The 230686-nt window shown below is 62.9% G+C and carries 198 protein-coding genes and 3 pseudogenes (1 of these 201 cut by a window edge); 91 read left to right on the top strand and 110 right to left on the bottom strand.

Going from position 1 to position 230686, the window contains the following annotated elements:
* Positions 1-33 precede the first annotated feature (33 nt).
* From ACWHXP_RS22555 to ACWHXP_RS22545, 3 genes are all read left to right on the top strand, one after another.
* Positions 34-1110, top strand: coding sequence for a putative urea ABC transporter substrate-binding protein (locus tag ACWHXP_RS22555; protein ID WP_034333841.1), 1077 nt, complete (start codon positions 34-36; stop codon positions 1108-1110).
* Positions 1111-1260: 150 nt separating this feature from the next.
* A complete protein-coding gene (locus tag ACWHXP_RS22550) occupies positions 1261-2193 on the top strand; it encodes a TorF family putative porin (protein ID WP_489635002.1) in 933 nt (310 codons plus the stop codon).
* 141 nt (positions 2194-2334) lie between these two features.
* Entirely contained in the window at positions 2335-2952 is a 618-nt protein-coding gene (locus tag ACWHXP_RS22545; RefSeq protein ID WP_489635003.1) for a flavin reductase family protein, read from the top strand.
* Between the two features lie 15 nt (positions 2953-2967).
* Here ACWHXP_RS22545 and ACWHXP_RS22540 read toward each other — a convergent pair whose 3' ends face one another.
* The 9 genes from ACWHXP_RS22540 to ACWHXP_RS22500 all read right to left on the bottom strand — a co-directional run bounded on the left by ACWHXP_RS22540 (position 2968) and on the right by ACWHXP_RS22500 (position 14082).
* On the bottom strand, positions 2968-3411 hold the full coding sequence (locus ACWHXP_RS22540) for a MarR family winged helix-turn-helix transcriptional regulator (RefSeq protein WP_034333847.1): 444 nt from the start codon (positions 3409-3411) through the stop codon (positions 2968-2970).
* Positions 3412-3512: 101 nt separating this feature from the next.
* Complete coding sequence (locus ACWHXP_RS22535; protein ID WP_051156182.1) at positions 3513-4295, bottom strand: maleate cis-trans isomerase family protein; 783 nt, start codon at positions 4293-4295, stop codon at positions 3513-3515.
* Positions 4292-5317, bottom strand: coding sequence for a carbon-nitrogen hydrolase family protein (locus ACWHXP_RS22530; protein ID WP_489635004.1), 1026 nt, complete (start codon positions 5315-5317; stop codon positions 4292-4294). Before ACWHXP_RS22530 ends, ACWHXP_RS22535 begins: the two co-directional genes overlap by 4 nt.
* Before the next feature lie 60 nt (positions 5318-5377).
* Complete coding sequence (locus tag ACWHXP_RS22525) at positions 5378-6313, bottom strand: fumarylacetoacetate hydrolase family protein (protein WP_489635005.1); 936 nt, start codon at positions 6311-6313, stop codon at positions 5378-5380.
* Between the two features lie 53 nt (positions 6314-6366).
* Positions 6367-7506 (bottom strand): cupin domain-containing protein, encoded by a 1140-nt coding sequence (locus tag ACWHXP_RS22520; RefSeq protein ID WP_204726887.1) that lies wholly within the window; start codon positions 7504-7506, stop codon positions 6367-6369.
* Between the two features lie 31 nt (positions 7507-7537).
* Entirely contained in the window at positions 7538-9859 is a 2322-nt protein-coding gene (locus ACWHXP_RS22515; protein ID WP_489635006.1) for a bifunctional salicylyl-CoA 5-hydroxylase/oxidoreductase, read from the bottom strand.
* Positions 9856-10299: an acyl-CoA thioesterase gene (locus ACWHXP_RS22510; RefSeq protein WP_039783218.1), complete on the bottom strand. Its 444-nt coding sequence runs from the start codon at positions 10297-10299 to the stop codon at positions 9856-9858. The genes ACWHXP_RS22515 and ACWHXP_RS22510 overlap by 4 nt, the downstream gene beginning before the upstream one ends.
* A gap of 10 nt (positions 10300-10309) precedes the next feature.
* Positions 10310-11818, bottom strand: coding sequence for an indolepyruvate oxidoreductase subunit beta family protein (locus ACWHXP_RS22505; RefSeq protein ID WP_288069044.1), 1509 nt, complete (start codon positions 11816-11818; stop codon positions 10310-10312).
* Between the two features lie 59 nt (positions 11819-11877).
* Positions 11878-14082, bottom strand: a complete 2205-nt coding sequence (locus ACWHXP_RS22500) for a thiamine pyrophosphate-dependent enzyme (protein WP_489635007.1) — start codon at positions 14080-14082, stop codon at positions 11878-11880.
* Between the two features lie 483 nt (positions 14083-14565).
* Here ACWHXP_RS22500 and ACWHXP_RS22495 point away from each other — a divergent pair, with 483 nt between their 5' ends.
* The gene (locus tag ACWHXP_RS22495) at positions 14566-15591 is read left to right on the top strand and encodes an AraC family transcriptional regulator (protein WP_489635008.1); all 1026 of its coding nucleotides are present in this window, start codon (positions 14566-14568) and stop codon (positions 15589-15591) included.
* An 82-nt stretch (positions 15592-15673) separates the two neighbouring features.
* Here ACWHXP_RS22495 and ACWHXP_RS22490 read toward each other — a convergent pair whose 3' ends face one another.
* The 5 genes from ACWHXP_RS22490 to ACWHXP_RS22470 all read right to left on the bottom strand — a co-directional run bounded on the left by ACWHXP_RS22490 (position 15674) and on the right by ACWHXP_RS22470 (position 20860).
* Positions 15674-17299 carry a phytoene desaturase family protein gene (locus tag ACWHXP_RS22490; RefSeq protein WP_489635009.1) on the bottom strand — a complete coding sequence of 542 codons (1626 nt, stop codon included), beginning with the start codon at positions 17297-17299 and terminating at the stop codon, positions 15674-15676.
* Between the two features lie 4 nt (positions 17300-17303).
* Positions 17304-18101, bottom strand: coding sequence for a cyclase family protein (locus ACWHXP_RS22485; protein ID WP_489635010.1), 798 nt, complete (start codon positions 18099-18101; stop codon positions 17304-17306).
* Between the two features lie 45 nt (positions 18102-18146).
* Complete coding sequence (locus tag ACWHXP_RS22480) at positions 18147-18599, bottom strand: flavin reductase family protein (RefSeq protein WP_489635831.1); 453 nt, start codon at positions 18597-18599, stop codon at positions 18147-18149.
* Between the two features lie 117 nt (positions 18600-18716).
* The gene (locus tag ACWHXP_RS22475; RefSeq protein ID WP_489624057.1) at positions 18717-19967 is read right to left on the bottom strand and encodes a styrene monooxygenase/indole monooxygenase family protein; all 1251 of its coding nucleotides are present in this window, start codon (positions 19965-19967) and stop codon (positions 18717-18719) included.
* A gap of 104 nt (positions 19968-20071) precedes the next feature.
* A complete protein-coding gene (locus tag ACWHXP_RS22470) occupies positions 20072-20860 on the bottom strand; it encodes an SDR family oxidoreductase (RefSeq protein ID WP_039783210.1) in 789 nt (262 codons plus the stop codon).
* Positions 20861-21287: 427 nt separating this feature from the next.
* Between ACWHXP_RS22470 and ACWHXP_RS22465 the strand changes: the two genes are divergently transcribed.
* The 5 genes from ACWHXP_RS22465 to ACWHXP_RS22445 all read left to right on the top strand — a co-directional run bounded on the left by ACWHXP_RS22465 (position 21288) and on the right by ACWHXP_RS22445 (position 28023).
* The gene (locus ACWHXP_RS22465) at positions 21288-22199 is read left to right on the top strand and encodes a SphA family protein (RefSeq protein ID WP_209533924.1); all 912 of its coding nucleotides are present in this window, start codon (positions 21288-21290) and stop codon (positions 22197-22199) included.
* A 103-nt stretch (positions 22200-22302) separates the two neighbouring features.
* Positions 22303-23883 (top strand): methyl-accepting chemotaxis protein, encoded by a 1581-nt coding sequence (locus ACWHXP_RS22460; protein WP_489635011.1) that lies wholly within the window; start codon positions 22303-22305, stop codon positions 23881-23883.
* A 142-nt stretch (positions 23884-24025) separates the two neighbouring features.
* Complete coding sequence (locus ACWHXP_RS22455) at positions 24026-24733, top strand: gluconate 2-dehydrogenase subunit 3 family protein (RefSeq protein WP_489635012.1); 708 nt, start codon at positions 24026-24028, stop codon at positions 24731-24733.
* Between the two features lie 45 nt (positions 24734-24778).
* Positions 24779-26560 carry a GMC family oxidoreductase gene (locus ACWHXP_RS22450; protein WP_039783206.1) on the top strand — a complete coding sequence of 594 codons (1782 nt, stop codon included), beginning with the start codon at positions 24779-24781 and terminating at the stop codon, positions 26558-26560.
* Between the two features lie 11 nt (positions 26561-26571).
* Positions 26572-28023 (top strand): cytochrome c, encoded by a 1452-nt coding sequence (locus ACWHXP_RS22445; RefSeq protein WP_489635013.1) that lies wholly within the window; start codon positions 26572-26574, stop codon positions 28021-28023.
* A 21-nt stretch (positions 28024-28044) separates the two neighbouring features.
* Here ACWHXP_RS22445 and ACWHXP_RS22440 read toward each other — a convergent pair whose 3' ends face one another.
* From ACWHXP_RS22440 to ACWHXP_RS22430, 3 genes are read right to left on the bottom strand one after another with little or no spacing between them, the layout of a single operon-like run.
* Positions 28045-28845, bottom strand: coding sequence for an alpha/beta fold hydrolase (locus ACWHXP_RS22440; protein ID WP_489624060.1), 801 nt, complete (start codon positions 28843-28845; stop codon positions 28045-28047).
* A gap of 14 nt (positions 28846-28859) precedes the next feature.
* Positions 28860-29171, bottom strand: a complete 312-nt coding sequence (locus ACWHXP_RS22435) for a YciI family protein (RefSeq protein ID WP_329801262.1) — start codon at positions 29169-29171, stop codon at positions 28860-28862.
* 13 nt (positions 29172-29184) lie between these two features.
* Positions 29185-29811, bottom strand: coding sequence for an FMN-dependent NADH-azoreductase (locus ACWHXP_RS22430; protein WP_310836850.1), 627 nt, complete (start codon positions 29809-29811; stop codon positions 29185-29187).
* 155 nt (positions 29812-29966) lie between these two features.
* Between ACWHXP_RS22430 and ACWHXP_RS22425 the strand changes: the two genes are divergently transcribed.
* Positions 29967-30953, top strand: coding sequence for a LysR family transcriptional regulator (locus ACWHXP_RS22425; RefSeq protein ID WP_489635014.1), 987 nt, complete (start codon positions 29967-29969; stop codon positions 30951-30953).
* Here the strand turns inward: ACWHXP_RS22425 and ACWHXP_RS22420 are convergent.
* Positions 30931-31824, bottom strand: a complete 894-nt coding sequence (locus ACWHXP_RS22420) for a LysR family transcriptional regulator (RefSeq protein ID WP_034334773.1) — start codon at positions 31822-31824, stop codon at positions 30931-30933. The genes ACWHXP_RS22425 and ACWHXP_RS22420 overlap by 23 nt on opposite strands.
* Before the next feature lie 240 nt (positions 31825-32064).
* Between ACWHXP_RS22420 and ACWHXP_RS22415 the strand changes: the two genes are divergently transcribed.
* The 8 genes from ACWHXP_RS22415 to ACWHXP_RS22380 are packed head-to-tail and all read left to right on the top strand — an operon-like array spanning position 32065 to position 39070.
* Positions 32065-33096, top strand: a complete 1032-nt coding sequence (locus ACWHXP_RS22415) for an ABC transporter substrate-binding protein (protein ID WP_243443064.1) — start codon at positions 32065-32067, stop codon at positions 33094-33096.
* A 39-nt stretch (positions 33097-33135) separates the two neighbouring features.
* Complete coding sequence (locus ACWHXP_RS22410; protein ID WP_209533932.1) at positions 33136-34188, top strand: ABC transporter ATP-binding protein; 1053 nt, start codon at positions 33136-33138, stop codon at positions 34186-34188.
* Positions 34185-35045 carry an ABC transporter permease gene (locus ACWHXP_RS22405; protein ID WP_220407226.1) on the top strand — a complete coding sequence of 287 codons (861 nt, stop codon included), beginning with the start codon at positions 34185-34187 and terminating at the stop codon, positions 35043-35045. Before ACWHXP_RS22410 ends, ACWHXP_RS22405 begins: the two co-directional genes overlap by 4 nt.
* Complete coding sequence (locus ACWHXP_RS22400) at positions 35042-35842, top strand: ABC transporter permease (protein ID WP_034334763.1); 801 nt, start codon at positions 35042-35044, stop codon at positions 35840-35842. The genes ACWHXP_RS22405 and ACWHXP_RS22400 overlap by 4 nt, the downstream gene beginning before the upstream one ends.
* On the top strand, positions 35839-36963 hold the full coding sequence (locus ACWHXP_RS22395) for an NAD(P)/FAD-dependent oxidoreductase (RefSeq protein WP_121040959.1): 1125 nt from the start codon (positions 35839-35841) through the stop codon (positions 36961-36963). The genes ACWHXP_RS22400 and ACWHXP_RS22395 overlap by 4 nt, the downstream gene beginning before the upstream one ends.
* Positions 36935-37246 carry a (2Fe-2S)-binding protein gene (locus tag ACWHXP_RS22390; RefSeq protein WP_121041360.1) on the top strand — a complete coding sequence of 104 codons (312 nt, stop codon included), beginning with the start codon at positions 36935-36937 and terminating at the stop codon, positions 37244-37246. The genes ACWHXP_RS22395 and ACWHXP_RS22390 overlap by 29 nt, the downstream gene beginning before the upstream one ends.
* Positions 37243-38646 (top strand): FAD-dependent oxidoreductase, encoded by a 1404-nt coding sequence (locus ACWHXP_RS22385; protein ID WP_489635015.1) that lies wholly within the window; start codon positions 37243-37245, stop codon positions 38644-38646. Before ACWHXP_RS22390 ends, ACWHXP_RS22385 begins: the two co-directional genes overlap by 4 nt.
* A gap of 52 nt (positions 38647-38698) precedes the next feature.
* Positions 38699-39070: a RidA family protein gene (locus ACWHXP_RS22380; protein WP_083859679.1), complete on the top strand. Its 372-nt coding sequence runs from the start codon at positions 38699-38701 to the stop codon at positions 39068-39070.
* A 59-nt stretch (positions 39071-39129) separates the two neighbouring features.
* On the opposite strand, the gene ACWHXP_RS22375 is transcribed toward ACWHXP_RS22380, so the two are convergent.
* Positions 39130-41205 (bottom strand): TonB-dependent receptor, encoded by a 2076-nt coding sequence (locus tag ACWHXP_RS22375; RefSeq protein WP_489637751.1) that lies wholly within the window; start codon positions 41203-41205, stop codon positions 39130-39132.
* Positions 41206-41393: 188 nt separating this feature from the next.
* Between ACWHXP_RS22375 and ACWHXP_RS22370 the strand changes: the two genes are divergently transcribed.
* Positions 41394-42311, top strand: coding sequence for a LysR substrate-binding domain-containing protein (locus ACWHXP_RS22370; protein ID WP_121040963.1), 918 nt, complete (start codon positions 41394-41396; stop codon positions 42309-42311).
* Positions 42312-42314: 3 nt separating this feature from the next.
* Here ACWHXP_RS22370 and ACWHXP_RS22365 read toward each other — a convergent pair whose 3' ends face one another.
* Together ACWHXP_RS22365 and ACWHXP_RS22360 are read right to left on the bottom strand one after the other, a co-directional pair.
* Positions 42315-42851, bottom strand: a complete 537-nt coding sequence (locus ACWHXP_RS22365) for an SRPBCC domain-containing protein (RefSeq protein ID WP_489624067.1) — start codon at positions 42849-42851, stop codon at positions 42315-42317.
* Between the two features lie 126 nt (positions 42852-42977).
* A complete protein-coding gene (locus ACWHXP_RS22360; protein ID WP_489624068.1) occupies positions 42978-43535 on the bottom strand; it encodes a flavodoxin family protein in 558 nt (185 codons plus the stop codon).
* 151 nt (positions 43536-43686) lie between these two features.
* Here ACWHXP_RS22360 and ACWHXP_RS22355 point away from each other — a divergent pair, with 151 nt between their 5' ends.
* Complete coding sequence (locus ACWHXP_RS22355) at positions 43687-44640, top strand: LysR family transcriptional regulator (RefSeq protein ID WP_489624069.1); 954 nt, start codon at positions 43687-43689, stop codon at positions 44638-44640.
* A gap of 13 nt (positions 44641-44653) precedes the next feature.
* On the opposite strand, the gene ACWHXP_RS22350 is transcribed toward ACWHXP_RS22355, so the two are convergent.
* A complete protein-coding gene (locus ACWHXP_RS22350; protein WP_489624070.1) occupies positions 44654-45118 on the bottom strand; it encodes a cyclophilin-like fold protein in 465 nt (154 codons plus the stop codon).
* Between the two features lie 115 nt (positions 45119-45233).
* The gene (locus ACWHXP_RS22345; protein ID WP_489635016.1) at positions 45234-46145 is read right to left on the bottom strand and encodes a LysR family transcriptional regulator; all 912 of its coding nucleotides are present in this window, start codon (positions 46143-46145) and stop codon (positions 45234-45236) included.
* A gap of 256 nt (positions 46146-46401) precedes the next feature.
* On the opposite strand from ACWHXP_RS22345, the gene ACWHXP_RS22340 reads away from it, so the two are divergent.
* Together ACWHXP_RS22340 and ACWHXP_RS22335 are read left to right on the top strand one after the other, a co-directional pair.
* Positions 46402-47631: an MFS transporter gene (locus ACWHXP_RS22340; protein ID WP_489624072.1), complete on the top strand. Its 1230-nt coding sequence runs from the start codon at positions 46402-46404 to the stop codon at positions 47629-47631.
* A complete protein-coding gene (locus tag ACWHXP_RS22335) occupies positions 47628-48041 on the top strand; it encodes a (R)-mandelonitrile lyase (RefSeq protein WP_489635017.1) in 414 nt (137 codons plus the stop codon). Before ACWHXP_RS22340 ends, ACWHXP_RS22335 begins: the two co-directional genes overlap by 4 nt.
* Before the next feature lie 100 nt (positions 48042-48141).
* On the opposite strand, the gene ACWHXP_RS22330 is transcribed toward ACWHXP_RS22335, so the two are convergent.
* Positions 48142-49191 carry an NAD(P)-dependent alcohol dehydrogenase gene (locus tag ACWHXP_RS22330; protein WP_489635018.1) on the bottom strand — a complete coding sequence of 350 codons (1050 nt, stop codon included), beginning with the start codon at positions 49189-49191 and terminating at the stop codon, positions 48142-48144.
* A 371-nt stretch (positions 49192-49562) separates the two neighbouring features.
* Here ACWHXP_RS22330 and ACWHXP_RS22325 point away from each other — a divergent pair, with 371 nt between their 5' ends.
* Positions 49563-50576 carry an XdhC family protein gene (locus tag ACWHXP_RS22325; protein WP_489635019.1) on the top strand — a complete coding sequence of 338 codons (1014 nt, stop codon included), beginning with the start codon at positions 49563-49565 and terminating at the stop codon, positions 50574-50576.
* Between the two features lie 104 nt (positions 50577-50680).
* On the opposite strand, the gene ACWHXP_RS22320 is transcribed toward ACWHXP_RS22325, so the two are convergent.
* The 5 genes from ACWHXP_RS22320 to ACWHXP_RS22300 all read right to left on the bottom strand — a co-directional run bounded on the left by ACWHXP_RS22320 (position 50681) and on the right by ACWHXP_RS22300 (position 57512).
* Positions 50681-52039, bottom strand: coding sequence for a c-type cytochrome (locus ACWHXP_RS22320; protein ID WP_489635020.1), 1359 nt, complete (start codon positions 52037-52039; stop codon positions 50681-50683).
* A gap of 18 nt (positions 52040-52057) precedes the next feature.
* The gene (locus tag ACWHXP_RS22315; RefSeq protein WP_489635021.1) at positions 52058-54310 is read right to left on the bottom strand and encodes a xanthine dehydrogenase family protein molybdopterin-binding subunit; all 2253 of its coding nucleotides are present in this window, start codon (positions 54308-54310) and stop codon (positions 52058-52060) included.
* Positions 54307-54921, bottom strand: a complete 615-nt coding sequence (locus ACWHXP_RS22310) for a (2Fe-2S)-binding protein (protein WP_134223783.1) — start codon at positions 54919-54921, stop codon at positions 54307-54309. The genes ACWHXP_RS22315 and ACWHXP_RS22310 overlap by 4 nt, the downstream gene beginning before the upstream one ends.
* A gap of 264 nt (positions 54922-55185) precedes the next feature.
* The gene (locus ACWHXP_RS22305) at positions 55186-56250 is read right to left on the bottom strand and encodes an aldose epimerase family protein (protein ID WP_329801249.1); all 1065 of its coding nucleotides are present in this window, start codon (positions 56248-56250) and stop codon (positions 55186-55188) included.
* The gene (locus ACWHXP_RS22300; protein ID WP_489635022.1) at positions 56247-57512 is read right to left on the bottom strand and encodes a XylR family transcriptional regulator; all 1266 of its coding nucleotides are present in this window, start codon (positions 57510-57512) and stop codon (positions 56247-56249) included. The genes ACWHXP_RS22305 and ACWHXP_RS22300 overlap by 4 nt, the downstream gene beginning before the upstream one ends.
* A 324-nt stretch (positions 57513-57836) precedes the next feature.
* Between ACWHXP_RS22300 and xylF the strand changes: the two genes are divergently transcribed.
* The 7 genes and pseudogenes from xylF to ACWHXP_RS22265 all read left to right on the top strand — a co-directional run bounded on the left by xylF (position 57837) and on the right by ACWHXP_RS22265 (position 67111).
* The gene (gene xylF, locus ACWHXP_RS22295; RefSeq protein WP_034330283.1) at positions 57837-58853 is read left to right on the top strand and encodes a D-xylose ABC transporter substrate-binding protein; all 1017 of its coding nucleotides are present in this window, start codon (positions 57837-57839) and stop codon (positions 58851-58853) included.
* A gap of 108 nt (positions 58854-58961) precedes the next feature.
* Positions 58962-60518, top strand: a complete 1557-nt coding sequence (xylG, locus tag ACWHXP_RS22290; protein WP_489635023.1) for a D-xylose ABC transporter ATP-binding protein — start codon at positions 58962-58964, stop codon at positions 60516-60518.
* Between the two features lie 25 nt (positions 60519-60543).
* Positions 60544-61734 carry a sugar ABC transporter permease gene (locus tag ACWHXP_RS22285; protein WP_489624079.1) on the top strand — a complete coding sequence of 397 codons (1191 nt, stop codon included), beginning with the start codon at positions 60544-60546 and terminating at the stop codon, positions 61732-61734.
* A gap of 213 nt (positions 61735-61947) precedes the next feature.
* Positions 61948-62739, top strand: a complete 792-nt coding sequence (gene xylB / locus ACWHXP_RS22280; RefSeq protein WP_034330287.1) for a D-xylose 1-dehydrogenase — start codon at positions 61948-61950, stop codon at positions 62737-62739.
* Between the two features lie 33 nt (positions 62740-62772).
* Positions 62773-64559, top strand: a pseudogene (locus ACWHXP_RS22275) (IlvD/Edd family dehydratase).
* A gap of 1 nt (position 64560) precedes the next feature.
* On the top strand, positions 64561-65487 hold the full coding sequence (locus ACWHXP_RS22270) for an L-fucono-1,5-lactonase (RefSeq protein WP_039783169.1): 927 nt from the start codon (positions 64561-64563) through the stop codon (positions 65485-65487).
* A 118-nt stretch (positions 65488-65605) separates the two neighbouring features.
* Complete coding sequence (locus tag ACWHXP_RS22265) at positions 65606-67111, top strand: sensor domain-containing diguanylate cyclase (RefSeq protein ID WP_134223791.1); 1506 nt, start codon at positions 65606-65608, stop codon at positions 67109-67111.
* Here the strand turns inward: ACWHXP_RS22265 and ACWHXP_RS22260 are convergent.
* On the bottom strand, positions 67092-68186 hold the full coding sequence (locus ACWHXP_RS22260; RefSeq protein WP_489635024.1) for a serine hydrolase: 1095 nt from the start codon (positions 68184-68186) through the stop codon (positions 67092-67094). The two genes, ACWHXP_RS22265 and ACWHXP_RS22260, sit on opposite strands and share 20 nt — an antisense overlap.
* Positions 68187-68519: 333 nt before the next feature.
* Between ACWHXP_RS22260 and ACWHXP_RS22255 the strand changes: the two genes are divergently transcribed.
* Entirely contained in the window at positions 68520-69821 is a 1302-nt protein-coding gene (locus tag ACWHXP_RS22255; RefSeq protein WP_489635025.1) for a UDP-N-acetylglucosamine 1-carboxyvinyltransferase, read from the top strand.
* A 604-nt stretch (positions 69822-70425) separates the two neighbouring features.
* Positions 70426-71970, top strand: coding sequence for a hypothetical protein (locus ACWHXP_RS22250; RefSeq protein ID WP_489635026.1), 1545 nt, complete (start codon positions 70426-70428; stop codon positions 71968-71970).
* Between the two features lie 224 nt (positions 71971-72194).
* On the opposite strand, the gene ACWHXP_RS22245 is transcribed toward ACWHXP_RS22250, so the two are convergent.
* Positions 72195-73292, bottom strand: a complete 1098-nt coding sequence (locus ACWHXP_RS22245; RefSeq protein WP_489624084.1) for a hypothetical protein — start codon at positions 73290-73292, stop codon at positions 72195-72197.
* A 371-nt stretch (positions 73293-73663) separates the two neighbouring features.
* On the opposite strand from ACWHXP_RS22245, the gene ACWHXP_RS22240 reads away from it, so the two are divergent.
* Complete coding sequence (locus tag ACWHXP_RS22240; protein WP_134224220.1) at positions 73664-74335, top strand: HAD family hydrolase; 672 nt, start codon at positions 73664-73666, stop codon at positions 74333-74335.
* Between the two features lie 10 nt (positions 74336-74345).
* Here ACWHXP_RS22240 and ACWHXP_RS22235 read toward each other — a convergent pair whose 3' ends face one another.
* Together ACWHXP_RS22235 and ACWHXP_RS22230 are read right to left on the bottom strand one after the other, a co-directional pair.
* Complete coding sequence (locus ACWHXP_RS22235; protein ID WP_489635027.1) at positions 74346-74921, bottom strand: TMEM175 family protein; 576 nt, start codon at positions 74919-74921, stop codon at positions 74346-74348.
* Positions 74918-75619 (bottom strand): YoaK family protein, encoded by a 702-nt coding sequence (locus ACWHXP_RS22230; protein ID WP_252696648.1) that lies wholly within the window; start codon positions 75617-75619, stop codon positions 74918-74920. Before ACWHXP_RS22230 ends, ACWHXP_RS22235 begins: the two co-directional genes overlap by 4 nt.
* Positions 75620-75933: 314 nt before the next feature.
* Here ACWHXP_RS22230 and ACWHXP_RS22225 point away from each other — a divergent pair, with 314 nt between their 5' ends.
* From ACWHXP_RS22225 to ACWHXP_RS22215, 3 genes are all read left to right on the top strand, one after another.
* On the top strand, positions 75934-76554 hold the full coding sequence (locus tag ACWHXP_RS22225) for a response regulator transcription factor (RefSeq protein ID WP_489635832.1): 621 nt from the start codon (positions 75934-75936) through the stop codon (positions 76552-76554).
* A 289-nt stretch (positions 76555-76843) separates the two neighbouring features.
* Positions 76844-77059 (top strand): hypothetical protein, encoded by a 216-nt coding sequence (locus tag ACWHXP_RS22220; protein ID WP_252696649.1) that lies wholly within the window; start codon positions 76844-76846, stop codon positions 77057-77059.
* 10 nt (positions 77060-77069) lie between these two features.
* Positions 77070-77498 (top strand): hypothetical protein, encoded by a 429-nt coding sequence (locus ACWHXP_RS22215; RefSeq protein WP_489635028.1) that lies wholly within the window; start codon positions 77070-77072, stop codon positions 77496-77498.
* 12 nt (positions 77499-77510) lie between these two features.
* Here the strand turns inward: ACWHXP_RS22215 and ACWHXP_RS22210 are convergent, their stop codons facing one another.
* The 5 genes from ACWHXP_RS22210 to ACWHXP_RS22190 form a co-directional block, all read right to left on the bottom strand.
* Positions 77511-78380, bottom strand: coding sequence for a helix-turn-helix domain-containing protein (locus ACWHXP_RS22210; protein ID WP_489635029.1), 870 nt, complete (start codon positions 78378-78380; stop codon positions 77511-77513).
* A 429-nt stretch (positions 78381-78809) separates the two neighbouring features.
* Entirely contained in the window at positions 78810-79331 is a 522-nt protein-coding gene (locus ACWHXP_RS22205) for a Dps family protein (RefSeq protein ID WP_489635031.1), read from the bottom strand.
* A 5-nt stretch (positions 79332-79336) separates the two neighbouring features.
* Entirely contained in the window at positions 79337-80164 is an 828-nt protein-coding gene (locus tag ACWHXP_RS22200; protein ID WP_489635032.1) for an alpha/beta fold hydrolase, read from the bottom strand.
* Between the two features lie 135 nt (positions 80165-80299).
* Positions 80300-80722 carry a DoxX family protein gene (locus ACWHXP_RS22195; RefSeq protein ID WP_489635033.1) on the bottom strand — a complete coding sequence of 141 codons (423 nt, stop codon included), beginning with the start codon at positions 80720-80722 and terminating at the stop codon, positions 80300-80302.
* 12 nt (positions 80723-80734) lie between these two features.
* Positions 80735-82618, bottom strand: coding sequence for an amidohydrolase (locus ACWHXP_RS22190; protein ID WP_489635034.1), 1884 nt, complete (start codon positions 82616-82618; stop codon positions 80735-80737).
* 294 nt (positions 82619-82912) lie between these two features.
* Here ACWHXP_RS22190 and ACWHXP_RS22185 point away from each other — a divergent pair, with 294 nt between their 5' ends.
* From ACWHXP_RS22185 to ACWHXP_RS22165, 5 genes are all read left to right on the top strand, one after another.
* Positions 82913-83602 (top strand): hydrolase, encoded by a 690-nt coding sequence (locus tag ACWHXP_RS22185; protein WP_489624092.1) that lies wholly within the window; start codon positions 82913-82915, stop codon positions 83600-83602.
* Between the two features lie 84 nt (positions 83603-83686).
* Positions 83687-83854: a DUF1427 family protein gene (locus ACWHXP_RS22180; RefSeq protein ID WP_083859654.1), complete on the top strand. Its 168-nt coding sequence runs from the start codon at positions 83687-83689 to the stop codon at positions 83852-83854.
* A 13-nt stretch (positions 83855-83867) separates the two neighbouring features.
* Positions 83868-84110 carry a DUF1427 family protein gene (locus ACWHXP_RS22175; protein ID WP_034334045.1) on the top strand — a complete coding sequence of 81 codons (243 nt, stop codon included), beginning with the start codon at positions 83868-83870 and terminating at the stop codon, positions 84108-84110.
* Positions 84111-84125: 15 nt separating this feature from the next.
* Positions 84126-84524 carry a response regulator transcription factor gene (locus tag ACWHXP_RS22170; protein ID WP_039783145.1) on the top strand — a complete coding sequence of 133 codons (399 nt, stop codon included), beginning with the start codon at positions 84126-84128 and terminating at the stop codon, positions 84522-84524.
* 65 nt (positions 84525-84589) lie between these two features.
* Positions 84590-86146 carry a sensor histidine kinase gene (locus ACWHXP_RS22165; protein WP_489635035.1) on the top strand — a complete coding sequence of 519 codons (1557 nt, stop codon included), beginning with the start codon at positions 84590-84592 and terminating at the stop codon, positions 86144-86146.
* Positions 86147-86158: 12 nt separating this feature from the next.
* On the opposite strand, the gene ACWHXP_RS22160 is transcribed toward ACWHXP_RS22165, so the two are convergent.
* The 3 genes from ACWHXP_RS22160 to ACWHXP_RS22150 all read right to left on the bottom strand — a co-directional run bounded on the left by ACWHXP_RS22160 (position 86159) and on the right by ACWHXP_RS22150 (position 88375).
* A complete protein-coding gene (locus tag ACWHXP_RS22160; protein WP_489635036.1) occupies positions 86159-87061 on the bottom strand; it encodes a helix-turn-helix domain-containing protein in 903 nt (300 codons plus the stop codon).
* A 111-nt stretch (positions 87062-87172) separates the two neighbouring features.
* The gene (locus ACWHXP_RS22155; protein ID WP_489635037.1) at positions 87173-87811 is read right to left on the bottom strand and encodes an FMN-binding negative transcriptional regulator; all 639 of its coding nucleotides are present in this window, start codon (positions 87809-87811) and stop codon (positions 87173-87175) included.
* A gap of 114 nt (positions 87812-87925) precedes the next feature.
* The gene (locus ACWHXP_RS22150) at positions 87926-88375 is read right to left on the bottom strand and encodes a PACE efflux transporter (protein WP_034331311.1); all 450 of its coding nucleotides are present in this window, start codon (positions 88373-88375) and stop codon (positions 87926-87928) included.
* A 142-nt stretch (positions 88376-88517) separates the two neighbouring features.
* Here ACWHXP_RS22150 and ACWHXP_RS22145 point away from each other — a divergent pair, with 142 nt between their 5' ends.
* Positions 88518-89429, top strand: coding sequence for a LysR family transcriptional regulator (locus ACWHXP_RS22145; RefSeq protein ID WP_489635038.1), 912 nt, complete (start codon positions 88518-88520; stop codon positions 89427-89429).
* A 273-nt stretch (positions 89430-89702) separates the two neighbouring features.
* Here the strand turns inward: ACWHXP_RS22145 and ACWHXP_RS22140 are convergent, their stop codons facing one another.
* Positions 89703-90674, bottom strand: coding sequence for a 3-hydroxyacyl-CoA dehydrogenase NAD-binding domain-containing protein (locus ACWHXP_RS22140; RefSeq protein ID WP_489635039.1), 972 nt, complete (start codon positions 90672-90674; stop codon positions 89703-89705).
* Between the two features lie 178 nt (positions 90675-90852).
* On the opposite strand from ACWHXP_RS22140, the gene ACWHXP_RS22135 reads away from it, so the two are divergent.
* A complete protein-coding gene (locus tag ACWHXP_RS22135; RefSeq protein ID WP_204726849.1) occupies positions 90853-91011 on the top strand; it encodes a hypothetical protein in 159 nt (52 codons plus the stop codon).
* Positions 91012-91023: 12 nt separating this feature from the next.
* On the top strand, positions 91024-91653 hold the full coding sequence (locus tag ACWHXP_RS22130) for a hypothetical protein (protein ID WP_209569475.1): 630 nt from the start codon (positions 91024-91026) through the stop codon (positions 91651-91653).
* A gap of 113 nt (positions 91654-91766) precedes the next feature.
* On the opposite strand, the gene ACWHXP_RS22125 is transcribed toward ACWHXP_RS22130, so the two are convergent.
* The 5 genes from ACWHXP_RS22125 to ACWHXP_RS22105 all read right to left on the bottom strand — a co-directional run bounded on the left by ACWHXP_RS22125 (position 91767) and on the right by ACWHXP_RS22105 (position 98390).
* Positions 91767-92837 carry a porin gene (locus tag ACWHXP_RS22125; RefSeq protein WP_489635040.1) on the bottom strand — a complete coding sequence of 357 codons (1071 nt, stop codon included), beginning with the start codon at positions 92835-92837 and terminating at the stop codon, positions 91767-91769.
* 219 nt (positions 92838-93056) lie between these two features.
* Positions 93057-94145 (bottom strand): ABC transporter ATP-binding protein, encoded by a 1089-nt coding sequence (locus tag ACWHXP_RS22120; protein WP_039783129.1) that lies wholly within the window; start codon positions 94143-94145, stop codon positions 93057-93059.
* 73 nt (positions 94146-94218) lie between these two features.
* Entirely contained in the window at positions 94219-96030 is a 1812-nt protein-coding gene (locus ACWHXP_RS22115; RefSeq protein ID WP_121041041.1) for an ABC transporter permease, read from the bottom strand.
* Between the two features lie 193 nt (positions 96031-96223).
* Positions 96224-97330 (bottom strand): ABC transporter substrate-binding protein, encoded by a 1107-nt coding sequence (locus ACWHXP_RS22110; RefSeq protein ID WP_489624099.1) that lies wholly within the window; start codon positions 97328-97330, stop codon positions 96224-96226.
* A 79-nt stretch (positions 97331-97409) separates the two neighbouring features.
* A complete protein-coding gene (locus ACWHXP_RS22105; RefSeq protein WP_489635041.1) occupies positions 97410-98390 on the bottom strand; it encodes a Bug family tripartite tricarboxylate transporter substrate binding protein in 981 nt (326 codons plus the stop codon).
* 282 nt (positions 98391-98672) lie between these two features.
* Between ACWHXP_RS22105 and ACWHXP_RS22100 the strand changes: the two genes are divergently transcribed.
* The gene (locus tag ACWHXP_RS22100; RefSeq protein ID WP_034331694.1) at positions 98673-99347 is read left to right on the top strand and encodes a response regulator; all 675 of its coding nucleotides are present in this window, start codon (positions 98673-98675) and stop codon (positions 99345-99347) included.
* A complete protein-coding gene (locus ACWHXP_RS22095) occupies positions 99347-100804 on the top strand; it encodes a sensor histidine kinase (protein WP_489635042.1) in 1458 nt (485 codons plus the stop codon). Before ACWHXP_RS22100 ends, ACWHXP_RS22095 begins: the two co-directional genes overlap by 1 nt.
* 14 nt (positions 100805-100818) lie before the next feature.
* On the opposite strand, the gene ACWHXP_RS22090 is transcribed toward ACWHXP_RS22095, so the two are convergent.
* The 4 genes from ACWHXP_RS22090 to ACWHXP_RS22075 all read right to left on the bottom strand — a co-directional run bounded on the left by ACWHXP_RS22090 (position 100819) and on the right by ACWHXP_RS22075 (position 107701).
* Complete coding sequence (locus tag ACWHXP_RS22090) at positions 100819-102579, bottom strand: methyl-accepting chemotaxis protein (RefSeq protein ID WP_489635043.1); 1761 nt, start codon at positions 102577-102579, stop codon at positions 100819-100821.
* A gap of 200 nt (positions 102580-102779) precedes the next feature.
* The gene (locus ACWHXP_RS22085; RefSeq protein WP_489635044.1) at positions 102780-104540 is read right to left on the bottom strand and encodes a methyl-accepting chemotaxis protein; all 1761 of its coding nucleotides are present in this window, start codon (positions 104538-104540) and stop codon (positions 102780-102782) included.
* Positions 104541-104779: 239 nt separating this feature from the next.
* Positions 104780-106408: an HAL/PAL/TAL family ammonia-lyase gene (locus ACWHXP_RS22080; RefSeq protein WP_489635045.1), complete on the bottom strand. Its 1629-nt coding sequence runs from the start codon at positions 106406-106408 to the stop codon at positions 104780-104782.
* Between the two features lie 39 nt (positions 106409-106447).
* A complete protein-coding gene (locus ACWHXP_RS22075; protein WP_402705505.1) occupies positions 106448-107701 on the bottom strand; it encodes an allantoate amidohydrolase in 1254 nt (417 codons plus the stop codon).
* Positions 107702-107867: 166 nt separating this feature from the next.
* On the opposite strand from ACWHXP_RS22075, the gene ACWHXP_RS22070 reads away from it, so the two are divergent.
* The 5 genes from ACWHXP_RS22070 (at position 107868) to ACWHXP_RS22050 (ending at position 113378) form a co-directional block, all read left to right on the top strand.
* Positions 107868-109199 carry a C4-dicarboxylate transporter DctA gene (locus ACWHXP_RS22070; protein ID WP_134223814.1) on the top strand — a complete coding sequence of 444 codons (1332 nt, stop codon included), beginning with the start codon at positions 107868-107870 and terminating at the stop codon, positions 109197-109199.
* Between the two features lie 107 nt (positions 109200-109306).
* Positions 109307-109999: a GntR family transcriptional regulator gene (locus tag ACWHXP_RS22065; RefSeq protein WP_121041059.1), complete on the top strand. Its 693-nt coding sequence runs from the start codon at positions 109307-109309 to the stop codon at positions 109997-109999.
* Between the two features lie 297 nt (positions 110000-110296).
* Positions 110297-112093 carry a methyl-accepting chemotaxis protein gene (locus tag ACWHXP_RS22060; protein WP_489635046.1) on the top strand — a complete coding sequence of 599 codons (1797 nt, stop codon included), beginning with the start codon at positions 110297-110299 and terminating at the stop codon, positions 112091-112093.
* A 240-nt stretch (positions 112094-112333) separates the two neighbouring features.
* Positions 112334-112927: a biliverdin-producing heme oxygenase gene (locus ACWHXP_RS22055; RefSeq protein ID WP_375163931.1), complete on the top strand. Its 594-nt coding sequence runs from the start codon at positions 112334-112336 to the stop codon at positions 112925-112927.
* Between the two features lie 4 nt (positions 112928-112931).
* Entirely contained in the window at positions 112932-113378 is a 447-nt protein-coding gene (locus ACWHXP_RS22050) for a YbaN family protein (RefSeq protein WP_134223816.1), read from the top strand.
* 59 nt (positions 113379-113437) lie between these two features.
* On the opposite strand, the gene mgrA is transcribed toward ACWHXP_RS22050, so the two are convergent.
* The 4 genes from mgrA to ACWHXP_RS22030 all read right to left on the bottom strand — a co-directional run bounded on the left by mgrA (position 113438) and on the right by ACWHXP_RS22030 (position 118256).
* The gene (mgrA, locus tag ACWHXP_RS22045; RefSeq protein ID WP_489635047.1) at positions 113438-114472 is read right to left on the bottom strand and encodes an L-glyceraldehyde 3-phosphate reductase; all 1035 of its coding nucleotides are present in this window, start codon (positions 114470-114472) and stop codon (positions 113438-113440) included.
* Between the two features lie 174 nt (positions 114473-114646).
* Complete coding sequence (locus ACWHXP_RS22040; protein ID WP_489635833.1) at positions 114647-116197, bottom strand: ATP-binding protein; 1551 nt, start codon at positions 116195-116197, stop codon at positions 114647-114649.
* On the bottom strand, positions 116181-116894 hold the full coding sequence (locus ACWHXP_RS22035) for a response regulator (protein WP_034331706.1): 714 nt from the start codon (positions 116892-116894) through the stop codon (positions 116181-116183). Before ACWHXP_RS22035 ends, ACWHXP_RS22040 begins: the two co-directional genes overlap by 17 nt.
* Before the next feature lie 24 nt (positions 116895-116918).
* Complete coding sequence (locus tag ACWHXP_RS22030; RefSeq protein ID WP_209583415.1) at positions 116919-118256, bottom strand: ABC transporter substrate-binding protein; 1338 nt, start codon at positions 118254-118256, stop codon at positions 116919-116921.
* Between the two features lie 414 nt (positions 118257-118670).
* Between ACWHXP_RS22030 and ACWHXP_RS22025 the strand changes: the two genes are divergently transcribed.
* The 7 genes from ACWHXP_RS22025 (at position 118671) to ACWHXP_RS21995 (ending at position 126105) form a co-directional block, all read left to right on the top strand.
* Positions 118671-119978 carry an ABC transporter substrate-binding protein gene (locus tag ACWHXP_RS22025; RefSeq protein ID WP_489635048.1) on the top strand — a complete coding sequence of 436 codons (1308 nt, stop codon included), beginning with the start codon at positions 118671-118673 and terminating at the stop codon, positions 119976-119978.
* A gap of 87 nt (positions 119979-120065) precedes the next feature.
* Complete coding sequence (locus ACWHXP_RS22020; protein ID WP_134134117.1) at positions 120066-120980, top strand: carbohydrate ABC transporter permease; 915 nt, start codon at positions 120066-120068, stop codon at positions 120978-120980.
* A 73-nt stretch (positions 120981-121053) separates the two neighbouring features.
* Positions 121054-121908, top strand: coding sequence for a carbohydrate ABC transporter permease (locus ACWHXP_RS22015; protein WP_489635834.1), 855 nt, complete (start codon positions 121054-121056; stop codon positions 121906-121908).
* Positions 121909-121923: 15 nt separating this feature from the next.
* Positions 121924-123057 (top strand): ABC transporter ATP-binding protein, encoded by a 1134-nt coding sequence (locus tag ACWHXP_RS22010; RefSeq protein WP_134134118.1) that lies wholly within the window; start codon positions 121924-121926, stop codon positions 123055-123057.
* Positions 123058-123060: 3 nt separating this feature from the next.
* Entirely contained in the window at positions 123061-123978 is a 918-nt protein-coding gene (locus ACWHXP_RS22005; RefSeq protein WP_489635049.1) for a glucosamine kinase nucleotide-binding domain-containing protein, read from the top strand.
* Positions 123975-125102: an N-acetylglucosamine-6-phosphate deacetylase gene (gene nagA / locus ACWHXP_RS22000; protein WP_489635050.1), complete on the top strand. Its 1128-nt coding sequence runs from the start codon at positions 123975-123977 to the stop codon at positions 125100-125102. Before ACWHXP_RS22005 ends, nagA begins: the two co-directional genes overlap by 4 nt.
* A complete protein-coding gene (locus ACWHXP_RS21995; protein WP_489635835.1) occupies positions 125095-126105 on the top strand; it encodes an SIS domain-containing protein in 1011 nt (336 codons plus the stop codon). Before nagA ends, ACWHXP_RS21995 begins: the two co-directional genes overlap by 8 nt.
* Before the next feature lie 186 nt (positions 126106-126291).
* Here the strand turns inward: ACWHXP_RS21995 and ACWHXP_RS21990 are convergent, their stop codons facing one another.
* Positions 126292-127179 (bottom strand): LysR family transcriptional regulator, encoded by an 888-nt coding sequence (locus ACWHXP_RS21990; protein ID WP_121041079.1) that lies wholly within the window; start codon positions 127177-127179, stop codon positions 126292-126294.
* 188 nt (positions 127180-127367) lie between these two features.
* On the opposite strand from ACWHXP_RS21990, the gene ACWHXP_RS21985 reads away from it, so the two are divergent.
* Both ACWHXP_RS21985 and ACWHXP_RS21980 read left to right on the top strand, forming a co-directional pair.
* The gene (locus tag ACWHXP_RS21985) at positions 127368-127778 is read left to right on the top strand and encodes a hypothetical protein (protein ID WP_489635051.1); all 411 of its coding nucleotides are present in this window, start codon (positions 127368-127370) and stop codon (positions 127776-127778) included.
* 357 nt (positions 127779-128135) lie between these two features.
* On the top strand, positions 128136-129848 hold the full coding sequence (locus ACWHXP_RS21980) for a DUF3300 domain-containing protein (RefSeq protein ID WP_489635052.1): 1713 nt from the start codon (positions 128136-128138) through the stop codon (positions 129846-129848).
* An 84-nt stretch (positions 129849-129932) separates the two neighbouring features.
* Here the strand turns inward: ACWHXP_RS21980 and ACWHXP_RS21975 are convergent, their stop codons facing one another.
* Complete coding sequence (locus ACWHXP_RS21975) at positions 129933-130454, bottom strand: GNAT family N-acetyltransferase (RefSeq protein WP_402705524.1); 522 nt, start codon at positions 130452-130454, stop codon at positions 129933-129935.
* A gap of 438 nt (positions 130455-130892) precedes the next feature.
* Between ACWHXP_RS21975 and ACWHXP_RS21970 the strand changes: the two genes are divergently transcribed.
* The 4 genes from ACWHXP_RS21970 (at position 130893) to ACWHXP_RS21955 (ending at position 135309) form a co-directional block, all read left to right on the top strand.
* Positions 130893-131606, top strand: a complete 714-nt coding sequence (locus ACWHXP_RS21970; RefSeq protein ID WP_489635053.1) for a gluconate 2-dehydrogenase subunit 3 family protein — start codon at positions 130893-130895, stop codon at positions 131604-131606.
* Positions 131607-131659: 53 nt separating this feature from the next.
* On the top strand, positions 131660-133432 hold the full coding sequence (locus tag ACWHXP_RS21965) for a GMC family oxidoreductase (RefSeq protein ID WP_088755552.1): 1773 nt from the start codon (positions 131660-131662) through the stop codon (positions 133430-133432).
* A gap of 14 nt (positions 133433-133446) precedes the next feature.
* Positions 133447-134721: a c-type cytochrome gene (locus ACWHXP_RS21960; RefSeq protein WP_489635054.1), complete on the top strand. Its 1275-nt coding sequence runs from the start codon at positions 133447-133449 to the stop codon at positions 134719-134721.
* 156 nt (positions 134722-134877) lie between these two features.
* Positions 134878-135309, top strand: coding sequence for a hypothetical protein (locus tag ACWHXP_RS21955; RefSeq protein WP_039784766.1), 432 nt, complete (start codon positions 134878-134880; stop codon positions 135307-135309).
* 15 nt (positions 135310-135324) lie between these two features.
* Here the strand turns inward: ACWHXP_RS21955 and ACWHXP_RS21950 are convergent, their stop codons facing one another.
* The gene (locus tag ACWHXP_RS21950; protein ID WP_034331719.1) at positions 135325-135657 is read right to left on the bottom strand and encodes an ArsR/SmtB family transcription factor; all 333 of its coding nucleotides are present in this window, start codon (positions 135655-135657) and stop codon (positions 135325-135327) included.
* Between the two features lie 125 nt (positions 135658-135782).
* On the opposite strand from ACWHXP_RS21950, the gene ACWHXP_RS21945 reads away from it, so the two are divergent.
* Together ACWHXP_RS21945 and ACWHXP_RS21940 are read left to right on the top strand one after the other, a co-directional pair.
* A complete protein-coding gene (locus ACWHXP_RS21945; RefSeq protein WP_489635055.1) occupies positions 135783-136871 on the top strand; it encodes an NADH:flavin oxidoreductase/NADH oxidase in 1089 nt (362 codons plus the stop codon).
* 180 nt (positions 136872-137051) lie between these two features.
* A complete protein-coding gene (locus ACWHXP_RS21940) occupies positions 137052-137204 on the top strand; it encodes a hypothetical protein (RefSeq protein WP_166675108.1) in 153 nt (50 codons plus the stop codon).
* Between the two features lie 113 nt (positions 137205-137317).
* On the opposite strand, the gene ACWHXP_RS21935 is transcribed toward ACWHXP_RS21940, so the two are convergent.
* From ACWHXP_RS21935 to ACWHXP_RS21910, 6 genes are all read right to left on the bottom strand, one after another.
* The gene (locus ACWHXP_RS21935) at positions 137318-138046 is read right to left on the bottom strand and encodes a hypothetical protein (protein ID WP_489635056.1); all 729 of its coding nucleotides are present in this window, start codon (positions 138044-138046) and stop codon (positions 137318-137320) included.
* Between the two features lie 2 nt (positions 138047-138048).
* Positions 138049-138633: a restriction endonuclease fold toxin 5 domain-containing protein gene (locus ACWHXP_RS21930; RefSeq protein WP_134134129.1), complete on the bottom strand. Its 585-nt coding sequence runs from the start codon at positions 138631-138633 to the stop codon at positions 138049-138051.
* Positions 138630-138992, bottom strand: coding sequence for a hypothetical protein (locus ACWHXP_RS21925; protein ID WP_034331721.1), 363 nt, complete (start codon positions 138990-138992; stop codon positions 138630-138632). The genes ACWHXP_RS21930 and ACWHXP_RS21925 overlap by 4 nt, the downstream gene beginning before the upstream one ends.
* Entirely contained in the window at positions 138989-139483 is a 495-nt protein-coding gene (locus ACWHXP_RS21920) for a DUF4123 domain-containing protein (RefSeq protein ID WP_489635057.1), read from the bottom strand. Before ACWHXP_RS21920 ends, ACWHXP_RS21925 begins: the two co-directional genes overlap by 4 nt.
* The gene (locus ACWHXP_RS21915; RefSeq protein ID WP_489624116.1) at positions 139483-139896 is read right to left on the bottom strand and encodes a PAAR domain-containing protein; all 414 of its coding nucleotides are present in this window, start codon (positions 139894-139896) and stop codon (positions 139483-139485) included. The genes ACWHXP_RS21920 and ACWHXP_RS21915 overlap by 1 nt, the downstream gene beginning before the upstream one ends.
* 367 nt (positions 139897-140263) lie before the next feature.
* On the bottom strand, positions 140264-140887 hold the full coding sequence (locus ACWHXP_RS21910) for a glutathione S-transferase family protein (RefSeq protein WP_489635058.1): 624 nt from the start codon (positions 140885-140887) through the stop codon (positions 140264-140266).
* A 204-nt stretch (positions 140888-141091) separates the two neighbouring features.
* Between ACWHXP_RS21910 and ACWHXP_RS21905 the strand changes: the two genes are divergently transcribed.
* A complete protein-coding gene (locus ACWHXP_RS21905) occupies positions 141092-141991 on the top strand; it encodes a DMT family transporter (RefSeq protein ID WP_489624118.1) in 900 nt (299 codons plus the stop codon).
* A gap of 73 nt (positions 141992-142064) precedes the next feature.
* Here ACWHXP_RS21905 and ACWHXP_RS21900 read toward each other — a convergent pair whose 3' ends face one another.
* From ACWHXP_RS21900 to ACWHXP_RS21865, 8 genes are all read right to left on the bottom strand, one after another.
* Positions 142065-142985 (bottom strand): ornithine cyclodeaminase family protein, encoded by a 921-nt coding sequence (locus ACWHXP_RS21900; protein ID WP_489624119.1) that lies wholly within the window; start codon positions 142983-142985, stop codon positions 142065-142067.
* 33 nt (positions 142986-143018) lie between these two features.
* A complete protein-coding gene (locus ACWHXP_RS21895) occupies positions 143019-143957 on the bottom strand; it encodes a LysR family transcriptional regulator (protein WP_039784761.1) in 939 nt (312 codons plus the stop codon).
* Positions 143958-144162: 205 nt separating this feature from the next.
* A complete protein-coding gene (locus ACWHXP_RS21890) occupies positions 144163-145317 on the bottom strand; it encodes a TRM11 family SAM-dependent methyltransferase (protein ID WP_489635059.1) in 1155 nt (384 codons plus the stop codon).
* A complete protein-coding gene (locus ACWHXP_RS21885; protein WP_489635060.1) occupies positions 145317-146489 on the bottom strand; it encodes a hypothetical protein in 1173 nt (390 codons plus the stop codon). The genes ACWHXP_RS21890 and ACWHXP_RS21885 overlap by 1 nt, the downstream gene beginning before the upstream one ends.
* A gap of 4 nt (positions 146490-146493) precedes the next feature.
* Entirely contained in the window at positions 146494-147543 is a 1050-nt protein-coding gene (locus tag ACWHXP_RS21880; protein WP_310836733.1) for a bifunctional nicotinamide-nucleotide adenylyltransferase/Nudix hydroxylase, read from the bottom strand.
* Positions 147544-147620: 77 nt separating this feature from the next.
* A complete protein-coding gene (locus tag ACWHXP_RS21875; protein WP_489635061.1) occupies positions 147621-149318 on the bottom strand; it encodes an NAD+ synthase in 1698 nt (565 codons plus the stop codon).
* 28 nt (positions 149319-149346) lie between these two features.
* Positions 149347-150549, bottom strand: coding sequence for a nicotinate phosphoribosyltransferase (pncB, locus tag ACWHXP_RS21870; RefSeq protein ID WP_310840058.1), 1203 nt, complete (start codon positions 150547-150549; stop codon positions 149347-149349).
* A gap of 28 nt (positions 150550-150577) precedes the next feature.
* Positions 150578-151441, bottom strand: a complete 864-nt coding sequence (locus tag ACWHXP_RS21865; RefSeq protein ID WP_489635062.1) for a cysteine hydrolase family protein — start codon at positions 151439-151441, stop codon at positions 150578-150580.
* 211 nt (positions 151442-151652) lie between these two features.
* Here ACWHXP_RS21865 and ACWHXP_RS21860 point away from each other — a divergent pair, with 211 nt between their 5' ends.
* The gene (locus ACWHXP_RS21860; protein WP_034333177.1) at positions 151653-152315 is read left to right on the top strand and encodes an NUDIX hydrolase; all 663 of its coding nucleotides are present in this window, start codon (positions 151653-151655) and stop codon (positions 152313-152315) included.
* Between the two features lie 96 nt (positions 152316-152411).
* Here ACWHXP_RS21860 and ACWHXP_RS21855 read toward each other — a convergent pair whose 3' ends face one another.
* The 6 genes from ACWHXP_RS21855 to ACWHXP_RS21830 all read right to left on the bottom strand — a co-directional run bounded on the left by ACWHXP_RS21855 (position 152412) and on the right by ACWHXP_RS21830 (position 157044).
* Positions 152412-152636 (bottom strand): hypothetical protein, encoded by a 225-nt coding sequence (locus ACWHXP_RS21855; protein WP_121041128.1) that lies wholly within the window; start codon positions 152634-152636, stop codon positions 152412-152414.
* Between the two features lie 115 nt (positions 152637-152751).
* A complete protein-coding gene (locus tag ACWHXP_RS21850) occupies positions 152752-153012 on the bottom strand; it encodes a DUF4148 domain-containing protein (protein WP_209583474.1) in 261 nt (86 codons plus the stop codon).
* 275 nt (positions 153013-153287) lie between these two features.
* Positions 153288-153572 carry a hypothetical protein gene (locus ACWHXP_RS21845; protein WP_489635063.1) on the bottom strand — a complete coding sequence of 95 codons (285 nt, stop codon included), beginning with the start codon at positions 153570-153572 and terminating at the stop codon, positions 153288-153290.
* Between the two features lie 158 nt (positions 153573-153730).
* Positions 153731-154699 carry a SphA family protein gene (locus ACWHXP_RS21840; protein WP_121041131.1) on the bottom strand — a complete coding sequence of 323 codons (969 nt, stop codon included), beginning with the start codon at positions 154697-154699 and terminating at the stop codon, positions 153731-153733.
* A 49-nt stretch (positions 154700-154748) separates the two neighbouring features.
* The gene (locus tag ACWHXP_RS21835) at positions 154749-155516 is read right to left on the bottom strand and encodes a coniferyl-alcohol dehydrogenase (RefSeq protein WP_121041133.1); all 768 of its coding nucleotides are present in this window, start codon (positions 155514-155516) and stop codon (positions 154749-154751) included.
* Positions 155517-155574: 58 nt separating this feature from the next.
* Entirely contained in the window at positions 155575-157044 is a 1470-nt protein-coding gene (locus tag ACWHXP_RS21830) for a benzaldehyde dehydrogenase (RefSeq protein WP_489635064.1), read from the bottom strand.
* Between the two features lie 293 nt (positions 157045-157337).
* Here ACWHXP_RS21830 and ACWHXP_RS21825 point away from each other — a divergent pair, with 293 nt between their 5' ends.
* On the top strand, positions 157338-159200 hold the full coding sequence (locus ACWHXP_RS21825) for a sigma 54-interacting transcriptional regulator (protein WP_489635065.1): 1863 nt from the start codon (positions 157338-157340) through the stop codon (positions 159198-159200).
* Positions 159201-159247: 47 nt separating this feature from the next.
* On the opposite strand, the gene ACWHXP_RS21820 is transcribed toward ACWHXP_RS21825, so the two are convergent.
* Positions 159248-159529 carry a hypothetical protein gene (locus ACWHXP_RS21820; protein WP_121041139.1) on the bottom strand — a complete coding sequence of 94 codons (282 nt, stop codon included), beginning with the start codon at positions 159527-159529 and terminating at the stop codon, positions 159248-159250.
* A 197-nt stretch (positions 159530-159726) separates the two neighbouring features.
* Here ACWHXP_RS21820 and ACWHXP_RS21815 point away from each other — a divergent pair, with 197 nt between their 5' ends.
* Entirely contained in the window at positions 159727-161160 is a 1434-nt protein-coding gene (locus tag ACWHXP_RS21815; RefSeq protein ID WP_489635066.1) for an MFS transporter, read from the top strand.
* 42 nt (positions 161161-161202) lie between these two features.
* Here ACWHXP_RS21815 and ACWHXP_RS21810 read toward each other — a convergent pair whose 3' ends face one another.
* Positions 161203-163692: a DEAD/DEAH box helicase gene (locus ACWHXP_RS21810; protein ID WP_489635067.1), complete on the bottom strand. Its 2490-nt coding sequence runs from the start codon at positions 163690-163692 to the stop codon at positions 161203-161205.
* 77 nt (positions 163693-163769) lie between these two features.
* Positions 163770-163949, bottom strand: a complete 180-nt coding sequence (locus ACWHXP_RS21805; protein ID WP_034331740.1) for a hypothetical protein — start codon at positions 163947-163949, stop codon at positions 163770-163772.
* A gap of 167 nt (positions 163950-164116) precedes the next feature.
* Here ACWHXP_RS21805 and ACWHXP_RS21800 point away from each other — a divergent pair, with 167 nt between their 5' ends.
* Entirely contained in the window at positions 164117-164647 is a 531-nt protein-coding gene (locus ACWHXP_RS21800) for a cysteine hydrolase family protein (RefSeq protein WP_209569502.1), read from the top strand.
* Positions 164648-164656: 9 nt separating this feature from the next.
* Here the strand turns inward: ACWHXP_RS21800 and ACWHXP_RS21795 are convergent, their stop codons facing one another.
* Both ACWHXP_RS21795 and ACWHXP_RS21790 read right to left on the bottom strand, forming a co-directional pair.
* Entirely contained in the window at positions 164657-165943 is a 1287-nt protein-coding gene (locus ACWHXP_RS21795) for an NAD(P)/FAD-dependent oxidoreductase (RefSeq protein ID WP_489624137.1), read from the bottom strand.
* A gap of 119 nt (positions 165944-166062) precedes the next feature.
* Entirely contained in the window at positions 166063-167733 is a 1671-nt protein-coding gene (locus ACWHXP_RS21790; protein WP_489624138.1) for a phosphoethanolamine transferase, read from the bottom strand.
* 229 nt (positions 167734-167962) lie between these two features.
* Here ACWHXP_RS21790 and ACWHXP_RS21785 point away from each other — a divergent pair, with 229 nt between their 5' ends.
* Positions 167963-168601, top strand: a complete 639-nt coding sequence (locus tag ACWHXP_RS21785; protein WP_034331743.1) for a cysteine hydrolase family protein — start codon at positions 167963-167965, stop codon at positions 168599-168601.
* Between the two features lie 122 nt (positions 168602-168723).
* On the opposite strand, the gene ACWHXP_RS21780 is transcribed toward ACWHXP_RS21785, so the two are convergent.
* From ACWHXP_RS21780 to ACWHXP_RS21755, 6 genes and pseudogenes are all read right to left on the bottom strand, one after another.
* Positions 168724-169560 carry an amidohydrolase family protein gene (locus tag ACWHXP_RS21780; protein ID WP_199725051.1) on the bottom strand — a complete coding sequence of 279 codons (837 nt, stop codon included), beginning with the start codon at positions 169558-169560 and terminating at the stop codon, positions 168724-168726.
* A complete protein-coding gene (locus ACWHXP_RS21775) occupies positions 169557-170798 on the bottom strand; it encodes an MFS transporter (protein ID WP_034331744.1) in 1242 nt (413 codons plus the stop codon). Before ACWHXP_RS21775 ends, ACWHXP_RS21780 begins: the two co-directional genes overlap by 4 nt.
* Positions 170799-171108: 310 nt before the next feature.
* Positions 171109-171336 (bottom strand): annotated as a pseudogene (locus ACWHXP_RS21770) (IS21 family transposase); the annotation flags it as partial.
* Positions 171337-171929: 593 nt separating this feature from the next.
* Positions 171930-177815, bottom strand: coding sequence for a DEAD/DEAH box helicase (locus ACWHXP_RS21765; RefSeq protein WP_489635068.1), 5886 nt, complete (start codon positions 177813-177815; stop codon positions 171930-171932).
* 13 nt (positions 177816-177828) lie between these two features.
* On the bottom strand, positions 177829-179910 hold the full coding sequence (locus ACWHXP_RS21760) for a hypothetical protein (protein ID WP_489635069.1): 2082 nt from the start codon (positions 179908-179910) through the stop codon (positions 177829-177831).
* A gap of 63 nt (positions 179911-179973) precedes the next feature.
* Positions 179974-182553: a hypothetical protein gene (locus ACWHXP_RS21755; RefSeq protein ID WP_489635070.1), complete on the bottom strand. Its 2580-nt coding sequence runs from the start codon at positions 182551-182553 to the stop codon at positions 179974-179976.
* 309 nt (positions 182554-182862) lie between these two features.
* Here ACWHXP_RS21755 and ACWHXP_RS21750 point away from each other — a divergent pair, with 309 nt between their 5' ends.
* Positions 182863-183996, top strand: a complete 1134-nt coding sequence (locus ACWHXP_RS21750) for a DNA cytosine methyltransferase (protein ID WP_489635071.1) — start codon at positions 182863-182865, stop codon at positions 183994-183996.
* A 752-nt stretch (positions 183997-184748) separates the two neighbouring features.
* Entirely contained in the window at positions 184749-185468 is a 720-nt protein-coding gene (locus ACWHXP_RS21745) for a hypothetical protein (protein WP_489637750.1), read from the top strand.
* Positions 185469-185641: 173 nt separating this feature from the next.
* Here ACWHXP_RS21745 and ACWHXP_RS21740 read toward each other — a convergent pair.
* Positions 185642-186741: pseudogene (locus ACWHXP_RS21740) on the bottom strand (IS3 family transposase).
* Positions 186742-186967: 226 nt separating this feature from the next.
* Here ACWHXP_RS21740 and ACWHXP_RS21735 point away from each other — a divergent pair.
* The 11 genes from ACWHXP_RS21735 to ACWHXP_RS21685 all read left to right on the top strand — a co-directional run bounded on the left by ACWHXP_RS21735 (position 186968) and on the right by ACWHXP_RS21685 (position 199739).
* Positions 186968-187339, top strand: a complete 372-nt coding sequence (locus ACWHXP_RS21735) for a helix-turn-helix domain-containing protein (RefSeq protein WP_489635073.1) — start codon at positions 186968-186970, stop codon at positions 187337-187339.
* Positions 187340-187512: 173 nt separating this feature from the next.
* A complete protein-coding gene (locus ACWHXP_RS21730; protein ID WP_489635074.1) occupies positions 187513-188256 on the top strand; it encodes a hypothetical protein in 744 nt (247 codons plus the stop codon).
* Positions 188253-190277: a Mu transposase C-terminal domain-containing protein gene (locus tag ACWHXP_RS21725; RefSeq protein WP_489635075.1), complete on the top strand. Its 2025-nt coding sequence runs from the start codon at positions 188253-188255 to the stop codon at positions 190275-190277. Before ACWHXP_RS21730 ends, ACWHXP_RS21725 begins: the two co-directional genes overlap by 4 nt.
* Positions 190274-191254 carry an ATP-binding protein gene (locus tag ACWHXP_RS21720; RefSeq protein WP_489635076.1) on the top strand — a complete coding sequence of 327 codons (981 nt, stop codon included), beginning with the start codon at positions 190274-190276 and terminating at the stop codon, positions 191252-191254. Before ACWHXP_RS21725 ends, ACWHXP_RS21720 begins: the two co-directional genes overlap by 4 nt.
* Positions 191255-192098: 844 nt before the next feature.
* On the top strand, positions 192099-193040 hold the full coding sequence (locus ACWHXP_RS21715) for a TniQ family protein (RefSeq protein WP_489635077.1): 942 nt from the start codon (positions 192099-192101) through the stop codon (positions 193038-193040).
* Positions 193041-193246: 206 nt separating this feature from the next.
* Entirely contained in the window at positions 193247-194464 is a 1218-nt protein-coding gene (locus tag ACWHXP_RS21710; protein WP_489635078.1) for a dsDNA nuclease domain-containing protein, read from the top strand.
* Complete coding sequence (locus ACWHXP_RS21705) at positions 194461-194940, top strand: hypothetical protein (protein WP_489635079.1); 480 nt, start codon at positions 194461-194463, stop codon at positions 194938-194940. Before ACWHXP_RS21710 ends, ACWHXP_RS21705 begins: the two co-directional genes overlap by 4 nt.
* Positions 194937-196727: a hypothetical protein gene (locus ACWHXP_RS21700; RefSeq protein WP_489635080.1), complete on the top strand. Its 1791-nt coding sequence runs from the start codon at positions 194937-194939 to the stop codon at positions 196725-196727. The genes ACWHXP_RS21705 and ACWHXP_RS21700 overlap by 4 nt, the downstream gene beginning before the upstream one ends.
* A gap of 105 nt (positions 196728-196832) precedes the next feature.
* Entirely contained in the window at positions 196833-197897 is a 1065-nt protein-coding gene (locus ACWHXP_RS21695) for a hypothetical protein (RefSeq protein ID WP_489635081.1), read from the top strand.
* Between the two features lie 198 nt (positions 197898-198095).
* Positions 198096-198650, top strand: a complete 555-nt coding sequence (locus tag ACWHXP_RS21690) for a 3'-5' exonuclease (RefSeq protein WP_489635082.1) — start codon at positions 198096-198098, stop codon at positions 198648-198650.
* Positions 198651-199004: 354 nt separating this feature from the next.
* Positions 199005-199739, top strand: a complete 735-nt coding sequence (locus ACWHXP_RS21685; protein ID WP_034331745.1) for a GntR family transcriptional regulator — start codon at positions 199005-199007, stop codon at positions 199737-199739.
* Positions 199740-199767: 28 nt separating this feature from the next.
* On the opposite strand, the gene ACWHXP_RS21680 is transcribed toward ACWHXP_RS21685, so the two are convergent.
* Both ACWHXP_RS21680 and ACWHXP_RS21675 read right to left on the bottom strand, forming a co-directional pair.
* On the bottom strand, positions 199768-200283 hold the full coding sequence (locus ACWHXP_RS21680) for an RES family NAD+ phosphorylase (RefSeq protein ID WP_259433654.1): 516 nt from the start codon (positions 200281-200283) through the stop codon (positions 199768-199770).
* On the bottom strand, positions 200280-200759 hold the full coding sequence (locus ACWHXP_RS21675) for a DUF2384 domain-containing protein (protein WP_489635083.1): 480 nt from the start codon (positions 200757-200759) through the stop codon (positions 200280-200282). The genes ACWHXP_RS21680 and ACWHXP_RS21675 overlap by 4 nt, the downstream gene beginning before the upstream one ends.
* Positions 200760-201116: 357 nt before the next feature.
* On the opposite strand from ACWHXP_RS21675, the gene dapA reads away from it, so the two are divergent.
* Both dapA and yfcF read left to right on the top strand, forming a co-directional pair.
* Positions 201117-202004, top strand: a complete 888-nt coding sequence (gene dapA / locus ACWHXP_RS21670) for a 4-hydroxy-tetrahydrodipicolinate synthase (RefSeq protein ID WP_489624141.1) — start codon at positions 201117-201119, stop codon at positions 202002-202004.
* 24 nt (positions 202005-202028) lie between these two features.
* Complete coding sequence (yfcF, locus tag ACWHXP_RS21665) at positions 202029-202670, top strand: glutathione transferase (RefSeq protein WP_489635084.1); 642 nt, start codon at positions 202029-202031, stop codon at positions 202668-202670.
* Between the two features lie 94 nt (positions 202671-202764).
* Here the strand turns inward: yfcF and ACWHXP_RS21660 are convergent, their stop codons facing one another.
* Positions 202765-204021, bottom strand: coding sequence for an MFS transporter (locus tag ACWHXP_RS21660; protein WP_034331750.1), 1257 nt, complete (start codon positions 204019-204021; stop codon positions 202765-202767).
* Between the two features lie 448 nt (positions 204022-204469).
* Between ACWHXP_RS21660 and ACWHXP_RS21655 the strand changes: the two genes are divergently transcribed.
* Positions 204470-205192, top strand: coding sequence for a FadR/GntR family transcriptional regulator (locus tag ACWHXP_RS21655; protein ID WP_121041155.1), 723 nt, complete (start codon positions 204470-204472; stop codon positions 205190-205192).
* A 64-nt stretch (positions 205193-205256) separates the two neighbouring features.
* Here the strand turns inward: ACWHXP_RS21655 and ACWHXP_RS21650 are convergent, their stop codons facing one another.
* From ACWHXP_RS21650 to ACWHXP_RS21615, 8 genes are all read right to left on the bottom strand, one after another.
* Positions 205257-206060 carry a transporter substrate-binding domain-containing protein gene (locus ACWHXP_RS21650; RefSeq protein ID WP_489624143.1) on the bottom strand — a complete coding sequence of 268 codons (804 nt, stop codon included), beginning with the start codon at positions 206058-206060 and terminating at the stop codon, positions 205257-205259.
* Between the two features lie 51 nt (positions 206061-206111).
* Positions 206112-206906 (bottom strand): amino acid ABC transporter ATP-binding protein, encoded by a 795-nt coding sequence (locus tag ACWHXP_RS21645; RefSeq protein ID WP_489624144.1) that lies wholly within the window; start codon positions 206904-206906, stop codon positions 206112-206114.
* Positions 206890-207543 (bottom strand): amino acid ABC transporter permease, encoded by a 654-nt coding sequence (locus ACWHXP_RS21640; protein WP_121041161.1) that lies wholly within the window; start codon positions 207541-207543, stop codon positions 206890-206892. The genes ACWHXP_RS21645 and ACWHXP_RS21640 overlap by 17 nt, the downstream gene beginning before the upstream one ends.
* Positions 207540-208373 (bottom strand): amino acid ABC transporter permease, encoded by an 834-nt coding sequence (locus tag ACWHXP_RS21635; RefSeq protein WP_489624145.1) that lies wholly within the window; start codon positions 208371-208373, stop codon positions 207540-207542. The genes ACWHXP_RS21640 and ACWHXP_RS21635 overlap by 4 nt, the downstream gene beginning before the upstream one ends.
* A 247-nt stretch (positions 208374-208620) precedes the next feature.
* Positions 208621-209475, bottom strand: coding sequence for an NAD-dependent epimerase/dehydratase family protein (locus ACWHXP_RS21630; RefSeq protein WP_121041165.1), 855 nt, complete (start codon positions 209473-209475; stop codon positions 208621-208623).
* Between the two features lie 412 nt (positions 209476-209887).
* Positions 209888-211390, bottom strand: a complete 1503-nt coding sequence (locus ACWHXP_RS21625) for an efflux transporter outer membrane subunit (RefSeq protein WP_489624146.1) — start codon at positions 211388-211390, stop codon at positions 209888-209890.
* The gene (locus tag ACWHXP_RS21620; protein WP_489624147.1) at positions 211390-214545 is read right to left on the bottom strand and encodes an efflux RND transporter permease subunit; all 3156 of its coding nucleotides are present in this window, start codon (positions 214543-214545) and stop codon (positions 211390-211392) included. The genes ACWHXP_RS21625 and ACWHXP_RS21620 overlap by 1 nt, the downstream gene beginning before the upstream one ends.
* Before the next feature lie 11 nt (positions 214546-214556).
* Positions 214557-215846 carry an efflux RND transporter periplasmic adaptor subunit gene (locus tag ACWHXP_RS21615; protein WP_489635085.1) on the bottom strand — a complete coding sequence of 430 codons (1290 nt, stop codon included), beginning with the start codon at positions 215844-215846 and terminating at the stop codon, positions 214557-214559.
* Positions 215847-216072: 226 nt separating this feature from the next.
* On the opposite strand from ACWHXP_RS21615, the gene ACWHXP_RS21610 reads away from it, so the two are divergent.
* A complete protein-coding gene (locus tag ACWHXP_RS21610; protein WP_489624149.1) occupies positions 216073-217527 on the top strand; it encodes an ATP-binding protein in 1455 nt (484 codons plus the stop codon).
* Entirely contained in the window at positions 217524-218267 is a 744-nt protein-coding gene (locus ACWHXP_RS21605; protein ID WP_489635086.1) for a response regulator, read from the top strand. The genes ACWHXP_RS21610 and ACWHXP_RS21605 overlap by 4 nt, the downstream gene beginning before the upstream one ends.
* Before the next feature lie 127 nt (positions 218268-218394).
* On the opposite strand, the gene ACWHXP_RS21600 is transcribed toward ACWHXP_RS21605, so the two are convergent.
* From ACWHXP_RS21600 to ACWHXP_RS21585, 4 genes are all read right to left on the bottom strand, one after another.
* The gene (locus ACWHXP_RS21600; RefSeq protein WP_489624151.1) at positions 218395-219945 is read right to left on the bottom strand and encodes a methyl-accepting chemotaxis protein; all 1551 of its coding nucleotides are present in this window, start codon (positions 219943-219945) and stop codon (positions 218395-218397) included.
* Between the two features lie 179 nt (positions 219946-220124).
* On the bottom strand, positions 220125-221603 hold the full coding sequence (locus tag ACWHXP_RS21595; protein ID WP_121041177.1) for an efflux transporter outer membrane subunit: 1479 nt from the start codon (positions 221601-221603) through the stop codon (positions 220125-220127).
* The gene (locus ACWHXP_RS21590) at positions 221600-222823 is read right to left on the bottom strand and encodes an efflux RND transporter periplasmic adaptor subunit (protein WP_489635087.1); all 1224 of its coding nucleotides are present in this window, start codon (positions 222821-222823) and stop codon (positions 221600-221602) included. Before ACWHXP_RS21590 ends, ACWHXP_RS21595 begins: the two co-directional genes overlap by 4 nt.
* A 3-nt stretch (positions 222824-222826) precedes the next feature.
* On the bottom strand, positions 222827-226015 hold the full coding sequence (locus tag ACWHXP_RS21585) for an efflux RND transporter permease subunit (protein WP_489635836.1): 3189 nt from the start codon (positions 226013-226015) through the stop codon (positions 222827-222829).
* Between the two features lie 410 nt (positions 226016-226425).
* On the opposite strand from ACWHXP_RS21585, the gene ACWHXP_RS21580 reads away from it, so the two are divergent.
* On the top strand, positions 226426-227304 hold the full coding sequence (locus tag ACWHXP_RS21580) for an oxygenase MpaB family protein (protein WP_489635837.1): 879 nt from the start codon (positions 226426-226428) through the stop codon (positions 227302-227304).
* A 7-nt stretch (positions 227305-227311) separates the two neighbouring features.
* On the opposite strand, the gene ACWHXP_RS21575 is transcribed toward ACWHXP_RS21580, so the two are convergent.
* The 5 genes from ACWHXP_RS21575 to ACWHXP_RS21555 all read right to left on the bottom strand — a co-directional run.
* Entirely contained in the window at positions 227312-228214 is a 903-nt protein-coding gene (locus ACWHXP_RS21575) for a hypothetical protein (RefSeq protein ID WP_489635088.1), read from the bottom strand.
* Positions 228211-229140, bottom strand: a complete 930-nt coding sequence (locus ACWHXP_RS21570) for a hypothetical protein (RefSeq protein ID WP_489635089.1) — start codon at positions 229138-229140, stop codon at positions 228211-228213. Before ACWHXP_RS21570 ends, ACWHXP_RS21575 begins: the two co-directional genes overlap by 4 nt.
* Before the next feature lie 64 nt (positions 229141-229204).
* Positions 229205-229582: a c-type cytochrome gene (locus ACWHXP_RS21565; RefSeq protein ID WP_205703729.1), complete on the bottom strand. Its 378-nt coding sequence runs from the start codon at positions 229580-229582 to the stop codon at positions 229205-229207.
* 32 nt (positions 229583-229614) lie between these two features.
* Positions 229615-230406: a DUF2145 domain-containing protein gene (locus ACWHXP_RS21560; RefSeq protein ID WP_489624156.1), complete on the bottom strand. Its 792-nt coding sequence runs from the start codon at positions 230404-230406 to the stop codon at positions 229615-229617.
* Between the two features lie 21 nt (positions 230407-230427).
* Positions 230428-230686, bottom strand: partial view of a hypothetical protein gene (locus ACWHXP_RS21555; protein WP_134134172.1) — the 3' portion only. Its footprint extends 152 nt past the window's final position; 259 of the gene's 411 nt are visible here — the last part of the coding sequence; its start codon lies beyond the right edge, outside the window; it ends in the stop codon at positions 230428-230430.

Here is a 230686-nt window from a genome sequence, read left to right as displayed (position 1 = left end):
TTTTTCCAATAAACCCTTCGAGGACCCTACGCCGTGTACAACATTTCCCGAATCCTTGGTGGCGCTGCCATCGCCCTGGCCGCCTTCACGGGCGCGCTCTCATCGGCCCACGCCGCCCCCCGCACCGACTTCAAGGTCTGTACTTCCATCTATGCCGGCTGGATGCCCTGGGGCGAAGCCCAGGCACAAGGCATCCTGGCCAAGTGGGGCAAGAAGTACGGCATCACCATCAGCGCCGTGCAGTTGAACGACTACGTGGAGTCGATCAACCAGTACACCGCCGGCAAGTTCGACGGCTGCACCATGACCAACATGGATGCGCTCACCATTCCCGCCGCCGGTGGCGTGGACTCCACTGCCCTGATCGTGGGCGACTATTCCAACGGCAACGATGGCATCGTGCTCAAGGGGAAGAACAAGAAGCTGGCCGACATCAAGGGCCAGTCGGTGCAGCTGGTGGAATTCTCGGTCTCGCACTACCTGCTGGCGCGCGCGCTGGAAACGGCCGGCCTGCGCGAGCGTGACGTCAAGGTGGTCAACACCAGCGATGCCGACATCACTGCCGCCTTCGCCACCCCGGCCGTCACCAGCACGGTGACCTGGAACCCGATGCTGTCCTCGATTGCGGCCTCGCCCGATGTGTCGCTGGTCTACACCTCCAAGCAGCTGCCTGGCGAGATCATGGACCTGATGGTGGTCAACACAAAAACCCTGCAGGAGAACCCCGCCTTCGGCAAGGCCCTCACCGGAGCCTGGTACGAGATGATGGCCATCATGACCGCCAAGGATGAACGCGCCACCCGCGCGCTGACCGCCATGGGCAAGGCTTCCGGCACCGACCTGGCGGGCTTCCAGTCGCAGCTGGCGGCCACCGCCATGTTCTACCAGCCCAAGGCAGCGCTGGAATTCGCCACCAAGAAGGAGCTGCCGGCCATCATGGGCCGCATCGCCAAGTTCAGCTTTGACCACGGCATCCTCGGTCCCAACGTCAAGAGCGCCGATGGCATCGGCGTCGCCTTCGACGGCAACGTGGTGATCGGCGACAAGAAGAACGTCAAGCTGCGCTTCGATCCGGCCTACATGAAGATGGCGGCCGACGGAAAACTTTAAGTTTTTCGCGCACACGCGCGCACAACGTCACCACCACAACAGCATTACCCACTGTCTTGCGCGGGTCCGGCAACGGACCCGCCGGGGCCTGCTCGTCCCTTGCTTTCACACTGATCCACGCTGCTTCCAGACCAAACCACGGAGAGAACCTTGACTACCTACGCCACTTCCCTGTCGCGCCTTTGCGGCCTCGGCACCTGCGCCGCTGCCCTCACCACCCTGCTGGCCTGCGCTCCGGCGCTGGCCGATGATGCCGCGCCGGCTGCGGCCCCGGCCGGTCCGTGGACCATCACCAAACACATCGACCTGGCCTCGCGCTATGTACTGCGCGGCGTCACCACCACCTACGGCAACGGCCAGCCACTGGGCAATCCAGGAGCCGACGCACCCGAATCGGACCAGGCCGCGCTGCAATGGGGCATCGACTTCGTCCACAGCAGTGGCTGGAGCTTCGGCTACTGGGCCTCGACCATCAATTATTCGTACAAGCAGCTGGGCAATTCCTACGGTGATCGCAGCATCACCGAATTCCAGAAGCCGCGTTCAGTGGAAAACGATCTCTACTTCGCCTACGCCGGCAACATCAGCGGCGACCTCGGCTATACCCTGGGCATGACCGGCTACTACTACGCCAATGGCAGCCATGCCAATGCGCTGGAAACCAAGGCCGGCCTGACCTGGGGCGCGCTGTCCTTCAATGCGCAGACGCTGCTCAACGACGTGGTCTGGGGCAACAAGGGCGATACCTACTGGACCCTGGTCTACACCAAGCCGCTGCCCTACGACATCACCTTCACCGGCACGCTGGGCGCCTACACTTACAGCCGCGAAGGCAAGTATCTCGGCACCCGCGACACCGCCACCGGTGCCTCCTGCGGGGCGGGCCAGGCCTTCGTGGTCAATGGCTGCTTCGCCGGCAACGGACCCAGCAGCGGCGGCCTGCGCCACCTGACGCTAGGACTGTCGGCGCCCTTCCCCGACTCTTCCATCACCTGGTCGCTGCAGGCCATCCTTGGCGGCTACAACCGCTTTGACGTCAAGCAGGGCAACCAGCTGGTGGGCATGCTGAGCTGGGGCTTCTGAACCGGGTAGCAATCACAGTCCAGGCAGCGCGGTGACCGTCCGTATCTGGCAGCTTTGATGCGGCGGTCCCCCTGCCTGGACGGCAGGGGCGACATAATACGGTTTCCATCCGTATCCGGCAGCGCTTGCCCGCCTATTGCAATGAGCCCACTCTTTCACCGCTATGAACCGCGCCATGGCCACGGCCTGGCGCACGATCCCATCCCGTCCATCCTGGGTCCGCGCCCGATCGGCTGGATCTCCACCCGCAATGCCAAGGGCCGTCCCAACCTGGCGCCCTACAGCTTCTTCAACATCTTCAACTACCGGCCACCCATCGTCGCCTTCGCCAGCGTCGGCAAGAAGGACAGCGTGCGCAATGCCGAGGCCACCGGCGAATTCGTCTACAACCTGGCCACGCGGGCGCTGGCCGAGCAGGTCAACCAGAGCAGCCTGGAACAAAGCGAGGTCAATGAATTCGAGCTGGCCGGACTGACGCCGGTAGCGGGGTTGGTGGTGGCCGCACCGCGCGTGGGCGAAAGCCCGGTGGCGATGGAATGCAAGGTGACGCAGATCCAGCCGCTGACCACGCTGGAGGGCCGCACGCTGGACACCTGGATGGTCTACGGAGAAGTGGTGGCGGTGCACATCGACCAGTCGCTGCTGGTCGAGGGCGTCTACGATACGGCAGCGGCGCAGCACATCCTGCGCGGCGGCGGACCGGCGGATTACTTCGAGGTGCTGCCGCAGGGCCGGTTCCAGATGCGGCGGCCCAAGTAAGCGCTGCGCGCCGGGTCAGCGCTGCGGACGATAGCGCGTGATGATTTCCTGCAGGAGTTCCTTGAGCATCTCCACCTTCTGCGGATTCATCGAGGCCAGTACCTCGCGCTCGTGCTGCTCGGCCAGTTCGATCAGGCCCGAGACCAGCCGGCGGCCATTGCGCGTGACCCGTACCAGCGTGAAGCGACGATCATCCTGGCTGGTGGTGCGCTCGACATGGCCCTGCGCTTCCAGCCGCAACAGCAGCCGCGTGACCGTGGGCTGCTTGCTTACCGCCGCATCGGCCAGGGCCGAGATGCTCATGCCGCCGTTGCTTGCCAGAATCGACAGCACGCGCCATTCCAGCACCGACAGGCCGTGTGCTTCCACCACCGCATGAAACTGGGTCGACAACAGCTGCCAGGCTTGCCCCAGCAGAGCCGGCAGGTAGTTGTCGACGAATGCCTTTGACTTTGCCATTCCCCTCGCTGCCTCTTCTTCTGAAAGCAGCAAGGATACCCCGTCCCCGGTCGCAATGGGGAGACCCATGGCCTCCGCGGACGGGGCTTTCTTGACCCCGCTCAATAGCGCCCCGACAGCAGCGCGCCAAAACCCGGCACGGCGGTACTCAACTCCAGCCTCTTGAGCATCATGTAAGTGGTGGCCACCGAGGAAGACAGCACCGGCAGGCCGACGCGATCCTCAATGGCCTGCACCGAGGCCAGCGAAGGCATCTGCACGCAGGCCGAGGCCACCACGGCATCCACGCCCCGGGTGTCGAGACGCTTGGTGATCTCGATGGGTGCACGCGGATCCTGGCGGCCGACTTCCAGATTGTCCGGAATTTCCAGCGAGATGCTGTCGACCACTTCGATGCCTTCGTTCTCGATGTAATCGATCACCAGTTGCGTGAGCGGCTTCATGTAGGGCGTGAGGATGGACACCTTCTTGGCCCCGATGGCATGCAGGCCGTCGACCAGCGCGCCGGCACTGGTCACCACGGGAGCCGGGCCGCCATTGTCCACGGTGCGCTGGTGCAGGCGCTGCTCGGAGACACGGTGATAGCCGCGCCCCATGCTCATGATGGCCACCAGGCAGGCATAGCCGAGCACATCCACCCGCGCATCCGACAATTCCAGCGCGCAGCGGTCGCTGTCGCCATCCATGGCGGCCAGCTCTTCCTTGGTGACGTGCTTCATGCGCATGCGGCTGGAGTGGAAAGTGAAACGCTCCGGCAGAATCAGTTCACGCGCACGCAGGATGGCCGGGATCTCGGTCTCCATGGTGGTATTGGACGAGGGCACGATCTGCCCGATGCGATAGCTGCGGGCACTGTCGGCGGCTTGGCTGACTTTCGTGGTCATGGGCGATCCTTTTGAATTTCCGCCACAGCCTCGACCGGCACTTCATCCATGACAGCGTCGCCATCGGAGAAATGCGCAGCCTGCAAGGGCTGGCGATTGACGTTGAGATTGAAGACATCGAAGCGGTTGTAGTGGCCGGTGATGTCATGCATCTGGCGCGGCTGGATGCAGCGCGACAGATCGATGTCGGCATAGACGATGCCTTCCTCATCGATCAGCGGGCTGCCGATCACCCGCCCATCCGGACCCAGCACGCCGGAGAAGGCGCTGTTGCGGCGTGACAGCAGCGCGCGGGCCTGCGGATGGCTGGCTTCCATGGCCTGGATGATCTCTTCCGAGACGGTCGAGCAGGACACGATAGTGAACACCTTGGCCTCGAAACAGTGGGCCGCTGCACGCACCTTGATGGCCTCGGCCATGTCGTAGTCGGCCGGGGCGACCGGCAGCGCAATGTAGCTGGCCACGTGCACCAGCTCGCCCTGCGCCAGCAGCGAGAAGCGCGCCAGCGTATTGGTGTTTTCCCCACAGGCCAGCGCACCGAGCGGACCGATGCTGGTCTGGTGCACGCGCAGGCCCGACGCATCGCCCGGGGCCCAGGTCAGCTTCTCGGCCCAGGTTGGGACCAGCTTGCGATGGCGGCCGATGATGCGGCCATCATCGGCGATGGTGACCACGGTGTTGTAGATGGTGCCGATGCCGTGGCGGTTGCGTTCGTTCACGCCCACCACCACGTTGATCTGGTGGCGCGCGGCCGCCTGCGCGATCTTGCTGATCTCGGGACCGGGGATCTCGATGGCCGAACGCACCAGGCGTTCGAACCAGCTGCTGCCCTCGATCGGGTTCATGATCCAGCTCCAGTAGGGATAGCCGGCCACGAACACTTCCGGGAAAGCCACCAGCTTTGCACCATGGCCGGCGGCTTCGGCGATCAGCGCCACCACCTTGTCCACCGTGGCATCGGTATCGAGGAAGACCGGGGCCGCCTGGACCGCTGCGGCCTTGAAACGTTGAAGTTCGAGCATGTCAGTTCCTTGGTGAGAGAACGGCGGCCCGCACGGCAGACCGCACTTGAATCAAGAGGCTCAGGCCTTGCCCGGCGGCAGCTCGCCCACGGCGACGATGGGGTTGCGCAGGCTGCCGATCTTCTCGACGGTGGCCACCACCACGTCACCCGGCCACATCCATTCCTGCGGCGAACGGCCGGCACCGACACCGGCGGGGGTGCCGGTGGCGATGATGTCGCCTGGTTCCAGGGTGATGCCGGCGCTGATGTCGGCGATCAGGGTATCGACCTTGAAGAGCATGTGGCGGGTGTTGGAGCTTTGTTTGGTCACGCCGTTGACGGTCAGGCTCAGGTCCAGGTTGTGCGGGTCGGGAATCTCGTCGGCGGTGACGATCATGGGGCCGAAGGGTGCGTAGGTGTCCTGGCCCTTGGAATAGATCCACTGGCCTGCGCGGCGGTTGTCGCGGGCGCTGATGTCGTTCATGACGCTGTAGCCGAACACGTAGTCCAGCGCATCGTTCTTGCTCACGCCCTTGGCCTGCTTGCCGATGATGACGGCCAGTTCCACTTCCCAGTCCATCTGGCGGGTGATGGCATGGTTGTGCTCGATGGCGTCACCCTGGCCGATCACGGTGGTGGGCGGCTTGGAGAAGATCACCGGCTGCTTGGGCAGCTCCTTGGAGGTATCCAGGGTACGGCTGGATTCTTCCACGTGCTCCACGTAGTTCAGGCCGATGCCGAAGATGTTCTTGCGCGGACGCGGAATCGGTGCCAGCAGCCGGACATTGACCAGCGGACGGGCCACGCCCACCGGCCACTGGCCGCGATGGCGCTCCAGCAGCGCGGTGGTGCTGGTGATGGCACACGGGCCGAGGTCGATGAAGTCCAGCATGTTGTCGGGCAGTGCCTCGCCGGCGTACAGGCCCAGCTGTTGCAGGTCGACGACCAGGTCATCGACGATGGCGCCCAGGCGGGCGGCGGCGCTCACATTGGCGCGGTAGGTAACCAGTTTCATGGCATCTCACTCCTGTTGGATGTTGGTAGGGCGTTCAGAAAATCCCTGCAGCCTCACGCGGCTGCGGGGGTAATGACGGGTTGATGGCCGTGGTGCTCGGCATAGGCTTCTTCGCGATACAGGCCCAGCTTCTCCATGACCGGCAAATCGCTGAAGCAGAACAGGCAGGCATCCTCGCTGGCGCTGCCATTGACGTGCTCATGCCAGGCCCAGGACGGAACGCAGAAGATGTCGCGCTCCTTCCAGTCGAAGCGCTGGCCATCGATGATGGAATGGCCATGGCCCTTGGCCACCTGGTAGATGAAGCTGCCGGTATGGCGATGCGCGCGGCCCGCGAAACCCGGACGCAGCAACTGCATGCTGGCACCGATGGTGGCCATCACGTGGCCGCCGCTGACCGGGTTGGTGTAATGCATCAGCAGGCCATCAAAGGGGCTGCCCTCGGTGGCGCGGGCATAGCGTTGCAGGGCTTCATAGGTCGGTCCCCACTGGTACTTGAAGAGCGGCGAGTAGGGCCTGTTCCAGCCCACATCCTGCGGACGCAGGCCCGGTGCGCCCCACAGCGCCACCGCATCGTCAACCGGATGGGCCACGGCCTGGTGCAGGTCGGGATGGACGGCGTAGAAGCCGGCCTCCAGCGCATTGACCAGCGGAATGTCCAGGCCGTCCTGCCAGATGCAGGGCAGGCCATCGGCTTCCACGCCGTGCTCGTGCCAGGTGCCATTGGGGGTGAGCACGAAGTCATTGGCTTCCAGCGTCATCTTGTGGCCGTCGACGATGGTGTAGGCACCGCGTCCTTCCATGATGAAGCGCAGGGCCGAGGAGGAATGCGCGTGCGCACTGGCGACCTCGCCAGGATGCATCACCTGCAGGCCGGAATAGAGCCAGCCGACGGCCGCCGAGACCTCGCGGCGGCCCGGATTGTCGAGATAGATCACGCGCCGGCCCGCCTTCTCCGGCGAGACCAGCGCCACCGAACGCAGCACGTGTTCGCGCAACTCGGCATAGCGCCACAGCACCGGCACCGATTGCGATTTCGGCTGCCAGGGCTCGATCTTGTTGGCCACCGTCCAGAGTGCGCCGGTCTTCAACTGTTCCAGCTGGCGGTAGTAGGCCAGCAGTTCCGGCGTGTCCGAGACATCGGCACGGCCGGCCACGCTTTCGCGGTACTGATCGTAGGTGTCATTGCTCACGATGCTTCCCTTTCATTGACGGATGGACGGCTCAACGGCGGGTGCCGGACAGGCTGCGTTCCAGCTGGTCGCGGCCCCACTGGTAGGCGGGCGGCCAGCTCACCTCGCGCCAGCCCTGGCGGGCGCTCTCGTGCAGCAGCCAGGCCGGGTCGGCCAGCAGCGGCCGCGACAGCGCGCACAGGTCGGCGCGGCCGGAGGCGATGATGCCGTTGACCTGGTCGGCCTCGGTAATGGCCCCCACGGCGATGGTCGGCACCCCGGCCTCATTGCGGATGCGGTCGGCAAACGGTGCCTGGAACATGCGGCCATATACCGGCTTCTGCGCCGGCGTCACTTCGCCGGAAGAGACGTCGATCACGTCGGCCCCGTGCGCATGCAGCTGGCGGGCAATTTCCACCGCCTCATCCACGGTCGTGCCGCCCTCGGCCCAGTCGGTGGCCGAGATGCGGACCGACAGCGGCAGGTGCGCGGGCCAGGCGGCACGCACCGCCTTGACCACCTCCAGCACGTAGCGCAGGCGGTTTTCCAGCGTGCCGCCATACTGATCCTGGCGCTGGTTGGTCAGTGGCGAGAGGAAGCTGGAGAGCAGGCAGCCATGCCCGGCCTGCAATTCCAGCCAGTCGAAACCGGCCTCGACGGCACGTCGCGTGGCGGCCACGAAGTCCTCGCGGATGCGCGCCAGTTCCTCGTGGCTGGCCTCGGCCGGGACCTGCGAAACACCTTCCAGATAGGGCAGCGCACTGGCCGAAACCAGCGGCCAGTTAACCGCCGCCAGCGGACGATCCGGCTGCTCCCAGCCGAGCTGGGTGGAGCCACGCCGGCCCGCGTGATTGAGTTGCAGGCCGATGCGTGCCTGGCTGTTGGCGTGGACCATGTTGACCACGCGCTTCCAGCCCTGCTTCTGTTCCTCGTTCCACAGGCCGGGGCAGCCCGGCGTGATGCGGCCTTCGGGACTGACGGCGGTGGCCTCGGTGAGCAGCAGGCCGATGCCGCCCAGCGCACGCGCACCCAGATGCACCAGATGGAAGTCGCCCGCTACGCCCTCGCGTGCCGCATACAGCAAGGTCGGCGAGGCGACCACGCGATTGTTCAGCGTCAGCTCGCGCACCTTGAAGGGCGTCAGCAGCGGCGGCGTGGGGCGCGCGCCATCGGCGGGCAGCCCGGCCCGCTTGGCCAGCCAGCGTTCGTAGCCTTCCAGCCATTGCGGATCACGCAGGCGCAGGTTCTCGTGCGAGATGCGCTGCGAGCGGGTCAGCAGGGAATAGGCAAACTGTTCCGGTTCCAGGTCTTCATAGCGGGCGATGTTCTCAAACCATTCGGTGGAGTTGCGCGCCGCATTCTGGATCTTCAGGACTTCCACCCCGCGTACCGCTTCATATCGCTGCAAACCGGCGCGCAGACTGCCTTCCTGTTTGAGCATGCGCGACAGTTCGATGGCGTCCTCCAGCGCCAGCTTGGTGCCGGAGCCGATGGAGAAGTGCGCCGTGTGGGCCGCATCGCCCATGAGCACCACCGGCACCTCGGCACCGGCCTCGCCATGCGGACGGGTCCACTGCACCCACTTGTCGCAGATCACGCGCGGGAAGCGGATCCAGATGGCCGAGCCGCGCAGGTGGGTGGCATTGGAGATGAGCTTCTCGCCATCGAGCCACGGGGCGAACAGTTTTTCGCAGAAGGCCACACCGTCTTCCTGCGACATCTTGTCGATGCCGGCCGCCTGCCAGGCGGCATCGGTGGTCTCGACGATGAAGGTGGACAGGCCATTCTCGAAACGATAGGCATGCGCCTGGAACCAGCCGTATTCGGTCGGCACGAAGATGAAGGTGAAGGCATCGAAGACTTTGCGCGTGCCCAGCCAGACGAAGCGGCAATTGCGCTGGTCGATGTCGGGCCGGAAGGTATCGGCATAGCGGGTGCGCACGGCGCTGTTGATGCCGTCGCTGGCGATGAGCAGGTCGGCCTGGTACTGGCGCGCGATCTCCTGGTCATCCTGCACCTGGGTTTCAAAGACCAGTTCCACACCGAGTTCTTCGCAGCGCGCCTGCAGGATGTTGAGCAGGCGCTTGCGGCCGATGCCGATGAAACCGTGGCCGCCGCTGCTGATGACGCTGCCCTTGAAATGCACGTCGATGTCATCCCAGCGGCTGAACTCGCCGGTGATGGTGGCGGCCGATACCGGATCGGCCTCGCGCAGGTTGTCCAGCGTGGCATCCGAGAACACCACGCCCCAGCCGAAGGTGTCATAGGGACGATTGCGCTCGACCACCACTACACGATGAGACGGGTCCTGCAGTTTCATCAGCAGACCGAAATACAAGCCGGCGGGACCGCCGCCGATACAGACGATGTTCATGTCGCACTCCTTTGTTGTTGGTGAGCCCCCGTCTCCAGGGCGTTGCGCAGCAGGGCGGGCACATCGATGGAGCGATGCGTCTCCAGCGAGGTACACACCAGCACCTGCCGCACCTTCATGCGCAGCTCTCCGCCTGCAGCGATGCAGGACAGATTGAGCGTGAGCGACTTGCCGCCCAGGCGCTCCACCTCCAGCACCAGCGTGACCTCATCGCCCATGCGCGAGACCGCCTCGAACTGCGCATGCAGTTCCACCGTCGGCAGGCCGTAGCGCAACTGGCCGATGTAGCCGGCAAAGCCGACCCCGGGCAGCAGGTGGTCGATCCAGGCTTCGAGCAGATCGTTGAACAGCACGAAGTACTGCGGATAGAAGACGATGCCGGCCGGATCACATTCGGAAAAGCGGATGCGGTGGGCACGTTCGAATCGCGGAAATGTCATGCCGTCCTCCTCATTGCAGTGCGTGCTGTTGCAGACTGGCACGCAGCTTGTGGCCGTGCTCGTCGGCCAGCGCCGCATCGCGCAGTTCACGCAGGACGGCGGGGGCCAATGCACGGGCATGGCGGTCCACCACCTGCATCAGGGTCTCGTAGTTGCGCAGGCCGCGCACATGGGTATCGCTGTAGCCCTTGACCAGCCGCTGGCATTGCGCCACCTCCAAGGCCAGCGCCGGATTGACCGCCGCCAGTGCGGTCACGCGCTGCCACCAGCGTTCGATGCGCTCGGTCTCCTGGGCATAACGCAAGGTGACGCGGCGGAAACGACGCCAGCGCGACAGCCCGTACAGCAGCAGGAAGCCGGGCAGCGAACTGGTCTTGATGACGCGGCCTTCCTGCGTATAGCGGCGTACCAGGCGATGCGCCCAGTGCGGTCGCGCCAGCCAGCGGCCCAGGCCGGCCGGCAGGGTTTCGCAGATTTCTTCCAGGCGCGGGTGCATGAATTCGTTGATATCGACCAGCTGTTCCTCCTTGGCGCGCACGTCGCTGCGCACCCGGTTGAAGCGGCTGCTGCGGGTCTTGATATCGGCCACGCGGATGGTGTCTTCATACGACATCCACAGAGCCAGGTAGCGCGCCGATTCGGCCAGCAGTTCCGTGTCCTGGCCGCCGGGGGCCGTGGCCAGGGCAGCGAGCCGCTGCAGGTAGAGCGCGGCGTAGTCGGGGTCCTGATAGTCGATCAGGCGACGCACGCCCTCCACCGCGATGGCGGCCACCGGATCGGGATAGGCCTGGGCCTGCTGCACCAGGCGCACGACCTGCTGGTCGGCGATAGCGGCCAGTTGCACCGGCTTGAACTGCGCTGCCTCGGCCGTTGCGCCAGGTGCAGCCGCCTCGGCCTGCCGCGCCTGGTCGTGGCCGACGGCGAAGGCTTTCAGGCTGGGCTTGACGCCGACCCCGCCACGCTCGATGGTGGCTTCGAACTGGGCCCGGCTGAACGGCAGTACACCGGTGCCGCACAGGCTGCCGAAGAGCACGGCGCTGATGACGCTGCCCACCCGCTCGGCGGACTCGGCCATGTCGAAGCTGACGAAACGCTTGGCAGCCTTGCGGGCATGTTCGATCAACGCGTCGCTGTCGACCCGGCCATCGCCCATGGCGGTGCGTTCACCGATGGAATACACGCGATGGGTGGAACTGAGCAAGGTAGTACGGTCCGGCGTGACCAGGCCGCGTTGCACGGCGCGGCCCGCTTCCATCAGCTCGGAGGCGAGCACCACGTCCACGTCGCCCGGCATGGGCATCAATGCCAGCACCGGCGTGCGTGCGCCAGGCTGGCCGGCGCCGGGGAACAGTTCCACGTAGTAGATGGTGGCACCGGTGCGCTGGGCCACGCCGGGCACGGAGGTGGTCTGGGCAAAATAGCCGTTGGATTCGCCCAGGTCGACGATCCAGTCGGCCAGCACGCCACCGCCCTCGCCGCCCATGGCGAGGATGGCGATCTTGATCGGTTTAGGGGACATGGTGCAGCTCCATCTTCAAGGTCAGGTTCTTGTTCATTGCAGTCATGGCGCGTCCCGGCTCAGAAGGCGTAACGCGCACGGCGCCTGGCGTCGCGTGCCTGCAGCCAGCCGATCACCACGGTGCGCACGCGCTGGCGCAGCTTGTCCATGCGGCTGGGGTTGGTGATGATCTCGGCGCGGAAGAACGAGGGGCACAGCACCGCCGCATGCGAGACCTCGCCGCACAGGCCGCAACCCACGCAGCTGTCCACTACGGTGGCGACCGGATCACGCCGCAGCGGATCGGGGTTGCTCTTGATGGAGAGCGACGGGCAGCCCGACAGGCGGATGCAGGAGTGGTCCCCGGTGCAGGTCTCGGGATCGACGCCGAAGCGCTCGCGCACCACGCGCTGGCCGGCAGCGACGGCCTTGCGCACCTTGGGTTTTTCGCGGCGCTGCAGGTTGAGCATGCATTCGCTCTGCGCCACCAGGACCTTGGGGCCTTTCTCGGTGGTGGTCAGGGCTTCGCGCAGGGTGCTGGTCATGCGCTTCAGGTCATAGGTGCGCTTGATCGTGCGCACCCATTTCACACCCACGCCCTTGACCGCCGTCTCGATCTCATGACCGGTGCTACGGGTGGCGTTGACGGCGCGCGAGGACGGGATGTCCTGGCCGCCGGTGGCCGAGGTGTAGTTGTTGTCGATGATGATGGTGAGGTTGTCGCTCTGGTTGAAGACCGCATTGGCCACGCCGCTGGTCAAACCGTTGTGCCAGAAGCCGCCATCGCCCATCACCGAGATGGCGCGCTTGCCGGCCGGCGCATTGAGCGCCGCCGCCCCGGCCCCGCCCAGGCCATAGCCCATGGTGGTGTTGCCCAGGTTGAAGGGCGGCAGGATGGAAAACAGGTGGCAGCCGATGTCGGCGCTGATGTGGTGCTCGCCCAGCTCACGTTCCACCAGCTTCATGGCGGTGAAGATGGGCCGCTCCGGACAGCCGGTGCAGAAGCCCGGCGGACGTGCATGCACCGACTGGTCCAGCGTGGGCAGTTTCGCTTCCTTGATGGTGACCTCGGCGCTCCTGGCCGGGGCATTGCCGTTGGCGATGGGGATCACACGCGGCGTGCTGGCTACCGGTGCGGGAGCGGGTTGCGCCTCGATGATCTGGTAGCGCTCCAGGAATTTGCGCACCCCGGCCAGTACGGTGGCGGTGTTGTATTCACCGGCCATCGGCAACAGGTCCTTGCCATGCAGCTGCGTGGGCAGGCCGAGCTGGCGCAGGATGTTGGCCACGTTCTGCTCGACGAAGTTGGGCTGGCCTTCTTCCAGCACCAGGATGGCGCGCTTGCCCTGGCAGAAGCGCTCAAACTCGGCATCCACCAGCGGATAAGCGACGTTCATCACGTACAGAGGAATCTTCGACTCGCCGAATACATCGGACAGGCCCAGTTGTTCCAGCGCACGGATCAATGTGTTGTAGGTACCGCCCTGCAGGGCGATGCCGACATCGGCTGCGTCTTCGGCAAAGAACTCATTGAGCTGGCGGGCGCGGATGAATTCGATGGCGGCGGGCCAGCGCTGCTCGACCTTTTCCTTTTCATGCAGGAAGCTGGCGGGCGGCAGCACGATGCGGCTGAGGTCGCGCGCCGGATTTTCCAGCGCATCCTTGACGGTGAAAGACGGACGGCGATTGGCCGAACTGACGAACTGCCCGTGCACGTGGCAGGAGCGGATGCGCATCTGCAACATCACCGGCGTGCTGCTGGCTTCGGACAGGTCGAAGCCATCCTTGACCGCCTGCACGATGCAGGGCAGGTTGGGACGCGGATCGAGCAGCCACATCTGCGACTTCATGGCGAAGGCATGGCTGCGTTCCTGCATGATGGAGGAGCCCTCGCCATAGTCTTCGCCGACGATGATGAGCGCACCGCCCAGCACCCCGCCCGAGGCCAGGTTGGCCAGCGCGTCGGAAGCGACGTTGGTGCCGACGGTGGCCTTGAAGGTCACCGCGCCGCGCAGCGGATAGTTCACCGAGGCTGCCAGGGTGGCGGCAGCGGTCGCTTCGCTGGCGCTGTTCTCGAAGCGGATGCCGTGTTCCGACAGGATGTCCTGGGCATCGGCCAGCACGTCCATCAGGTGCGAGATCGGTGCGCCCTGGTAACCGGCCACATAGGCCACGCCCGACTCCAGCAAGGCCTTGGTGACGGCCAGGATGCCCTCGCCGCTGAATACTTCCCCTGCGCCCAGGCGCAGTTTCTTGACTTCTTCTACGAATGATCGCTCGGCCATCGTGGTCCCCGTGTGCAATGAATTTCCTTGTGTTGCACTTTCGTTCCCGGGGAGGCTGGCGTCAATACATGATTAATCATGCATTAGGACTTTTGGCAGAGGCTGGATAAGGCGCGCATTCCGGGGATAGAAACAGGATTGGACCAAGGATGGAAACGGGCGGCAAGACAACTTTTCCGCCGATGGCCGGGGGCGCCAGAAAGCCTTAAACCGTGGGGAAAAATCACCAATAATAATGATTTACGGATTTTCCGTTACTCGCCGACAACATCCGCTGCACGCCATCGATGACGCCATGTTGCAGCGCATATTGCCACCACGGGCCCGGCAATGAGATAAAGACATCACAAGAACTAAAACATGATTTTTCATACATCTTGGCACGAAACTTGTTAGGCAAAGGAAGTCATTTCCGCCCTCTTGTTTCCGCCCTGATGATGACAAGAGACACCACCGCCGGACTAGCCTGCAGAGGTAGCAGCCATGATGAACGTACTCAACTCCGATCCCTCCACCGGGCGCATGCCCATGCCGGCGTCGGTCGAACGCCTGCTCAATGGTTCCAACAAGCTCCTGTTCGCCTCGTCCGACCTGGACGAAGTGCGCTCCATGGTCGGCCGCGTGATGAAACCGCACCGGCTGGACCTCACCGGCCAGGGCGAGCGCCTGGATGCGCGCATGCATTACACCTCGCTGGGCGACCTGTCGGTGAGCCGCCTGCGCTATGGCTCGGCGGTACAGATCGAGCCGGGCTCGCTGGACAGCTTCTTTCTGGTGCAGATGCCTCTTTATGGGATGGCGCGTATCGAAAGCGGTGCACAGCACATCGATTCCTCGGCCGAGCTGGCCTCGGTGCTGAGCCCGCAGGAAGCCACCCGCATGACCTGGATGGCCGGTACCGATCAGCTGATGCTGCGCCTGTCGCGCTCGCTGGTGGAACGCACCCTGGTCGGTTATCTCGGCCATCCGCTCAACGAGCCGCTGCGTTTCGAGCTGGGCTTTCGCTGGCGCGAGTGTGCGCCGTGGCAATGCATGCTGTCCTACCTGATCGACTGCACCCTGCAGCATCCCGACCTGGCCATGCACAAGATCGTGGTGTCGCAGATCGAACAGCTGGCGGCCTCCATCCTGGTCACTTCGCATCGTCACAACCATTGCGAGGACGCCCCGGCACGCCGCAGTACCATCCTGCCGCGCCATGTGCGGCGCGCCCAGGATTTCCTGGAAGCCCATGCACACGAGCCGGTCACGGCCGAGCAACTGGCCCAGGCCGCCGGCGTGAGCGTGCGCAGCCTCTATGCGGGCTTCAAGGATTTCCTCGGCGTGAGCCCGATGCAATACCTGCGCGACCTGCGCATGGAACGCGCCCGCGCCGAACTCATGAGCGGCGACAGCAACCACGTGGCCGGCGTGGCGCTGCGCTGGGGCTTCGCCCACATGGGCCGCTTCAGCAACGAATACAAGCAACGCTACGGCGAATCGCCCAGCAAGACCTTGCGCGCGCGCTGACCCCTGACGATTGACGAAAAAAATGCGCCGGAGTCATCCGGCGCACAAAACCCTCCAGACCAGAGAGTAGAGAAAGAGCGCGTCAGCGCGGCGCCAGCCGCTGCGCCACCATGTAGCCGGAACCCGCGCCCAGTCCCGGTCCGGGATGGGTGCTGGCACCGATGTGGAAAACATTGGCGACGCTCGTCTGTTGTCCGCGCGCCCCGTGGCTGCCGGCAAACGGACGCAGCCAGAAGAACTGGTCGGGCGAACATACGCCCGAATACGGATCGCCGCCCACCAGATTGCAGTTCAACGCCTCCAGATCGGCCGGCGAATAAGCGCGGCGGCCCACGACCCGTTGGCCCAACCCCGGCATGACCTGCTCCAGCTGCGCCTGCACCCGGTCTGCGAAGGCCTCGCGCACCTCGGCGGTCCAGCGGCCATCTGCCGCAACGGCGATCTCGCCGGCGCTGTCGCCCTTGAGGCGGGACGGCAATTCCTGCATCTGTATCCACAGGATCCAGCCCCCCGCCGGTGCGCGCGAGGGATCGACGGCCACCGGCTGGCCGATGGCCAAGGTAGGACGCGCCGGCAGCCAGCCATTGTTGGCCCAGGTCACGTTGGCGCACACCTGCTCCATGCTCTCCGTGAGGTGCACCAGCGGCACCTGCAACAGCTCCGGGGTAGTCCAGGCCGGTGGGGCATTCAGGGCGAAGTGGATCTGCATGCCGCCACGGCCGAACTGGTAGCTCCCGGCCCGCTCCCGCACCGCCTGCGGTGCCTGCGCCAGCAGACGGCCATAAAGCTGCGGCGGCGTGACGTTGCAGACCACCGCCTGTCCAGCCTGCAACTGCGTACCGTCGCCCAGCTCGACGCCGGTGGCGCGCTGCTTGCGGCCTTCGCCGCGCGTCATGATGCGGGCCACGTCCGCGTGCGTGCGCACCTCGCCGCCGTGCCGCATGATCAGATGCGACAGGGCCGCCACCAGTTGCCCGCCCCCGCCCTTGACCACCGGCATGCCACCGCTGACCACTGCAGCGAAGGTCAGCTTGCCGATCAGGGCCGAGGTGGCATCGTCCGGACCGAGACCGGAATGCAGCACCCAGGGAGCGATCAGAGCGCGCGCCAGATCCGACTTGAGCGTGCGCTGCGCCCAGCGGCGGAAGCTTTCCATGGCATCCGCGCCAAACCCGAGCAGGCCATCCAGTCCGCGTGCGCGCCATTCGGAAAACAGCAACCGCATCAGCTTCCAGCCATACGGATCGCTGCCCAGCAGCCCGAAGGTCAATGCGGCATCCGGTCCGAACAGGCGCTGCGCCATGGCGAGCAAGGCCGCGCCATCGCCCGGTACCAGCGCGTCGATGCGGGCAGCGGCATCGGCCAGGTCCTGACGCAGGGCCAGGCCGCGGCCATCGGGCGTGACCAGTCCGGTGGTGTAGGCCGGCTGCAGGAATTCCAGTCCGGCCGCCTTGAGGTCGTCGGCCAGTTCGGCATAGGCGGGGCTGCCCATGAAGAGCGGATACCAGGACGACAATACCTCATGGGTATAACCCGGAAACAGCGTCTCGGTGCGGATGCAGCCACCGGCGCGGTCATTGCGTTCCAGCACCAGCACGCGCTTGCCGCGCCGCGCCAGCAGCGCGGCGCCGACCAGTGAATTGATGCCGCTGCCGACGAAGATGACATCGGCCGCATCCGGCCCGGTAAAGGAATGTGCGCTGGCCATGTGCTTACTCCACCAGTGCCAGCACGCGCAGCGGACTGCCGGAACCGCCCTCGATCTTGAGCGGTGCCGAGAAGAGCATCGCGCCCTGCGGCGGCAACTGATCCAGATTGCGCAGGCATTGCAGGCCGTAGCGATTGGCACCGTGCATGAGCGTGTGGCAAGGATAGGGAACCGGCCACGCATAGGACTGGCCGGCATCGGTGTTGATGGTTTCCACGCCGAAGCCGTGTACCTTGCGCTGGTGGATCAGCCATTCGACAGCGGCCTGCGTGGGACCGGGCGTATGCGCACCGTCCTCGCGCAGATTGAGGAAGGCGGCCGCATCATCGACCCGCAGCGACCAGTCGGTACGCAGCAGGACCCAGGCACCGGCCGGGATGGCACCATGCTGCGCTTCCCATTGTTCGAGGAAAGGCACGTCGAGCAGCCAGTCTTCATTGGCGGCCACTTCGGCGCTGGCATCGATCACCACGGCCGGCGCAATGAAATTGCCGGGCGCGATGGTATCGACGCTGTTGCCGGGATGGTCGCGTCCGCTGATCCAGTGCACCGGTGCATCGAAGTGGGTGCCGGTGTGCTCGCCACAGGAGAAGTTGTTCCAGTACCAGGCCGGACCGGATTCATCGTAGTGCGAGATGCGCTCGATCTTGAAGCCCTGCACCTGGCCGAACTGCGGCGGCAGTTGCAGCGCGGGGAAGGACGGGGACAGCGTTTGCGTGAGGTCGACCACGCGCAGCCGGCCATCGGCCAGACCGGCGGCCAGGGCGGGCAGCAGCGCAGTGGAGGTGTAGGGGGATGCCATGGAGGGCTCCTTCAGTGATGCGAACAGGATGAAATCAGGAGGCCATCAGGCCGCCGCCTGCAGGGCGGTGAAGCGCCCGGCATGGAACACCAGCGGTGCGGCGGGCTGGTGGCCGGTGCGCACGATGCGCCCGACCATCAGCAGGTGATCGCCCACGGTACGGCAATGGTCGTTCTCGCACACCAGCACGGTGAGCGCACCGGCGATCACCGGCAGGTCTTCCGGTGCCTGGGCCACGGCCACGCCGTCGAACTTGTCGGCGATGGCCGGGGTGGCGAAACGCCGCGCCAGCTCTTCCTGTCCGTCAGCCAGCACGTTGATGGCGAAGTGCGCACAGTCGCGGAAGGCCTCCAGGTTGGGCGAGTGGTTCACCAGGCTCCACAGCACCAGCGGCGGATCCAGCGACAGCGAGGCAAAGGAATTGATGGTCAGCCCGACGTCGCGTCCGTCGCGGGTGCGCATGGTGACGATGGCCACGCCGGTCGGATAGGCCCCCATCAGGTTGCGCAGGGTGCGCGGTGCCAGGTCGGTCTGGCCCCACGGGGCCGGTTGCGCCTGCAGATCAGGCGTGGCTTCGGCCAAGGCCAGGGTTGCAATGGACGACATGATGGCTCCTTATGCAGCGACGGCAACGGCCTTGGCCTGATGGCCGGCCACCAGTTCCTCGCAGGCCTGGGCATCGGCCCACCAGGGGAAATAGCGCGGCGGGTGGTTGAAGCCTTCGGCGATTTCCTTGGCCAGCGAGGGCATCTGTCCGGCTGCACCCAGCAGGCCGAGGATGTGCGGCGGCGGCGGGGTCAGCAGGGAGTTGGTCCACTGCACCACCCACTTGGCGTAATCCCAGAACTGTTCAAAGGTCTGCTCCATCCAGTCACGGGTGTAGGGCTGGTCGCCATGGGCCAGGATGGCATCGAGATAGACCTTGGCGGCCTTGGTGGCATTGTTGGCCCCTTGCCCGGTGATCGGGTCATTGGTGGCCACGGCGTCACCCAGGCCAAAGACCAGGCGGCCGGACGGCAGCGTCAGTACCGGCTTGCGCACGGTCGGCGCGAACGAACCGGCAAGGATGCCCTTGTCATCGGTCAGTTCGGCGTGCTCGGCGCGCTCGGCCTCCCAAGGCAGGAACTTGCGCAGGAAGTCCTTGGAGGTGGCCAGATGCTCCTGCGCAGTCCGCACCTCGCGCCAGCAATCCAGCGGACCGCCGGGAATGCCTTCGAAGACCATGATGTCGCACGGGCCGGACAGGGTCAGGGCCGGGAAGACGAAGTACTCGCCCACGCCGGGAATCAGGTTGAAGGCCACGCTGGAATAGTCCGGCTGGCGCTTGAGGCCATGCACATAGGTCAGGGCCAGGGCACGCTGCGGCTTGTCGAAGGGAGACCGGGCGGCATCGCGCTCGAAGAGCTTGACCACTTCACCCTTGCCAGCGGCCAGGATCACCAGGTCATGCTGCTCGGAGAGCACCTCCAGTTCGGCCACGCCGGCGTCCTGGATCAGGACCTTGCCGCCGCGCGACTCCACCTGTTCCAGCCAGGACGACATCTTCAGACGCTGGTCCACCGCCTGTGCCGGACGGTCCAGGCGGGCGCTCCAGTCGATGGCCTTGGCTCCGGCCACTTCCGGATGCGGTACGGCAAAGCTGATGCCCTCCACCGGCGGGCATTGCTTTTCCCAGTCATTGATGCCGAGATCGCGTTCGATCTGCAGCGACGGATCGAACATGCACTGGCTGGACATGACCTTGCCGTTGCGCAGGTCATCGGGTGTGCGATTGGTCACCACGGTGACCTGATAACCCTGCTCCAGCAAACCGAATGCCAGCGGAAGACCGGCCTGACCACCACCTACGATCGCGATGCTACGCATGATGTTTCTCCTCTCGTTGTCAATCGATCCGGATCAGCTGAATGATGCGAACCGATCGTTGAAAATCGTTTAAATGTTATAAATCGTATAAATCATTGATGGCTTCACTGCGCCAGGCGCGGAATGGCCGGCACGGCCTGCTCCGGCCCCATGGCGGAATAGCCGCCATCGACGGCGTAATCGGCCCCGGTGACAAAGGAAGCGTGGCCGGACAGCAGGAAGGCCACCACATCAGCCACTTCTTCCGGGTTGCCCACGCGCTTCAACAGATGGAAATCGGCCGCCACGCGGTCGGTCTTGGCGCGGTCGCCGCCGGTCAGTTCATCCATCACGCGCGACCAGGTCCAGCCGGGCGAGACCGAGTTCACGCGGATGGCGTCACCCGCAAAATCCATGGCCATGTTGCGCGTGACCTGCACCAGCGCTGCCTTGGAGACCGGATAGAGCCAGCGCCCGGTCTGCGCCACCTTGGACGAGATGCTGGTGAAGTTGACGATGGCACCGCCGCCCGCCTTGACCAGATAAGGCCGCACCGCATGGGCGGCCATGACGGCGCTGACCAGATTCACATCCAGGGTCTTGAGCCAGTCCTGGCGTGAGGAAGCGGCACCGTCATCGAGATAGGAGGCGGCCAGGTTGACCAGGAAATCGAGCCGGCCGAAGTGCGCCGCCACTTCTTCCACGGCCTTGGCCACTTGCGCGTCATCGGTGATGTCCACGCGCCAGAAGCGACAGGCGCTGCGGTCTTCACCGGCCACGCGCTGGCCGCCGTCGGCGTCGATGTCGAACAGCGCCACCTTGACGCCATAGCTGCGCAGGCGGCGAACCACGCCTGCACCGATCAGGGTGGCACCGCCGGTGACGACCGCCACTTTGCCTTCGAGATCTTTCATTGCGCTAACCCTCTGTTGTCGGTTGTGGTGATGCAGGGAGAAGAGCATCGCTTGCTCGCTGCGCCTGCAATGCATGATGGATGCAGCAGGCCGCAAAGCCCTATCCGCAGCGCGCACGGGCTATCCATCGTTTGCGGCAATTTGAAAAGCCGGGTCCGGCAGAGGGCCCACGTTGCCGGCCGGCATGGCCGGGTTCGCCGATCGCGCAAGTTCCTGCACTCAGGGGATAGCGATGACCGAATCTGGATCATCGGTTTGCGAGCACTGCCGCGATCATTGATCCGCCTCAATTCATCTACACGCCAGGCCACTCCGCCACCCGCGCCGGTGTTTCACACCGCAGCACGCTGGAGCCGCGGCAAGTGCTGAAGCGAGCGCGTCGTCTGCACCTGACCTGCCACCACCATTTCACACACAGAGGGAAACCATGAAGAACGCACCACGCACACTGCTGGCACGCGCCCTGGGACTGGGCTGCAGCCTGGGCCTGGCCCTGGCCTGTCTGCCGGCCCATGCCATCGACGGCAGCGGCCTGCCGTCCTATCCGGACGGGCTGGAAAACTTCGGTTCGGGCGCACTGCCGCCACCGGGGGTCTACGGCATGGTCTATACCGGCTTTGCACAATACGACCATATCCGCGGCAACAACGGCCAGGACATCGGCCCGCCGGACTTCCGCGTGCAGGTCGGCGTGCTGGCACCGCGCGTGGTGTGGGTCACGCAACAGAGCATCCTCGGCGGCCAGTTGGCCTTCCACGCACTGGCACCGCTGCTGGATGTGGATGTGCGTGCAGGCGGCCGCAATTTCCACAGCCGCGGCCTGGGTGACATCACCGTCGGCCCGGCCCTGGCGTATCACGCCTCGCCGGCCCTGCATTACGCCGTCGGCTTCGACATCACCATGCCCAGCGGCCAGTACAGTGCCGACAATCCCTCCAGCCTGGGCAAGAACATCTGGGTCTACCAGCCGCTGGTGGCCCTGAGCTACATCCAGCGCGAAGGCGTCAATGCCGACGTCAAGCTGATGTATGACTTCAACGGCCGCAACGGTGCCACGCAAACCCGCTCGGGCCAGGCCATCCACGCCGACTATGCGCTGGGCTGGGGCTTCGGCAACGGCCTGGTGGCCGGGGTGGGTGGCTATGCCTACCAGCAGGTGACCAATGACAGCGGCCCCAATGCCGCAGCCGGCAAGTCGCAGGCACTGGCCATCGGCCCCAACCTCAAATACGACAACGGCAAAGGCCTGGTGGTCACTGCCAAGTTCCAGCAGGAATATGACGTCCGCAATCGCCCCGAGGGCAAGCAGTTCTACGTGAAGGCCATCCTGCCGTTCTGACGCGGCTCACGGACTGGCTCTCCCGCCATCGGCCAGGACGGCCGGTGGCGGGCCTCTTCCCTGCCGGCCATCGCCGGCGACCTCATTTGCAGGAGTTCCGCTCATGGACACCCAGCCTGGCACCACGCGTCCTCTGCCCCTGGCATTGCGCATCGGCCTCACCTTCGGCACGCTGGTACTGCTGTGCATCCTGTCCGGCGTGATCGGGCTATGGCAGTTGCAGCTCGTCACCGACAAGCTCGATGCCGTGGTCAACGACGGCAATCTCAAGCTGGCGCTGGCACAGGACCTGTCGCGGCAGGTCCATATCGGAGTGGAATCCTTCCAGAGCGTCATCATCATCAGCGACAAGGCGGCGGCCGAGGCGGCCATGCAGCGCGGGGGCGCGGCGCATGAGCGTTTCATCAAGCAGCGCAAGGCACTGCTGGCACTGGTGTCCGATGAGCAGATGCGGCAACTGACGCAAAGCGTCTTCACCGTGAACGACCAGAAGGCCGAACCAGCCTTTGGATACTTCGTGCAACTAAGTATGGCCGGCCAGCGCGAGGAAGCCGGCCGCTGGCTGGCCACGCAACTCAATCCGGCGCTGGCGCAATTGCAGGCGGCGATCCAGGCGCTCATCGATGTCCAGACCGAACGCAATCATCAGCTGCAACTGCAGAGCCAGCGGGACAGCCAGCGCGCCCGCTGGCTGATGGGGGCGTGCTTCGTGGCTTGCCTGGTCTTTGCAGGCGGGGCGGGTTACGCGCTCATTGCCGGCATGCGCAAGAGCCTGGGCGGCGAACCGCATGACGCGCTGCATGTTGCGCACGAGATCGCCGGCGGCAACCTGGTGGTGACGGTACCGGTGGCCGGACGCGACCAGGCCAGCATGATGGCGGCCATGCGCGAGATGCGCGACAAGCTCATCGCCGTGGTCGGCCTGGTCAATCACAATGCGCAGGCGGTGGCCTCGGCCAGCCAGCAGATCGCGCAGGGACATCATGATCTCTCCGAGCGCACCGAAATCCAGGCCAGCTCCTTGCAGCAGACCACGGCCTCGATGGGTGAACTGAGCAGCAAGGTGCGCTATACCGCCGACCAGTCGGCACTGGCCTGTCGCCTGTCCGATGAAGCAACGACAGCGACCCGCAGCGGGCGCGAAGTGGTGGAGCGCGTCATCGCGCAGATGCAGGAAATCGATACCAGCTCGGGCCGGATTGTGGACATCATTTCGGTCACCGAGGGCCTGGCCTTCCAGACCAACATCCTCGCCCTGAATGCGGCGGTGGAAGCGGCGCGTGCGGGAGAACAGGGACGCGGCTTCGCAGTGGTGGCGACCGAGGTGCGCACGCTGGCCCAGCGTTCGGCAGCGGCCTCGCGCGAGATCAAGCAACTGATCCTGGCGTCGGTGGACAGCAGCGCCGCGGCCAGCAAACTGTCGCGCGAGGCCGGGGCGGCCATGCAGCAGGTGGTGGAGAGCATTGCACGCGTCAACAGCGTGATGCGCGATATCTCTTCGGCCAACCAGGAACAGAGCACCGGCATCGGCGAAGTGAACCAGGCGCTGATCCAGCTCGACGACCTCACGCAAAAGAACGCGGCACTGGTGGAAGAAGCGACGGCGGCCTCGATTTTCCTCAATGACAAGGCGGGGGAACTGGCGCGTTCGGTGAGTACTTTCCAGTTGCCCGTGATTGCCTGATGACAAGAGCGCGTCAGACTTTTCCCACATCAAAAGCACAGGATGACTGATCCCCCTGCGGCTTCATCCGGCGCATCATGGCTCAGCTGTGGGCAAGGCGAGGCCTTGCTCACGCTCCGGATTTCCCTCAAGGAAACGCGCCATGAAAAAAATAAGCATCTCCGCCAATCGCCGCCGTTTCCTGCGCGGCGCGCTGACCGCCGCGCCCGCTGCCGCGCTGGCCGTCACCACCGGCAGCCTCTCCGCCAGTGCCCAGGAACAAGTCGGCAACGTCCCCTACAAACCCGTCTTCTTCAACCAGGATGAATTCGCGCTCCTTAGCGCCCTGGCCGATACCCTCATCCCCGCCGACGAGACCGGGCCCGGTGCGCTCGAAGCGGGCGTACCCGCCTTCATCGATGCGCAGATGAATACCCCCTACGGGCAGGGCCAGCTGTGGTACATGCAAGGCCCCTTCACCCCGGACGCTCCGCCCGAATTCGGCTACCAGCTGCCCTATCCGCCACGCGAACTGTACAAGAAGGGACTGGCCGAATTCGACGCGGCCATCCGCCAGCAGTACGGCCACGGCTATGTGGAACTGAACACCCAGCAACGCGAAAAGATGATGGGCGAGTTCGAGAAGGGCGACCAGGGCAGCCTCAAGATGGCCACCATCCCGCCTGCGGCGCTGTTCAACCTGTTGCTGCAGAACGTGCACGAAGGCTATTTCTGCGACCCCACCGATGGCGGCAACAAGGGCATGGGTTCGTGGAAGATGATCGGCTTCCCCGGTGCCCGCGCCGACTATTACGACTGGGTTGACCAGTACGGCCGCACCTATCCCCTGCCTCCGATCTCGCGCGGCTGATCGCTGCTTCCTCCTCGCATCGTTTGACCCCGAAAGCCCAAGCATATGGCCAACAAGAACATGAAAGCAGTCGACGTCGTCATCGTCGGCTTCGGCTGGACCGGTGCCATCATGGCCAAGGAAATGACCGAGGCCGGACAAAGCGTGGTGGCGCTGGAACGCGGCGTCTATCGCGATACCTATCCGGATGGCGCCTATCCCAAGACCATCAATGAGCTGGAATACCAGCAGCGCTTCAAGTTATTCCAGAATCTGAACAAATCCTCGTTCACCTTCCGCCGCAAGACCGGCGACAGCGCCATCCCCTATCGCCAGATCGCCATGTTCAAGCCGGGCGAAGGCGTGGGCGGTGCCGGCCTGCACTGGTCGGGCTGCCACTGGCGCATCCTGCCGGAAGAGTTGCGCATGCGCAGCCATTACGAGGAACGCTACGGCAAGGGCTTCATTCCCAAGGATATGACCTTGCAGGACTGGGGAGTGACCTACGAGGAACTGGAGCCGTATTTCGATTTCGCCGAAAAGATGATGGGCACCTCCGGCACCGCCTACCGCGTCGGCGGCAAGGTGGTCGACGACAGCGGCAATCCCTTCGAAGCCAACCGCTCGGACAACTTCCCGCTGCCCGCACAGAAGGAGCAATACCAGGCCGCGCTGTTCCGCAAGGCCGCGCAGCAGGCGGGCTTCCATCCCTTCACCCTGCCCTCGGCCAATGCCTCGGCGCCCTACGTGAACCAGTACGGCTGCCAGATGGGGCCCTGCACCTTCTGCGGCTACTGCTCCGGCTATGCCTGCTACAACTATTCCAAGGCCTCGCCCAACGTCAACATCATGCCGGCCCTGCGCAAGAGTGCGCTGTTCGAATTGCGCAGCAGCTGCAACGTGCTGCGCATCGAACTCGACAGCACCCGCAAGAAGGCCACCGGCGTGACCTACGTGGATGCCAATGGCGATACCGTGTTCCAGCCGGCCAACATCGTCATCGCCAGTACCTTCGCGTACAACAATGCGCGGCTGTTCCTGCTCTCGGGCATCGGCAAACCCTATGACCCGGTGAGCAACACCGGTGCGGTCGGCCGCAACATCGCCTTCCAGATGATGTCGACCATCAATGCCTTCTTCGATCCGGGCAAGAACATCAACGGCTTCATCGGTGCCGGTGGCAATGGCGTGGCGGTGGATGATTTCAATGGCGACCACATGGACCACGGCCCGCTGGGCTTCGTCGGTGGCTCGCCGATCTGGTGCAACCCGGCCGGGGCCAAGCCGATCTCGGGCATCGCCGTGCCCAGCGGTACGCCCAAGTGGGGCCGCGACTGGAAGCGTGCGGTCAAGGCCAGCTATCTGAACACCATGTCCTTCGACGTGCATGGCGCCAACATGGTCTATCGCGACGTGTATGTGGATCTCGATCCCAACTACAAGGATGCCTTCGGCCAGCCGCTGCTGCGCTTCACCTTCGACTGGAAGGACAACGACATCCGCATGAGCCGCTACGTCACCGACCAGGCCGTCAAGATCGCGCACGAACTGAAGGCGCGCGAGATCAAGGTCACGGTCAAGGACTTCGGTGCCGCGCCCGACCTGCGCAGCTACCAGACCACGCACTGGGCCGGTGGCGTGGCCATGGGCACGGATCCGTCCACCAGCGTGGTGAACCGCTACCTGCAGAGCTGGGATGTGCACAACGTCTTTGCGGTGGGCTCGGGCGTGTTTGCCCAGGGCATCGGCTACAACCCGACCGGGGCGGCGGTGGCGCTGACCTACTGGTCGGCGCGCGCCATCCGTGAGCAATACCTGAAGGACCCGCGACCGCTGGTCAGCGCGTGAAGACGGGAGCGATGATGAAACGACTGATCCTGATCTCCGCCCTGGCGCTCGGTACCGCTGCGCTGGCCGCCAGCGCCGCCTACAACCTGGCGCATGCCGATGCATCGCTGAGCGTTCCTGCCCCACCCAAGCCGCCCGTGGGCGCGCGCCTGCTCAACCGGGAAACGGCCCCCCTGCGTCCGCTGGCCACGCCGCCGGCCGATGCGGCACTGGCCGAGCGCGTCGCCAAAAAAGACAGCCCCAGTGCCGATGACCAGCTACTCTTGCGCGGTGCTTATCTTGCACGCGCCGGGGATTGCGTGGCCTGCCACACCAGCAAGGGAGGTGCGCCCTTCGCAGGCGGACTGGCGCTGGCCTCGCCAATCGGTGCGATCTACTCCACCAACATCACGCCGGACAAGGAACACGGCATCGGCGACTGGAGCTACGAAGATTTCGCGCGCCTGATGCGCACCGGCGTGACCAAGGCGGGTTATACGGTCTATCCGGCCATGCCCTATCCCTCGTATTCGCGCCTGACCGATGAGGACATGCAGGCGCTGTACGCGTATTTCACCAAGGCCGTGCCGCCCTCGGCGCAGGCCAATCGTGCCAATGACATCCCCTGGCCCTTGTCGATGCGCTGGCCGCTGGCGATCTGGCGCAAGTTGTTCGCGCCGACACCAGCGCCCTATGCGGCACCCGCCGGGACTGACGCACAACTGGCGCGGGGGGCCTATCTGGTGGAAGGACTGGGCCATTGCGGCAGCTGCCACACGCCGCGCTCGACCACGATGCAGGAGAAATCGCTGCGGGATGACAGCAGCCGCCTGTATCTCTCCGGCGGGCAGGTGGTCGATGGCTGGAGCGTACCGTCGCTGCGCAACGAGCATGGCGGTGGTATCGCGGGCTGGAGCCAGGCCGACCTAGTGGAATTCCTGCGTACCGGCCGCAACCAGTACACCGCTTCCTTCGGTGCCATGAATGACGTGATCGAGCATTCCATGCAATACATGACCGAGGCCGATCTCAATGCGATGTCGCGTTACCTGTTGAGCCTGGCACCACGCAACGGAGCCGAGCCCTATCGCTATGACGAGGCCGCGGCCACGGCGGCTTACGAAGGACGTCCGCAGACGCCGGGCGCAGCGCTCTATCTGGATCGCTGCGCGGCCTGCCATCGCAGCAACGGCACCGGCTATGGCAAGGCCTTCCCGGCGCTGGCCGGCAATCCGGTGCTGCAAACCGGGGATGCCACCTCGGCCATCCGCATCATCCTGCAAGGAGGACGCCAGCCCTCCACCGATTCCGCCACGGCGGGGCTGGTGATGGCACCCTATGCGCAACTGCTCAACGATCAGCAGGTAGCGGAAGTCACCTCCTACATCCAGACCGCCTGGGGCAATCGCGGCGCGACCGTGAGTGCGGCCGATGTGGCCAAGATCCGCAAGACGGCCAAGCCCGTAGAAGACCGGGCACCCTGAGCGCAACGCCGCTGCACCCCTTCAATGCAGGCTACGGGCGGCACGATCAATCAGGTCGGCCACCTGTCGCGGATGCGAGACCAGCGACAGGTGGCTGGAAACAATGGTCTCGGTCTGCGCCTTCATGGCAGCGGCAAACTGCTGCTGCACGGCGGTCGACAAGGCGTGATCTCCCTGCGTGACCAGATACCAGCCGGGCTTGTCGTGCCAGGCCGCGTGCATGACCGCTTCCGCGAAGGCGCTGGCGGCAATGGGTTGCTGCACGGCCGCCAGCGCACGTACCTGATCGACCGCCACGTCGTGCGCCATCACCTGCGCAAATACCTTGGGGTCATCCAGCCAGATGAGTCCGTCGTGGTCCGGCTGCAGGCCCTGCATGGGTGCCTGCAGTCGCTGCAAGGCCTGCGCCACGCTCTCGCCGGAATCCGGTGCCAGCGCTGACAGATAGACCAGTCCCTTCACCTTCTCCTGATTCCCGGCCTCCGAAATCACCGCCCCGCCCCACGAATGCCCGACCAGCAGCACCGGATGCGGCTGGCGCGCAATGACGCGGGAAGTGGCCGCCACATCGGCCGCCAGGCTGCTGAGCGGATTCTGTACCGCCGTCACGTGATAACCCTTGCGTTGCAGGAGCGCGATCACTTTGCTCCAGCTGGAGCCATCGGCGAACGCGCCGTGGACCAGGACGATATCGATCAAGGGGGCGGGCTCGGTACGCATGGTCTGGGCCGGTGAGAGAAACGGGATCAGAAAAAGCCAGGCCATCAGGCCGGCCAGCATCCAACGCCTGCGCAGGCGATGGCGGTCCAGGTTGTGCTTCATCGCTCTTGCGCTCCTCATCCGATGAAGGTGGCCTGTGGCACCCAGTGCGCCGGGAAGCCAGCGGCAGCCAGGGCGGGTGTGCAGCCATGGGCCTGGTAACTGGCCACGCCCTGGCTGATGAAGGCATCCAGCGCCATCATCGCGTGCAGTTCCGCTTCATCGGCGCAGGAAGCCAGGATGAGTCCGCCGCCGCCCGCCGCCAGCGGGCCCGCGCAGATCACGCGGCCCTGCTTGAGCTGCGCGGCAAGCCAGGCCTTGTGCGGGTCGAGGTGCCGCTGCACTTCCTCGATGGGTCGGGTATAGGTGAGGACGATGGCAAAGATCATGATGCGCTCCCGATCAGTTGGCCAGCAGGTCGGCCACGACGGACGGGATCTCGTCCAGCGCCACGCGCATGGACTGGCTGCGCAGCTCGGCCCCCTTGGTCAGCCGTTCGGCACGTACGAAGCGCACGCGCTGGATGCCGAGGAAACTGAAGAAGGCCTTCAGGTACGACTCCTGATGGTCCATCACCGCCGCCGGTCCGCTGGAATACATGCCGCCGCGCGTGGAAGCCACGATCACCGCCTTGTCACCGGACAAACCCAGCGGCCCCTGCTCGGTATAGCGGAAGGTGCGTCCCGGCTGGGCCACACGGTCCAGCCAGGCCTTGAGCTGGCTGGGCACCGAAAAGTTGTACATCGGTACGCCCAGGACGATGACGTCACTGTCGAGGAATTCGCTGACCAGCGTCTCTGAAAGCGCGTGCTCGGCCAGTACGCCCGCATCCGTGACGCTGCCACCGGGCTGGCGGAAGCCGGCGGCAATGGCACCGTCCAGGTGGGCGATGGGCGCACTCACCAGATCGCGTGCGCTGACCCGGGCTTGCGGATGCCGGGCCTGCAGATGATCGACGATGGCCGCGCTCAGGACACGTGAGGCGGAGGCATCGGCCAGGATGCTGGTATCGAGGTGGAGAATCTTCATGGCGAGGTCCTTTCAGTCATCAATGAGGAAGAGCACGGGACTGACGATACCGACGCAAAGGCCGCGCCACTAGCCATCATCGGCGCACCAGATTGTTCCATGCATGGAACAATGCCGATCTTATAATCAGGCTTTCCCTCATCGTCGGAGCGCGCATGGAAGACCTCAACGATCTCGCCTTGTTTGCGTCTGTCGTGGTGCACGGCAGCTTCTCGGCAGCCGCCCGTGCGCTCGACATTCCCAAATCACGCATCAGCCGCCGGGTGGCCGAGCTCGAACAGCGACTGGGCGTGCGGCTGCTGCAACGTTCGACACGGGTGGTGCGTGTCACCGATGTGGGTGCGGCTTTCTTTACCCACTGCGAAGCCATGACGCAGGCGGCGCGGGCGGCGGTGGAAGTGAGCGAACAGGCGGGGGCCAAACCTGCGGGCCGGCTAAGGGTGAGGTCGCCCATGGGAGTGGCGCACATCTTCCTGGCGCCGCTGCTGGCGCGCTTCCTGTGCGCCCATCCTGACGTGCGGCTGGAGCTGGAATTGAGCAATCGCCGGGTCGATGTCATCGGCGAGGGTTTCGATGTGGCCATGCGGGTCAGGAGTACGCTGGAAGATTCCAACCTGGTGGTGCGTACCTTCGGCACCAGCCAGCAGGTACTGGCTGCCAGCCCTGCGTACATTCGGCGACATGGTCCCTTCGACAGCGTGGAGGCTCTGCAAGGACAACGCGGCCTGGGTCCCGGCGGCATGCCGGGCCAGGCCCAGCGCTGGCGACTGCACGGTCCGCAGGGAGAAGTCGCCGAGATCGACTACGTCGCAGCCATGGTGACGGACGACATGCATCTGGCGATGCAGGCTGCCATCGGCGGTGCCGGCGTGGCACTGCTGCCCTTCAACGTCTGCCACGCTGCCATCGAAGGCGGTCAATTGAGGGTGCTGCTCCCTCAGCATCGTGGCACGCCGCATCAGCTGCATGCGGTGTTTCCGTCGCGGCGCGGACTGGTGCCGGCCGTACGCGCCTTCATTGAATTCATGGCGGTTGAGCTGTCGCAGACCATGCAGCAGGAAAACCAGGCCTTGTTGGCGCTGCTGGCGCACAAGCCAGCGCGGACCGGTAAGCCCCGGATCAGGCGGACTGGCAGCGCCTGAGCTCGTCCCGCAGGTCGGCTGCGAATGTCTCCGCCAGTGCCAGCCGCTTGCCGGGATAAGGGAAGATGATGGCGCAACGCGTATCGAGCTCTTCCACCACCGGCCGGATCACGACGCCCGCGCTGACGAACGGTTCCGCCGTGATGCGCGATACCAGCGTGATCCCGGCCCCTTCCGCCACCAGCGCACAGGCCACCAGCGAATTGGGCGTCTCCATGGCCACCTGCACCGATACCCGCAGTTTGGACAGCGCATCATCGATCTGGTAGCGCATGTAGCTGTGCTGCGACAGCAGGATCATCCGCTCTCCATCCAGCTCCTTGAGCGAGATCCGCTTGCGGCGCGCCAGCCGGTGCCCGACCGGCAGCACCAGTGCGCGCTCCAGCGGTTCCAGCGGTTCGATCGAAATCGAAGGCTGTGATAGCGGCAACTCGACAATTCCTATATCGAATTGCTTCGTCGCAACCATCTCGGCAATCTGGCGTGACGGCAAGGTCTGCACGAAGACCGACACCTGCGGACGGGCCGCCGCGAAGCGTGCCACCGTACGCGGCACCAGGCTCTGCGAGAGCGCCGGCAATGTCGCAATGCGCAATGCACCGGCCCGCTGGTGCCCGATATCGTGCGCCACCTGGGCAATGCGGTCGAGGTTGCCATAGATCGGTTCGAGCTCTGCATAAAGGGCCTGGGCCTCGGGTGTGGCGACCAGTTTGCGGCCGCGCCGCTCGAACAGGTCGTAGCCGATCCTGATCTCCAGATGCGCGATGGCCCGGCTCACCGCCGGCTGGGTCACGCTCATCATCTGGGCGGCACCCACTACGGTGCCGGTGCGCATGACCGAATAGAAGGCTTCGATCTGGCGCAAATTCACGCTGTTTCTCATATAACCAACTCGCTGTAATGGTTCGGCAAATATGCCTCAAGGAGGTGCAGTATCGCATCTTTGCAGTGCCTTTTCCCTCGTAAATTCGCTGATTTGCACCGCAACAAGACACATAACAAACAGGCATAAGCAACCCTCGAAATTTTAATATTTGAGGCGCGGAGGACTGCCTACACTAGGGGCTCCTGCTGTCCATTCAACTGCAGTCCCTACCCGGAGGAATACCTGATGCGAAGCGTTCTTGGCGTAACGATGGCGGCCGCCTTGCTGGCCACGGCAACTTCCCATGCGGCGGAAACGGTCTATGTCGGCGGCTACGGCGGTTCGACCGAACAGGCCTTCAAGGAAAAGATCATTCCGCCGTTCGAAGCGAAGACCGGCAGCAAGGTGGTCTACGTATCCGGCAACTCCACCGACCTGCTGGCCAAGCTGCAAGCGCAGAAGGGCCGCCAGGAAATGTCGCTGGCCATGATCGACGATGGTCCGATGTACCAGGCCGTCGGCCAGGGCCTGTGCGCCAAGATCGAAGAAGGCAGCGGCTCGCGCGAGGCCTATCCCAACGCCCGCATGATCGGGGACAAGTCGATCGGTATCGGCTTCATCGCCACCGGCCTGGCTTACAACAAGGAAGTCTTTGCCAGGAACGGCTGGAAGGCCCCCGACTCCTGGCAGGACCTGACCAATCCCAAGTACAAGCAGAAGGTGGTGATTCCGCCCATCACCAACGGCTATGGCCTGCTGACGCTGGTCATGATGGCGCGCCTCAACGGCGGCAGCGAAGAAAAGATCGCACCGGGTTTCGACGCCATGATCAAGAAGGTGGCGCCCAATGTGCTGGCCTGGGAGCCCTCTCCGGGCAAGATGGCCGAGATGCTGCAGACCGGTGAGGCGGCCCTTGCCGTCTGGGGCAATGGCCGCGTGCAGGCGGTCATCGACCAGGGCGCACCGGTGGAATTCGTCTATCCCAAGGAAGGGGCGGTGGCACTGATGTCGGCCGCCTGTGTCGTCGAAGGTGCACCGCAGCCCAAGCTGGCGCAGCAGTTCCTGCAGTACGTGCTGTCGGCCGAGGTGCAGGCCATCCTCGCCACGGCCCAGGGCTGGGGACCGGTCAACAAGAACACCAGGCTCGCACCGGAGGTCATGAAGCGCGTGGTCTACGGACCCGAGAAGGTGGGCCAGATGATCGCTCCCAACTACGGCGTGATCAATGCCCAGCGCGCCGAGTGGACCAATCGCTGGAACCGCGCCGTCGAGCGCTGAGCGCTCCTCCTTGCCAGATCAGACCAGGGGATTTCCTCCATGAGCTTTCTTCAATTGAATGGCCTGTCCAAGCACTACGGCGATGTAGTGGCCGTGGGACAGTGCGAGCTGTCGGTGGCCAAGGGCGAATTCATCAGCCTGCTGGGGCCCTCGGGCTGCGGCAAGACCACCACGCTGCAGATGATCGCCGGCTTCGTGCAGCCCAGCAGCGGACGCATCCTGCTCGATGGCCGCGACATCACCGACATCAAGCCAAGCCGGCGCGGCCTCGGCATCGTCTTCCAGAACTACGCCTTGTTCCCGCACATGACGGTGGCGCAAAACGTCTCCTTCGGCATGGAGATGCAGGGCCTGGCCAGCGGCGAGCGCAACCGGCGGGTGGCGGAAACGCTGGAGCTGGTGCACCTGGCTGCGCTGGCGCAACGCTATCCCAAAGAGCTCTCCGGTGGCCAGCGCCAACGGGTTGCGCTGGCACGCGCCCTGGCCATCCAGCCACCGGTACTGCTGCTGGATGAACCGATGGGTGCGCTCGATGCCAAGCTGCGCGAAGAAATGCAGATCGAACTGCGCGCCCTGCAGCACCGTGTGGGTGTGACCACCATCATGGTCACGCATGACCAGGCCGAGGCCATGACCCTGTCCGATCGCGTGGTGCTGATGAACAAGGGCTGCATCGAACAGATCGGCCGTCCCTACGACATGTACGAACAACCCAACGGACGGTTTTCCTCGACCTTCCTGGGCAAGGCCAACGTGTTTGCCGGCACCCGCATGCAGGGCCGCGACTGCGTCGAACTCCAGGGTTATCGCCTGCCTGCCTCCGATCTGGCCACCCACGGCGAGGTCGAATACATCGTGCGTCCCGAGAAGCTGGAATTCACCACGCCGGAAACAGCCATGCTGGCCGGGCGCGTGGAGGCACGCGTATTCCTCGGCAATCACTGGCTCTATCAGGTGCAGACCCCGCTGGGCCTGGTGCAGATCAGCCAGTCCAACAGGGGTGCCCCCAGCTCGGCCGAAGGCGATACGGTCAGCCTGCGCTGGGCAGCGGAACATGCGCACGTGGTCCCCCGTGCGGGAGCCGCGCAATGACCGCCCGCAGCAGTGCCCTGCCCTACTGGATGGGCACACCGGCCGCCCTGCTCACGCTGGCCTTCGTGGTGCTGCCGCTGGTGGTGACCTTGTCGCTGAGCTTCTTTCCGTTCGTGGCTGGTGGCGGCACGGGCGATCAGCTCACGCTGACCCACTATCTCGACATCGCCACCGATGACTACTTCCAGAGCATCTTCCTGCGCACCTTCGGGCTGGCGCTGGTGGTCACCCTGATCTGCATTGCCATCGGCGTACCGGAAGCCTATGTGCTGTCGCGCCTGTCGGAAAGATGGCGGGCGGTGTCCATCGTGATCGTACTGGGGCCGCTGCTGATCTCGGTGGTGGTCCGTACCCTGGGCTGGGCCATCCTGCTGGGCAACGAAGGCGTGATCAACAAGGCACTGATGGCGATGGGTCTCATCGAAACGCCGGTCAAGATGCTGTTCACCTTTACCGGCGTGGTGATCGCCCTGGTGCATGTGCTGGTACCGATGATGGTACTGGCCGTCTGGGCCTCGCTGCAGAAGCTCGATCCGGCCACCGAACAGGCTGCCGAATCGCTGGGCGCGGGACTGGGAACCATCATGCTGCGCATCGTCTTCCCGCAGGTGATCCCGGGCGTGCTTTCGGGCGGACTGATCGTGTTTTCGCTGGCGGCCAGCGCCTTCGCCACGCCGGCCATCATCGGCGGACGACGACTGAAAGTGGTACCGACCACCATCTATGACGAATTCCTCGGCAATCTGAACTGGCCACTGGGGGCGGCGCTGTCGGTGGTGCTGCTGGTGATCGTGCTGGCTGTCTCGCTGGGCGTGAACCGCCTGGTGGAGCGCCGCTACAGGCAGGTGTTCCAATGAAGACGCGCGCTCCGCTTCCGCTGTTGCTGTTCCACTTCGCCTTTGCGGCCTTCATGCTGGCTCCGCTGGTGATGGTGGTCTGCGTTTCCTTCACCGACAAGGGCTATATTTCGCTGCCCTTCGATGGCGCCTCGCTGCGCTGGTACGGTGCCATCCTGCGCGAAGACAGTTTCATGACGGCCTTCTATCGCAGCCTGTCGCTGGGCGTCACGGCAGCCACGCTGGCCACCTTGCTGGCGGTGCCGGCCGGCATGGCCATCGCCTGGTATCGCTTCCCCGGACGCGATGCCTTGCTGGGGCTGCTGCTGTCGCCGCTGATGGTGCCCAACATCGTGCTGGGCATCGCACTGCTGCGTTTGCTGACCTTGCTGGGCTCGCCCGGTACCGCTTGGGGCCTCACGGTGGCACACACGGTCATCGTGCTGCCCTACGTACTGCGCCTGGTGGTAGCCGCAGCCACCGGCTTCGACCGCACCATCGCGCAGGCCGCGCAATCGCTGGGTGCATCGGCCTGGACGGTGTTCCGCCGGGTCGAGCTGCCACTCATCATCCCGGGCGTGGCGGGGGGCTGGATCATTGCCTTCATCAACAGTTTCGACGAACTGACCATGTCCATCTTCGTCGCTTCCGCCGGTACCGAGACTTTGCCGGTGAAGATGTACAACCACATCGCCAACACCATCGATCCGCTGCTGGCCTCGGTCTCCACGGTACTCATCGTGCTGACCCTGGTGCTGATGGCGCTGCTGGAACGCTTCTACGGGCTGGACCGGATTCTCTCTGGAAAGACATCATGATTTCAACGGATATCGATACGCTGGTCATCGGCGGCGGCGTGGTGGGCATGTCCATCGCCTACGGCCTCTCCAAAGCCGGCGAACGAGTGCTGGTGCTGGACGAGGGCGACGATGCCTTTCGTGCCGCACGCGGCAATTTCGGCCTGGTCTGGGTGCAGGGCAAGGGCGAAGAACGGCCCGACTATGCGCGCTGGAGCATGGCCTCGGTGCTGCGCTGGTCCTCCTTTGCGCAGGAGCTGACGGCGGCCAACGGCATCGACCTGGAGCTGCAGCAGATCGGCGGCCTGCAATTCTTCCTGGACGAGGACGAACTGCGGGCCTACGTACGGAAGCTGGAAAACCTGCGCGCCGCCGTCGGTGACTACCCCTTCGAGGTCCTCGATCCGGTCGCGCTGAAACAGCTCTCGCCGCACATCGGCCCGGAAGTGGTCGGTGCGGTCTACGGTCCGCGTGACGGCCACGTCAGTCCGCTGCGCCTGTTGCGCTCGCTGGTACAGCGCTTTCACACGCTGGGCGGCATCCTGCGCAATGGCGTGCGCTGCGAGCAGATCGTCCATCGTGCCGACCGCTTCCACGTGCAGGCGGGCGGCAAGGAATACGTCGCCGGCAAGCTGGTGCTGGCGGCCGGGCTGGGCAACCGCACGCTGGGCCCGATGGTCGGCTTGCATGCCCCGGTCGCGCCCAATCGCGGACAGGTGCTGGTGACCGAACGCATGCAGCCCTTCCTGCGCCATCCGTCGGGGCACGTGCGGCAGACCGGCGAGGGCGTGGTGCAGATCGGCGATTCAAAGGAGGACGTCGGATTTGATGACCGCACCTCGATCGATCAGCTGGCCCACATCGCCCATCGCGCGCGCAAATATTTTCCTCTGCTCGACGGGGCCAACGTGGTCCGTACCTGGGGAGCGCTGCGGGTGATGACGCCGGACGGCTTCCCGATCTACGAAGAATCACGTCAATGCCCGGGCGCCTTCCTTGTGACCTGCCACAGCGGCATCACGCTGGCCGCCATGCACGCCGGTCCCCTGGCGGACTGGATCCGGGGTGCGGCCGAGCCAGCCGCCATTTCCACCTTCAAAGCGGAGCGATTCCATGTTCAAGTCCATGCTGACGGCCAGTGAAGACCAGCGCGCCGACATTGCCATCCTGGTCGATGGCAAGACCATCCGGGCACGCGCAGGTGAAAGCCTCGCCACTGCCCTGCTCAATGCGGGCGTCGTCCCCTTGCGGCATACGCCGGTCTCGGGCAGTCCGCGCGCCCCCTTTTGCCTGATGGGGGTGTGCTTCGATTGCCTGGTCGAGGTCGATGGCCGCCAGAACGTGCAATCCTGCATGGTGCAGGTGCATGCAGGGATGCAGGTCCGCCTGCCCGACGGCGCGCGTCACGTGGGAGACCCGGCATGATGGCCCCCACTCACGATCTGATCATCATCGGTGCCGGACCGGCCGGCATGTCCGCCGCGCTGCATGCGGCCGCGCTCGGTCTGAAGACGCTGCTGCTGGATGAGCAGAGCCACCCGGGCGGCCAGATCTATCGCAATGTCACGCAAGTGCCGCCCAAGGTGGCTGCGGTACTGGGCCCGGACTATCGTCATGGACGCAGCCTGGCCGAGCGCCTGCAGCAATGCGGCGTGGACTATCGTCGCGGTGCCCTGGTCTGGGAGATCACCGAGGATCTGGTGGTCACGTTCCAGCAGGATGAGCGTTCCTCACGCGTGCGGGCGCGCCAGATCATTGCCGCTACCGGCGCCATGGAACGGCCTTCGCCGGTGCCGGGCTGGACCTTGCCGGGCGTGCTCAACGCCGGTGCCGCGCAGATCGCGATGAAGACCTCGGCCTCTGTGCCGCAGGGGCCGGTGGTACTGGCCGGTGCGGGCCCGCTGCTGTTGCTGGTGGCTTGCCAGTTGTTGGAGGCGGGGGCCGAAGTCGCGGCCGTGGTGCAGACAGCGCCCCGCGAAAACCTGCGCCGCGCCCTGCGTCATCTGCCCGCAGCGCTGGGCGCGCCGCACTATCTGATCAAGGGTCTGAAGATGCTGTGGCGTTTGCGCCGGGCTGGCGTACCGCTTTATCAAGGTGCCAGCGAGCTGCGCATCGAGGGCGAGCATCAGGTACAGCAGGTGCAGTTCAATATCGGACCACAGCGCCACACGCTGGCGGCCAAGGTCGTTCTGCTGCATCACGGGGTGGTACCCAATACGCAGCTCAGCCGCCAGCTGCGCCTCGATCACCAGTGGGATGCCATCAATCTCTGCTGGACGCCGGTAGTGGACGCAGGCGGCCAGACCTCCCTGCCCGGATTGCGCATTGCCGGCGACGGTGCCGCTATTGCGGGCGCCCGTGCGGCAGAACCGGCGGGCGTCATTGCGGCCGCCCATGCCGCACTGGCCGTGGGCAAAATCGATGCGCCCACGTGCGCCGCCAGCGTGCGGGAAGCACAGGCGGAACGAGACCGGCATCTGCGGATCCGTCCCTTCCTGGACGCCCTCTATCGTCCGCCGCAATGGCTCGCGCAGCCGCCGGACGAGGCCATCGTATGCCGCTGCGAAGAGGTCACGGCCGGACAGATCCGCGAGATGGCACGCCTGGGATGCCAGGGGCCGAACCAGACCAAGTTCTTCAGCCGCTGCGGCATGGGTCCTTGCCAGGGACGCATGTGCGGCCTGACCGTCACGCAGATGCTGGCGCAGGCGTTGCACAAGTCGCCCGAGGAAGTCGGCGCCTATCACATCCGCACGCCGCTCAAACCCATTGCGCTGGCTTCGCTGGCGGCACTGGCCGATACCGAACCGCTGGCCCCGGAATGATCCGGGGCAGCCCCATGGCAGTGACATGATCCATCGTTGACAGGAGAATCGCTTGAGCACCACCGACCACAGCATCGAGAGAAAACACACCAATGCGCGCATGAGCAAGATCGTCCAATATGGCGGCCTGGTCTACCTGTGCGGCCAGACCGCCAATGGCGGACCGCATGCCGAGGCCGACATCGCGACCCAGACCGGCGAAGTCCTGGCCCGGATCGATGCCCTGCTCCAGGAAGCCGGCACCGGCCGGGAGCGCATCCTCTCGACCACCATCTACCTGCGCGACATCGCCGACTTTGCGGCCATGAATGCGGTGTGGGATGCCTGGGTGCCTGCCGGAACCGCGCCGGCCCGTACTACGCTCGAAGCCAGACTGGGCGCATCCAATCTGCTGGTCGAGATGACCGTGATCGCTGCCCGATAAGCAGAAAAAAAAGAAGGGCAGGCAGCCATTGCGGCTGCCTGCCCTTCCGTATTTTTTGCTCAATACTTCACATTGGCAGAGAGGTAGACCGCCCGCCCATCCCCCGGTGCATGCCGGGTCTGGTCGTTGATCCAGACATATTCATAGTAGCGATTGGCCAGGTTCTTGAGCTGCAGTTCCAGGCTCAGCTTGTCGTTGACCTGATAGGTCGCGCTGGCATTGAAGAGCGTATAGCCACCGTACTTGCCGCCGGTATTGGCCGTGGTCAGGTAGTAGCTGCCCTGGCCGTTGACCGAGGCCGACAGCTTCAGGTCCGCCGTGGCCTGGTAATCGATGCCACCGGAATACACCTGGCGCGGCACGTGGTCGATTTCCTTGCCGAGGGTGTTGGGTGCGGTCGGGTCCGGCGTGATGATTTCCGAACGCTGGCGCGAATACGCCAGCCACAGCGTGGTGCGCTTGCCGGCGCGCAGATTGATTTGCAGGTCGACACCCTTGCGCTGCGTGCGTCCCACGTTTTCCGAATCGCCCGTGGGATCGTTCAGGCGTCGCTTGACTTCATCCGAGGCTCGCTGCTCCCACACCGCCACGCGACCATCGAGCCAGTCCACCGGCGTGAACTTGACGCCGGTTTCCCAGCCGTCATTGATGGAAGGACGCAGGTCATTGTTGTTGGACTTGTAGGCCGCCGCGCCCGCGCCGACCTGGAAGGTGCGGCCCCAGTTGGCATACAGGCTGGCCTCGCGGATCGGTGCATAGACCACGCTCAGCTTGGGCTGGCGGATGTAGCCGTAATCCTGGATGCCATAGCTCACCCCGCGCGAGGGATCGTTGAAACGTCCTCCCACATGGTCGACCCGGTAGCCGGGGATGATGCGCAGCGACTCCACCGGCTTGATCACGGCCTGTACATAGGCACCCACCGTATCGAAGACGAAATGATGGTCGCGTGTCTGCGATACGCGTACCTGGTTGACCGTGTTGTAGCGCGGGCTCTGGTCTTCCTGGCGCTCCATGCTGAAGCCGCCTTCCAGTGCCAGGTCGCTCATGCCTTCGAGCGCCTTCCAGCGCGGGCGATAGGTGGCATTGGTCAACAGCCCGTAGTGGGTCTCGTCGATGACGCGCTCCTGCTGCGAGGTCGTGGAGGAATAGCGCAGCCAGCGCTGGTCACGCACACGATTGAGATAGAGCTTGGCACCGACCGAGAGCTGGTCATCGATGTCGCCATCGAAGTGCAGGCTGACCTGGTCCATCTGGCGGTTGCCGCCATCGGACTGGGCATAGGCATAGGACGAAGTCGGGTTGCTGCGCGCATCCTGGGCCGTCAGGTAGCCCGGTTCCTGGGCATAGGCATTGGCATGACGGATGCTCAGGCCGGTGCGATAGCGGCCATCATCGCTGGTGTAGAACCACTTGCCGGAGAAGGCGATGTTCTCGGCCTGCGCATGGTCGCGATAGCCATCCGATTTTTCGTAGCCGACGAAATAATTCTGGGACCAGTTGCCGTTTTCCACGCCCTTGACCACCTGCACCTGGCGCGTGTTGAAGCTGCCGTAGGTCAGGCGCGCCTCGTCGTAGTTGCCGCCCTGGCGGGTGACGATGTTGACGTTGCCGGCGATGTTGTGCAGGCCGTAGCGCGCATCGTTGGTGCCGCGTACAACCTCAATGCGGGCGATATCGAGCGGGAACAGCGTGCCCAGGAAGGGCATGCCGCCCGCATTGTCATTGCTGGGGATGCCGTCGATGAGCAGCTTGACCGCATTGACCTCGCCCTCGCCATTGAAGCCACGGAAGGACAGCTTGCCCGATTCATTGCCCTGGCGGAACTGGGTCAGCATCACGCCGGGCGACTGCGCGAACAGCTCCCAGTTGTATTGCACCTGCTGTTGCTGGATGCGGTCGGCCCCGATCAGGTCCACCGAGGTCAGCACGTTGTTGAGTTGCAGCGGACCACTGCGGCGTGCGCTCACTTCCACGGTACCGAGCGTCAGTGAAGAATCCTCAGCGGCGCTGGCCGATTGCGCCAGCGCCCAAGGTGCGGCCCCCAGGGCCAGCAGGCCGGACAGGGCGGTGAGTTTGAACACGGGTCGTGCGCGATGCTGCGGCCCGGGCCGGCGGGCGGAGTGAGTCGTCATTGGTCTTGTATTGGTATTGGTATAGGCAGAGCATGCGGCCTCCCCCGGCAGCTGCGCTGCCGTCCCCTGGATGCCGCATGGAAAATCAGGAGCGGCAAGCATAATCTGGTATGACCACTTGTTGAATGTGGCAATTTGTCGCAGGGGCTTGCTACCATGCGAGATCTCTTCCTGCTGATCCTGCGCGCATGAAAAAACCGGACCTCCGTACCCTCGACCTGAACCTGCTCAAGGCACTGGCCGCCCTGCTCGATGAACGCAACGTCACGCGTGCCGCAGCGCGGCTGGGCGTGAGCCAGCCGGCCATGAGCGGCATCCTCACGCGGCTGCGCGAGAATTTCGATGACCCCCTGTTTGCCCGCAGCCAGCGCGGCATCGTGCCCACGCCACGGGCGCTGGAACTGGCGCAACCGGTGCAACGCGTACTGCGCGACATCGATGGCCTGCTGCATCCGCCGGTGTTCGACCCGGCCACGGCCCATCTGGATTTCACCATCGCCGCCACCGACTATGCCTTGCGCGCGGTCGCCCTGCCCTTCCTGACGGCGCTCAAGCAGCATGCCCCGTTCATCCGCGTGGCACTGGCGTCGATGGAAGATGCACCGCTGCAGGAGCGGCTGGAGCGCGGCGAGATCGACCTGGCACTGACCACGCCGCAGGATACGCCGCCGGGCCTGCATGCGCGGCGGCTGTTCGACGAGCATTACGTCTGCGCGATGCGTGAGGATCATCCGGTGGTGCGGGGACAGCGGCTCTCGCTCAAGCAGTTCTGCGCGCTGGATCATGCGCTGGTGTCGTATGCGGGCGATCCCTTCCATGGCGTCACCGATGAAGCATTGGCACAGCGCGGCCTGCAGCGGCGCGTGAGCCTGTCAGTGAAGCGCTTCCTGGTGTTGCCGGAAATCTTGCGCAGCACCGACCTGGTGGCCGTGGTGCCGTCCCGGCTGGTGGCCGGGGTGGAGGGCCTGAAGCTGTTGCCGCCGCCGCTGGAGATCACCGGCTTCACCAAGACAGCGGCGTGGCACGAGCGCACGCATCGCGATCCAGCGCAGCGCTGGCTGCGGCAACTGCTGTTTGCCACGGCCGGGCTGGTGCCTCTGCGCTGATCCTTAGCGCAGCGCAACGGCCTCAGCCGCTGCCCGCGCCAGGCCGGTGATCCATTCCTGATGGGCATTGAGCATGGGATTGGGCAAGGTGGCTGCCAGCTCGCGCGCGGGCTGGCCGTTCTGGGTCTCCTGTGTGAGGATGCGCACGCGGCCGCCCTCCAGGTCTTCGAACAGCCAGGCGTGGTGGACATCCAGACGCTGCGCGGCATCGCCTTCGACCCAGCCGTGCCAGGCGATGCGAGCGGCCTGGCCAGGCTGGGGCGGCAGGTATTCGGTCACTTCCGCTTCGACCGCAAAGCCGAAGGTGGTAAAGCGGAAGCGTGCACCCGCCGACAGCAGCGGACCGCTGCCATCATGGAAGCGGATCTCGCTGGCATTGCCGTAATAGCCGGCCCAGGCGCGCGTGTCGTTGAGCAGCGGCCACACCTGGGGCGCCGAGAGACCGGCGATGATCACTTCATTGGAAACGTAGTTGTCGGTGGTGCCGGGCAGATAGCCGGCCGGCCAGATGATGGCGGCTTGAGTGGTGATGGCAGACATGATTTTCCTTGGCGGATTGTTGGACAGGTCTGCATGATGCGGACCGTCCAGTTATTACGCCAATCCTGAAAAACGATGATGGATATCGGGAAAACTGATATCTGGATCAGGGCACGGGCCTGAGGTTCAGGCGCGGCCGCGTGCGAATTGCGCCGCCACCTCGGCCACGCGCTTGCCCAGATAGGCAGCCGTGGCCAGGTCACTGGCACCGGGCGTGACCTCGGCGGGGGCATCGTCCGATTGCGCCATCGCTCCCAGCCAGCCACCGATGCGATTGAGTTCATCACCGCTCTTGCCGGGGAAGAGATCGACACCGGTCCAGAGCATGCCGTGCTGGGCGGCGAACAGCGCCAGGGTCACCAGGGAATTGAGCTTGTCGCCGTGCAGCGCGCCGGAATTGGTGAAACCGGCCGCGACCTTGTTGCGCCAGGTCTGCGGGATCCACGCCTGGCGGGTCGAGTCTTCCATGAACTGCTTGAAGCGCGCCGAGATGGTGCCGTTATAGGTCGGCGAGCCGAAGATGATGGCGTCGCTGGCGGCAATGGCAGCCCAGTCCACGCTGCCGGCGGCGAGCGGCACCAGGGTGGCGTGAGCCCCTGCGACTTCCTCCACGCCGCGCGCCACGGACTGGGCGAGTTTTTCGGTATGGCCGTAGCCGCTGTCAGAGACGATGCTGATGTTCATGTTTTCTCCTGTGGATAAATCAAACTGTTCGGGACCGGGGAATGACGTAACAGGCTCATTCTGCGCAAATGGATTACATGACGGCAGCAGTGCAATCCTTTAGGATTTATCAAGATGAACTTATCAATCCATTTTTCGGAGAGCAACGGCCATGGATACGTCGCAACGGGTACGCGCCATCATTTCCTTCGTGCAGGCCGCCGATAGCGGCAGCTTCGCCGGTGCCGGGCGGACACTGGGCATCTCCTCAGCTGCGGTGAGCCAGAATGTGGCCGGGCTGGAGACTGCGCTGGGCGTGCGTCTGATGAACCGCACGACGCGCAGCCTGAACCTGACCGAGGAAGGCAGTGCCTTCCTGCGTCAGGCACGCATTGCGCTCGATGCACTGGAACAGGCAACCGATGACGTGGTGGCGGCACGCGCGACACCGACCGGACGCGTGCGCATCTCCACCAGTGCGGCCTTCGGCCGCGAACAATTGCTGCCGCTGCTGCCCGGCCTGAGCCAGCGCTATCCGGCCTTGTCGGTGGAAGTGGATTTCGATGACCGCCTCAGCGAGCTGGTGCAGGACGGCTATGACCTGGCGATCCGGGGCGGACGTATCGCCGATTCGTCGCTGGTCTCGCGCAGCATCTGCAAACTGAACCTGGCGCTGGTCGCCAGTCCCGCCTATCTGGAGGCCCGCGGCACACCGCGCCGCCCGCAGGATCTGCACAAGCACAGCCTGATCACGCGCAAGTTTCTGGGCGGCAAGGTGTCACCCTGGAATTTCCAGGGCAGCGACGGCAGCATCATGACCTGGAATACCGAACACGCACTGCTGACCTTGTCCTCGCCCGAAGCGCTGGTCCAGGCGGCCCTGGCCGGCATGGGTATCGCCGAAGTCGGGGTGCATCACGCGTGGCACTATCTGCAACGCGGGCGATTGAAGGTGCTGCTCTTGCGCAGCCATCATCCGGGCAACTACGAGATGTGCCTGCAATACCCGCACCGGGCGCTGATCGCGCCGCGCGTGCGGGTGGCGGTGGATTACCTGCTGGAAGGCTTCGCCGCCAGCGAGGAACTGCACGTGCCGCTGGCCGCCTTGCGCAAGTACGCGGCCTGATTGCGGCAGCGATTCATTCCTGCTCGATCAGGGCCATATACGGTCCTGGCTGGCGCAGGACCGCGATGTCTCCGGTGATGTGGCCCAGCTTGACCAATCCCTTCGAGTAAGCGAAGTCCTTGTAGAACAGGGCGATATTGCCCCAGGGCGAATAGAAGGCGATGTCCCCGCTGCGCGGGGTATAGCCCTCAGGCTCGCCGCGCGTGGCCAGCTTGCGCGACAGCTGGGCGATCTTCTCGGTCTGGTTGTAGTCGGACAGCTCCAGCGTCAGCGGCAACAGGGCGGCGAAGTCGCGGGCGGCCGGGCCGGGTTCGAGACGCGCGGTCAGGACTGTGTCGGCGATGGTGATGCGCAGGGTCATGGGCAGGCTCTTGGCAGGGGGAAGGGTCTGCGCCGCTGCCGTCATCGGGCAGAGGCTCATCGCGCCGGCCATCAGCACGGCAACTACGGTCAGGCGCGGCAGGAAAGAGAAAGACATGGGCAATCCGGAGGCAATCGATCTGGCCTGATTGTCGCTGCATCATCGGTTCGTGATTAGTCCCGCCGGCCTGAATGCGGTCATCAGTCCAGCTTATGAATCAGGCGCCCTGTCATCACCCCGGCTGACGTGGCCGGTTTTCGTAGCGCAGGGCATTGACCACCAGCGAGAACGCGGGCGAAGGCTGGCGGCGGCTGGGATAGTAGAGGTGATAGCCCTCGAAGACCGGACACCAGTCCTCCAGCACCCGCACCAGCTGGCCGCTCTCCAGATAGGATTGAAGGTCGTCTTCGGGCAGCAGGACCACGCCCAGCCCGGCCAAGGCCGCATCGATCTGCGGCGGCACGGTGTTGAAGATGAGCGAACCGTCGACACGCACGTTGATCTTTTCGCCGTCCTTTTCAAAGTCCCATACGTAAAGCCCGCCCGAGGACGGCATGCGCTGGTTGATGCAATCCTGGGCCATCAGGTCGTTCGGTTGCAGCGGCACCGGATAGCGTGTGAAGTACTCGGGCGAGGCCGCCACCACCATGCGCAGCGGCGGGCCGATGGGCACCGCGATCATGTCGCGGTCGATGGTCTTGCCCCAGCGCACGCCGGCATCGAAGCGGTCGGCCACGATGTCGCGCAGGGCGTAGCTCATGTCGAATTCCAGCTTGATGTCGGGATATTGCTGCAACAGCGGGGCCAGCTTGGGCAGCAGCACGCGCTGGATCATGCCGTCGCCGCAGGTGATGCGCACGGTGCCACCAGGTTTTTCGCGCAGTGCAGTGAGGGCATCGAGCTCGGCCTCGATCTCGTCGAAGCGGTTGCCGATGGACTGGATCAGGCGCTCGCCAGCGGGCGTGAGCGAGATGCTGCGCGTGGTGCGGGTCAGCAGGCGGATCTGCAGGCGCTCTTCGAGGCCGCGGATGGCTTGCGACAGCGCCGATTGCGTCACGCCAAGCGTGGCGGCGGCACGCGTGAAACTGCCCTCGCGCGCCACGGTCACGAAACCCAGCAAGTCATTGAGATTGCGTTTGATCATGCAGCCACCCTTCCTGTGGTGAGCAATAAAGCCGGATCAGCCGGAGGCCGCGCCTGTGAAACTCGGGGTCGGTACCGAAGGGGGACGGGATTCATTGATTAGTTTTTCTAATAGGGTAATTAAGGATTGATTACCTAGTCAATACGGCGCACGCGCGCGACACTGATTGCCTTCACATTCTCCACGGCAAGCGCTGCGACCCGTGCATGCTGGTTTTCGGCGTGCTGCGGCGGGCACAGTCTTGCCCGACATCATCATGAGCAGTTCCTCTTGCACCACCTCTTCACTGCAGGCCACCGACACCCCGGTACAGGCGCACTGGGGCGGCGTCTTCGCGATGACGCTCACGGCCTTTGCCCTGGTCGCTTCCGAATTCATGCCGGTAAGCCTGTTGACGCCCATCGCACAGGATCTGGGCGTGAGCGAAGGCCTGGCCGGGCAAGCGATCTCGGTCTCTGGCGCCTTCGCCGTGCTCACCAGCCTGAGCATTGCGCGCCTGGTCGGGCAGCTGCCACGCAAGACGCTGCTGTTGTGGCTGACGGCGCTGATGCTGATCTCCGGCCCGGTCATTGCGCTGGCCCCCAACTATCCGGTCTACATGGCCGGGCGCGTACTGATCGGCATCGCCATCGGCGGCTTCTGGTCGATGTCGGCCGCCGCCGCCATCCGCCTGGTGCCGCCGCAGGACGTGGCGCGTGCACTGGCCGTCTTCAATGGCGGCAATGCCCTGGCTACCGTCGTGGCCGCCCCGCTGGGCAGTTACCTGGGCGCACTCATCGGCTGGCGTGGCGCCTTCCTGTGCCTGGCACCGGTGGCCTTGCTGGCGCTGCTGTGGCAGGCGCTCAGCCTGCCGGCCATGCGTCCGGCCGCGCGCCACACCGCGCCCACGCATCCGCTGGCCCTGCTCGCCACGCCGCTGGTGGCACTGGGCATGGCGGGCGTGAGCCTGCTCTTCATGGGGCAGTTCACGCTCTTCACCTATCTGCGCCCCTTCCTCGAAAGCGAAACGCGGGTGCAGGTGCAAACCCTGTCGCTGATCCTGCTGGCCATCGGCGTGGCCGGATTCATCGGTACTACGCTCATCGGACGGCTGCTGCGCCGTTCGTTCTACGGCACGCTGGTCTTCATCCCGCTGCTGATGGCCGTCATCGCCCTGGCGCTGGTGGCCTGCGGCCATCACGTGCTGCCGGTCAGCTTGCTGCTGGCGCTGTGGGGTCTGGTCGCCACGGCCGCACCGGTGGGCTGGTGGTCGTGGGTGGCGCGCACCCTGCCGCACGATGCCGAAGCCGGCGGCGGGCTGATGGTGGCGCTGGTGCAATTGGCCATCGGCCTGGGGTCCACCCTGGGCGGACTGCTGTTTGACCACGGCGGCCATCACATCACTTTCTTTGCCAGCGCAGGCGTGCTGCTGGCCGCAGCCTTGCTGGCAGCGCTCACGGCCCGCCAGGATCGCCGGCCTTCTTCCAACGAAAGGACATCTCCATGAAGATCATTCGCAACGGCAGCACCCCATCGGCCAAGGGACCGGCCTCCTTCTTCACCGGCCATGTGCGCATCGACAGTTTCTTCCAGGGTGAAGAACCGGCGCGCGCGGGCGGTGCCATCGTCACCTTCGAACCCGGTGCGCGCACGGTGTGGCACACCCATCCGCTGGGCCAGACCCTGATCGTGACGCAAGGCGTCGGCTGGACCCAATGCGAAGGCGGCCCGCGCACCGAGATCCGCGCCGGCGACGTCGTCTGGTGTCCGTGCCAGCGCCGTCACTGGCACGGTGCCACCGACACCACCGCCATGACGCACGTGGCCATCACCGAACTGCTTGATGGCAAGAACGTGGAGTGGATGGAGCCGGTCACCGATGCGCAGTATCTCGATGGTGAAGTCGTCAGGGACTGAGGCTTCCCCCCACTTCGCTCAGTAATCAAAAAATCGGGCGGACACCTTGTGGGTGCCCGCCCGATTTCGTTCACTACGATGTCAGGTCAGCCGTTGGCCCTCAGGCCGCCATGCTGGCGTTGTCGATCACGAAGCGATACTTGATGTCGCCCTTGAGCATACGCTCATAGGCGGTGTTGATTTCTTCGGCGCGGATCAGCTCGATATCGGCCACGATGTTGTGCTTGGCGCAGAAGTCCAGCATCTCCTGGGTTTCGGGGATGCCGCCGATCAACGAACCCGCCAGCGAACGGCGCTTCATGATGAGGCTGAAGACATTCGGCGACGGATGCGGCATGGCTGGTGCGCCGACCAGGGTCATGGTGCCTTCACGCTTCAGCAGCGAGAGGAAGGCATCGAGGTCGTGCGGTGCCGCCACGGTGTTGAGGATGAAGTCGAAGCTCTTGGCATGCGCGGCCATCTCTTCGGCATTGCGCGAGACCACCACTTCATCGGCACCCAGGGCCTTGGCATCGGCACGCTTGGAATCCGAGGTGGTGAAGGCCACCACGTGCGCACCCATGGCGTGCGCAATCTTGATGCCCATGTGGCCGAGGCCGCCGATGCCGACCACACCGACCTTCTTGCCGGGACCGGCACCCCAGTGGCGCAGCGGCGAATAGGTGGTGATGCCGGCGCACAGCAGCGGGGCCACGGCGGCCAGGTCGGCTTCCGGATGGCGGACCGTCAGCACGTAGCGCTCGTGCACCACGATCTGCTGCGAGTAGCCACCCATGGTCCAGCCGGGCGCGTCATCGGTCTTGCCGTTGTAGGTGCCGACCATGTTGTCGCAATAGTTTTCCAGGCCTTCTTCGCAATCAGGGCAAGTCTGGCAGCTGTCGACGATACAGCCCACGCCGACCAGGTCACCGACCTTGAATTTGCTGACGTGGTTGCCGACGGCGGCGACACGGCCCACGATCTCGTGACCGGGGACACAGGGGTATTGGGTGCCGGCCCATTCGGAACGGACCTGGTGCAGGTCGGAGTGGCAGATGCCGCAATAGGCGATGTCGATCTGCACATCGTGCGGTCCGGTGGCGCGGCGGGTGATTTCCAGATGTTCGAGTGGCTTGTCGGCGGCGTGTGCGCCATAAGCGTGGACTGGCATGGGGATCTCCTCAGTAAACGAGCCAATAAGCTGGCGTTGAGAAAGAACAGGTCAGGGGTGGGCAACCTGTCTTGAAAATGGATGATTGTGGCGTCCGACAATGCGCGAAGACAGACCTATTTCGCGATGATTCTTGCCTAAAATTCCGAGACCATCGCGAAGACAAGCGCGTCATTCCCGCGACATCCGCTTCCGTGTGCCCCGGCAACACGGCGCTCGCACACACTGCGTGCGAGCTTGCAGATTCTGCCTCATCATTGGTACCGGGATTAGCCGGACCGGGCTTAATTGGTCTATAAGCCCGGCTAATTAGTTCCTGTGCCGATGTCATGGCAGACTGGACCTCCGATCGAACGTAAACTGATGCCGCAATGAACGATACTTCCGACCTCAAGGTCTTGCGCGCCCTGCGCGAATGGCGGCGCAATGGGCGCAGCGCGCTGCTGGCCACCGTGGTCTCGACCTGGGGCTCATCGCCGCGTCCGGTCGGCTCGCAACTGGCCATCCGCGACGATGGCCGGCTCATCGGTTCTGTCTCCGGCGGCTGCATCGAGGACGACCTGCTGTTCCAGTACCTGCGCCAGCGCCCCGCCACATGGGGCCAGGCAGGATCACCGCAACAGGTGCGCTACGGCATCGATGCCGATGAAGCGCATCGCTTCGGCCTGCCCTGCGGCGGTACGCTGGCGCTGCTGCTCGAATTCGATCCCCCGGCGGGCATGCTGGACGAACTGGTGAGTACGCTGGAACGTGGCCAGCTGGTCTGTCGCCGCATCGATTGCCACGATGGCAGCAGCCGCATCGAGGTCAGCGAGTCACCGGCCGAACTGCTGTTCGATGGCAATACGCTGCGCCATACCATGGGGCCGGATTACCGGATGCTGTTGATCGGTGCCGGCATGCTGGCCGAATACCTGGCGACGATGGCGCTCTTCAACGGCTTTGCGGTGACCATCTGCGATCCGCGTTCGGAATACCTGGGCAGCTGGTCGGTGGAGGGCGTGCGCATCGTCACCGACATGCCCGATGATGCGGTGCTGGATTTCCGTCCCGATCAGCGCAGCTGCGTCATCGCCCTCACCCACGATCCCAAGCTGGATGACCTGGCACTGCTGGAAGCGGTGGCCAGTCCCGCCTTCTATGTCGGTGCCATCGGTTCGCGCCGCAATAGTGCCGCGCGCAAGGACCGCTTGATCACCCACTTCGAGCAGACCGAAGAAAGCCTGGCGCGCCTGCGCGGGCCGATCGGGCTCTATATCGGCAGCAAGACGCCTTCCGAGATCGCGGTGAGCGTGATGGCCGAGGTGCTGGCCGTCAAGAATGGCGTGGCCTTGACGCCGGTGCATTCGGTGGCGGCGATGAAGACGGCCGGTACTGCGTTCTAAGTTTTCATCCTCCGCGCCAGCTTTTCCTCTTTCCTCCCGTCATGAAAAAAGGACCGCTGCCTGCAAAGGTCAGCGGTCCGAACGGGACTTCATGAAAAAACGATTCAGCGCATCTGCAAGACGATGGGATTGCTGCTGGCCGGATCGGTGCGCTCACGTAGAGTCTTGACGTCGTCCACCTTGACCGCACCGCCATGATCGCCCCAACTGCTGCGAATGAAGCTGAGCACGTCGGCAATCTCGGCATCGCTCAACTGGCTGCGGAAGGGCGGCATGCGATACGAATCCGGTACGCCATCAGCCACCACGCGCACCGAGCCATTCAAGGTCACGTTGATGGCCGAGGCATCCTCCTTGGCCAGCGAAGAGACGGCACCGGCCAGCGGTGGAATCCACGGCGCACGCCCGCGTCCATCGACCGCATGGCAGGCCGCGCACTTGGCCATGTAGGTGCGTGCAGCGGGGCTGTCCAGGCGTTGTGCGGCCAGGGCGGTGGTGGTGCCGTTATCGTATTTCCACGGTTCCCCATCGCGCTTGGGATCGCCCGGCAGCGACTTCAGGTAACGGGCGATGGCCTGCAGGTCCTGGTCGCTCAGGAATTGCGTTGAGTTGTTGAAGGCATCGGCCATGGAACCGAACACCACCGCGTGCTGGTTGCGGCCGGTCTTGAGGAATTGCACGACCTCGGCTTCACTCCAGCGTCCGATGCCGGTGTTGACGTCGCCACGCAGGCTGGGGGCATACCAGCCATCGAGCAGCGCGCCGGACAGGTACAGCGGATGGCCGCCGTCGAGACCCTTCTCGTTCATCGCCACGCCGCGTGGCGTGTGGCAGCTGCCGCAGTGGCCCGCGCCCTGCACCAGGTAGGCACCGCGATTCCAGAGGGCATCCTGTTTCGGATCGGGCTGGTAGGGATGCGGGCTGGTGAAGGCCAGATTCCAGAACGCCAGCGGCCAGCGCATGTTGAGCGGCCACGGGATGTCGCTCTCCTGGTTGGCCTGCACCACCGGTTTCACGCCATGCATGAAGTAGGCATAGAGCGCGCTCACATCCTCATCCGACATCTTGGCGTAGGACGGATAGGGCATGGCCGGATAGAGCCGGTGCCCATCGCGTGCCACACCGTGACGCAGGGCGCGGTCGAATTCGGCCAGGCTGTAGTCACCGATGCCGCTGCCGCGGTCGGGCGTGATGTTGGTGGCGTAGATGGCACCGAGCGGAGTGGCCATCTCCAGGCCACCGGCGAAGGGCTTGCTCTTGGGGGTGCTGTGGCAGGCCACGCAATCGGCCTGGCGCGCTACATACTCGCCGCGCTGGATCAGCGCGGCGGAGGGAGGCGGCGGCGCAGCTGCGCTGTCGAAGGGCGAGGCCGGAGTGCGCAGGGCGACCCAGGCTGCGGCGATCAGCAGCGCGGCGAGGATCAGCAGGAAGACGCGCAGCTTGCCGTTTTTATGATCAGTCATGGATGCGTCAGTCTGCCATCAGGCCTTGAAGGTGTAATGCGACAGCGGCATGCTGCGAATGCGCTGGCCGGTCAGGTGCGAGACCGCATTGGCCACCGCCGGCGGCACGGCCGGCAGGGGCGGTTCGCCGATGCCGCCCATCTTGGCACCGCTCTCGATGATCTTGACGTGCACGCGCGCCATGCGCTGCGGCGGCAGGATGGGATAGAGATCGTAATTGCGGGCCACCCGTGCGCCTTCCTTGTAGACCACTTCCTCCAGCAGCACCTGCGACAAACCCAGCGTCACGGCTCCGTTGACCTGGGCCTCGACAATGGCCGGGTTGACGATGCGGCCCGGATCGATGGCTTCCCAGATGTCATGCACGCGCACCTGGCCGTTCTCGATGGAGACTTCGGCAATGGCTGCGGTCTCGGTACCGAAGGCTTTGGCCATGGCCACACCGCGCGCACGGCGCGTGCCGTCGGGGGCGGTGAAAGGACCGCGCTTCCATCCACCGGAGAGATCCACGGCCGCCTTGAGCAGCGTGGTCAGGCGATCATTTCCCTGCAGCAGGCGCAGGCGCACATCGAGCGGATCCTGGCCGCCCTTGTCGGCGATCTCATCCAGGAAGGCTTCGTAGAAAAAGTCATTCATCGAATTGCCGACCGAGCGCCAGTAGCCGACGATGGGCGGATTCTTCACGAAACGCTGGCCGATGCGCTTGTGGGCAAACTGATAGGACTTGCCGGCCAGCCCTTCCAGCGCAGTGGGGTCGATCTTGTTGCGCTTGTTGGCAATCGATTCGGTCGGCCCTTCGGTGGCGCTGATGGCTTCGATGGCGATGGGGAAACCCTTGTCATCAAGGCCGGCACGGAATTGCACCACCGCCATCGGACGCATGGTATCGCGGGCGAATTCTTCCTCGCGGCTCCAGATCACCTTGACCGGGCGGCCCACGGCCTTGGCCAGCTGGATCGCCTGCGGGAAGGGCATGGCCGTCTCGTACAGGAAGTGCCGGCCGAAGAAGCCGCCCAGCAAGGGCGAATGGATGGTGATCTTTTCCGGGGGCAATCCGGTCTGCTTGGCGATGGCGGCCTGGAACATTTCCGGTGCCTGGTTGGGGAGCCACATCTCCAGCGTGCCATCGGCGTTGAAGCGGGCCGTGGCCGAAGGCGGTTCCAGCTGGGCATGATTGAGATACTGGCTGCGGTAGCTGGCTTGCACCACGGTCTTGGCACCGGCCAGGGCCTTGGTCACATCGCCTTCGGTCTCGGCTTCATCGACGGCCGCTGTGGACTTGGCCAACTGCTCGGCAAACCCTTCGGTGGAAAAGTCGGCCGGCACATAGCGGCGATCCGGTGCCGGGCCGGGATCGCTCCAGTCCACCTGCAGCGCTTCCACCGCACGCTTGGCATTCCACCAGCGCTCGGCCACCACGGCGACAGCGCCCGGCAGGCGATGCACCGAATGCACGCCGGTCATCTTGCGTACCTCGGCTTCATTGCGGATGCTGCCGACGTCCAGGCCCAGGCGCGGTGCGTGTTGCACGGCGGCCTGCAGCATGTTCTCGACTTGCGTGTCGATACCGTATTGCGCGCGGCCCGTGGACTTGTCCAGCACGTCCAGCCGCGCCAGCGGCTTGCCGATCCAGCGGAATTGTTTGTCGTCCTTGAGCTTGATGGTCTCCAGCGGCGGATTGGGCAGGTCCAGCGCCTTGGGTGCGAGTTCGCCATAACTGATCGACCGGCCACTGGCCGCATGCATGACACGGCCGGGCTCGGTGGTGAGGCTTTCCAGCGGCACCTGCCATTGATTGGCGGCCGCCTGCAGCAGCAGGTGGCGCGCCAGTGCGCCCACACGCCGCATGGTCGGATAGCTGGTACGCACCGACATGCTGCCGCCGGTGATGCGGATGCCGATGTCCATCACCTTGTACTGGTCATTGGCGGGCGCGTTGTGGACCACGAAACGTGCGGGGTCGGCATCGAGTTCTTCGCCGACGATCTGCGCCATGGCCGTGAAGATGCCCTGCCCGCCTTCGACGAAGGGACTTTGCAGGTGGATGCTGTTGTCGGGACGGATTTCCAGGAAGGCCGGCACGCGCGTGCCCGGTGCTGCCGGCGCAGCATTGGCCTGGGCGCGGGCATTGCCGGCCGGCAAGGTGAAGCCGACCACCAGCGAACCGGCGGCGGTGCCGGCCGAGGCCAGCAGGAAGCGGCGGCGCGAGACGTTGACCGGCGCACCATCCGGCAGCAATTCGTTCAGGGGAAGATCATGCGGCTGGTTCATGCTTGCTCCTTGCCGGCCTTGGCCTTCTGGGTCTTGCTCCACTGGATGGCGGCGACGGCCCCCACGCCGACCACGGCGGCAGCGGCCACAGCGGCCTTGTTGACGCCATCGGCGCCGGCCGGTGCAGCGGGCGTGGTGGCCGCAGCAGCGGCGGCAGGTGCGCCCGTGCCGCCGGAGAGCTCATGCATGGCGGCCTTGATGGCGTTGTAGGTGCCGCAACGGCAGAGGTTGACCATGGCGCCGACGATCTGTTCGTCGCTGGGCTGGGCCACCTGTTTCAGCAAGGCGGTCGCAGCCATCACCTGGCCGGACTGGCAATAGCCGCATTGCGGTACCTGGTGCCGGACCCAGGCATCGACCACTTTCTGGCCGACCGGATCGGCGGTGACCGCCTCGATGGTGGTGACCTTGCGTCCGGCCATGGCGCCGACGGGCATGACGCAGGAGCGCAGCACCTCGCCATCGACCATCACGGAACAGGCCCCGCACTGGGCCAGGCCGCAGCCGTATTTGGTGCCGGTCATGCCGAGTTCATCTCGGATCACCCACAGCAGGGGGGTCTCGGCATCGGAGGTGATCTGGTAAGTCTTGTCGTTGATCTGGAGTTCCATGGTTCCTGCCATCGGGGTTGAGAACGCAAGCCAGCGCGGACGGGCGCTCTGGAGGGGAAGTGAAGGACGCAGCAAGGCGACACTAAACAGGATCCCCGCATGATGGCGCATCATGCGGGGACTGATTAGCTGAGCCGGGCTTAATGGGGATATTAGACGAGCTAATGAATTCTCGTCTGGAGATGAAGGAATTTACCTTAGGGAGGGGAGCAAGTCAGAGGAAGGGCGGCGAAATTTCCGGGGGTATTCACGCCTCCCTCCTGGTCAGTCCCGCACCCCCAGGCGATACACCGTGGTCTGCCGATACACCTGCCCCGGCCGCAGGATCACCGCTTCGCGCAGCGGCGTGTTGACCTGGTCCGGATAGGACTGCGCCTCCAGGCAGAAGCCATCATGGATGGCATACGGCTGCTCGCCCCGACCCTGTACGCCGGAGAGGAAATTGCCGCTGTAGAACTGCAGCCCGGTCTCTGTGGTGGAGACGCGCAATTCACGCCCCGACCCCGGCTCGTAGACGCTGGCCACTTCGCGCAGGGTCTGCGCCACGCGGCTCTGGCCCGGCTGCGGTTCGTGTTCGCTGCGCAGGCAATAGCAATGGTCGAAGCCACCGGCCAGCTTCAGTTGCGGATCCGGCCAGTCCAGGCGCGGACCGATGGGGGCCGGCTGGCGGAAATCAAACGCACTGCCGGCCACATCGGCGCGGCCCTCAGGAATCAGCTTGGCATCGACCTGCAGGTAGCCATCGGCCTCGATGGCGATGATGTGGTCGCGGATGTCGGAGGTGCCGCCATTGAGGTTGAAATACGCATGCGAGGTCAGGTTGATGGGCGTGGCCGCATCGCTGGTGGCGGTGTAATCGATACGCAACTGGCCCTCGTCATCCAGGCGGTACAGCACCGACGCCATCACCGTGCCCGGAAAACCCGCCTGCCCGGCCGGCGAGACCAGCATCAGGCGCAGGCCTTCCGGATCGGGCTGCACCTGCCAGCGCTGCGCATGGAAACCTTCGCGGCCGCCGTGCAGGTGGTTCTGGCCTTCATTGCAATCGACCTGGTGCGCCACGCCGTCGAGTTCGAAACGGCCGCCCGCGATGCGGTTGCCCCAGCGCCCGACGATGGCGCCGAAATACGCCGGGTTGTTCGTATATTGCTCGACCCGCTCAAAGCCCAGCAGGACATCGGCCTCGCGGCCATAGCGATCAGGTGCCCACCAGTTGACCATGGTGGCCCCCAGGTCGCTGATGGTCACGCGCATGCCGGTGTGGTTGCGCAAGGTGTAGAGACGGATGCCGTCCGCAGAAGTGGTGTGGGAGAGGGTGAAGTGCGTCATTTTGTGGTGGTAAGAAGGGAGGGCCCCGTGGTTTTCTTCTTGGTCCGGACGGCAGGGGCGGACGGTGCAGCCGAGCGCTCCAGTCCGGCGGCGAATTGTTCCTGGTACTCCCTGGGCGTGCAGCCCAGTTCGCGTTTGAAGACGGCGTGCAGGTATTGCACGGTGGTGAAGCCGCAGCTGACGGCGATCTCGGCCGCATGGCTGCCGGCCTGCTCCAGCATGCGCTTGGCGGCTTCCAGCTTGAAGCGCAGGATTTCGTCATGGACGCTGCGGCCGAGCTCGCGGCGGAAATACCATTCCAGCGACGAGCGTGAAATGCCCACGTAATCGGCCACCTGGTCAGTCTTGATGCCCTGGCAGGCGTACTGGCGGATGAAGTGCAGCGCCTGCATCACATGCGGATGATTGCGCACCTCGTGGCGGCTGGAGGCCAGCACGTTGATGCCCACCGGCGGCACCATGATGCGCGTGTCCGGAAAGCGCGCCCCGTGCAGCATCTGGTGCAGCAGGTGCGCAGCGGTGCGGCCCATCTCCACGCTGCCCTGGATCACCGAACTCAAGGGGATGCGCGTCAACACGCGGGCCAGCGGATCATTGTCGATGCCGATCAGCGCCACCTGCTCCGGCACCGCGATGCCGGCGAACAGGCAGGCCTGCAGCAACTGCCGCGCCCGCGCGTCGGTGACGGCGATGATGCCCACCGGCTTGGGCAGGCTGCGCACCCAGGCGATCTGCTGCTCCACGGCGGCGTCCCAGGATTGCGCACTGGTGCCCACGCCGCGATAGATGTGGCCGGTGATGCCATCAGCACCGGTGAGGTCGGTGAAGATGCGCTCGCGCTCCTGCGCCCAGCGGTTGCAGGGCGACTCGGGCAGGCTGAACAGGGCGAAATGCTGCAGGCCGGCTTCGATCAGGTGGTCGTAGGCCAGCTTGACCATCTTGTAGTTGTCGGTGGCCACATAGGGCCGGTTGGCCGGATATTGCGAGGGGTCGGCATAGGAGCCGCCGATGGCCACCACCGGCAGCTGCACGCCTTCCAGCGCGGCGGTCGTCACCGGATCGTCGAAGTCGGCAATGATGCCATGCCCGGCCCAGCGCTCGATACCCTGCGGGCGGCAGCGGAAATCCTCCTCCAGGTACAAGTCCCAGGAGGCACGGGTGCTGCTGATGTATTCGCCGATGCCGGAAATGATTTCCCGATCGAAGATCTTGTTGCCATTGAAGAGCAACGCAATCCGGTGCACCGTGGGGGTTTTTGCCACGCTGTGTCTCCTGGTTGCCGGCGTCGTCAGGCGCGCCGTTCTTTTATTCGTCGAATTGTAGCGAGCCATCGTCGAAATGACGGATATGTGCTCCTGCAACAAAAAGAATCACTAAGCCGTTTGGTGAATTTCGTAATTGTAGAGGGGATTGGCCCGGGGCTAGTATCCCCCTCGCACCATCATGCGGCGTAGACCATTCCTGACAAGCTCGGCCCCACGCGCCATTGGAAGCGATTGCCCCAAAACGGGCCACCGGTTCCACCCGGTCACGCCGCTTCAAAAATCATAATCAATTCAAATTCAATTCAAATCGGAGACTGGACTATGAAGGCAATGCTGAAGAAGACCGTATTGGCGCTGATGACCGTGACCACCCTGTCCATGGTGGCCGGCAGCGCCATGGCCGACGCCAAGAATCCCAAGATCGGTTTTTCCATCGATGACCTGCGTGTGGAGCGCTGGGCGCGCGACCGCGACTTCTTCACCGCCGCCGCTGAAAAACTGGGCGCCAAGGTCTATGTGCAATCGGCCGATGCCAGCGAGCAACGCCAGATCTCCCAGATCGAGAACCTGATCTCGCGCGGCGTGGACGTGATCGTGATCGTCCCCTTCAACGCCACGGTCCTGACCAACACCATCAAGGAAGCCAAGAAGGCCGGCATCAAGGTTCTGTCCTATGACCGCCTGATCCTGAATGCCGACGTCGATGCCTACATCTCCTTCGACAACGAGAAGGTCGGTGAAATGCAGGCCGAGGGCATCCTGAAGGTCAAGAACAAGGGCAACTTCTTCCTGCTGGGCGGCTCGCCCACCGACAACAACGCCAAGATGTTCCGCGAAGGCCAGATGAAGGCCCTGAAGCCCTACATCGACAAGGGCGACATCAAGATCGTCGGCCAGCAATGGGTCAAGGAATGGAACCCGACCGAAGCCCTGTCCATCGTCGAGAATGCGCTGACGGCCAACAACAACAAGATCGATGCCATCGTGGCCTCCAACGACGGCACCGCCGGTGGCGCGATCCAGGCCCTGGCAGCGCAGAAGCTGGCCGGCAAGGTGCCGGTCTCGGGCCAGGATGCCGACCTGGCCGCCGTCAAGCGCGTGGTAGCCGGTACCCAGACCATGACCGTCTACAAGCCCTTGAAGCAGATCGCCACCGAAGCGGCCAACCTGTCCGTGCAACTGGCCCGCAACGAGAAGCCGACCTACAACGCCCAGTATGACAACGGCTTCAAGAAGGTCGACAGCCTGCTGCTGAAGCCCATCCTGCTGACCAAGGAAAACGTCAAGGTCCTGGTCGATGACGGCTTCTACACCCAGGCCCAGATCGACGGCCGTTGATTCCTGAGTGACGAACGCCGGCTGCCGCAACGGTAGCCGGCGTCGCTCTCTGCGCCCCCGGCAAGACCGCCGGGCGCAGGCTCCAGAGGCTTCTTGGAAAGAACAGGCATGTCCGAGTATCTGTTAGAAATGAAAGGCATCGTCAAGAGCTTTGGCGGTGTGCGTGCCCTGGACGGCATCGACATCAAGATCCGCCCCGGCGAATGCGTGGGCCTGTGCGGTGAAAACGGCGCGGGCAAATCGACGCTGATGAAGATTCTCTCCGGCGTCTATCCCCATGGCACCTGGGATGGCGAAATCCTGTGGGACGGCAAGCCGCTGCAGGCCCATTCGGTGCGCGACACCGAAGCCGCCGGCATCGTCATCATCCACCAGGAACTGATGCTGGTGCCCGAGCTGTCAGTGGCCGAGAACATCTTCATGGGCCACGAGATCACCCTGCCCGGTGGCCGCATGAACTACCCCGCCATGTATCGCCGCGCCGAAGAACTGATGCGCGAGCTGAACATGCCCGACATCAACGTGGCCCTGCCGGTCTCGCAATATGGCGGCGGCCACCAGCAGCTGGTGGAAATCGCCAAGGCGCTCAACAAGGATGCCCGCCTCTTGATCCTGGACGAACCCTCGTCGTCGCTGACCGCCTCGGAAATCGCGGTGCTGCTGAAGATCATCAAGGACTTGAAAGCGCGCGGCGTGGCCTGCGTCTACATCTCGCACAAGCTCGACGAAGTGGCCGAGATCTGCGACACCATCTCGGTGATCCGCGATGGCAAGCACATCGCCACCACGCCCATGCAGGACATGGATGTGGACAAGATCATCACCCAGATGGTCGGCCGCGAAATCACCGCCATGTACCCGGAGCGCAACCACGCCATCGGCGAAGTGGTGCTCGAAGCCCGCCACATCACCTGCTACGACATCGACAATCCGCGCCGCAAGCGCGTCGATGACGTCTCCTTTTCGGTGCGCCGGGGCGAGATCCTGGGCATTGCCGGACTGGTAGGTGCAGGACGCACCGAACTGGTCTCGGCCATCTTCGGCGCCTATCGCGGACGTTACGAGGGGCAGGTGCTGCTCGAAGGCAAGCTGGCCGATACCGGCTCGCCCCTGAAGTCCATCCGCCAGGGCCTGTGCATGGTGCCGGAAGACCGCAAGCACCATGGCATCGTGCCCGATCTCGACGTCGGCCAGAACATCACGCTGACCGTGCTCAACCGCTTCTCGCGCGGCACCCGCATCGACAGCAGCGCCGAACTGAAGACCATCCAGGGCGAGATCAGCCGCCTGCGCGTCAAGACCGCCTCGCCCTTCCTGCCCATCACCGGACTCTCGGGTGGCAACCAGCAGAAGGCGGTGCTCTCCAAGATGCTGCTGGCCCAGCCCAAAGTATTAATTTTGGACGAACCCACGCGCGGCGTGGACGTGGGCGCCAAGGCCGAGATCTACCGGCTCATTTCGGAGCTGGCCAAGCTGGGCCTGGCCATCATCATGGTCTCCTCGGAGCTGGCCGAAGTGCTGGGCGTGTCGGATCGCGTGCTGGTCATCGGCGAAGGCAAACTGCGCGGCGACTTCGTCAACGACAACCTGAGCCAGGAAACCGTGCTGGCCGCAGCCATCAACCAGTCCGTCCCGCAAGCGTCCCCACGCGCGGTGGCGGTCTGACAAAACATCACAAGGTGAATTCGGTATGACTACAAGCAATCTGGGCAGCGCCACCGGCGGTGCGGTCGGTGGAGCGGGCGGCATGGCCAACCTGAAGCTGGTGTTTCGCCGCTACAAGATCATTGCGCTCTTGATCGCCATCGCCATCATCTGGGGCTTCTTCAGCTTCATGACCGATGGCGGCTTCCTCACGCCCCGCAACCTGTCGAACCTGCTGCGCCAGATGTCGGTGACCGGCATCCTCGCCTGCGGCATGGTGCTGGTCATCATCGCCGGCGAAATCGATCTCTCGGTGGGGTCGCTGCTGGGCCTGCTGGGCGGCATCGCCGCGCTGCTGGACGTGAGCCATCACCTGCCGCTGGCACTGAACCTGGTCCTGGCGCTGGGCTTCGGCCTGGGGCTGGGCCTCTTGAACGGCTACCTCACCGCCTACCTGGGCATTCCCTCCTTCATCGTCGGCCTGGGCGGCATGCTGGCCTTCCGCGGCATCCTGCTGGGCATTACCGGCGGCCTCACCATTGCGCCGGTGTCGGACAACATGGTCTATCTCGGCCAGGGCTACCTGCCGCCGCAGATCGGCGTGGCGCTGGGCATCGCCTTGTTCGTGCTGGCGGTGGCGCTCACGTGGATGAGCCGTGTCAACCGCAGCCGTCACGGCCTGCCGCTGGCGGCCCTCTGGCGCGATGGCTTGAAGGTGCTGGTGATCGGTGCGGTACTGCTGGCCTTCGTGCGCACGCTCAACAGCTATGACGGCATCCCCGTGCCGGTGCTGCTGTTGCTGGGGCTGCTGGGCCTGTTCAGCTACGTGAGCACGCAGACCGTGTTCGGCCGCCGCATCTATTCGGTGGGCAGCAACATGGAAGCCACCCGCCTGTCGGGCGTGAACGTGCAGGCCGTCAAGCTGTGGGTGTTCGGCATCATGGGCCTGATGTGCGCACTGGCCGGTCTGGTCAACACCGCCCGCCTGGCTGCAGGCTCGCCGTCGGCGGGCAACATGGGCGAACTCGATGCGATCGCGGCCTGCTTCATCGGCGGCACTTCCATGCGCGGCGGCTCGGGCACCATCTATGGCGCGCTCATCGGTGCACTGGTGATGGCCAGCCTCGACAACGGCATGTCCATGCTGGATGTGGGCACCTACTGGCAGATGATCGTCAAGGGCAGCATCCTGGTGCTGGCGGTGTGGGTCGATGTGAGTACCCGTTCGGGTCGCTGATCAAAATGACGCGATGAACTGAGACCGTTCGGACTGAGTAGCGGCATAGCCGCGTATCGAAGGCGCACCAGCAGTAGCGCCTTCGATACGGCCCAAGGGCCTACTCAGTCCGAACGGAATGAGATGAGGAAGCAATTCTTTTTCATCTCTGAATGAACTGATCAATTTTCCGGGTCGCATCTGCAGCCCATCCTATCCTCTGGAGCATCAAGCATGACCGCAGCTACCCCCACCGTCTTCGAACACGCCCTCTATCGCAGCCTCGCCGGCAAGCGGGTCGTCATCACCGGCGGCGGCAGCGGCATCGGTGCGGCGCTGGTGGAAGCCTTCGTCGGGCAAGGGGCGCAGGTGTGCTTCCTCGATATCGCCACCGAACCGTCGGAGGCACTGGTGGCCTCGCTCAAGGATGCCGCCGTGGCACCGCGCTTCTTCCCCTGCAACCTGATGAACCTGGAAGCCCTGCGCGCCACCTTCACCGAGATCGAGACCGTCATGGGCGGCGTCGACATCCTCATCAACAACGCCGCCAATGATGACCGCCACAAGAGCGAAGACGTCACCCCAGCCTACTGGGATGAACGCCTGGCCGTGAACCTGCGCCACCAGTTCTTCTGCGCCCAGGCGGTGCTGCCGGGCATGCGGGAACGCAAGGGCGGGGTGATCCTCAATTTCGGTTCCATCTCCTGGCACCTGGGCCTGCCCGATCTGACGCTGTACATGACCGCCAAGGCCGGCATCGAAGGCATGACCCACGGCATGGCGCGCGACTTCGGCCGCGATGGCGTGCGCGTCAATGCCATCATCCCGGGGGCCATCCGCACCCCGCGCCAGACGCTGCTCTGGCACACCCCTGAAGAAGAGGCGAAAATCCTGGCTGCGCAATGCCTGCCGGTCCGTGTCGATCCGCATGATGTCGCGGCGCTCGCGCTGTTCCTGTCCTCCGACAGCGGTGCCAAGTGCACCGGCCGCGAGTACTACGTCGATGCCGGCTGGCTGGGCGCGTAACTTATCCACACGCCTTTCGGCCCAGAGGAATCCATGAACAAGCCACACGCCACACACCGTCGCTTCCGCTCCCAGGATTGGTTCGACAATCCCGATCACATCGACATGACTGCGCTCTACCTGGAGCGCTTCATGAACTACGGCATCACCGCCGAAGAATTGCGCTCGGGCCGTCCCATCATCGGCATCGCCCAGAGCGGCAGCGACATCAGCCCCTGCAACCGCATCCACCTGGAGTTGGCCAAGCGGGTGCGCGATGGCATCCGCGATGCGAGCGGCATTCCCATGGAATTCCCGCTGCATCCGATCTTCGAGAACTGCCGCCGTCCGACCGCCGCCATCGACCGCAACCTGGCCTACCTGGGCCTGGTGGAAATCCTGCATGGCTACCCCATCGATGCCGTGGTGCTCACCACCGGCTGCGACAAGACCACGCCCTCGCAGATCATGGCGGCGGCCACCGTCGATATCCCGGCCATCGTGCTTTCCGGCGGCCCCATGCTGGACGGCTGGATGGATGGTGAACTGGTGGGCTCCGGATCGGCCATCTGGAAGGGCCGCAAGCTGCTCTCGGCAGGTGCCATCGACAACGAGAAATTCCTGGAGATCGCCGCCGCATCGGCCCCCTCCTCCGGCCACTGCAACACCATGGGCACCGCCTCCACCATGAACGCCATGGCCGAGGCGCTGGGCATGTCGCTCACCGGCTGCTCGGCCATCCCCGCCCCCTATCGCGAACGCGGCCAGATGGCCTATGAAACCGGCCGCCGCATCGTCGGCATGGCCTATGAAGATCTGCGTCCCTCAGCGATCCTGACGCGCGAGGCCTTCCTCGATGCCATCGTGGTCAATGCCGCCATCGGCGGCTCCACCAATGCCCAGCCGCACATCATGGCCATGGCGCGCCATGCGGGCGTGGAGCTGCATTCGGAAGACTGGATGAAGTATGGTTACGACGTGCCGCTGCTGCTGAACATGCAGCCCGCCGGCAAGTACCTGGGTGAACGATTCCACCGCGCCGGCGGCGTGCCGGCCATCATGTGGGAACTGCAGCAGGCCGGCAAGCTGCGCGCCGAGCGCATCACCGCCACCGGCAAGACCATGGCCGAGAATCTGCAGGGCCGGGCATCGAACGACCGGGAAATGATTTACGCATTTTCCGCCCCGCTGCGCGAACGCGCCGGTTTCCTGGTATTGAAGGGCAACCTGTTCGACTTCGCCATCATGAAGACCAGCGTCATTTCGGAGACCTTCCGCGAGCGTTATCTGAGCACGCCCGGCCAGGAAAACATCTTCGAATGCCGCGCCGTGGTCTTCGACGGCTCGGACGACTACCACGCCCGCATCAACGACCCCGCACTGCAGATCGACGAAAACACCCTGCTGGCCATTCGCGGCGCCGGTCCGGTCGGCTGGCCCGGTTCGGCCGAGGTGGTCAACATGCAGCCGCCCGATGCGCTCATCAAGCGCGGCATCTCGACCCTGCCCACGCTGGGCGATGGCCGCCAGTCCGGCACTTCCGACAGTCCCTCCATTCTCAACGCCTCGCCCGAGAGCGCGGTTGGTGGCGGCCTGGCCTATCTGCGCGATGGCGACCGTGTGCGCATCGATCTCAACACCGGCGAGTGCAACATATGCTCATCAGCGAGGAAGAGCTGGCGCGCCGCAAGAGCGAAGGCATTCCGCCGGTGCCGCCCAGCCAGACACCCTGGCAGGAAATCTATCGCAGCACGGTCGGCCAACTGGAGACCGGTGCCTGCATGGAGCTGGCCCTGAAGTATCAGGGCGTGGCGCAGACCCTGCCACGGCACAATCACTGACATGCTGACCCTGCATCGTGAATTGCGCATGCCACCGGCCCCGGTGAGAAGGATCAAGGGGCCGATGCGCATCGACGCGCACCAGCACTTCTGGCGCTACCGTTCCGAGGATTATCCGTGGATCGGTACCGGCATGGACCTGCTGGCGCAAGACCGCCTGCCCTATCAGTTCCAGCCCCTGCTGGACGCCCAGGGCCTGCATGCGTCGATCACGGTGCAAGCCCGTCCGGGCCACGAGGAGACCGGTTTCCTGCTGGAGATGGCGCGGCGCGATGCGCGCATCGCCGGCGTGATCGCCTGGGATGACATCGCCTCGCCGCAACTGGCCGAACGCATGGAGCAATGGGGCCGCCCCAAGATGCTGGGGCTGCGCCATCCGATGCAGGACGAGGATGATGCCGCGCAAGCGCTGGTACAACCGCAGTTCAATCACGGCGTGCGCTGGCTGCAGGAGCGCGACTACGTGCTGGAAGTGCTCACCCATGAACGCCACCTGCCGCAGCTGCGCCAGCTCTGCGCCTTGCATGACCAGCACTGGGTGGTCCTGAATCACCTTGGCAAGCCGGCCCTGAAGGAATTCCGCAAGGGCCGCGCCGCCTATGAGCGCTGGCGCCAGCAGTTGCGCGAACTGGCCGCCATGCCGCACGTGGCCTGCAAGATCTCGGGCCTCTTGACCGAAGCCGACTGGCTGCGCGGACTCTGCACGCGCGACTTCGATCACATCGTGCAGTGTCTCGATACGGCGCTGGAACTGTTCGGTCCGCAGCGCCTCATGTTCGGCTCCGACTGGCCCGTCTGCCTGCTGGCCGCCTCCTATGCAAGGGTGGTGGCGGTGGTGCGGGAATGGGCCGCGCGCCGTCTTTCTCCAGCGGACCAGGACGCCCTGTGGGGCGAATCCTCGGCCCGGATTTATGGCCTGATGCCATAAGGTTTTCCCCGGCTGCCTTTTCATTGCCAAGCGGTTTTCACGGTGCGATATTGCGCCAGGGAACGCTTTGTCATGACAAGGTACGGGGAGACAAAAAATCAAACGCCTCAAACGCAACATGACCCTGCTGGTCGGCTCGCTGACACTGATGGCAGGGGTCATCACCAGTGTGGTGCTCTACCAGAGCTACAAGCAGGTAGAACACATTTCGGTCAATCACACCCTCAACGTGGCGCGTATCGCACAGCGTTCGATCTCGCGCAACATGGAGCTGCTTTCGCTGGCACTGGACAGCCTGGCGTGGCGCTATCGCCATACGCAACTGCATCGCATGCCGGCCCAGCAACAACTGGAATTTCTGCTGGGCGAAAAGATCGAGGCCGGCTACATCGCGGCCCAGGGCATCATCGACGCCGATGGTGAACGCGTGGTCGGATCACCCGTGCTGGACGAGATCATGCCGGGCAATTTTGCCGGCCGCGATTTCTTCGACGGGCCACGACGGGACGCGCGCGCCACCCTCTTCATTTCGTCCCCGCAAGCGGTACGGCTGGAACGGCGCGCCCAGGTGATCGTGCTGTCCAAGCGGCTGGTCCATGTCGACGGCAGTTTTGGCGGGGTGGTCTTCATGGTGCTCTACCTGGATTATTTCCGGCAGCTGTTCGAGGCCATGTCATTGGAAAAGAATGCGGTCATGTCGCTCTACTCGGTGGAGGGCGTGGCCTACATGCGCCTGCCTTATGACGAGGCCTTCATCGGCTCCCGGGTGGAAAATGCCCCGCAGCTGCAAAAGCTGCTGGCGTCCAGCGCCCCCGCTGAAGGCAGCTATTTCACGCGCTCGCAGCAGGATGGGGTGCAGCGCCTCTACACCTACGTGCGCGTGCCACAGACGCGCTGGGTGGTCTTCATCGGCCACACCAAGGCGGCGCTGTTCCGTGAATGGATGCGCATGTTCTATGCCGTGGTCTTCCTGATGGCGCTCTTCAGCACGGCGGCCTTCTACCTCATCAGCCGCGTGCGCGAGGAATTGTTCCGCCGCAGCAAGCTGGACCAGCAACTGGAGGAGCAGGCCCGCACCGACAAGCTGACCACGCTGCTGAACCGCCGCGCCCTGGACGAAGTCCTGCAGGAGGCCTGGCACAAATGCCAGCGCAATGACTCGGCACGCTTTGCGGTGCTGTTTGCGGATGTGGATTTTTTCAAGCTCTACAACGATACCTACGGCCACAAGGCGGGCGACTATGCCCTGGTGGCCGTGGCCCGTTGCATCAAGGGCGCGGTTTCCCGCCATTGCGACCGTGCCGGTCGCTACGGGGGTGAAGAATTCGTGGTGCTGCTCGATGAGGCCGATGCCGAGGGCGCCATGCACGTGGGCAAGCTGATATTGGCAGCGCTGCAGGCCCAGAAGATCCCGCATGAACGCAGCCCGTTCGGCCGCCTCACCATCAGCATCGGCGTGGCCTGCCTGGAGCGCGGCGTGCATCGCAGTGTCGACGAAATCATCAAGGCCGCCGATGAGGCGCTCTATCAGGCCAAGCGCGAAGGCCGCAACCGGGTGCGGCTGTACCAGGCCACCGCCAAGGTGGTCCCGGCTGAATGGCAGCTCAGTTCAGCGAACAGTTGAGCCACTTGGCGATGCGCACCCCATCCAGCCGCGAGCCATCGGCAGTGCCGCTGCCCAGCATGGTGACGATCACCGGCCGGCGGTCATGCACCAGCAGGCGCAGCACCATGTTGTGGCCGGACTCGTTGATGAAGCCGGTCTTCTGCACGGTGGCATTGACCTGGCCGTAGCGGATCAGGCGATTGGAATTGATGTACTGCAGCTGGCCACGGCCGATGTTGATGATCTTCTGCTTGTCCAGCGAATCATTGCGGATGAGCTGGTAGCGGTTGGCCGCCTTGACCAGTTCGGCCAGCTCGCGCGGGGTCGAAACATTCTCGGGCGACAGGCCGGTACCGTTCTCGAAATGGGTATGCGGCATGCCCAGTGCCTGGGCGCGTGCATTCATGGCGGCGATGAAGGCCGGACGGCCGCCCGGATAGTCGCGGCTCATGGCGGCGGCAGCGCGGTTCTCGGAAGACATCAGGGCGATGTGCAGCATGTCGGCACGCGACAGGCTGGCCCCGATGTTCAGCCGCGAATGCGTAAATTTGAGGTTGTCCAGGTCATCCTCGGTCACTTCCAGGCGATTGGTCATGGGCAGCGACTTCTGGTCCAGCCAGACGATGGCCGTCATCAGCTTGGTCACCGAGGCGATGGGGGCGACCGTATCGGCGTTGCGCTCGAAGAGCGGCGTATTGGTCTCTTCATCGAGCACGTACACTCCGCGCGAGAAGATGTGGCGGCGCGAGGCTTCGGTGAAACCGCAGCGCGGCAGCAGCTCGGGCTTGGTGTTGGTGGTGATGGCGGGTGTCGGGCTTGCCGGACTCGCCACGGCGGCAGCGGTGGCCGCGGTCACTCCGGCCGCAGCAGCGGCCGCAGCCGCACGGCCACGACGGCGGCCACGCGCCGGGGTGCGCGCCTTGGCAGGCAGGGCGGCCTTCTTGCGTACGCTGCGATTGCGGCCCTTGGCACCGCTGCTGGCGGCCCGGTGCTTGCCGGCCGTGGAACCGGCGGCCTGGGCCTCGCTGAGCTTGCCCGAGAGCGCCGTCAGCGCCAGCAGCAAGACGCTGCACATCAGGAGACGGACCACCATGCCGGCCCGGCGCAGGCCAGGCAGGATCAGCAGGGAAAAGCGTAAATCATTACCGGAACGGGACTGCTGCGTGCGAAACATCGTCAAAAACCTTGTCGGTGCGATCATCCAAGACCGGCCATGATACGGAAACTTGGCTTTCAATGCAGCAACCTTCACTGCCGTACAGCCGCAAGTGAATAAGATGACAAGGCGACAAGTCCCGGGGAGGCCGCCGCCGCGCGACATAATTTGCTTCCCTGGCTGCAACCGGGCGGCGCATAATCTGTCCATTCCCGGCCGGGGCAGGCTGCTTCCGGCGCACTCCGTCTGACTGAATCAACGATTTTCTTCATGTCCAATCTCATCGTACACGGTGGCCGCCCGCTGCGCGGCGACATCACCCCCTCCGCCAACAAGAATGCCGTCCTCCCCATCCTCTGCGCCACCCTGCTGACCGACCAGCCTCTGCGGCTGATCGGCATCCCCGAGATCACCGATGTCAAGAAGATCCTGGAGATCTTCCGCGTGCTGGGCAGCGAGGTGAAGGTGGACTATGCCAGCGGCGTGCTGGAACTGCATCACCGCGATACGCACTTCGATCCCAAAGTGCACCACCTGCCGGAGGAGATGCGTTCCTCCATCATGCTGGTACCGCCACTGCTGGCGCGCTTCGGCGTGGCGCGGCTGGAGAACGACGTCAAGGGCTGCACGCTCGGCGTGCGCGAGATCGATCCGCACGTCGAAGTCTTCCAGCGCTTCGGAGCGCGGGTGGAGAGCAGCCCGGATTCGCTGATCATCCGCACCGGCGGCTGCATGCAGGCCAATCATCACTGGCTGGACTATGCCTCGGTCACCACGACCGAAAACTTCGTGCTGTGCGCCGCTGCCGCCGAGGGCGAATCGGTACTCACCAATGCCGCCTCGGAACCGCACGTGCAGGAATTCTGCCGCTTCATGGTGATGATGGGCGTGCAGATCGACGGCCTCGGCACCTCGCGCGTGACGGTGCGCGGCGGCCAGCAGATGGGCGGAGGTGAATTCCGCTTCGACGAGGATTTCCACGAGATCGCCACCTTCCTCGCCATGGGCGCCATCACCGGTGGCCAGGTGCGCGTGCGCAACAGCGCACCGGAACAGTTCCCGCTGATCGACCGCACCTTCGCCAAATTCGGCGTCGAAGTGGTGCATGAAAACGGCTGGTCGCACACGCGCCAGAACGGGCCGCTGAAGGTGGTCAAACCCTTCACCAGCAACATCCTCACCAAGGTGGAAGCCGCCCCCTGGCCCTATCTGCCGGTGGACCTGCTGCCCATCTTCATCGCCCTGGGTGTCAAGGCCGAGGGCAACACCATGTTCTGGAACAAGATCTACGACGGTGCCATGGGCTGGAGCAGCGAATTGTCCAAGTTCGGTGCCCACGTGTTCCTGGGCGATCCGCATCGCCTGATCACCTTCGGCGGCCTGCCGCTGTCGCCGGCCTCGGTGGAAAGCCCCTACATCATCCGCGTGGCCATCGCGCTGTTCATGGTCGCCGCCAGCATCGAGGGCCGCTCCGAGATCCGCAATGCGCTGCCGATCCGGCGCGCCCATCCCAAATTCGTGGAGAACCTGCGTTCGCTGGGAGCAGTCGTCGATTGGGTCGAGGAAGACTGATCTCCACGGTTCGACCTTGCAGGGGAAGCGCCCGGCGCAAGCTTCCCCTGCCACCCTCCGATTTCCATTCCGCGATGTGCCCTTCGCACCCGCCGCTTCCTCCCTCCTTTCCCCTGCGATTGCGGCTGTCCTCCCGGGCGCTGTGCTTGTCCTCAGGGCCAGTTTTCTTCTTCCTTTCACAGTTCGTGTTGGCTGCCGCCAGTCCTGCGCCGGCACACTTTTGAAATTGCCCAAAACACCTGCTTGTTGATCAAATAAATCGAATTATTTCGACAGCCCTGCGCCGACCCGGCACGGATAATTTCCGGCGTTAATCTACGCCGTGGCGGAAGTACTGGTCATGCATGGCGGATGCGGTCGAGCCACCCGAACACAAGACAAGGCCGACCGGCCCCGGCAGGAATCGCTTCAGCTCCCTCCACCGAGACAGGCTTCGCCCCACTGATCCGAACGCAGACGCTTGCGCCGGCTAGTCCTGTCTCCTCCGCAATGATCGCCATGCCTGCCGGGTCGGCAGTGCCGTGGCCTCTGTCGTCCTGCGGCTGGCGTAGTCGTGATCAACATGCATGCCGGATGACGCGATCGGGTACCGGGCAGCCTGGCCGTGAGCGTGGTGGAAGGAGAGTTCGGCTACGGGCTCATCAAGATGTCCAACGTCTTCGGCTCCTCCACGGCCCCGCTCACCTTCCCGGCCGTGCTGACCAGGAGCGAGGAGGCCATCCCGACGCTGCCTGCCGGTTTCACTGCAGCCAGCCTGCTCCAGGCGATTCGCGGCATTTCCGCCGAATGGGGCGGCAAGGGCGTCACCGGCGACGGCAACACCAGCATCGGCAGCCTCAAGAGCTACCAGATGTTCGACAAGCTGGGGACCGGCACCACCTCCTTCAGCCTGCTGCAGCAGGGCAGCAGCCTCGATACGCTGGGGGCGTGGCTGAGCCTGGGCCTGAAGCCTGCCGCCACGGCCGGGCTCAACAACGTGGCGCTGGAGATGCTGGGCGGCTTCAAGCGCAACGGCGTAGACCAGTACAAGGTCAGCCCCGATCTGGAAACCGGCCTCAGTGATGTCGGCCTGGCCAACATCGGCTTGCTGTACCAGTTGAGTGTGGCCAATACCAGCAGCCGGCCGGTGATCCGCGTCAAGTACGACGGTGCCTACTCCATCGTGGGCAACGTGATCGAGCTGTATGAAGGCGACCGGCTGGTGGGCCGCAAGGTGCTGGGAGTCAACGATCTCGGCGCAGGACCGAAGGAAGTGGACGTCGCCGTCTTCCAGAGCCTGTCGGCCGGCAAGCATGATCTGGAGGTCCGCTATACCGATACAGGCGGCAACTCCGTCAGCAGCAACCTGAGCGTGAACGTGGCAGCCGGTGGCGCACCGGTGACCTTGTCGGACCTGGGCGTGCGCGGCAACAAGCAGTCTGCCTCTGAAGCACAGTCGCTGGGCCAGTCCGGCGCCTCCTATGCCGTCATCAGCGATGCGGACACCAGCTTTGCCTCCGGGCATGGCAACCAGGGCCCGGTGTTCGTCGGCACGGTCGGCGGCGGCAGCGCATCGGACCGCTATCTGGTCACCATCCAGATGGGCGGCAAGGTCGTGGCCTTCGAGGATGTGGGTGCAGGCAGCTTCGCCATCGGCATCCCGGCCGGCGTGCTGCCACCGGGCTACTACCAGGACCTGAGCATCAGCGCCACCGTGCTCACTCCCGGCGCGCGCCTGGGCCAGACCACCAGCATGCAGGGCCTCAAGCTGGGCTGGTACTGGGCCGCGCAGGCGGGCACCTCGATCGTCGGCGGCAATGGCAATGACGAGCTGGTCTTGGGTGCTGCTGCCGATCCCGAGATCGTCGGGGGCATCCGTGTGCAAACCGGTGCAGGTGACGACAGGATCACCGTGGGCAGCTTCGGCAAGACGAGTGCCCTGAAGGCTACCGTTACCGACTTCACGGTCGGTATGGACCGGGTGAAGGTCTCTGGCCAGATCGTGAACCCGGACTTCGTGAAGAACTACGTCACGGCCTCTGATCTCAACGGCAGCACACAGTTGCAGATCGACCTGGACGGCGCGGGCGCGGGCAAGCTGTATTACCACCTGACCCTGCAGGGAGTGCAGTACAACCCGTCCACCATCGGTAGCATCTTCGGCGTGTAAACGGCAGGTCTCACCAGCCAATGCACAAGGGCGGCCAATTGGCCGCCCTTGTGCGTTACTGCGTTTGCCTTTGCTGCATTGATGGCTGCGTTCAGAACAGCAGGATCAGCAGCAGGATGATGGGAATCGGAATCCCCAAGAGCCAGAGCAGAATGGCACCCATGTCAGTCTCCTATGAAGGTTGGTGTTCAGGTTCGGCGAAACGTGGCGCGGGAGGGCGCTGTTCAACGCAACTCGGGTTCGCCGACGCGATGGTCATGAAGTTCATGACGCAACACCGGTTCGCCGTAGAGTTCGTTGCGGTCACGCAGGCGGCCGCCGTAAGTGGCCAGCAGGCTGGCGACGAAGGCACCGCACAGCAGGGCCAGGAACATCCACAGCGAGGCATAGGCAGCAGCCTTGCGGGCGGCATCAGCGGCTTCCTTGGCCTTGGTGGCAGCCTGGTCCAGATTGCGCTGGTAAGCGGCAAAGGTATCGGCCACGCGCTTCTCGGCATCGGCTTGCGACAGGCCGGTATGGCGTGCCACCAGTTGGCCCAGGTAGCGCTTGTCGTTGTCGGCCAGTTGCTGGTTGGCCAGCGAATAACCGAAGACGCGGACCACTTCCATGCGCTGGGCCGAGGTCAGTTCACGGCCATCGGCGGGAGTCGGTGCAGCCAGCGGAGCGGCGGGAGCAGCGTTGGCGGCATCGCTGCCGGCGGCCGGAGTCACCGGTGCGGCAGGGGCTGCGCTGGTGTTGGCGGTGCCATTGGCGGTGCCGCTACGGAACATGGAATCGATGAAATAACCCGAGGCACGGTCAGCCAGATTGCCCGCCTGTTGCGCACCGTCCGGGCCCATGGCCGCCGCGGTCGCGGCAGCGCCGGTACCGAGTACGCCACCGGCGGCACCCAGGGTCTTGGCCCCGCCCGAGATCACGCTGCCCACGGCCGAGCCCAGCAGGGCGGCGGTGGCCAGCGAAGCCACGGCCCAGGCCAGCAGGCCATGTGCGGTATCGCGGAAATAGACTTCACGGGTATGCAGGCCAGCCCACTTCACGCGCAGGCGGCCGGCCAGGAAGCCACCGATGGCCGAGGCCGCGATCTGGGTGAACAGCAGCCAACCGGCTGTGGAATAGCCGATGGCCTTGGCCGAGACGCCCTCGCCGGACCACGGCGAGATCGACGAGAAGCCGAGCCCGAAGCCCAGCATCACCAGGATGAAGGACAAGGCCGCCGCCGCAAAAGCGCCCGCCAGGATGGCACCCCACGAGACGCCGGAGCCGTTGTTGTTGACGGCCTCGACGCTGGCCGGTGGAAGGGGATGGATGGTTGAGGTGGTCATGAGTCTCCTCGCGATTCTTGATGGGTTGATCTGTGCGACTGGCGCAGGGCTGGGGGGCATTGCCACGGAGAGACTGTAGGCGCGCGCTGGCGCGCGCGCCATCGGCGGAGTTCGGCAGGTGGCGTAGGAGAGCAGGGAAGCGGGGAGTCGGCGTACAGGAAAACGTGCAGAATTCCGTACAAAATTCCGTGCCGAATTCACTCCAGGAATCAGTACGGAAAAACGCACGGAAAAACGTACAGAAAGAGCGGCAGAACAATGCTCAGTACGCTGTACAGAAAACTGCACAGCAGCGCTGCACCGAGTCTTATAGAATGAGCGCCTCACACACCGGCATCCTGCCCTGCCGCCCCAACCTGCTACGGATTCCCATGGCCAACACGCACAGCACTCCGATCACGCATTTCCTGTTCGACCTCGACGGTACTCTTATGGACAGCGACGCCCTGCACCACGCTGCCTTCAACACCATCCTGTCGCGCTGGGGCCGCTCGGTGGATGTGGACTACTACAAGACCCACATCATGGGGGCGTCCAACGCCATGATCTTCGATCACCTGTTTCCCGGCATGCCGGCCTCGGAATACCAGCCGCTGGCCGAAGAGAAGGAACAGCTGTTCCGCTCGCAGCTGGACCAGCAGGTGGCGCCCACGCCCGGCATCGAACGCCTGCTCGACCATATCGCCCGCATCGGCGGACGCACGGCAGTGGTGACCAATGCACCGCGCGCCAATGCCGAGCTGATGTTGAAGGCCACCGGCCTGGCCGGCCGCTTCGATACGCTGGTGATTGGCGATGAGCTGGAACGCGCCAAACCCGATCCCCTGCCCTACCTGACCGCCCTGCAACTGCTGGGCGGCACACCGGACCAGGCGGTAGCCTTCGAGGATTCGAGTTCGGGCGTGAAAGCCGCCAGCAGCGCCCAGGTCTGGACCTTCGGCATGCTGGGTGGACTGGATGAAGCGCGCCTGCGGGCTGCCGGTGCCCACGCCGTGATCCGCGATTTCAACGGTCAGGCGCTGTGGGACAAGATCGGCGGATAAGTCCGCGCCTTCATTGCGAACCGGCCGCCTCGAAGTGATGGTCCGGCAGGAACCACAGCAGGGCCAGCAGCACGTAGATGGCAGTCGCGCCCACCGGGGTGGCCAGTGACAGCGGAATGGCCACCGCATAGAGCAGGATGGAGAGCGCATTCTTGCGCCCGTGTCCCAGCATGGCCGCCAGCGAAGGATGCGCCGCTTCACTGTGGCGCAGCGCGCGTTTCAACAGCAGGAAAGAGACCGAACACATCAGCAGCACCACGCCATAGCAGGCCACGGGTGCGCTTTGCCGATGATGGTTGGCCACCCACGAGGTGACGAAGGGCAGCAGCGACAGCCAGAACAGCAGGTGCAGGTTGGCCCACAGCACGCGCCGGTCGACCTGCGTGGCCAGCTGCAGTAGGTGATGATGGTTGACCCAGTAGATGCCGATGTAGACGAAGCTCAGCACATAGCTCAGCAGCGGCGGCATGAGAGGTGCGAGGTCGGCCAGACCGGCGCCCTGCGGTGTCTGCAAGCCCAGCACCATGATGGTGATGGCAATGGCGATGACGCCATCGCTGAAGGCTTCCAGCCGCGACTTGTTCACGACGTGGCCGCCTTGGCCGGCAGCGGCTGGCGAAATTCCCACACCACCATCGCCACCAGGATCAGCACCGGCACGATCAGCCCGGCAAAGCCGATGGCGTGATAGGCGAAGGCGGCGGCGATGGCACCCGCGCCGAACGACAGCACCGGCCACACGAACTTGATGCAGCGCTCGGTGGTACCGGCATCGGCCGCGCCGCGCAGCATGTCCACCACGTCGATCACCACTTGCGTGACGTTGCCCGTCATCAGCGAGGTCGGTGCCAGATGCGCCAGCAGCAGGCGGCTGATGGCGCTATGCACGCCCATCGATGCCGTGCCCAGCAGCCCGGACGCCATCACCCAGCCCGCCGTGGGCGACTGCACCGGAGCGGCGGCGATGCCGCAGAGCATGAATCCGGTCAGCAACAGCAACTGCAGCAGCAGTGACCAGCCCAGGGCGCGGCCATCGCGGCGCTGGATGGCGGCGATGAACAGGCGTGCCACGGCCACGCCGAGGATGAAGGCCGGGAAGGCCAGGAATTTCAGCAGGATGGACATCTGCGAGGTATCCGCCAGGGCCGCGCCGATGAGGATGAAGTTGCCCGTCACGTGCGCCGTGAACAGGCCGAACAGCGCGATGAAGCCCAGCGTATCGACATAGGCGGCGAGGAAGGCCAGTCCCGAGGACTGGAGGCGGTTGCGTTGTGCGGCATTCATGAGGTCTCTCGCTTCCGGAGGGCGGGGGGCAGGCCGCACACCTTAGCACCGCTGCTGCCGTCCGCCCATTATCCCTGTGGATAAGACAAGTCCGGCGAAGCCGCGCCAAACCCTTGCCGATCCGGCAACGATATGCCCTTGATGGATGCAACAAAGGCATTTTCTACAAAAAACAGCACATTTGTACAATCCAAGCCGGGCCTGAATGCTGATGATGCGAAGGACTGCACGGCAAGGCCTGCGACGCCCGAAGAGGGGCGTTGCGAAGGCGTGCCGGTGCAAGGATTTTCGCAACCCGGCAAGACGGATTCATTATAGAAAGTACCGTATACGTCGTCGATGACGATGGCATGGTCAGGACCGCCCTGTTGAGACTGCTGGCCTCGGCCGGCCTGAAGGCGCGCGGCTTTGCCTCAGCCGACGAGTTTCTGCGCGAGTCGCTGCCGGGCACGCCGTGCTGCCTGCTGCTGGACATGAAGATGCCCGGCTCGGATGGCTTCGAGGTGGTACGGCAGCTGGAACAGCGCGGCGATGCCATTCCGGTGATCTTCATTTCCGGCTACGGCACCATTCCCGTGACGGTGCAGGCGATGAAGGCGGGTGCCCATGAATTCCTTACCAAGCCGATCGAAGACGAGCGCCTGCTGGGCGCGGTGCAGGAGGCACTGGCCATTGCCGGGCGTGATCTGCATCTGCGTGTGGAGCAGGCCGCCAGCACTTCGCGGCTGGAAAAGCTGACCCCGCGTGAGCGGGAAGTGCTGGAACTGGCCATCGGCGGATTGCTCAACAAGCAGATCGCCACCGAGCTGGGCATCAGCGAAATCACCGTCAAGGTCCACAAGCGCCGCGTGATGGACAAGATGCAGACCAAGACCCTGGCCGATCTGGTGCGGGCGGCGGAGCGATTGCAGATTCATTCTGCGCGGCAGCGGTGAGGCTGCCGGCCAGCTGACGGTATCCGCACGAGACGGACCATCAATGACCACCGCAAGAGCGCCCATCGTCGTCGAAGGCCTTCGAAACTGATCCGCTTTTGCGGTATTCCTGAACACATCCCTTCTTCCCATCAGTAAGCTGTGCGGCTCTGACAGCAGCCCGGGCGGCTTCCATCGCTACCCGCACAACCACGATGGGCAATCTCAAGAACATCATTGGCACCGGCGGTGAATACCTGTGCGGTATTGAACTCATGCGTCCGGTCATTCCATCAAGCGTGAGCGCGCCATGAAGACCCCTTTCTTCGTGGGCATCGTCGATCGCAGCACCGCACGCCGGGAGCGGATCTATGTAAAGGGGATAGATGCACGCCAGTCGAAAGGGATCGCACGTCTTGCGCCACACCATGACCTTGCCGAAGACGCCGTCAAGATTGCCATCTACAACGAAGTTTGCCGCGTCTGGTCGCTGCGCAACAATCCGCCACTGACACAGCTCATCTGAGGAGCCGCCCATGCCACGTTCCCGTCGTCAAGAAATCGCACACCAATTTGCCGAGGGCCTGGTTGCGCAAATGTTGCAGCGATCCGGTAGTGAATTCTTTCACGTGACGCCTTCCCGCCCGGGCGAACACATCGGCCTTCTGGTGAGCCAGGGTGACGGCCTGTGCGGCATCGAAGTGCGGTATGCAGAGCGCAGCGAGGGTGTCGAGCAACTCTGGAACGAATGGAAAGACGCCGTTCGCGCATCCGGCAGGAAACGCCGCTCTGCGCTGGCAAGAACGATGAAGGCGATACGACGGGGGACAACGGCAAATCAAGTGGATCCTGATCTCCATCTGGTCGTGGTCACCGGCACGGGAGACAAAATATATACGGACCAGAGCATTGCGCCCTTGTTGACGCCGGATGACCGCACCCATATTTCCGTGCTGAGCGAGTAGGCCTGGCATGGCCTATCCCTGTCCCCTCACCCACCCCATCGGCCCCACCCCCATCACCTGCTTGAACACCCGGCTGAAGTGACTCTGGTCCGAGAACCCGCACTCCAGCGCAATGACCGACATGCTCTTGCCGTCCTCGCGCAGCAGCTGGCAGGCCAGCGCAATGCGCTGGCGCTGCAGCCAGGCGTGCGGCGGCAGGCCAAAGCTGAGCTTGAAGGCGCGCGAGAAATGCGCGCGCGACAAGCCGCACTGGGCCGCCAGCTCGGCCAGCGTGAGGCGCTGTCCCAAATTCGCCAGCATGTAGTCGCGCACCCGCACCTGCTGCCATCCGGCCAGGCGGCCGCTGTTGCGCGCCAGCGGCTGGCCGCCATAGTGCCGGGCCAGATGCGTGTGCAGGGCCAGCGTCACGCTGTCCATGAACACCGTATCGCCATCATTGGCCGCCTCGCCCAGCATCGGCAACATCGCCTGCACCAGGTGCCAGATCACCGGGTCGCGCACCGCCTGGCGCTGCTGCAGCCCGCTGATGCGGCGTCCGCCCTCCTCGCTCCATTGCTCGATGGTGGCGCGCGGCAACTGCAGGCGTACGTTGTCGTAGTCCGACAGGTGCTGGCAGCGCCACTGCTCGCGCAGGTCGGTGATGGCCATTTCGCCGCTGCGGTGGCCGCCCGCATGCACCAGCTGCCGGCCGCGCCACAGCTTGTGATGGCGAAAATCCTGCAATTGCACGATCACCGAAAAGGCATCCTCGCCCGGGATGTCGATCACCGGCACCGCCCCGGACGAGACGCCCGTGACCTGCGACTGCGCGGCGCGCGTCAGGCCCAGGCCGTCCTGCAGGCGGAGACGCTTGATGAAACGCCAGGGCAAGGGCTGGATCACGTGGAAAATCGATAAAAGTGAAAGAAAGAAAAACCACCCGCTCCAGTGGCGGCCAACAAGCCGACGCATCCGAAGCTGAGTGAAGGAAAACGCAAAAAAGGCAGAGCCGTCAAGCTCTGCCTTCCGCACCCTGCATCAGGAGGGAGCGCTCACATCGAGGTCCGCCCCGATTCAAACAGGAACCAGGCCCGCTGCTCGGCCTCGTCGATCCAGTTCTTTAGGGCCTGTTCACCTTCAATCTGTGAGATGCGTTGCCCCCAGAAGGCGGGCTGGCAAGGCGCGCGTCAGGGCTGGTGGTGGTGCCACCAGCCCTGACGTGCAACGCGGCCAGCGCGCCTTCTGGGGGCAACCCTCCGGGAGAGGCCGCCAAGCGTCGCCTGCCGTTGTTGCAGCTCATTGCCGTGGCACCACCACGGCGCGTCGCCGCGCCTAGGCAGTCAACGCTTGGCGACCTCTCGCACTCACAGATTGAAGGTGAACAGGCCCTAGCAGGCTGGCGGTAGCCACGTCACCGTGCTCATCGCACAGCTCGTGGGTTGCCATCATGAAACCGACCAGGCGCAGGTTGTCCTCGCGCAGTTCGGCCAGCATGTCGGAGGGTGTGACGAAGTCGGCATCGTTGTCGGCCAGCCGCTGCAGCTTGCCGACCTGCCCGGTGGACCGCAGTGTGGTCGCGCCGATCTTGCGCACCCGCTCGGCCACCGCATCGGTGATGGCAAGGATCTGCTGGGACTGGTCGTCCAGCAGCAGGTGATAGTCGCGGAAATGCGGCCCCGACATGTGCCAGTGGAAATTCTTGGTCTTCAGGTACAGCGCGAAGATGTCCGCCAGCAACATGGTCAAGGCCCCGCCGATCTCCTGGCTGGCCTGCGCGGACAGCACGCCAGGCGTAGCCAGCGGTGCCAGGCGACGCTGTTCAAGCTGCTGGCGTTGGTTTGCGTCCAGGCTCATGGTACTTACCCCTTCAGGAAGGCCAGCAGGTCTTCGTTGATCTGGTCCTTGTGGGTCGCGCACAGGGCGTGCGGTGCGCCGCCATAGATCTTCAGCTGCGCACCCGGCACCATCTCGGCCACCAGCTTGCCGGTGGTCTGGAAGGGGACGACCTGGTCGTCATCACCGTGGATCACCAGGGTCGGGAAGTTGAATTTCTTGATGTCTTCACGGAAGTCGGTGCCGGAGAAGGCGCTCACGCAATCCAGCGTTCCCTTCAGCGAGGCCAGCATGGCGATGTTGAAGGTCTGCGAGAGTACGCCGGTGCTGACCGCATCGGCCTTGCCCGGGCGGTTGGTGCCGAAGAAGACGGCGGCGAAGTCGCTGATGAATTGCGCGCGATCCTTGAGCAGACCTTCCTTGATGCCGGCAAAGACCTCGGCCGGCACGCCCTGCGGGAAGTCCGGCGCCTGGCCGAAGATCGGTGTCACCGCGCCCAGCAGCGCCGCCTTGGCCACGCGCTTGCTGCCGTGGCGGCCGATGTAGCGGGCCACGTCGCCGCCGCCCATGGAGAAGCCGACCAGGGTTGCGCCCTGCAGGTCCAGCTTGTTCATCAGCTCGGCCAGGTCATCGGCGAAGGTGTCGTAGTCGTAACCGCTCCAGGGCTGGCTGGAACGGCCGAAGCCACGGCGGTCATAGGCGATGACGCGATAGCCGCGCTCGGCCAGGAAGTTCATCTGGTATTCCCACATGTCGCCGTCCAGTGGCCAGCCGTGACCGAAGACGACCGGTTGGCCGCTGCCCCAGTCCTTGTAATAGATTTCAGTGCCGTCGCGGGTAGTGATGGTGCTCATGGTGTGACTCCTTGTGAGATGGTGTGGAGAGGCCGTGCAGGGGACAGCAACCGCCCTGCGCATGGCAGAGCGGCCTGGCAACGTTGAATCTGCCAATGAAGCTGGAAGAGAGACCGCCGTGAATCGACTTGATTCCTACGGCTGAGCTGCGGCCTGGCCCAGCCGCCACTGGCCCGGACCGCACAGCGCGATGGCCGTGAAGATCACCAGCAGCAGCCAGCCGAACTGCCCTTCCGCGATGCTCCAGCCGGGATGCACCGCCAGCATGGCCACCAGCAGCACGCCGATGATGGGCAGGCAGGCCAGGCGGGTGAACAGGCCCAGCGCGATCAACACCGGACATAGCGCTTCAGCCAGGATGGCGGACCAGAGCGATACCGTCGGGCCGAGGCCGAAGGGATCCTCGATGACGGTCAGCTCATGCGCGTAATGCATGAGCTTGGGCAAGCCGTGCACGTAGAACAGCATGAAGCTGCCGGCCACGCGCAGGAACAGCAAACCCGGATCCAGGGGCGGGACCGGCCAACCGGTCCGGCGAGCGGAATGATGCGCTTGCATGATCGGCCCCGCTCAGAACGCGAAGCAGCTGCAACCCAACGCGCCCCAGAAACCGGCGAAGTGGGAAACCGGAACGCTGGACTTGCGCGCCACGTCATGGGAGTGACCATGCACGCCGCACGAACCCGCGCAGGCATGCGGCAGCGCGGTCTTCTTCTGGCGTGCGGCATCGCTGCTGGCGACGGCGCGATAGTGTCCCGGCACCTTGGCCACCGGAGACCAGTCGGGCAGCACCGGGATCTCGCCCGGGCCGTGCGCGGAGAACGGACCAGTGCCATAGACCACCTTGCCATCCACCACGGTCATGACCGATTCGATGGACTTGATGTCGTCTTCATGCACGCTGAAGAAATCCGCCGACAGCACGGCGAGGTCGGCCAGCTGGCCGGCCTGGATGCGACCCTTCTTGGCCTGCTCGCTGGAGAACCAGGCGCTGCCTGCGGTCCACAGTTCCAGTGCAGTTTCGCGAGGTAACCTGCCAGTTGACCGGTACAGTTGCGTGCCGCCAACAGTACGGCCGGAGACCAACCAGTACAGTGCAGTCCAGGGGTTGTAGCTGGCCACGCGGGTGGCGTCGGTGCCGGCCCCGACCGGCACGCCCATCTCCAGCATCTTGGCCACGGGTGGCGTGTGCTCGGCGGCATCGCTGCCGTAGCGGTCGATGAAGTACTCGCCCTGGAAGGCCATGCGATGCTGGATGGCAATGCCGCCGCCCAGTGCCTTGACGCGCTCGATGTTGCGCTCGGTGATGGTCTCGGCGTGGTCGAACATCCAGTGCAGGCCGTCGAAGGGGATATCGCGGTTGACCTTCTCGAACACGTCCAGCATGCGCGAGATCGATTCGTCATAGGTGGCATGCAGGCGGAACGGCCAGCGGTTGGACACGAGGTGGCGCACCACCCGTTCCAGCTCCTCTTCCATGCCGTCGGCGAGGTCGGGACGCGGTTCGAGGAAATCCTCGAAGTCGGCCGCCGAGAACACCAGCATTTCACCGGCGCCGTTATGGCGCAGGAAGTCGTCCCCGTCACCGGGCTTGACCATACCGGTCCACTTCTGGAAATCGGCCAGTTCACTTCCCTTGTTCTGCGTGAACAGATTGTAGGCAATGCGGATGGTCAGTTGGCCGTCGGCTGCGAGCTTGTTGATGATCTGGTAGTCGTCCGGGTAGTTCTGGAAACCGCCGCCGGCATCGATGGCGCTGGTCACGCCCAGGCGGTTCAGCTCGCGCATGAACTGGCGGGTCGAATTGACCTGGTATTCCTGCGGCAGGGTCGGTCCCTTGGCCAAGGTGGCATACAGGATCATGGCATTGGGACGAGCGATCAGCATGCCGGTCGGATTGCCCGAGGCATCGCGCACGATCTCGCCGCCCGGCGGGTTGGGCGTGTCCTTGGTGTAGCCGACCGCCTGCAGCGCGGCGCGATTGAGCAGCGCGCGGTCATACAGGTGCAGCACGAAGACCGGGGTATCGGGCGCGGCCGCGTTCAATTCTTCCAGCGTGGGCATGCGCTTCTCGGCGAACTGGAATTCGGTCCAGCCACCGACCACGCGCACCCATTGCGGATGCGGCGTGCGCGCCGCCTGGTCCTTCAACATGCGCAGTGCATCGGCCAGCGACGGCACGCCTTCCCAGCGCAGTTCCAGGTTGTAGTTCAGGCCGCCACGGATGAGGTGCAGGTGCGAGTCGTTCAGGCCGGGGATGACGGTGCGGCCGCCCAGGTCGATGACCTGGGTGCTGGCCTGCTTGAGACGCATCACGTCGGCGGCGCTGCCGACTTCGATGAATTTTCCGCCGCCGATGGCAACGGCTTCGGCGATGGGGTTTTGCTTGTCGACGGTGTGGATCTTGCCGTTCAACAAAATCAGGTCAGGGGTGACGCTGGCTGCGGTGGTCATGGAGGCTCCGGGCATGGGCTGCAACGATGAAGAGGGCGGATTGCGCAGGGTGTGGCGTCGCGGGCGGCGAACCGTCCATCTCATGCGCTTGTGTTGGTGCTTTTGTTGGTGATGGCAGTGTGCAAAAACGCGCTGCCAGCGTCTAGCTATACGAACAGATAATGGCAGCGCCCTGCCCGCTTGCCTATGATCGCCTCCGGCAGCCTCACTCCCCTGCCACGCCGCTGCGCACCGCCTCTCCCCGGCCAAGGCAGCGGCTGCCGTCTCCCTGCTCACTCCACCTACGGAACCATCATGACCACCAACACCAAACTCGACGTCCTGACCCCGACCAACTGCCAGCTCATCATCATCGACCACCAGCCGCAGATGGCCTTCGGCGTGCAGTCGATGGACCGCCAGGCACTGAAGAACAACGTCGTCGCCCTGGCCAAGTCGGCCAAGGTCTTCAACATCCCTACCGTCATCACCACCGTGGAAACCCAGGGCTTCTCCGGCTACACCTATCCGGAACTGCTGTCGGTCTTCCCCGAGCACGACATCCTGGAACGTACCTCCATGAACTCCTGGGATGACCAGAAGGTGCGCGACGCCCTCAAGGCCAACGGCAAGAAGAAGGTGGTCGTGGCCGGCCTGTGGACCGAAGTCTGCAACAACAGCTTCGCCCTGTGCGCCATGGCCGAAGGCGACTACGAGATCTACATGGTGGCCGACGCCTCCGGCGGCACCTCCAAGGAAGCCCACGACTACGCCATGCAGCGCATGATCCAGGCCGGCGTCATCCCCGTGACCTGGCAGCAGGTGATGCTGGAATGGCAGCGCGACTGGGCCCGCAAGGAAACCTACAACGCCGTCATGGACATCGTGCGCGAACACTCGGGGGCCTACGGCATGGGCGTGGACTACGCCTACACCATGGTGCACAAGGCCGAGCAGCGCCCGCACGGCAACCAGAAGATCCTGGCACCGGTACCGGCCAGGTAAGCCAGTCCGGTCACCGACGCCGCCGCGCTCCTGCCCTGCATCGGCGGGACGCGGCGGCGTCCCATCTTCACGAGGAGCCGGGCCATGTCCGCTTATCTGATTTCCCTGGGGGCCGGCATCCTGATCGGTGTCGTCTACGCGCTCTTCAAGGTGCGCTCACCGGCACCACCGGGCATTGCCCTCATCGGCCTCTTGGGCATGGTGCTGGCCGAGCGCCTGGTCAACGGCCTGGGCCCCCTGCTGGGCCACTGATCCCGGAGTACGCATGAAACCTTACCTGATCTCCCTCCTGATGGGCCTGCTGGCCGGCCTGATCTACGCGGCCCTGCACGTGCAGTCACCGGCACCGCCCATCATCGCCCTGCTCGGCTTGCTGGGCATGCTCATCGGCGAACAGCTGGTGCCCATCGTGCGCCGCAAGCTGGCCGGCGAGCCGCTGAGCGCAGCGTGGTTTCACCGCGAATGCATGCCCAAGATCACCGGCACACCGCCGCCGGACGCCAAGTGAGCCACCGGGCAGACGATGATGAGCGAAGGGGAGACAACGCCACCATCACACCGCCCCATCGCGGTGATCGATGACGATCTCGGGGTCCGCGCGGCCCTGTGCAACCTGCTGGATTCCGCCGGGCATCGCCATTGCAGTTTCGATGGCGGCGAGGATTTCCTCACCAGCACCTGCCTGCCGGTAGCCGCCTGCGCCATCGTGGACCTGAACCTGCCGGGAATGAGCGGCTTCGAACTGGCCGAGCAGCTGCGCAGCCTGCGGCCGGACCTGCCGGTGCTGTTCATCTCGGCGCAGGTCACGCCGCTGCAGCGCCAGCGCGCCACGGCCATGGGCATGGCGCTGCTGGTCAAACCGGTCGACGCCGATACCCTGCTGGTGCTGCTGACGTCCACCCTGCTCTACGGCCCGCCCTGAACCGCGCGCGTCGGCAATGCGGCACAATGCGGCCTTGACCTCATCATCCTTGCCTGGAGATCCCCTTGCCGTCCGACCCGCGCCCTGCCGACGACGATGCCCTGCTGCACGCCCTGCGCGAATTGTCGGCGCTGCTCGACCCGGTCCTGCTCAAGCCGGCACTCACCCGCGCGCTCTGCCATCTGGCCGGTGCACGGCGCTGCCTGCTGGTGCGACATGAGGCCGACCTGACGCTGATCGAGTCCGAGGCCCGGCGCGATGGCATGGGCGTCTGCAACAGCCAGGATCACTGCATCGCCGGGCCGGACGATCTGCACACGGCCACGCTCACCCTGCGCCTGAGCCATCGTGGCCTGGCGCGTGGCGAACTGCTGCTGTATTACGACGCGCCACCCGCTGCGGCCATGACGCGCTGCGCCCATCACCTCGCCGCCCACGCCGCCGTGGCCCTGGCCAATGCCGCCGACCATGCGCAGGCCTTGCTGGAAAAGGAACAACTGCTGTGCGCCGAGCGCGAACTGCGCACCAGCCAGGAACTGCTCAAGCAGGGCGAACGCTTCAACCACGCCGGCAGCATGCGCTACCTGGTGCGCGAAGACCTGATGTTCTGCTCCGATGAACTGTGCCGCATCTACGGCCTGCCGGCGGGCCGCAACTGCATCACCTATGACGAGTTCGCGTCCATCATGCATCCCGATGACCGGCAGGAAGTGATCGAGACCGTCAATGCGGCCGTCGCCATGGGCGGCACCATCCGCGTGGAGCACCGCATCTGCCGCCAGGACACGGGCGAGGTGCGCTATCTCTCCGGCATCGGCAAACCGGTATGGGTGGATGGCACCTTCACCGAATACGTGGGGACGGCCACCGACATCACCGTGCGGCGGCAGGCGGAATACGCCATCCGCGCGGCCCAGGTGGACATGGAGCGCGTCTCGCGCGCCAACACCGTGGGCCAGCTGACCGCGTCCATCGCCCATGAAATCAACCAGCCGCTGATGTCCATCGTCTCCAACGCCGGGGCCAGCCTGCGCTGGCTGAACCGGCCCGTGCCGGAACTGGAGCATGCGCGCGCCGGCCTGCGCGATATCATCAGCGAAGGCCAGCGCGCCGGCGGCATCATCAGCAGCCTGCAGAACCTGACCCGCAATCGCGCGCCGCAATTCGAGCGCCTCGACCTGGCTGCGCTGATCCGCCATACGCTGACCCTGTCACGCAGCGAGCTGGATCAACGCGAAGTGCATCTTTCGCTGTCCCTGCCGCCTGCCGAGGTCCATGTACTGGGGGATACGGTGCAGTTGCAGCAGGTGCTGCTGAACCTGGTGGTCAATGCCATCGATGCCATGGCAGCGGTGCCGGAAAATGCACGCACGCTCAACATTGGCGTGAGCTGCTGCAATGAACAGCGCGTGAAGGTAGAGATACAGGATAGCGGCGAGGGCATCGCGGACGACGCCATGCCGCACATCTTCGATGCCTTCTATACCACCAAGGAAACCGGCATGGGCATGGGGCTGGCGATCTGCCGTTCCATCATCGAGACCCATCGCGGCCGCCTGCGCGTGGAGGCGGCGCAGCCGCAAGGGACGGTGTTCAGCTTCGACCTGCCGCGCGTGCCGTGAGCCCCGCAGCCCTCAGCCCAGCCGGCGACGCCATGCGCCCGGACTGCTGCCCACGATCTGCGAGAACACGCGGCTGAAATGGCTCTGGTCGTAGAAGTCGCAGGCCACTGCGATCTCGGCCAGCGACAACCCGCTGTGGCGCAGATATTCGCGCGCCATGTCGACCCGCTGCAGCAGCAGCCACTGGTGCGGCGTGTGGCCAGTACTGGCCTTGAAGGCGCGCAGGAAGTAGCTGGCCGACATGTTGCATTCGCGCGCGATCTCGGGAATGGAGACCTGGTCGCGGTTTTTCTGCAGCAGCATCTGCTTGGCCCGCTCCTCGTGCAGGCGCGACAGCCGCACATGGCGCGGCGCAGGCAGGCTGGCCCCGCCATAGCGTTGCAGCAGATGGGTGCCCATGGCCAGGCCGAGCTGGTCGACGAACAGGTGATTGTCGGCATCGGGCTGGGCCAGTGCCGGGGCCAGTGCGGCGGCCAGATGGGCCAGCACCGGATCATCGTGGCCGGTCACGGTGGCCAGTCCGCTGGCCTTGCGTCCGCGCAGATCCTCGTTGACCGTGGCAAACCATGACAGCGGCAACTCCACCAGCAGGAAGTCGAAGGGCGTCTGCAAGTCGGCCCGGTAGTCTTCCGAAAAATCGCGGATGTAGACGGCACCGCGTCCGAACTCGAACTGCGCGCCCTGGCGGCCGCGGAAGATGCTGCGGCGGTGCTGCGACGCCATCGAGATGCCGACCAGGAAACCGCGATCGGAGGCCGGCGTGTAGACCTGCGACACCTCACGGCCTTCAACCCGCTTGCGATAGAAACTGAACTGGCTGCCCTGCAGCTCCTGGCTCTGCTTCAGCGCAGTGGACGAACAGCCGAGAGAGTCGCTGCGTGCGGGGGCGTTGGCAAGCGGGACCTGGGCAGTCATGGGCGACCTCGTGGAAAACTGGAATGCAGGAGGGCATGCGACAACCCTGTTCCGGGATTCTACAGGGCCGCGCATTCCCGTGTGAGGAATCAACAGCTTGCTTGCCCGCGACTACTGTTGCTTGCGGGCAGCCTCCTGCAGCATGGCCTCGCCCAGCTGCACATGGCCGCGCTCGGCCAGCGTTCTGCCTGCGCCTTCGATATCCCGCACGTCCTTGTTCTGGCTGAGCTTGCGCTTGCCTTCCAGGCGCGTGATCTCGATTTCGATGCCGACAATGGCCTTGAGCAAGGTATCGGTGTAGTCGGCAGGCGCATCGGACATCTTCCACGGCTTGGCCTCGCCGGCCTCGTGAGTCCGGGTCAGGCGCGCCACCACGCCGCGCAGGTAGCGCTCGTCATCGCGGATGGTCACGCGGCCATGGGCATGCGCCACGCTGTAATTCCAGGTCGGCACCTGGCGATGCGCCTCATGCTTGCTGGGATACCAGCTCGGCGAGATGTAGGCATCCCCCGCCGAGAACACCACCAGCACTTCATCGCCATCGGCCAGCGCGCGCCACAGCGGATTGGCGCGCGCCACGTGCAGATGCAGCGTGCCCAAGGCCCCCTGGGCAGGGTCGAGATGGCAAGGGAGGTGGTTGGCATCCAGCCCGCTGGCCGTGTGCGAGACCAGCACGCCGAAGGGATGGGCGGTGATGAGCTGGTGCAGGCTGGCAGTGTCCTGGTCGGCGAAATGGGCGGGGATGTACATGGCGGGCGGCTGGCGTTGGACTGGCGTTGAAGGGAGAGGAGCGCCCTATTCTATTGCATCCTGCGCCGCGACTTCCTGCAGTTGCGGACAGCTCCAGTCAACGTCACCGTTCGCTCAGCGCGCTTCTGCGGTCTGCGGGCTGACCGGCATGGCCGAGCTGGGCAGGCCGAAGACACGGTCAAAGCCGAGGTTGAACAGATAGGTGTAGATCATGAAGAACACGATCAGCCCGAAGTCCAGTACCAGCGCTTCCCACAGGCTGATGCCCAGCCACCAGGCGAACAGCGGCACCAGCATCACCACCAGCCCGCCTTCGAAACCGAGGGCGTGCGCGGCACGGCGCGCAAAGTTGCGGCCACGGCGCGGCTGGCGTGCCTCCCAGCGTTCGAACAAACCGTTGAAGATGAAATTCCATACGAAGGCGATGGTCGACGAGGCCACGGCGGCGGCCGATGCATGGCCACTGTCATGGCCCGCGAAGACGCTCAGCCCGACCGTGGTGAAAATGATGGCCAGCCCCTCGAAGAGGCAGGCATAGACCAGCTTGCGTTTGAAACCTTGCATGAGTTGCTCCTGAAGACTGCGGCGCGCCAGTCCTCTGGCCGCGCGATGGAAAGCATTCTATGATGAAGTTTTTGATGAATGAAGTCGGCTTCTTTCAGTTTTTCTGACAGGTCGGCACTGCCATACACACAAGGAACAGACGATGGCTTTCTCCAGTGACAACGTCAGGGTCTTCCTGGCCGTGCTCGACAGTGGTTCGTTCTCGGCGGCGGCGCGCCAGCTGGGACGCGTGCCTTCCTCGGTCAGCATGACCATCAGCCAGCTGGAAGCGGAGCTGGACCTGGTGCTGTTCGACCGCACCGCGCGCGATGCCCGACCGACCGAACTGGCGCACGCGCTGGAACCGGATGCACGCCTGCTGGCCAGCACCCTGCGCCAGCTCGACGCCCACGCGCTGGCCATGCATCAGGGACTGGAGCGCAAGCTGACGCTGGCGGTGGCCCCGGAACTGCTGTCGGTGCCCTGGGCCAAACCGCTGGCGGTGCTGGCGGAAGAATTTCCCTCACTGGAGGTGGAAGTACTGTCCTCGCCGCAGGCCGATGCCATGCGCATGCTCTATGACAATACGGCACAGCTGGCGCTGGTCTTCGAGCGCCATGCCGGCAATGACCGAGAGGCCTTCCAGGAATTCAGCAGCGAGATGATGGTGGCGGTGATCGCACCCGAGCATCCGGCGCGGCTGCGCAAGAAGCGCAAGCTGCGTTATGAAGACCTGTACGACATCCGCCAGATCGCCGTGGCCAGCCGCGATGCCAGCATCTCGGACCCGCGCTTCTTCCTCGCACGCCACCTCTGGCGCACCGACAATCACCTGGCCACGCTGTCGCTGGTGCGCGAGGGACTGGGCTGGGCCTATCTGCCGCACAGCCTGGTGCAGGCACAGATCGAGGCCGGTACGCTGGTGGTCATCGATTTCGACAACATCAGCAACCAGCAGCGCATGTGGGTGGATGTGGTGTGGAACAAGGACCAGCCGCTGGGGCTGGGGGCGCAGCGTTTCATTGCCCTGATGCGCGAAATGGCACCGAGCCGGCGCAAGCGCGCGCAGAAATGAATGCGGCCCGCAGAAACTGTTCGGACTGAGCCGCTCCGTCAGGGCCGGCTCGAAGGCGCTGCGCGGGCAAAATTATCATCACGCTGCACAGCGTCTTCGATACGCGGCGGGGCCGCTACTCAGTCCGAACGGTTGGTTTTTGCACGATGAACACCGATTGAAAACCGATTGAAAACCGATTGAAAATCGATTGAAAACCGATTGAACACTGATCAAATTTTCTAAGTTTTTCAGAAGAGCTACCTTAGAGAAAAAATTCAGAAAACTTAGTTTTCACGGAATGATTTTGGTCTTGCTCTTGGCCGCCAGCAACTGCACCAGCAGCTGGTCACGCTCGGCGGCAATGCCGGCAGAAGTCTTGCCGCTCATCTGCTCTTCTACCCCAGCGCGAATCTGTGCCTTGAGCGCAGCGGTGATGGAAGGCGCTCCCAGATCGGCCCACCAGCTTTCGATGGGCGGCCCCAGGTGATCCAGCATGTGGCCGATGCCGCCCTCTCCGCCTGACATGTGCAGATTGAGATAAGGCCCCATCAAAGCCCAGCGCAAGCCGGGACCGTAGGCGATGGCCGTATCGATGTCCTCGGTGCTGGCCACGCCCTGTTCGACCAGGTGGAAGGCCTCGCGCCACAGGGCGGCCTGCAGGCGGTTGGCGATGTGGCCCTTGACCTCCTTGCGCACGTGGATGGCCTTCTTGCCGATGGCGGTGTAGAAATCCAGCGCAGCCTGCACCGCCTCCGGTGCGGTCTGCGCACCGCCGATCACTTCCACCAGCGGGATCAGGTGCGGCGGGTTGAAGGGATGGCCCAGCACCACCCGGCCGGGATGGCGGCAGGCGGCCTGCACCTTGCTCATCAGCAGGCCCGAGGAACTGGAGGCCAGGACCACATGCGCCGGCAACGCGGCATCCATGCGCCGGAACAGGTCGATCTTGAGGTCTTCGCGCTCGGGGCCGTTTTCCTGCACGAAGTCCGCGCCCTCGAGCGCCTCTTCCAGCGAGGCCGAGAAACGCAGCCGCTCAGGGGAGGCACCGGTTGCCAGCCCCAGCAACTCCAGGCTGGGCCAGTGACGCGCCACGGCGGCACGCAACTTCACTTCCGCCTCCGGCATCGGGTCGGTGGCCGAGACCTCCAGCCCCCGCGCCAGGAAATATGCCGCCCAACTGGCCCCGATCACGCCGGTGCCCACCACCGCTACCCGGCGCACCTCCTGTTGACCGGCCCGAGCGCCGCTTGCTGATGCTTGCATCTGTGTCTCCTTTGTTGATGGGCTTCAATGAAGCCGGGTTCGTTATGAATATTCTTGATAAATCTCGATTTTATTCGAGGTTTTAGCACGAGATTTGCATGGGCATTCGGCTACGATTGGCATCAAAGCACATAAACAAATTCCCGGATATGAATCGGGATCAACTCCGGGTCACGCCATGTTTCTCTATCTTCCTTTCCTGCTGGCCTTCCTCACCGTGTTGGGGATTGCACTCGGCTGGAAATCACTAAGCAACAAGCTATGGTTGGCAAGCACCATCGTCACCCTGTGGTGGTTCAGCCAAACCGCCCAGGGCCCCCTGGGTTTCATCTTGTAATGGCACCGTCTCATGGACCGTTCCGTTGTCTTCACCCCACGCGAACCCGTGCTGCCGGGCGGGATTTTCCTCAATTGCCTGTGCCTGCTGGCCATCAGTGGCTACCTGGGCCTGCTGCTGTACCTCCAGTCAATGGCGCTGTTGCCTGGCACCCCGCTACGCCAGCTGCAGTACACCGGCATCATCCTCACCGGCATCGGCTTCCTGCGCAATCTGCGCTTCGGGATCAAGAGTGCGCATTATGGGGTAGCGCTGGTGGGCGCGCTGCTGACCGGGCTGGTGGCCTTGCGCCAGATCTCGCTGGAAGCCCTGGCCGGGCAGACGCCCACGGGACCGCTGTTGCAAGGCATGCATTTCCATACCTGGATGGCCCTGTTTTCACTGACCGCAATCCTGACCATTGCAGCCCTGCTGGGTGTCAAGAGTGCTGAATACCCGGCGACGCTGCTGCTGCTGCAAAGCGCGGAAAAGGAAAATGAACCACGCCGCATCCCGTGGGGCAGGATAGGTGCAGGCACCATCTTCGTGCTGCTGGCCGGTGCGCATCTGGTGGCCAGCATGGGCGACTGCGGCCGGCTGGTCTGTGACGAGGGGCTGATCGATCTCCTGCAATTGCATTCGCCACCCCCACTCAAGCCCTGAAAAAAAAACGGCGCACGCCTGCCGTCAGCAGGGGTGCGCCGGTCAATGACGGCTCAAGACTATCGTGGCCCGCACGCCAACCACGCGTGCCGGGCCAGGGGACTACACGGACATCAGAAGCGGTGCTGCATGCCCAGGGTCATGCCGAACTGGCTGTTGGAGAAGCCGACGTCATCCCGCGACAGGCCCACCAGCTGGTTGTTCTTGGCCTTGGCATAGGCCGTGCTCAGGTACAGGTCGGTGCGCTTGGACATCGCGTACTTCAGGCGCAGCGAGTACATGATGGGATCAGCATCGTTGGCCACGTTCTTGATGTTCTGGTAGTAGATCGCACCGATCACGCTCATGGCCGGCGTGAACTTGTACGTCACGCCGCCCCAGATGAAGTCGCTGCGCTGGTCGGCAGCGCCGCTGGCCAGGGTCTTCTTGTAGTAGCGATAGCCGAGGTTGAACTTCCAGGCATCCGACAGCTGGTAGCCGGCGGCCAGGTGGGCGCTGGTGGCGCGGTCATACTGGGCGTTGGTGGTGCTCACGCTGTTGTTGCGGTCATAGGTCGCGGCCACGCTGAACGGACCCGAACCCCAGCCCAGGCCGACACCGTACTTGGCACCGTTGCTGGTCTCGCCGGCCACTTCGCCGAAGCCGTACATGGCACCGACCTTCACGCCCGCGAACTCGCCCTGGTACTTGACCAGGTTGGACACGCCGGTCGGCATGCCGTCCTTGCGGCCACCGGTGGCACCGGCCGAGGTCACCCAGGAATAGTTGGCCGAGTAGCCCATCGGGTCGAACGGCAGGATGAAGTCATAGGTGGTGGAGAAGGAACGGCCCACCACCACGCGGCCGAAGCCGCCTTCCAGGCCGACGTTGGACTGGCGGTTGAAGAGCTGGTTGGAATCGCCGTCGAAGGCGCCGTTATCCAGCTTGAAGCCGTTTTCCAGCTGGAAGATGGCTTTCAGGCCACCGCCCAGGTCTTCGGTACCACGGAAGCCGATGCGCGAGGTGTTCATGGTGCCCGAACTGAGGCGCACCAGGCTGTTGCCGGCAGCATTGGCATTGGTGACATATTCCACGCCCGAATCGATCAGGCCGTAGACGGTAACGGAAGTTTGCGCCTGCACGGAAGTCGTGGCGAACGCGGCGAATGCGGCCAGCATGCTGGCGGCGAGGTGATTCCTTTGCACTGAGGTCTCCTTGGTTGAAAGCGTTGGATGGCGTCGGCACGGCCGTGCCGTGCGACGTCTTCTGTTCATGCACCCGGTGTGCTCCTGATGGCTTTTCCGGGTGAGCGAGGGGATGGCGGGTAGCCTTGCTCGCTGGTTTTCATCGATGCGATGAACCGTCAAAAAACTAAGTTTTTCCGAACGGGAAACTTAGACATCCCGTTCGGCCACCTTAGTTTTTCAGAATGCCCACAAGGCCTGTTCCGGCAGCGACAGCCAGTATTCGCCCTGGTCCAGGCGCTGCGGGGCGTAGGCGCGCAGGCCGACCGAACCGGCCGGTCCGCCCTCGACCTTGAACAGGCATTCCCAGCGGTCGCCCAGGTACATGCAGGTCGAGAGCGGCAGGCGAATCGCATTGCCGGTCTGCTCACCCGCGATGCGCACCTGCTCGACCCGGATGATGCCGGTGAGCTGCTCGCCGGGCTTGGCATCCTCGCGTCCGCGCAGGGTCGCTACCGCCGTGCCGCCATCCAGCTTGACGGTCACGCGGTCGCCCTCGCGGCTGACCACCTCGGCCGCCAGCTTGTTGTTGCTGCCCATGAATTCGGCGGTGAACAGGGTATTGGGGGTCTGGTACATGCTCTGCGGCGTGCCCTGCTGTTCGATGCGGCCATTGTTGAGCAGCAGGATGCGGTCGGAGATGGCCATGGCCTCGCCTTGGTCGTGGGTCACCATCAGCGCCGACAGGCCCAGGCGCACGATCAGTTCACGCAGGAAGGCGCGTGCTTCCTCGCGCAGCTTGGCGTCGAGGTTGGAGAGCGGTTCGTCCAGCAGGATCACCTGCGGGTTGTAGACCAGCGCACGGGCGATGGCCACGCGCTGCTGCTGACCGCCGGAGAGCTGGTGCGGATAGCGTTCGCCCAGATGGCCCAGGCCCAGCTGGGACAGCACTTCCTTGACGCGCTTGGCGATCTCGGCCGAGGGTGTCTTGCGCAGCTTGAGGCCATAGGCGACGTTGTCGGCCACGGTCTTGTGCGGCCACAGCGCATAGGACTGGAACACCAGGCCCAGATTGCGTTCTTCGGCCGGCATCTCGAAGTTGCGTGCGCCATCAAAAACGCGGCGGGTGCCGATGTCGATGGTGCCGGCCTTGGGCGATTCCAGCCCGGCCACGGCGCGCAGCAGCGTGGTCTTGCCGCTGCCGGAGGGACCCAGCAGCGCCACCACTTCGCCGCGCTGCAGTTGCATGGAAACACCCTTCAGGATGGGGTTGGCGGAGGCGCCGGTGCCATAGTCCAGGTGCAGGTCGTTGACGGAAAGTTCGGTCATGATGATTCCTCAGGATGCTCTTGCTGTATCGGGAGGCCGGCACCCTTGGTACCGGCCGTGCTATCGGTGCAGGTCAGTCGTGCAGCTTGACGCCGAAGCGCAGCGCAATGCCCAGGCCCACGGCCACCAGCGTGATGTTGATGAAGGACAGTGCAGCCACCAGTTCCACTGCGCCGGCAGCCCACATGGAGACGATCATCGAGCCGATCACCTCGGTACCGGGCGAGAGCAGGTAGACACCGGTGGAGTACTCGCGCTCGAAGATCAGGAACACCATCAGCCAGGCGCCCACCAGGCCATAGCGCACCAGCGGAATGGTGACGTCACGCGTGACGCGGGAGCGCGAGGCACCGACCGCGCGGGCGGCTTCTTCCAGTTCCGGGCCGACTTGCAGCAGGGCGGTGTTGATCAGGCGCAGGCCGTAGGCCATCCACACCACCGAGTACGCCAGCCAGACCGAGAAGATGGTCGAACGCAGGCCGCGCAGGGCGGGGATGAAGCTGTCGACCAGCCACAGGGCGATGGGGTTGTCGATGCCCTTCAAGGCCGAGTCCAGCAGCGAGGGCACGAACAGGAACACCCACAAGAAGGACAAGCCGGCCAGCAGGCCCGGCACTGCACGCGGCACCAGCACGCTGTAGTCGAGGAAGCGCGTCACGCCATCCTGCTTGCGGTGCATGGCCAGGGCGATGGCGGTATAGCAGGCCACGGCCAGGGCGCCGCCGATCACGCCGATCAGCACCGTGTTGATGATGCCGCGCACCAGCGAGGGTTGATCCCACACGTTCAACAGGTTCTCAAAGGTCAGCACGTCCAGCAAGTTGACGCCATCGCCCCAGTGCGAAACGAAGGTGCGCAGGCCGATGCCCGAGAGCGGGATGATGACCGTGAACAGCAGCCAGCCGGCGATCAGAGTGAACGCCACCCAGCGCCACTTGCCCAGCGGCAGCGCCTTCTGGCGCGCGCCCTTGCCCTTGATGGCGACGAACTTGTTGGCCGAGCGCAGCAGCCAGCGCTGCAGCATCACCAGCGGCATGGTCACCGCCACCAGGCACACGGCCACCGCCGCCATCAGGTGATACGAAGGCGTACCCAGTTTGTTGGTGAGCTTGTAGAGATAGGTCGGCAGCACCAGGTGGCCTTCCGGATCGCCCAGCACCAGCACCAGGCCGAACACTTCAAAGCCGAGGAAGAACACCAGCACGCCGGAGTAGGCCAGTGCCGGGGTAATCATCGGCAGCGAGACGTTGAGCGCGACCTGCAGCGGCGAGGCACCGGCCACGCGGGCTGCTTCTTCCACATCCGAACCCAGGCTGCGCAGGGCGGCCGAGGCATACAGGTAGACGTGCGGCACGTGGGTCAGGCCGGCGATGATGACGATGCTGGTGAAGGAATAGATGTTCCAGGGATCGCCCTCGAAACCGAACACCGACAGCAGGTTCTTGACCCACACCGTGTAGAAGCCGACCGGTCCCATCGAGACCACGTAGCCGAAGCCGATCACCATGGGCGAGACGAAGATCGGCACCATCAGCGCGGGAGCGATGAAGCTGCGGCCCGGCAGGTCGGTACGCACCATCAGGAAGGCCAGCATGCCGCCCAGCGGCACGGCGATCAGCGCCAGGCCGGTGGCCAGCGTGAGGCCATTGACGAAGGCCTGGCGGAAGTCCGGGTCATCGAAGATGAAGCGGTAGGAATCGAAGGTCAGCGTCTTGACCGGCGCGAAGAACGGGGCCGACAGGAAGCTTTGATAGAAGATCAGCAGCAGCGGCACGAAGATGGCCAGGGCTGCCAGCAGCACGACCAGGCCGCGCGGCCAGTTCAGCCGGAAACGGCGGGTCGGCAGGGCTGGCTCGCTGCGCGGTAGCGTTGTGGTGGTTTGCATGGTGCGCCTCATGAGTGGGCAGATGGATCAGGACAGGCAGGGAAGCGGCCAGGGCCGCGCTCCGGAACAACGATGTTGCAAGGTGCTGACTTGCACCCCGTTCGGACTGGGCAGACCCGCAGGGTCGTATCGAAGGCGTGACGCCCTTGGCACTGCGGACTACCCGGCCCGTGACAGGATGAATCTAAAAAATTTACTTCTTGGTGGCTTCCTTCCACTGCTTCAGGAAGTCCAGACGCTTCTTCTGATCCAGGTATTCCAGCAGTTCGGTGGAGACCGGCATGGGCTTGAGCGACGCACCCAGCTGCTTGGTCAGTTCGGCCGAGGTGGTGGCTCCGGTCACATCGCCACGGATGGCGAACAGCTGCGCATCATTGGCGATGATGGTCTGGCCGCGCTTGGAGAGGATGTAGTCCACCCACAGCTTGGCGGCATTGAGGTTCTTGCCGGCCTTGTTGATGAAGATCACGCGCGAGAGCACCAGGTTGTAATCCTTGGTGAAGGCCACGCCGATGGACGGGTCCTTCTTGGCGCGCACCAGGGCGTAGGGGCCGAGGATGTTGTAGCCGATCAGGTTTTCACCCGAGGAGATGCGCTCGAGCATGGTGCCGGTCGAGGATTGCACGCGCGCAGCCACGCCGCCCATGGCTTTGGCGAAGTCCCAGAAATGCGGGTTGTGCTTCAGGTCATAGGTCATCAGGCTGAAACCGACGCCGGACTTCTCGATGTCGTAGGTGGTGACCTTGTTCTTGAATTTCTCCTGCTTGCTGACCAGCAGCTTGGTGAACTCGTCGTGGGTGGTCGGCACTTCGGCCTCAGTCACCAGGCGCTTGTTGTAGACGATGGCAGCCGGCTCGAAGGTGGTGCCGTAGGCGGTGTCCTTCCAGTTGGCCCAGGTCGGCAGGGCCGCCGCTTCCGGCGACTTGTAGGCCACGGCATAGCCTTCGGAGGCCAGCTTGACCTGCAGGTCCATGGAGGAGGACCACATCACGTCAGCCGTGGCACCACCGGCGGCGGCTTCGGAGATGAAGCGGTTGTAGACTTCGGTGGAGTTCATGTCGTTGTACTCGACCTTCACGCCCGGGTAGAGCGCACCGAAATCCTTGATCAGCGCTTCGGCCGCCTTGGAATCGGTGGTGCTGTAAATCACGACCTTGCCTTCCTTCTTGGCCCCTTCGATGACCTTGGCGTAATCGGCGGGATAGCCGGCGGGGGTGTCGGCATGGGCCACACCGCTGAAAGTGACGGGCAAAGCGAGGGCCAGGCCGAGCGCAATGCTCAGGCGACGTTTGTGCAACATGGATTCTCCTTGATGATGAAACGGACCTTGCGCCGGCCCGGCTGCAGAGCACGCCTGACGGCGTGTGCAACCTGGCTGATCAGCGCACCAGGCCCAACTCCTGGGACTGCCTGCGATAACGCGCAACGGTCTGCGCGATGTAATCCGAGAGCGGCTTGCCGGTCATGGCAAAGGGTTGCAAGCCACCGATACTGCGCTGGCGATCGAATTCGGGATCGGCCAGTACCCGGTCGAAATACCGGACCCAGCGCCGGTAGTCCGCCTCCGGCGCATGCGGGCTCATGTAGAAGCCGCGAATGATCGGCCACACCACCTCGTAACCCTGTTCGCGTGCGGTCGGTATTGCCTGCAGCGGGCCCGGCAGGCGTTGCTCGGACAGCACCGCCAGGATGCGCACCTTGCCGTCGGCGATGAAGTAGGCGGCTTCCGAGGTGTCGCCGGAAATCACCTGCACGTGCCCGGCCTGCAAGGCGGCAAACGAATCACCGCCGCCTTCCAGCGCCACGAAGCGGAACTGCCTCGGCGTAAAACCGGCTTGCTGCGCCAGCAGCGCCATCTTCAGCCAGTCCTGGCTGCCCACGGTCCCGGACAAACCCACGGTCACCGCCGACGGATCCTTGCGGATCGCTTCCAGCAACTGCTTCAGGTTGCGCCACGGCGCATCGCCACGTACCGCGATCATGCCGTGATCGATGCCGATCCCGGCCACCCAGCGCACGTCGCCCACATCGGCGGGGCCATATTTGCCTTGCGCCAGGCTCAGCAGCGAGCCGCCCGAAAACGCCACCAGCGTCTCCGGCCCACCGCGCCGCTGCGAGACCACCGAACTCCAGGCCACCGCCCCGATGCCACCGGGCAAATACGCCACCTTGAAGTCCTGCTTGCCGCCCTCTTCCTGCATGGCCTGGCGCAACAGCTTGCACGAGGCGTCCATGCCGCCGCCCGGCTTGGCCGGGACGATGCACTCGGCCGCCAGCGCGCACGGCATCGCACAGGCCAGCAGACAGGCGGCCAGGAAGCGAACACAGTGTTGCCAACGATGCGAGCGGTCCGCCTTCATGGCGGTCAGCAGCAGAAACGGGAGGCGGGAAGAACGGTACGGACGGGTCCGGACCCAAGGGTGGTCATGATGTGTCTCCGGCTTGGATTTTTTGATATGGGCGCATCGTACAAGAAAAGCCTTTCAGCCGGCTTTCAGCCAAGCTGTCAGTGTGGGATCAATGCTACGCAGTTTCCACAATGGCCGGATGAGGACGTTTCAAAGGCGGCGGCCCATCTGTTAGCATCCGCGCTGGAGACAAGCCGTACCGCAACGTACAAGTAAAAGTAAAAGGGCCGCCGCATGCGCATCCTGCTGGTCGAAGACCATATCGAACTTTCCCGCTGGCTGTCCAAGGCCCTGCGCGACGCCCACCTGACGGTGGAGTGCGCGCACAACGGTGCCGACGCCGACAGCCTGCTGCTCACGCAAGACTATGCGCTGGTGATTCTCGACCTGACCCTGCCGCGCATGGATGGACTGGAAGTCCTCAAACGCATGCGTGCGCGCGGCAGCCGCACGCCGGTGCTGATCCTGACCGCACGCGGCGGCCTGGCTGACCGCGTCAGCGGCCTCAACCTGGGGGCCGATGACTATCTGGCCAAACCCTTCGAACTGGAAGAACTGGAAGCGCGCGTGAAGGCCCTGCTGCGCCGCTCGCAGAGCCAGGAAGCGGTGACCGTGGCGTGTGGTGCGCTGTGCTTCGATACGGTGTCGCGCACCTTCACCTATCACGGCGAACTGCTGGCACTGACCCCGCGCGAACACGCGGTGCTGGAAGTGCTGATCATGCGCCAGGGCCATACGGTCCCGAAGGACAAATTGTTCCAGCAGGTCTTTTCGCTGGATGACAATGCCAGCGTGGACGCCATCGAGATCTACATCCACCGCCTGCGCAAGAAGCTGGAACACGAGGGTGCCGGCCGCGTCGGCATCACCACCCTGCGCGGCCTGGGCTACCTGCTGCAGGCCGCGTAATGGCGCAGGCCACCCGCCGACTGGGCAACCTGCGCAGCCAGCTGGTACGCTGGCTGCTGATTCCGCTGACGCTGCTGGTGGCGCTGGACGCGGTCTCGGTCTACTACAACGCGCTCGAAGTGGCCGACCTGGCCTATGACCGTTCGCTGCTGGCCTCCACCCGTGCGCTGGCCGAGCGGGTCTCCATCGTCAATGGCCATGTCACGGCCGACGTGCCCTACGTGGCGCTGGACAGCTTCGAGACCGATACCCTGGGCCGCATCTACTACAAGGTCACGGGCCTGAAAGGGGAACTGGTGTCCGGTTACGAAGACCTGCCGCCGGTCCCCGCCAACGTCAAGCGCTCGGAAGTCTATCCGGCCCTGGTGCGCTTCTACCAGGCCGACTATCACAACCAGCCCATCCGCATCGCCGCGCTGCTGCAGCCGGTGTATGACGACAGCATGCGCGGCATCGCCCTGATCCAGGTCGGCGAAACCATGGAGGGCCGCAACGGCATGACGCGCAAGATCCTGTTCGACACGCTGTGGCGACAGGGCACGCTGGTGAGCGTGGCGGCGCTGCTGGTGTGGTTCGCGGTGCGCTTCGTGCTGCGTCCGGTGATGCAGCTCAAGGGCGAGGTGGAGTCGCGTGCGCCGACCGACCTGTCCGGTTTTGATCCGGCACTGGTACACAAGGAAATGCGCCCGCTGGTGCAGGCCATGAATGGCTACATGGGCCGGTTGCAGGCCCTCATCAGTGCGCAGCGGCGCTTCATCGCCGATACCTCGCACCAGTTGCGCACGCCGCTGACGGTATTGAAGACCCAATCCGAACTGACCCTGCGCGAACTGCGCCGCACGCGGCTCGACCCGGCCGAGCTGCGCGAGCTGGTGGAGGGCATGGCCCGCACCACCGATTCCGCCGTACATCTGGCCAATCGCCTGCTGACTCTGGCGCGCGCCGAACATGGCGCGGCCGAGGGCGGTACCATGCGCGTCTCGCTCACCGATGCCGCACGGCAGGTCGCGCTGGAGTTGTCGCAGCAGGCGGTGGCGCGGCGCATCGGGCTGGCCTTCGAGGAAGAGGGCGACGTCGGCATCGAAGCCAATGCCCTGCTGCTGCATGAACTGATGGTGAACCTGCTGGACAATGCGATCCGCTATACGCCCGTCGGCGGCCAGGTCACTTTGCGCGTGCGCGCCATGCGCCGTCCGGGGCAGCCGACTGCGGCCCTGCTGGAGGTGGAAGACAACGGCCCCGGCATCGCCGAGGCCGAGCGCGCCAAAGTGTTCGAACCCTTCTATCGTGCCGGGGCCACCCAGCACGTCAACCCGGGGGGTACCGGGCTGGGGCTGGCCATCGTGCGCGAGATCGCCGCCATGCACAGGGCCAGCGTCACGCTGGATGCCCCGGCGCAAGGCAGCGGGCTGGTGGTGCGCATCGCGTTTCCGGGTGTGGTCGAGCTGCGCGCCTGATCACCAGAGTTAGTTCAGAATTGTTCCCAATCCCCGTCACCGGCCGGCGGCGCCTTGCTGCTGGCCTTGGCAATGGCGGCGTTGGCGGCCGTCTTGGCCGGCAAGGCGGGGACCGCGACGGCTGGCGCGGGCGGTGCGGCGGCGGGCTTCTGTGCCGCTGGCTTGGGAGCGGCGGGCTTGCTGGCCACCGGCTTGGCGTAGGCAGTCGCAGCCCCCACCGCCGCATGCTGGCTATCCAGCCGGAAGATGCTGACCGTCTCTGACAGCCGGTGCGATTGCTCCTGCAGGGATTGCGCAGCGGCCGCCGCTTCCTCGACCAGCGCGGCATTCTGCTGCGTGACTTCATCCATCTGCGCGATGGCGCGGTTGATCTGCTCGATGCCGGCGCTCTGCTCGTTGCTGGCGGCCGAGATCTCGCCGACCACGTCGGTGACGCGCCTGACGCTGGCCACCACTTCGCTCATGGTGCTGCCGGCCTGCTCAACCAGGCGGCTGCCGTTGTCCACCCGCGTCACCGAATCATCGATGAGGGCCTTGATCTCCTTGGCGGCCGATGCGCTGCGCTGGGCCAGGGTGCGCACTTCGGAGGCCACCACCGCGAAGCCGCGTCCCTGCTCGCCGGCACGGGCGGCTTCCACCGCCGCGTTCAGGGCCAGGATGTTGGTCTGGAAGGCGATGCCGTCAATGACGCTGATGATGTCGACGATCTTGCGGGAGGCATCATTGATCTCTCCCATGGTCTGCACCACCTGCCCCACCACGCTGCCGCCCTGCACCGCCACTTCGGAGGCGGTGGCGGCCAGGGTGTTGGCCTGGCGGGCGTTGTCGGCATTCTGCTTGACGGTGGAAGTCAGCTCTTCCATGGCCGAGGCGGTTTCTTCCAACGAGCCGGCCTGCTCTTCGGTGCGCGAGGACAGGTCCAGGTTGCCGCTGGCGATTTCCTTCGACGCGGTGGTGATGGCATCGGTCCCCTGGCGGACCTGGGTGACGATGCGGTGCAGGTTCTCGTTCATGGACTTCAGTGAGGCCAGCAGGGTGCCGGTCTCATCCTTGGTGGTGGCCTCGATGCGCACCGTCAGGTCGCCCTGCGCCACCGCACCGGCGATGCTGACGGCCTGGTTGAGCGGACCCGTGATGGAGCGCGTGACCAGCCAGGCGGCAGCGACGCAGATCAGGATGGCCGCACCCGAGAGCAGCAGCATCAGGCTGGTGGCGGAACTGGCGGTCTGTTTGCCCTGTACCACGCTCTCGTCCATCATGGTCTTCTGGTAGGCCACGAAGTCATCGAGCGCCTTGAGGTACTTGTCCTGGACGGGCACGACTTCCTTGAAGAGCAATTCGGTGCCCTCTTCCTTCTTGTTCTGCTTGATCAGTTCCCGCAGCTTGTCACGCGAGGGCGTGTAGGCATTGCGGGCATCCATGACCATCTTGAGCATGTCCTTGTCGCGCGGGCTGGTAAGCAGTTTCTCGATCTGCGCCAGCGCCTTGCCGGTCTTGGCGCTGAAGGACTGTCCCTGTTCAATGTACTTCGCCGATTCCTCGGGCGTGCGGCCGAGCAAGGCATCGCGCAGGCTGCGTACGGCACCATTGACGTTGTCACTGATGTCACTGGCCAGGGCGATCTTCTGGTAACGGTCCTCAACGATCTCGGCGGTGGACTTCTCGACCCGGTTCAGGCTCTTGAGCGCGATCCCCGTGATCACGCACATCACCCCGATGAGCACGGCGAAGCAGACGGCCAGCCGGACGCTGATCCTGATATCTTTGATGTTCATACTTACCCCCTTGTTGGCTGTGAAGACATGCATGTCTTTCTGTCAGCAAATTGTTGGCGGAATGCAACGCCGCACTGGATCGCCTGACGCATGAAAAAAGCGCCGGACAGCAGATGCTGAACGGCGCTTTTGGCCAATACTTGAGAAAACAGGGTGAGGTCCGGAAGACGGACCTGGCCCCTGAGCCTGCGATAGTTAGTTCAGAATTGTTCCCAATCCCCGTCATCGGCCGCCATGGCCTTGCCGCCGGCCTTGGCGCTGGCTGGCGCGGCCGGTTTCGCGGGCAGGGCCTTGGGTGCCGGCACGGGTGCTGCCACAGCGGCCTTGGCCGGTGCGGCCGGCGCGGCGGCCACCGGCTTGCTGCTGGCCTTGGGCGGCACCGGCTTGCGCGCGGGCTGCGCACGCGGCATCTCATGGTTGCTGAGCTTGAAGATGCTCACCGTTTCCACCAGGCGGCCCGACTGTTCCTGCAAGGACTGGGCGGCGGCGGCGGCCTGTTCCACCAGGGCGGCATTTTGCTGGGTCACTTCGTCCATCTGCACGATGGCGTGATTGATCTGCTCGATGCCGTCGCTCTGTTCGTTGCTCGCCGCCGAGATCTCGGCCACCACGTCAGTAACGCGGCGCACGCTGGCCACCACTTCGCTCATGGTGGCACCGGCCTGTTCCACCAGGCGGCTGCCGTTATCCACGCGACTGACCGAATCATCGATGAGGGCCTTGATCTCCTTGGCCGCGGACGCACTGCGCTGGGCCAGGGTACGGACTTCGGAAGCCACCACCGCAAAGCCGCGTCCCTGCTCACCGGCACGGGCCGCTTCCACGGCGGCGTTCAGGGCCAGGATATTGGTCTGGAAGGCGATGCCATCGATGACGCTGATGATGTCGACAATCTTGCGCGAGGCTTCGTTGATCTCGCCCATGGTCTGCACCACCTGCCCCACCACGCTGCCGCCCTGCACTGCCACGTCGGAGGCGGTCGCGGCCAGGCTGTTGGCCTGGCGGGCGTTGTCGGCATTCTGCTTGACGGTGGAGGTCAGTTCTTCCATCGCCGAGGCGGTCTCTTCCAGCGCCCCGGCCTGCTCTTCAGTGCGGGACGACAGGTCCAGGTTGCCGCTGGCGATTTCGGAGGAGGCGGTATTGATGGTGTCGCTGCCGGTCCGTACTTCGCTGACGATGCGGTGCAGGTTCTGGTTCATGGCCTTGAGCGAAGCCAGCAGCTTGCCGGTTTCGTCCCGGGTGGTCTCGCCGATCTGTACCGTCAGGTCGCCTTGCGCCACGGCGCTGGCCACGTCCACCGCTTCATTGAGCGGCCGCGTGATGGAACGCGTGACCCACCAGGCTGCCAGCACGCACAGCAGAATGGCCACGGCCGACAGTTCCAGCATCAGGGCGATGGCCGAATCGCTGGTCTGCTGGCCTTCAGCCACGCTTTCATCCATCAGCGTTCTCTGGAAGGCGACGAAGTCGTTGAGGACGTCGAAGTAGCGGTCCTGCTTGGGAATGACTTCATTGAAGAGCACTTCGGTGGCCTCTTCCTTCTTCTGCTGAAGGATCAGCTCGCGCAGTTTGTCGCGCGACGTGCTGTAGGTGGCACGCGCGTCCTGGATGGCCTTGAACAATTCCTTGCCGCGCGGCGTGCTGATCAGTTTTTCGATCTGGTTCATGGACTCCGTGGTCTTGGCGCTGTTGGCCGCACCGCGGTCGAGATAGCGCTTGGCCTCGTCGGGGTTGCGTCCCAGCATGGCATTGCGCAGGTTGCGCGCGGCCGAATTGACGTTCTCGCGGATCTCCATCACCAACGCGATCTTCACGTAGCGGTCCTCGACAACAATGCGCGAAGCCTTGCTGATGCTGTGCAGGCTCTGCATCCCTACGCCCGCGATCAGGCACATGACCGCGACCAGGATGCCGAAGCAGGCCGCCAGTCGTGCGCTGATCCTGATGTTCTTGATGTTCATTCGTGTTCCCCGATGGAGTGTGAAAGTGCTGGTGAGCGCAGTCTGGCTGCGGGCGCGTCATCCAGCCATCAGGGATATCCTGATGCGCGCGGACAACACGCAACATGCGATTGCCGCAAGGCAATCCGATTGGCCGTGCCCAAAATGAAAAAAGCTGCCGTTCAATCTTCTTGAACGTCAGCTTTTTGTCAGACTTGAGCCTGCGGGATCAAATTCTCATGGCTCGGCTCGCATTTACTTCACACGAACGTCCCGATGGCCGCGATCACCGCCTCCCGCACCGACCCGCTGACCACGAAGCCATGCGCGGCCTGCACGTCGTCGTGGAACCAGCGATCGCCATCCAGACACGCAGGAATCTGGCGGCGGATCTCGTCATAGGCCACCTGCGTACCCTGTCCCAGCTTGAAGTCCTTGAGCAAGTCCTCGGTCATGGTCAGCGCCTGCGCCGCCAGCAACATTTCCACGCCGACGATGTATTGCGTGTTCTGCACCACCGTCATCGCCTTGCGGGCGCACCAGGTCGAGTTGGAGATGTGATCCTCGCTGTTGCCCTTGGAAGGGATGCTGTCGACGCTGCCGGGCATGCACAGGGTGCGGTTTTCCATCACCAGCGAACTCATGGAACACTGCACCACCGGATAGCCGGTATTGACGCCGCGCACGCCGCTCATCAGGTTGCGCGGCAATCCCCACGACAGGGTCGGATCGATCAGGCGCGCGATGCGGCGTTCGCAGATACTGCCCAAGTCGGTGATGGCCATGGCCAGCAAGTCCATCGCCTGCGCCAGATACTGGCCGTGGAAGTTGCCGCCGGAAATGATTTCGAAACCTTCGCCGTCTTCCTTGTTGAAGATCAGCGGATTGTCGGTAGCGGAGTTGGTCTCTTTCTCGATGATGGTATCGATGTAGTCGAGTGCATCGAATACCGGACCATACACTTGCGGTGCGCAACGCAGCGAGTACACATCCTGGATGCGCGCGGTGTAGGGGATATCGGTGCGGCGCAATTCATCGGGCAATTGCTCGGCGCGCGCTTCATGCGTGGTACGGGTGGAGCCCTGGAGCAGCGTGCGGATGACTTCTGCCGTCTTGATCTGGCCCGCATGCGGACGCGCCTGCTGGATACGCGGATCGAAGGCCGACATCTCGGCCCGCATCGCTTCCAGCGTCAGCCCGAGCGACAGGCAGGCATCGGTCAGCAGATGGCGCGCATCGTGCGCGGCGAGGATGGCGACGGCCAGCGAAGCGGTGCAGCCATTGATGAGGGCCGAGGCATCCTTGGCCTTAAGATCAAATTTGACCGAACCTATCCCGGCCTGCTCGATGGCTTGGGTGGCGCGCATGCGCTGGCCCTGATACATCACTTCGGCTTCATCAAACCCGGCAATGGCCGCCGCCAGGTAAGCCAGTGGCGCGAGATCGCCGGAAGCGCCGACCGATCCCTTCTGCGGCATGATCGGATGGATACCGGCATTGATGAAGGCCAGCAGGCGATCCACCACTTCCACGCGCGGCGCGGAATAATTCGATGCAAACGCATTGGCCCGCAGCAGCATGGTGGCGCGGCTGACTTCTTCCGAGAACGGCTCGCCGATACCCGCGCTGTGCGCACGAATCAGCTGGGTCTGGAACAGCTCGATATGCTCGACCTTGATGCGCGTGTCCTTGAGCAAACCGACGCCGGTATTGAAGCTGTACATCATGGGTGCTTCATCGTGCATCCAGGTGCTTTCGATGTAGTCGCGGCTTTGCTTGAGGGCCGTTCGCGAAGACTCGGCCAGCGCCACTTTCAGGTGAGGTGCGCGGGCCACGCTGACGACTTGCGCAGCGGTGAGGTTGAATCCGTCGATGGTGATGGTGGACATGGAGACTCCGTAATCCTTCATTGGAAAGCCTGAGCGCACTCAGGGCTGGAATTGTTCGACCAGATGGCTGAAGACCTGCGCAGCGATGCAGGCGTCCTCGGTGCTCATGGTTTCGTCGGGGTGATGGCTGATGCCGCCGTTGCCACAGCGCACGAACAGCATGGCCACCTCGCCCAGCGGTGCCATGGCCATGGCATCGTGCCCGGCCCCGGAAGGCAGGTGGCGCACCGGCCAGCCGGCCGTCTCGATGGCTCGCGCCAAGGCCGCCTGCAGGCGCGGCGCGCAGGGCACGCTGGCCGCCTCATGGGTCTGGCGCAAATCGATGCCGACCTGGCGCCGCGCGGCAATGCGCTCGATCTCGGCGCGCACGTCGGCTACCGCCGCCAGACGGTCCGCATCCTCCTCGGCGCGGATGTCGATGGAAAAACTGGCCAGCCCCGGCACCACATTGGCCGCGCCCTGCACCACCTCCAGGATGCCCATGGTGCCCACCAGCCCCGGCTTGATGCCGCAGCGCCGTTCGATGTAAAGCCCGATCTCGGCTGCTGCCATCGCCGCATCGCGACGCAAATGCATGGGCACCGTACCGGCATGCCCGGCCAAGCCGCGCACCTCGGCCATGAAGCGGCTGGCCCCCGAAATCGCGGTAACTACGCCCACCGGCAAACCCTCGTTGAGCAACAGCGGGCCCTGTTCGATGTGCACCTCCACAAACGCCGCCACGGAAGCGGGCGACCACGCATCCCCTGCAATCCCGGCCGGATCCAGTCCGGCAGCCCGGATCGCCTGGCGCATGCTGATGCCCTCGCCATCGACGTTCTCCAGCACGGCCTGGTCGAAGGTGCCGGCCACGGTGCGGCTGCCCAGCAGGGTGGCCTTGAAGCGCACACCCTCTTCCTCGGCAAATCCGATCACCTCGATGGGAAACGCAAAACGCTTGCCCGCACGATGCCATTGGGCAATGCAGGCCAGCGGCAGCACGATGCCCAGGTTGCCGTCGTACTTGCCGGCATTGCGCACGGTATCGAAGTGCGAACCGGTCACCAGCGCCGGACGATGCTCATGTCCGGGCGCAGCCTCGTAGCGGCCGATCACGTTGCCGGCGTTGTCGCGCCGCACGCGCAGGCCGGATTGCTCCATCCAGCGCGTCAGCTCGGCGGCGGCGGCCTGGTGCGTGGGGGTGAGATAGGTCCGGGTCAGCATGCCTGGGGCTTCACTGTGCTGCGCCAGCAGCTCGGCCCACTGCATCGCTTGCTGGCCGGCCTGCTGGCTGGACAGGTCCATGGCGTTCATCGCGTCTCCTCTGCTCGACCGGCTCCGGGATGGAGCGGGACTCGAAAATTTTCGTGTTTTTTATTGTATTCAAAAATTGTATGCAATATAGTGATCTCGCGCCACCGCGACAAAAAAGATCACCTGCGTTGGCAACATTTCAATAAAACAAGTCAAGGAGACAACGGTGAGCAAAGTATTCAAGTCCCTGTTCGGGCAGGTGGTGCTGGCGCTGGTGGCCGGCATCGTCATCGGCCTGCTGTGGCCGGACTTCGGCCAGAGCCTCAAACCGCTGGGCGACGGCTTCATCAAGCTGATCAAGATGATCATTCCGGTGATCGTCTTCTGCGTGGTGGTGCAAGGCATCTGCGGTGCCAGCGACCTGAAGAAGGTCGGCAGCGTGGGCGTCAAGGCCATCATCTATTTCGAAGTCGTCACCACCATCGCCCTGCTGCTGGGCCTGGTGCTGGCGCTGGTGGTCCACCCCGGCGCGGGCATGAACATCGATCCCAGCAACCTGGATGCCAGCAGCCTGTCGGGCTACATGGCCAATGCCGGCAAGGTCAAGGAGACCGGTTTTGCCGACTTCATCATGAAGCTGATCCCGGCCACCGCCGTGAGCGCCTTCACCTCCGGCGATGTGCTGCAGGTGCTGCTGATCTCGGTGACCTTCGGGTGTGCGCTGCTGCTGATCGGTGACAAGGGCGCACCGGTGGTGGCGCTGGTGTCGTCGCTGTCGGATGCCTTCTTCAAGTGCATGTCCTTCTTCATCCGCCTGGCACCGCTGGGCGTGCTGGGGGCGATTGCCTTCACGGTCGGGAAGTACGGCATCGGCTCTCTGAAGCAGCTGGCACTGCTGGTGCTGCTGTTCTACGGCGCGGTGATCTTCTTCGTGCTGGTGGTGCTGGGCGGCATCCTGCGCGCCAGCGGGCTGTCCATCTTCAAGCTGATCCGCTACCTGCGCGAAGAGCTGGTGGTGGTGCTGGCCACCACCTCCTCGGACAGCGTGTTGCCGCAGATCATGAGGAAGCTGGAACACATGGGCATCAAGAAGTCCACCGTCGGCCTGGTGATCCCGACCGGCTATTCCTTCAACCTGGATGCCTTCTCGATCTACCTGACCATGGCCGCGCTGTTCATCGCCCAGGCCACCAACACGCACCTGTCCTGGGGTGACCTGGCGGCGATCCTGGCCATTGCCCTGGTGACCTCCAAGGGCGCACATGGCGTGCCCGGCTCGGCCATCGTCATCCTGGCAGCCACGCTGACCACCATCCCGGCCATCCCGGTCGTGGGCCTGGTGCTGGTGCTGTCCATCGACTGGTTCATCGGCATCGCCCGTGCGCTGGGCAACCTGCTGGGCAATTGCGTGGCCACCGTCGTCATCGCCAGCTGGGAAAAGGATATCGACAAGCAACGTGCCCGCGCCGTGCTCAATGGCGAATACGTGACGCCGCTGGCCGAGGAACTGCCCGTCATCGACCTGCCGGGCGTGGCCGGCAACCCGGCCCGGGCCTGAGCCCGCCGATGGACGCAGGGGAAGCGGAATTGGCTGGCCATCGTTGCACTGGTTACAATGGAGCGCCGCCGCAGGGCGGCCTTCCCAGCCACTCGTCCCCCCCAGCCATGACCGCTTCCGCCCCTGCCCCCGCACCCGACAGCTCCGACGCCATCGCCAGCGACATCGCGGCCAATATCGCCGCGCAGCGCCTGCCGCCCGGTGCCAAGCTGCCCGAAGAAGCCTTGGCGCGGGTGTACCAGGTCAGCCGCACCAAGATCCGCGCGGCGCTGGTGATGCTGGCCAAGGACAAGCTGGTGGACCTGATCCCCGACAAGGGGGCCTTCGTCAGCAAACCCACGGTGGAGGAGACGCGCAACCTGTTCTTCGTGCGCCGGGCGCTGGAAGCGGCCATGGTGCGCCAGTTCGTGGCCTGCGCCACCGAAGCGGATTACGCCCGGCTGGAAGCGCACCTGGAACAGGAACGCCAGGCCGTCAAGGATGACAACATGCAGGTACGCTCTTCCCTGCTGAGCGACTTCCACATCCTGCTGGCGCGCATCGTCGGCAACGACGTGCTGACCGACATCCTGGAAAAGCTGGCCGGCCGCAGCGCCCTCATCACCATGCTCTACCAGTCCACACGCGATGCCGCCTGCTCCAGCGAGGAACATGGCGCCTTCATCGCGGCGGCGCGGGCGGGCGATGTCGAGAAGGCCGTCGAACTGATGGAACACCACCTGCTGCATGTGGAACAGGCACTGGCCTTTGAACCCAAGTCCGGCCCGCGCAAGGATCTGCTGCGCGAACTCTTGTCATGAATTCGTCAGCCAGCGCTGAACGGGGTTGAAAAACTTAGTAAAAATTCATTTCCATTCATGTCAGTCCGCCTGCTGCAAGGGATAGCGGACGGTCTTACCGTACTCCGACTAAGTTTTCTTCACATCGGCCCGGAACCGCCCAAGTCTCGGGCAAGCCCGCATCAGACGGTGAAATCCCGCTGTATTCCACGGTTACCACCACGGCAGCGGGGTCCACACTCATGCACCGGTCCGGATGCCGTCCGTCACGATTGAACAGGGCCTGGTTCACCAAAATAATGATTTCAGGGATTCCACATGCTCAACTCCATCAAAGCCCGCATCCTGTTCTATACGATCGCCCTGCTGGTCGTCAGCCTGGCGGTGGTCGGGACGGTGTCCTTCTTCATCATCCAGACCGACAACGACCGCGCCATCGAGCGCAACGCCCAGGCCGTGGCCACCGGTTTCGGTTCCACCATCAATGAATGGGTGGCGGCCCGCACCGCCATGACGGTAGCCGCCGCCGAAGGCGTGCAGGGGGCCGATCCGGTGTTCGTCATCAAGCTGCTGCAGAAGAGCGGCGGCTTCTACGTCACCACCCTCGGCCGCGAGGACAAGACCGCCTTCACCTCGGCTGCCGAAGGCTTGCCGGCCGGCTATGATCCGACCGCCCGCCCTTGGTACAAGCAGGCGGTGGCGGCCGGCAAGCCGGTGCTGACCAAGCCCTACACCGACGTCGCCACCAAGAAGCCGATGGTCTCCTTCACCGCACCGGTGATGCAGAACGGCCAGCGCGTGGGCGTGGTGGCGGCCGCCATGTTCCTCGATGGCGTCTCCGAAGTGGTGCGCGCCATCCACCCGACCCCGGCCAGCTACGCCTTCCTGGTGGACCGTGACGGCCTGATGCTGGCGCACCCGGATGGCCAGTGGGTCAACAAGCCGGCCAAGGAGTGGAATGCCGAGCTGACCCCGGAACGCCTGCAGAGCCTGGCGGCCGATGACAAGGTCAGCGCGCTGCCACTGGATGGCGCGGCCAAGCTCATCAAGGGCATCCCCATCAAAGGCACCGAATGGACCCTGATGCTGGCCATGGACAAGGCCGACGTCACCGCCGGCATGCGCAATGCCACGCGCTCGGCGCTGATCGCGCTGGTGCTGGTGGCACTGGTGGCAGCGGGCATCATGAGCGTGATCACCACGGCGGTGTTCCAGCGCCTCTCGCGCGTGCGCCGGGCCATGGACAGCCTGTCTTCCGGCAACGGCGACCTGACCCTGCGCCTGGACGAAGACGGCAAGGATGAACTGACGCAGATCTCGCGCTCCTTCAACCAGTTCGTCAACCAGATCACCGGCATCCTGCAGGACGTACGCCGCAGCAGCGATACCGTCAAGATTTCTTCCACCGAGATCGCCAGCGGCAACCAGGACCTGTCGGCCCGTACCGAGCAGCAGGCCGGTGCACTGGAAGAAACCGCCTCGGCCATGGAGCAGCTGACCTCGACCGTGCAGCAGAACTCGGAAAGCGCGCGCCGCGCCAACGAACTGGCCGGCAATGCTTCCCGGATCGCTGCACAGGGCGGTGAAGTGGTCGGCAACGTGGTCTCGACCATGGAAGCCATCAATGCCTCCTCGCGCCAGATCGCCGACATCATCACGGTGATCGACGGCATCGCCTTCCAGACCAACATCCTGGCCCTGAACGCCGCCGTGGAAGCGGCCCGCGCCGGTGAGCAGGGACGCGGCTTCGCGGTGGTGGCTTCCGAAGTGCGTTCGCTGGCCCAGCGCAGCGCCCAGGCCGCCAAGGAGATCAAGCAGCTCATCGACAACTCGGTCTCCAAGGTGGCCGATGGCGGCGTGCTGGTGGCCCAGGCCGGGCAGACCATGGAACAGATCGTGGCCAGCATCCGTGACGTCAGCGTGATCGTCAGCGAAATCGCCCATGCCAGCAGCGAACAGAATGGCGGCATCCAGGAAGTGAACCTGGCCATCACGCATATCGACGAAGGCACGCAACAGAATGCAGCGCTGGTCGAACAGGCGGCAGCCGCTGCCAAGTCCTTGCAGGATGAGGCGCACAGGCTGTCGGTGCTGGTCGGCGGCTTCAAGATGTAGTGCAAGTCTCGTCACTCTGACGTGCCGACCTCGTCAGAATGACGAAAGCGCTGACACACCCCACGGCCGGCCCCGCGCGCAAGCGGGTCCGGCCGTTTGCGTTAAAATGGCCGACGCAGTCAGCCTCTTCCGTCCTCCCGCAGGCCGGGTCTGCCAGCCGCGCCGCCCCAGGGCCATCGACATGCAACATGATGAGCCCGCCGGATCTCCCGGGCGGCAACATGATGACCCGTCCCGACCATGATGAATCCTCTCTCTACCGCTCCCGCCCTGCTCTCGGCCCGTCTCAAGAATGAAACGGCCACGCTGCACGAGCAGATGCATGCCCTGATGGAACAGGCGCAACCCTTCGCCAGCCGCGCGCAGTACGTGCGCTTCGTGGCGGCGCAGTATCACTTCCAGCGCGATGTCGAACATCTCTTCGACGATCCGGCCATCCAGGCCGCCGTGCCTGACCTGCAGGTGCGCGGCCGCGAGGCCGCTGCGCTGGCCGACTTGGCCGACCTGGAGGCCGCGCCCGGTGAGGCCGTCATCGCCACCGGCAACGTGGCCATGCCTGAAGCCCTGGGCTGGCTCTACGTCTCCGAAGGCTCGACGCTGGGTGCGGCCTTCCTGCTCAAGGAGGTCAAGGACAAGCTGGGCCTGAGCGAAAGCTTTGGCGCGCGCAACCTGGCGGCCTACCCGGAAGGACGGGCGGTGGTCTGGCGCCGCTTCGTCAGTTTCCTCGATGCGCCCGGCCTCTCGGCGCAGGAACAGGATGCGGTGGTGGCCGGTGCCGCTGCGGCCTTCGAACGTTTTGGCGTGCTGTTGAAACGGCACTTCGCGCTGGACTGAGGCCATGGCGGACAGTCCGTCCCAACCGCCCCTGCCGCTGCCCTCCAGCCAGCTGGCCCCGCGCCGCACGCGCTGGCTGTGGCTGCTGCTGGCCTATGCCAGCCTCGGTGTCGGCATCGTGGCCATCTTCATACCCGGCATTCCGACCACCGAATTCGTGCTGCTCTCCGCCTGGGCCGCCGGCAAGGGTTCACCGCGCCTACAGCGCTGGCTGGAACAGCATCGCCTGTTCGGCCCGATGATCCACAACTGGCGCCACGGCCGCGTGGTGGCGCGGCGCGCCAAGATCAGCGCTTCCCTCATGATGAGCCTGTGCCTGGTCATCATGCTCTTCACCGTCAAGCGTCATTGGGTGATCGTGCTGGCCACGCTGGGCATGGCCCTGGGTGCGGCCTGGATGTGGTCGCGCCCGGAACGCGCGGAAGACGCCGAGCCCGGCGAGCGCTCATGAAAAAAGCCTGTCCCGCGCAAACGGGACAGGCTCTTCGTTGATGCACGTGCCAATCGGCGTCACGTGATCGACGACGACACCTTCCACAGATCCACATCGCCATCAGTCGCATGCTTGTCGATGCTGGCCAGTTCCTCCTGCGTGAAGTCCAGCTTCTTGACCGCATCCAGCGAATCGTCGAGCTGCTCGACGGTGCGCGCACCGATCAGTGCAGACGTGACGCGCGCATCGCGCAGCACCCAGGCGATGGCCATCTGCGCCAGGGTCTGGCCGCGCTTGGCGGCGATGTCGTTCAGGGCACGGATGCGCGCCAGGTTGTCCTCCGACAGCATGCGCTGCGGCAGCGACGGCGCACGCGTCACGCGGGCGCCTTCCGGCACGCCGCCCAGGTACTTGCTGGTCAGCAGGCCTTGCGCCAGCGGCGAGAAGCCGATGCAGCCCACGCCCAGTTCTTCCAGCGCCGGCAGCAGGCCGCTTTCAATCGTGCGGTTGAGCATGGAATAGTTGGGCTGGTGGATCAAGAGTGGCACGCCTTCGCTCTTGAGGATGGCCGCTGCCTTGCGGGTCAGCTCGGGCGAATAGGACGAGATGCCCACGTAGAGCGCCTTGCCCTGGCGATGCAGCTGGGCCAGCGCGCCCATGGTCTCTTCCAGCGGCGTGTCGGCATCGACGCGGTGCGAATAGAAGATGTCGACGTAGTCCAGGCCCATGCGCTTCAAGCTCTGTTCGCAGCTGGCGATGAGGTGCTTGCGCGCACCGCTGGGACCGCCGTAAGGACCGGACCACATCTGCCAGCCGGCCTTGCTGGAGATGACCAGCTCATCACGGTAGGGCAGGAAATCCTTGGCCATCCAGCGGCCGAAGTTTTCCTCGGCGGAACCGGCCGGGGGACCGTAGTTGTTGGCCAGATCGAAGTGGGTGACGCCACGGTCGAAGGCGCGGCGCAACACGGCGCGGCCGGTTTCGAAGTTGTCGACGCCACCGAAGTTCTGCCACAGGCCCAGCGAGACGGCAGGCAGCAGCAGGCCGCTGCGGCCGGTACGGCGGTAGGGCATGCGGCCATCGTAGCGGGAGGATTCGGCGATATAGCTCATGGGTCTCCTTGGAGAAATGTTCTGCGGGAAGAATCGAGGGGGAACTGCCTGAACTGCCACTTCCTGGGTGGTGTGCTGAAGTCTACGCTTCTCTCACTTATTCATTAAATGCAAAATTTTGATGCGATTGATCTGTCTGACAGATGAATCGCCAGGCCCGTTCCCGACGGATCGTCAGCGCGCCGGCAGGATGATGGTGGCGATCAGGCCGCCCTCCGGATGATTGCGCAAGAGCAGTTCGCCACCATGGGCCTGCACGATGTTGCGCGAGATGCCCAGACCCAGGCCCATGCCGCCGCTGTTCTGCGCGCGTCCGTGTTCCAGCCGCACGTAGGGCTGGAACAGCGTACCCATGGCATCTTCCGGCACGCCGGGGCCGTGGTCGCGAATCTCGATTTCGACCAGGTCGCCACCGACACCGGCCGAGGGCCGGATGCTGATCTCGACCTTCTGGCCGTAATACAGGGCATTGTCGAACAGGTTGCCGATGGCGCGCTTCAGTGCCAGCGGCTTGGCCATGACGTTGATGCCGGAGGGCGTGAAGGCGATCTTGTGGCCGGCCAGGCGGGCATCGCGGATCATGCGCAGCACCAGCGCATCGAGGCGCACCTCGGTGCGGTTCTCGTGGATGTCGCTGTCCTTCACCGATTGCAGCGCGCCCTTGACCATCATGTCCAGCTCATCGAGATCATCATGGAAATCGGTGCGCATGGCGTCGTCATCCATCAGTTCGGTGCGCAGCTTGAGGCGTGTGATGGGCGTGCGCAGGTCATGCGAGATGGAGACGAACAGGCGCTCGCGGTCTTCCAGATAGCGCTTGATGCGCTCGCGCATGCCGGAGAAGGCGCGCGCGGTCTTGACGTATTCGCGGCTGCCGGTCTCGGGCAGGCTGGGCACGGTCTCGCCCTTGCCAAAGGCTTCGGCGGCATCGGCCAGCGCAGCCAGCGGACGGGTGGTCCAGCGCACCACGAGGATGGTCAGCAGCAGGATCGCGGCCAGTGACAGACCCTGCAGCACCAGGCGGTCCAGCCACAGCGGATTGTCACTGTCGAGGAAATACGGGTTGGGCATGAGCGCGGCCAGGTAAATCCAGCGGCCGCTTTCCACCTGCATCTGGATCACCAGCACCGGGGCCGAGTTGGGCTTGGTCAGCAGGATGTGCTGCACCCAGTTGTCGGGCAGGTCGTTGACGGTGAGGCCATCGCTGGCTACCGGCAGGCCATCCGGCCAGGCGAAGGCCAGCCGCGCTTCCGGCAGGAAGGGCAGGTCTTCGCGCAGGGTCTGGGCGGCGACATCGATGGCCAGCTTGGCCAGGCGGCTGTCGCCGATCGATTTGACCGGTACCGCGCTGCTGTTGGCATTGATGAAGAAGCGCGTGCCACCCATCTCGCGCAGCTGCTGGATCATCAGCGGACGGTAGTTGGGCGGCAGTGTCATGAAGTAGCGGATCGCCGAAGCGGCGCTGTGGGCCAGGTGCTGGGCGGCGGTGCGAGTCTCGGCCTCGGACTTGCTGCGCAGCTGCACGGCCCAGATCAGGCCACCGGCCACCTGCGTGACCAGCACACCAAAGATCATCACCACCGACAGGCGGCCCAGCAGCGAATCCGGCAGCATCCAGTCCAGCAGCGCAGCCAGGCGACGGCGCAGGCTGGGGGGGCGCGCGGCGGCAGCGGGCACAGCCAGCGCTGCCGTCTCCGCCGCCAGGCTCTCAGGCTGCTGCGGCACTGACGTCGGCCGAGAAGACATAGCCGGCACCGCGCACGGTCTTGATCAGGTGCGGCTGGCGGCCGCCATCGTTCAAGCGCAGGCGCAGCTTGCTGATCTGCACATCCAGCGAGCGGTCCAGCGGACCGGCATCGCGTCCGCGGGTTTCTTCACAGAGCACGTTGCGATCGAGCACGTCGCCCGGATGTTCGACGAAATACTTCAGCAATTGATAATCCATGCCGGTCAGCGGCACGACTTCGCCGGCGCTGTCGGTGAGGGTGCGTTCCACCGTGTCGAGCGAGAAGCCGGCGAAGCGGTAGTAGCGCGGGGCCGCACTGTTGTCGATGCCGATGCGGCGGTGGATGGCCTTGATGCGCGCCAGCAGTTCGCGCGGGCTGTAGGGCTTGGCGATGTAGTCGTCCGCGCCCAGTTCCAGTCCGACCACGCGGTCGGTCTCATCCGAGCTGGCGGTGAGCATGATGACCGGCACGTTGGATTTGCGGCGCACCGCCTTGCACAGGGCAAAACCGTCGGTGTCCGGCAGCATCACGTCCAGGATCACCAGCGAGAGCTCATCGGCAAAGCGCTGGAATTCGGTCAGGAAGGCCGCGCCATCATGGGCCAGGCGCACTTCGTACTGGTTCTTTTCCAGATAGGCCTTCAACAGGGTGCGGGTCTTCTGGTCATCGTCGACGATCAATATCTTGCGCGTCATGTTGCTGCTCCATCTCCGAAATTCTTAATCGTTACGATTGCGGGCGAGTGTACGCGCAATCGCTGCCAGCCGTTTCTGGGTCTGTTCTTCGCTCAGGTTGCGGTCGAGGAAGAAGCGCTGCACCTCGGCCACGATGGCGTCCTTGGTCGTATCGTCGGTGGCCATGCGGTGCACCAGGCTGGGCGCCTGCCAGGCCGGGCCCTTGCTGAAGGCGCGCCAGGAGTCGCGCGCACAGCGGTCCATGTGCGGATCGGCCGCGCGCAGCACGGGAATCGAACCCTTGATCCTATTGTATTCGGACTGCACGGCCGGCGACATGGTCAGCCGCGCCAGCGTTTCCTGCATGGGCTGGTGCGCATAGTTGCCGGCGAACATGGCCAGGGTGTCGGTACTGTAGAGGTGGAAGTCGCCCGTACCCGGCGCCGGTGCACAGCCGAACTGCTGGTCCACTTCCATGCCCCAGGCATTGAGTTCGCCCTTGGCCCAGTCCCCCATGATGAGCATGGCGGCCTCGCCGCTGACCATGCTGCGCGCCACTTCCGTCCAGGGCCGCTCGCGCACCGGCTGCGGCATGGCAGAGGCCAGGCTGCGCAGGCGCTTGAGGATATGCAGCATGCGCGCATCGAGATAGGCGGCCGGGCTCATCTCCACGAACAGGCGACGGTAATAGGCGGGGCCGCTCTCGGCCAGCGCGATGTTCTCGAACAGCGTGGCCAGTTGCCAGGCCTCGGCACTCTGCGCCAGCGGCACGATGCCGGTGCCCTGCAGCTTCTTGACGATCTGGTCGAAGTCGTCCCAGGTCTTGGGCGGCGCGAGGTTGTAGCGCTTGAAGATGGCCGTGTTGTAGAACAGCGAGTTGATGCGGTGGATGCCCAGCGGCGCGGCCACCACGTGGCCGTGGTTGTTGAGCAGGGACCAGACGGTAGGGAACATCTGCTTTTCCCAGTTGCCCTGCACGGCCACGTTGTCCAGCTCCAGCAAGAGCCCAAGGTCAGCCCACTCGCCGAAGACCACGCCATTCAACTGCGTCACTTCCGGGGCACGATTGGCCAGCACCATGCTCTTCAATACCTTGGCGGCGCCCATGCCGGCGCCGCCGGGGATGGCCACGTCGCGCCACTGGATATCCTGTTTGGCCAGTTGATTGACCACCACGTTGATGGCCTGGCGCTCGCTGGCCGAGGTCCACCAGTGCAGCACCTGCAGGGCATTGCCGGTGGCCGGGGACGGCCCCGCTGCAGGCACCTGCGCATGGGCGGGCAAGGCAGCCAGCCCCAGCGCCAGCGCGAGCAGGCACAGCACGGCCAGCCCGAAGCGGGCCGGGCCGACGCGTGCATTCGCGGGCCGTTTCGTTTTTATCATGGGGGGTGCTGTCTCCAAACCGGAAGAGACTATAGCCGGGTGACTGCCATTGTGCAATTTGTGCAGCAGTGAGCCGCCACCGCACGCATCTTGAAAACGATGAACTCGGTTTAGCTCTTGTTAATAAATGTAAGACTGGTTCTGCTTATCTTATCCACAGGCGCGATCCGATGCTGCGCCCCATTACCCTCTTGCCGCCTCGGTGAAACCGCCCGCGCCATGCTGCAGGGCCTGTAAGGATATGTAATGCGCAAGGTGCGGCGAATCGACTTAATTTCGTTTTGAATCAAACACTTGCGGCACTCTCCGGCCAGCCGCTGCCCAGGCTCGCATCACATGCGGGCCGCTGCTACTGTCACGGCGTTTCGTGGCGCAGGGCCGCTGCGATCCCCACAAAAACCAAGGAGACCCAAGATGCAGACCGAACAAAAGGCTGGTCGTTTTTCCCTCATCCCTTCCCTCCCGGCATTGCCGCGCCGTCGCCTGCTGGCTGCCTGTGCCCTGGCCTTCGGCCTGACAGGGCTGGCCGCCGCGCCCAGCCAGGCAGGCACGCTGACCATCGAAAGCTGGCGCGTGGATGACCTGCCGCTGTGGCAGGAGGTGCTGATCCCGGCCTTCCAGCGCAGCAATCCGGGCATTACCGTGAAGTTCTCGCCGACCGCCCCGACCGAATACGATTCCAGTCTGGCCGCCCGCATGGCCGGTGGCACCGCCGGTGACCTGGTGGCCTGCCGCCCCTTCGACGTCTCGCTCTCGCTCTACAACAAGGGCCATCTGGAAAAGCTGGACGGCAAGCCCGGCATGGAATTCTTCGCGCCTGCCGCCAAGGCCGCCTGGCAGACCGATGACGGCAAGGACACCTTCTGCATGCCGATGGCCTCGGTGATCCACGGCTTCTTCTACAACACCAAGATCTTCAAGGAACTGAACCTGGAGCCGCCCAAGACGGAGGCAGAATTCTTCAAGCTGCTCGATACCGTCAAGACCAACGGCAAGTACGCGCCCCTGGCGATGGGCACTTCCGAACAGTGGGAATCGCACCAGGTGCTCTTCACCAGCATCGGCCCCAATTACTGGAAGGGTGAAGAAGGCCGCAAGGCGCTCATCGCCGGCAAAGCCAAATTCACCGATCCGCAATTCGTGGCCGCCTGGGAATACGAAGCCAAGCTCGGCAAGTACCTGCCCAAGGGCGCATCGGCCCAGACCTACAGCGACAGCCAGAACATGTTCGCCCTCGGCAAGGGCGCGGTCTATCCGGCCGGTTCCTGGGACATCGCCTACTTCAACGGCAAGATGGACTTCGCCGCCTTCCCGCCGCCGGTCCCCAAGAATGGCGATGCCTGCTACATCTCGGACCACAACGACATCGGCATGGGCATCAACAAGAAGTCCAAGAACAAGGATGACGCCTACAAGTTCCTGGCCTGGCTGGGCTCGCAGGAGTTTGCCGATCTCTACACCAACAAGGTCACCGGTTTCTTCTCGCTGTCGAACCACCTGATCTCGGTGAAGGATCCGATTGCCAAGCAGATGATGGGCTGGCGCAAGAACTGCGCTTCCACCATCCGCGTCAATTCGCAGATCCTCAACCGTGGCACGCCCAGCATGGAAAACGAGATGTGGAACGTCAATGCCCAGGTGCTCAACGGCAAGATGAGTCCGCAGGATGCGGCGGCCAAGATCCAGGCCGGCTTTGCCAAATGGTACAAGCCGCAACAATGACCTGACGGTCTGGCCAAGCAAGGCACCAACCCGGAGCGAAGGACCCGCCAAGAGGGCCGCTCCCTCCCCTTCAGGAAGAGAGACACCGTGAAAACCATCCGCGCCTGGCAACTGGCGGTGCTGCTTGCACCCGCCGTGCTGATCTACGCGCTCTTCAGCGCCCTGCCCCTGCTCGATACCCTGCGCCTCGGTTTCTACACCGCCAATGATGCAGGCGTGCGCAGCTTCGTGGGCCTGGACAACTACCGCACCATCCTGTTCGATCCCGACTGGTCGGCCGCCTTCTGGAATGCGATGTGGAACAACGTCAAGTTCTTCTGCATCCACATGGCCCTGCAAAATCCCATCGGCCTCTTGCTGGCCTCGCTGTTCAGCCTCAAGGGACTGCGCGGTGCACGCACCTACCGCACGCTGATCTTCCTGCCCACGCTGCTGTCGGTGGTGATCATCGGTTTCATCTGGCAACTGATCCTCTCGCCGCTGTGGGGCGTGGGCGAGAAACTGCTGGGCCTGGTCGGCCTGGCCGACTGGTTCGCGCCCTGGCTGGGGCAGGAATCCACGGCACTGCTGACGCTGTCGCTGATCTCGGTGTGGCAGTACGTGGGCATTCCGATGATGCTGATCTACGCCGCCCTGCTGGCAGTGCCCGAAGAAGTGCTGGAAGCGGCGCACGCCGAGGGGGCCAGCGGGCTGCGCATCTTCTGGCAGATCAAGCTGCCGCTGATCTACCCGACCCTAGGGCTGGTGACCATCCTCACCTTCGTGGCCAACTTCAATGCCTTCGACCTGATCTATTCGGTCAAGGGCGCGCTGGCCGGCCCCAACTACGCCTCCGACCTGCTGGGCACCTACTTCTATCGCACTTTCTTCGGCTACCAGGCGCAGATCGGCAGCCCGACCATGGGCGCGGCGGTGGCGACGCTGATGTTCCTGGTGATCCTGGCGGGCGTGGGGGCCTATTTCGTGATGGTGCAGCGTCGATTGACGCGCTATGCCCTGTGACGGCCAGGAGAACGGCATGCAGCTTTCCTCCTCCGTCGGCACTTCTTCCACTTCTGCAACTATCCCGACCACCATGCGCAAACCCTCGCTGATCCAACGCAGCTTCGGCCCCGCCGGCCATCTCTGGGTGCATGCGGTGCTGTGCCTGTATGCGGTGATTGCGCTGTTCCCGATTGCGCTCATCCTCATCAATTCGGTCAAGACCCGCAATGCCATCTTCGAAGGCCCGATGGCCCTGCCCACGGCCGAGACGCTGACCTTCGCCGGTTTCCAGAAGGTGCTGGCAGGGACCCACTTCCTGCTCTACTTCGGCAACAGCCTGGCCGTGACACTGGCCGCCCTGCTGCTGATCGTACTCTTCGGCGCGATGGCGGCCTGGGCGCTGACCGAGTACCGCTTCTTCGGCAACCGTGCGCTGAACTTCTTCATCGCCATCGGCATCATGATCCCGATCCGGCTGGGCACGGTCTCGATCCTGCAGCTGGTGGTGGCGCTGGACCTCATCAATACGCGTACCGCACTGGTGCTGGTCTACACGGCGCAAGGGCTGCCGCTGGCGGTGATGATCCTCTCCGAATTCATGCGCCAGATTCCGGGCGAGCTGAAGGACGCGGCGCGCTGCGATGGCGTGGGCGAACTGAGCATTTTCTTCCGGGTGATCCTGCCGCTGCTGCGTCCGGCCATTGCCACCGTGGCCGTGTTCACCATGATCCCGGCCTGGAACGACCTGTGGTTCCCGCTCATCCTCGCGCCCGGCGACGACACCCGCACCGTCACGCTGGGCGTGCAGCAGTTCATCGGGCAATACGCCACCGACTGGAATTCGGTGCTGGCGGCGCTGTCGATGGCGGTCATCCCGGTGCTGATCCTGTACATGGCCTTTTCGCGTCAGCTCATCCGTGGCCTCACCTCAGGCGCCGTCAAATAATTCAAAGGAGACTTCATGGCACACGTCAACATCAAGCAATTGCGCAAGACTTACGATGGCCGCGCCGATGTGCTGGCCGGGCTCAACCTGGATATCCGCGATGGCGAATTCTGCGTACTGGTCGGGCCTTCCGGCTGCGGCAAATCGACCCTGCTGCGCATGCTGTGCGGACTGGAAGAGATCAGCGGCGGTGAACTGGCCATCGGCGGCGAGGTGGTCAACCACCTGCCGCCGGCCGAACGCGGCATCGCCATGGTGTTCCAGAGCTATGCGCTGTATCCGCACATGAACGTGTACAAGAACATGGCCTTCGGTCTCAAGGTCGCCGGCAGCAGCAAGAGCGACATCGATGCGCGCATCCGCCATGCGGCCTCCATCCTCAAGATCGATCACCTGCTGCAGCGCCTGCCGCGCGAACTCTCGGGCGGCCAGCGCCAGCGCGTGGCCATCGGCCGCGCCATCGTGCGCCAGCCGCGCCTGTTCCTGTTCGACGAACCGCTGTCCAATCTCGATGCGGCGCTGCGCGTGCAGACCCGGCTGGAGATCGCCAAGCTGCACCGGCAACTGGCGGCCACCATCGTCTACGTGACGCACGACCAGGTCGAGGCCATGACCCTGGGCGACAAGATCGTGGTCATGCACGAGGGCCGCATCCAGCAGGCCGGTACGCCCCTGGAGCTGTACCAGCAGCCGCAGAACCTGTTCGTGGCCGGTTTCATCGGTTCACCGAAAATGAATTTCTTCCCCGGCGTGGTCACGCGCTGCGACGACAGCGGCGTACAGGTCGAAATCGCCGGTGGACTGCGGCTGCTGGCCGATGTCGATCCGCAGGGTGTCGCGCCGGGTGCAGCGGTCACGCTGGGCCTGCGCGCCGAGCAGATCCGCGAAGGGCTGGGTGACGGCCAGCCGCTGCGCGGCGTGGTCAACCTGGTGGAACACCTGGGCGAAGCCAACTTCCTCTACGTGACGCTGGAAGGCGGCCACGACATCGTGGTGCGCGGCGATGGCAATCGCAGCGTGCATATCGGCGAGCTGATCGCGCTCTCCGTGCACAGCCACGCCTTCCATCTCTTCGATGCGCAAGGGCAGGCGCTGCGTCGGCGCAACCCCGGCAACCTGCAGGCGGCTCGCCGCCTCGCCGAGGACTGACGCATGGACGCTATCGCCTATCTGGTGGGCATCGATGGCGGCGGCACCAAGACTCTGGTGCGGCTGACCTCGCCCCAAGGGCAGGTGCTGGCCGAGGCCAGCGGCCCGGGTTCCGCATTGCGCATCGGCGCCGCGCAGGCGTGGCGCGTCATCGGCCAGACCATCGAGGATGCCTTTGCCAGTGCCGGACTCCGGCGTCCCGCCGATGAGACTCTCGCCGTCGGCATCGGCATCGCAGGCGAGAACGTGGCGCAGTGGTCGGCCGACTTTCGGGCACAGACACCGGCCTTCGGCGTGCTGGAGATCGTCAACGATGGCGTGGCCACCTTGCTCGGCGCGCATGGCGGCGCGCCCGGTGCCATCATCGCCGTGGGCACCGGCACCATCGGTTTGTCGCTGGATCTGGATGGCAGCCGCCGCGTGGTCGATGGCTGGGGCTTTCCCAGCGGCGACGATGGCAGCGGCGGCTGGATGGGCCTGCGCGCCCTGCATCACGCCCAGCTGGCGCTGGATGGGCGCAGCCATCGCGGGCCGCTGGCCGACGCCGTGCTGGACCTGTGCCGCAAGGAACTGCCCGCCGACACGGCACGCGACGAACGCGCCACCCTGCTGGACTGGCTGGCACAAGCGGACCAGGCCGCCTTCGCCCGTGCAGCGCGGCCGGTGGTGGCCCATGCCCATGACGATGTGGCCGCCCGCAGCATCCTGCAGGCGGCGGCGGCCGAGATCAGCCGCATGATCGATACCCTCGACCCCGCACAATGCCTGCCGCTGGCGCTGTGCGGCGGACTGGCCGCAGCCTTGCAGCCCTACCTGGAACGCCGCCAGCAGGCCCGCATCGTCCCGCCGCAAGCCGATGCGGTGGACGGAGCCCTGCTGCTGGTGCGGCGCGCCCTGCAACCCAAGGAGACCCCGGCATGAATGCACTGACCCAGTTGCACGGCAACGTGCTCACGCCCCACGGCTGGACCCATGGCAGCATGGTCTTCGACCAGCGCATCCGCTCCATCGACGGCCGCCCGTTGCGGCAGCAGCCGCGCGTCATCGACGAAGGCGACTACATCCTGCCCGGCTTCATCGACTTGCACGTGCATGGCGGCGGCGGGCGCGACGTGATGGAAGGGGGCGACGCGGTGCAGGTGCTCTCGCGCCTGCATGCACGTCACGGCACCACGAGTCTGCTGGCCACCACCATGACCGCGCCGCTGGAGGAACTGGAAGTGGCGTTGAAGGCCATCCGCAGCGCCACCGACGCGCGCTTGCCCGGCCATGCGCGCGTGTTGGGCGTGCATCTGGAAGGGCCCTACATCAATCCCGGCAAGCTGGGCGCGCAGCCCGACTTCGCCATCGCGGCGTCGCTTGAGCAGGTGGATTATCTGGACGGGCTGGCCCCGATCAAGCTCATCACCATCGCCCCGGAAGTGGACGGCCACCTGAAGCTGGTCTGCAAGCTGGCCCATCGCGGCATGAAGGTGCAGATCGGCCACACCGCCGGCAGCTATGACGATGGCGTGGCCGCGCTGGCGCATGGGGCCTCGGGCTTCACGCACCTGTTCAATGCCATGAGCGGCTTTCATCATCGCGCGCCCGGCATGGTTGGTACGGCGCTGGCCCATGCGCAGTATGCCGAACTGATTCCGGACCTCCTGCACGTGCATCCCGGCGCCATCCGCGCGGCGCTGCGTTCCATCCCGCGCCTGTTCTGCGTGACCGATTCCACGGCGGCGGCCGGCATGCCCGATGGCGACTATGCGCTGGGCCGGCAAGTGGTACACAAGTGCGCGGGCGGCGTGCGGCTCGACGACGGTACTTTGGCCGGCAGCGTGCTGACCATGGACCAGGCGCTGCGCAACCTCATTGCGCTGGGCATGGACGTGGCCGAAGCCTCGCTGCGCACCTCGACCTATGCCGCCGATTACCTGGGCCTGGCTGACCGTGGCCGCCTGGCCACCGGCCACTACGCCGACGTGGTCGTGCTGGACCGGCAATTTGCCCTCAAGGCTGTCTATGTGGAAGGAGAAGAGATTGACCTCGCTGATGCTTAAGGAAGCCCGCTCTGCGACCGATTACGTGGCCGTGCAGCTGACCCGCGACCAGGAGCGCTATGCCGCACTGGGCGCGCAACTGCGCGCTGCGCCACCGGCGTCCATCGTCACGGTGGCGCGCGGCAGCTCCGACCATGCGGCCGCCTATTGTGCCTATCTCATCATGGCGCGCCTGGGCCGCATCGTGGCGTCGCTGCCGATGTCGCTGGTGACGCTGAACCGGGCCCCGCTGCAGGTGCGCGATGCGCTGGCCATCGCCATCTCGCAATCCGGGCAGAGTCCGGACGTGGTGGAGCCGATCCGCTATTTCGATGCGCAGGGAGCGCGCACGGTGGCGCTGGTCAACCAGGCCGATTCGCCACTGGCGGCGGCAGCGCAGTGGAGCCTGCCGCTGCATGCGGGCGTGGAGGCCAGCGTGGCGGCCACCAAGAGCTTCATCGCCAGTCTGGTAGCCGGGGCATTGCTGACGGCGCATTGGCAGGATGATGCGGCGTTGCTGGATGCGTTGGGGCAGTTGCCGCAGGCCTTGCGGGCGGCTTGTGAATGCGACTGGTCAGCGGCGGTCGATGCTTTGGTCCCGGCCAATCGGCTCATGATCGTGGGGCGTGGCATCGGCTTCCCGCTGGCGCTGGAGGCGGCGCTCAAGTGCAAGGAGACCTGCGCCATCCAGGCCGAGGCTTTCAGCGGCGCGGAAATCAAGCACGGGCCGATGGCCCTGATCGAAGACGGCTATCCGCTGCTGATGTTTGCCACACGCGGCCCCTCGCAGGCCGGCATGCTGGCGCTGGCCGCCGAGATGCGCGCACGCGGGGCCAGGGTCTTGCTGGCGGCCCCCGAGGATGTGATCGAGCGCGACCTCATCTTGCCGGTGGCCGCCACGCCGGACCTCGATCCCATCGTGGCGATCCAGGCCTTCTATGTGATGGCGGCGCAATTGTCGGCCGCACGCGGGATGGATGCCGACCGGCCACCGCATCTCAACAAAGTCACAAAAACGAACTAACTGCAAACCGGGTCATGTCCCGATCAAGCGCCCTGACTCCCGTTCGGCCTGAGTAGGCCCGCAAGGGCCGTATCGAAGGTGCTCCTGCCTTTGCACGCAGGCACACCCCTTCGGCAAGTTCAAGACAGACTTCGATACGCTGCTGCGCAGCTACTCAGTCCGAACGGTAGGTAAGCCACCTGACGCTCATGCCTGTGCCTGCCGCGCCTCCTCAATGAAGGCGCGCAGGTAATCGATCTCCACATCGCTTTCCCGTGCGCCCAGGTAGATGTGCTTGGCGATGCCCTGCTTGCCCAGGCGCACCGGCACGATCGCCATCTGTTCGGCATATTCCAGCACCAGCCAGCGCGGCAGGGCCGCCACGCCGCGCCCGCTGGCCACCATCTGCAGCATGATGTCGGTGGTCTCGATGGTCTTGTGCCTGCGCGGCACGATGCCGGCCGGGGTCAGGAACTGGGTGTAGATGTCGAGCCGGTCCACCGGCACCGGATAGGTCACCAGCACCTCGTTGTTCAATTGTTTGGGCTTGACGTAATCGGCGCCGGCCAGCGGATGATCGGCCGCCACCACCAGTACCTGTTCGTAATCGAACACCGGCTCGAAGACCAGGCCGGGCTTGTCCAGCGGATCGGGCGTGACCAGCAGGTCGATCTCGTAACCGAAGAGCGCACCGATGCCGCCGAACTGGAATTTCTGCTTCACGTCCACATCCACATCCGGCCAGGCGGCCAGATAAGGCGACACCACTTTCAGCAGCCATTGGTAACAGGGGTGACATTCCATGCCGATGCGCAGCGCGCCGCGCTCGCCCTGGGCGAACTGGCGCAATCGTTCTTCGGCCAGGTTCAGTTGCGGCAGCACGCGGTTGGCGACCGCCAGCAGGTATTGGCCGGCTTGCGTCAGACGCAGGTGGCGGCCTTCACGCAGCCAGATGTCGGTGCCGAGCTGCTGCTCCAGCTTCTTCATGCTGTGGCTGAGTGCGGATTGCGTGACGTGCAGCACGCCGGCCGCCGCCGTCAGCGAGCCCTGGCGTTCGACTTCCTGCACGATGGAGAGGTGGATGCGGTCCAGCATGATGATGAATGGAACTCATGGTTGAGGAGGAATGCATCATTTTAAGTCATGTCTGAAAACTGCTCATCCGGCCATGTTTCAGTTGTAATCTGCACGGGAAGAAGTGACATACAGGGTCAACCAGGGACCGGCAGACTACGTCCATGCCAAGCCGCTTTCCATCCTGATCACTGAACGAGGAGCTCATCATGCGCATTTCTTTCCGCACCCTTTCCGCCCTGTGCAGCATCGCCACCATCGGCACCCTGGCCGTCTTCGCGTCGGCGTTCAGCCAGAGCGCCTATGCCGCCTCGGCCAGTGAACTGGACCAGGCCCTGTCCCCCCATCGTGCCATGGTGCGCACGGCACTGGCCCCCCGGACCGGCGGCGTGAATGACAGCGGCAACACCATGCAACTGGCTTCCAACAGCGAATCTCCCTCCTGCCGCAGCCTGCGCATGCAAGCGGAGCGCGCGCGCACCGGCGATCCGAGCAACGTGCAACGCGCCCCCGTGCCGGGCACCTGGCGCGATGGCCGCTTCACCATGAACGGACCGGGCAACATCGAGTATGGCGAACGCGCCCGCATCGAATCGCGGTACATGAGCGAGTGCCGCTGAAAATCTTAGTTTTTCCTTGCTGCATCTCTCCTGTTGGCAGACCTTCATGGTCTGCCTTTTTTGCATTGACCTTGCAAAACGCTGACAAGACCATCTCGCCAACGCCCGCTTCTGGTGCGACTTTCCAGTCAGTGCTTCGTCAGTTTCCCGTGCGGCGCGATCTTTCCGCGTGACGAAGAACGAAGTCGAACCTTTCTCCATGGCCGTGCTCGAAACCTAACAATGCGCGGTGGTCTGACGTGGCCTGCGCTGTTACATCCCATCACAATTCTGCAGTCAACTGCGCATCGCCGCGTGTCGTTAGCCAGGCTATCGCAACGCGTTTTCCGTGCGCCGTCACGGATCGAGGACTTCATCATGACAACAAGAAACAGAACTTCCGCCATCATCGTTTCGGCTTCGCTGCTCGGTGCAGTGCTGGCCCTCTCCGCCTGCCAGAAGCAGGACGCCGTCCCGCCCACCGCAGCCGCCGCGCCGGCTGCGCCGACCACGCCGCCCTACACGCCGCCCACGGCCGAGCAACTGTCGCAGATGGTGGCCCCCATCGCCCTGTTCCCGGACAAGCTGGTGGCGCAAGTGCTGGCCGGGGCCACCTACCCGGACCAGATCGTCGCCGCCAACCAGTGGCTGGGACAGAATGGCGCGCTCAAGGGCGATATCCTGCAGGCAGCCGAAGACAAGCAGCCCTGGGACGTCAGCGTGAAATCGCTCACCATGTTCCCGGCGGTCCTGTCGCAGATGGCCGCCAATCCGGACTGGACGCGCTCGCTGGGCGATGCCTTCGTCAATGATCCCAACGACGTGATGAATGCCATCCAGGCCCTGCGCCTGCGTGCGCAACAGGCCGGCAACCTCAAGAGTTCCTCGCAGCTGAAGGTGGTCAGCACGGTACGCAGCAGCGACACCGTGCGGGTGGAAGATGCGCCCGCGCCGCGCACCGTCTACGCCGGTGCCCCGGTGATCCCGCCGCCGCCGCAGACCATCGTCATCGAATCCAGCCAGCCGGATACGGTCTACGTGCCGGCCTACAACCCGGCCGTGGTCTATGGTCCGCCGGTGCCGGTGTATCCGGGCTATGCCTATCGTCCGCCCAGCCCGGTGGCCAATGAAGTGGTGGTGGGTGCGCTGTCCTTCGGCGTGGGCGTGTTCGTGGGCGAGGCCATCAGTCATCACAGTGACTGGGGATGGCATGACTGGGGCATGCACTGGGGTGGCGGCGGTGGCGGCGATCGCCCCTCCGGCGACTGGCAGCGGCCGGCCGTGGTGTACAAGAACACCACCTATGTCTCGCACTCGACCACCGTGATCAATCGCGTGACCAACAACAACGTGACGGTCAACAATACGCGCGTGGTGAACAACAACGTGAACAACGTCAGCAACGTCAGCAACGTCAATAACGTCAGCAATGTCAGCAACGTGAACAACGTGCGCAATGTCGACGAGCGCAACGTCAACACCCAGACCCGCATCGACAATCGCCACGAACAGGTGGCACCGGCGGCCATGAGCATGCCGCATTTCACGGCCAGCGATGCACGTCCCGGCGCGATGCCGTCACTGCGCGCGCAGGAAACTCAGCAGAAGATGGCGCTGGCCAACCTGCATGTACAGCCGCAGGCGCAGAAGGAAGCGGTGCAGGCAACGGGTGCGCGCCCGCATCAGGAAGCGCCACAACAGGCAGAGCGCGAGCAGCAGGAGCAACGCCAACTGCAGCAGCAACAACAGGAGCAGCGCGCGCAGAAGGAACAGCAGGCGGCGCACGAACGTGAACAGGCGCAACAGAATGCATCGCAACAAGCCCGCCAGCAGGCCGAGGAAAGAAAGGCCCAGGCGATGAAGCAGGAAAACGTTCATCCGCAGATGCAGGCGCATGCTGCCGCCGCGCCCCGTGAAGAACGTCCGCCGCAGCACGAACAGAAGGCGGCCCCCGAGCGGCATGAGGCAGCTGCCCATGCACAGGAAGCGCACGCGCAAGCGAAGCACGAGCCGGCCAAACACGAGGAAGACAAGCGCGCCAACGACAAGCATGAAGGCGAGAAGCACGAGGGAGAAAAGCACAACGGCTGAGGCCGTGAGCCCCTTCCTCGCATCGCTGAGTAGCAACACAAAGGGCCGCTTCCATGCGGCCCTTCGTGTTTGACGCTGCGGCAATCAGCTGCCGATCTTGTCCGGATCAGTGCGCTGATCCAGCGTCAGTTGCAGGAAGGCCAGGTCCAGCCACTTGCCGAACTTGGTGCCGACCTGCGGCATGTGGCCGACCTGCTCGAAACCGAGCTTCTTGTGCAGTGCGATGGAGCCGACATTGCTGGCATCGATGGCGGCCACCATGACGTGCTTGCCGACCGCGCGGGCACGCGGGATCAGGGCTTGCATCAGGGCCACGCCCAGGCCTTCGCCACGGTGATCCTTGTGGACGTAGACCGAATGTTCCACCGAATGGCGGAAACCATCGAAGGGACGCCAGTCACCGAAGCTCGCATAGCCCAGCACCTTGTCGCCCTCCACCGCCACCAGCACCGGATAGCCCAGTTGGCGACGGGCCGCCAGCCAGTCCTGGCGGTTCTGGTCGTCCACCAGCTTGTCGCTCCAGATGGCCGTGGTATTGACCACGGCGTCGTTGAAGATCAGGGTGATGCCGGGGATGTCGGCAGGGGTAGCGTCGCGGATCTGCATGGTGTCTCGGTCTCGGAATTCGGGGTCTGCAGCGACAATGCTGCGGATGAGCAGTGTAGCCGAAGACGGCCATGGCAGGATCTTGCCGCGGGGCAGCGTCTTAAGACATCTGACAACTAGAGGTGTTAGAATGCGTGCGCTCATCCATAGAGCAACCCGCCTGGCCTGATCGACCGTGGCCAGGACCGGGAACCACAAGAAATGCCAGCCCCGCAAGCTGGACGCAAGATCGGAGACGCGTTGACCCACTCTGAGATTGCGACCCATGCCCCATTCCATTGCAACGACGTCTCATCCTGCGCAGGCCGCCCCACGCGGCATTGCGGGTGCCGGCGCGCGTGCCGTGCAGCGGTCATGGCGGGCGCAGTCCTGCCCGATGCGTCCTTGTCCCGATGCCTCGCGCAGCTTGTTTTCCACCCACTCCACTTTGCTCACATCATGACCACCAAGTTCAGTCCCTCGCGGCGTGCCGTCCTCGCGGCCACCGCAGCGGCAGTGCCGCTAGTCTCGCTGCCCCTGCTCAAGCAGGCCCGGGCCGATGGCCTGGAAGGCATCGAGCTGCAGCACTACCAGCCGGTGTTCTTCAATGCCGCCCAATGGCTCTTCATCCTGGCCGCCTGCGACCGCCTGATCCCCGCCGAAGGGCGCGGGCCGGGCGCGCTGGAAACCAATGTGCCGGTCTTCATCGACCAGCAATTGCATGCCGGCCTGGGCAGCGACATCTACCAGCAGGGGCCGCACCAGACCGATGCACCGGCTACGCTGGGCTTCCAGATTCCCTACGCGCCGCAGGACGTCTACCGCATCGGCATCGACCTGACCCAGCAGATCAGCCAGCAACAGCACGGCAAGCGCTTCGAGCAGCTGGAGGCCAAGGACAAGGATGCCCTGCTGACCTCGCTGCAGAAGAACGCTGCGGACTTTGCCGCGCTGGGCGAGAAGGCAATGAAGCCTTCGCAGTTCTTCGGGCAGCTGCTGGGCGATACCAAGAACGGCTACCTGGCCGATCCCATGTACGGCGGCAACAAGGACATGAAGGCCTGGGTCGCCATCGGCTTCCCCGGTGCGCGTGCGGCCTTTACCGAATGGGTGGACCAGCACAACGTGAAGTATCCGCTGGGACCGGTGAGCCTGTCGGGCAAGCGCGCCTGATGCGCGGCCCCGTCTCCTCGTTCACGCCTGCAACCTCTTACTGACTTAATTCCATGCCTAACATTACCAACGACGACGTCGACGTCGTCATCGTCGGCCTCGGCTGGGCCGGCTCCCTGATGGCCATCGAACTGGCCCAGGCCGGCCTGAAGGTACGCGCCCTGGAGCGCGGCCCGGACCGTCCGCCCGAAGACTTCGCCTATCCCAAGCCAGCCGACCAGTACGGCTACGCCACCCGCAACAAGGTCTTCGCCACCCCGCGCGATGCTGCGCTGACGGTGCGCTACAACACCGCGCAGCAGGCGCTGCCGACCCGCAAGTGGGGCGCTTTCGCGCCCGGTACCGGCGTCGGTGGCTCGGGCCTGCACTGGACGGCGGTGCTGATCCGCGCCACACCGACTGACCTCAAGCTCAAGACCTACGCCGACCAGGCCTACAAGCACAGCAGTCTCGATCCCGAGATGCGCATCAAGGATTTCCCCTTCACCTGGAACGAGATCGAGCCGCACTACGATTTCTTCGACAAGGTCTGCGGCCTGTCGGGCAATACCGGCAACCTGCGCGGCCAGATCCAGCCGGGCGGCGATCCTTTCGAAGGACCGCGCTCGAACCCCTATCCGCTGCCGGCGCTGCACGATACCTACAACAACACCCTGTTCGCCGACGTGGCGCGCAAGCTGGGCTACCATCCCTTCCCCAATCCCTCGGCCAATGTTTCGCAGGCCTGGACCAATCCGTATGGCGCACAAATTGCACCTTGCAACTATTGCGGTTTCTGCAGCAAGTATCCCTGCCTGAACTATTCCAAGGCCTCGCCGCAGACCACCATCCTGGATGTGGTCAAGCGCCTGCCCAACTTCGATTACAAGGTCAACGCCAACGTCATCCGCGTGGACCTGCACGCCGACAAGAAGACCGCACGCGGCGTGACCTACATCGACGAGAACATGAAGGAAGTGTTCCAGCCGGCCAAGATCGTGATCCTCTCCAGCTTCCAGTTCGCCAACGTGCGCCTGATGCTGCTCTCGGGCATCGGCAAGCCCTATGACCCGATCACCGAGACCGGCGTCATCGGCCGCAACTATGCCTTCCTCTCCAATGGCGGGGCGACGCTGTTCTTCAAGGACAAGCACTTCAATTCCTTTGCCACCGCCGGTGCCACCGGCGAAATGTTCAACGATATTTCGCCCGGCAACTTCGACGATGGCATCAAGCTGGGCTTCATCGGCGGTGCCAAGATCCACAGCTCGCAAGCCTCGGGCGCGCCGATCGGCACGGCGCTGCCGCCGGGCACGCCCAGCTGGGGACGCGGCTGGAAGGAAGGCATGATCGACTGGTACGACCATTCCATGAAGATCAGCATCACCACCACCTGCATGTCCTATCGCGGCCACTTCCTGGACCTGGATCCGAACTACAAGGACCCATGGGGGCAGCCGCTGTTGCGCATGACCTTCGACTGGCGACAGAACGAACTGAAGCTGCAACGCTACCTGCGCGACATCGTGCTCAAGATTTCCAAGGAGCTCAATCCGGACCACATGTCGGAAAGTTTCCTGGCCCTGGATTCGCATTGGGACATCACCAAGTACGTCTCCACCCACAACGTGGGCGGCGCGATCATGGGCGATTCGCCGCGCGATTCGGCCTTGAACAAGTACCTGCAATCCTGGGATGTGCACAACGTCTTCGTCCCCGGCGGCAATGCCTTCCCGCAGAACTTCCAGGCCAATCCGACGGCTACCATCGGGGCCATCACGCTCATGGCCGCGCACGCCATCAAGACGCAGTACCTGAAGAACCCCGGCCCGCTGGTCCAGGCATGAAGGGGGGAGAGAACATGAAAAAAATGACTTCATTGCTGGCCGGACTGGCGTTGTCGCTGGGTGTGCTGGGTGCGTTCAATCCGGCGCAGGCGGCGGACCAGGATACGGTGGCTCGCGGCCAATACCTGGCGCGTGCCGGCGACTGCATGGCCTGCCACAGCGCGGCCGGCAAGCCGGCCTATTCGGGCGGACTGGCCATCGACAGCGGCCACGGCATCATCTATTCGACCAACATCACGCCGGACAAGGAACACGGCATCGGCAACTACAGCGAAGCCCAGTTCTCTGCAGCCGTGCGCCACGGCGTGCGCGCCGATGGCACACAGCTCTATCCGGCCATGCCCTACCCCAGCTATGCCAAGGTGAGTGACGAGGACATCCACGCCCTCTACACCTACTTCATGCAAGGGGTGAAACCGGTGGCCTCCACGCCGCCGGCCAGCAGCATGAGTTTCCCGTTCAACATCCGCTGGGGGATGAAGCTGTGGAATGTCTTCTTCGCCAATGACAAGCCGTTCAAGGAGCAGGACGGCTGGAGCGCCGAGATCAAGCGTGGTGCCTATCTGGTGGAGGGCCTGGGCCACTGCGGCAGCTGCCACACCCCGCGCGGGTTCGCCATGAACGAGAAGGCCAGCGACAGCAGCCAGGCGCAGTTCCTCTCGGGGGGTGATCTCAATGGCTGGGCCGTACCGTCGCTGCGCGGCATGCCGCACTGGAGCGCGCAGGACATCGTCGACTACCTGCAGACCGGCCGCAACAAGACTGCGTCAGTGGCGGGCGAGATGAGCCTGGTGGTGGAACACAGCACGGCGCACCTGAAGCCGGAAGACCTGCAGTCCATCGCCGCTTACCTGAAGACGCTCTCGCCGGTGGCCTCCGCCAGCAGCGGGCGCGTCACGCCGCAAGGGGCCGAGGCGACCACGAAGAAACTCACGGCCGCCAAGGACCTGAGCCTGGGCGAGCGCCTGTACCTGGACAATTGCGCGGCCTGCCACTTCGTCAATGGCAAGGGCGCGCCGGGCATCTTCCCGGTGCTCGATGGCGCGACCGTGGTCAATGCCGACAATCCCAGCGCATTGCTGCACGTGATCCTGGCCGGGGCGCGCACGCCGTCCACCGAGAAGGCACCGTCGATCCTGGTCATGCCGGGCTTTGCCCATCGCCTCTCCGACAAGGAAGCGGCGGAACTGGCCAGCTTCGTGCGCCAGGGCTGGAGCAACCAGGCAGGGGCCGTGTCGGAGAAGGAAGTGAAGCGGATGCGCGAGGGCCTGGCCAAGCACGGGTCCTGATCTGCTGCGCAAATCGTCGCTGTGAAAGAAAAGGCTCGCATGGCAACATGCGGGCTTTTTTTACGCGGCTGTCACGCCATGCCGGCTGCAAGTTGATTGACCACGATGAACGATCGCGCCACTATAGCGCCCAGGCAATTCTTCTTGAAAGCACGCATGCTCCCTACCTACGGTGCCACCTATCGCGGCAAGCACATCAGCGTCTCCTGCACGCAGCAACGCGATGGCGACGTCCTTTGCACCGTGCAGATCGATGGCGAACCGGCCCCCGGCCTGCACGGCAATCCCTTCGCTTCGGTGGCCTCGGCACAGGTGGCCGGTGTGGGTTACGCGCGTGCGGTGATCGATACCCAGCTCGACAATGACGTGGCCGAACATCACGGCTATTTCATCCGGGTCAGCAGCAGGGAACAGATCGACGGTACCTGGGTCGGCAGTTACCAGCTGCATCGCAATGACAACCCGGTCGCCTTCCGGCGCGTGGTGTGCGAGGACTTTCGCGGCAATACCTCGGTGGAGGCAGAACAGTATGCGATGGCCACGGCCTTCGTGGCGGTAGACGCCGACGTCAAGGCCGGCAAGCTCTGAGCGGACGGGAAGGCTTCAGGCCGCCTTCTTGCGGCGGGCGGGTAGCTTGTCGTGCTGGGCCAGGATGGCCGACAGCAAACCCGGAAAACGCTGCTCGATATCGGCGCTGCGCAAGGTGTTGATGTGGGTGGTGCCATTGCTCTCGGTACGCACCAGGCCGGCTTCGCGCAAGACCTTGAAGTGGTGCGAGACGGTGGACTTGGGACGCCCGCCATCGAGTTCGCCGCAGGTCGCACATTCCACGCGCGCCAGGTGGCGCACGATCTCCAGGCGGATCGAATCGCTCAGCGCGTAGAGCACGCGCTCCAGCACGAACTCGGCAATCTCGGGATGTTTGTAGGGACGCATCTGCAAGATGATACACCCTGGGTTATACTCCTTCCATAGTTCGAAGATTTACGAACAAACGAAGCGAGTGCTGTGCCAGTGCAGCGCTTGTTGATCTCATTTTCATCATTGACAAGAAGCCACCCATGTCTGCTCTCTTTACTCCCTTCAAGCTGAAGGACCTGAACCTGCGCAACCGCATTGCCATCCCGCCCATGTGCCAATACATGGCGGTGGACGGCAAGGCCAACGAATGGCACCTGTCGCACTACGCCAGCATCGCCCGTGGCGGTGCCGGCCTGGTGATCGTGGAGGCCACCGCCGTGGCCCCGGAAGGCCGCATCACGCCGGGCTGCACCGGCATCTGGTCGGACGAGCTGGCGCAAGCCTTCGTGCCGGTGGTGCAAGCCATCAAGGCCGCCGGTGCGGTACCCGGCATCCAGATCGGCCACGCCGGCCGCAAGGCCAGCGCCAATCGTCCCTGGGAAGGCGACGACCACATGGCCGCCGACGATGCACGCGGCTGGGACACCATCGCCCCGTCCGCGATTGCTTTTGGCAAGGGCTTGCCCAAGGTCCCCAAGGCCATGAGCCTGGACGACATCGCCCGCGTGCGCCAGAACTTCGTCGATGCCGCCATCCGCGCGCGTGATGCCGGCTTCGAATGGCTGGAGCTGCACTTCGCCCACGGCTACCTGGGCCAGAGCTTCTTCTCGGCGCATTCCAACCAGCGTGATGACATCTACGGTGGCAGCGTGGAAAACCGCGCCCGCTTCCTGCTGGAAACCCTGCGCGCCGTGCGTGAAGTGTGGCCGGAACACCTGGCCCTGACGGTACGCTTCGGCGTGCTGGAATACGATGGCCGCGACGAGCAGACGCTGGTCGACTCCATCGGCGTGGTGCGCCAGTTCAAGGAGATCGGCATGGACATGATCAGCGTGACCATCGGTTTCACCATTCCTGAAGTGCAGATCCCCTGGGGCCCGGCCTTCCTCGGTCCGATCGCCAAACGCGTGCGCGAAGAAGCTGGCGTGCCGGTGTCTTCCGCCTGGGGCTTCGGCACGCCGGAACTGGCCGAGCGCGCCGTCAAGGATGGCCAGCTCGACCTGGTGATGGTGGGTCGTTCGCATCTGGCCAACCCGCACTGGACTTATCAGGCTGCCAAGGAACTGGGCGTGGAGCGCCCTTCCTGGACGCTGCCGGCACCTTACGCGCACTGGCTGGAACGTTATTGATGCACTGATGCGGCATCCTGCTGCGGGGCTTGCTGCCTTGGCAGCATGACAGGATGACAGCATTGCCGGTCTGCAAGCCGCTCAGGGATTCCCTGAGCGGCTTGTTTGTTTTCTAGGGAAAATCACTAGAGCCACGGGCGGTGCTTTCTCCTAAGATGAAGTCGTCTTGAGGAGATCATCATGTTCACCACCTTCCTGCTGACTGCCGTTCTCTCTACGCTGGTGACCGTTGCGTTGTCGGCCACGGGCATCTACCTGTTGGCCGAAGCGCGCTGGCGGCATCATCCGCTGGCCAGCCGTGCCAGCCTGCCGCCGCATCGGCTGCCGTATTGAGCGAGCGGGACGGTACCGTGTCCGGTGCCGCCTGGTGTGTGTCTGCCTGAATCGCGATGAAATGATGTTGGCCCCCTGGTCGTCGGACCCGGGGGATTTTTTTTGCGTGAGGGTTACAGGGCAGCGTAGCGCGGCAACAGGTCCTGGTCAGCCAGGCGGATTTCGATGGCGTTGGCGGACTGGATGTGATCGGGGTTTTCATCGTCAAACGCATCGCCCGCCACCGAGACGATGATCGTGCCGCGTTGCTGTCCGTCCTCGTTCAATACCGGCAGCAGCTCGGCGGCCTCGGGGACTTGGGCGCGCGTGATCCTGCCTGGCAGATACAGCAGCCATCCGGCGCCGGGGCGATCGGCGAAGACCTTGTGGCGCATGCCATATCCGCCAGGGTCGACCGCGATGAAGGGAGGCTGCCATTGCAACGAGAGCCCCGTCAGCACCTTGATCAGATTGGCCTTCTGACAAAGCGCAGGAACTGCCTGCGCCTGCAGGCGGAAAGTGGAATTGCCGGGTCCATCGGCCTGCTGCAATCCGAGCAGGATGGCGGAGCCGCCCTCTTCTTCATAGCCGTTCCAGATACCAAGATAACGAAAGCCGTTGGCAGGATCACTGCGCTCCTCCTCTTCCACAATGGCCAGTGCAGCGCGTGTAGGACCGTCTCTTTCAAATGCCTGGATGCGCCGGGCATCTTCCGGCGTATCAGCTGGAGGGCACCAGTCGTCCAGCGGCATGCCCACAGCGTCCAAAAGAACCGCGACTTTCCACAGTATGGAGAAATGTTCGGATGCGCTAGGCAAGGTGGCGAGCGTTGAAGCAAAGGCAAAGTTGATGACAAGATACATGATCATGGCTTATGGAAAAGTTGGATGGCGAGCTTGTTGGCAGGAAAGACCTCGCTCAGATGACGAAAGACCAAATGATCCTGCACGTACCAGCACAAGTGGGCAGGACTGGACTTCAATACGGTCGCGCTCTGCGCGGCGGCTTGTTTCATAAGATTCGGGTACCCCTTCAATCCATAGAAGAACTTGGGCTCACCCGTCTTTCTGTCAAAAAACTGCGCATATCGTGCCTTGGCCTCTTGCAGCAGACACGGGCCCAGCTGGAATCCATCGAAATCAATGTCATCGAAGGCCCACTCGGTATAGGGCGCAAACCCGGTGACACGCGCCTGATAGGCCCGCGCCTCTTCAGACATGTGCCAGTTGCGTGGCACCAGGCTCCCCGCTGCGGGGGGACAGCGCTTGCAGGATTGATCTTTCTTGAGTACATCGGCCTGACTCAATGGGGAGGACTTGGCCTCTTCGGCCCTGCGCGAACTGCTGTAGATGGCCGCCCCGGTACCGGCTGCGACCGCCGACGCACCCAGCCCTATCCATCCAAGAATCTCGCTGCTGATCAGCGGTACCGCCACGACGGGAGCGATCATGATTTGCGCTCCTCATCTTGCGGCGCGGCCAGCTTGTGCAGGACGGCGATCATGTCATCGAGCCTTTGTTCGGGCGTGGCACCCGGGCGGCGAAGGTAACGCACGGTGCCCGGACGACGGAACAGGCCAGGCCAATCGGCTGACAGATACATCATGTAGATCAGGTGGGACAACGCACCGAAGCCCAGCGACAGACCATGCTCATAGGCCTCGCGCATGCGCCGGATTACCTCGCTGCGGCCCGGCACGCGCTGCAGGTCGCCACGCTCGGAGAGGAACTGGTCGGCCACGGCAGCAATGAAGTGTTCGGTATCACGGGCACGCAAACGCGCCAGGTCGTCTTCATCGAGGCGGATCATGTCGGCCTCCCGATGTGAACCCGGCGGCCATCGAGCAACAGGTGCCATTCAAACAGGTGACCGAAGAGCGTGTGGCGCTGCGCTGCCTTCAGGTCACGCGCTGCTGCAGCCAACACGCGCGGATCCCACAAGCGCAGCAGTGCAGTGCGTCCGTCGGGCAAGCTCATCTGCATGCACAAGCGCAATAGTTGCGCCAGGCCCTGCAGATCCTGCGGGCCAATGATCCAGGAAACCGCCGGAGCAATCGCTTCCAGGCGGCTGATCTGCTCCAACAACGCAGGGGACAGCTTCTCGACCGCCAGCAGCCAGGGCCCGGCGGGCGCCAGATGCGCATCCACGGTCTCGGCAAAAAGTGCAATGACGCCGGGTGCCTCACGTAGCGCCGCATCCGTGCAGGACTCGTAGTGCAGTCCGTCCACGAGGACGTACAGCTGCAGTGCCGGCATGGTCTTCCTCGCCTCGGCCAGTCGCTTCATGACGTCGGCGGCCATCAGCTGCGCACCAGCAGGGTGGCGCCGCTGACGGCAGCATCGCGCATGCAGCTCAGGCAGATGCCGGAATCGGCCGATGCAGCGTTCCCGGCGCCGGCCTTGGCTACCTCGGCCTCAGCGGCCAGGAATTCCGGACTGGCAATCCGCCCCTCGGCATGCGTGCTGGTAGCCTGGCTGGCGATGAGTGTGGCGCCGCAGGCGGTGCGGTCACCGTGGCGTGCCACGGCCGCGCCGAGCGAGAACATGTCGCCCGCGCCGGTAGTGATGGCGAAGGTCCCCTGGCACCGGGGACAGACCGTCTGGTCCCCCACGCGCGCCACCGGCTTGCCGTGGACCATGAAAGTGAGATCGCCGGAGATGACCGTGCCGCCGTGGCTGGTCTTGTCTCCAATCGTGATGAAGGCTTGTGGCATACGCTCCTCCTCTGCAGTGATGACATCAGCCGCAGCGCGAAGAAGAGAATCCGAAAGAAGCCTTCAGCCGGTGCCGCAGCAAGGCCGCACATCATGCCGGGGCAAGACGCATCGGCCCGCATCGGGCAGAAAAGAAGAGCGAATCCTGGAAGGATTTTTAGTAACGCCTGATACGATTTCGAGCAGGCGCAAGCAATCAAAACAAATCAGTAAAACAGCAAAGTCCACAAGGGAACGCTGGCCAGCAGCAGACAGCCAAGGAAGGCGGCAAGGAAGAGCAGTTTTTTCTTTCGGGTGGCCATGGTGAACCTGCAGGACGGAAATGGGCGCGCATGCGCAAGGCCGCAGTGTACCGCGCCCGCCGCCATCAGGCCATGCCGTTGCGGCCGTAGGCACGGAAGCCGGGCCGCTCGCTGAGACGCTCGTAATACGCTGCCACGGCCGGCAAGGGCGCATGGTCCAAGGGCGTGCCGAACCAGCGATTGACCGACAACCCGACCGGAATATCGGCCAGCGTGAATGCAGGACCCGCCACGAAACCGCCACTGTGCTGCAACCGTTGTTCCAGCACCTGCATGAAGCGCGTCCAGCCAGCGATGGAAGCCGCCAGTTGCTGCGCATCGCCATGCTCGGGCGACTTGCGCACCAGCGCCATGAAGGCATAGCTCCAGCTGCGGTTGAGGTCGCTGGCCTGCCAGTCCATCCACTGGTCGATGCGTGGGCGCAGACGCAGTGCTTGCGGATACAGCGCACCGTCACCGTATTGCCCGGCGAGATAGCGCAGGATGCTGTTGGACTCCCACAGGACGAAGCCATGATCATCAATCACCGGCACCATCGCATTGGGATTCATGGCAACGAAGGAAGGCTCGCTGGTCGATTTGAAACCAATACCCCAGTCCTGCCGCTCGAAGGCAATGTCCAGCTCGCTGCAGGCCCACAGGACCTTGCGTACGTTGATGGAATTGTCACGGCCGTAGATCGTCAGCATGCAGGCTCCCGTACAGTAAGTGTCAGGCTGGCAAGCCTAGCAGGTGGCCCGGTACGGTGCCATGCACAGTTCTTCCTCATTCTCCCCGGTGACTGTTGCGCTGCAGTCAAGTGGCCCGGTACAAAGCTGCCAACTGTACCGGGACGGCTCGAGGAAGTGGCCGTACAATCGACCTCCCACTGGCCATACCTGCCGCCCACGCCCATGTCTTCCTCCAACATTGCCAAGCTGTTGCTGCTGGCTGCCATCTGGGGCACCAGCTTCATGCTCATGCGCATCGCCGCACCGGTCTTCGGCCCCATGCTGACCACCTTCGGCCGTGCTTCGCTGGCCACGCTGTCGCTGCTGGCCTTTGCCCGCATGCGCGGGGTGCCGCTGCAGTGGCGCCGCAACTGGCTGCCCTACCTGGTGATCGGCATCTTCAATACCGCCCTGCCCTTCGCGCTGTTTGCCTGGTCGGCGCTGCACATTCCCTCGGCCTACATGGCCACCATGAATTCGCTGGCACCGATCTTCACGGCCATGTTCGGTTTCCTGCTGCTGGGCGAACGGCTGAGCCTGGTGCGTACCGGGGCCTTCGTGCTGGGCCTGGTCGGCGTGGCGGTGCTGGTCGGCATCGGCCCGGCACCGGTCGATGCGCTGGTGATCGCCGGAGTGCTGGCGGCCATGGGTGCGGCGGTCAGCTATGGTTTTGCGGCCACCTTCACGCGCATGCGCGCCGGCGGCATCCCGCCCATCGCCATGGCCACCGGCAGCCAGTTCGCCGCTGCCCTGTGCCTGCTGCCGCTGGCTGCGCCGTCGATGCCGCATGCGCTGCAGGCGGGTACCCTGCCTGCGCTGTTATCTGTACTGGTGCTGGGCGTGCTCTGTACCGGTATCGCTTACGCACTGTTCTTCCAACTGATTGCCGCTGAAGGGGCGACCAAGGCCATCACCGTGACCTTCCTGGTGCCGATGACCGCTTCGCTGTGGGGCTGGCTGCTGCTGGATGAACCGGTGACCGTGGGCACCGTGACCGGCATCGCCGTCGTGCTCATCGCCACCGCCACCGCCTTGCGGGCCAAACCGGCAGCAGCCGCCAAGAACAAGAAAGTGACTGCCTGATTCGAGGCTGCGCCAAACAAAAAGGCGCTGCGGGAAAATCCGCAGCGCCTTTTTTCATCCCGCCAGATCCGGCTTACCAGCCGTACTGCGCGCACGCCTTGCGATACGCCAGCCCTGCCAGCGCCACATCTTCCAGCCCGATGCCGATGGCCTTGTAGATGACGATGTCCTCGTCGCGGCGCTGATAAGGCATGCTGCCATCGACAGCCTGCGCCAGTTCCATCACCTTGTCCCACGCGAACACGCCCGGTGCGCACTGCACCAGGTCGCCGGCCTCCTGCTGCGCCTGCGGCTTCCATTCCACGAACAGCGCGGCGGCACGGCCGATGGCGGTGTCGTCCAGCTCGCGCACGTTGGCCTTGGAGGCACCGACGGCGGCCACGAAGGCCCCCGGACGCAGCAGCTTGCCATCGAACAGCGGCGTGGCTGAACGGGTCACGGTGACCAGCACGTCCGCTGCGGCGGCGGCTTCATCGATGCTCACCACGCGCGCCGGAACGCCCAGGGTGCGCGTGACTTCCTCGGCCAGGGCTTCGCGGCCCGACAAGCCGGCGATCAATACTTCCTTGAACGGCCGCACCTGCAGCAGCGCCGGAATGTGCGAACGCGCCTGCACGCCGGTGCCGATCACCGCCAGGGTGGCGGCGTCCCTGCGGGCCAGCGCATCGCAGGCCACTGCGGTTGCGGCCGCAGTGCGCAGGCCGGTCATGGCGTCGCCCTCCAGCGTGCACAGCGGTGCGCCGGTCTCGCTGGAGAACAGCTGGATGACGAACCTGAACTGGCCCTTGATGGTGGTGTAGACCTTGGCCCCGGCGATCCCGGCCGATGGAATGACCGCCCCCATCATCGACAGCATCACGCCATTGGCGGCACTGGTGCGCACGCGCCCCTGATGCGCGCCCTCGGCGGCGTGGGCAAAAGCCTCGCGCATGGAGGCGATGGCGTCTTCGGTGGTCAGCAGTTCGCTGACCTGCTGGTTGGTGAGAAATTTCATGCGGGACCTTGGCTTCAAAAAATGCAGGAAAAATTATGGCGTGCCGTGCTCGGCCTTGAGATAGTTCCAGATCCGGTCTATGTCCGGATTGGCTCCATCCAGACGGCGATAGACGCGGATATCCATCTCGTCGCACCACAGCCCCTGCTCCAGCGCTTCGCTGTCGTTCGGGGCGATGGCCAGGGTCAGCTTGCCCTCGGCGATCTCGCGCGACACCGCACTGGCCGGCAGCCAGGCGATGCCGTGGCCTTCGACGGCCATGCTCTTCAAGCCTTCGGCCAGGTCGGTCTCGAAGCGGCGGAACAGGTGCACGCGGCGCGGGCTGGAATGCAGGGCCTTCTCGACGATGCGCGAGAGCGAGGAATACGGGGAATAACTGAGGAAAGGTTGCGGATCATTGGGCGTCCCTGGCAACACATACTTGGGCTGGCCACTGGGCAGCGTCTTGACATAGGGACGCAGCGGCTCCTTGCCCAGCGAAAGCACAGCATAGCGTTCGGTATCGAGGGCGATGCCCTGCTGGCGATGGTCATAGCACAGCAGCAGGTCGCAGTTGCGCTCCACCAGGGCCATGACGGCATCGTGCACGTTGCCGGCCATGACGGTGGTGGCGATGGCGCCGATGGTCTTTTCGATTTCCGACAGCAGCTTGGGGAACACCGTCAGCAAGAGCGTGTGCGGCATCGCAAAGCGTACCGAGGATTGCGCACCTGCCAGTTGGCCGCGCAGCACCAGCCGCGCCTGCATCGACTGGTTGAGCATTTCCTTGGCGATCGGGACGAAGGATTCACCGGCCGGCGTGAGCGTGCAGGGATAGGACGAGCGATCGAACAGTTCGGCACCCAGCCAGGTTTCCAGCGAGCGGATGCGGCGGCCGAAGGCCGGTTGCGTGACATTGCGCAGTTTGGCCGAGCGGCTGAAATTCAGCGTATCGACGACCGAGAGGAAGTCCTCCACCCATTTGATTTCCATCTTCCCTACCCCGTTGGCTTGCCGCGCTGATCCGGCGGCTTGTCTTTGGTGCCGACCACGTTGTGCCTGGCGGCGACCCTCCTTTGGAACGCAGCCACTATACCGAAATGGCATGAGCAGCGCCCCATGCCATTTTGGCATGAGGCGCATTGAAAGCGGGAGCACAGGCGGTGAATAAACGATGCAGCGCAGTGATCACACCAGCTCAGCCGGGGCCCTGCAACAGCGCTGGCGGCATCAGGGGCAAGCCGTGACGGAAAACTGCATGCGGAATAACAGTTGCCACATCGTACTGCGCATCGCGCAGGCACAGGTCCAGCCGCACCTGCCGGCCCGCACGGTCGAGCCGCACGGCGCGCAGGTAGTGGCGCTCCGGGAGCACGGCCGCAGCGGAGCCGGCCATGGCGGCCGAGAACGGTGCGCCCCAGCAGGTGAGCGCGAAGCCCTGCTGTTCCAGCCAATGGCACACGGCAGCAACCAGTCGCGGATCGTCGGGAAGCAACAGATCCGCATCGGCGGGCGCCTGCGACAACGGCAAATCCTGCAGCCAGCGCGCAAAGCTGCCGTAAAGGACGAACCCCGGATGCGCCAACTGCAGCGCTTGCAGTACAGCAAGAGTCTGCTCCGTATCGATGGCGTGCGGCAGATGGCGCGCGATCAGCGCGTATTCGTGCGAACGATTGCTGCGCAGCTGGCCGGGCGTCTCGGACGTACTGGCGCGGTCATAAACCAGGATGCGTTCTTCGACGAAACGGAAGCGGTCCGCCATCAGCCGTGCCAGATCCCAGGCCAGCGGCACGAACTGCTCGCCCACCCGCAGGTTCTCGGCGCACAGCACCAGCCAGCCGCCGGGACGCAAACAGTCGCGCAATGCGCGCAGCAGACGCTCCAGCATGCCGAGGAAAGCGGCGTAGGTCTGGCTGGCGTAAAGCTGTCCAGCGTGCGCGGCGTCGGAGGCGTCCGGCCACTGGCAGCCGAAGTAAGGCACGTTGCTCAACACCAGGTCCACCGGCGGCAGGGAATGCGCGAGCGCCGTGGCATCGCCTTGCAACACTTGCTGTGGCGGACCATCGGCCCCGAGACGCTGCAGCCGCTGGCGCGTCAATGCCACGCGCTGGCCATCTATCTCAATGCCGATGCCCGCGCGGCCCACGCTGTGCGCGGCGACCAGCGTGCTGCCAAATCCGCAGAAGGGATCGAGCACCTTGCCGTCAGGCGGGCACAGGTGCGCAATGAACGGCTGCATCTGCTCCACCCAGCCGCAATCTCGCGCGCCGAAGGGATCGGTCTCGGCCAGCTCCTGCGGCAGGGTCCAGGCCGGGTCCTGCCTGCTGAGGTGCAGCCAGCTGTTGTCGTTCATCACGGGCTCCGCAGCAGCTGCAACGGCTGCACCGCGCGACTGCGCAGGGGCGCGGCACCGGTGGTTTCCAGCAGCACGTGTTGTTCGGGATTCCAGCCGCCGCACAGGCGGCCATTGGCATGGAACACCAGCTTGTAGATGCGTCCGCTGGCATGGCGCGCATGCATGCGCACATAGTCCGAGGCTTCGAAGGTGAGCTGCATGCCGCGCCAGTGCAGCACCACGTTCCAGAAGTAGTAGCCGGAGGTGGCGTGCACCGGTTGCGCTTCGGCGCTCAGTTCCGGATCGGCCAGGCAGGCTGCCAGCAACGCCGCCACATCGATGCGCGCGCCGCCGATGTAGCGGGCCGTCACGTTGTTGCGGTATTGCGGTCCGAGTTGCGAGAACTCGCGCAGGATCACCGCCGTCACACCGCGCTGTTGCGCCCAGCGCAGATAGGCTTTCAGCGCGGGCACGCCATCGATGCCACCCTGCTGCACGATGCACACCAGCTTCACCGGCAACTGCGGCACCAGTTGCGTGAGCGTGGCGTCGATGCCGGCCTGCGTGGCAACCGCCTGTCCGCTGCGAAAACGCATGATGGCCTGATTGGCTTGGGCCTCATGATGGTGGCGCGACAGTTCCACCCAGCCGAGATCGAAGGCCTGCAAGCGCGCGATCAGCTCCGCGCCACGCGGCGTGGCCAGGCCGGCGCCATTGGTGTAGAGCACGCTGCCCTGCACGGGTGACTGGCGCGCGTGCTCCTGCAGGACATCGAGCATGGACAGCATCCAGCCGGCGTCATCGGTGGTCTCCAGTCCCGACAGCGACCACGACAGCGGCAGCCCGCGCAGCGCAGCGAGCGCTTGCCGGAGCTGTGCGCCGTACTGCGGACCGGGTCGTAGCGCTGCTGCGTGCGGGCCGCCATCGTCCAGCGTTTCGGAACAGAAGCGACAGCGCGCCGAGCATGGTTGCGCCGAGGCATAGGGGGTAAAGGTCACGGGCTGGGCGATCTGCACGGTACGCCCGCCGATCTCCCAGCGCCGCCAGCGCCTTGCGTCGTCCTGGTCGGGCTCTCGCCGGATCACGCGTGGCAGGCGGTTTTCCAGCAGCTGCTGCAGGGCGGCGGGCATCAGGTCCGGCAGGGCCGGGCTATCCGGTGCGATGGGATCGACAGCTTCGGGAATGGCCATGATCTCACTCGCTGCCGGTGAGGTTGAGGAAGGTATCGAGGATATGGAAGTGATCGTCGAAGAAGCTCGCCTCCATCGCCGCCAGTTGTGCAATCGGTGTCCACACCGCCTGGGCCGCATCATCGGCGGCCTCGACCTCGGGAAGTTGTTCCAGCCGCAGGTCAAAGTAGTAAGCGTGAGTGATGGTGCGGCCGCGCGCACTGCGGTCGGGGTGATCGAAAATCTTGACGTCCACCAGCGCCTCTTCCAGCGTCACATCCAGCACGGCCAGGTTGGTTTCCTCGGCCAGTTCGCGCAGGGCGGCCTGCATCAGGCGCTCGCGCTGGTCCAGGAAACCGCCGGGGATGGCCCACAGCCCGCGCCCCGGAAAGCCCTTGCGCTGTACCAGCAGCACGTGGTCCGCCGCGCGGATCACGGCATCCACTGTCGTGAAGACCGGCGGATAAGGTGCCGCAGCCCAGGCCGCTTGATACTTGCGCAACTGGCGATGTTCTTCCACCAGGGCGGCGTAATGCGGCAGCAGTGACCAGGCGCGCAGGTAGTGGCGCACGCTGGGCGGCACCATCGTGTCGAGAACGTCGAGGCTGACTTCCAGGTCCTCGGCCTCGAACCAGACAGTGCGAATGTCGGTGGCATCGATGTCGCCCGCGCGCGGCAGGGTTTCCAGCTGCCATTGCGGGAAGTGACGCAGGTAGTAGCTGGAGGCATCCTTGAAGTGCCCGACCAGCAGCACCCTTGCCTGGGGATCGGTCTCGGCCGCGACCAGGCGGCGCACTTCGGCGGACCAGCGGCGATCGTCGTAGTAATCGCGGGTAGCGACGAAGCGCAGGCGTTCGCGCTGGCCCGGCGGCATGGCACCGGCGATCATGGCGGCGCGCTCTTCCCAGGTGAAGGGGTTCTTGGTGTTGCGGGCGTGGAAGGCCGAACCCAGCACCACGATCACCGTGGCCGCGCGCTCCAGCGCGTGATGCAGCAGGTGCAGGTGGCCGTTGTGCACGGGCTGGAAGCGGCCGATCACCACGGCGGCATCGTATTGCGGAGTCAGGACGGGCATGCGCTTTCCTCAATTTTTATCAACAGGGTCGAACGGCCGTTCACCTGAATGATGGATGACGGATGACGGCCAGCGCCTCAATAGCGCACTGCGATCGGAATCTGCCTTCCGCTGCCAAAGGCCCGGGCGCGCACCCGGATCACTGGCGGCGACTGGCGGCGCTTGTATTCGTTGCGCGCCACCATGCGGCAGATGCGTTCGACCAGTGCTGCCCCGGTTTCGGTTCCGCTGAGCTGTTCGACTGCGCGGCTTGCCGCAAGGGCTTCATCGGCAGGAAGGCGGCTGCCTTCGATGTGCCACTTGAGAATCTCGTCCAGCAGCTCGTAAGGCGGCAGGCTGTCCGTATCGCGCTGGTCCGGGGCCAGTTCGGCCGAGGGGGCCTTGTCGATGATGGCCGCGGGGATGATCTCGCGGCCGGCCTGCGCATTGAGGTGGCGCGCCAGGGCATAGACCTCGGTCTTGTAGAGATCGCCGATCAGCCCCAGGCCACCGTTGGTATCGCCATACAGCGTGCAGTAGCCGACCGAGATCTCGCTCTTGTTGCCGGTGGTCAGCAGCAGCGCGTCATAGCCGTTGGAATACTCCATGAGGATGGCACCGCGCACGCGGGCTTGCAGGTTTTCCAGCGGCAGCCCGCGCAGGGGTGCGCCGAAGGCCTTGGCAAAACCGTCCTCGAACTCGCGCACCAGATCGGAAATGGGATGGCGGAACAGCGTCACGCCCAGCGCCTGGCACAGCGTTTCGGAATCATCGACCGAACCGGTGCTGGAGAACATCGACGGCATGGTCACCGCCACCACGTTCTGCGCACCCAGTGCCTCCACGGCCAGCGCGATGGTGAGCGCCGAATCGATGCCACCGGAACAACCGACCACCACCTTGCCGAAGCCGCAGCGGCGCGCATAGTCGCGCAGGCCCAGCAGGATCTGGCGGCGCTGAAATTCGGGCGTGGCCAGGGTCTGGTCTGCGCGGACCGGTTCGCCCACACCGTCGCTGCGCAGGAAGCGTCCGCTCTCGAAGGCGATGACCTGGAAATCCTCGGCCAGGCGCGCCGCCTCGAAGGCCAGTCCCTGCCGCGGCGACATGGCGAAGGAGCCGCCGTCATACACCAGCTGGTCCTGCCCGCCCACCTGGTTGACGTAGAGCAGCGCCATCTGGCGGCGCAGGCAGGCGGCCTGGAACAGCGCGTGGCGCTGGCTGCGCTTGCCCACATCCGACGGGCTGGCATTGATGGAGACCACCAGTTGCGCATCGGCCTGGGCCAGCTTCTCGAAGGGATTGACGCGATAGCTGCGCAGGTCGTCGTTCCAGCCATCCTCGCAGATCAGGAAGCCGACCCGCATGCCCTTGACCGGCAACACGCAGGCCGTCTCCGAACCGGCCTCGAAATGACGGCCATCATCGAAGACGCCATACACCGGCAGCAACTGCTTGTGATACTCGGCCACGATACCCCCCTCGCGCACCGCCAGCAGGGCATTGAAGAGCGGCTTGCCGGGGCCGGGATTGCGGCGCGGCGCGCCGATCACGGCAGTCAGTCCGGGCAGGCTGCGGGTGGCGTCGATGACCGATTGCAAGGTCTGCTCGGCCTGCGCCAGGAAGCGTGCTTCTTCCAGCAAATCGCCGGGGTAGTAGCCGCAGACCGAGAGTTCTGGAAAGACCACCAGGTCGGCACCGGCCCGGGCGGCGCGCTGCAGGGCATCGAGGTGAAGCGCCAGGTTGCCGGTGAAGTCACCGATGGTGGGATTGCATTGGGCGATGGCGATGCGAAGCATGATGCATCCTTTCTGCCGCCGCAGCGGCTCAGGCAGGGGTGGCCGGCGCAGCGATGCCGAACAGCTGGCGCAGGTAGGCCAGGAAAGTTTCATCCTTGCACAAAGTCTTGCCCGGCGAATCGGACAGCTTGGCCACGGCCTGGCCATTGCAGGACGACAGCTTCATGACGATGTTCAGCGGCGCGATGCCGGTGTCGTTGCTGAGGTTGGTGCCGATGCCGAAACCGGTCATGGCACGGTCGGAAAAATGACGATACAGGCGCAGCGCCTGCGGCAGGTCCAGTCCATCGGAGAACACCAGGCGCTTGGTGTTGGCATCCAGGCGCAGCTTGCGATAGTGCGCCAGCGCCTTCTCGCCCCATTCGAAGGGATCGCCCGAGTCGTGCCGCAGGCCGTCGAAGAGCTTGGCGAAATACAGGTCGAAGTCCGCCAGGAAGGCATCCATGCCGACCACGTCGGTCAGGGCCACGCCCAGGTCGCCGCGGTATTCCTGCACCCAGTCTTCCAGTGCGGCCTTCTGGAAATCACGCAGCCGCACGCCGAAGGATTGGTAGGACTGCAGGTATTCGTGAGCCATGGTGCCGATGGGCACCAGTTGATACTTCTTCGCTAGCCAAACGTTGGAGGTTCCCTTGAAATATTGCGGGACCTCGCGCGCCAGCGTGGCCACCACTTCCTCCTGCCACGCTCCGCTGTAGCGGCGGCGCACGCCGAAGTCGAAGAACTCGAAGGGATGACGGCCTGGCGCTTCAGCGGCGAAGGCGTGCAGCAGAGCAACCTTCTCCTCCAGACGGCGGCGCGCTTCTTCCCCGGCCGCTGCCGTGCCGATCCGGCGGAAATAGAGTTCGTTGACGATGTAGAGCACGAAGATTTCGAAGCCCATGACATGCACCTGCGGACCGCGCGCGACGATGCACAGGCGCTCGCCCTCGGTGCTGACCTCGATGAACTTGCGTTGGAAGCGGAACAGCGCGAGGAAGTCGATGAAGTCGCTCTTCATGTAGCGCAGCTGCGCCAGATAGGCCAGTTCATCACTGCTGAAGCGCAGGCTGCACAGGTGATCCAGCTCGCGCTCCACCTCGTCTTTCAATTCGGCCAGCGGGAATTGCGGCTGGTTGCGGCACACGAAGGTGTATTCGGCCTGGGCACCGGGATGGCTGTGCAGCAAGGCCTGCCACATGGTGAACTTGTAGAGATCGGTTTCCAGCAAACTACGAACGACGGGTGCCATGATGGGCACTCCTTTCAACGTGGATGGGTCAGGCGTTGGCTTGCAGTTCCTGCAGCACCTGCTCCGAAGTGGCCAGGCGCACGCCAGCCTGTGACATGGCCGCCAGGAAGTCCCGGTACTGCGCCTCGAAGCCGGCCACCGGACTCATGCAATCGGTCACCAGTACCAGCCGGGCACGGCCGGCGGCGTCGAGGTTGGCGGCGATGTGCTCGGTGGTGGCGCGCACGCAGTGGCTGCCCGCCTCGCCGGTGATGTAGACGGTATCGGCCTGCGCCAGGGTGGCGATGAAGCCACGGTTGAGCTGGGTGGCCGGATCGTCGTCAACCGGCACTTCGGCCATCACTGCGGAATAGTGCTCGGTCCACGGGTTGCTGCCCTTGCCCAGCTTGGTGACCACGCCCAGCGTGCGTTCTTCCCAGCGGTTGTAGGCGGCGCGCACATCGGCGTGGACCGCCCCGCCCCAGCTGCCGATCTCGCAGTGCACCGGCCAGACCATGAGGCGATAGCGTCCGGCGGTTTCCAGGGCATCGAGATAGGCCAGTGCGCGCGGCAATGCTTGCGGATCGCGTGGCAGGTAAGTGCCGGCACGGACCTGCGCGGCCTCAATCTGGGTGAAAGGCGTGACCGCCGCACCATCGGCTTGCTGCCAGAACGTGGGATGGGCGATGTCCAGCCTGTGGTGGGCGTCGAGGGTGATGCTGATGGCCGACAGGCCGGTACCGCCCTGGTCGATCAGACGCGCCACGCGTTGCAGGTCGGCATGGCTGCCCGCCACCGGCAGCGCTGGTTGCAGTATCCCGCCGGTAGCCGGGTCCACCGGCAGCCAGTCCGTCGGCAGGTCGCAGAAATCGTTTTGCGGATCGATCACGAGGAGATGCAGGGAGCGCTTCATGGTGTCCACCTTTCGGAGTGCGTCGGGTTACGGTAAGGCCAGTGTAGACCACTTAATTTAATTTTGCAACTAACAAAGATTTCGTGAATTTTCTAGATTGGCGCTTTAAATATGGCTTGCAGGTCATCCGTGATTCGAATCGCAACAAATAGATTCACAATGACACTAAGTACCTTTAGACTTCCCGGACTTGGACAAGGCGAGGAGAAAAATGGATCCGGTGATCTGCACAGTGGATGTGGCGTTGCTCACGCTCACGGCCGAGGGGCTGGAAGTGGCGCTGCTCAAGCGCGAACATGCGCCCTTCAAGGGGGTGGCGGCGCTGCCCGGCGGCTACATTCATGCGCGCACTGACGTCGATGCGCGCGATGCCGCGCGCCGCGTGCTGCTGGACAAGACCGGCATCGCCGCGCCCTATCTGGAACAACTGGCCACCTTCTCCGGTGCGGCGCGTGATCCGCGCGGCTGGTCGATCTCGATCGCGTATTACGCGCTGGTACCGGCCAGCACCATCGCCCAGGCCGAGCGGGACGAGGTCCGCCTGCACAGCGTGGACCGCCTGCCGCCGCTGCCCTTCGACCATGGCGACATCATCGGCACCGCCGTCTCGCGCCTGCGCAGCAAGAGCCAGTATTCGTCGCTGCCCTGCCATCTGCTGGGCGATGTCTTTACCTTGCCGCAGTTGCAGCGGGTCTATGAAGTGCTGATGGGCGAGAGCATCAACAAGGTGAGTTTCCGCCGCAAGATGACCGAGATGGACATGCTCGATCCGGTGGACGGACAGTTCGAGAGCGGGGCGCATCGTCCGGCGCAGCTGTATCGCCTGAAGCCCGCCTTTCGTGAAGAGTTGCAGTTGCTGGAGCGCGGGCTTTGAGGCAAATGGCGCTTCGAAACCGGACAGGCGCAAACGAAAGCGGCGCACCCACTGTGGGTGCGCCGCTTTTTTCATATCGAAATTCTTGAGCCAGGCTCAGGCACAGCAATTGCCGCCGCTATCGGCACAGCGTTCACGGCGCTGCAATTCACGGCGGTGGCGCACACGTTGCGAGACGCGATAGACGGCGCGCTGGGTCAGCATCATGGACAGGGTGCTCAAGCTGAACTCGGCGGCAATGAGCAAACCGACCAGAGCGGCAAATTGCAGGTAGATCCGTGGATACACGGAAAGACTACGCGAGAACAGTTGATGCAGCATGATGAGTTCCTCTTTCTTGTTTTACGTGCCGGGGGTTCTGCTACACACCAGTGACGATGCAGCGAACCGCGATGCGTGGCCGGTCATGCCGGTCCACGCATCGGATCACCCTGCATCAGGCACCAGCGTAGGTCGAATCGGCAACGCTGCCGGCGGTTTGCACGGCGCTCTTGGCAGCAGCGTTGCTGACGGCCGGGAACACCGAGTCAGGCTGGTTGGCGATGCCTTGTGCCTGGGCGCGGACCAGGTCGGCCTTCACGGCAGCGCGGGTGGTGTGCGAGACGAAAGGCTTGTCAACCGGGTATTGGGCTTCAGCGAAAGCGACGGACGAAGCGGACAGGGCCAGGACAGCGGCGATGATGGTCTTTGCGGACATGATGTTTCTCCTTGAATGCGTTACGTTAAGTGGACTTCAGTCGGGTTGATTTCTGTTCAGTGATGCGTGGGGCCGGGATGTCGTTCGGCTTACGCCACTCACTCTCTAGAACCGCATCGTTTCTTGCGTTGCGATGTCGTTCATCGATGGACTGAAGTCTACGGAAGAGCGCTCAGGAGAAAAACCATGCTGGAAAGAATTGAGTGTTCCGGGTTCTGGAACAATCGCCATTGCCTATCGAGCCGATAGTCCGAAAGTGATACAAAGCCGCGCCATCAGGTCCACTGGCGCTGGTTCGCGCGCAGGGGCTGGGTGTATTCCTCGTGCTGGACCTGCTTCGCTACCGGACGGGCAGGGCCGGTCTCGGCGCGCACGCGCACCTCGGGCGCGCTGGTTTGCGAGGACATCTGCACTGCAGGCTGCAGCTGGCGCGGAGGACGGACCACCGGCGGCAAACGTCCACCCGCGAGCGTTTTACGCGAGCGCTTGCGCATCGGATCGTCAATTTGCTCAAGCTGGCGGGCAGGCTGGCCGGTTCTGGATTGGTCGGTAGCTGGCATGATTCGGTTCTCCCATCTTGTGGCGGGCACGTTGGCTGCCTTCATTGTCGGGGAGCAGTATCACGCCGGAGGACCGGGCGGTTAAGCGGACAACGGCTCTGCCTGCTGTAGGAAAGCAGGCAGAGCCGCAGCTGACGGCAGCGCCGAATGCGCCCGGATCAGAAGTGATGGTCGTAGCGGATCTGGAACTTGCTGTTCTCGGCCCGGTTGCGCACGGCGAATTCCTGGTACACGTTGAAGAACAGCAGGTCGCGCTCGGACAATCTCACCATGGCCGCCGGCCCCAGTCCGACCACGCGCTCGCGCCGCCCGCCCACATCGCTGCCGTTGACCTTGGTATCGGTGATCTGCTGCAGCCAGTAGCCGGCCGCGCCGATGGTCAGCGCCGGATTGAGCACGTACTCGGCGGAGAAGTTGGCATGCACCGCCTGCCCCGCCTGCGTGGAACTGACGTTGTTGCCGAAAGCCGCATTGGGCGAGTTGTTGCGGGCATTCCAGAGATAGTGCAGACGCCAGCTGAAACTCAGGTTCTGGCTGGCCCACAGCGTACCGGCCCAATAGGGATCGAAGGACCAGGTATTGCTGCCCGGATTGACGGTGGCATTGCGGTCATAGGCCCCGGTCGGCAGGATGAACTGCAGTTCGAACCGCTGCGAATAAAGCGGCCCTTGCGCCCCCATGACGGGATCGTACTGCACAGACACGCCGGCGCTGATGTCGCCAATGCCGGTATTGCCGCGAAGGATGGCATTGTTGGCACCATCGTCCACCTTGGCATTGGCCACCCACGGCACCAGCACCTGGAAGCCCAGTTGCTTGTTGCCGAATTTGGCCCCCGGTGGCACGTAGATGAACTGGCTGATGGGGGCGAACACGCTGATGTCCTGGGTGGCAGGAAATCCCAGCCGGTTGCCGTTGTTGTCCACCAGTTTGGTGGCCTTGGTGTAGGTGAGGTATTCGACGAAGTAAAAGCCGGGACCGCCGGGCAGCGGTGCGCCGTCGAAGAAACTGGTCCCGCCCATGTTGACGGCGGGCTGGTCGTAGGCGCTGGCCAGCGCGGGCAGCAGGCTCAGGCTCAGTGCCAGCCGCGCCGCGCGCCGGCGGGCGGGCTGTCGGTGCTCTCTCATGGTGTCTCCTTGTATTGTTATCGGATGGGGCGCTTGCCGTGCGCCGGATTCAGAGATAGGTCGAGGCCAGTCCGCCATCGACCGGCAGGTTCACGCCATTGATCCAGCGGCTGCCGTCATCGCACAGCCAGACGATGGCTGCAGCGATCTCGTCCGGATAGGCCGGACGCTTCATGCGATGGGCATCCTTCTGCACGCGGTCCTGCCCGAGCATGGTCACGAAATCGCCCAGGATGGGCGTGAGCACCGGGCCCGGCGCAACGCTGTTCATGCGGACCGAATGCTTCAGGAACCAGGGCTGGGCCTGGGCCATGCTCCAGACGATGAGCGCTTCCTTGAAATACTGATAGCAGCGCTCCTGCGGCACCGGATGCTGCGCCAGCCACTCGGCCCCGGCCGCAAAACCGGCGGTCTGCGCCAGCGCCTTGTGCTGGTCCAGGCGCTGCGGCCATTCGGCACCGAGGATGGAAGCCACGTTGACGATGGCGCTGCCCGGCGGCATGCGGCGAATCAGCAGCTCGGTAAGATGGCGCAAGCCGAGATAGTTCACGCGTGCAACCAAGTCCGCCGGGGCCGTGCCGGGCACACCGGCGATGTTGCACAGGCCATCGATCTTCTCGGGCAATTGCGCGGCGGCGTCATGGATGGCATCGGCGGTGGAGAGATCGGCCTGCACGAAACCCTCCACGCTGATGATCGGTGCATTGCGATCCACCCCGATCACGCGGGCCCCCTGGACCCGCAGCAGCCGGGCGGTCTCGGCACCGATGCCGGAAGAAACGCCGGTAACGACGATGGTCTTGTCTTGCAGTGTCATGCTGGTCTCCTTGAATAATATCGTTTGGTTTTTTTACAGCGGCACGCATGCGACGGAGTCAGAAGGGATACGGCGTGGCCTGCTCCTTGACGGTGATCCACTTCCATTGCGTGTACTCTTCCCAGTCGGCCGGCCCGCCCACACTGGTGCCGTTGCCTGCAATGCCGGGACCACCGAAGGGGTTCACGCACTCGTCATTGACGGTCTGGTCATTGACGTGGACCATGCCTTGGCGCAACCGTCCCGCCACCCGCATGGCGCGGGCCAGCGAACCGGAGATCACGCCGGCGGCCAGTCCGCCCTGGTTCTGGTTGGCCAGGGTGATGGCTTCTTCCTCGGAATCCACCGTGATGACGCTGGCCACCGGACCAAAGATTTCTTCATCAAATACGCGCATGCCGGGCCGCACGCCGGACAGCACCGTCGGCTGATAGAACAAACCTTCATAGGAGCCTCCAGCCAGCAAGCGTGCGCCGGCCGCCACGCTGTCCTGCACCAGCCCGTGCACGCGCTGAAGCTGGCGCGCATCGATCAGCGGGCCCAGCGCCACCTGGCCGCTGGCCCCATCGCCCACGGGCAGGTGACGCGCCTTGTCCACCAGGCGCTCCAGCAGACCCGCTGCCTGCGAGGCGTGGACCAGGATGCGATTGGCTGCCATGCAGATCTGCCCCTGATGCAGCCACGCGCCCCAGGCCGCGTTGCTGGCGGCGACGTCGAGGTCGGCATCGTCGAGGATCACCAGCGCATTGGCCCCGCCCAGTTCCAGCGAGACCTTCTTGAGATGGCGTCCGGCCAGCTCGCCGATGCGGCGGCCCACGGCGGGCGAACCGGTGAAAGCGATCATCGGCACCTGCGGTGCCGTCACCAGCGCCTCGCCGGCCTCCGCGCCACCGGGCAGCACGTGCAGCAGACCGGCCGGCAAACCCGCTTCCTCAAAGATGCGCGCCAGCATGAAGCCACCGGACACGGGCGTGCGCACATCCGGCTTGACCACCACCGCATTGCCCGCCGCCAGCGCCGGCGCCACCGTGCGCAAGGTCAGGATCAGCGGGAAATTGAAAGGCGAGATCACCCCGATCACGCCCAGTGGCGCACGTCTGGCGATGCTCAGGCGACCCGGCGCGCTGGGCAGCAACTGTCCCTGCGCCTGCAGCGGCATGCCGGCCGCGAGGTGGCACAGGGTGATCGCTTCGCGCACCTCATGTTCGCCCTTGAAGAGCACGCCGCCGGTCTCGCGCGCCACCATGCGCGCGAGCTCATCGAAGTGCTGCTGGAACAGGTTGCCCGCGCGACGGAAGAACTCGGCACGCTCACGCGGCGGCACCGCCACCCATTCGGCCTGAGCGGCCACGGCGGCCTGGACGGAGATGGCCACGTCATCCGCGCCGGCCAGACCGACCTCGGTCAGCGGTGCGCCGGTGGCCGGTTCGATGACGGTGGTGCCGTGTGCGGTTTCTTCCCAGCGGCCACGGAACAGGTGGCGTTGCCAGCGGGCAGGATCGAGCAAGGGGGTGGATGGGGCGGACATGCGGGTCTCCTTTGTAATGGCCGGTGAAACCGGATCGGCAGCCATTCTGCAAAGCCTGTGCCACCGCGCTGCGCGCCATCCCATGCGGCTTCGCAGCAAGCTCATCCATCCGCGACGGGGACGGCCAGAGCGGGTTTCAGGGAGAGATTTTTGCTGCGATGGAGCGGCGTTCTTGACGCACTGCAGCTTGCGCATTTGCGCAAATTCGCCAACCATCAGCCCACTGAATTTCATCATTTGATGAACCGGGCCCGCGCCCGTCCCGCTTGTCCCTTTCCGCCAGGAGTTCGCCCATGCCGCCATCCCAGCGTATTTCCCTTGCCGAGATGGTACGCAGCCAGGGCAGCGCCGCCGCCCCGGTGCAGCTGAGTTCGGCCAGCACCGACCGCTGGAGCGTGGATGCCCATCCGACCCTGGCGGACCTGGGCGAATGCCTGTTCTTCTCGCCCGGCGACGGCCGCATCTGGCTCAATGACCAGCGCATGCTGCTCATCCACAGCCGCAGCATGGGGACGCTGCGGCGCGAGCTGATCGACAATCTCGGCATCGACAAGGCGCGCGGCCTGCTGACCCGCGCCGGCTACATCTCCGGCGCGCGCGATGCGCAGCTGGTGCGCGAACGCTGGCCCGAGGCCGATCCCTCCACCATCCTCATGGCCGGCACCCGGCTGCATACGCTGGAGGGGGTGGTCAAGGTAATCCCGGTCAGCTTCAGCTATGACCCCGACAGTGGCCGCTACGAGGGCGAATTCCTGTGGCACAACTCCAGCGAAGCCGATGAACACCTGGCCGCCTACGGCGTCGCCACCGCGCCCTCGTGCTGGCAGCAGATCGGCTATGCCATCGGTTATGTCAGCACGCTGCTGGGACATCTGGTGATCTTCCGCGAAGTGGAATGCCGCGCCATGGGCACGCCGCATTGCCGCGTGATCGGCAAGTCGGCCGAACTGTGGAGCGATGCCGAAGACGACCTGCGCTACCTCAATGCCCAGGACTTCGTCGGCAGCGGCATGCTGGCCACCGATGGCGAAGCCGCCGCCAACAGCCACAGCGGGCTCAGCGCCGAGGCGGCGGAAGCCATGGAGGCTGATCTGACGCGCGCGCTGGTAGGCACTTCCTCGGCCTTCAACGCCGCCTGCCATCTGCTGAACCGGGTGGCACCGACGGATGCGACGGTGCTCTTCACGGGCGAGTCGGGCGTGGGCAAGGAGCGCTTTGCACGCATGCTTCACCAGATCGGCCGCCGCGAACGCCAGCCCTTCGTGGCCATCAATTGCGCCGCCATTCCCGAGACGCTGATCGAGACCGAACTGTTTGGCGTCGAACGCGGTGCCTATACCGGGGCCACGCAATCCCGCGCGGGCCGCTTCGAACTGGCCGACGGCGGTACGCTGTTCCTTGATGAAGTGGGGACCTTGAGCCTGGTGGCGCAAGGCAAGCTGCTGCGGGTGCTGCAGGAGGGTGAATTCGAGCGCGTCGGTTCGACCCGTCCGCTCAAGGTCAAGGTACGGGTGGTGGCCGCGACCAATGAGGACCTGGCGGTGGCGGTAAGGGAGGGGCGCTTCCGGCAAGACCTGTTCTTCCGCCTCAACGTGTTCCCGATCCACCTGCCGCCGCTGCGCGAGCGGCGCGACGACATTCCGCTGTTGATGAATCACTTCCTCAAGTTCTACGGGCAACGCCACGGGATAGCGGTACGCGGGTTCACGCAGCGTGCGGTGCAGGCGCTGCTCAACTACAGCTTCCCCGGCAACATCCGCGAACTGCAGAACCTGATCGAGCGCGGCGTGATCCTGGCGCAGGGGCATCCGCTGGATTTGCCGCATATGTTCATCAGCGGTGAGACGCTCAATGACGAGGTGCTGTCGCTGGCCCTGCAAGGCGAAGGGGAAGGCGAGACCGGCACGCTCGCCGGGCGCCAGGGCCAGCGCAGCAAGGAAGCTTCACATCAGCCTGAAGGCAGCCTGCTGGAGACGGTGCAGCAATGGCGCGGCGGCCGCAAGGAGGAAGGTGATGCGCTCTCCCTGCCCGCGCTGGAGCAGACCCTGATCGCCGAGGCCATCGAACGGGCCGGCGGCAACCTGTCGGCGGCGGCACGCCTGCTTGGCATCACGCGGGCGCAGCTGGCGTACCGGCAGCAGAAGCGGGAAAGTTAGGGAATGTGCGGGCATCTCCTGGCAGGCAGGAGACGAGACGAAGAGCGTCAGGCGACATTCTTGTAGGGACTGGGACGGTCGGCCTCATCGGCCACGATCTGCATCTCGCCGATGCGGTTGCGCAGTTCTTCCCAAGGATGGATGGGCAGATCCTTGTCGAGATGTTCGGATTGCCTGCGCGCGGACAGATCTTCCACCTCCTGCATCACTCGGTCCTGCCAGCGGTGTTCGAGCGCGATGAACAATGCAATGGCCGCCACCAGCCCGACCGAACAGATGGCCAGGGCGGCATAGATGGCGTACTGCATGATGGTATCGAACCAGTCCATGTCCTCCCCGTCCTCGTTGTTTGATGGCAATACGGCGATGGTAGCTTGCGGATGGGTTGACGCCCATCAGGAAATGACTGAGGCACCCCCGGCCACACGTCACCCAGCTCATCCACAGGAACCCGCGCTGCCAGCGGGCGGTCTGCCATTCAGGCGCAGGCTGCACGGTGCGGCTCGTCTCGCACACGGAGCCCTCGATGATTGCCACCCCATCCGCCACCATCCCTGCCCGCCTCGACCGCCTGCCGTGGTCACGCTGGCATTGGCGCGTGGTCATCGCCTTGGGCGTGGCCTGGGTGCTGGACGGGCTGGAAGTCACGCTGGTCGGCTCGCTGGGCAGCGTGCTGGAGCGCAGCGATACGCTGGCGCTCGATGCGGCGCAGGTCGGCTGGACCGGCTCGCTCTACATCGCCGGTACCGTACTGGGCGCGCTGGTCTTCGGCCGCCTCACCGACCGGCTGGGACGCAAGCGGCTCTTCATGCTCACGCTGATGCTGTACATGGCGGCGACACTGGCCACCGCCTTTGCGCAGGATTTCCTGTTCCTGGCGCTGTGCCGCTTCGTGACTGGCCTTGGCATCGGCGGCGAATACGCGGCCATCAATTCCGCCATTGATGAGCTGGTACCGGCGCGCGTGCGCGGACGGGTCAATCTCATCATCAACGCCAGTTTCTGGATCGGGGCGGCGCTGGGTGCCGGGCTGTCGCTGGTGATCCTCGATCCGCAGGTGATGGGTGCGGCACTGGGCTGGCGCGCCTGCTTCCTGCTCGGGGCCGTGCTGGCGGTGGCGGTGCTGCTGGTGCGGCGGCATGTGCCGGAGAGTCCGCGCTGGCTGCTCATGCACGGCCGCCACGCCGAAGCCGAAGACGTGGTGCGCCGGATCGAAGCGGAGGTCGAGCAGCAACATGGCCCCCTGCCCGCCGTGGAACACGCCGCGAGCGCATCGACCCGGAGTGGTAAGGCAGGCAGCGGCATGCTGCCCTGGCGCGAGATCGCCCACGTGCTGCTGCATCGCTATCGCCAGCGCAGCGTGATGGTGGCCCTGATGATGGTGGCGCAGGCCTTTGTCTACAACGCCATCTTCTTTACCTACTCGCTGGTGCTCACGCGCTTCTTCCGGGTGCCGGACCATCGCGTGGCGCTCTACATCTTCCCGTTTGCGCTGGGCAATGTGCTCGGGCCGCTGCTGTTGGGCCATCTGTTCGACAGCATCGGCCGTCGCCGCATGATTGCGGCCACTTACCTGCTCTCCGGTGCAGGATTGGCCGCCACGGCCTGGGCCTTCAATGCCGGGATGCTGGATGCGCGTTCACTGGCGCTGTGCTGGAGCGCAGTGTTCTTCGTGGCCTCGGCGGCGGCCAGCTCGGCCTACCTGACGGCCAGCGAGGTATTCCCGCTGCGCATGCGTGCCATGGCCATTTCGATTTTCTATGCCATCGGGACCGGCGTGGGCGGATTCATCGCGCCGGTGCTGCTGGGCTGGCTCATCGCCAGCGGTGACCGCCATGCAGTGGCAGCGGGCTATGCGCTGGGCGCATGCCTGGCGCTGCTGGCCGGGGTGTGCGCGCTGCGCTTTGCGGTGGACGCAGAACGGCGCACGCTGGAAGAAGTGGCGGAATGGAAATCCTGAATGCCTGAGCTGATGACGATGCTGTTCAGTCATCAGCCAGGCTTATGACAGGATTTTTTCCGCAATGCCCGCCCCCAGCGGTGCCAGCAAAGCCTGCAATTCCTCTTCGCCGAACTTGATGGTGGCGGTGTCATCGCGGCCCAGCATGCCCTCGGCCAGCGCCGACTTGCGCGTTTGCAGTTCGAGCAGGCGCTCTTCGATACTCCCCTCGATGACCAGCTTGTAGACGAATACCTGGCGCGTCTGCCCCAGCCGGTGCGCGCGGGCAATGGCCTGCTCTTCCACGGCCGGGTTCCACCAGGGATCGGCCAGCACCACGGTATCGGCAGCCGTCAGGTTCAAGCCAACGCCACCCACCTTCAGGCTCACCAGCATCAGCGGCACTTCACCTTGCTGGAAGCGGGCGATCACACCGCTGCGGGCGGCTGGTTCGGTGTCGCCGGTGAGCATCAGGCAGGGCAGGTGCAGCGCCTGCAGTTCCGCTTCGATCAGGGTCAACATGCTGGTGAATTGCGAGAACAGCAGGATGCGCCGCCCCTCCTCCACCAGCGCGGGCAAGGTATCGCGCAGCCACTCGATCTTGGCGCGCTCCAGTCCACGCGGCATGCGGCCCTGCTTCAGCAGGTAGGGATCGCAGCAGACCTGGCGCAACTTGAGCAGCGCATCCATTACCGACACCTGGCTGCTGCCCAGGCCGCGCCGTTCCAGCGCGCGGCGGACCTGCTTGTCGGCGGCGATGCGCACGCTCTCGTAGAGCTCGCGCTGGCGGCCCTGCAGTTGCAGGCGTTCGATGATCTCGATGCGGGCCGGCAGCTCCTGCAGCACATCCTGTTTGCGCCGGCGCAGGATGAAGGGGCGCACGCGCTGGGCCAGCAGGCGCGCGCGCACGGTTTCTCCCTGTTGCTCGATGGGCTTGCGCCAGAGCCGCGCGAAGCTGCGCGCATCCCCGAGGAAGCCCGGCATGAGGAAATGGAACTGGCTCCACAATTCGCCGAGATGGTTTTCCAGCGGCGTGCCGGTCATGCAAAGCCGATGACGTGCGTGCAGTCGGCGCGCAGCGGCAGTGCTGCGGGCAGCGGCATTCTTGATGGTCTGCGCCTCGTCCAGCACCAGCAGGTGAAAGCGCAGCGACAGCAGCAGGTCGAGATCGCGCCACAGCAGCGGATAGGTGGTCAGCACCAGGTCGGCCTGTCCCTGCGCAATGGCGCTGACATGGCGCGCGCGGTCCTCGCCATGCAGCACCTCCACGCGCAGGGCCGGGGCGATGCGCCGCGCTTCCTGCTGCCAGTTGAACAGCAACGAGGTTGGCACCACCACCAGCGCGGGCAGGTCGAGACGGCCGGCCTGTCGTTCGATGAGCAGATGGGCCAGCACCTGCGCCGTCTTGCCCAGGCCCATGTCGTCGGCCAGGATGCCGGCCAGGCCATGCTGGTGCAGGTACTGCATCCAGGCCACACCCTGCAGCTGGTAACCGCGCAAGGTCAGGCCCAATCCTGCCGGGGATGCCACCGGTTGAACGCTGCCGGCGGCACGCAGCCGCTGTGCCAGTTGCAGCACGCCGGCAGCGCCGCTCATGTGCCACGGCGCACCGCCTTCCAGCAGCTGGAGATCGGCCTGCAGGCTGTGCAGGCGATGGGCATCCCAGGGCGAGAGTTGCAGCGGTCCGTCCTTGCGCTTGAGGTCCACCAGCAGATCCAGCAAGGACAGCACCACCGCCTTGAGCGGACCGGCCATGGCATCGATGCGGCGGCCGCCCGGTGCACGCAGCGAGATCACGGCATGCGGATCCATGCGCTCCACCTGTTGCGCATCGGCCCAGCGCGGGTCGCGCCGCAACAGGTCGGCTACCATCGGTGCCACATCCAGGGTCTGGCCATCGACCTCGATGCCCATAGCCAGCAGCCAGCGACCACTGGGGTCGAGGCCGTCGAAGATCTCGCTGGAGAAGGCGCGCGGCTGCAGGGGCGCGGCCACCTCGCGCGCGCTGAGCTCACCGGTCTGGCTGCTGACGATGAAGCGCCACGCCGTGACCGGCACACTCTCATGCGCAAACCCCGGCCGCACGCGCAAGGTCCAGCCCTGCTGCTGCAGACGCGGGGCCTGGTCGGCCCAGAAGTCGCCGAAGGCGTCTTCCAGCATCAGGGTCCAGAGCGGACCGGCGTCATGCAGGGGATTCTCGGCACGCCATTGCAAGGCATCCTCACGCAAGGGCAGCAGGCCCATCTCGCGAATGCTCTCCAGTGCCGCGGCCTCGGCGGCGTGGTTGCGCATGACGTGCGCCGGCGTGTAACCGGCTTCGTCATCGGCGTGACCCACAGGGGCCGGCATGCTCCAGCGCTGCGCGCCTTCGCCATAGACCCAGTCGATCTGCGCCACCGTCACCATGCCGCCACGCGGCCCGAACAGCCCGTGCGCGCGCATGCCCAGCAAGCCCTCACCACGGGTGAGTGTCTGCAGGGTCAGGCGAGGATGAAATGCACTGGAGGAAGGCGAAGCAGGCATGCGGCCGATGAAAAACGGGGAAGCGGCCATTGTAGGGCGCTTCAGGCCGGGTGTGCAGGAACGCGGGGGAACTGGCTGGGGTCATGCGCATGCCAGCGATGGGAGGCTTACTTCGCAGGCGGCGTGATGCAGAAGTCCAGCATGCCGAACGGCGTGCGGCCTTCACCGGTAGCCCATACCCACACGGCCCAGCACAGCAGGCCGCACACCAGCAGCAGGGCCAGCAGGATGTGCAGTCCGGATGCCTTGCGCAGGAAGCCTTCAACGCGGTCAAACAGGGCAGTCATGGGAATAGATGCAGAAATGGAATAACTCGGAGTATCCCATTGTAGCGAAGCCCCCGGACCGATGAAATGGGACAAATTGCCGCAGTGTCAGGCTGGCAATATCCTTGCGGGGCCGCTTGGCCGGGGCTCTGTTACCCTAGCGCATTCTTCTCAACGCGTTCGCCACCATGACCACAGCCCTGCTCATCATCGACGTCCAGCAAGCCCTGTGCACCGGCCCTGAAGCCGTCGACAACGGCGACACCACAATCGCCAACATCAACCTGCTCTCGGCCCATGCACGTGCGGCAGGCGCGCCGGTGATCTTCGTGCAGCACGAAGATAGCGGCAGCTTGCAGCACGACAGTGCCGGATGGCAACTTGCGGACGGGCTGCATCATCAGGCCGATGACCTCTACCTGCGCAAGCGCGGATCAGATGCGTTCCACCAGACGTCACTGGAATCGCAGCTGCGCGAACGTGGCGTGACACGATTGGTGATCTGCGGCATGCAGACCGAGTTCTGCGTGGAATCCACCGTGCGTCGCGCACTGGCGCTGGGCTTTCCGGTAACGCTGGCGGCAGGGGCACACACCACCGCACCGAACGGTGTGTTGCCGGTGGATCAGGTGGTGGCCCATCATCAGGCCACGCTGGCCAATCTGGGGGCGTATGGCGTGCGCACCACCATCGCGGCAGCCGCCGATATCGCTTTCTGAGGCAGGCCCTCAGAAGCGCTGCGGACTGAACGGTGCCAGATCGATTTCCGGCACCTCCCCCGCCAGCAACTGCGCGGCGATGCGTCCGGTGCGTGCCGAGCAACCCAGGCCGATGTGGCCGTGGCCATAGGCATGGATGATGTCGGCACTGGCGCTGGCCGGTCCGATGCAGGGCATGCCGTCGGGCGTGCTGGGGCGGCGGCCCAGCCAGTATTTCACGTCCTCCGCTGGCAGCGTGCGCGGCAGGCCGGGGAAGAGTTTCAGGGCGATGTCGCGCATGATCTCGCCGCGCCGCCAGTCCGGTGCCGCCTCGAAGGAGGCGAATTCGACCTGGCCAGCGATGCGCAAGCCGGTTTCCATCTGCGTGGCGATGACCTTGAATTCGGACACCATCATCGGCGTGCGCGCTCGCGCCTCCTGGTCGTGCCCGCCAATGACGGCGTGATAGCCGCGCTCGCTCTCCAGCTGCACCTGATCGCCAGCGGCAGCCGCCAGCGCCTTTGAGCGCGCACCGGCGCAGATGACGGCGGCATCGCAGGCGATCTCGCCCTGTTCGGTCAGCACGGCCTTCAAGCGTCCCTGCTCCACGCGGAAACCCGTGGCCCGGCCCTCGACGCGGCTTGCACCGCGTGCCAGGGCATGCGCCTGCAAGGCCTGCAGATACGCCGCAGGATTGCGGCAATGACCGGCCTCGTCGACCTGGACCGCAAAGCCGAAGGCCGGATCCAGATCCGGTTCGCGTTCACGCAGTGCCGCGCCTTCCACCTCCTGCCACTGGATGCCCAGCTCGCGACGCACACCCCAGCCGAACGCATCATTGTCGAAATGCTGGCGCGAACGGTAGACGTGCAGCACGCCCGAGGTATCGATCAGGTGCGCCACACCGGCGCGCTGCGCCACCTCCAGATGCAGGCGGCGGGCATCGGCCACCAGCGTGCGCAAGGCGCGTGCGGTGGTGCGGATGCGATCACGGCGCGCGCTGGCAAGGTTGCGCAGCAGCCAGGGCGTCAGGCGCGGCAGGTAGCGCCAGCGGATCGACAGGGGACCGAGCGGATCCATCAGATAGCCGGGGACTTTCTTCCACATCCCCGGCTCCACCGGCGGGATCACCGAATGCGAGGAGAGCCAGCCGGCATTGCCATAGCTGGACGCCTCCTCGCTGCCGGCCGGATTGAAATCCAGCAGGGTCACCTGCAAGCCCTGGTCCAGCGCGTGGATGGCAGTCATGAGACCGACGGCACCGGTGCCGATGATCACGGCATGGCGGGGAAAGGCTATGGCGGAGGAAGTGGACATGGCGGGATGTGCGATGCAAAGCAGCATGATACGAGAACCGCGCGCGTCCGTCAGGATCGCGCATGGCGCGTCCTGCGGCTTCGCTCGGCTCCATCACGGATCACGCTTCTCCAACGCGATCAGGGAGTCTGGTTGTAGGTCACCGTGCGCGGCAGATAAGGCTGGCCATTGATGCGCCGCTGCTGATGGAAATTGCCGCTGCCGAACTGCTCGCTGAGGATGTCGTGGCGCGCGTCGTAGTAGCGTGACTGCACGCCCAGCAGGCCCATGACGGTGTGCTCCAGCTGGTCGGTCTGGTAAGGTCGGTATTCGAGCCGGGCTTTGTCCTCCGGGCTCTTGCTGGTGAAGGAGCGGGTCCATGCCAGCATCGGAATTTCATAGCCGGTGGCGTCGCTCACCGACTGGCCGGCGTGATTGCGCGTGTGGCCCACCTCCTGCGCATGGTCGGAACTGAAGAGCAGGCTGGCATGGTCCTGCGGTGCCGCGTTCATGGTGAGCTTCAGCATGCTGCCGACCACGTAGTCGTTGTAGGCCATGGCGTTGTCGTACTCATTGCGCAGCTGGCGTATCCACGCCGAGCGGTCGGCGTCCTCCAGCTTTTCGGTCACGCCATCGCGCACGGTATCGAAACGTGCGTACTGGCTGGGGTAGCGCATGTCATAGGTAGGATGCGCGCCCAGCAGGTGCACCACGATCAGCTTCTTCGGGGACGGGTCGTGCAAGGCAGTGTCCAGCGCCGGCAGCAGGTTGCCGTCGAAATTGTTTTCGCCGCGCCCGGCCCCCTTGTTGATGAACACCTGCTCGTCGGCACGGCGCGAGACCAGGCCCAGCCAGCCATCGTTGGGCGGCTGGTTGGACAGCCAGTGAATCCGGAATCCGGCCTCGCGCGCCAGCATCAGCACGTCCGGCTTGCGGTTCCAGGCCTGCGGATCGTTGAGGTCTGCCGGCGTGAGCATCTTCATCAGCGAGGCCATGGTGGCGGGTTCCGACGAGACCACGTCGCGGAACACGATGAGCTCCTTGCGCATCGCTTCCAGCGTCGGCGAGGTATGGCGCTCATAGCCATACAACGACATGTTGGCGCGATTGAGACTCTCGCCGATGATCCACACCACGGTGTTGCGCTCCGGTCCGGCATAGCGCACCTGCCAGTCGGAGCGATGCGCCATGTTGCGCGCCACATCCGCCTCCATGGTGGCGGCCTGGGCCAGTTGCTCGCGATAGTCGAGATAACGGATGGGCCAGAACAGCAGCGGATTTTCCTTGGCCATCGTGGGATTGAAATGCAGGGCCACGAACACCGCCAGCAAGCAGCCGACGGCGGCCCGCCCGCGCCAGCGCCAGGGCGCGGCGGGCTGTCCCTGCTCGCGTCGGCGCAGCCAGCGCTCGCCCAGCCACAGTCCGGTCCACGCCAGCAGCAGCAGGCCCAGCGCCTCGGCCAGGTCGCGGCCATTGTGGCGAAAGAACTCGCTGCTCTCGGCCGGGTTGGTATTGAAGATGGCTTGCAGCACCAGGATGGGATTGGGGCGCAGGCCGAAATAGTCGCGCAGGAAACCCTTGATGGCGGCATCCAGGAAGAATACGCCGATGATCACCAGCGTCGCGCGCGAGAACCAGCGTGGCCGTTCGCGCATCCACGGCAAGACCAGAAACACGCCGGCGATGCCGGGCAAGGCGGTGGCCATGAGCACGCTGCTCTTGGCCAGTTCGTTGGCACTGATGCGATCCAGTGCCCAGAAGAAGACCAGGCCGATGAGGCCCAAACCAAGTCGCTTGACCAGTTTTTCCAATGCTGTCTTTCCGCCGCCCCGCCCGGCAAAATTTTGTTCTGAAGAAATATTGTCCGGAGCGCCGCTTCCCTGGCGGCTTGTCTCCGGCGGCGCAGACGCTCTGTCCGGCCTGCACGATAGGACAAGCTCGGCGATAATTTGTTTCCGCGCGGCAGGCGAAGTATGGCACCGTGCTGGAAAATGACCAACAATACCGACTCCCCGGGCCCCTGCTTCTGAAAGGAACACCATGCGACTCTTCTCTCACGCCATCCTGGCCGCCCTCATCGGCCTGTCGGCCAGCCTTGCAGTCTCCGCCCCGGCGGCAGCCCAGGGCGTCTATGACGAATGGTCGACGGTGAAGGCACCGGCCGCGCCGGCACTGTCGCACGTAGTCATCGACCCGGCCACCACCGCCGTGCTGGTGCTCGACATCGCGCGCCAGACCTGTCATCCGGACAGCCGACCGCGCTGCGTGGCGATGTTGCCGCGCGTGGCCAGGCTGCTGGCCATGGCACGCGAGAAGAAGGTCCCTGTGATCTATACCCTGGGCGGCAACAGCACGCCGGCCGACATCTGGCCCGAAGCGGCCATGCAGGGCGGTGAGCCGCTGTTCAAGTCGGGCCCGGACAAGTTCATCAATACCGAGCTGGAAAAGTTGCTGCGCGAGAAAGGCATCAAGACCGTGATCTGCATCGGTGCGGCGGCCCACGGCGCGGTGCTGCATACGGCGGCCAGCGCAGCCTTCCGTGGTTTTGACGTGGTGGTGCCGGTGGACCTGATGGCCTCCGACACGGCCTATGCCGAGCAATACACGGCATGGCACCTGGTCAATGCGCCGCGTCTCGGTGAGCGCGTCAAACTGACGCAGCTGAGCTGGATCGAGTGAAGCGGAGGTGACATCATCCGCTGCGCAACAAGTGCAGCGAATGCATCAATGCGGGGATCTGATGCAGGCCATGCATCAATCCCCGGAGGGATTATCTGCTTTCCTGTGCGCGTGGCACGGGCTCAGGCGAACTGGAACAGTTGCGCCGCCGTCTCGCCGGTGATGCAACGGCGATCGGCCTCGTCACTCACCAGACTTTCAAAACGCCGCCAGCTGTCGGCATAGCTGGTCATGCTCTCATGCTGGGTGTGCGGCCAGTCGCTGCCCCACAGCAGGCGATCCGGTCCGAAGTGCTGGCGCAGCAGTGGCCAGGCCTGGCCAGCGAAACGGGCACCGCCCTCGCTGCCGCCATTGCGATACTGCGCCGACAATTTCACCCACACCTGGCGCGAAGGGCCGGTGGAGAGCAGGTAGCGGAAACCCGGGTCATCCACGCCCAGTGCCGCGTCGACCCGCCCGAAGTGATCGACCACGACCTTCAATCCCAGTGCCAGCAAGGGTTCCAGCACCCGTGGCAAATCTGCGGCCTCGCGATGAATCTCTACCTGCCAGCCCAGTGCCGCAATGCGCGTGAGCGTGTCGCGCCACGCGCCGCTGAAATCCGGCAGCGGCGCGCCGCCCACCAGGTTGAAGCGCACGCCGACCACGCCGCCCTGCTGCAAGGCCTGCAATTGCGCGTCGTCGATATCGGCATCGACCATGGCGATGCCGCGCAGGCGCTGCGGAGCGCGAGCGATGGCCTGCAACAGGTAGCCGTTGTCGCTGCCCAGGAAGCTCGGTTGCACCAGCACGCCATGACTCATGCCATGCGCATCCAGCTGCGCCAGGTACTCCTCGACGGTCACGTCGTAAGCGGGCGTGTAACGGCGTACGTCGGCCATCGGCAGGCCACGCGCAAAAACGTGCGCGTGGGTATCGATGCGCAATGCGGGCGCGGTCACGGTGGCGGTCTTGCTCATGCGCCGGTTTCCATCTGGCGTCCCTTGGTCTCGGGCAGCATCAGCACGGCGATCACCACCAGCGAATAGGCGATGGCGGCATCGATGCCGATGGCCTGGCCCAGCGGCATGGAGTCGCTCATGTGGCCGACCAGTACCGGGAAGCCGGCCGAGGCCACGCGTCCGAAGTTGTAGCAGAAGCCCACGCCGGTGCCGCGAATGCCGCTCGGATACAGCTCATTGAAGAGCGCGCCGAGACTGGCCGGGATGCCGGCCGCGAAGAAGCCCAGCGGGAAGCCGCAGATCAGCATCTGGGTATCGGTCAGCGGCAGGAAGATGTAGCACAGCACGGTCGCCACGCAGCACAGTGCGAACGACGCCACGGTGCGGCGGCGGCCGATGCGGTCCAGCAATTGCGCACTGGCGATGCAGCCACACCAGAAGGCGATGATGATGACGGCCAGATAACCGCCGGTAGACAGGACCGACAGGTGCTTCTCGGTTTTCAGATAAGTCGGCAGCCAGGTCATCAGCGCATAGTAGCCACCGTGTGCGCCCACGCCGAGCAGACTGCCGATGAGGGTCAGGCGCAGCACGTCGGGACGGAAGATGCCCAGCAGCGTACTGGCCGCAGGCTTGCTGGTGGCAGCCTTGCGGCCGGCCAGGAAGGCATCGGTCTCGGACACCGAACGGCGCACGTAGACCACCAGCAACGCGGGCAGCAGACCGATGACGAACATCACGCGCCAGGCCATTTCCTGCGGCAGCATCGTGAACAGCACCGAGAACAGCAGCACCGCACCGCCCCAGCCCACGGCCCAGGCGCTCTGCACGGTACCCATGGCGCGGCCGCGATGTTCGGCGCGGATGGTCTCGGCCATCAGCACCGCACCGGCCGCCCATTCACCGCCGAAACCGAAGCCCTGCAGGGCTTTGAGCACCAGCAGCTGCGGATAGCTTTGGGCGAAGGCGCTCAGGAAAGTGAAGAAGGAAAACCAGATGATGGTGATCTGCAGGGTCTTGACGCGCCCGTAGCGGTCCGACAGGGCGCCGGCGAACCAGCCGCCGATGGCCGAGGCCACCAGCGTGGCACCGCTGATCATGCCGGCGTCCGCCTTGGAGAGCGAGAAGGCCGCGATCAGCGCGGGGATGGCCAGGCTGAACATCTGCACGTCCAGCGCATCCAGTGCCCACCCGCTGAAGCAGGCCCAGAAAGTCTTGCGTTCCTTGGCAGTGACCTGCCGATACCATGAAAACATTGTCTCTTCCTCTATGCCGAAGGCGCGCTACCTCGGGCTTCCCCGTCCGGCCGCCAGGGCGGTGCCGGAACGTGATGCAAGCACGATGGTGGCGCGTAGCTGATTGATATATTTAGTGGACTACTCATATAGTCATCTATATGAGTTAACGGAAGATAACACAGCCGGGGTGACTCAACAATCCTCCTGAATCCTGATTGGTATTCCTCAGAGTTAAGAGAAAATTTCATCAAAATTTGGCACTAATTGAGAGGAATTCTGAATGAGTGTCGAAAGTCTGTTGATTTACTCGCAGAATTGACCCTCGCCGTCGCCCCACTTTCCACTGCCTTCCGAAGGCAGCTACGCGGTCATACAACCCCTCATATCCCAGTTCTTTCAGGTCCAGGAACATCTGTTTCAGGGTTCTTCTTTGCTTCCGTGATTTGACTGCCTCAGCGCTCAGCCAGGCGGAAAGTCTAGGCGCGAATTCATCGAGCGAGCTCGGTGATTGCCTGGTGGGATAGGACGGTTCGCTCGCCTCGCCCCTAATTAGGTGGTTCCCCCAAAATTCCGAAGGTGGTGCCGTTTAGGAGTATTGCCTGGCTCCTTTACCGAGAATATTCGCCAAAGACGAAAGCACCGGGCTTCGCAAAGAACACCCCAATTTGCAATAGAAGCACCACGTCCAAAGGTACCTGGGAGATTCCAATGCTGTTCAGGCCGCCTTTGCTCAGCCGTTTTGGCGGAGCGCGAAGGAGCCGTACCGAGATTTCAGCGGCAATGAAGATCCAGACCACTTCAGATTCCGGAATGACTGACTGCGACCTGTAGCTGGTAAATTTCTCAAAGAAGCTTGCCTTTGCCGACACTCTTTTTCGACAGCTTCTTGACACTCATGACAATTATGCCAATCCCCGCAGCGCCCGCACCGTAGAAAACAGCCTGTATATCGCCATCAGCTGCACGCGGCTTTGCTACCGACGAGTGCTACCTATGCTGTGTCGCGAGGGCAGGGACGTGCGCAAAAAATGCGTCTATCGACTATAGATACTAGAGGGGCTACAACTTCAAATGAAGGTCACGCTCTTTAAAGAGAGCTGTTGAAAACAATAGCGCAGCATTAAAATCCTAGTGATACCGATACTTGACTTACAAATCGCTGGTACGCGAACCTCGAAGTTTCGCTATTTCTCGCAACGGCCGCCGCTCCAAATTGAAAGTGTCGATAGCTATCATTCCCGGCCGATATTCACTTCCCAGTATCTCAGCAAGTCCTTCAGAATCTTTGCGCCAAAGGGGATGCACGACAACGGTACATACAGGCTCCCCTGCCACAGAGCGGTCAATGAGGCATGCTAGTCCTGATTCAGACAAACGAGTGGTGGAAAGCACGCTGGGCCGCATTGCCGCTACATTTTCGGTCAGCTCGAACGCGTGCTCCCGCCAGCCGCGAAGCTCAGGCAAAGTTTCCTCTTGAGGATTCAATCCGCATGCATATTCGGCGTCTACCAGAGCTCTGAGATAGGACATTCCAAGCCGCCAATCGAGCAACCCGTGATAACGACGATTACCGAAGCGTTGGATACAGCGATAGCATGAAGTCTTGCACTGTAACGGGTGATTCGATACCTCACTGTAGTCTGCCATGAAATCAGTTAGCGGCCATTTGTCACCTTGCGATAGGACAGCTTCTACTAGTTCCCCTATATACGGAGGCGCACCAGGTACGCTCGCCTCACCAAGACGCCGACACAGCCCGGAGCCATTGATTAGTGCATCGGCGATCTGCAACATTGGCCGCCCATCACGTAATCGCGGTTCGAGCGCTTCGAACTCCTCCGCTGAAACATCGAGTTCCAGCGCCGCCTTTTGCACTAAAATCTGTGTGGCGCTGATTGCTGCCGCTCGGGTTGCAATGTCAACGTGCGTCCCTTTGCGCGACACCCGGTCAAGAGTCAGGCGAGAATCAAACCGCTGAAGCTCAAGGTAGATTGCGTCAGTTTTCTTGCGTGAAACTAGCCCGAACGACAACCCTAAATTGCCATTCAATTCATAACGCGCGACGTTTTTCTCTCGCTCGGATGAAGAAACTGCCTGAAAATTTTTCAGCTCCAGTGTTCTTTGCTGATGCTTGATCTGAACAAACTTATCGCTAACCTCATCTACTTTGAAGCGCTGCCCAACTCCATCGTGGTCTGGTACGCCATCGTTAAGTTGCATGATCGTTGCACCCGCGCCGCGTCGAACTACCATGTTCCGGTATTCGATGGGTTCTCCTTGGTCGATGACAGTTGCGGCGGTGCGCTGTGCTGTGCGCGGGGAATCGTCTTTTGCAGCTTTAGGGTGAAAGTCCGTGCGGAATGCAGTCGGTGTCAAATATCGTGTAAAGCACTGGGTTGAGATAGGATGATGGCAGTCGTCACATGATAATTCCGCGGCAGGTTCCGACTCACTATGCTTAACTGACCCGCAATTTCCGCAAGTCGCCACGAATAACTGAGACTCCCACCAATTCGACATCACATCGACATTCACATGCCCCCATGGCTTGGGCTCACTCAAAGTACCAGTGAATCCAATAACCCTGTGATACTCCTTGTCTTTGGCCAGTACCGCGCCGGGTGCATATTCAAACACTGCCATGTCTAGATCGCGATCGATCGTTGACCATTGGTATTCTCCGCCCTTATCCTGCCGCAACTCTAAATAAAGAGGCCGCACTCTAGTAGGCATTCCATACATCGGTAACATTCCACATTCTGCGAGAAAGTTAGCCATGCCGAATGGCGCCTTCGGTGCGTGCTCCCTCAGCGCCTCGATTTGATCCATCAGCTGATCGACGGAGGCTTTTTGAAGCAAGCTCTCTCGATGTTTATCTTTCACCGCAGCTATTAAAAATCGGTCACGCGCATCTATTGTTGCCTCAAGAGCGTTGCGAAGCCTGGTCGGCCATTGAGCATTAATGTCGTAGTAGTAGTCGGCCGTAGTCACGTATTCACCGTGCACATCCGGCGGCAATAGCAAGTCCCCGGGATAAATATCGCCACGAGCATGGAGGTCCTCGCGTAATCTTCGGAACGCTGCACGCAACCAGCACTTCCTAAGCAATCGAAGCGGAATTGGATCATGTCCCACCGCTAAAAATGGAGGCGGCGGCGCATCGCCAGTGATTGCCTCAGGATGTGCAAAGTAATAAGCGTCATGGGTACGCCCACGGCAGAACGTGGCGACGAATGAGAATGCCTGCCCCCGACGTCCGGCACGACCAACGCGTTGTTGATAGTTGAAACGTTGCGGCGGCATGTTAGCCTGATAGACGCTCTGCAATGCTCCAATGTCTATCCCGACCTCCATTGTCGTTGTAACGGCAAGCATATCTATCTGGTTTGCACGTTTTTCTGTTTCGCTTTCATTATTTACGAAAATCCCCTTGAACATGCGCAGGCGATCCGCGAAATCATCGGTTTGACCTGTTAGCTCCTCTACCCTTAGACGGAATCGACTAACACCATCCGCGATTCCGCGTGCGATGCGCTGGCCCAAAAAGTTGCAATTCCATAGCTCTTCTACCGTTCCGCTCGGCTGCACATCAAACGAGTTGCCACAGCGAGTGCAGCAGCCGACCCCTTCATGTAGATGAACCCTGCCGCAGGTGCTACACCGCCAATAGGGATCTCCTTCCCTGGTTACCTTAATATACAGATTCTCTATTTGGAACATTGCACTCCGATGACCGACCGCGGCGAACCGGTCAATGATGTCAGATAGCCCGTCTACGGCACCTGTCTCGCCGTAGACCTTGTTAGCGAACTTTCTGACCCGATTCGTGAGTGGGACGTCGCCTCCCTTTACCCACTCCTTCATTTCGGTTGAGTCGACGTATTGGTTATCACAGATCCTATATGCTCCAGCGAACACTCTCAGCCAAGCATCCATTTCGTTCTCATCGGACCGGTCATGGTAAGCAAAACATGGATAGCCAAGCCCAGTTTCCTCAAGTGCAAAGAAAGTGTTCGCAAAAAGGACGTCGTCGATGAGCTCATACTGCTGAGTGAGCATCTTGCTATTAAGCTCCGAACGATCGGCTCCTACCAAATTTCCTGCATATTTAATGGCTTCGCCTGAGTGCTCGAACAATTCATACCACTCTCGATTACCAAAGCGCGCGCGGCCAGTCTTATCGAAAGGGTGAATGCCCATGCGGACAAATTCGGCGACTAGCTCGCCGACCGGTCCATCCGGCCCCTCGCATTGCAGTAAGTCTCTAAGCGGAACTTTTCGGCCAGCCGCCGGAAGCGGTTTCCCGTCGCCTCCCTTTTTAAATCGAGTGGCTAGCTGTTCGATCTCTGGATACTTTTTCTCCGCTATAAGCTCGCTCACCTGACGACCATATTCCTCCTCGCTCATCCACGAACTCTGTTGTTCCTCAGCTCGTTTCCTCGCAGCCCATACAAGCACCTCACGTCGCAGGTCACGCAAATGCATGCTTTCTATCTCAAGTGCCTGATTTGCGGCGTCCTGCCGGCTATCGGAAAAGCAGATTCCTTTAGGCTCAGCTCCGATGGCATGCAATAGTTCGAATAGCTCAGTAGCAACCAGTTGCGAAGATTTCGAAACACCAGTACGAAACGCTCTTATTGGGGAGCGAGAACGGTTGCTGGCCAAACGCCGCGAATAATCGGTGCCACAATTTGGACAACAGAACGGTTGCGCCGACCTTTCATGGGCCGTCGAGGTCTTTGCCTTTTTACCTTTTCCTCCAGCTACCGCGTCGGCTTTCTGAAAGTACAAATAGCCGCCAATATGTCCTTCAGGTATCTCCTCACCAAGTGTCGCCGTTACGACGCCTGAATTCGGATCAAGATGGGCAAGGTCCCACTGATCATAGTCGCGATCTGGTAATAAGGGCTTGGCACGAGACGGCCAGAACACGGCAAATTCCTCGAACGTCATGCTGTCATAATATTCATTGGCAGCAGCCTCAGGTAAATTTTCTAGATTGCCGGATGAAGGGAGTAATTCTGTGGCTCTTCCATCACCAGTTCGCTGCCCACGTTGCCCGCCAATCAGTAGTTCTCCGCATGCTTCACAGTACAGTAGCTCAAATAGGCGGCGGCCGCGGCTTTCTCCTTCAGCGGCTGGAGCATGTGACAGACCACGTTCGACAGTGAGATCAGAAAACGTAACGTGGCTCGCCAACAAACGTGGTGCTGCGAACAGACCCTCGACATTACGGATGAATGTATGTAAGCGGAAGGCCGGTGTATTGGAGTCCACTCTGGTGTTCCATGCTCCAGATTCTGGTAATGCTCGTGCTAGCATCAAGCCGCGCAGCGCCTGCAATGCGCCTGAAGATTCGGGAGTAAACAGGCGTGCACAGATTTCAGATACAGCAGTCGCACGTACACCACCTCCATCTTTGCAAGCGTAAGTAAGCGCTGCAGCCGCAGCCTCTGCGATATTTTTTACGATTTCATCCTCATTCGCACCGCTTACACCAAGCGCTTCAGCCACCTTCGCGATCATGATTGAAATCTCTTCATTGCGAGAAAGTCTAAGCACGAAGTCGTTACCAGATCCGATAGCCGTTTGCAAGAGAGCAGCGAAAGGTTCTGGCTTAATGAGTCCTCGCTTCCACGACGGTACGTTGGCCACGCCTTTTATCACGCAACCACCCCAGAACTCCGGCTGCTCTGAGCCTCTGTCATTAGGGCCACTGCACGTGCCATATGGTGAGAATAAATCGCGAAGATAGGTGCGTGAACGCTCCCCATCTTTCCCATCCATAGGTAGCGACGCCGATGACGCCAATATGCGTAGTTTGTGTCTATGTTTAAGCTCAGAAAGCCCTAGACGATCAATCAAGGTTTTCACCAGAAAAGCCACCTCGGTACCCGCCGATCCACGGATAAGATGCAATTCGTCAAATACAAGGTAAAAGTAAGCGTCGTCGTGTTCGGTCAGCCATTTTCTTGTGTGTTCAAAAATTGGATCTTCGACTTCACGAGACAACATCGCTCCTAACATAGAGGCATTTGAAACCAGTATGTCGGGCGGCGTGGCCTGCATATCCCAACGAGAGAGCATCTCGCCGCCGTCCGTCGATGGAAAAATGTAGCGCGTTGCGTCGGGCGGCGCTTTACCTTTCCCCACTGCGTCCAGCGCTTCCCTTTCATCGTGTTGCCGAGCGGCACGTTGATTCTCTTCCATGGTGAGTAATGCGGCACGCAATTCGTCAAGTCGGCGCGCCCGCCGAGCCTTCTCCTCCTTAGTACCGGCCAGGCGGGGATGCTGTTCATATCCGGTAACTTTCGTTGCGCTTGTGTACTGCCCGAAAAAGATCCGGTTCGCGGCGAGGCGCTCGTCCATCACTGCTCGCGCTTCCTCAGAATCCAATGTCTTTCGTAGCCGTACCATCTGATCGTCTACCAACGCATTCATTGGATAAAGCACCAACGCTCGGACGGCGGCTGGCCGCTGCTCACCTTCTCGCTGCAAGCTCCAGCTTGCCTTTTCGTCATGCCACCATGGCTCGGACAGGTATCCTTTGTCCGGTGCAGGCCAGCGCACAGCTTCGTTTGCAATGGCCGCTAGAATTGGAAGCATAAAGCTCTCGGTCTTTCCTGACCCAGTTCCGGAGGTGACAATACCTGGCTGACCTGATCGCAATCCTCGCGCTAACATTGCAACTTGATGTTGATACGGGGGATACGTCGATTTTCGACTAAACTGTCCTTCAGCTGGCTTTCCTTCAAAAAGCCCGGATAGTGCTAGTTCTACGAACGCACGTTTTCCGTTTGCAGAGAGGTGCGAAATTGGGCCATTAACATCGGTTGCCAGCTCTTCGAGAGTTTTTTCGCTGGACTCGTAACGCAACACTGGCTCAAGGTAAGGTTCAGTCGTCAAAACTCCTTCTGACTCCAAGAGCTGTCGCCGAGCAGCAGCAACCTTAGGATCTGATATACGGAAGCTGGTCTCAACATAGGAAATAAAAAAATCCTTTATGCGGCTGAATCCGCCGATGGCGTCAAGCATGGACACTGCTCCGTTATGCTAGTGAAGAAATAGGCGTCTCACAATTTCCGCCCACGATTAAATGCACTAATGACTTTGATTGATCTGAGATTCCAAGCCGATTTGCTTCCGATACGACGCGCAACGCACGGTATGTGCCGACGATTCCTAAGCGAGATGAAAGAGGTGCGACCACCGGCATTGCTTTAATCATATCCAGCGTGCGCTCGCCAGGGTCGAGTTCAGTAAAGGTCCCGTCGGCTATCTCTTTCACCGCAGCAAGCACTCCAGCTGGGGAAAATGCACCTCGAATCTCAAGCCGTACTGCATGTGTCAGGATTTCACGAGCCTCATCACAAGTCTCATCCGCAACAGTGACGCATGTAAGTAGCCGTCTAGGTAGATCGCCGCGAGACACCCGATCTGCCAATGTCGGGTACCAGAAACGCGCGCCAGATCGCTCGGCCCCCTCCACTACAGCCAAGGTTGTCCGCGGTGGAGTGCCAAGCCCGTTAGCGATCCTCAGTGCTTGGCCGAGAACAGTGCAAACCTCTGTTCCGGGGCGCAGCCAAAGATCCTCAAATGTAATTACAGTCGGATCCGCCTTTAAACGAGCCGACGATCCGCCGCTGAACATTAATTCAGCTATCGCTAAAAAATCCTGTACTTCTGGCCCACAAAGGGCAGGGACTTCGCCACCTAATGTGAGCGCTAAGAACTGAGCCATTAAACGGGCGCCATCCACGGTTAGAAACGATGATTGGGTTAGGATGGTGCCTGCTTCCTCATGTGCAAGCACCCTAACCGGCACGCTAGGCGGAAACGGTAGCGGGCATTTCTGCTGGGCCTCTGTGAGCTTTTTAGTCTCCCGGGCTAGATCCGAAGCGATCTGCTCCACTTGCACCTGTAAATCCATCACGTGGCCGAGTAGCTCGGCTTCCTCGGCTTTGCGTAGTGCCATCTGCTCTTCTGCTGCAGCTACCTCTGCGTTTAATTGCCCTTTCCTCACTTCCAACGACTTACAACGAGTATCAAGTTCGGCAACCAAAACTTCGAGCGTGGCTCGCCTGTTTCCAATGGAGTGTTCAATTTCTGCCTCGACTTGAGCACGCCGAGTCGATAGTTCTGCACTAAGCTCACCAAGAAGCTTCTCATGCGCAGCGGTATCCTGCGCATGACGTGCCTTAAACGTGGCCTTTAACTCATTTTCCAATTCGATCAAACGCTGACGGCGTATACTCTCAATATCGCGGTGGACGTCCGCCTCAGCCTTAACTTTAGCGCGGCCGCGCTCTTGCTCGGCCATTTGGTCTACGCACTCTTTCAAGAGCCCCACTATCCGCTCATCATTAAATAGAGCATCCACAAATGTCTGCAGCAACGCACGATCCGAGGAAAGACGCTTTGCCAGCTTTCCTGTACGTAGAGCATCATTGACTGCGGCAAGGTCTGTGACCACGACGGGAGAGAGTCCTTCTCCCCTTTTTGCGTATTTTTCCAACCACACAATAAGTTCTTTTGCACGTGGGTCGGAGAGATCTGCAACAGATCGCGCGATCCTTAGCGCAAATTCTTCGTCGGACGACCAGTCGTAAACAAGCGATGGCGGACTATCTGGGCGAAGATCATAAAGCGAAATTTCATCGCCCCCGAAGTGCATGTTCAGCAAAGACCCTTCGTCGAATGGAAACACAGGAACTTTTCCGTTCGAAGCTGAAAGTTGTGCAGTTCCATTAGCTTGCCTCATCTCGACTCGAAGAACCTCGGCCTCGTTCAATCGTACTACCCACAGACCCGACGGGTGCGCGGTACTGATTCCATCAATAGCCAATTTTCGTTTGATCTGCTCAATATTTTCAGATAAGGAGAAATCAGCATAAGGGTACATCCGCTTAAAAGTGCCAGCTTGCCAGTATTTGCCTCGTTTCTTTTTGCTTGCGATAGTGAACGCGACCCAATCGCCTACCTTTATCACACGTATATCAGAGCTACGCATCTCCACTTCGTTGTCGCCACCAAAAAGTGGCTGCGGATTGTCGAGCACTCGCCACGCGCCACCTATCCGCTGCGCAGAAGCCTCCACATAAGCAGCATTTTCATGTTCTGCACGCCTCATACAGCGCCCAGCGTACCAAATTGAATTAGACGCCATACCAGTTTTCCAAAGTGTTGAACTGACTCATAGCACAAGCTCTCCATTTTTCCATTGAAACCGACGTCGCCCCCGCGAGCGACGGGTAGAGGACAAGTCAGGTCCTGACAACGGCTTTTCGCTAATTGGGACGCCCGTAATGCACCCTGGCAGAAGCGATAGGAGCCAAATCGCGTCTTCCTTGCTTGCGGCATAAGCATAGCGCCCTGCATCTAAGCCGGCAGCTTGTAGTTGCCGACGGCGTAGCGTGGAAACAAGCACGTCCGGCAGGGCTCCCTCACGAGTCATCATCTCGATGCGGTCACTATGAAATTCGAACATCGGCTGTTTGGCAGCCACATGTGCAGCGACGATCGACGCATGCCGCGAGAGGTAATGCGTCATCGAGTCAAAGGCTTCTACTCGGTATAGGTCATGATCTTTGCCGTGACTGTGAACCCGGCGCGTGAGCCGCACCGTTCCCTCACTGGCACCGGATTGCACGAAGCGCCGCTTTTCCCAGCACCAAGTGGAGGCCACCCGATATTGTTCACCGTGCCGCTCCGTGCGCTCTAGAACTAGTGGGGCTTGCGAGGGTGTCGCTCCTTGCTCCACGAAGTTCCAATTTAGCTGTTTAGCAAGGGCTTTACCGGATACTCCTACCGCGCCAACCACCGGAACGCTCCATGGCAGCGCACCAAGTAGCCGAAAGGGCTGCCCTCCAAGTCCATAAACGGCCAAACGGAAGTTCTCTAGAAGGTGCGCGCACAGCCCTCCTTCCACCAACGTCACTTCGAGATTGCCATCTTTCGACGCGATGACGGAAGGTGCGACAAGAGTCCAGGCATGTCCGCGCCACTGCTTCCGTAACCTTGGTTCTAGGACACCGCCGTCCTGAAGCATACGTAACATGCGCCAAGGATCAAGTGAGTGTTCGGAGGATGTCTGTCCCAGTAAGCTCATTACTTCTGACTCTTCCCAGCCGCCGGCACCGCTTGCATAGATTGCCTCAAGTAACCATTCCAAGGCGTCATCCGCACGTTCCCATCTAAGCCTCTCGTTCAATCTGGACGTGATCGGTTCCAAATGGACGTGCGTGCACTCTAATAATGGGGATAACTTGCGTCGAGCCTCGTCGAGGGTGCCGTGTGGCACTGCACTGTCGACGAACTGTACACGCAATCGCCACGGCATCGTTTCCTCTAACCTGCCTAGACAAGGCTCAATGTGATAAACCCCTGTTAGCGGGCTTGCAGATGCTAACTGTAGTACGCCATTGTTAATCTTTGTCTGTGCGGGGGAGGCATCGGACTTATCGCAGTAGACCTCGACTCTGTCAGTGTCTGCCTCTACACACGGGAGAAATCCCGGTAGACCGAGCCATGCACCACGGACACGAATGCCGTTAAAAATCGAAGGCCGAAATAAATAATCTGCTGAGCCCGAATTGACCGACCTCAAAACCGTCTCAATAATTGAAATTGGCAGCGCAGTCTGCGTAAGGCACCAGTCACCACCAAGCTCAACTATCCCTAATCGCTGTCCAAGCGCACGATTGAGGTGACTGCGGTATGCCACGTATGCTCGCTCGCGACAACGCGCAAGCTCTGGCTCCGCCTGCCATCGTCCGATTCCAGTCTGCCGAAAAAATAGCAGACCATGTTTGATCGATGGGCCAAGGTTTCCGGTGCTAACGAGCACAGAGTCCGCAATAGCATCCGCGAATCGTGTATATAGTTGAGAATAGTCCAACTCGTCAGTAGCCCGAAATTCCCGATCCCCGTCTTCAGTGAATGAAAATTCAAGGTTCCCTATCCGCGGGACTACGCTTCGCGCGGCCGAGCGCGCCTGCGCAACTAGGCGCCAGAAGCGGTGTCCGGCGATCGCACGGCGCTGCGAAAAATAAGCGCGACGAAAATCGTCATAAGCTTCGGCAAGTCCTAATGACGCGATACCTCGATCAATCACCGCCGTAAATGCATTGAGCACCTGGGCAGGGCTTTCCTGGTCTCGTTCAGATAATGTTGCCAGCACTTGGGTAACTACACGCAGATCAGCACGGTTCGGGAAGGATAGGCGGCGCGTGTACCCGATGTGTTTCCAGCCTTTCGGAGGTTCAGGTAGAACGAGACGTCGGAATGCTGCTCCAGCGGCGACTCTCGAATCAAGCCATTCTGCGAGCGCCTTCCACATCAATGCAACACCACGCAAGTCGTTGAAGGTGCGGTTGATCCCTAGCCAGTCTGCAAGCTTTGCACGAAATTCATTGCCCGCGTCTGACTGCTTATCGAGAAAAATATCGATGAACAAGGTCATCGCCAGAAGGACAAAGTAATTTGGAACGAGGTCGTTGGATTGGCTGATTGGGCCGACCTTAAGTGATCGCAGCAAATATTGAGGTTCTGCCGTTAGAGCTTTATGAAATGAGAGCTCAACGTCCCTTTCAAGGGCTTCAGATACTCCACATGCAAGCGCCAAGGTACGTCTACAGATTTCGAAAGAATGAATATCGCTAGCGTTACCATCTTGGCCGATTGCTAGAAAATACCGCACCAGTGTATGTTCCCACTCTTGGATGGTACCGGGGATGCTGTTGTCAGCCTGCTTGTTTTCTGAGGATTGAGACACGCGACCACCCGTATTTTTATGGTGAATTTTTTCTAGATCTGACCTTCTTTAGGTTGAAACTCGTAACCATATGAATCCCCCATTCCCCGTGTTGATTTAGCTCTTGCGGTTTTGCCTCTATGGTACTTCAAGTATTGTAATCTCAGCGCGGTAACAGTTTGCCAAAACATCACTCCCCGCGTTTAGGGGATGCAGGAAATAGAGATGATCAGCGCGTCCTTAATTGCCCATCAAAATTCCTCAACTACGCCAAGTAGAGATAGCGAATCAAGGTCAGGTAAGGCAAAATATTGGTAGGAGGGATTGCGAGTGGGAAAATTTTATGAATTTTTTGCAGGCGGTGGAATGGCGAAGGCCGGACTCGGCCCAGCCTGGGAGTGCTTGTTTGCAAACGACTCCTGTCAAAAGAAAGCGAACTCTTACCGCGCTAACTGGGGGGGCGAGCGTCTTATCGTCGGCAACATCGAGAAAATTAAGAGCACGCAACTACCAGAGGTGGCAGATCTCGCTTGGGCATCATTCCCCTGCCAAGACCTCTCATTAGCAGGTAATGGGGACGGCTTAGAAGGCGAACATAGCGGAACGTTTTGGGCATTCGTCAAACTGATGAAGCGGCTAAAAAAGGGAGGACGTAAGCCGCGGATTATCGCGCTTGAAAATGTCTATGGCGCTATTACAAGTCATGATGGTTCTGACTTTGAAGCAATTATTGATGCGATCGCCGGTCTGGGTTACCAGGTTGGTGCCATGGTCATCGATGCAGTACATTTTGTACCGCAGTCTCGCCCTCGTCTTTTTGTGGTGGCTATAGACAACAGCGTGAAAGTGCCGACTGAATTAGTAGCTAGTGGCCCTACGGCGGCATGGCATCCAGCAGCAATCATTCGCGCTCACAATCGTCTCTCCATCAAGCTCCGGAAACGTTGGATCTGGTGGCATTTGCCGGAGCCGCAAATTAGACATAGAACGCTCGACGACATCATTGAACCTAACCCTACAAACGTCGAGTGGCACACCACTATCGAGACGCAACGCCTACTAGAAATGATGGCGCCCACAAACCGCAAAAAAGTAATGCAAGCGCAAAAAACAGGTCAACTAAAGGTCGGCACAATATATCGACGTATGCGCGAAGGAATCCAGAGAGCCGAAGTGCGTTTCGACGGTGTCGCGGGCTGCTTGCGTACTCCTTCTGGTGGTTCGAGTCTCCAGACAATTATTATTGTTAATGGCCCAAATATCAGAACGAGGCTGCTTTCGCCTCGTGAAACTGCTCGCTTAATGGGCCTGCACGATAACTACCTGCTGCCAATGCTAAACACATATGCATACCAGCTAACCGGTGACGGCGTCGCGGTTCCTGTTGTTGCTCATCTTGCGCGCCATCTCTTCGAGCCCGCCCTCGCAAGTGCGCGGCAAGCAGCCGTATCTAACGCCGCCTGATGAGTGATGACGCGGCCTTTTATGAATACATAAGTGGAACATCTAAATTGCTACGCAGATGATCGGTTAATCGTTGGCTGCATTTATTGTGGTGGACGAGCAGAAACTCGCGAGCATGTCCCATCACGTGTATTCTTGGACATGCCTTTTCCAGAGAATCTTCCTGTCGTCGACGCTTGCATAGAGTGCAATAACGGATTCTCTTTGGACGAAGAGTATCTTGCCTGCCTCATAGAATCAGTGATTTCTGGATCAGCGGTACCCGAAAACATTGGACGACCACGTATCGCAAATATTCTAAGGCGATCTCCGGCATTACGTGCACGCCTCGAAGCGGCAAGAACTCATACAAATGGTCAAACGACTTTTCTTCCTGAAGAAAGCCGCGTAGCGAATGTTGTGTTGAAGCTTGCAATAGGCCATGCAGCCTTCGAATTAAGCCAACCGTGCAGACATAGGCCGACCTCCTTATGGTTTCGACCGCTGATAAGCATGGATGAGTCGCAACGAGAAGAGTTTGAGTCTAACGATGTGACTGGAGGCTGGGGAGAAATTGGCTGTCGTGGGATGCAGCGGATGATCATCGCGCAGCTGACCTTTCAATCCGCGGACGGTGCGACGAAGCGAATGGATTTGGCCATCAACGATTGGATCGAGGTTCAGCCAGGCCGGTACCGTTACCACGCTGGGGACTGGGGAGACGTAGTCAAAATTAAGCTAGTAATCAGTGAGTACCTAGCATGCGAAGTGGTATGGGAACTCTCATAACAATGAGCGACAAATTTCAGTTTCCTTCCAGAGGCTTCCATATCGTCGCTCAAAAGGTCGGCGAAACCGATTATTTCCTAGACCAACTCAAACAAGTACGCGGGAAGTATTACGAATTCTCATATGTGCTGAGCGCATTTACATCTGCCGCAAGGAGCATCACCTTCTCGTTACAAGCTGTGATGTGTAAGTACCCGAACTTTGAGTCTTGGTACGAAGAAGAGAGAGTGAAGCTAAAATCGAGCCAACTTGCCAAATACTTCGTAAGCCTAAGAAATTTTCAGCAAAAAGTCGGTGAAACACCCGTCGGACACTCCGGTACTATGCGAGATGGAGAAGTACGACACTTGTCATATTTTGTGAACGTGGAGGGACTTGAGGACGCTCCAGCCGGAGAGGTTACACGTCTTGCGGAAGAGTACTTTATTGACATTCTCAGAGTTATCGAGCGGTGCTACCGAGAGTTCTGGGTATATGTTGACCCGAGAGCGATCTTCACAGAGAAAGGTCTTTCACTGCTCGGATGGACAATAGAAGATATAGAGGAGGCAGTTGGCCTACCCAGGGGTTACACGAACGTTCCATATGACGTAGAGGATAAAGTGCTCCAGAGACTGAGACTGCTCCAACATGAGTTCGGAGGAGACGAAATGATGGAACAATACTTCGCTAAGTACAATATCAATTCCAGTAAAGACGACTAGCAAGGTTGTCCAAGTATTCAACTTGCACACCAAATAAATCTCGCCAACTCACAATTTTCCTATGGATTCCAAGTCGTGTTAGGTAAGCGGCTTAGTTTCTCCATCCGCCCTGGCTCAGCCCAAGGAGCTTACTCCAAAAGTGGGGCTGACCTGCGTCGGTAATTTGTAGCCAGTTAGGCAGTGAGTCGGCTGTCGATCATATTCGATTCCAGCCAGGCTCGACGGACCGTAGCTGGAGGTTGGTAGTTATGTGAGCTATGCGGTCTACGCTCGTTGTAGAACTGACGCCATCTTTCAATCAGCACTTTTGCCTCTGCCCGGCTGCGGAACCACTCCCGGTTAAGCAGTTCGTCACGCAGCTTGCCATTGAAGCTTTCCACGAATCCGTTCTGCCATGGACTGCCTGGCGCAATGAAGGCCGGACCAACTGAGGCATCCCGCAGCCAGCGCATGACCTTGGCCGCTGTGAACTCGGCTCCATTGTCCGACCGAACGTAGGCCGGCTTTCCATGTAACCGCATCAATCGCGAGAGCGTCAGGATGACATCCTGGGAGCGCAAACTGGCAGCAACTTCGATGGCCAGGCATTCCCGGGTGTATTCGTCGATCACACACAGCATCTTCAACGAGCGTCCATCCACCATCTGGTCATGAACAAAGTCATAGCTCCAGACTGAATTAGGCTTGGTTGCTCCCGGTAACCGAATGTCGTTGCCGCATCGACGCCTGCGGGGCCGCTTTCGTGGAATGCCCAGTTTGAGCGCGCTCCAGAGCCGTCGCACTCGGGACTCGCCCAAGGCCAGCCAGGCAGACATACGCCGATAGCCGAAGCGAGGGACCTCCTACGATGCCGCGATGAGCTGCTGCGTCAGGCTCCGATCCTTTTCAGGTTGTAGCAACTGATAACCCGCTACCCGCCGGCTCAGCTCCAGATAACGACATGCCTTGCGTTGCGACAGCCCCCGACGAGTAAGGACTTCCAGCGCTTCGCGCCGGCCCGCGGAGGTCATCATTTTTTTCGGCTTAACTCCTTCAAGCCATCAATCACCAGCAGCTGCTCCGCCACCATGCGTTTGAGCTTGTCGTTCTCGGATTCAAGCTCTCTGAGCCGCCGGGCATCCGAGACATCCATACCGCCAAACTTGTTTCTCCAGCGGTAAAAGGTCTGCTCAGTAATGTTGTGGCGCTTGCACAGATCTACCGTCGCAATCTCCTTGCTCTCTGCTTCTCGCAAGATGCTGATGATCTGTTCGTCCGTAAATCGCTTCTTCATTGAGTTCTCCTTGGCGTTAGCATAAAGAACTCACTTAGCCGGTGGCTACAAAATTCGTCTCAGGTCAGGGCAGTTTTCCCTGCAACTCAACTGGCTGGGAACTCAAGATATCCTCATCCGTATCGTTACAACGATACGAAATAAGTAATTGATTATTAAGGATAATTTGAAATACAAGTGACTTTCCGCTACGATTCAGATGATTAGATCTGAACCACAATTCGTCATGAGATGCCTCGAAGAGAATCTGACGGGAAAGAGTTTTAGCGCAGAACTTTTTAGACTGAGAACAGCGCAAGGACGCACTCAGCGCGACATTGCGCGCGCGGCCGGAATTGCCCGCAGTTATTACTCCGAATTGGAAAACGAACGGCGACATCCTCCTAAAACATGCATTTTGGAGAAAATCATCAGTGCGTTGAATCTGTCCACAACAGAGTCATATGCGCTTCGGGAATTGGCAAATGTCGACCGTAAGAAAAAGAGGTATGAAAACACGTCTTATGACCTGCCAGCACTGGTACAGCTCATAAGTACCACAACAGCTCTGTCTGAAGACAAAATTCAGCGAATCCAATCTATTTTAGAGGAGAAATGAAACTGTAAAAACAAAAAGCGACGAACCCCAAATCGAGATCCGCCGCCTTTTGGCCGGGATAGATATCCGCGACTTGACACTTGCAAGATATCTGCCCCCCGCCTGAAGGTCAATCCCCTGTTCACAAAAAAAAGTGACATTGTCTATTCTGCCGCATGCAGAAGGGAGACCTCATGCCCATAGAATCTACCATAGGATCCGACACCTGGATCGAAGATGTCTTCTCAGCAGGCCCCACACGCCACTTAAAAGGGCATTCAAAGACAACCCAATATCATCAGTTCTGGTCTCACTCACAGGCAGGCTATATTGGCACCCAGGGGCGGAATGAACTGATCGCCGCACTGATCTTGGAATATCTTGTTGCACTCGGCGCACTTTCGAAATACAAGGCTCAACCATTCAAGGCGAATGACCCACGGTCAGGCCACGCGATCATTCCTGATTTCTTTGCAATTGGCACGAGCGGCGAAAGATATGTCGTAGAGGTGAAGAGCAATCGCTTTTTAGTTCAGGCTGTTCGTTCGCAACTTGAACGCAATCGCAAATACTTCGCAGAACATCAACTGCACTATCTACTTTGGACAGACAGGGCACCTATAAATCATGCCCTCCGCCGAAACTTCCTCGACATGTGGCGCTACTCGAATAGTGTGGACCGTGTAGAGGTAATCAAGCTCTGCGAATTTCTAAGTCAGCGACATTCAGCGAATGTAAGTGACATATATCAGGCTGGGTGGGACTATGCAGCAATCTTTGCGGCCACCTGGTCAGGCAAGATCCACTTTCCTCTTCACGACGTTTTAACATCATCAACAGTTCTTAAACATGGTAGGTCATCAAGTTTCCTCTCCAGTTTTCTAGGAAAGAACACCGGATTCAATCACCTTTGGAATTCTTTGGAGGATGCAAAATGACCTCTAGAATTTTTCAGGACGGCGCATCGTTCTCTGTTGGTCAGCACTTCATCCATGAAGAAATCATCTTCCACATAGTAGATGCTATAGACGACCAGTTCCTCTTAGAAAATCGAGAGACGTTGGATCGGAAAATGATCTCGGCAGACAGACTTCAACAGCTCTACCTAGCACGGGAAATTGCTCCCATCGACAATCCCGCGAGTTCGGCGACGTTCGTCTTAAAGAGCAGTGCATTTGAGCAAATCCAATCATCGTTAATGGAACACAGCTCAGAGGCGATTTCTTGGGGAAGAATGCTATACGTCCTAATCATAGGATTGCGATCACTTGGCTACCGCAGCCTCCACTCTACAAATCTGCTTGAGTTGGACTATCACAAACTAGTTCAACAATTAAAGACCGACCAAATTCTGCCAGATGTCGACGTACCTGCGCTTAGCACTTTATACCGTTGGTCCCGCACACTTGATCAGAACCACGGCGACTGGCGCGCCCTAATTCCTCGATACAATTTACGGGGAGGGAGCGGAAAATCTCGCATCTCTTCCCTAGCTCGCGATGAACTACTAATCCTGCTGGCAGAGTTAAAAGCCGATTCCAATCAAATAATAAGATATGCAGATATTGAGAGACGACTTACTGCACGCCTTTTACGACATGGAAATATAAGTACTGCTGCCTCAATTCTCCCAAGCCGCGCAACCATAGAAAGAATAACGAAAAAAGAATTAGGAAGCTATTCCATATGTCGGAGGAACCGAGGAAAGCAGATCGCGAACGAACTGTATAGGAACTGGTATCCGCGCGACACAACAACGGCACCGTTACAAATCATCGAATTTGACGATAAGGATAGCCGGGTATTTCTTATCGATGAAAATACCGGTCTTCCCTATGGCCGCGCATACATCACTGCTGGAGTCGATCAGTTCTCGACGGTTCCGCTTGCACTATCAATCAGCGATCAACCACGAAATACCGTCTCGGCGATGGATGCCTTTCAGAGATCTGTGCTACCAAAATTAAAAGACGAACGGCAGTTCGACCTGCTAGATCAAGCGCCCGAATTTTACGGCTTTCCAAGCGTGGTTGTCTTCGACAATGCCCTATATAACCACTCCAAAGCAATTGAACTCGCAGTACATGAATCCACTGGTGCCATCACTGCCTGGGCGAAGCCGCGGACGCCGACTGAGAAGTCGGTAGTAGAGGATTTTAATAACCGTATGATCCGTGGTCTTTTTGAAATGATGCCGGGATATAGCGGCGCCAAAGGTATGCAATCAGGTGCCGCTGAAGGAAGAAAGCTCGCGAGAATGAATCTGCTAACATTTCAGCAACTTCTACAGAAATGGGCCTATGACATTTACTCAAATAGTCCGCGCTCTAAAGGCATGAGCCCTCGACAGCTCTGGCATGCCGCAGTCCATGACATACGACCGCGGGTACCTCAAAATTTAGATCAGTTCAGATTCATTTTCTCCCTTGAGCACACGGCCAGGCTTTCCCCTGCCGGCCTCAAACTATTTGGACTTCAATATCAAAGCACAGACCTCATTACTTTGAGAAAACGGATGGGTCATAGTAGCAGGCTAACGTTTCGCTATCACCCAAATGATCTGACTCAAATATATGTACGCATCCCCCAGACAAAGCAATTTCTGATAGTACCCAGTACAGATATTGGATACACCGCGAATCTGAATCTGACGCAACACAAGTGGATTCTGAAGACTTCTAAAGAGCTCGGCAAAGCTAACCCTATACTCCCAGACCTCTATATGGCTCGAGAAGAACTCATCTCCCGAACAAAGCAACTTGCTACGTCAAAAAAGCTTCGTGAGAGAAAGCTCGCAAATAGAATTGGAAACATAGGTCCAACGGCTTCGCTCGAGGACGATCTGCAAATTTCCGAGATTGAATATCAACTGGAACAACTGTCTCTCGTTGAACTCGAGAACGACGAGGATGAGTGGGAATTTCCGGCCAACTTCGGATCGCAGGAGGAAGCGCAATGATGGATTGGAGAAATACATCGATAAGTGTGCGCCAACAATACATTGCTGCGCAAATGCAAATAGATCACCCGAACTTCGTAAGAGCGGCGATTGAAATTAAACGCCGCGCTAGCCGCTGCGAAATTGAAGAAGCTGGCGCAGGAATTCTTGTCCTTGCTCCGTCAGGGGCAGGAAAAACCCATCTCTGCAGGTTTCTAAAGGCTCAATGGCCCGATCATATTGTCGGCAGCTCCACAAATATCCCAGTTATAAAATTTGATATCCCGTCGCGACCTTCTGATAGGGCAATGGGACGAGCACTGCTAATTTCAATAGGAGACCCACTGTGGAATAGCGGGACGGCAATGGAACTCATGCTGCGCATTCAGCATTTGATCCCGAGGATTGGAACTCGGATTATCTTGATCGACAACGTGCAAGATATTCCAGATCAGCGTAGAGAAATTGGAATTAGGCAGATCGGAAATTGGTTGCGCACTCTTATTGAGGTGAGCAAATGCCTCGTAGTTTTTCTTGGAACACCGTCTGCGGAGAAAATAATTTACGCCAATAGCCAATTGAAGCGACGGACAGTAAAGCAACTTCATCTAGATTACTTTTACTTTGACAGCGAACGGGAAAAGAAAATCTTCGTTCGCTTTGTTCAAAGTATCTGGGTCAAACTTCCCATTGCGGAACGTGACGAAGAGATTGAGCAGGACTTAATTGCCGAGATCCACTACGCGACATTTGGAATACCAGACTATATCTTTCAGCTCTTTATCGAGGCTATTGCGTTGATGCATCAAGGTGGTCGAGAACGCCTTACGCGTGAAGATTTCGCGCGCGCCTTTCCCGTGATTCACAAAGATGCGGTCTCAAGAGCCCTGAACCCCTTCCTGCCAACCGGCCCGAAAAGGCCACTGACTAAAGAATTTGAGCCCTTTGCGAATTGGTTCGACACATCCAACCCACCACTTCGTGCACGGAGAGGGTGAATATGAGCCGAAATAAGAAAGGACGCGGGACGATGCGTAAATTACTTGTCCGGCCCGCTCCGCAACCGAATCAATGTCGGCAAGACTTTCTGTTAACTCTAATCGATGAAAACCACCTACTCAATGTGCAACAACTAAACAAACTGTTGGGAGTCAGCTATATGGCTCTGTGCACGGCACCGGAAGATGTCTTACTAGCGGCTATAGAAGGGGAACTTTCCTTGCTCGAAATCCCCGGCCCACTTCACATGCGCGGGATAGTTCTTCATACCCAGGGCCTAGGTGGAAGGGCAAAGATATGCCCTACGTGCATTGCGGAGACGCGACCTACTCCGCCGCAATTCAATCTAGGCTTGCAGATTTTTTGCGATAGACATTTTCTGTTGCTGCGCGCCCGTTGTGAAAATTGCAGTGCGTTTATCTCATATAGGAGGTTACGGCGTGGCCAGTGTGCCTGCGGAGCTAATTTAGCAGCGCTCCCGCAGGAACTCGCTCCTCCATGGTTAGAGGATTTCTATGAATTTTTTGCCCCCTGGCGAAAAGATGCAGAACCTCCGACGCTAAAATTTGCACGGCTAGAATTTGACATCGCCCGATTGCTCTATCAAGTCAGACATAGTGGCAACGAGAGTATGCTGGGAAACGCATATCCCTATTTCGACATGTCGGACATGCAGGTTTTTCGGGGCTGGTTAAATGATTGGCCTAAGAGCTTTGAGCAAGCGCTTCTAGGCCTTTTTAAACACCGTAATCCTCAGCGATGGATCGCTCTCTTTGAAGATTCACTGCACAATGTCCCGATTCTAAAATCGGCAATTAATATGGCCGCTGAGAAGGTATAGATATGTTCCTTTTTCGCCCGCCGCCCTTGCCAAATGAATCCCTATCCTCTTGGCGCCAGCGCATAGCGCTAGATAATGGATTTCTTCGTTTCCCTCGGGCGCCGAACGAGAGAGCACTAGATCCTGACAGGATGCCTTCTGACGATATTGCCAGGTGGTTGATTAACTATGCATCCGTCGCTCCTGAAACGCTAAGTCAATTAACGGCCGAAGAAAATATCGGAAAGACGTTCCCTACCTCGGGCAAGATTCCTTGGTTAATCACTCTAGGTCATCGTTCAACATCTCAGGTTGCGGCCCCGATGTTCTGTCCAGAATGTTTAAATGGGGATTCCATTCCTTATTTTAGGATCGCTTGGCGGTCTGCACTTTTGACCCGCTGTCACTTCCACGGCAATCTTCTATCGGAGTGTTGCCCGGCGTGCTTCGAAAAGATTTGGCCTTGGGGATATCAGAAAATCTCAGATCTCAGATGGCGCCCTCTGCATATCTGTCGTTGCGGCCACGATCTTCGAAATAACATGCATACCAGCGGTACTCCGCCGTGCATATACGCTCCGGAGCTAGCTAAATCCTTTAACGCTAACGAAGAGGACTCGCGCTCACTTTTCGTCATCAGCCAGCTTCTTGTTCGGCGCACACATATCCAGCTTCGCCGCCAAGTTACGGAGCGCTGGCAAATAATTCTGCGACGTCCTCCCCCTGGAGCGAGATCAATATCTCAACTACCCGTTATTGAGAGAGCGAAATACTTGTCCGCGGCAAGAAATATTCTGGATGATTGGCCTAATACATTTATCGAGGTCTTGATTGCAGCCAAAACCTCACGCCTGCAGTTCTCGGGCCTTTTTGAAACTATGCCGTCACCAATGCGAGACCTGCTCACCGGCAATCTAGCTGCCAAACGTTCGAAGGCATTTGCCTCGAAATCTATCTTCGAGTAGTGCTTTCGACGCACAAATCGCTCGGCCATCTAGATTGGCCAACGGCTTTTCCAGCTGAAATGAAGATAACAGGACATTCCTTCCTGTATTACATAGGGCTTATCATCGTGGTATTCTTTCCCAGGGGTTAGGAATGGATTTTTGTGGTGCGTTAGTTCGCATTGGTCGGCTTTCCACAGTCAGCGGAGTTGGTAAACTTATCAACAGTGACCGAGCACAATAAAGATCTACAAGAAGAAATAGATGGGGAAAAAGCCATGGATCTTATCCATGAGAAAGTACCACGTGAGATTGTTGGGCGAACCACGCTCGCGAGATTTCGCATGCAGTGTCAAGCAGCTGCCTTTGCGGCGCTTGAGATTCTTAGCGGGAAAGAGGTTGATCGCGTCTACTGCGACTATCACGACGACTTCGTCGTGCGTAGAAACGTTTCCGGCGTCGTCGAATACCACTTTTTCCAGGTTAAAACCAAAGGTAGAGCCAACCAGCAATGGGATATTGACGAAGTCTTTTCTCTCAAAAAGAGGGGGGGACTTGATACCCCTGAAAAAATAGAATCTATTCGAAATAGCATTGCTGGAAAATTGTTCATCCACACGATCGAATTTGGCGATCAGTGCCGTGAGGTCACTATCCTAAGCAATGTGCATTTCAAAGATGAGGTGTACGACGTCATTGCAGACCTTGCTGAAGGAAAGTCCAGCAAAAAATACACTCAACAGTTCATTGAGAAGTTTGCGGAAATTGTTTCGCCCGATAGACCTTTATCGCCTCCAGAGGTGGAAGCGGCTCGCAGAAAGATGTCCCTACAGGCCAACGTTCAGCACATAGGTGAAACGCTAGATTCCTTTGGTATCGCTGCTCACAACGCCATTTGGCGGCATTCAGAGATTGAGCTTCACCAGACCGAAATTGAGCGCATTGCGAAAAATCTAGTAATGCTTGTCGAGGAGAAGTCGTGTGGTCCGATTCATGGGCTGTCAAAGGCAGACCTCGAAGTGGCAACTGGGGTTGGCCTTGAGGATTTGCTTCAGGTCCTGAGCATTTCGACACAGGTCTACCAGACGCTGCTACAGGGCGGTGACCCCGCTGCAATCAAGGCAGCGTCCATCCTGCAGCGCAAGCTTAAAGAAGTCGGTGCTACCGAATCCATGATCGAGACCGCTTCTCGAGCGAAGGTCTCCTGGGATGTATGGGTTAGAACTGCTCGACACACATTCCCAGACCTTACTTTTGACCTTCTTCTCGAAGCAATCGATAGCAGCTGCAAATCTTGGCTTCTTGGCGGCGGAGCCTTTGCGGACCTCGAAGATATTATTCAAAAGGTACTGAGCTCACCCATTGGAAATAAATTCTCCTCGCTGGACACTGATTTGATGTTCGGCGCCTTTTGTGCGGCCATCGTTCGGAGGGCGACACGATGAGCACAGCAGATTTCTTCATCGAAGCAAAAAAGCTTAGCCTCAAGTTGAATCTGCCTGGCGAAGAGCATTCGCCGGCGCATACGTTGAACAACGAGGCACTGTTTCAGTTGCCGCTACTTGCTATGGTGATCCTCGCATTGTCGAAGGGGCGCTCAAAGCCATTGCTTCCAGAGATTGGTCAATTGGTCGGCGAATGTCTGGAGCGTACAGTGGCTGGATTTAAATGGTCTTCGCAGAATATTGGGTGGTCTGGAAACCTGCGCATTCGTACGGTGAAAGCGCTAACGTTCCTGGAGTCAACTGGCCAAGTGTCCATCGATAAGGTTACACGGGAAATATCAGCCACCGCTTTGGGGAAAAAAGTTTATATGGGCGCCGTTCAAGGGGAGGGCCTGCTAGCCCTGTCTATGAAAGGCATTGAGCTGAGTTACCAATACATCCGGGACGAAGCCCATGCAAGGGGAGAAGTGAATTGAGACTGAAGTCACTGAAGATAGAGCCACTGGGAGACAATGGATGGGAAAGCCCGCTCCTTGAATTCGGGCACAGGACGACGATGCTTTTCGCGCCGAATGGCAGCGGAAAATCACCGCTGTTTCGAGCGCTCGCGTCCGCCCTTGGTTTTCCCAATAACTTTCGTAATGACATTCTCGAGAAATGCTCGGCAGTCGTTTTGCAGGCAGAGTCAGAAGGAAAGCCACTTACTATTCGTCGTACCATCGATGCGAAGAACTCGGGGTTCTACTCTACGATTGATTTCGATGGTGAAACAACTGAATACCACTCAGAAGCCACGTTTTCTCTCGATCTGTTCAAGCTGCTTGGGCTGACACCACCTAGGCTTCTATCAACTACGGGTGAAGCGGCACAGCCCTATATTGCAACGTTACTACCGGTCTTCTATTTGATTCAAGGCCATGGATACTCGGCTGCCTATCTTCCTCAAAAATCGTTCATTGCCGACCAGTTCGTTGAGATGGTGCGATTTGCGTTCGGACTGAATCCGAAGCACTCGTACGATATTAAAAGGACTCTCCTCGAAGAAAAGAGTGCCTTGGAGGCGCAGACACGCAAGATCGTTGCCGCGCAGCGCGTGCTTGAGTATCAGAGCCGAGGCTTGGATGACAGTGATGAAAATCAAGAGGCGCTGCAGCTGAAAGCAGACAACCTGACGCAGCAGATAGAAGGGCTTCGAGAGTCCATGGATTCCAAAGGGGCTGCAAGCTCCACAATTATGGAGCTCTTGCGTCAAAAGGACGCTCAAATTCGCGGCCGGCAAATGGAACTCTTCGAGCTTCAGAACCGTGTTGCGGGGATTGACGCCATTCGCTCTGAGATTGACGGCGAGATTAATACCCTTGGTTTGAACGATGAGGCTCGACGGGTTTTCACGTCTTTTCAGGAAATATGCCGTACGCCGAACTGTGGGTTGTTCCTGGGAAGCACGGAGTCTTATGGGAAAAACCTCCTGTATCTCAAGGACCAAATCAAAGATCTTGAGCGGAACAGTCAGCGCGCCGAAATCCGAGTTGAGCAGCTAGAGGAAAGGCTTCAAGAGCTTGGGGCCGAGCGGCAGGCCCTCGCGGCTAACCTCGAATCGCCGAGCCTCTCCGGAGTGGATCAATTAGTGACCGCGGTACAAGCCCTGACAAAGCAAATTGTCGCCGTCCAGGGAGAGCTGGGCAGAATCGCTGCACTGAAGGATGAACGTTCGAAGCTGTTCAAACTCGAGCGCGAGCGTGATCGTATTCAGGATCGCATTGAAGACTTATCAAAAACCGGTCGAGCCGACCAAGAATTCAATAAGCTGCGTCTCAAATTACGCGAACTGACCGTAAAGTGGATGCAGACGCTTGAAACACAGAACGTGTCCATGAATGTTGATATCGATTTGAACTTGCGCTTCACCTTTGGCGGTGAGACGCTCGATGTCATCGGCAGCGGCGGTAGTAGCAGCACTACGATCCGCCTCGTGCTGGCAATTCACGCGGCCCTGCTGGAAGCATATCTATCAGACCGGACTCGCCCATTCCGCTTCCTCATTCTCGATACGCCAAAACAGGAGGAGCTGCATACTGCCGATTTGGCGCGGTACCTCACGGAGCTGGAGAAGATGTGTGAGGCAAACAACGCCCAACTTCTCTTCTCGTCCACCGAGTACGACCACCCAACTGGTCCGAAAGACCATCGTTGGTTGCCGCGCTATCGCGGACCGGATAAGCCAATGTTCCTCGGGAAACGAATTGATTTGATTCAAAATTGATGATTTCCAAAAGCCTCCCCTTTTCTTTCGCAGCGAATCCGTTAAGTCATCCCCGGGGCAGACTGTCCACCGAATTGCTGGTGTTCTAGAAACAAGAAAGACTACATGGCTGACTACATTGAAGTACAAGATATAAAAGAGGTACGGCAATACTCCAAAGAGCTCAGTGAGCTATTGGCGAATGATTTTCCAGATAAAGAAAATCGTACTCTTGGTTCACCCAGCGGCAGTTGGGCTGCCAGTGTATGTTTTCAGAGCGATGATAGCGATCAGGCCTTTTGGTGGAGCCATAATGCGAAAGATTCGCGCGGCCTTGCAGTCAACTATTTTGGACACGGTGAGTTTGGTTCGAGCAATGCGCTGATGATCGACATCCAGCTCAACATCGCAGTGACGAAGTTTGCCCGGACGACTGGAGGCACCTTCTTAAAAAAGAAGGCGACCGGCGAGGTATTTCTGGCTCACCGGGGGATTGTCACGTTGGGCCGCTCCAGATTGATCATGGAAGATGTGCTGGACGCTACTAGAACCGCGACCGTTGAAGGCGAAACAGGAACGTGGACGCAACGATTCATAATTGTTGCGTCACTTGGAGCAAAGGCGCTGAGTAAAAAGATTGAGACCTTTGCGCTGGAGATACGCGAGACTGCAAGATTCATCGGTCGTCAACGAGAAGACGCCGAGGTGTATCGAGAGCTGGAAACTCGGCGTAGTTCGCGCAAAGATGCCACGGTAGCGGCGTCGCTGGCTGCATATTTCAGAGAACATTCTGGAAAAGTGCCAATCCCTCCCCGAGGAGGGACCGTGTCCGACCGCTTCCACGGCGATGTTGTGCACGCATTGGCCAAGCTCTTCGACGATGCGACCTGTTTCAAAAATACCTTTGTCGACTTGGCAACCATCACGCGAACTAAGGCGGTCATCTTTGAGGTAAAGACAAGCTCCAAGCCACAGAGCGTTTATACCGCTGTCGGGCAGCTATTGATGCACGTGCCATTAATTCAGAAGAAGGCCGTCGGATTCCCTGTATTGCAGATTGCTGTTCTCCCGGACAAGCCTGAAGGGTATTTTGCGAGTCGCCTCAATGCGCTTGGTATTCAAATTTTGCTTTATTCGCGCTCCGATTCTGGACGGATTACATTTCAGAATTACGATGATCTACTCCTGTAATTCTTTTGGTACGGCTAGGTGACTTGGATCCAACTACCCATGTCGCCGGCTTTATTGGCCTGATTCCGGTAGATTAAGGTTGCGATGATTTTAGGTTGGCTTTCAGTTGGAAGGACCAATATGGCAATCCTCAAGAAATTGTTCGATTTTTTCGGAGCCAAACCGTATCCCATAATCAGTTGACCTGGGTGGTAAGAAATGGAAAAGCGATTCTTAGTAGTTGACCTAGAAGCGACCTGCGCGGATGACGGCAGTATCGCGCCGGAAGAAATGGAAATCATTGAAATCGGGGCCTGTTGGGCCACACAAGACGGCGCGGTCCTTGAGCGGTTTCAGCATCTAGTGAGGCCGTTGGTGCGGCCAATACTCACACCATTTTGCAAGCAATTAATCGGAATCACTCAAATAGAAGTCGATCAGGCGCCTCTGTTTCCTGTCGCGGCACGCGCTCTTCAAGCATTCGCCAACAACGTAGGATCGACCGATACCGTTTGGATAAGTTGGGGAAACTATGATAACAAGCAGCTAAGCAGAGATTCCGAGCGTCATGGGATTGCTATGCCGTTGGTTATGCCCCATCAAAATGCTAAGCGTCTGTTCGCGAAGGCCCAGCGAATTGGCAAGGAAGTGGGGATGGTCCGGGCGTGCTCGCTCACCGGTAATAGCATTGAAGGGCAGCATCATCGAGGGCTGGACGATGCTGTCAACATTGCCAGACTGATACCGTGGGTATTGGGGCATGCCACGATTTAGGCTCAGGGCCGAGTGCGTGGCGTTATTTAGTGGTGAAGCAGTGATTCACTTCAAGATCTTCATCGATACTAAAGTTCACTGCTTATTTGCAGATTTTGACTTTCCCATCATAGTTGATGATCGATGATAAGTGCTTGATAGAAAAAGCCTTCGTACTCAGCGTAATTTTGATGATGTCCACTGATCACTGCGGCGAGCGATGAAACCTTGTGGCGCTCAGGGTTGCATCATCGGTGGACAAGGACGGCGGCGCAGTGCCGTCCACCTGCGTGCGGTACGATGCACCCTGTCGTTGTGGGCGGGCCCGGCCCCGGGTAGACTGAGCACTTTCTCTTTTGCAAGGCAAGTTTCAGCATGCTTGACCAGACCGCCGCCGATGCGCGCCTGCCGCTCTATCTCCAGTTGCGTGACCAGCTCGCGGCGCAGATCCGCGCCCAGAAATGGCAACCGGGACAAGCCATCCCGTCCGAAGCCGAATTGAGCCAGACCTATCAGGTGGCCGTGGGTACGGTGCGCCGCGCGGTCGAGACGCTGATGAGCGAAGGCCTGGTGGAACGCACGCACGGACGTGGCACCTTCGTGCGCAAGGCGCGTTTCGACAATTCGCTGTTCCGCTTCTTCCGGTTCGAATCGGCCGATGGCCGCCCGCTGCAGCCGACCAGCGTGATCGTCAGCCGCAAGGTCATCGAGGCACCGCGTCAGGTGGCCGAGGCCTTGCACCTGAAGACGCACGCCCGGGTGATCGAACTGCTGCGCCTGCGCAAGGTGGATGGACAACCGGTGCTGGCCGAGAACATCTACCTGTGTGCCCAGCGCTTCAAGGCGCTGGCGGGGAAGGCACCGGAGGATTTCGGCGATCTGCTGTATCCGCTGTATGAGCGCGAATGCGGGCTCATCGTCGCCTCGGCGCGCGAAACCCTGACCGTGGAAACGGTGACGGCGGCGCAGGCAAAGCTGCTGGGACTCAAGGAAAAGACGCCGGTCGTGGTGATCGAACGCATCGCCTTCGGCTCGGATGGTGCGCCGCTGGAGTGGCGACAATCGCGCGGGGCGGGGAGCAAGTTCAGGTATAGCGCGGAGATTCGGTGATCTGCTCTTGACGAGGCCGCTGGTACCGTTACCGCCAGGAGGCCTGATCGGCTGGCAATGTGCGCAGCGGATCATGCACGTTCAGTTGATCGGCATGTCCAAGCTTCTCCGTGAAGACCACCAGATTGCAACCGGCGCTGGTAAGGGCCGAGCGAAACAGGATGCCACTGGCACCTGACGTCATGGCTGCATCACCTATCGCCCACGAAGGTGGTTCAGTGGTGTCCTGAAAAAGCAAGCGCCGCCAATCGCAATAGAAACTCCGCCAGATCGGGCTCCACCCCGGGCCGATGCCATCACGGAAATCCACCACCTTCTCCAGCCTCACCTGATAGGCCACGATCACACCCGGCGGCAGCAGCGGAGCCAACTGCTGGTATTCGGCCAGTGCCGTGGCCGTCTCCAGCGAGAGGTACAAAGCCGGCACGCCGGGCCGGTTGAGCCTGCCGCCGAATCGCGCTGCGCCGGCACCTGAGACCGGATCAAACGACCAGCGAGGAACATGGACCCGATAAGCGACCGTCTCAAGACTGGTCAGGATCATCCCGAAAATCCGGCTTCCAGCGAAGAAAGATAACGCACGAGATCATCGGTACGATCTTCCGACACCAGCTGATGCGGCGTATTGCCACCGAAAACCGGGAGCGCGGCCTGTTGAAACCAGCCCAGGGATGCTTCCACATTGCCGAAGAGATCATTGCAGAGCCGAATGACGCGTAGGGCTTCATGCAAATGCCTTTGCATGGCGTAGGCTTCGCTGCCATGTGACAGCGCCGGGTAGCGGCATGAGGCCATGAGCGCGGCAGCATCGATACGCAGCACTGCAGCAAAGCGCTCTGGCGAAAGCGTTTCTGTATCACTGCCCGCGTACAGAAAATTAAGGAGCGCGCGGAAATCCTGACCGAAATCCGGGATGGCTTGCGCGCTGCCGTCGTTCATGATGTCGTCATCCGGGCATAAGAAAGGCCCCATTATTGCACCCTCAACGACGACATCGCGGTTCGATTGCATGCCTTTCATATCACCACCTCTTTTGCCGGTAAGGAAAAGGGCGATTGTGAATCTGCACGGTGCAGAAACGCCACACGGCATTTGAACTTTTCCGACAATCTAGTTTACTATCGTCGCTCAGCCCATCACTTCCCACACCATGCAACTGAAGCGATCCCTCATCCAGACACGCGCTGCCCTCCCGGCGGCTGGCGTCTGCCTGCGCGGGCTGAACACCAAAAAACGGCATCTCCGCTGACGGGGATGTCACGTCCCGTCCGGCGGATCGCCTGGCGGGACTGGATCGCAACATCACCCTTCTTTCAGACCTCGCCCGGCGCACTGCCGGCGGAACGGCTTTCTTCAACCGTTCTTCATGAGGTACACATGCACACAAGCTTTACCGGAGTCTGGGTCCCCATCGTCACGCCGTTCCTGGCGGGCGACGCGGCCAGCATCGACCACCCTGCCCTGGCACGGCTGGCGCAACATCTGGCCGAACAAGGCATCAGCGGGCTGGTCGTCGCGGCCACCACGGGCGAGGGCATCCTGCTGCAGCCAGGTGAACAGGACGCCCTGCTGGCGACCCTGCGCGCTGCAGTCCCGCAGCTACCGCTGGTCATGGGGTTGTCGACCGCGTCCACGCACGATGCGGTGGCGCGCGCACGCGTACTGTCGCGACTGCGGCCCGATGGCCTGCTGGTGACGCCACCGCTTTACGTGCGGCCATCCCAGGACGGTATCCGCCGCCATCTGGAAGCGGTCACGGAGAGCGCCGACCTGCCTGTGCTGGTCTACAACATTCCCTATCGCACCGGCTGCCAGGTCGAGCTGCAGACGCTGCAACAACTGGCGCAGGATCCGCGCGTGGTCGGCATCAAGGAATGCGGCGGCAGCCAGGAGCGCATGCAGCGCCTGGTCAACGAGACCTCGCTGCGCATCCTCTCGGGCGACGACGCCCAGAATTTCATGGCGCTGTGCCTGGGCGCGCACGGCGTCATCGCTGCCTCGGCCCACGTGATGCCGCACTGGCACGTGCAGATGCAGGCACTGATCCGCGACAACCAGTGGCACCAGGCAAGGGACATTGCCGACGCGTTGCAGCCGGTCATCCGCGATCTGTTTGCCGAACCCAGCCCGGCACCGCTGAAGGCCCTGCTGCACGCCGATGGCTGGTGCGCACCGGAAGTCCGCCTGCCCTTCGTACCGGTCAGCGCGGGCTTGCATGCGCGTCTGATGACGCAGCGGCAGGCGCTGCTGTCGTCTGCTTTCTGAACCCTGCTTTCAAGGAGAAACACCATGTCATCCGCCCTGCCCCTGCAACTCCACGTCGACGCCCAATACGCCAGCCCCTATGCCATGTCGGTCTTCGTCGCCCTGCGCGAAAAGGCCTTGCCCTTCGATCTGCACACCGTCGACCTCGACGCCGCCGCCCATCATGACCCCGCCTATGCCGCCCTGTCCCTGACCGCGCGCGTGCCGACGCTGCAGCATGGCGAGCTGGCCCTGTCCGAATCCTCGGCCATCACGGAATATCTGGAAGACGTCTTCGACGGTGCGCCGCTCTATCCTTCCGATCCAGCCGCGCGCGCACGCGCACGCCAGGTGCAAGCCTGGCTGCGCAGCGACCTGATGCCCATCCGCGAAGAACGCAATACGCAAGTGCTCTTCTATGCCGCCCGCAAGCCGCCCCTGTCCGCCCAGGCAGAAGCCACCGCACAGCGGCTGTTCCGTTTCGCGGAAGCCCTGCTGCCGCAAGCAGCGGACCACCTCTTCGGCCAATGGAGCATCGCCGATACTGACCTGGCGCTGATGATCAATCGTCTCGCCCTGCATGGCGATCCTGTACCACCGCGTCTGGCCGCCTATGCAAAGGCACAATGGCAGCGGTCCACGGTGCAGGAGTGGGTGGCCCTGCAGCGCCCGCCGCTGACGGCATGAACGATATCGGGCGTCACTGATCCGTGATCCCCAGTGAAAAAAGGGCGGCGTCCCAAGACGCCGCCCCCTCATGCACTCTTGCGAATGACGACAATCAGGCAATCGCCTCCGGACGCGGACGGGCAATCGCAAACACCACCGCCACGGCCACCAGGTCGAACGCGGCCAGCAACACGAACAAGGGGCCATAGCCAATCTGCGTGACGAGGATGCCGAAGAGCAGCGTGAACAGCGTCGCCCCCAGGTAGCCGCTCATGCCGGTCAGGCCGGTGGCAGTGGCCACCTGATTCTTGGTGAACACATCGGAAGTGATCGAATACAACGCGCCCGACAGCGTCTGGTGCGCAAAGCCGCCAATGGAGAGCAAGGCGATGGCCACATACGGACTATCGACGAAGCCCACGCAAGCCGGCCCGATCATGGCCAGACTGCCCACCAGCATCACCAGCTTGCGCGAAGTGAACAGCGACACATTCAAATGCTTGTGGAAGAACGGGCTCAGGTAGCCGCCCAGCACGCAACCGATGTCCGCCGCCAGGAAAGGCAGCCAGGCGAACATGGCGATTTCCTTGATGTTCATGTGGCGCTCGGTGGCCATGTACAGCGGGATCCAGGCATTGAAGGTCTGCCACGCCGGTTCCGACAGGAAGCGCGGAATGGCGATCGACCAGAAGTTCTGGCTGCGCACGATCTTGGTCCAGCTTTCACGCACGACTTTTTCAGGCGTCTTTTCCTGGCCGTCGAGGATGTAGTCACGCTCTTCCGGCGAGAGCAGCTTCTGGTCACGCGGGCTCTTGTAGAACAGCATCCACAGGAAGAACCACAACACGCCCAGCACGCCCACCACCACGAAGGACATCTTCCAGCCGCCATGCAGGATGGTCCACACCACCAGGGGCGGTGCGCACAGCGCGCCAATCGAGGAACCGATGTTGAACCAGCCGATGGCCACCGACCGTTCCTTGGCCGGGAACCACTCGGTGGAGGCCTTCACGCCACCGGGAATACCGGCCGCTTCGGTCATGCCCAGCAGCGCGCGGAAGAAGGCCAGGCTCTGCCAGCCGGTCGCCAGTGCAGCCGCCGCGCACACCAGCGACCAGGCCAGGGCGAAGATGCCGAAGCCGATCTTGGTGCCCACCGCGTCGAGAACGTAGCCGGCCACCGGCTGCATGACCGCATAGCAGATCTGCCACGCCACCACGATGTAGGAGTACTGCTGGGTACTCATGTCCAGCTCTTTCATCATGGTCGGGGCGGCCACCGACAGCGTGTTGCGGGCCAGGTAATTGACGATCAGGGCCAAGGTGACCAGCGTCACCATGTACCAGCGGATTCCTCTTACGTACTTCATGGCGTCTCCAAAATGGATAGTTCTTCAAAGGGCAGGCAATGCGCGGCCCGTCGCCCCAGGGTCTGGTTGTGCGCCCGCTCTCGCGGTGGATGGCGCACAGCCGTCATCCCCCGGCGGCACAGGGCCGCCTGGGCTCAGGCAGATCGGGAATGCATGCCTGTCTCCAGATGAAGTTTTCTTATCTTTTTTATCATTTGATTTATACGATGTCGTATAAGTTGAGCTGCGATTAGTCGGACTAATTCTTCATGCAGGTGGACAACTCTAATGATCGCGGCTCCGGAAGTCAACCGAATTAAATGCAGATTCCTTCATGGAAACGGCTTTGCAGGCCGATTTCAGGGGGGTGAGGTGAATCTTCCCGCGCGCCGGGCAGCCCAGGCTTGCGCCCCGGCGCAGAACCCTTCATAGTGACCGCAGACGAACTTCCCGGCAGCAGTCATCGTACATGTCAGCATTCCACCCGCCCTCCCCCGATTCTTCACATCGCGGCCAACTCAGCCGGTCCGAACACATCTGCAAGCAGATCATCGCGTCCATCCTGCGCGGGGAACTGGGCGAGAACCGCAAGCTGCCCACCGAAGTGGAACTGGCGCAGCGCTACGAGGCTTCCCGCACGACGGTACGGGAAGCGCTCTCGCGCCTGCGTTCGGAAGGCATCGTGGTCTCGCGCCGGGGCTCGGGCAACTATGTGCAGCGGCTGCCGGTCCTGCAAAGCAGCGCGCCGGCGCAGATTGCCAGCATTCCTGACGTGGAGCGCTATTACGCGTTTCGCGCGTGTGTGGAAGTGGGTGCGGCAGGCATTGCGGCCACGGCCCGCGAGGACGAGGACATCGCCCTGATGCGCCATTGCCTGCAAGCGCTGCGGCGCGCGCAGCTGCAAGGCCAGACCGGCGTGGAGGAAGATCTGGCGCTGCACATGGCCATTGCCCGGGCCACCCGCAATCCCTTCTTCATCTCCACCATCGAACATGCGCTGGGCCCGATCCGCCAGTGCATGGAACTGGCGCAGAACCTGGGTTCACCGCAGGAGAGCGAGCGCATCCAGGTCATCGACGATGAACATCAGGCCATCATCGATGCCATCGCCCAAGGCTCGGCGCAAGACGCCGAGGCGGCCATGCGTGCCCACATCGGGCATGCGCGCCAGCGCATTTTCGAAGGCCGCTGAACGCTGCGCATGACGCAACAACGCCGGGCCATGCTGCACCCGGCGTGGCTGGAACAGATACGGCTTATGCGGGATTCTGCACGGCAGCCGGCAGATCGCGGCCGTGATGTTTCTTGTAGATGGCATTGAGCTTGCCATTCTTCTGGTTGGTCTTGACCCAGTTGTCGATCCATTCCTTCAGGCGTGGCTGGTTCTTGTTGATGGCGATGCCCAGGTCAAAGGCCTTCTGTTCAAATTTCATTTCCAGATTCTTGCCCGGCGCCTTCTTCTGCATCTCCTGCAGGTTGGAAGGCGTGCTGGAGAACACTTCCACCTGGCCCGTGACCATCGAGGTGATGAGGGTGGCATCATCCTCGTAGCGCATGATCTCCGCGCCCTTGGCGTTCTGCGTGGTCAGCGTATCGTTGGGCGTGGCGCGGGTGACGCCGATGCGCTTGCCGTTGAGGTCGGCATAATCCTTGATCGCCATGCTTTTGGGCGCGCCGATGATGAGGCTGATGACCGCATAGGGCGTGGAGAAATCGATGACCTTCAGGCGCTCCGGCGTGATCGACAGCGAGCCCACCACGATATCGGCGCGATTGGATTGCAGGGTCGGCACCCGCGCGGCATTGGCTACCTGGATCAGGTCGAGCTGTACGCCCAGGTCCTGCGCCAGCAGGCGCGCAGCATCGACATCGGAGCCGGCCGGCTGCAGCTTGTCGTCGCTGTAGCCGAACAGCGGCGTGCTGGACGTGGTGGCGATGCGGATCTTGCCGGCCTTCCTGATATCGTCGAGCTGGTCGGCGTGCGCGGCATGGGTAGCGAGGCCCAGGATCAGGGCCGCAATGGCCGGGCGTGCAAGGTGGCGTAATGGGCTTAGTTTCATTTTGTGTCTCCGTTATTTTATGAATGGTCAGGTCAGGCAACAGCGTTTGCGCTACAGGTCGGCAGCCAGGAAGGCTTGCAGTTCGGGGGTGTGCGGGTGGTCCAGCATGTCGCCGGGACCGACTTCCCAGACCCGGCCCTGGTGCATGTAGATGATGCGGTCGGCCACGCGCTTGGCAAAGTTCATCTCGTGCGTCACCAGCAGCATGGTCATGCCATTGGCGGCCAGGTCTTCCATCACGCGCAGCACTTCGCCGGTCAGTTGCGGGTCCAGTGCCGAGGTCACTTCATCGAACAGCATCACCTTGGGCGACATCGCCAGCGAGCGCGCAATGGCCACGCGCTGCTGCTGACCGCCCGAGAGCTGTTCGGGATAGGCATTGGCCTTCTCGTCGAGCCCGACTTGCGCCAGCGCGGCCAGGGCCACGCGGCGCGCCTCGGCCTTGTCCTGCTGCTTGACGTGGCGCAGCGCCAGCATGACGTTTTCCAGCACGTTGAGATGCGGGAACAGGTTGTAGCTCTGGAACACGATGCCCACCTCGCGCCGCAGCCTGTGCAGGTCGACCTGCGGATCATCGACGCGGATGCCGGCCACTTCGATGCTGCCGGAGTCGATGGTCTCCAGCCGGTCGATACAGCGCAGCGCGGTGGACTTGCCGGAACCGGAGGCGCCGATGATGGCGATCATCTCGCCGCGCGCGACTTCAAAGGACACGCCTTTCAGGACCTGGTTGTCACCGAAACTCTTGTAGACCTGGTCCAGCCGGACGATGACCGGCTGCGGCTCCTGGGACGCCCCCACGGCGCGCAGATGCGGTGCGGATTCGGGTTTAGCGATGGCTGACATTGAGCTTTCTCTCCATGGATGCGCTCCAGCGCGATAAGGGATAGCAGAGCAGGAAGTAGAAGGACCCCACCAGCAGGAACACCAGGAAGGGCTGGAAGATGGAGTTGTTGATGATCTGACCGGCCCGCGTCAGTTCGACGAAACCGATGACCGACGCCAGCGAGGTCATCTTGATCAGCTGCACCAGGAAGCCGATGGTGGGCGGCAGCGACAGCCGCGTGGCCTGCGGGATGATGACCAGGCGCAGCGTCTGCCAGCGTGTCAGCGACAGGCACTCCGATGCTTCCCACTGCGGGCGCGGCATGGCCTCCACGCAACCGCGCCAGATGTCGCCCAGATACGCGCTGGCATAGATCATCATCGCCAGCCCCGCTGCCACCAGTGCCGGCAGCACCAGCCCATACACCGACAAGCCGAAATAGACGATGAAGAGCAGGATCAGCAAGGGTATGCCCTGCACGCATTCGATGAAGAGGATGGCAGGCCGCCGCAGCCAGGCGCGTGGCGAGATCCGCGCCAGCATCACCAGGAATCCGCCGATGCCACCGAGCACGAAAGCCAGTAGCGACAAGACCAGGGTCCAGCCGATCGATTGCACCATGAAGAAGAAATAGGTCCAGCTGAAGTTGCCCATCATGATGTGCTCCCTTCGATGCGCAGCGCGGCTGCGGTGTTGACCGCCACCGGCCGCGAAGCGGCATGTACATAAGGCACATGGGCCAGCGGTGCCATCGCTGCCGGATCGCTGGCCGGCAGGCGCGACACCGGACTGCGCCTGCCCTGTGCAGCCGCGCGGCGCAAGGTGCGGCGGCGTTTGAAAATAGTTTCACCGATGGAATAAGCCACCAGCTTGACCAGCACGGCCAGCACCAGGTACAGGGCAGCCACCACGAGATAGGTTTCCAATGAACGGAAGGTATCGGACTGCACGGTATTGGCGATGGCCGTCAACTCTTCGGCGGAAATCTGCGAGGCCATCGCCGAGGCCTGCATCATCAGCAGGAACTGGCTGGTCAGCGCCGGATAGACGCGCTCGATGGCCGGCTGCAGCATCACGTGCCAGCGGATGCGCCAGACCGACAGGCCCAGGCATTCGGCGGCTTCGATCTGTCCGCGCGGCACCGAATCAATGCCGGCGCGAATGATCTCGGCGGCATAGGCGGCGATGTTGATGACCATCGCCAGCACTGCTGCCGCGAAGGTCGGCATGCGGATACCGAGACTGGCCAGGCCGAAATAGAGCAAGAAGATCTGCACCAGGAACGGGGTATTGCGTACCACCTCGATGTAGCCGCTGCAGGTGCGGGCCACGAAGCGATTAGGACTGTTCTTGGCGAAGGCGACGAAGATGCCGATGGCCACGCCGACGATGACGGCCAGCGTGGTCATCTTCAGCGTCAGCCAGGCACCGTGCAGGAACACGGGCCAGTAAGGCGCCAGCGGAGTGAAGTCGAGAGAGAAGTTCATGGGCTGCCGGGTCCGTCAAGGTTTCAGGGAACCGGACATCGGTGCGGCGCGGGCGCGATCCTGCTGCGTGCGAGCGGCCCGGTGTGCCGGGTGCTGCCTTGCTGCGATTCAGGTCAAGCTGTTGCGTGCGTTGCTGCCATGCCGCGCGCTGAAGAATGGCGTGGCGCGCGGAAAATGCAATGAACTGCGGCGATGAACTACGACGGAATGCCGCGATGAAACGAGAAAACGCTGTGGATAAATTAAGTTAGTTCGCCAACGGATCAAAGGGTCCGGCAGCCGTAAAGGCACCACCTTGCAGGGTCGCCACCGGATCATCGGCGGCCGGCTGCGGTTGCGCTTCCACCTTGGCGCGGAAGATTTCCGAACTGTCCTTGGGCGCATAGCCCAGGTGCGCGGCGTGGCGGTTGTCCCACCAGGTCTTGGCGTTGGCCGACATGCCGTAGACGATGGTGTGACCCACGCCAGGGATGAACAGCGCACGGCGCAGCAGTTGCTCGAAATCGTCCATGCTCATCCAGCTGGCCAGCATGCGGCGGTTGGTCGCTTCCGGGAAGATCGATCCGATGCGGATGCTCACCGTCTCCACCCCATAGCGGTCGAAGTAGAACTGCGCCATGTCTTCGCCATAGGACTTGGACAAGCCGTAGTAGCCATCGGGACGCTTCATGTCGTGCGCATCGATGCGCTCATCCTGGCCATAGAAACCGGTGACGTGGTTGGAGCTGGCGAAGATGACACGCTTGACGCCATGGCGGCGGGCGGCCTCGTAGATATGGAAGACGCCCTTGATGTTGGCTTCCAGGATCTCTTCGAAGGGACGCTCCACCGACACGCCACCGAGGTGGATGATGGCCTCGCAGCCTGCCACCATCGCATCGACCGCGGCGCGGTCGGCCAGGTCGCAGCCCAGCACTTCTTCATGCGCCGCCGCGGGACCCGCGGCCTCCATGGCCGCAGCCAGATCCGCCACCCGCACACGCTCGGCAAAGGATGCCAGGCGGCCACGCAATTGCCGGCCCACGCCACCGGCCGCGCCGGTCAGCAGGAGTCGGGAAAAACGGGCGGTCTGCCACGCATCACGGTCGGTGTCTGCGCTCATGCGGGCTGTCTCCTGATGGTTGCTCATCGTTGTTGTTGTCGGATCGGGTGCTGCTTTCAAAGGCGGTGATCTCGCCGATAGGCCTGCGACTTCATCGGGTCGGCAGAGCTTGTACGTTGTCGTATCACTTGGCGGATTATTCCCGCCGGTGTACGGCTTGTCAACCAGATTAAGGGGCAAGTGATGGCTTCAGATATGAAGCTTCACGCAGGAAGCACTTGCAGCAAAATATCGCCAACACACATTCATTTCACGATAAAAATACCGCAATTCACATCAACATCCACAATGGTGCGGGCAGTTCAGCGCCGACCAGAGGGATGCTGACGTGGCGGCCGATGATGATGACCCGCTGACGACCGACATCACGCCGGCGCAGCAGCGGATCGGGCGCTGACGGCCGTCAGCTCGATCACGACGGACTGCGCTGCACAGCTGCCACAGGCTGCGCAGTGTCCTCATTCCAGCCCCCGCCCAGGACCTTGTAGAGCGTAATGCGATTGCTCTGCTCGGTCAGTCGCAGCGAGATCAGCGTCTGCTGTGCGGAGTACAGCGTACGCTGCGCCACCAGCGTGGTGAGATAGCTGTCGATGCCATTCTTGTAGCGTGCCTCGGACAAGCGGAAGGCCTTCTCGCTGGCCGCCGTGGCCCGGCCCTGTGCGTCCAGCCGCTGGTCCAGCGTGGCGCGCACGGCCAGTGCGTCGGCCACTTCACGGAAGGCGGTCTGGATCGCTTTCTCGTAATTCGCCACATCGATGTCGCGCGTGATCTTGGCCGAGTCCAGGCTGGCACGCAGACTGCCCGCATTGAAGATGGGCAGGTTGATCGACGGCACGAAACTCCAGCTGCCACTGCCGGCCTTGAACAAGCCGCCCAGCGTGCGGCTGGCCGTACCGCCATCAGCGGTGAGCGAAATGCTGGGGAAGAAGGCCGCGCGCGCTGCTCCGATGTCGGCATTGGCGGACTTCAGGGTATGCTCCGCCGCCAGCACATCCGGGCGACGCAGCAATACTTGCGACGGCAAGCCGGCAGGCGTGGCAGGCAATACGCTGGCGGTATCCGGCAAGCCGGTGGGCAGCAGCGCCGCATCGATATCGGCCCCGACCAGCAGGCGCAGGGCATTGATGTCCTGCGCAACCTGGCTGGTGTAGCTGGCCACATCGGCACGGGCCGCTTGCACCGTGGCTTCCTGGCTGGCCAGGTCGACCCCGGAGACGGTGCCGATATCATGGCTGCGCTGGCTCAGTTCGAAGGTGCGCGACTGGCTGGCATAGGTGTCCTGCGCCAGCTTCAACAGCTCGCGGTCGGAGGCCAGCGTGAGCCACGCCGTGGCCACTTCGGCCACCAGGCTGATGTGCGTGCTGCGACGGGTCTCGACCTGATACTGATAGGTCTCCAGCGCCGCATCCGAGAGATTCTTCAGGCGACCAAAGAAATCGAGTTCATAAGCGCTGATCCCCACCGTCACACTCTGCTGCCGCGACACCGTGGCGCGGCCGCTGGTGGACAACTCAGACGGCGTGCGGCTGGCAGTACTGGTGCCGGTGGCGGAGATGGCCGGATAGCGATCGGCATCGGTAATGCGATATTGCGCACGCGCCTTCTCGATGTTCAACGCCGCCACCCGCAGGTCACGGTTGTTCTCCAGCGCAGCGGCAATCACCTGCTGCAGGCGCGGATCGAGGAAGAATTCGCGCCAGCCGAGCTGGTCCGCATCGATCTCGCCAGCGGCCTTGCCGGCGCTGGCGCCGACCGGCTTGCCGTCGACCTGCTGGGTCCAGCTGGCCGGCACCGGTGCGGCCGGCTGCGCGTAATCGGGCGCGAGATTGGCGCAGCCCGCCAGCGCTGCCGTGAGCGCCAGCACCATGGCCGTGCGGGTCCGGAGAATGGATTTTTGTTGTGCGGGCCGGGTCATCACACGCCCTCCTTTTGTGTCGCGTGATCGTCATCCTGGCGCGGCTTCTTCGCCGCGCGGCGATCCAGCCAGGTGCCGATCAGGTAGTAGAACAAGGGCACGAAGAAGATGCCCAGCAAAGTGGCCGAGAGCATGCCGCCCAGCACGCCCGTGCCGATGGCGCGGCGGCTGGCCGAGCCGGCGCCGCTGGCCACGGCCAGCGGCAGCACGCCGAACATGAAGGCCAGCGAGGTCATCAGGATCGGACGCAGGCGCAGCTGCACCGCTTCCAGCGTGGCATCCCGCAGGCTCTTGCCGGACTCGTGCAATTGCTTGGCGAATTCCACGATCAGGATCGCGTTCTTGGCCGACAGGCCCACCGTGGTCAACAGCCCCACCTGGAAATACACGTCGTTGGACATCCCGAAAATCCCCGTCAGCAGCACGGTCCCGACGATGCCCAGCGGCACCGCCAGGATCACCGCGAAGGGTACCGACCAGCTCTCATACAAGGCCGCCAGGCAGAGGAACACGAAGAGGATGGAAATCGCATACAGCATCGGTGCCTGGTTGCCCGAGAGCCGCTCCTGATAGGACGAACCGGTCCATTCGAAACCGATGCCGGCCGGCAGTTGCGCCACCAGTTTTTCCACTTCGGCCATGGCCGTGCCCGAGCTCACGCCCGCGGCCGGTTCACCGACGATCTCGAAGGACGACACGCCGTTGTAGCGTTCCAGCAGGGAAGGTCCATAGGTCCACTTGCTGCTCATGAAGGCCGAGAACGGCACCATCTGGCTGGCCGAGTTGCGCACATACCAGCGGTTCAGGTCTTCGGCCTGCATGCGGAAGGCGGAATCGCCCTGCACATAGACCTTCTTGACGCGCCCGTTGCTGAGGAAGTCATTGACGTAGGTGCCGCCCATGGCAGTGGCCAATGTCGAGTTGATGTCGGAGGTCGCAATCGACAATGCATCTGCCTTGCGGTCATCGATGGCCACACGCAATTGCGGCGTGTCATCGAGGCCGGTGGTGCGCACGTTGGCCAGCAGCGCATTGCCGCGCGCCAGTTGCAGGAACTGGTCCCGCGCCTTCAACAGCGCATCGTGGCCCACGCCGCCCACATCCTTCAATTCCAGGTCGAAGCCCGAACTCTGTCCCAGGCCGCGCACCGCAGGCGGATTCATCAGGAACACGCGCGCCCCGCGAATCTTGGACAAGTCCGCGTTGGCCAGGCGCACCAGCTCGGAAGCCGACTGCCCGGTACCGGTACGCTGGTCCCACTCCTTCAAGCGGATGAAGGCACGCGCACCGTTCTGGCTGTTGCCACCCACGCCTGCACCGACGATGGCCAGCACCGAATCAACCGACTCGGGCTTGTTCATGAAGTATTCCTGCACGGTCTTCACGACAGTAGCGGTCTGCTCGGCGGTCGCGCCCGTGGGCAGCTGGATCTGGGCCATCAGCACGCCCTGGTCTTCTTCCGGCAGGAAGGACGTGGGCAGGCGCATGAACAGCACCGCCATCGCCACGGCGATCAGCGCATACATCAGCAGACCGCGCTTGCCGCGCTTGAGCAGGCCACCGACACCGCCCTGGTAGCGGGTGGCGTTGCGGTCAAAGGTGCGGTTGAACCAGGTAAAGAATTTTCCTTGCTGCACGTGGCCGCTGGCATGCGGCTTGAGCAGCGTGGCACACAGGGCCGGCGTCAGGGTCAGCGCCACCATCACCGACAAGGCCATGGCCGAGACGATGGTGATGGAGAACTGGCGATAGATCACGCCGGTCGATCCGCCAAAGAAGGCCATCGGGATGAACACCGCCGACAGCACCATGGCGATACCGACCAGCGCACCGGTGATTTCCTGCATGGACTTGCGGGTGGCCTCCTTGGGACTGAGCTTCTCCTCGCTCATCAGGCGCTCGACGTTTTCCACCACCACGATGGCATCGTCCACCAGCAAGCCGATGGCCAGCACCATCCCGAACATGGTCAGGGTGTTGATGGAATAGCCGAACATGGCCAGGATGCCGAAGGTCCCCAGCAGCACCACCGGGACCGTGATGGCCGGAATGAAGGTGGCGCGGATGTTCTGCAGGAACAGGTACATGATCAGCACCACCAGCACGATGGCCTCGATCAGGGTCTTGACCACTTCTTCCAGCGACACGCGCACGAAGGGCGTGGTGTCGTAGGCGATGTTGGTCTTGAGCTTCATGGAGGCCGGGAAGTAAGGCTCCAGTTCGGCCATCTTCTTCTTGACCGCATCGGCCGTGGCCAGCGCATTGGCGCCGGTGGCCAGCTGGATCGCCAGTGCCGACGACGGCTTTCCGTTCTGCTGCGAGGCCACCTGGTAGCTCTCGCCACCCAGCTCCACGCGGGCCACATCAGATAGTTTCACCACTGAACCATCGGCGGAAGACTTGACGATGATGTTGCGGAATTCATCCGGCGTGGTCAGCTTGCTGCGCGCCGTGATGGTGGCGTTGATCTGCTGTCCCGGCTGTGCGGGCAGTGCGCCAATCTCGCCGGCCGACACTTCGGTGTTCTGCGCTTCGAGCGCGCTGGTGACGTCGGACGGCATGAGCGCATACTTCTGCAGCTTGGCCGGATCGATCCAGATGCGCATCGCGTAATTGGTGCCGAAGGCAGTCACGTCGCCCACGCCTTCCACGCGGCTGATCTGGTCGGTCAGCGTGCTGCTGATGAAGTCGCCGATGTCGATGCTGGTGATGCGCGGATCATCCGAGGTCAGCGACAGCACCATCAGGATATCGGTGGAGGCCTTGGTAACAGTCACGCCATTGTTCTGCACCGCCTGCGGCAGGCGCGCCGTGACCTGCTGCAGCTTGTTCTGCACCTGCATCTGGGCCACGTCCGGATTGGTCCCGGCGGTGAAGGTCAGCGCTACCGTGGCGCTGCCGGCCGAACTGGAGCTGGCCGACATGTATTGCAGGTTGTCCAGGCCCTTCATTTGCTGTTCGATGACCTGGGTCACCGAATCTTCCAGGGTCTTGGCCGAGGCACCGGTATAGGTGGCCTTGATGTTGACCTTGGGCGGCGCGATGTCCGGGTACTGCTCCAGCGACAGCGAGCGGATCGACATCATCCCGCCCAGCATGATGATGATGGCGATGACCCACGCGAAGATGGGCCGGTCGATAAAGAAACGTGCCATGTGCGCCTCGCTTACTTCGACTGGACGCTGGTGGCCGGGGCAGCGGAATCGCCCGCCTTGTCGGCATCACCGCCCAGCGAGGGGTCGGCAGCCGCCGCAGCGGCTTCACGCGCCAGGTCCTTCTGCAAGCTGTCGGTGATGTCGATGGCACGCGGAGTGTCACCGGTACGCACCTTCTGCAAGCCATCGACGATGAGCTTGTCGCCTTGCTGCAACCCACGGCTGATCCACCAGTTGTTGCCCACGGCGCGTGCCACGGTCACCAGGCGCTGCTGGACCTTGCCGTCGGCCCCCAGCACCAGGGCCGTCGCCGCACCGGTCTGGTCGCGGCTGACGGCTTTCTGCGGCACCAGCAGCGCATGGTCATCCACACCTTCTTCCAGCACCGCACGCACATATGCGCCGGGCAGCAGCACGCCATCCGGATTCGGGACCACCGCGCGCAGCGTGATCATGCCGGTGCCGGTATCGACCGACAGGCCCGTGAATTCGAGCTTGCCGGTGCGCTCATAGGTGGAGCCGTCTTCCAGCAGGATCTTGACCTGGGCGGCATTGTCGCCACTCTTCTTGATCTGGCCGCTGGCCAGTTCGCGGCGCAGGCGCAGCAGGTCCACGGTGGATTGCGTCACATCGACGTAGATCGGATCGATCTGTTGCACCGTGGTCAGTGCGGTGGTCTGGCTGGCCGTCACCAGCGCGCCGGGAGTGACGCTGGATTTCTCGATGCGGCCCGAGATGGGCGACAGGATCTTCGTGTATTGCAGGTTGATGGCTGCGGTCTGCACGGCGGCCTTCTGCACTTCCACGTCGGCCTGGTTCTGGCGCAGCGTGCTCTGGGCGTCGTCGTTGTCCTGCTTGGAGACGGCGTCGATCTTGTTCAGCTCGGCATAACGGTCGGCCTTCAGCTTGGAGGAGGCCAGCGTGGCCTGTGCCTTCAGCAGGGAAGCCTTGGCGCTGTCATAGGCCGCCTGGTAGCTGGCCGGATCGATCTGGTACAGCGGCTGGCCGGCCTTGACGTTGCTGCCTTCCTTGAACAGGCGCTTCTGGATGATGCCGCCCACCTGCGGACGGATGTCGGCCGCCAGATAGGCCGTGGTACGGCCGGGCAACTCGGTGGTCAGCGCCTGGCGCTGGGCCTTGACGACCACATAGCCGACTTCGGACTGGGCCGCAGGCTTGGGCTGGTCGCCGGATTTGGAGCAGGCGCCAAGGACGGCCACCAGCATCAGCGACAGCACCAGGCGGGCTGCGGTGGAGGAACTGCGCCCCGGGCGGCGCGGGAGTGAGAGGTTTTCGTGCATGATCGGGTGGCTTTCTGCCCGTCCGCCAGCCGCCATGGGCGCGGGCTCCGGGCGCAATGAGCTATCGGACCTGCGATTATGGAAAACAAATGTGAGGGAAAAATGAGCAAGCGCGACAGCATGTCCGTCCTGCAACATCGCGCATGACATTGGCAACTCGTGCGCCACCGCCGGCCGGGTTCTTGATAAGCTCTGGCCTGATTCCACCGACCGCCTGCCGCATCCCATGTCCATCGCCCACTCGATCGCCGAGCTGACCGACCGCTTCTTCTATCGCGCCAACATTCGCCTCAAGCTCTTCTATGCGATGCTGGCCCTGATCGTGGCGGTGATTGCGGCCATCAATGGCGCGGGGCATTACATCTTCAACCGCGACTTCCTCGGCTATCTCAACGAGCAAGCCCAGCAGCGCATGGAAGACATGGTGCCGCGCCTGGAACAGGCTTATCGCGAGCACGGCAATTGGGAATTCCTGCGCGACAATCCGCGCGCCTGGTTCGAATTGATGAGGCCGGCCATCGTCGAACACGGTGGTGCGGTACGTAGTTCCGGCCCGACCTTCACCCCCTCCGACCTGACCGGCGCGACCCTGCGTTTCTCGCTGCTCGATGCGCGCCGCCAATTGGTGATCGGCTATCCGGATGTCGGTCCCGATGCGCGCCTGAGCCCGCTGATGCAGGATGACGTGATCGTCGGCTGGGTGGCGCAGACCCCCTTCGAGAGCGTGATCGGCTCCATCGACCTGCGGTTCCAACAAAGCCAGTTCCTGGCGCAGATCATCATTGCGGTGGTGGCCGTGATGCTGGCGGCGTTCCTGGTGGTGCGTATCTCGGGTGTACTGACCCGTCCGTTGACGCGTGTAGCCCGCGCCACGCACCGCTTGGCGGGCGGCGATTATGCGATCCGGGTGGAAGTGGAATCGGGCGACGAAGTGGGCATGCTGGCACAGGACTTCAACCAGCTGGCCATGACGCTGGAGCGCAACGAGAAACTGCGGCGCGAATTCATGGCCGATGTCTCGCATGAATTGCGCACCCCCTTGGGCATCCTCAACGGCCAATTGGAAGCCCTGGAAGATGGCGTACTGCAGCCCGACGCGCAGACGCTGCGCTCGCTCAAGAGCGAGGTGGAACATCTCAACAAGCTGGTCGGCGATCTCTACGATCTGTCACTGGCCGATGCCGGTGCCCTTACCTATCGCCGCACCGACATCGACCTGGCACCGCTGCTGCGCGACAGTGCGGCGATCTACGCCGAGCGTTTCAGCCAGCGCGGCATGACGCTGAGCTGCAGCCTGCCCGCCACCATGCCGGTGCATGCCGATGCGGCGCGCCTGCAGCAGCTGTTGAACAACCTGTTCGAAAACAGTCTGCGCTATACCGACAGCGGCGGCCGTCTGCAGGTGCATGCGCAACTGCTGCATCAGCACTGGCACCTGGTCTTCGATGACAGCGAACCGGGCGTGCCTCCTGACGTCATGGCGCGCCTGTTCGAGCGCTTTTTCCGGGTCGAGGCCTCGCGCAACCGCGCCAGCGGCGGTGCCGGGCTGGGCCTGGCGATCTGCCGCCGCATCGTCGATGCGCATCAGGGGACCATCGGTGCCACCGCCTCACCCCTGGGCGGGCTGCGGGTCTCGGTGGTATTGCCGGCCCGCGCAGAAGATGAGAAAGACCACGCATGAACGAATCCACCGACGATTTCCGCTTCGCGCCGCCCGAGCGGGCCGACATCCTCATCGTCGAGGATGAACCGAAGCTGGCTGAACTGCTGCAGAAATACCTGGCGGTGGCCGGCTATACCTCGCGCCATGTGGCACGCGGAGATGCGGCGCTGGATGCAGTCCGCGCACAGCGGCCGGACCTGATCCTGCTGGACATCATGTTGCCGGGGATGGATGGGTGGGAAATCTGCCGCCAGTTGCGCACCTTCTCGGACGTGCCGATACTGATGCTGACGGCGCGCGCCGAGGAAGAAGACCGTCTGCGCGGACTGGAGCTGGGGGCCGATGACTACATCGGCAAGACCCCGTTTTCGCCACGCGAGATCGTGGCGCGGGTCAAGTCCATGCTCAGGCGCAATGCCTCGGTGCAGCGTTCAGTGCCAGCGGACACACAGCCGCAGAGCAGCTCGCCGCTGGTCATCGACGAGACCCGCCATCAAGCCAGCGTACGTGGCGAGCCGCTCAACCTGACTCCGCTGGAACTGCGCCTGCTCAAGACGTTCGCGGCCGCGCCGGGCCAGGTGTTTTCGCGGGAACAGCTGCTCAACCACCTGCACGATGATGACCGCTCGGTCACGGATCGCGCCATCGATACCCACATCAAGAATCTGCGCCGCAAGCTCGAACCCTGCTTCCCCGGACACAATGCCATCCAGGCGGTGTATGGCGTGGGTTACTGCTTCGCGTTGCCACCGGAATGAAAGACATCCTTCCATTCATTCCAGATTGGAATGAATGGAATATGTGGCATATATGGCATATATGGAGGGCGTAACCGCGAATTACGTTGGGCAAAACCTGCTTGAAACACGCCCCGCCGAACCAGCCTCAACGCTGGATCTTGAACACACTCACCACCTGTGACAAGCGCCCCGCCTGATCCTGCAAGGACTGCGCGGCGGCGGCGGCTTCTTCGACCAGCGCCGCATTCTGCTGGGTCACCTCATCCATCTGGGTGATGGCGCGATTGATTTCCTCGATGCCGGTGCTCTGCTCGCTGCTGGCTGCGCTGATCTCGGCCACCACATCGGTGACGCGCTTGACGCTGGCCACCACCTCGCTCATGGTGGCACCCGCGCGTTCGACCAGCTGGCTGCCTGCATCGACCTTCTGCACCGAGTCGTCGATGAGCTGCTTGATCTCCTTGGCGGCAGAAGCCGAACGCTGTGCCAGCGAACGCACTTCGGAAGCCACCACCGCAAAGCCGCGTCCCTGCTCACCGGCACGCGCCGCTTCCACGGCCGCATTCAAGGCGAGAATGTTGGTCTGGAAGGCGATGCCGTCAATCACCGTGATGATGTCGGCAATCCGGTTCGAGCTTTCGGTGATGCCTTCCATGGTCTGCACCACCTGGCCCACCACTTCGCCGCCCTGGCTGGCCACGTCGGAGGCCGATGCAGCGAGCTGGTTGGCCTGGCGGGCATTGTCGGCGTTCTGCTTGACGGTGGCCGTCAGTTCTTCCATGGCCGAGGCGGTTTCTTCCAGTGAACCGGCCTGCTCTTCGGTGCGCGAGGACAGGTCGAGGTTGCCGGTCGCAATTTCCTGCGAGGCGGTGGTGATGGCATCGGTGCCGTAGCGCACTTCGCTGACGATCTTGTTCAGGCTGTCGTTCATGGCGCGCAAGGAATGCATCAGCATGCCGGTTTCATCCTTGCTGTCGGAACGGATGTCCACCGTCAGGTCGCCCTGCGCCACGCGCTCGGCCACGCTCACCGCCTCATTGAGCGGACGCGAGACCGCACGTGCCACCGCCAGCGCCAGCCCGAAAGCGATCACCACGATGGCGGCCAGCAGGCCGATGATCCAGGCGCGCGCCGAGTTGAAGACATCGCTGGCGGTCTGGTCCGAACGCATGCTGCCGGCGTCGTTGATCTTGATGATCTCGTCCATGTTTTCCAGCATGCTGCGGAAGGTCTTGTTGGAATCGCCCTTGAAGATCGCGCGCGCTTCCTCTTCCTTGCCGGCACCGGAAATCTCGGCGAGCTTCTTGTCGATCTCCAGATAGGTGGCGAAGCTCTTGGAGAACTTCTCGTAGGCGAGCTTTTCTGCCGCTTCCGAAATCTGGGCTTCGTAGGTGGCACGCTGTTTGGCCAGGATATCCAGGCGCGACTTGATGGCCTTGAGCGCATCTTCACGCTCGGCGGGGGTGGCCGCCGTGATCATCTGCAATTCGGAAATGCGCATGCGCGGCAGTGAAGCCTGGATCGACTGCGCCGCCTTGATCGTGGGCAGCCAGTTGGTGGCCATGTCGGTGGAGGCCTGGTTCACCGCCTTCAATTCGCGGATCGCGAAGATGCCCAGGATGACCGTCAGGATGATGACGGCCGCAAAGGAAAGGATGAGCTTCTTGGCGATCTTCAGATTGTTGAACCAGTTCATGTCTGCCTCGTTGTTTCGCTTGTGATGGATTTCACCAGCGATTCTAGGCAGCTCAGGAAGCGGCCATAACGCTGATTACACGGGCGTTTACGGGGCAATTGCCCGCTTCCTGCCGGAAGCTGACAAGCGCGACAGGAAGTGTGCCAACTATCGTGCAAACTGGTCAGGCCACCTGATCACTACTTCTCCGCAGACGATAATGTTTTCGATTGCACAAGAGGCGTTTCCTCGTGGCGGGCATGCCAGTCTCCACCCAGGGCCTTGATCAGGAACACCGACACCAGCAGCCGCTGTCCCATCAACTGCGCCGCCTGGCGCTCGCTGTTGAGCAGGGCCTGCTGGGCGGTGATGACATCCAGATAAGGCGTGGCACCGCCCTCATAACGGCTGGTGGCGATATCCAGCACGCGGCGGGCACTGGCGATGGCCGATTGCGATTGCCGCCAGGCGCGGTCCAGTGAAGCAATACCGGTGATGCCATCTTCCACTTCCTGCATCGCGGTCAGCACGGTGCGGCGATAGGTCGCCACGGTGGCGTTGTAGCCGGCTTGGGTGAAATCCACACCGGCGCGCAGGCGGCCGGCATCGAACAAACTTTGCGAGGCCGACACCCCCAGTGACCACAGCACGCTGGGTGCGTTGAAGAGCGTGGCCCAGTTGCGGCTGTCCACGCCATAACCGGGCTGCAGCATGAAGCTGGGGTAGAAGGCTGCGCTGGCCACGCCGATCTGGGCATTGGCCGCGGCCATCGAACGTTCGGCTGCCGCCACATCGGGACGACGCTCCAGCACGTCCGACGGGATGCCCAGCGGAATCTCCGGCAGCGCAATGGGCGCCAGCGAAGGAGGCAGGCTGAAGGCCGGTGCCGGGGTGCCGGTCAGCGTGGCGATGGCGTGCTCGTATTGCGCCCGCTGCCGGCCCAGCAGATCCACCTGGGTCAGCGTGTTGTCCAGCAGGGCTTGCTGCTGGGCCACGTCCAGCCCCGAGGTGGCCCCCAGGTCGTGGCGCGCGGTGGCCAGTTCCAGCGCCTTGCGCTGCAGTTCGATGGCACGCCGGACCACGTCCAGCTCGATGTCCAGCTCGCGCAGGTTGAAGTAATTGCTGGCCAGTTCTGCCGTCAGCAGCAGGCGGGTGTTTTCCAGATCTGCCGCCGATTGCTGGGCCGAGGCCGTGGCCGCTTCCACCGAACGGCGCACGCGCCCGAAGAAATCGAGTTCGTAACTGACATTCAAACCCAGCGCGAAATCGTTTTGTACGGTCGCGAAGTTGGGCGAGTTGTAGTTGGTCAGCGGCCGGTTGGCCGAGATGCGGGCGCGCGCCGCACGTGTATTGATGCCGACCTGCGGGGCTTGCGCCGCGCCCGCCACATCGAGCTGCGCACGCGCCTGGGCCAGCCGAGCAGTGGCGATGGCCAGCGTCTGGTTGCCGGCCAGGGCCTGCTGCTGCAGGGCGTTCAGTTGCGCATCGTTGAAGCGCTCCCACCAGGGCCCGCGCGGGGCGGCGTCCTGCGGCTGCATGGCGCGCCACGGCGCTTCCGGGGTCCAGGCGGCGGGCATGTCGACCTGCGGCCGCACGTAGTCGGGACCGCTGGCGCAGGCGGCCAGCAACACGGCGGCGGCCAAGGCGATAGCGATACTGTGGCGGCGCGGCAGGCTCATGAGGCGGCCTTCTTGTCGGCGGCCTTGTCCTTGGGCTGCTCCAGTGTGGGCTCGACCTGATCACCTTCAGCCAGCGAATCGGAAGGATTGAGGATCAGCTTTTCATCGCCCTTCAAGCCCTCCAGCACTTCCACCGTCAGGCCGAAATTGCGGCCCAGCCTGACCTTCTTCAGGCGCACCTTGTTCTGTTCATCCACCGCCGCCACCAGCGAGCCATCACGTCGGAACATCAGCGTATCGGCCGCGACCAGCAGCGTGCCGCTGGGCTTCAACGGCAGCTCCACCTGCACGAAGGCACCGGGCAGCAGCGCGTTGTCGGCATTGGAGAGCGTGACCTCGATCTGCATCGACCGCGTGGCCGCATCGATGGAGCCAGCGGTGCGTGCCACTTTGCCCTCGAACTTGCGTCCGCGCAGTTCGGACTGGGTCACCGTCACCTGCTGGCCCGGCTTGACCAGGTTGGCATAGGCCTGCGGCACGTTGACGTAGACCCGCAGCGGATCGGTCTGCGACAGCACGAACAATGCGCGGCCCGCGCCCGGATCGATCAGGTCGCCCACATCCACGTTGCGGCGCGTGATGATGCCCGAGAACGGTGCCACGATGCGCTTGAAACCCTCCACCTGGCGCAGCCGCTCGACGTTGGCGTCGGCCGCCGCCAGGTTGGAACTGGCCTGGACAAAGGCGCTGCGGCGTTCATCGAGTTCCTGCTGGGAGACCGCGTCCTTCTTGCGCAAGGCTTCCCAGCGCGCCATCGAACTCCGGGCCAGCTCCATGCTGGAGGCGGCCTGCTGGCGTGCGGCCAGGGCTTGCGACAGTTGCTGGTCGATTTCCGGCGTATCGAGTTCAGCCAGCAGTTCGCCCTTCTTCACTTCCGATCCGATGTCCTTGGTCCAGCGCTTGAGATAGCCGCCCGAACGGGCCGAGATGGGCGACTGCACGAAGCCCTGCAGGCTGCCCGGCAAGGCCAGCGTCTGGCCCTCGGCGCTGCTGCGGGCCGGTGCCACCCGCACGAAGACCTTGGCGCGTTCAGCGGTGCCGGCCTCCAGTGCACGGGCGTTGGCGGCGCGGCTCACGAGGGTGCGCGCAGCACCGGCGGCCAGCAATACCAGCACCACGACCAGCACCAGCCGGGCGCGCTTCATCATCTGCTGGCGCTGTTGCGGCTCGCCCTCGCCGAGAGGGTGGATGCCGAGTTCGGAATGACGGTCATGCGACATGGTTCAAGACTCCTGATGCGCGGGTCCGCCCGCCAGATGGCGTCGCCTTTCGGCGCGGCGGGCCAGCCGCTGATGCACACCGGCGAATACCACCGGTACGAAGAACAAGGTCGATACGGTGGCCAGCAGCAGGCCCCCGATCACGGCGCGCCCCAGCGGCGCGTTCTGCTCGGCGCCCTCGCCCAGGCCCAGGGCCATGGGGATCATGCCGATGATCATCGCCAGCGCAGTCATGAGCACCGGACGGATACGGGTGGAGCCCGCTTCCAGGGCGGAGGCCAGCGGGGTCGCGCCTTCCTCGCGGCGCTGCCGGGCAAAGGCGACGATGAGGATACTGTTAGCGGTGGCTACCCCCATGGTCATGATGGCACCGGTCAAGGCCGGCACCGACAGCGTGGTGCCGGTGAGGAAGAGCATCCACGCAATCCCCGCCAGTGCAGCCGGCAAGGCGGCGATGATGATGGCCGCATCGATCCACGACTGGAAGTTCACCACCACCAGCAGGTAGACCAGCACGATGGCCATGGCCAGACCCACGCCCAGGCCGATGAAGGAAGACTGCATGGTCTCCACCTGGCCACGGATGGCCACCTGGCTGCCGCGCGCCAGCTTGGGCTTGATCTCCTCCACCAGCTTGGCAACCTTGCCCGCCACGCTGGCCAGGTCGGTGCCCTGCACGCTCACATAGACGTCGATGGCCGGCGAGATGTTGTAGCGCGAGGCCACCGCCATCTGGCGTCCGGCATGCACGTCGACCAGGTTGCCCAGCAGCTGCGGCGGCGAGGCGGCATTGGCACCGGCACCGACCGGGATGTTGAGCAGGGCATCGAGCGAATCGACCTGGTATTGCGGCGACTGCACCGCGATGCTGTAGACCACGCCATTGTTGGGATTGAGCCAGAAGGCCGGCTGTGTCTGCGAACTGCCGGACAAGGCGATCAGCAGGTTCTGCCCGACGTTGGCCGCAGACAGACCGAACTGCTGCAGGCGCGTGCGATCCATGCGCAGGTCCAGCGAGGGGCCATCGAGGCGCTGGTGCACGTGGGCATCGACCGCGCCCGGAATCTGGCGGATCTGCTTGGTCAGTTCGGCGGCCAGGCGCGCGTTGGCTTCCATGTTGGGGCCGGTGAACTGCACGTCGATGGCGGCTGGCAGGCCGAAGTTGAGGATCTGGGTGACGATGTCGGCCGGCTGGAAGAAGAATTCGATACCCGGGAAGCGGCGCGGCAACTGCTCGCGCAGCAGCGACACCAGTTCCTCGGTAGGACGATGGCCCTCCTTCAAGGCCATCAGGATCTCGCCATCGAGCGTGCCGATGGTGCCGGCGTTGCTGTAGGAGAGGTTGATGCCGGAGTTGGGCACGCCCAGGTTGTCGAGGATGGTCTCCAGTTCCGAGGCCGGGATCAGTGAGCGGATGACGCGCTCGACTTCATCGGCCGCGCGCGCCGTTTCCTCGATGCGGGTGCCGGTCGGCATGCGCATGTGCAGGCGGATCTGGCCGCCGTCCACGTTGGGGAAGAAGTCGCGCCCGAGGAAGGGATAGAGCAGGCAGGACAGCAGGCAGAACCCCAAAAAGCCCAGCGCGAAACGGCGCCGGTGCGCCAGCAGCGAAGACAGTACCAGCGTATAGCCATGGCGCACGCGCTCGAAGCGGCTGTCGAAGGCGCGATAGAGCCGCTGCAGCAGGCTCTGCTTGGCGCTGTCGACCTGGCCGTGACTGCCCATGAGCAGCATCACCAGGGTCGGCACCAGAGTGCGCGAGAGCAGGTAGGAAGCGGCCATGGCGAACACCACCGCTTCGGCCAGCGGGACGAACAGGAAACGCGCCACGCCCGAGAGGAAGAACATCGGCACGAACACGATGCAGATGCACAGCGTCGCCACGAAGGCCGGCACGCCGATCTCGCCGGCCCCGACGATGATGGCGTCATGCAGCGGTTTGCCCAAGTGCAGATGGCGTTCGATGTTCTCGATGGTGACGATGGCCTGGTCCACCAGGATGCCCACCGACAGCGCCAGGCCGCCCAGGGTCATCAGGTTGAGCGTCTCGCCCAGCGCGGCCAGCATCAGGATGGCCGCCATGATGGACAGCGGAATGGTCAGCCCGATGATGAGCGTGCTGCGCCAGTTGCCCAGGAACAGCAGCACCATGGCGGCCGTCAGCCCGGCGGCGATGAGCGCCTCGCTGATGACGCCGGTCACCGCCGCCTTGACGAACAGCGACTGGTCGAACAGCGGCGTGATCTTGATGTCTTCCGGCAGGGTCTGGGCAGCGCTGGGCAGTAGCTTGCGCAGGTTGTCGACGATGTCCAGGGTAGAGGCCCCGCCATTCTTGAGGATGGACAGCAGCACGCCGCGCGCGCCATCCTGGCGCACCACGTTGGTCTGCGGCGAGAAGCCGTCGCGCACGTTGGCCACGTCCTTGAGGTAGATGGTGGCCCCGTTGGCGGTGCGCACCGGCAGTTCATTCAAGCCGGCTACCGCTTCCGGCGAGCCGTTGAGCTTGACCGAATATTCGGTGCCCCCGAACTTGGCCGTACCGGAGGGCAGGATCAGGTTCTGGGTGTTGATGGCGTTGACCACGTCGATGGGCGAGAGGCCGCGCGACTGCAGCGCGGGCGTATCGAGGTCGACCGAGATCAGGCGCGTCTTGCCGCCATAGGGAAACGGTACGGCCACGCCGGGAATGGTGATGAGCTGCGGGCGCAGCGCCTGCACGGCGGTATCGAAGACGGTTTGCTCGGGCAGCGTGGGCGAGGACAGCGCCAGCTGCATCACCGGGATGCTGGAAGCCGAATACTTGATCACCAGCGGCGGCGTGATGCCCGGCGGCAACTGGCGCAACTGCGACTGCACCGAGGCCACCACCTGGGCGATGGCGGTCTGGATGTTGGCCTTGGGCTGGAAGAACACCTTGATCACGGCCACCCCGGCCAGGGATTGCGACTCGATGTGTTCGATGTCGCTCACCACCGTGGTCAGCCCGCGCTCGTTCTGGGCGGCGATGCGCTGGCCCATCTCCTGGGCCGACAGGCCGTTGTAGTTCCAGATGACGGAGACCACCGGGATATTGATCTCGGGGAAGATGTCGGTGGCCATGTTCTTCAGCGTCAACGGCGTGGCCAGCACGATGAGCAAGGCCATCACGATGAAGGTGTACGGGCGGCGCAAGGCCAGCGCGACCATGTTCATGAACTGCGATCCCTGTGAAACGGGCAGGCCGGACCAGGCGCGCTGTGGCTCACCCATGCCCGCAGCCGGCATCCCGTGCGATGCCTGCCGTCCTCTCCCGCGATGCTGTATTTCGTCTTGCGCGGCGTGGCGTGCTTCCCCGGTGCCCCGATCGCGTTCCCTGAATTGCGCCGTTCTGCTCCCTGTCCTGCGGCCCCGATGTTGTTCTTCTGGGACCGTACGGCGTGGCTATTGTAACGGCCTCGCAGGCCGCGTGCAGAGGGCGTTGCGACAAATCGCTTTCTGACAGAAATGTCAGCGAAACGCTTCTCGCGGGCTGCAAACTGAACCGGAAAAATGTCCACATGACGGCCCCGGCAGGAATGCTGTCGCTATGGCACACTGCCCTTCCCTTCCGCTTTTTCTGCATCATGGAATTCCTGCGCCAGCGCATCGAAGCCAATGTCCTCGCCATCAGCCGCGGCCCCGGCAGTGCCGATTTCCTGCAGCCCCCGGGCGACCCCGGCCTGTTCGGACCGGACTCGGCGGCGTGGCAGGTCTATAGCGATTTCACCGCCATGCTCACCGGCGGCGTCGCGGCGCTGCTGCTGCAGATGCTGCATCCCCTGCCGCTGGCAGGCGTCTGGGACCACTCCAACTTCCAGGCCGACATGCTGGGCCGCCTGCGCCGCACCGCCCAGTTCGTAGCCGGTACCACCTTCGGCAGCCGGGCGGACGCCGAGCGGCTGATCGCCCGCGTCAAACAGATTCATCTTGGCGTCACCGGCGTGGCACCCGACGGCCGCCCTTATGCAGCCAGCGATCCGGACCTGCTCACCTGGGTCCACGTGGCCGAGGTGCATTGCTTCCTGCAGGGGTACCTGCGGTATCGCCGCCCGAATTTTCCGGCGGCGCGCCAGGATCAGTATCTCGATGAGATCGCCTGTGTGGCGGAAGCGCTTGGCGCACGCGAGGTGCCGCGTTCACGGGCGGCCATTGCCGATTACATAGCGCGCATGCGCCCGCAATTGCGCTGCGACGATCGCACCCGCGCCACCTTGCAACTGGTCTTGAATGCGCCTGCTCCCAATGCGGTAGCGCAACCGTGGACACGGCTGATGATGCGCGGTGGGGTGGACCTGCTGCCGCCGTGGGCACAGGAGATGCTGGGCGTGACGCCACGCGGACCGCTACGGCGCGAACTGCTGCGGCGCTCGGTATTGCTGGCCGCGCAGCCGATCCGCTGGGCCATGCGCAATGGCTCCATCCACCTGGCACGCCGGCGCATGGGCTTGCCGCCACAGCCTTGACGATCGCTCAGGAAAACAGACCCAGGCTGTCATCGGTGGCGATGGCCACGGCACCGGCCGCCGCCGCTACCGGTGCCAGATCGGTGGCATCGCGCTGACTGCGGCTGCCCGAGGCTTCGCTGCGGCCTTCGGGACCACTGGTGTCGCCGCTGCCATCGCGGCCGTTATCCCAATCTCCGCTGGCACCGCCACCATCGAACTGGCCCTGGAAGGCATCCGGATCGGAATTACGCTCACTGACGTCGCGGAACAGGCTCACGCCCTGGCTGGACGTGGTGAAGCTGAACAGGGCGGCATTGTCTTCGTCATCGCGGCGCTGCGCGCGGCGTCGTGTCACCGGCTGTACCGCCGGCAGTTGTGCCAGCAACGCGCGCAGCTGGAGCCAGCGCGCTTCCTCCAGGCCGCTGCCGCTGTGCAGCGATTGCCGGATCAGCTGCACCAGCGCCACCAGCGCACGGGACGCGGTCAGCAATGCGCGCCGCTCCTGATCCAGACGATCCAGCTCGGCGCGCAAGGCGGCAAGCTGCCCATGGCGCTGGCGGTCGATGTGGCGGGTCAGGCGCACACGCATCAGGGCCAGCGCCTCGCGATAGGCGGGACCGGCCAGCCAGGCCATCCAGCCGAACCACATGCAGCGGCGCTGATGGCGGGCGAAGCTGTCGAGGATGAGTGCATCGACGAAATCGGGCACTTCCCGCTGCAGGCGCGCCAGCGTGGAGCGCGAGATGGCGGGCAGCAATTGTTTTTCCACCAGCCGGATGCGACAGCGGCGGCGCTGGCGATCGGCGATCTCGATATCGCGCCGGATCTTCTTCAGACGCGGACTGAGTGCGCTGTCAGCCTGTTCAAAAAGCGGCAGGGCTGCGCGCAATTCGGCACGCTGGGCGTCGGTCAAGGGAGGGATGCTCATGCGGCCAGCTCCTCGCCGTCTTCGTGACGGCTGGCAAAGTAACGCGCGAAATAATTGCGCAGGCCCGGCTTGTCCATCGTCGCGGCCCATTCCAGCGGCTGGCCGGGATGGATGGCGAGGTCGTTCCAGGGGTCGTAGCCGAGGTCGGTGATGTCGTGCATGCGCAGGAAATAGCGGCGATTGACGGCATCGCCATGCCACAGGTGGCGGATGTGGCCGGGTACCACGCCCAGGCTGCCGCGCACCTCTGCGTGGAAACGCGCGCTCCATTCGCGCAGATGTGACAGCTGGCGCGGCTCATGCTTGAGCGCATTGCGGATGCAGAAGTTGCAGTCGTTGAAGATGGCATGCGCCATGAAGTGATCGGCGCTGCCGGAGATCGCACATTCATAGAGGCCGACGCGGTCGAAGATGTCGCGATGCATGGCCCAGCCATAACCGGTGTGGCCGTGCAGGTCGTAGCGTCCGGCATCGAGCGTGGCAGGATCCCTGGCCATCACGCTGGCGAAGGAATGGCAGAGGTCGGGCGTGGCCCCGGCCTGACCGTGACGATCCAGCCGTGTGCAGGTCTCGAACACCTGCACCACCCGATGCCGTTGCAGTGCCTGTACCAGATCGGCCGGCCAGCGCGGATTGTCGAACAGGATGTCGCAATCGATCCAGGCGACGAAGCGGCAGCTTGCAGGCAGCCAGGATGCGCCGAGATTGAGCAGTCTTTCCTTTTGCCACAGCAGGGTTTCGGAGCGGATCTGGATCACGTCCAGGCTGGGCGGCAGGTCGAAGGGCGCATCGCCGAAGGCACATTCCACGGTCAGGCAGGGGACGCCGGCCTCCCGCATGCCCTGCATGAACAGTCCGTAATTGCGCCGCCGGCTGGCATAGCCGACCGGATTGAAATAGGTGGTGATGACGAACAGCTCGGACATGGCGCGGCGCTCTTGTTGTCGTTATGGCTGATAGACGCTGATGCGTCAGCCGCCTAGACCGCGCTTATTGCTGGAAAGTTCGCAGATAGGCCAGGATGTCGTCGATCTGCTTGTCGCTGCCGATGCCCCAGAAGCGCATCTTGTTGCCGGGGACGACATCGCTGGGCGCCTTGAGGAAGGCCCGCAATTTGTCTTCGGTCCAGATGAAGCCGGCCGAGGCCATCGCCGGGGAATACTTGAAATCGGTGGTGGAACCAGCCTTGCGCCCGATCACGTTGGTCAGCTGCGGACCAAAACCGGCGCGCGCCGAGGGACCTACCGCATGACAGCTGGCGCATTTGGCGAAGGCGGCGCGGCCAGCCGCGACATCTCCCGCCCCCAGTGCGGACAACGGAGCAACAGCAATGACAAGGGCGAATGCCAGGCAATGATTGGGGCGCATGGATCGTTCCGGCCAACGCCGGCATCAGGAAATTACTGGATCACGAAATGGCTGGCTTCGACACCGGCTTTCTGCAGGAAAGCCAGCAGCGAATCCGCCGTAGTGGTCTCGATTCTATCGCTGAAGCGCAAGGCGTTGGGATGATCGTCAAAAGCGATGTTGGCCTTGAACATGCGTCCGCCCAGGCGCGTCATCGGTCCCAGGTTCAGGGTGTCCGGCACGTAGCCCTTGAACTTCAGCCAGGCCTGCGCCTGCTCACGCGTGGTGATCTGCGGCGCCAGCGCCATGGCGAGCATTTCGTTGACCCACTGGTTGGACTGCTGGTAGCGCGTCGCCCAGGGATAAGCCAGCATGTTGTACTGCGCTTCATGCAGGCGCGTGACCTGCGGGCGCACGAGGATCGCACGCAGGCGCTGTTGCACCTCCGGCTGCGGCACGGCCACATAGGCCTCCAGCAGGAAGGGAGAATCCATGAAGAACTGCCCCAGCCCCTGTTCATAGAGATTGCTCACGGCCGTTCCGCATTCGTTGAGCTTGTGGACCACAACCCACTGCTGGCCATCGCGATAGGCAAACGCCAGGTGCGAATAGCGTTGCCGGTACTTGCTCAGGTCTTGCCCGACACGGCCGATGATGACCACGTCTGCACCGCTGGCATTGAGCCGCTCGACGGTGCGCACGGCCATGTCCAGCTGGGCTTGCACGGCGGTGGCATCAGGGATGGCCGGTTCGCAGGACTGCCCGGCGTGCGCCGCCAGCGGTGCTGCGACGGCCAGGACCAGACCGGCAAGCAGGCATTTGATACGAAGTTGAAACAAAGCCATGGCGATCTCCCCTTGTGCCGGTCAGGACAGTTTCTCGCTCTTGAGCAGCGCCCGGCCCAGCGCATTGGGAATGATCGCCAGCACCTTGCCGGAGGCCACCAGCAGCGTGCCGGACGCAGAGGTCACGAACGTGACCGATTCACCGACGCCCACCGAGGCCGCGCCGCTGACATTGGCACCGACCGTGACCGAACCACGGATGCCCTCGCCCACTTTTTCCAGCACATAGACCGTACCATCGGCGGAGGCTTCCACGCCCTTGACCACGTAGCGTCCGCCT

The organism is Herbaspirillum sp. Her2, assembly GCF_057961375.1.
This window is presented reverse-complemented; position numbering and strand designations above follow the sequence as displayed.

Bases quoted from the DNA above. Each gene is read 5' to 3' on its own strand.
- ACWHXP_RS22110 (WP_489624099.1), bottom strand. From the start codon at position 97,330: ATGTTGCACAAACGTCGCCTGAGCATTGCGCTCGGCCTGGCCCTCGCT.
- ACWHXP_RS22220 (WP_252696649.1), top strand. From the start codon at position 76,844: ATGAAGACCCCTTTCTTCGTGGGCATCGTCGATCGCAGCACCGCACGC.
- ACWHXP_RS21830 (WP_489635064.1), bottom strand. From the start codon at position 157,044: ATGTCCGCCCCATCCACCCCCTTGCTCGATCCTGCCCGCTGGCAACGC.
- ACWHXP_RS22345 (WP_489635016.1), bottom strand. From the start codon at position 46,145: ATGATCAAACGCAATCTCAATGACTTGCTGGGTTTCGTGACCGTGGCG.
- ACWHXP_RS21915 (WP_489624116.1), bottom strand. From the start codon at position 139,896: ATGCCACAAGCCTTCATCACGATTGGAGACAAGACCAGCCACGGCGGC.
- ACWHXP_RS21795 (WP_489624137.1), bottom strand. From the start codon at position 165,943: ATGTCCACTTCCTCCGCCATAGCCTTTCCCCGCCATGCCGTGATCATC.
- ACWHXP_RS21565 (WP_205703729.1), bottom strand. From the start codon at position 229,582: ATGCGCCCCAATCATTGCCTGGCATTCGCCCTTGTCATTGCTGTTGCT.
- ACWHXP_RS21590 (WP_489635087.1), bottom strand. From the start codon at position 222,823: ATGTCGCATGACCGTCATTCCGAACTCGGCATCCACCCTCTCGGCGAG.
- ACWHXP_RS22150 (WP_034331311.1), bottom strand. From the start codon at position 88,375: ATGCAAGGTTTCAAACGCAAGCTGGTCTATGCCTGCCTCTTCGAGGGG.
- ACWHXP_RS22495 (WP_489635008.1), top strand. From the start codon at position 14,566: ATGATGAACGTACTCAACTCCGATCCCTCCACCGGGCGCATGCCCATG.
- ACWHXP_RS22390 (WP_121041360.1), top strand. From the start codon at position 36,935: ATGTTCAAGTCCATGCTGACGGCCAGTGAAGACCAGCGCGCCGACATT.
- ACWHXP_RS21705 (WP_489635079.1), top strand. From the start codon at position 194,461: ATGAGCACAGCAGATTTCTTCATCGAAGCAAAAAAGCTTAGCCTCAAG.
- ACWHXP_RS21860 (WP_034333177.1), top strand. From the start codon at position 151,653: ATGGATCCGGTGATCTGCACAGTGGATGTGGCGTTGCTCACGCTCACG.
- ACWHXP_RS21820 (WP_121041139.1), bottom strand. From the start codon at position 159,529: ATGGACTGGTTCGATACCATCATGCAGTACGCCATCTATGCCGCCCTG.
- ACWHXP_RS22475 (WP_489624057.1), bottom strand. From the start codon at position 19,967: ATGCGTAGCATCGCGATCGTAGGTGGTGGTCAGGCCGGTCTTCCGCTG.
- ACWHXP_RS21735 (WP_489635073.1), top strand. From the start codon at position 186,968: ATGAGATGCCTCGAAGAGAATCTGACGGGAAAGAGTTTTAGCGCAGAA.
- ACWHXP_RS21880 (WP_310836733.1), bottom strand. From the start codon at position 147,543: ATGCCCGTCCTGACTCCGCAATACGATGCCGCCGTGGTGATCGGCCGC.
- ACWHXP_RS22285 (WP_489624079.1), top strand. From the start codon at position 60,544: ATGACTACAAGCAATCTGGGCAGCGCCACCGGCGGTGCGGTCGGTGGA.
- ACWHXP_RS21865 (WP_489635062.1), bottom strand. From the start codon at position 151,441: ATGAAGCGCTCCCTGCATCTCCTCGTGATCGATCCGCAAAACGATTTC.
- ACWHXP_RS22095 (WP_489635042.1), top strand. From the start codon at position 99,347: ATGGCGCAGGCCACCCGCCGACTGGGCAACCTGCGCAGCCAGCTGGTA.
- dapA (WP_489624141.1), top strand. From the start codon at position 201,117: ATGCACACAAGCTTTACCGGAGTCTGGGTCCCCATCGTCACGCCGTTC.
- ACWHXP_RS21960 (WP_489635054.1), top strand. From the start codon at position 133,447: ATGAAAAAAATGACTTCATTGCTGGCCGGACTGGCGTTGTCGCTGGGT.
- ACWHXP_RS22060 (WP_489635046.1), top strand. From the start codon at position 110,297: ATGCTCAACTCCATCAAAGCCCGCATCCTGTTCTATACGATCGCCCTG.
- ACWHXP_RS22405 (WP_220407226.1), top strand. From the start codon at position 34,185: ATGACCGCCCGCAGCAGTGCCCTGCCCTACTGGATGGGCACACCGGCC.
- mgrA (WP_489635047.1), bottom strand. From the start codon at position 114,472: ATGAGCTATATCGCCGAATCCTCCCGCTACGATGGCCGCATGCCCTAC.
- ACWHXP_RS22230 (WP_252696648.1), bottom strand. From the start codon at position 75,619: ATGAATGCCGCACAACGCAACCGCCTCCAGTCCTCGGGACTGGCCTTC.
- ACWHXP_RS22090 (WP_489635043.1), bottom strand. From the start codon at position 102,579: ATGAACATCAAAGATATCAGGATCAGCGTCCGGCTGGCCGTCTGCTTC.
- ACWHXP_RS21995 (WP_489635835.1), top strand. From the start codon at position 125,095: ATGCTTAAGGAAGCCCGCTCTGCGACCGATTACGTGGCCGTGCAGCTG.
- ACWHXP_RS22005 (WP_489635049.1), top strand. From the start codon at position 123,061: ATGGACGCTATCGCCTATCTGGTGGGCATCGATGGCGGCGGCACCAAG.
- xylG (WP_489635023.1), top strand. From the start codon at position 58,962: ATGTCCGAGTATCTGTTAGAAATGAAAGGCATCGTCAAGAGCTTTGGC.
- ACWHXP_RS21635 (WP_489624145.1), bottom strand. From the start codon at position 208,373: ATGAACTTCTCTCTCGACTTCACTCCGCTGGCGCCTTACTGGCCCGTG.
- ACWHXP_RS21805 (WP_034331740.1), bottom strand. From the start codon at position 163,949: ATGACTGCCCTGTTTGACCGCGTTGAAGGCTTCCTGCGCAAGGCATCC.
- ACWHXP_RS22180 (WP_083859654.1), top strand. From the start codon at position 83,687: ATGTCCGCTTATCTGATTTCCCTGGGGGCCGGCATCCTGATCGGTGTC.
- ACWHXP_RS21945 (WP_489635055.1), top strand. From the start codon at position 135,783: ATGTCTGCTCTCTTTACTCCCTTCAAGCTGAAGGACCTGAACCTGCGC.
- ACWHXP_RS22460 (WP_489635011.1), top strand. From the start codon at position 22,303: ATGGACACCCAGCCTGGCACCACGCGTCCTCTGCCCCTGGCATTGCGC.
- ACWHXP_RS22245 (WP_489624084.1), bottom strand. From the start codon at position 73,292: ATGACCACCTCAACCATCCATCCCCTTCCACCGGCCAGCGTCGAGGCC.
- ACWHXP_RS21760 (WP_489635069.1), bottom strand. From the start codon at position 179,910: ATGAGGCGTGCAGAACATGAAAATGCTGCTTATGTGGAGGCTTCTGCG.
- ACWHXP_RS22500 (WP_489635007.1), bottom strand. From the start codon at position 14,082: ATGGCCGAGCGATCATTCGTAGAAGAAGTCAAGAAACTGCGCCTGGGC.
- ACWHXP_RS22080 (WP_489635045.1), bottom strand. From the start codon at position 106,408: ATGTCCACCATCACCATCGACGGATTCAACCTCACCGCTGCGCAAGTC.
- ACWHXP_RS21930 (WP_134134129.1), bottom strand. From the start codon at position 138,633: ATGATCGCTCCCGTCGTGGCGGTACCGCTGATCAGCAGCGAGATTCTT.
- ACWHXP_RS21885 (WP_489635060.1), bottom strand. From the start codon at position 146,489: ATGGCCATTCCCGAAGCTGTCGATCCCATCGCACCGGATAGCCCGGCC.
- ACWHXP_RS21625 (WP_489624146.1), bottom strand. From the start codon at position 211,390: ATGACCCGGCCCGCACAACAAAAATCCATTCTCCGGACCCGCACGGCC.
- ACWHXP_RS22395 (WP_121040959.1), top strand. From the start codon at position 35,839: ATGATTTCAACGGATATCGATACGCTGGTCATCGGCGGCGGCGTGGTG.
- ACWHXP_RS21675 (WP_489635083.1), bottom strand. From the start codon at position 200,759: ATGAAAGGCATGCAATCGAACCGCGATGTCGTCGTTGAGGGTGCAATA.
- ACWHXP_RS21780 (WP_199725051.1), bottom strand. From the start codon at position 169,560: ATGAGCAAGACCGCCACCGTGACCGCGCCCGCATTGCGCATCGATACC.
- ACWHXP_RS22100 (WP_034331694.1), top strand. From the start codon at position 98,673: ATGCGCATCCTGCTGGTCGAAGACCATATCGAACTTTCCCGCTGGCTG.
- ACWHXP_RS21940 (WP_166675108.1), top strand. From the start codon at position 137,052: ATGTTCACCACCTTCCTGCTGACTGCCGTTCTCTCTACGCTGGTGACC.
- ACWHXP_RS22155 (WP_489635037.1), bottom strand. From the start codon at position 87,811: ATGTACATCCCCGCCCATTTCGCCGACCAGGACACTGCCAGCCTGCAC.
- ACWHXP_RS22530 (WP_489635004.1), bottom strand. From the start codon at position 5,317: ATGCTCGAACTTCAACGTTTCAAGGCCGCAGCGGTCCAGGCGGCCCCG.
- ACWHXP_RS21985 (WP_489635051.1), top strand. From the start codon at position 127,368: ATGCGCATTTCTTTCCGCACCCTTTCCGCCCTGTGCAGCATCGCCACC.
- ACWHXP_RS21875 (WP_489635061.1), bottom strand. From the start codon at position 149,318: ATGCTTCGCATCGCCATCGCCCAATGCAATCCCACCATCGGTGACTTC.
- ACWHXP_RS21680 (WP_259433654.1), bottom strand. From the start codon at position 200,283: ATGATCCTGACCAGTCTTGAGACGGTCGCTTATCGGGTCCATGTTCCT.
- ACWHXP_RS21610 (WP_489624149.1), top strand. From the start codon at position 216,073: ATGTCCATCGCCCACTCGATCGCCGAGCTGACCGACCGCTTCTTCTAT.
- ACWHXP_RS21970 (WP_489635053.1), top strand. From the start codon at position 130,893: ATGACCACCAAGTTCAGTCCCTCGCGGCGTGCCGTCCTCGCGGCCACC.
- ACWHXP_RS22400 (WP_034334763.1), top strand. From the start codon at position 35,042: ATGAAGACGCGCGCTCCGCTTCCGCTGTTGCTGTTCCACTTCGCCTTT.
- ACWHXP_RS22445 (WP_489635013.1), top strand. From the start codon at position 26,572: ATGATGAAACGACTGATCCTGATCTCCGCCCTGGCGCTCGGTACCGCT.
- ACWHXP_RS22205 (WP_489635031.1), bottom strand. From the start codon at position 79,331: ATGAGCCTGGACGCAAACCAACGCCAGCAGCTTGAACAGCGTCGCCTG.
- ACWHXP_RS21835 (WP_121041133.1), bottom strand. From the start codon at position 155,516: ATGACACTGCAAGACAAGACCATCGTCGTTACCGGCGTTTCTTCCGGC.
- ACWHXP_RS21825 (WP_489635065.1), top strand. From the start codon at position 157,338: ATGCCGCCATCCCAGCGTATTTCCCTTGCCGAGATGGTACGCAGCCAG.
- ACWHXP_RS22315 (WP_489635021.1), bottom strand. From the start codon at position 54,310: ATGAACCAGCCGCATGATCTTCCCCTGAACGAATTGCTGCCGGATGGT.
- ACWHXP_RS21650 (WP_489624143.1), bottom strand. From the start codon at position 206,060: ATGAAACTAAGCCCATTACGCCACCTTGCACGCCCGGCCATTGCGGCC.
- ACWHXP_RS21775 (WP_034331744.1), bottom strand. From the start codon at position 170,798: ATGTTTTCATGGTATCGGCAGGTCACTGCCAAGGAACGCAAGACTTTC.
- ACWHXP_RS22415 (WP_243443064.1), top strand. From the start codon at position 32,065: ATGCGAAGCGTTCTTGGCGTAACGATGGCGGCCGCCTTGCTGGCCACG.
- ACWHXP_RS21965 (WP_088755552.1), top strand. From the start codon at position 131,660: ATGCCTAACATTACCAACGACGACGTCGACGTCGTCATCGTCGGCCTC.
- ACWHXP_RS22175 (WP_034334045.1), top strand. From the start codon at position 83,868: ATGAAACCTTACCTGATCTCCCTCCTGATGGGCCTGCTGGCCGGCCTG.
- ACWHXP_RS22035 (WP_034331706.1), bottom strand. From the start codon at position 116,894: ATGACGCGCAAGATATTGATCGTCGACGATGACCAGAAGACCCGCACC.
- ACWHXP_RS22055 (WP_375163931.1), top strand. From the start codon at position 112,334: ATGATGAATCCTCTCTCTACCGCTCCCGCCCTGCTCTCGGCCCGTCTC.
- ACWHXP_RS22465 (WP_209533924.1), top strand. From the start codon at position 21,288: ATGAAGAACGCACCACGCACACTGCTGGCACGCGCCCTGGGACTGGGC.
- ACWHXP_RS22355 (WP_489624069.1), top strand. From the start codon at position 43,687: ATGGATACGTCGCAACGGGTACGCGCCATCATTTCCTTCGTGCAGGCC.
- pncB (WP_310840058.1), bottom strand. From the start codon at position 150,549: ATGGCACCCGTCGTTCGTAGTTTGCTGGAAACCGATCTCTACAAGTTC.
- ACWHXP_RS22535 (WP_051156182.1), bottom strand. From the start codon at position 4,295: ATGACCACGAAAGTCAGCCAAGCCGCCGACAGTGCCCGCAGCTATCGC.
- ACWHXP_RS21655 (WP_121041155.1), top strand. From the start codon at position 204,470: ATGTCAGCATTCCACCCGCCCTCCCCCGATTCTTCACATCGCGGCCAA.
- ACWHXP_RS21570 (WP_489635089.1), bottom strand. From the start codon at position 229,140: ATGTCCGAGCTGTTCGTCATCACCACCTATTTCAATCCGGTCGGCTAT.
- ACWHXP_RS21935 (WP_489635056.1), bottom strand. From the start codon at position 138,046: ATGTATCTTGTCATCAACTTTGCCTTTGCTTCAACGCTCGCCACCTTG.
- ACWHXP_RS22160 (WP_489635036.1), bottom strand. From the start codon at position 87,061: ATGACTGCCCAGGTCCCGCTTGCCAACGCCCCCGCACGCAGCGACTCT.
- ACWHXP_RS22540 (WP_034333847.1), bottom strand. From the start codon at position 3,411: ATGGCAAAGTCAAAGGCATTCGTCGACAACTACCTGCCGGCTCTGCTG.
- ACWHXP_RS21815 (WP_489635066.1), top strand. From the start codon at position 159,727: ATGATTGCCACCCCATCCGCCACCATCCCTGCCCGCCTCGACCGCCTG.
- ACWHXP_RS22115 (WP_121041041.1), bottom strand. From the start codon at position 96,030: ATGCAAACCACCACAACGCTACCGCGCAGCGAGCCAGCCCTGCCGACC.
- ACWHXP_RS22470 (WP_039783210.1), bottom strand. From the start codon at position 20,860: ATGAAAGATCTCGAAGGCAAAGTGGCGGTCGTCACCGGCGGTGCCACC.
- ACWHXP_RS22455 (WP_489635012.1), top strand. From the start codon at position 24,026: ATGAAAAAAATAAGCATCTCCGCCAATCGCCGCCGTTTCCTGCGCGGC.
- nagA (WP_489635050.1), top strand. From the start codon at position 123,975: ATGAATGCACTGACCCAGTTGCACGGCAACGTGCTCACGCCCCACGGC.
- ACWHXP_RS22545 (WP_489635003.1), top strand. From the start codon at position 2,335: ATGAGCCCACTCTTTCACCGCTATGAACCGCGCCATGGCCACGGCCTG.
- ACWHXP_RS22260 (WP_489635024.1), bottom strand. From the start codon at position 68,186: ATGGTGGTCCGTCTCCTGATGTGCAGCGTCTTGCTGCTGGCGCTGACG.
- ACWHXP_RS21690 (WP_489635082.1), top strand. From the start codon at position 198,096: ATGGAAAAGCGATTCTTAGTAGTTGACCTAGAAGCGACCTGCGCGGAT.
- ACWHXP_RS21685 (WP_034331745.1), top strand. From the start codon at position 199,005: ATGCTTGACCAGACCGCCGCCGATGCGCGCCTGCCGCTCTATCTCCAG.
- xylF (WP_034330283.1), top strand. From the start codon at position 57,837: ATGAAGGCAATGCTGAAGAAGACCGTATTGGCGCTGATGACCGTGACC.
- ACWHXP_RS21890 (WP_489635059.1), bottom strand. From the start codon at position 145,317: ATGAACGACAACAGCTGGCTGCACCTCAGCAGGCAGGACCCGGCCTGG.
- ACWHXP_RS21925 (WP_034331721.1), bottom strand. From the start codon at position 138,992: ATGATCCGCCTCGATGAAGACGACCTGGCGCGTTTGCGTGCCCGTGAT.
- ACWHXP_RS22435 (WP_329801262.1), bottom strand. From the start codon at position 29,171: ATGATCTTTGCCATCGTCCTCACCTATACCCGACCCATCGAGGAAGTG.
- ACWHXP_RS21785 (WP_034331743.1), top strand. From the start codon at position 167,963: ATGCGACTCTTCTCTCACGCCATCCTGGCCGCCCTCATCGGCCTGTCG.
- ACWHXP_RS21620 (WP_489624147.1), bottom strand. From the start codon at position 214,545: ATGGCACGTTTCTTTATCGACCGGCCCATCTTCGCGTGGGTCATCGCC.
- ACWHXP_RS22025 (WP_489635048.1), top strand. From the start codon at position 118,671: ATGCAGACCGAACAAAAGGCTGGTCGTTTTTCCCTCATCCCTTCCCTC.
- ACWHXP_RS22335 (WP_489635017.1), top strand. From the start codon at position 47,628: ATGAAGATCATTCGCAACGGCAGCACCCCATCGGCCAAGGGACCGGCC.
- ACWHXP_RS21630 (WP_121041165.1), bottom strand. From the start codon at position 209,475: ATGAGCGCAGACACCGACCGTGATGCGTGGCAGACCGCCCGTTTTTCC.
- ACWHXP_RS22350 (WP_489624070.1), bottom strand. From the start codon at position 45,118: ATGTCTTTCTCTTTCCTGCCGCGCCTGACCGTAGTTGCCGTGCTGATG.
- ACWHXP_RS22190 (WP_489635034.1), bottom strand. From the start codon at position 82,618: ATGACCACCGCAGCCAGCGTCACCCCTGACCTGATTTTGTTGAACGGC.
- ACWHXP_RS21730 (WP_489635074.1), top strand. From the start codon at position 187,513: ATGCCCATAGAATCTACCATAGGATCCGACACCTGGATCGAAGATGTC.
- ACWHXP_RS21720 (WP_489635076.1), top strand. From the start codon at position 190,274: ATGATGGATTGGAGAAATACATCGATAAGTGTGCGCCAACAATACATT.
- ACWHXP_RS21765 (WP_489635068.1), bottom strand. From the start codon at position 177,815: ATGCTTGACGCCATCGGCGGATTCAGCCGCATAAAGGATTTTTTTATT.
- ACWHXP_RS22340 (WP_489624072.1), top strand. From the start codon at position 46,402: ATGAGCAGTTCCTCTTGCACCACCTCTTCACTGCAGGCCACCGACACC.
- ACWHXP_RS21580 (WP_489635837.1), top strand. From the start codon at position 226,426: ATGGAATTCCTGCGCCAGCGCATCGAAGCCAATGTCCTCGCCATCAGC.
- ACWHXP_RS22480 (WP_489635831.1), bottom strand. From the start codon at position 18,599: ATGGGGGCCTATCCGACCGGCGTGGCCATCGTCACCATGCGCACCCGC.
- ACWHXP_RS21910 (WP_489635058.1), bottom strand. From the start codon at position 140,887: ATGCTGACGATCTACGGCCGTGACAATTCCATCAACGTACGCAAGGTC.
- ACWHXP_RS22310 (WP_134223783.1), bottom strand. From the start codon at position 54,921: ATGGAACTCCAGATCAACGACAAGACTTACCAGATCACCTCCGATGCC.
- ACWHXP_RS22075 (WP_402705505.1), bottom strand. From the start codon at position 107,701: ATGAACGCCATGGACCTGTCCAGCCAGCAGGCCGGCCAGCAAGCGATG.
- ACWHXP_RS22015 (WP_489635834.1), top strand. From the start codon at position 121,054: ATGCGCAAACCCTCGCTGATCCAACGCAGCTTCGGCCCCGCCGGCCAT.
- ACWHXP_RS22135 (WP_204726849.1), top strand. From the start codon at position 90,853: ATGTTTCTCTATCTTCCTTTCCTGCTGGCCTTCCTCACCGTGTTGGGG.
- ACWHXP_RS22200 (WP_489635032.1), bottom strand. From the start codon at position 80,164: ATGAGCACCATCACTACCCGCGACGGCACTGAAATCTATTACAAGGAC.
- yfcF (WP_489635084.1), top strand. From the start codon at position 202,029: ATGTCATCCGCCCTGCCCCTGCAACTCCACGTCGACGCCCAATACGCC.
- ACWHXP_RS22140 (WP_489635039.1), bottom strand. From the start codon at position 90,674: ATGCAAGCATCAGCAAGCGGCGCTCGGGCCGGTCAACAGGAGGTGCGC.
- ACWHXP_RS21855 (WP_121041128.1), bottom strand. From the start codon at position 152,636: ATGCTGCATCAACTGTTCTCGCGTAGTCTTTCCGTGTATCCACGGATC.
- ACWHXP_RS21575 (WP_489635088.1), bottom strand. From the start codon at position 228,214: ATGAGCATCCCTCCCTTGACCGACGCCCAGCGTGCCGAATTGCGCGCA.
- ACWHXP_RS22370 (WP_121040963.1), top strand. From the start codon at position 41,394: ATGAAAAAACCGGACCTCCGTACCCTCGACCTGAACCTGCTCAAGGCA.
- ACWHXP_RS22050 (WP_134223816.1), top strand. From the start codon at position 112,932: ATGGCGGACAGTCCGTCCCAACCGCCCCTGCCGCTGCCCTCCAGCCAG.
- ACWHXP_RS21660 (WP_034331750.1), bottom strand. From the start codon at position 204,021: ATGAAGTACGTAAGAGGAATCCGCTGGTACATGGTGACGCTGGTCACC.
- ACWHXP_RS21585 (WP_489635836.1), bottom strand. From the start codon at position 226,015: ATGAACATGGTCGCGCTGGCCTTGCGCCGCCCGTACACCTTCATCGTG.
- ACWHXP_RS22440 (WP_489624060.1), bottom strand. From the start codon at position 28,845: ATGAAGCACAACCTGGACCGCCATCGCCTGCGCAGGCGTTGGATGCTG.
- ACWHXP_RS21955 (WP_039784766.1), top strand. From the start codon at position 134,878: ATGCTCCCTACCTACGGTGCCACCTATCGCGGCAAGCACATCAGCGTC.
- ACWHXP_RS21745 (WP_489637750.1), top strand. From the start codon at position 184,749: ATGGGAACTCTCATAACAATGAGCGACAAATTTCAGTTTCCTTCCAGA.
- ACWHXP_RS21600 (WP_489624151.1), bottom strand. From the start codon at position 219,945: ATGAACTGGTTCAACAATCTGAAGATCGCCAAGAAGCTCATCCTTTCC.
- ACWHXP_RS22485 (WP_489635010.1), bottom strand. From the start codon at position 18,101: ATGGCATCCCCCTACACCTCCACTGCGCTGCTGCCCGCCCTGGCCGCC.
- ACWHXP_RS22430 (WP_310836850.1), bottom strand. From the start codon at position 29,811: ATGAAGATTCTCCACCTCGATACCAGCATCCTGGCCGATGCCTCCGCC.
- ACWHXP_RS21640 (WP_121041161.1), bottom strand. From the start codon at position 207,543: ATGATGGGCAACTTCAGCTGGACCTATTTCTTCTTCATGGTGCAATCG.
- ACWHXP_RS21950 (WP_034331719.1), bottom strand. From the start codon at position 135,657: ATGCGTCCCTACAAACATCCCGAGATTGCCGAGTTCGTGCTGGAGCGC.
- ACWHXP_RS22330 (WP_489635018.1), bottom strand. From the start codon at position 49,191: ATGCCAGTCCACGCTTATGGCGCACACGCCGCCGACAAGCCACTCGAA.
- ACWHXP_RS22085 (WP_489635044.1), bottom strand. From the start codon at position 104,540: ATGAACATCAAGAACATCAGGATCAGCGCACGACTGGCGGCCTGCTTC.
- ACWHXP_RS21615 (WP_489635085.1), bottom strand. From the start codon at position 215,846: ATGCACGAAAACCTCTCACTCCCGCGCCGCCCGGGGCGCAGTTCCTCC.
- ACWHXP_RS21920 (WP_489635057.1), bottom strand. From the start codon at position 139,483: ATGGCCGCCGACGTCATGAAGCGACTGGCCGAGGCGAGGAAGACCATG.
- ACWHXP_RS22515 (WP_489635006.1), bottom strand. From the start codon at position 9,859: ATGAACATCGTCTGTATCGGCGGCGGTCCCGCCGGCTTGTATTTCGGT.
- ACWHXP_RS22325 (WP_489635019.1), top strand. From the start codon at position 49,563: ATGAACGATACTTCCGACCTCAAGGTCTTGCGCGCCCTGCGCGAATGG.
- ACWHXP_RS22030 (WP_209583415.1), bottom strand. From the start codon at position 118,256: ATGATAAAAACGAAACGGCCCGCGAATGCACGCGTCGGCCCGGCCCGC.
- ACWHXP_RS21990 (WP_121041079.1), bottom strand. From the start codon at position 127,179: ATGCTGGACCGCATCCACCTCTCCATCGTGCAGGAAGTCGAACGCCAG.
- ACWHXP_RS22215 (WP_489635028.1), top strand. From the start codon at position 77,070: ATGCCACGTTCCCGTCGTCAAGAAATCGCACACCAATTTGCCGAGGGC.
- ACWHXP_RS22425 (WP_489635014.1), top strand. From the start codon at position 29,967: ATGGAAGACCTCAACGATCTCGCCTTGTTTGCGTCTGTCGTGGTGCAC.
- ACWHXP_RS22305 (WP_329801249.1), bottom strand. From the start codon at position 56,250: ATGACGCACTTCACCCTCTCCCACACCACTTCTGCGGACGGCATCCGT.
- ACWHXP_RS21605 (WP_489635086.1), top strand. From the start codon at position 217,524: ATGAACGAATCCACCGACGATTTCCGCTTCGCGCCGCCCGAGCGGGCC.
- ACWHXP_RS22195 (WP_489635033.1), bottom strand. From the start codon at position 80,722: ATGCAAGCGCATCATTCCGCTCGCCGGACCGGTTGGCCGGTCCCGCCC.
- ACWHXP_RS21845 (WP_489635063.1), bottom strand. From the start codon at position 153,572: ATGCCAGCTACCGACCAATCCAGAACCGGCCAGCCTGCCCGCCAGCTT.
- ACWHXP_RS21695 (WP_489635081.1), top strand. From the start codon at position 196,833: ATGGCTGACTACATTGAAGTACAAGATATAAAAGAGGTACGGCAATAC.
- ACWHXP_RS21645 (WP_489624144.1), bottom strand. From the start codon at position 206,906: ATGTCAGCCATCGCTAAACCCGAATCCGCACCGCATCTGCGCGCCGTG.
- ACWHXP_RS22255 (WP_489635025.1), top strand. From the start codon at position 68,520: ATGTCCAATCTCATCGTACACGGTGGCCGCCCGCTGCGCGGCGACATC.
- ACWHXP_RS21895 (WP_039784761.1), bottom strand. From the start codon at position 143,957: ATGGAAATCAAATGGGTGGAGGACTTCCTCTCGGTCGTCGATACGCTG.
- ACWHXP_RS22410 (WP_209533932.1), top strand. From the start codon at position 33,136: ATGAGCTTTCTTCAATTGAATGGCCTGTCCAAGCACTACGGCGATGTA.
- ACWHXP_RS22525 (WP_489635005.1), bottom strand. From the start codon at position 6,313: ATGAAACTGGTTACCTACCGCGCCAATGTGAGCGCCGCCGCCCGCCTG.
- ACWHXP_RS22120 (WP_039783129.1), bottom strand. From the start codon at position 94,145: ATGACCGAACTTTCCGTCAACGACCTGCACCTGGACTATGGCACCGGC.
- ACWHXP_RS22365 (WP_489624067.1), bottom strand. From the start codon at position 42,851: ATGTCTGCCATCACCACTCAAGCCGCCATCATCTGGCCGGCCGGCTAT.
- ACWHXP_RS22185 (WP_489624092.1), top strand. From the start codon at position 82,913: ATGACCACCAACACCAAACTCGACGTCCTGACCCCGACCAACTGCCAG.
- ACWHXP_RS21900 (WP_489624119.1), bottom strand. From the start codon at position 142,985: ATGAAATTTCTCACCAACCAGCAGGTCAGCGAACTGCTGACCACCGAA.
- ACWHXP_RS22375 (WP_489637751.1), bottom strand. From the start codon at position 41,205: ATGACGACTCACTCCGCCCGCCGGCCCGGGCCGCAGCATCGCGCACGA.
- ACWHXP_RS22010 (WP_134134118.1), top strand. From the start codon at position 121,924: ATGGCACACGTCAACATCAAGCAATTGCGCAAGACTTACGATGGCCGC.
- ACWHXP_RS21725 (WP_489635075.1), top strand. From the start codon at position 188,253: ATGACCTCTAGAATTTTTCAGGACGGCGCATCGTTCTCTGTTGGTCAG.
- ACWHXP_RS22145 (WP_489635038.1), top strand. From the start codon at position 88,518: ATGGCTTTCTCCAGTGACAACGTCAGGGTCTTCCTGGCCGTGCTCGAC.
- ACWHXP_RS22510 (WP_039783218.1), bottom strand. From the start codon at position 10,299: ATGACATTTCCGCGATTCGAACGTGCCCACCGCATCCGCTTTTCCGAA.
- ACWHXP_RS21840 (WP_121041131.1), bottom strand. From the start codon at position 154,699: ATGAGAGAGCACCGACAGCCCGCCCGCCGGCGCGCGGCGCGGCTGGCA.
- ACWHXP_RS21715 (WP_489635077.1), top strand. From the start codon at position 192,099: ATGTTCCTTTTTCGCCCGCCGCCCTTGCCAAATGAATCCCTATCCTCT.
- ACWHXP_RS22105 (WP_489635041.1), bottom strand. From the start codon at position 98,390: ATGAAGGCGGACCGCTCGCATCGTTGGCAACACTGTGTTCGCTTCCTG.
- ACWHXP_RS21595 (WP_121041177.1), bottom strand. From the start codon at position 221,603: ATGAGCCTGCCGCGCCGCCACAGTATCGCTATCGCCTTGGCCGCCGCC.
- ACWHXP_RS22450 (WP_039783206.1), top strand. From the start codon at position 24,779: ATGGCCAACAAGAACATGAAAGCAGTCGACGTCGTCATCGTCGGCTTC.
- ACWHXP_RS22240 (WP_134224220.1), top strand. From the start codon at position 73,664: ATGGCCAACACGCACAGCACTCCGATCACGCATTTCCTGTTCGACCTC.
- ACWHXP_RS22130 (WP_209569475.1), top strand. From the start codon at position 91,024: ATGGACCGTTCCGTTGTCTTCACCCCACGCGAACCCGTGCTGCCGGGC.
- ACWHXP_RS21850 (WP_209583474.1), bottom strand. From the start codon at position 153,012: ATGTCCGCAAAGACCATCATCGCCGCTGTCCTGGCCCTGTCCGCTTCG.
- ACWHXP_RS22505 (WP_288069044.1), bottom strand. From the start codon at position 11,818: ATGTCCCCTAAACCGATCAAGATCGCCATCCTCGCCATGGGCGGCGAG.
- ACWHXP_RS21980 (WP_489635052.1), top strand. From the start codon at position 128,136: ATGACAACAAGAAACAGAACTTCCGCCATCATCGTTTCGGCTTCGCTG.
- ACWHXP_RS22385 (WP_489635015.1), top strand. From the start codon at position 37,243: ATGATGGCCCCCACTCACGATCTGATCATCATCGGTGCCGGACCGGCC.
- ACWHXP_RS22065 (WP_121041059.1), top strand. From the start codon at position 109,307: ATGACCGCTTCCGCCCCTGCCCCCGCACCCGACAGCTCCGACGCCATC.
- ACWHXP_RS22265 (WP_134223791.1), top strand. From the start codon at position 65,606: ATGACCCTGCTGGTCGGCTCGCTGACACTGATGGCAGGGGTCATCACC.
- ACWHXP_RS21905 (WP_489624118.1), top strand. From the start codon at position 141,092: ATGTCTTCCTCCAACATTGCCAAGCTGTTGCTGCTGGCTGCCATCTGG.
- ACWHXP_RS21810 (WP_489635067.1), bottom strand. From the start codon at position 163,692: ATGGCCGCTTCCCCGTTTTTCATCGGCCGCATGCCTGCTTCGCCTTCC.
- ACWHXP_RS22490 (WP_489635009.1), bottom strand. From the start codon at position 17,299: ATGGCCAGCGCACATTCCTTTACCGGGCCGGATGCGGCCGATGTCATC.
- ACWHXP_RS21560 (WP_489624156.1), bottom strand. From the start codon at position 230,406: ATGGCTTTGTTTCAACTTCGTATCAAATGCCTGCTTGCCGGTCTGGTC.
- xylB (WP_034330287.1), top strand. From the start codon at position 61,948: ATGACCGCAGCTACCCCCACCGTCTTCGAACACGCCCTCTATCGCAGC.
- ACWHXP_RS22270 (WP_039783169.1), top strand. From the start codon at position 64,561: ATGCTGACCCTGCATCGTGAATTGCGCATGCCACCGGCCCCGGTGAGA.
- ACWHXP_RS21800 (WP_209569502.1), top strand. From the start codon at position 164,117: ATGACCACAGCCCTGCTCATCATCGACGTCCAGCAAGCCCTGTGCACC.
- ACWHXP_RS22360 (WP_489624068.1), bottom strand. From the start codon at position 43,535: ATGAACATCAGCATCGTCTCTGACAGCGGCTACGGCCATACCGAAAAA.
- ACWHXP_RS22320 (WP_489635020.1), bottom strand. From the start codon at position 52,039: ATGACTGATCATAAAAACGGCAAGCTGCGCGTCTTCCTGCTGATCCTC.
- ACWHXP_RS21975 (WP_402705524.1), bottom strand. From the start codon at position 130,454: ATGCAGATCCGCGACGCTACCCCTGCCGACATCCCCGGCATCACCCTG.
- ACWHXP_RS22170 (WP_039783145.1), top strand. From the start codon at position 84,126: ATGATGAGCGAAGGGGAGACAACGCCACCATCACACCGCCCCATCGCG.